General features: G+C 69.2%; 206 protein-coding genes, 1 tRNA gene, 2 pseudogenes and 2 riboswitches (1 of these 211 running past the window's edge). Of the genes and pseudogenes, 85 read left to right on the top strand and 124 right to left on the bottom strand.

The window, feature by feature from the left end; all coding sequences use genetic code 11:
- Positions 1 to 420 carry the 5' portion of a MaoC family dehydratase gene (locus tag ABE438_RS11805; protein ID WP_346502816.1) on the bottom strand. It extends 39 nt beyond the left edge of the window, so only the first 420 of its 459 coding nucleotides appear in the window; its start codon is at positions 418 to 420; the stop codon falls past the left edge of the window.
- Between the two features lie 272 nt (positions 421 to 692).
- On the opposite strand from ABE438_RS11805, the gene ABE438_RS11800 reads away from it, so the two are divergent.
- A complete protein-coding gene (locus ABE438_RS11800) occupies positions 693 to 1076 on the top strand; it encodes a response regulator (RefSeq protein ID WP_346502815.1) in 384 nt (127 codons plus the stop codon).
- Between the two features lie 10 nt (positions 1077 to 1086).
- Here ABE438_RS11800 and ABE438_RS11795 read toward each other — a convergent pair whose 3' ends face one another.
- The 3 genes from ABE438_RS11795 to ABE438_RS11785 form a co-directional block, all read right to left on the bottom strand.
- A complete protein-coding gene (locus ABE438_RS11795; RefSeq protein WP_346502814.1) occupies positions 1087 to 1944 on the bottom strand; it encodes a TIGR01459 family HAD-type hydrolase in 858 nt (285 codons plus the stop codon).
- 87 nt (positions 1945 to 2031) lie between these two features.
- A complete protein-coding gene (locus tag ABE438_RS11790) occupies positions 2032 to 3477 on the bottom strand; it encodes an EAL domain-containing protein (protein ID WP_346502813.1) in 1446 nt (481 codons plus the stop codon).
- 135 nt (positions 3478 to 3612) lie between these two features.
- On the bottom strand, positions 3613 to 5355 hold the full coding sequence (locus ABE438_RS11785) for a tetratricopeptide repeat protein (protein WP_346502812.1): 1743 nt from the start codon (positions 5353 to 5355) through the stop codon (positions 3613 to 3615).
- A 178-nt stretch (positions 5356 to 5533) separates the two neighbouring features.
- Between ABE438_RS11785 and aptA the strand changes: the two genes are divergently transcribed.
- On the top strand, positions 5534 to 6871 hold the full coding sequence (gene aptA / locus ABE438_RS11780; protein WP_346502811.1) for an omega-aminotransferase AptA: 1338 nt from the start codon (positions 5534 to 5536) through the stop codon (positions 6869 to 6871).
- A 189-nt stretch (positions 6872 to 7060) separates the two neighbouring features.
- Positions 7061 to 8263, top strand: coding sequence for an ABC transporter substrate-binding protein (locus tag ABE438_RS11775; protein ID WP_346502810.1), 1203 nt, complete (start codon positions 7061 to 7063; stop codon positions 8261 to 8263).
- Positions 8264 to 8282: 19 nt separating this feature from the next.
- On the opposite strand, the gene ABE438_RS11770 is transcribed toward ABE438_RS11775, so the two are convergent.
- Both ABE438_RS11770 and ABE438_RS11765 read right to left on the bottom strand, forming a co-directional pair.
- Positions 8283 to 8777, bottom strand: coding sequence for a peptide deformylase (locus tag ABE438_RS11770; RefSeq protein ID WP_346502809.1), 495 nt, complete (start codon positions 8775 to 8777; stop codon positions 8283 to 8285).
- 78 nt (positions 8778 to 8855) lie between these two features.
- Positions 8856 to 9629: an SDR family oxidoreductase gene (locus tag ABE438_RS11765; RefSeq protein WP_346502808.1), complete on the bottom strand. Its 774-nt coding sequence runs from the start codon at positions 9627 to 9629 to the stop codon at positions 8856 to 8858.
- Positions 9630 to 9760: 131 nt separating this feature from the next.
- On the opposite strand from ABE438_RS11765, the gene ABE438_RS11760 reads away from it, so the two are divergent.
- Positions 9761 to 10663, top strand: coding sequence for a LysR family transcriptional regulator (locus tag ABE438_RS11760; RefSeq protein ID WP_346502807.1), 903 nt, complete (start codon positions 9761 to 9763; stop codon positions 10661 to 10663).
- 51 nt (positions 10664 to 10714) lie between these two features.
- On the opposite strand, the gene ABE438_RS11755 is transcribed toward ABE438_RS11760, so the two are convergent.
- From ABE438_RS11755 to ABE438_RS11735, 5 genes are all read right to left on the bottom strand, one after another.
- A complete protein-coding gene (locus ABE438_RS11755; protein WP_346502806.1) occupies positions 10715 to 12928 on the bottom strand; it encodes a 3-hydroxyacyl-CoA dehydrogenase NAD-binding domain-containing protein in 2214 nt (737 codons plus the stop codon).
- A gap of 172 nt (positions 12929 to 13100) precedes the next feature.
- Complete coding sequence (locus tag ABE438_RS11750; protein WP_346502805.1) at positions 13101 to 14309, bottom strand: acetyl-CoA C-acetyltransferase; 1209 nt, start codon at positions 14307 to 14309, stop codon at positions 13101 to 13103.
- Between the two features lie 70 nt (positions 14310 to 14379).
- Complete coding sequence (locus tag ABE438_RS11745) at positions 14380 to 14868, bottom strand: hypothetical protein (RefSeq protein WP_346502804.1); 489 nt, start codon at positions 14866 to 14868, stop codon at positions 14380 to 14382.
- 22 nt (positions 14869 to 14890) lie between these two features.
- Positions 14891 to 16678, bottom strand: a complete 1788-nt coding sequence (locus ABE438_RS11740; RefSeq protein ID WP_346502803.1) for an acyl-CoA dehydrogenase C-terminal domain-containing protein — start codon at positions 16676 to 16678, stop codon at positions 14891 to 14893.
- 244 nt (positions 16679 to 16922) lie between these two features.
- The gene (locus ABE438_RS11735) at positions 16923 to 17387 is read right to left on the bottom strand and encodes a MerR family transcriptional regulator (protein WP_346502802.1); all 465 of its coding nucleotides are present in this window, start codon (positions 17385 to 17387) and stop codon (positions 16923 to 16925) included.
- A 357-nt stretch (positions 17388 to 17744) separates the two neighbouring features.
- Between ABE438_RS11735 and ABE438_RS11730 the strand changes: the two genes are divergently transcribed.
- The 5 genes from ABE438_RS11730 to ABE438_RS11710 all read left to right on the top strand — a co-directional run bounded on the left by ABE438_RS11730 (position 17745) and on the right by ABE438_RS11710 (position 24553).
- Positions 17745 to 21227: a hypothetical protein gene (locus ABE438_RS11730; RefSeq protein WP_346502801.1), complete on the top strand. Its 3483-nt coding sequence runs from the start codon at positions 17745 to 17747 to the stop codon at positions 21225 to 21227.
- A gap of 135 nt (positions 21228 to 21362) precedes the next feature.
- Positions 21363 to 22292, top strand: a complete 930-nt coding sequence (locus ABE438_RS11725; protein ID WP_346502800.1) for a sulfite exporter TauE/SafE family protein — start codon at positions 21363 to 21365, stop codon at positions 22290 to 22292.
- The gene (locus tag ABE438_RS11720; protein WP_346502799.1) at positions 22289 to 23062 is read left to right on the top strand and encodes a TIGR02186 family protein; all 774 of its coding nucleotides are present in this window, start codon (positions 22289 to 22291) and stop codon (positions 23060 to 23062) included. The genes ABE438_RS11725 and ABE438_RS11720 overlap by 4 nt, the downstream gene beginning before the upstream one ends.
- 95 nt (positions 23063 to 23157) lie before the next feature.
- Complete coding sequence (locus ABE438_RS11715) at positions 23158 to 23406, top strand: sulfurtransferase TusA family protein (RefSeq protein WP_465248601.1); 249 nt, start codon at positions 23158 to 23160, stop codon at positions 23404 to 23406.
- Between the two features lie 22 nt (positions 23407 to 23428).
- Positions 23429 to 24553 (top strand): Mrp/NBP35 family ATP-binding protein, encoded by a 1125-nt coding sequence (locus tag ABE438_RS11710; protein WP_346502798.1) that lies wholly within the window; start codon positions 23429 to 23431, stop codon positions 24551 to 24553.
- Positions 24554 to 24571: 18 nt separating this feature from the next.
- Here ABE438_RS11710 and ABE438_RS11705 read toward each other — a convergent pair whose 3' ends face one another.
- Positions 24572 to 25198: an OmpA family protein gene (locus tag ABE438_RS11705; protein ID WP_346502797.1), complete on the bottom strand. Its 627-nt coding sequence runs from the start codon at positions 25196 to 25198 to the stop codon at positions 24572 to 24574.
- Positions 25195 to 25710 (bottom strand): DUF2478 domain-containing protein, encoded by a 516-nt coding sequence (locus ABE438_RS11700; RefSeq protein ID WP_346502796.1) that lies wholly within the window; start codon positions 25708 to 25710, stop codon positions 25195 to 25197. The genes ABE438_RS11705 and ABE438_RS11700 overlap by 4 nt, the downstream gene beginning before the upstream one ends.
- Before the next feature lie 178 nt (positions 25711 to 25888).
- Here ABE438_RS11700 and ABE438_RS11695 point away from each other — a divergent pair, with 178 nt between their 5' ends.
- Positions 25889 to 27139: a peptide ABC transporter permease gene (locus tag ABE438_RS11695; protein WP_346502795.1), complete on the top strand. Its 1251-nt coding sequence runs from the start codon at positions 25889 to 25891 to the stop codon at positions 27137 to 27139.
- An 18-nt stretch (positions 27140 to 27157) separates the two neighbouring features.
- Here the strand turns inward: ABE438_RS11695 and ABE438_RS11690 are convergent, their stop codons facing one another.
- Positions 27158 to 27766, bottom strand: coding sequence for a 2-hydroxychromene-2-carboxylate isomerase (locus ABE438_RS11690; protein ID WP_346502794.1), 609 nt, complete (start codon positions 27764 to 27766; stop codon positions 27158 to 27160).
- A 269-nt stretch (positions 27767 to 28035) separates the two neighbouring features.
- On the opposite strand from ABE438_RS11690, the gene ABE438_RS11685 reads away from it, so the two are divergent.
- Positions 28036 to 29268 (top strand): argininosuccinate synthase, encoded by a 1233-nt coding sequence (locus ABE438_RS11685; RefSeq protein WP_346502793.1) that lies wholly within the window; start codon positions 28036 to 28038, stop codon positions 29266 to 29268.
- Positions 29269 to 29451: 183 nt separating this feature from the next.
- The gene (locus tag ABE438_RS11680) at positions 29452 to 29643 is read left to right on the top strand and encodes a CsbD family protein (RefSeq protein ID WP_346502792.1); all 192 of its coding nucleotides are present in this window, start codon (positions 29452 to 29454) and stop codon (positions 29641 to 29643) included.
- An 82-nt stretch (positions 29644 to 29725) separates the two neighbouring features.
- On the opposite strand, the gene dnaJ is transcribed toward ABE438_RS11680, so the two are convergent.
- Both dnaJ and dnaK read right to left on the bottom strand, forming a co-directional pair.
- Complete coding sequence (gene dnaJ / locus ABE438_RS11675) at positions 29726 to 30862, bottom strand: molecular chaperone DnaJ (RefSeq protein WP_346502791.1); 1137 nt, start codon at positions 30860 to 30862, stop codon at positions 29726 to 29728.
- A 146-nt stretch (positions 30863 to 31008) separates the two neighbouring features.
- On the bottom strand, positions 31009 to 32922 hold the full coding sequence (gene dnaK, locus ABE438_RS11670) for a molecular chaperone DnaK (protein ID WP_346502790.1): 1914 nt from the start codon (positions 32920 to 32922) through the stop codon (positions 31009 to 31011).
- Positions 32923 to 33359: 437 nt separating this feature from the next.
- Between dnaK and ABE438_RS11665 the strand changes: the two genes are divergently transcribed.
- Positions 33360 to 34250 carry a hypothetical protein gene (locus tag ABE438_RS11665; RefSeq protein ID WP_346502789.1) on the top strand — a complete coding sequence of 297 codons (891 nt, stop codon included), beginning with the start codon at positions 33360 to 33362 and terminating at the stop codon, positions 34248 to 34250.
- Positions 34251 to 34259: 9 nt separating this feature from the next.
- Here ABE438_RS11665 and ABE438_RS11660 read toward each other — a convergent pair whose 3' ends face one another.
- Entirely contained in the window at positions 34260 to 35252 is a 993-nt protein-coding gene (locus tag ABE438_RS11660) for a methylated-DNA--[protein]-cysteine S-methyltransferase (RefSeq protein ID WP_346502788.1), read from the bottom strand.
- A gap of 118 nt (positions 35253 to 35370) precedes the next feature.
- On the opposite strand from ABE438_RS11660, the gene ABE438_RS11655 reads away from it, so the two are divergent.
- Positions 35371 to 35973, top strand: a complete 603-nt coding sequence (locus ABE438_RS11655) for a class I SAM-dependent DNA methyltransferase (RefSeq protein ID WP_346502787.1) — start codon at positions 35371 to 35373, stop codon at positions 35971 to 35973.
- 33 nt (positions 35974 to 36006) lie between these two features.
- Here the strand turns inward: ABE438_RS11655 and ABE438_RS11650 are convergent, their stop codons facing one another.
- Positions 36007 to 36549, bottom strand: a complete 543-nt coding sequence (locus ABE438_RS11650) for a DUF2244 domain-containing protein (RefSeq protein WP_346502786.1) — start codon at positions 36547 to 36549, stop codon at positions 36007 to 36009.
- 20 nt (positions 36550 to 36569) lie between these two features.
- On the opposite strand from ABE438_RS11650, the gene nth reads away from it, so the two are divergent.
- The gene (gene nth, locus ABE438_RS11645) at positions 36570 to 37259 is read left to right on the top strand and encodes an endonuclease III (protein WP_465248600.1); all 690 of its coding nucleotides are present in this window, start codon (positions 36570 to 36572) and stop codon (positions 37257 to 37259) included.
- Between the two features lie 7 nt (positions 37260 to 37266).
- Here nth and ABE438_RS11640 read toward each other — a convergent pair whose 3' ends face one another.
- Positions 37267 to 38064 (bottom strand): undecaprenyl-diphosphate phosphatase, encoded by a 798-nt coding sequence (locus ABE438_RS11640; RefSeq protein ID WP_346502784.1) that lies wholly within the window; start codon positions 38062 to 38064, stop codon positions 37267 to 37269.
- A 239-nt stretch (positions 38065 to 38303) separates the two neighbouring features.
- Between ABE438_RS11640 and ABE438_RS11635 the strand changes: the two genes are divergently transcribed.
- The 3 genes from ABE438_RS11635 to ABE438_RS11625 are packed head-to-tail and all read left to right on the top strand — an operon-like array spanning position 38304 to position 41022.
- Positions 38304 to 38996 (top strand): glutathione S-transferase family protein, encoded by a 693-nt coding sequence (locus ABE438_RS11635; RefSeq protein ID WP_346502783.1) that lies wholly within the window; start codon positions 38304 to 38306, stop codon positions 38994 to 38996.
- On the top strand, positions 38894 to 40159 hold the full coding sequence (gene queG / locus ABE438_RS11630) for a tRNA epoxyqueuosine(34) reductase QueG (RefSeq protein ID WP_346502782.1): 1266 nt from the start codon (positions 38894 to 38896) through the stop codon (positions 40157 to 40159). The genes ABE438_RS11635 and queG overlap by 103 nt, the downstream gene beginning before the upstream one ends.
- Entirely contained in the window at positions 40156 to 41022 is an 867-nt protein-coding gene (locus tag ABE438_RS11625) for an SDR family oxidoreductase (protein WP_346502781.1), read from the top strand. The genes queG and ABE438_RS11625 overlap by 4 nt, the downstream gene beginning before the upstream one ends.
- 6 nt (positions 41023 to 41028) lie before the next feature.
- Here ABE438_RS11625 and olsB read toward each other — a convergent pair whose 3' ends face one another.
- The 7 genes from olsB to ABE438_RS11590 all read right to left on the bottom strand — a co-directional run bounded on the left by olsB (position 41029) and on the right by ABE438_RS11590 (position 50370).
- Positions 41029 to 41928: a l-ornithine N(alpha)-acyltransferase gene (gene olsB / locus ABE438_RS11620; RefSeq protein WP_465248599.1), complete on the bottom strand. Its 900-nt coding sequence runs from the start codon at positions 41926 to 41928 to the stop codon at positions 41029 to 41031.
- Positions 41929 to 42144: 216 nt separating this feature from the next.
- Positions 42145 to 44241: an ATP-binding protein gene (locus tag ABE438_RS11615; protein WP_346502780.1), complete on the bottom strand. Its 2097-nt coding sequence runs from the start codon at positions 44239 to 44241 to the stop codon at positions 42145 to 42147.
- Between the two features lie 116 nt (positions 44242 to 44357).
- Positions 44358 to 45896, bottom strand: a complete 1539-nt coding sequence (locus ABE438_RS11610; RefSeq protein ID WP_346502779.1) for a YifB family Mg chelatase-like AAA ATPase — start codon at positions 45894 to 45896, stop codon at positions 44358 to 44360.
- Positions 45897 to 45969: 73 nt separating this feature from the next.
- Entirely contained in the window at positions 45970 to 48042 is a 2073-nt protein-coding gene (locus tag ABE438_RS11605; RefSeq protein ID WP_465248603.1) for a TRAP transporter permease, read from the bottom strand.
- Positions 48043 to 48236: 194 nt separating this feature from the next.
- The gene (locus ABE438_RS11600; RefSeq protein WP_346502777.1) at positions 48237 to 49217 is read right to left on the bottom strand and encodes a TAXI family TRAP transporter solute-binding subunit; all 981 of its coding nucleotides are present in this window, start codon (positions 49215 to 49217) and stop codon (positions 48237 to 48239) included.
- A 79-nt stretch (positions 49218 to 49296) separates the two neighbouring features.
- Positions 49297 to 49971, bottom strand: coding sequence for a peptide-methionine (S)-S-oxide reductase MsrA (gene msrA / locus ABE438_RS11595; protein WP_346502776.1), 675 nt, complete (start codon positions 49969 to 49971; stop codon positions 49297 to 49299).
- Positions 49972 to 50049: 78 nt separating this feature from the next.
- Positions 50050 to 50370 carry a hypothetical protein gene (locus ABE438_RS11590; RefSeq protein WP_346502775.1) on the bottom strand — a complete coding sequence of 107 codons (321 nt, stop codon included), beginning with the start codon at positions 50368 to 50370 and terminating at the stop codon, positions 50050 to 50052.
- Between the two features lie 212 nt (positions 50371 to 50582).
- Here ABE438_RS11590 and ABE438_RS11585 point away from each other — a divergent pair.
- Positions 50583 to 50672 (top strand) — tRNA-Ser (locus ABE438_RS11585).
- Here the strand turns inward: ABE438_RS11585 and ABE438_RS11580 are convergent.
- From ABE438_RS11580 to ABE438_RS11495, 18 genes and pseudogenes are all read right to left on the bottom strand, one after another.
- A pseudogene (locus ABE438_RS11580) lies at positions 50643 to 52289 on the bottom strand (recombinase family protein); the annotation flags it as partial. The gene ABE438_RS11585 and the pseudogene ABE438_RS11580 overlap by 30 nt on opposite strands.
- Positions 52286 to 52684, bottom strand: a complete 399-nt coding sequence (locus ABE438_RS11575; protein ID WP_346502774.1) for an HVO_A0114 family putative DNA-binding protein — start codon at positions 52682 to 52684, stop codon at positions 52286 to 52288. The pseudogene ABE438_RS11580 and the gene ABE438_RS11575, both read right to left, overlap by 4 nt.
- Entirely contained in the window at positions 52681 to 53037 is a 357-nt protein-coding gene (locus tag ABE438_RS11570) for a toxin-antitoxin system TumE family protein (protein ID WP_346502773.1), read from the bottom strand. Before ABE438_RS11570 ends, ABE438_RS11575 begins: the two co-directional genes overlap by 4 nt.
- Positions 53038 to 53171: 134 nt before the next feature.
- Complete coding sequence (locus tag ABE438_RS11565) at positions 53172 to 53435, bottom strand: hypothetical protein (RefSeq protein WP_346502772.1); 264 nt, start codon at positions 53433 to 53435, stop codon at positions 53172 to 53174.
- Positions 53436 to 53603: 168 nt separating this feature from the next.
- The gene (locus ABE438_RS11560) at positions 53604 to 53846 is read right to left on the bottom strand and encodes a DUF2274 domain-containing protein (RefSeq protein ID WP_346502771.1); all 243 of its coding nucleotides are present in this window, start codon (positions 53844 to 53846) and stop codon (positions 53604 to 53606) included.
- Positions 53843 to 55090 (bottom strand): TraB/TrbI/VirB10 family type IV secretion system protein, encoded by a 1248-nt coding sequence (locus ABE438_RS11555; RefSeq protein ID WP_346502770.1) that lies wholly within the window; start codon positions 55088 to 55090, stop codon positions 53843 to 53845. The genes ABE438_RS11560 and ABE438_RS11555 overlap by 4 nt, the downstream gene beginning before the upstream one ends.
- Positions 55087 to 56163, bottom strand: a complete 1077-nt coding sequence (gene trbG, locus ABE438_RS11550) for a P-type conjugative transfer protein TrbG (RefSeq protein ID WP_346502769.1) — start codon at positions 56161 to 56163, stop codon at positions 55087 to 55089. The genes ABE438_RS11555 and trbG overlap by 4 nt, the downstream gene beginning before the upstream one ends.
- On the bottom strand, positions 56160 to 56843 hold the full coding sequence (gene trbF / locus ABE438_RS11545) for a conjugal transfer protein TrbF (RefSeq protein ID WP_346502832.1): 684 nt from the start codon (positions 56841 to 56843) through the stop codon (positions 56160 to 56162). The genes trbG and trbF overlap by 4 nt, the downstream gene beginning before the upstream one ends.
- Positions 56843 to 58147 (bottom strand): P-type conjugative transfer protein TrbL, encoded by a 1305-nt coding sequence (gene trbL / locus ABE438_RS11540; protein WP_346502768.1) that lies wholly within the window; start codon positions 58145 to 58147, stop codon positions 56843 to 56845. Before trbL ends, trbF begins: the two co-directional genes overlap by 1 nt.
- A gap of 2 nt (positions 58148 to 58149) precedes the next feature.
- Positions 58150 to 58512, bottom strand: coding sequence for a putative entry exclusion protein TrbK-alt (trbK-alt, locus tag ABE438_RS11535; RefSeq protein ID WP_346502767.1), 363 nt, complete (start codon positions 58510 to 58512; stop codon positions 58150 to 58152).
- 16 nt (positions 58513 to 58528) lie between these two features.
- A complete protein-coding gene (gene trbJ / locus ABE438_RS11530; protein ID WP_346502766.1) occupies positions 58529 to 59305 on the bottom strand; it encodes a P-type conjugative transfer protein TrbJ in 777 nt (258 codons plus the stop codon).
- Positions 59302 to 61740, bottom strand: coding sequence for a conjugal transfer protein TrbE (gene trbE / locus ABE438_RS11525; RefSeq protein WP_346502831.1), 2439 nt, complete (start codon positions 61738 to 61740; stop codon positions 59302 to 59304). Before trbE ends, trbJ begins: the two co-directional genes overlap by 4 nt.
- Before the next feature lie 14 nt (positions 61741 to 61754).
- Positions 61755 to 62036, bottom strand: a complete 282-nt coding sequence (locus ABE438_RS11520; RefSeq protein ID WP_346502765.1) for a VirB3 family type IV secretion system protein — start codon at positions 62034 to 62036, stop codon at positions 61755 to 61757.
- Entirely contained in the window at positions 62036 to 62368 is a 333-nt protein-coding gene (locus ABE438_RS11515; RefSeq protein WP_346502764.1) for a TrbC/VirB2 family type IV secretion system protein, read from the bottom strand. Before ABE438_RS11515 ends, ABE438_RS11520 begins: the two co-directional genes overlap by 1 nt.
- The gene (trbB, locus tag ABE438_RS11510) at positions 62365 to 63375 is read right to left on the bottom strand and encodes a P-type conjugative transfer ATPase TrbB (RefSeq protein WP_346502763.1); all 1011 of its coding nucleotides are present in this window, start codon (positions 63373 to 63375) and stop codon (positions 62365 to 62367) included. Before trbB ends, ABE438_RS11515 begins: the two co-directional genes overlap by 4 nt.
- A 169-nt stretch (positions 63376 to 63544) precedes the next feature.
- Positions 63545 to 63982 carry a ribbon-helix-helix domain-containing protein gene (locus ABE438_RS11505; RefSeq protein WP_346502762.1) on the bottom strand — a complete coding sequence of 146 codons (438 nt, stop codon included), beginning with the start codon at positions 63980 to 63982 and terminating at the stop codon, positions 63545 to 63547.
- Positions 63983 to 63994: 12 nt separating this feature from the next.
- Entirely contained in the window at positions 63995 to 65989 is a 1995-nt protein-coding gene (locus ABE438_RS11500; protein ID WP_346502761.1) for a conjugal transfer protein TraG, read from the bottom strand.
- A 116-nt stretch (positions 65990 to 66105) separates the two neighbouring features.
- Positions 66106 to 66405, bottom strand: a complete 300-nt coding sequence (locus ABE438_RS11495; protein ID WP_346502760.1) for a DNA -binding domain-containing protein — start codon at positions 66403 to 66405, stop codon at positions 66106 to 66108.
- Here ABE438_RS11495 and ABE438_RS11490 point away from each other — a divergent pair.
- On the top strand, positions 66395 to 66757 hold the full coding sequence (locus ABE438_RS11490; protein WP_346502759.1) for a helix-turn-helix domain-containing protein: 363 nt from the start codon (positions 66395 to 66397) through the stop codon (positions 66755 to 66757). The two genes, ABE438_RS11495 and ABE438_RS11490, sit on opposite strands and share 11 nt — an antisense overlap.
- Before the next feature lie 70 nt (positions 66758 to 66827).
- Here the strand turns inward: ABE438_RS11490 and ABE438_RS11485 are convergent, their stop codons facing one another.
- The 3 genes from ABE438_RS11485 to ABE438_RS11475 form a co-directional block, all read right to left on the bottom strand.
- Positions 66828 to 67733: a LysR family transcriptional regulator gene (locus tag ABE438_RS11485; protein WP_346502758.1), complete on the bottom strand. Its 906-nt coding sequence runs from the start codon at positions 67731 to 67733 to the stop codon at positions 66828 to 66830.
- Positions 67734 to 67885: 152 nt separating this feature from the next.
- The gene (locus tag ABE438_RS11480; RefSeq protein ID WP_346502757.1) at positions 67886 to 69067 is read right to left on the bottom strand and encodes an MFS transporter; all 1182 of its coding nucleotides are present in this window, start codon (positions 69065 to 69067) and stop codon (positions 67886 to 67888) included.
- 38 nt (positions 69068 to 69105) lie between these two features.
- Complete coding sequence (locus ABE438_RS11475; RefSeq protein WP_346502756.1) at positions 69106 to 69813, bottom strand: type 1 glutamine amidotransferase domain-containing protein; 708 nt, start codon at positions 69811 to 69813, stop codon at positions 69106 to 69108.
- Between the two features lie 101 nt (positions 69814 to 69914).
- Here ABE438_RS11475 and ABE438_RS11470 point away from each other — a divergent pair, with 101 nt between their 5' ends.
- Positions 69915 to 70796 (top strand): LysR family transcriptional regulator, encoded by an 882-nt coding sequence (locus tag ABE438_RS11470; protein WP_346502755.1) that lies wholly within the window; start codon positions 69915 to 69917, stop codon positions 70794 to 70796.
- A 131-nt stretch (positions 70797 to 70927) separates the two neighbouring features.
- Here the strand turns inward: ABE438_RS11470 and ABE438_RS11465 are convergent, their stop codons facing one another.
- Genes ABE438_RS11465 through ABE438_RS11455 form a run of 3 tightly spaced genes read right to left on the bottom strand, consistent with a single transcriptional unit; the run spans position 70928 to position 72667 of the window.
- Positions 70928 to 71767 carry an MBL fold metallo-hydrolase gene (locus ABE438_RS11465; protein WP_346502754.1) on the bottom strand — a complete coding sequence of 280 codons (840 nt, stop codon included), beginning with the start codon at positions 71765 to 71767 and terminating at the stop codon, positions 70928 to 70930.
- Positions 71768 to 71788: 21 nt separating this feature from the next.
- Positions 71789 to 72115: a hypothetical protein gene (locus ABE438_RS11460; RefSeq protein WP_346502753.1), complete on the bottom strand. Its 327-nt coding sequence runs from the start codon at positions 72113 to 72115 to the stop codon at positions 71789 to 71791.
- Between the two features lie 6 nt (positions 72116 to 72121).
- Entirely contained in the window at positions 72122 to 72667 is a 546-nt protein-coding gene (locus ABE438_RS11455; RefSeq protein WP_346502752.1) for a sugar ABC transporter, read from the bottom strand.
- A gap of 168 nt (positions 72668 to 72835) precedes the next feature.
- On the opposite strand from ABE438_RS11455, the gene ABE438_RS11450 reads away from it, so the two are divergent.
- Complete coding sequence (locus ABE438_RS11450; RefSeq protein WP_346502751.1) at positions 72836 to 73735, top strand: LysR substrate-binding domain-containing protein; 900 nt, start codon at positions 72836 to 72838, stop codon at positions 73733 to 73735.
- An 18-nt stretch (positions 73736 to 73753) separates the two neighbouring features.
- Here ABE438_RS11450 and ABE438_RS11445 read toward each other — a convergent pair whose 3' ends face one another.
- Positions 73754 to 74986 carry a DUF3363 domain-containing protein gene (locus ABE438_RS11445; RefSeq protein WP_465248602.1) on the bottom strand — a complete coding sequence of 411 codons (1233 nt, stop codon included), beginning with the start codon at positions 74984 to 74986 and terminating at the stop codon, positions 73754 to 73756.
- A gap of 514 nt (positions 74987 to 75500) precedes the next feature.
- On the opposite strand from ABE438_RS11445, the gene ABE438_RS11440 reads away from it, so the two are divergent.
- Complete coding sequence (locus ABE438_RS11440) at positions 75501 to 75842, top strand: hypothetical protein (RefSeq protein WP_346502749.1); 342 nt, start codon at positions 75501 to 75503, stop codon at positions 75840 to 75842.
- A 252-nt stretch (positions 75843 to 76094) separates the two neighbouring features.
- Here the strand turns inward: ABE438_RS11440 and ABE438_RS11435 are convergent, their stop codons facing one another.
- From ABE438_RS11435 to ABE438_RS11385, 11 genes are all read right to left on the bottom strand, one after another.
- Positions 76095 to 77021, bottom strand: coding sequence for a lytic transglycosylase domain-containing protein (locus ABE438_RS11435; protein ID WP_346502748.1), 927 nt, complete (start codon positions 77019 to 77021; stop codon positions 76095 to 76097).
- Positions 77022 to 77025: 4 nt separating this feature from the next.
- Positions 77026 to 77361: a DUF736 domain-containing protein gene (locus ABE438_RS11430; RefSeq protein ID WP_346502747.1), complete on the bottom strand. Its 336-nt coding sequence runs from the start codon at positions 77359 to 77361 to the stop codon at positions 77026 to 77028.
- 44 nt (positions 77362 to 77405) lie between these two features.
- On the bottom strand, positions 77406 to 77951 hold the full coding sequence (locus tag ABE438_RS11425; RefSeq protein WP_346502746.1) for a S26 family signal peptidase: 546 nt from the start codon (positions 77949 to 77951) through the stop codon (positions 77406 to 77408).
- Complete coding sequence (locus ABE438_RS11420; protein ID WP_346502745.1) at positions 77948 to 78469, bottom strand: DUF2840 domain-containing protein; 522 nt, start codon at positions 78467 to 78469, stop codon at positions 77948 to 77950. Before ABE438_RS11420 ends, ABE438_RS11425 begins: the two co-directional genes overlap by 4 nt.
- Positions 78466 to 78720, bottom strand: coding sequence for a hypothetical protein (locus tag ABE438_RS11415; protein ID WP_346502744.1), 255 nt, complete (start codon positions 78718 to 78720; stop codon positions 78466 to 78468). Before ABE438_RS11415 ends, ABE438_RS11420 begins: the two co-directional genes overlap by 4 nt.
- Positions 78717 to 79370, bottom strand: a complete 654-nt coding sequence (gene parA / locus ABE438_RS11410; RefSeq protein WP_346502743.1) for a ParA family partition ATPase — start codon at positions 79368 to 79370, stop codon at positions 78717 to 78719. Before parA ends, ABE438_RS11415 begins: the two co-directional genes overlap by 4 nt.
- Positions 79367 to 80461, bottom strand: a complete 1095-nt coding sequence (locus ABE438_RS11405) for a replication initiator protein A (protein WP_346502742.1) — start codon at positions 80459 to 80461, stop codon at positions 79367 to 79369. Before ABE438_RS11405 ends, parA begins: the two co-directional genes overlap by 4 nt.
- Positions 80462 to 80731: a helix-turn-helix transcriptional regulator gene (locus ABE438_RS11400; RefSeq protein ID WP_346502741.1), complete on the bottom strand. Its 270-nt coding sequence runs from the start codon at positions 80729 to 80731 to the stop codon at positions 80462 to 80464. It abuts the gene before it with no gap.
- Positions 80732 to 80887: 156 nt separating this feature from the next.
- Positions 80888 to 81370: a DUF2285 domain-containing protein gene (locus ABE438_RS11395; protein WP_346502740.1), complete on the bottom strand. Its 483-nt coding sequence runs from the start codon at positions 81368 to 81370 to the stop codon at positions 80888 to 80890.
- Positions 81371 to 81425: 55 nt separating this feature from the next.
- Positions 81426 to 81680, bottom strand: coding sequence for a transcriptional regulator domain-containing protein (locus tag ABE438_RS11390; protein ID WP_346502739.1), 255 nt, complete (start codon positions 81678 to 81680; stop codon positions 81426 to 81428).
- Positions 81681 to 81988: 308 nt separating this feature from the next.
- Positions 81989 to 82831, bottom strand: a complete 843-nt coding sequence (locus tag ABE438_RS11385) for a DUF932 domain-containing protein (RefSeq protein ID WP_346502738.1) — start codon at positions 82829 to 82831, stop codon at positions 81989 to 81991.
- A gap of 389 nt (positions 82832 to 83220) precedes the next feature.
- On the opposite strand from ABE438_RS11385, the gene ABE438_RS11380 reads away from it, so the two are divergent.
- On the top strand, positions 83221 to 83598 hold the full coding sequence (locus ABE438_RS11380) for a hypothetical protein (protein ID WP_346502737.1): 378 nt from the start codon (positions 83221 to 83223) through the stop codon (positions 83596 to 83598).
- A gap of 66 nt (positions 83599 to 83664) precedes the next feature.
- Here the strand turns inward: ABE438_RS11380 and ABE438_RS11375 are convergent, their stop codons facing one another.
- From ABE438_RS11375 to ABE438_RS11355, 5 genes are all read right to left on the bottom strand, one after another.
- The gene (locus ABE438_RS11375; protein ID WP_183195494.1) at positions 83665 to 83982 is read right to left on the bottom strand and encodes a DUF736 domain-containing protein; all 318 of its coding nucleotides are present in this window, start codon (positions 83980 to 83982) and stop codon (positions 83665 to 83667) included.
- Positions 83983 to 84746: 764 nt separating this feature from the next.
- On the bottom strand, positions 84747 to 85238 hold the full coding sequence (locus tag ABE438_RS11370) for a hypothetical protein (protein WP_346502736.1): 492 nt from the start codon (positions 85236 to 85238) through the stop codon (positions 84747 to 84749).
- A gap of 58 nt (positions 85239 to 85296) precedes the next feature.
- Positions 85297 to 85719, bottom strand: a complete 423-nt coding sequence (locus tag ABE438_RS11365) for a hypothetical protein (RefSeq protein ID WP_346502735.1) — start codon at positions 85717 to 85719, stop codon at positions 85297 to 85299.
- 142 nt (positions 85720 to 85861) lie between these two features.
- The gene (locus tag ABE438_RS11360; protein WP_346502733.1) at positions 85862 to 87910 is read right to left on the bottom strand and encodes a ParB/RepB/Spo0J family partition protein; all 2049 of its coding nucleotides are present in this window, start codon (positions 87908 to 87910) and stop codon (positions 85862 to 85864) included.
- A gap of 349 nt (positions 87911 to 88259) precedes the next feature.
- A complete protein-coding gene (locus ABE438_RS11355) occupies positions 88260 to 88886 on the bottom strand; it encodes a hypothetical protein (RefSeq protein WP_346502732.1) in 627 nt (208 codons plus the stop codon).
- Positions 88887 to 88986: 100 nt separating this feature from the next.
- Between ABE438_RS11355 and ABE438_RS11350 the strand changes: the two genes are divergently transcribed.
- The 3 genes from ABE438_RS11350 (at position 88987) to ABE438_RS11340 (ending at position 93512) form a co-directional block, all read left to right on the top strand.
- The gene (locus tag ABE438_RS11350; protein ID WP_346502731.1) at positions 88987 to 90168 is read left to right on the top strand and encodes a Fic family protein; all 1182 of its coding nucleotides are present in this window, start codon (positions 88987 to 88989) and stop codon (positions 90166 to 90168) included.
- A gap of 135 nt (positions 90169 to 90303) precedes the next feature.
- Positions 90304 to 92061 carry an SIR2 family protein gene (locus tag ABE438_RS11345; RefSeq protein WP_346502730.1) on the top strand — a complete coding sequence of 586 codons (1758 nt, stop codon included), beginning with the start codon at positions 90304 to 90306 and terminating at the stop codon, positions 92059 to 92061.
- Positions 92061 to 93512: an argonaute/piwi family protein gene (locus ABE438_RS11340; RefSeq protein ID WP_346502729.1), complete on the top strand. Its 1452-nt coding sequence runs from the start codon at positions 92061 to 92063 to the stop codon at positions 93510 to 93512. Before ABE438_RS11345 ends, ABE438_RS11340 begins: the two co-directional genes overlap by 1 nt.
- A 99-nt stretch (positions 93513 to 93611) precedes the next feature.
- Here the strand turns inward: ABE438_RS11340 and ABE438_RS11335 are convergent, their stop codons facing one another.
- The 3 genes from ABE438_RS11335 to tmk all read right to left on the bottom strand — a co-directional run bounded on the left by ABE438_RS11335 (position 93612) and on the right by tmk (position 98377).
- Positions 93612 to 95435, bottom strand: coding sequence for a UvrD-helicase domain-containing protein (locus ABE438_RS11335; protein ID WP_346502728.1), 1824 nt, complete (start codon positions 95433 to 95435; stop codon positions 93612 to 93614).
- A gap of 8 nt (positions 95436 to 95443) precedes the next feature.
- Positions 95444 to 97267 (bottom strand): ATP-dependent nuclease, encoded by a 1824-nt coding sequence (locus ABE438_RS11330; RefSeq protein ID WP_346502727.1) that lies wholly within the window; start codon positions 97265 to 97267, stop codon positions 95444 to 95446.
- 465 nt (positions 97268 to 97732) lie between these two features.
- Positions 97733 to 98377: a dTMP kinase gene (tmk, locus tag ABE438_RS11325; RefSeq protein ID WP_346502726.1), complete on the bottom strand. Its 645-nt coding sequence runs from the start codon at positions 98375 to 98377 to the stop codon at positions 97733 to 97735.
- 46 nt (positions 98378 to 98423) lie between these two features.
- On the opposite strand from tmk, the gene ABE438_RS11320 reads away from it, so the two are divergent.
- Both ABE438_RS11320 and ABE438_RS11315 read left to right on the top strand, forming a co-directional pair.
- On the top strand, positions 98424 to 99851 hold the full coding sequence (locus ABE438_RS11320; protein WP_346502725.1) for a B12-binding domain-containing radical SAM protein: 1428 nt from the start codon (positions 98424 to 98426) through the stop codon (positions 99849 to 99851).
- 39 nt (positions 99852 to 99890) lie between these two features.
- On the top strand, positions 99891 to 101327 hold the full coding sequence (locus tag ABE438_RS11315; RefSeq protein WP_346502724.1) for an HD domain-containing protein: 1437 nt from the start codon (positions 99891 to 99893) through the stop codon (positions 101325 to 101327).
- A 324-nt stretch (positions 101328 to 101651) separates the two neighbouring features.
- Here the strand turns inward: ABE438_RS11315 and ABE438_RS11310 are convergent, their stop codons facing one another.
- Positions 101652 to 102791, bottom strand: a complete 1140-nt coding sequence (locus tag ABE438_RS11310) for an FAD-dependent oxidoreductase (RefSeq protein WP_346502723.1) — start codon at positions 102789 to 102791, stop codon at positions 101652 to 101654.
- A 469-nt stretch (positions 102792 to 103260) separates the two neighbouring features.
- Positions 103261 to 104034 (bottom strand): AraC family transcriptional regulator, encoded by a 774-nt coding sequence (locus ABE438_RS11305; protein ID WP_346502722.1) that lies wholly within the window; start codon positions 104032 to 104034, stop codon positions 103261 to 103263.
- A gap of 81 nt (positions 104035 to 104115) precedes the next feature.
- On the opposite strand from ABE438_RS11305, the gene ABE438_RS11300 reads away from it, so the two are divergent.
- Positions 104116 to 104742, top strand: a complete 627-nt coding sequence (locus ABE438_RS11300) for an MSMEG_1061 family FMN-dependent PPOX-type flavoprotein (RefSeq protein WP_346502721.1) — start codon at positions 104116 to 104118, stop codon at positions 104740 to 104742.
- A 133-nt stretch (positions 104743 to 104875) separates the two neighbouring features.
- On the opposite strand, the gene ABE438_RS11295 is transcribed toward ABE438_RS11300, so the two are convergent.
- Positions 104876 to 105307 (bottom strand): EVE domain-containing protein, encoded by a 432-nt coding sequence (locus tag ABE438_RS11295; RefSeq protein WP_346502720.1) that lies wholly within the window; start codon positions 105305 to 105307, stop codon positions 104876 to 104878.
- Positions 105308 to 105310: 3 nt separating this feature from the next.
- Positions 105311 to 105685, bottom strand: coding sequence for a VOC family protein (locus ABE438_RS11290; protein ID WP_346502719.1), 375 nt, complete (start codon positions 105683 to 105685; stop codon positions 105311 to 105313).
- A 65-nt stretch (positions 105686 to 105750) separates the two neighbouring features.
- On the opposite strand from ABE438_RS11290, the gene ABE438_RS11285 reads away from it, so the two are divergent.
- The 4 genes from ABE438_RS11285 (at position 105751) to ABE438_RS11270 (ending at position 108983) form a co-directional block, all read left to right on the top strand.
- The gene (locus ABE438_RS11285; protein ID WP_346502718.1) at positions 105751 to 106200 is read left to right on the top strand and encodes a MarR family winged helix-turn-helix transcriptional regulator; all 450 of its coding nucleotides are present in this window, start codon (positions 105751 to 105753) and stop codon (positions 106198 to 106200) included.
- 426 nt (positions 106201 to 106626) lie between these two features.
- Positions 106627 to 107934, top strand: coding sequence for an NAD(P)/FAD-dependent oxidoreductase (locus ABE438_RS11280; protein ID WP_346502717.1), 1308 nt, complete (start codon positions 106627 to 106629; stop codon positions 107932 to 107934).
- 174 nt (positions 107935 to 108108) lie between these two features.
- Entirely contained in the window at positions 108109 to 108408 is a 300-nt protein-coding gene (locus ABE438_RS11275) for a PepSY domain-containing protein (RefSeq protein ID WP_346502716.1), read from the top strand.
- 35 nt (positions 108409 to 108443) lie between these two features.
- Positions 108444 to 108983, top strand: coding sequence for a general stress protein (locus ABE438_RS11270; protein WP_346502715.1), 540 nt, complete (start codon positions 108444 to 108446; stop codon positions 108981 to 108983).
- Positions 108984 to 109125: 142 nt separating this feature from the next.
- Here ABE438_RS11270 and ligD read toward each other — a convergent pair whose 3' ends face one another.
- The 4 genes from ligD to ABE438_RS11250 form a co-directional block, all read right to left on the bottom strand.
- A complete protein-coding gene (gene ligD, locus ABE438_RS11265; RefSeq protein ID WP_346502714.1) occupies positions 109126 to 111660 on the bottom strand; it encodes a DNA ligase D in 2535 nt (844 codons plus the stop codon).
- A 24-nt stretch (positions 111661 to 111684) separates the two neighbouring features.
- Positions 111685 to 112545: a non-homologous end joining protein Ku gene (gene ku, locus ABE438_RS11260; protein WP_346502713.1), complete on the bottom strand. Its 861-nt coding sequence runs from the start codon at positions 112543 to 112545 to the stop codon at positions 111685 to 111687.
- Positions 112545 to 112787 carry a hypothetical protein gene (locus ABE438_RS11255; RefSeq protein WP_346502712.1) on the bottom strand — a complete coding sequence of 81 codons (243 nt, stop codon included), beginning with the start codon at positions 112785 to 112787 and terminating at the stop codon, positions 112545 to 112547. The genes ku and ABE438_RS11255 overlap by 1 nt, the downstream gene beginning before the upstream one ends.
- Positions 112788 to 113073: 286 nt before the next feature.
- Positions 113074 to 113868 carry a DUF4394 domain-containing protein gene (locus ABE438_RS11250; RefSeq protein ID WP_346502711.1) on the bottom strand — a complete coding sequence of 265 codons (795 nt, stop codon included), beginning with the start codon at positions 113866 to 113868 and terminating at the stop codon, positions 113074 to 113076.
- 188 nt (positions 113869 to 114056) lie between these two features.
- Between ABE438_RS11250 and ABE438_RS11245 the strand changes: the two genes are divergently transcribed.
- Complete coding sequence (locus ABE438_RS11245) at positions 114057 to 114617, top strand: sigma-70 family RNA polymerase sigma factor (RefSeq protein ID WP_346502710.1); 561 nt, start codon at positions 114057 to 114059, stop codon at positions 114615 to 114617.
- Entirely contained in the window at positions 114614 to 115342 is a 729-nt protein-coding gene (locus ABE438_RS11240; protein WP_346502709.1) for an anti-sigma factor, read from the top strand. Before ABE438_RS11245 ends, ABE438_RS11240 begins: the two co-directional genes overlap by 4 nt.
- A gap of 130 nt (positions 115343 to 115472) precedes the next feature.
- Here the strand turns inward: ABE438_RS11240 and ABE438_RS11235 are convergent, their stop codons facing one another.
- Positions 115473 to 118556 carry a S8 family serine peptidase gene (locus ABE438_RS11235; protein WP_346502708.1) on the bottom strand — a complete coding sequence of 1028 codons (3084 nt, stop codon included), beginning with the start codon at positions 118554 to 118556 and terminating at the stop codon, positions 115473 to 115475.
- A gap of 224 nt (positions 118557 to 118780) precedes the next feature.
- Between ABE438_RS11235 and ABE438_RS11230 the strand changes: the two genes are divergently transcribed.
- On the top strand, positions 118781 to 119770 hold the full coding sequence (locus ABE438_RS11230; RefSeq protein WP_346502707.1) for an AraC-like ligand-binding domain-containing protein: 990 nt from the start codon (positions 118781 to 118783) through the stop codon (positions 119768 to 119770).
- Between the two features lie 36 nt (positions 119771 to 119806).
- Here ABE438_RS11230 and cydX read toward each other — a convergent pair whose 3' ends face one another.
- From cydX to ABE438_RS11215, 3 genes are read right to left on the bottom strand one after another with little or no spacing between them, the layout of a single operon-like run.
- Positions 119807 to 119938: a cytochrome bd-I oxidase subunit CydX gene (gene cydX / locus ABE438_RS11225; RefSeq protein ID WP_346502706.1), complete on the bottom strand. Its 132-nt coding sequence runs from the start codon at positions 119936 to 119938 to the stop codon at positions 119807 to 119809.
- A 22-nt stretch (positions 119939 to 119960) separates the two neighbouring features.
- Entirely contained in the window at positions 119961 to 121115 is a 1155-nt protein-coding gene (gene cydB / locus ABE438_RS11220) for a cytochrome d ubiquinol oxidase subunit II (RefSeq protein WP_346502704.1), read from the bottom strand.
- A gap of 25 nt (positions 121116 to 121140) precedes the next feature.
- Positions 121141 to 122715 carry a cytochrome ubiquinol oxidase subunit I gene (locus ABE438_RS11215; RefSeq protein ID WP_346502703.1) on the bottom strand — a complete coding sequence of 525 codons (1575 nt, stop codon included), beginning with the start codon at positions 122713 to 122715 and terminating at the stop codon, positions 121141 to 121143.
- Positions 122716 to 122853: 138 nt separating this feature from the next.
- Here ABE438_RS11215 and ABE438_RS11210 point away from each other — a divergent pair, with 138 nt between their 5' ends.
- The gene (locus ABE438_RS11210; protein ID WP_346502702.1) at positions 122854 to 124419 is read left to right on the top strand and encodes an ATP-binding cassette domain-containing protein; all 1566 of its coding nucleotides are present in this window, start codon (positions 122854 to 122856) and stop codon (positions 124417 to 124419) included.
- On the top strand, positions 124416 to 126026 hold the full coding sequence (locus ABE438_RS11205) for an ATP-binding cassette domain-containing protein (protein ID WP_346502701.1): 1611 nt from the start codon (positions 124416 to 124418) through the stop codon (positions 126024 to 126026). Before ABE438_RS11210 ends, ABE438_RS11205 begins: the two co-directional genes overlap by 4 nt.
- Before the next feature lie 7 nt (positions 126027 to 126033).
- Here ABE438_RS11205 and ABE438_RS11200 read toward each other — a convergent pair whose 3' ends face one another.
- The 7 genes from ABE438_RS11200 to asnB form a co-directional block, all read right to left on the bottom strand.
- Complete coding sequence (locus tag ABE438_RS11200; protein ID WP_346502700.1) at positions 126034 to 126810, bottom strand: ABC transporter ATP-binding protein; 777 nt, start codon at positions 126808 to 126810, stop codon at positions 126034 to 126036.
- Entirely contained in the window at positions 126807 to 127826 is a 1020-nt protein-coding gene (locus ABE438_RS11195) for a FecCD family ABC transporter permease (protein WP_346502699.1), read from the bottom strand. The genes ABE438_RS11200 and ABE438_RS11195 overlap by 4 nt, the downstream gene beginning before the upstream one ends.
- Positions 127823 to 128701: an ABC transporter substrate-binding protein gene (locus ABE438_RS11190; protein ID WP_346502698.1), complete on the bottom strand. Its 879-nt coding sequence runs from the start codon at positions 128699 to 128701 to the stop codon at positions 127823 to 127825. The genes ABE438_RS11195 and ABE438_RS11190 overlap by 4 nt, the downstream gene beginning before the upstream one ends.
- Before the next feature lie 4 nt (positions 128702 to 128705).
- Positions 128706 to 130889 (bottom strand): TonB-dependent receptor, encoded by a 2184-nt coding sequence (locus ABE438_RS11185; protein WP_346502697.1) that lies wholly within the window; start codon positions 130887 to 130889, stop codon positions 128706 to 128708.
- Positions 130886 to 131620, bottom strand: coding sequence for a class I SAM-dependent methyltransferase (locus ABE438_RS11180; RefSeq protein ID WP_346502696.1), 735 nt, complete (start codon positions 131618 to 131620; stop codon positions 130886 to 130888). The genes ABE438_RS11185 and ABE438_RS11180 overlap by 4 nt, the downstream gene beginning before the upstream one ends.
- Positions 131621 to 131900: 280 nt before the next feature.
- A riboswitch (cobalamin riboswitch) is annotated at positions 131901 to 132107 on the bottom strand.
- 41 nt (positions 132108 to 132148) lie between these two features.
- Positions 132149 to 132892, bottom strand: a complete 744-nt coding sequence (locus tag ABE438_RS11175; RefSeq protein ID WP_346502695.1) for a (2Fe-2S) ferredoxin domain-containing protein — start codon at positions 132890 to 132892, stop codon at positions 132149 to 132151.
- A gap of 63 nt (positions 132893 to 132955) precedes the next feature.
- Positions 132956 to 134485, bottom strand: coding sequence for an asparagine synthase (glutamine-hydrolyzing) (gene asnB / locus ABE438_RS11170; protein WP_346502694.1), 1530 nt, complete (start codon positions 134483 to 134485; stop codon positions 132956 to 132958).
- A gap of 280 nt (positions 134486 to 134765) precedes the next feature.
- Here asnB and ABE438_RS11165 point away from each other — a divergent pair, with 280 nt between their 5' ends.
- From ABE438_RS11165 to ABE438_RS11150, 4 genes are read left to right on the top strand one after another with little or no spacing between them, the layout of a single operon-like run.
- Positions 134766 to 135419, top strand: a complete 654-nt coding sequence (locus ABE438_RS11165; RefSeq protein WP_346502693.1) for an ABC transporter permease — start codon at positions 134766 to 134768, stop codon at positions 135417 to 135419.
- A complete protein-coding gene (locus tag ABE438_RS11160; protein ID WP_346502692.1) occupies positions 135416 to 136528 on the top strand; it encodes an ABC transporter ATP-binding protein in 1113 nt (370 codons plus the stop codon). Before ABE438_RS11165 ends, ABE438_RS11160 begins: the two co-directional genes overlap by 4 nt.
- On the top strand, positions 136518 to 137261 hold the full coding sequence (locus ABE438_RS11155; protein ID WP_346502691.1) for an ABC transporter permease: 744 nt from the start codon (positions 136518 to 136520) through the stop codon (positions 137259 to 137261). The genes ABE438_RS11160 and ABE438_RS11155 overlap by 11 nt, the downstream gene beginning before the upstream one ends.
- 44 nt (positions 137262 to 137305) lie before the next feature.
- Entirely contained in the window at positions 137306 to 138190 is an 885-nt protein-coding gene (locus ABE438_RS11150) for a glycine betaine ABC transporter substrate-binding protein (protein ID WP_346502690.1), read from the top strand.
- 6 nt (positions 138191 to 138196) lie between these two features.
- Here ABE438_RS11150 and ABE438_RS11145 read toward each other — a convergent pair whose 3' ends face one another.
- The 4 genes from ABE438_RS11145 to nikR form a co-directional block, all read right to left on the bottom strand.
- A complete protein-coding gene (locus tag ABE438_RS11145) occupies positions 138197 to 139006 on the bottom strand; it encodes an ABC transporter permease (protein WP_346502689.1) in 810 nt (269 codons plus the stop codon).
- Positions 139003 to 139959, bottom strand: coding sequence for an ABC transporter permease (locus ABE438_RS11140; RefSeq protein ID WP_346502688.1), 957 nt, complete (start codon positions 139957 to 139959; stop codon positions 139003 to 139005). Before ABE438_RS11140 ends, ABE438_RS11145 begins: the two co-directional genes overlap by 4 nt.
- The gene (locus tag ABE438_RS11135) at positions 139956 to 141503 is read right to left on the bottom strand and encodes an ABC transporter substrate-binding protein (RefSeq protein WP_346502687.1); all 1548 of its coding nucleotides are present in this window, start codon (positions 141501 to 141503) and stop codon (positions 139956 to 139958) included. The genes ABE438_RS11140 and ABE438_RS11135 overlap by 4 nt, the downstream gene beginning before the upstream one ends.
- Before the next feature lie 99 nt (positions 141504 to 141602).
- Positions 141603 to 142040 (bottom strand): nickel-responsive transcriptional regulator NikR, encoded by a 438-nt coding sequence (gene nikR / locus ABE438_RS11130; protein ID WP_346502686.1) that lies wholly within the window; start codon positions 142038 to 142040, stop codon positions 141603 to 141605.
- A 137-nt stretch (positions 142041 to 142177) separates the two neighbouring features.
- On the opposite strand from nikR, the gene ABE438_RS11125 reads away from it, so the two are divergent.
- The gene (locus ABE438_RS11125) at positions 142178 to 143527 is read left to right on the top strand and encodes an FAD/NAD(P)-binding protein (RefSeq protein ID WP_346502685.1); all 1350 of its coding nucleotides are present in this window, start codon (positions 142178 to 142180) and stop codon (positions 143525 to 143527) included.
- A 10-nt stretch (positions 143528 to 143537) separates the two neighbouring features.
- Here ABE438_RS11125 and ABE438_RS11120 read toward each other — a convergent pair whose 3' ends face one another.
- The 4 genes from ABE438_RS11120 to ABE438_RS11105 all read right to left on the bottom strand — a co-directional run bounded on the left by ABE438_RS11120 (position 143538) and on the right by ABE438_RS11105 (position 146383).
- Positions 143538 to 143906 carry a winged helix-turn-helix domain-containing protein gene (locus ABE438_RS11120; protein ID WP_346502684.1) on the bottom strand — a complete coding sequence of 123 codons (369 nt, stop codon included), beginning with the start codon at positions 143904 to 143906 and terminating at the stop codon, positions 143538 to 143540.
- Between the two features lie 69 nt (positions 143907 to 143975).
- Positions 143976 to 144596, bottom strand: coding sequence for an SCO family protein (locus ABE438_RS11115; RefSeq protein ID WP_346502683.1), 621 nt, complete (start codon positions 144594 to 144596; stop codon positions 143976 to 143978).
- Positions 144593 to 145651 (bottom strand): murein L,D-transpeptidase family protein, encoded by a 1059-nt coding sequence (locus ABE438_RS11110; protein ID WP_346502682.1) that lies wholly within the window; start codon positions 145649 to 145651, stop codon positions 144593 to 144595. Before ABE438_RS11110 ends, ABE438_RS11115 begins: the two co-directional genes overlap by 4 nt.
- A gap of 114 nt (positions 145652 to 145765) precedes the next feature.
- Positions 145766 to 146383, bottom strand: a complete 618-nt coding sequence (locus tag ABE438_RS11105) for a methyltransferase family protein (protein WP_346502681.1) — start codon at positions 146381 to 146383, stop codon at positions 145766 to 145768.
- A 130-nt stretch (positions 146384 to 146513) separates the two neighbouring features.
- Between ABE438_RS11105 and ABE438_RS11100 the strand changes: the two genes are divergently transcribed.
- Together ABE438_RS11100 and ABE438_RS11095 are read left to right on the top strand one after the other, a co-directional pair.
- On the top strand, positions 146514 to 146954 hold the full coding sequence (locus tag ABE438_RS11100; RefSeq protein WP_346502830.1) for a MerR family transcriptional regulator: 441 nt from the start codon (positions 146514 to 146516) through the stop codon (positions 146952 to 146954).
- A 103-nt stretch (positions 146955 to 147057) separates the two neighbouring features.
- Positions 147058 to 148932 (top strand): glycosyltransferase family 2 protein, encoded by a 1875-nt coding sequence (locus ABE438_RS11095; protein WP_346502680.1) that lies wholly within the window; start codon positions 147058 to 147060, stop codon positions 148930 to 148932.
- Positions 148933 to 148945: 13 nt separating this feature from the next.
- On the opposite strand, the gene ABE438_RS11090 is transcribed toward ABE438_RS11095, so the two are convergent.
- The 4 genes from ABE438_RS11090 to ABE438_RS11075 all read right to left on the bottom strand — a co-directional run bounded on the left by ABE438_RS11090 (position 148946) and on the right by ABE438_RS11075 (position 153735).
- Positions 148946 to 149932: a TRAP transporter substrate-binding protein gene (locus ABE438_RS11090; RefSeq protein WP_346502679.1), complete on the bottom strand. Its 987-nt coding sequence runs from the start codon at positions 149930 to 149932 to the stop codon at positions 148946 to 148948.
- A complete protein-coding gene (locus ABE438_RS11085) occupies positions 149929 to 151794 on the bottom strand; it encodes a TRAP transporter large permease (protein ID WP_346502678.1) in 1866 nt (621 codons plus the stop codon). Before ABE438_RS11085 ends, ABE438_RS11090 begins: the two co-directional genes overlap by 4 nt.
- Before the next feature lie 118 nt (positions 151795 to 151912).
- Positions 151913 to 153031, bottom strand: a complete 1119-nt coding sequence (locus ABE438_RS11080) for an isocitrate/isopropylmalate dehydrogenase family protein (protein ID WP_346502677.1) — start codon at positions 153029 to 153031, stop codon at positions 151913 to 151915.
- Positions 153028 to 153735, bottom strand: a complete 708-nt coding sequence (locus tag ABE438_RS11075) for a GntR family transcriptional regulator (RefSeq protein WP_346502676.1) — start codon at positions 153733 to 153735, stop codon at positions 153028 to 153030. The genes ABE438_RS11080 and ABE438_RS11075 overlap by 4 nt, the downstream gene beginning before the upstream one ends.
- A gap of 336 nt (positions 153736 to 154071) precedes the next feature.
- Between ABE438_RS11075 and exbB the strand changes: the two genes are divergently transcribed.
- From exbB to ABE438_RS11060, 3 genes are read left to right on the top strand one after another with little or no spacing between them, the layout of a single operon-like run.
- Positions 154072 to 155148, top strand: a complete 1077-nt coding sequence (gene exbB, locus ABE438_RS11070) for a tonB-system energizer ExbB (protein WP_465248598.1) — start codon at positions 154072 to 154074, stop codon at positions 155146 to 155148.
- Positions 155149 to 155151: 3 nt separating this feature from the next.
- Entirely contained in the window at positions 155152 to 155607 is a 456-nt protein-coding gene (gene exbD / locus ABE438_RS11065) for a TonB system transport protein ExbD (RefSeq protein ID WP_346502674.1), read from the top strand.
- Positions 155604 to 156464 carry an energy transducer TonB family protein gene (locus ABE438_RS11060; RefSeq protein ID WP_346502673.1) on the top strand — a complete coding sequence of 287 codons (861 nt, stop codon included), beginning with the start codon at positions 155604 to 155606 and terminating at the stop codon, positions 156462 to 156464. The genes exbD and ABE438_RS11060 overlap by 4 nt, the downstream gene beginning before the upstream one ends.
- A gap of 39 nt (positions 156465 to 156503) precedes the next feature.
- Here the strand turns inward: ABE438_RS11060 and ABE438_RS11055 are convergent, their stop codons facing one another.
- From ABE438_RS11055 to ABE438_RS11015, 9 genes are all read right to left on the bottom strand, one after another.
- Entirely contained in the window at positions 156504 to 157814 is a 1311-nt protein-coding gene (locus ABE438_RS11055) for an alpha/beta hydrolase (RefSeq protein WP_346502672.1), read from the bottom strand.
- A gap of 179 nt (positions 157815 to 157993) precedes the next feature.
- Positions 157994 to 158758 (bottom strand): SDR family NAD(P)-dependent oxidoreductase, encoded by a 765-nt coding sequence (locus tag ABE438_RS11050; protein WP_346502671.1) that lies wholly within the window; start codon positions 158756 to 158758, stop codon positions 157994 to 157996.
- Between the two features lie 124 nt (positions 158759 to 158882).
- A complete protein-coding gene (locus ABE438_RS11045; RefSeq protein ID WP_346502670.1) occupies positions 158883 to 159404 on the bottom strand; it encodes a hypothetical protein in 522 nt (173 codons plus the stop codon).
- Between the two features lie 12 nt (positions 159405 to 159416).
- Positions 159417 to 160367, bottom strand: a complete 951-nt coding sequence (locus tag ABE438_RS11040; RefSeq protein ID WP_346502669.1) for a nucleoside hydrolase — start codon at positions 160365 to 160367, stop codon at positions 159417 to 159419.
- Positions 160351 to 161112: an ATP-binding cassette domain-containing protein gene (locus tag ABE438_RS11035; RefSeq protein ID WP_346502668.1), complete on the bottom strand. Its 762-nt coding sequence runs from the start codon at positions 161110 to 161112 to the stop codon at positions 160351 to 160353. Before ABE438_RS11035 ends, ABE438_RS11040 begins: the two co-directional genes overlap by 17 nt.
- Positions 161113 to 161251: 139 nt before the next feature.
- Positions 161252 to 162193, bottom strand: coding sequence for a sugar ABC transporter substrate-binding protein (locus ABE438_RS11030; protein WP_346502667.1), 942 nt, complete (start codon positions 162191 to 162193; stop codon positions 161252 to 161254).
- Between the two features lie 41 nt (positions 162194 to 162234).
- Positions 162235 to 163176, bottom strand: a complete 942-nt coding sequence (locus ABE438_RS11025) for an ABC transporter permease (protein ID WP_346502666.1) — start codon at positions 163174 to 163176, stop codon at positions 162235 to 162237.
- A gap of 2 nt (positions 163177 to 163178) precedes the next feature.
- Positions 163179 to 163958: an SDR family NAD(P)-dependent oxidoreductase gene (locus ABE438_RS11020; protein ID WP_346502665.1), complete on the bottom strand. Its 780-nt coding sequence runs from the start codon at positions 163956 to 163958 to the stop codon at positions 163179 to 163181.
- Between the two features lie 154 nt (positions 163959 to 164112).
- Complete coding sequence (locus ABE438_RS11015; RefSeq protein WP_346502664.1) at positions 164113 to 165636, bottom strand: xylulokinase; 1524 nt, start codon at positions 165634 to 165636, stop codon at positions 164113 to 164115.
- Between the two features lie 123 nt (positions 165637 to 165759).
- On the opposite strand from ABE438_RS11015, the gene ABE438_RS11010 reads away from it, so the two are divergent.
- From ABE438_RS11010 to cueR, 13 genes are all read left to right on the top strand, one after another.
- Complete coding sequence (locus ABE438_RS11010; protein WP_346502663.1) at positions 165760 to 166674, top strand: LysR family transcriptional regulator; 915 nt, start codon at positions 165760 to 165762, stop codon at positions 166672 to 166674.
- Positions 166675 to 166900: 226 nt separating this feature from the next.
- Entirely contained in the window at positions 166901 to 167371 is a 471-nt protein-coding gene (locus ABE438_RS11005; protein WP_346502662.1) for an NAD(P)H-dependent oxidoreductase subunit E, read from the top strand.
- On the top strand, positions 167368 to 168948 hold the full coding sequence (locus ABE438_RS11000; RefSeq protein WP_346502661.1) for a formate dehydrogenase beta subunit: 1581 nt from the start codon (positions 167368 to 167370) through the stop codon (positions 168946 to 168948). Before ABE438_RS11005 ends, ABE438_RS11000 begins: the two co-directional genes overlap by 4 nt.
- Before the next feature lie 10 nt (positions 168949 to 168958).
- Positions 168959 to 171841 carry a formate dehydrogenase subunit alpha gene (gene fdhF / locus ABE438_RS10995; protein ID WP_346502660.1) on the top strand — a complete coding sequence of 961 codons (2883 nt, stop codon included), beginning with the start codon at positions 168959 to 168961 and terminating at the stop codon, positions 171839 to 171841.
- Positions 171842 to 171872: 31 nt separating this feature from the next.
- Positions 171873 to 172676, top strand: coding sequence for a formate dehydrogenase accessory sulfurtransferase FdhD (gene fdhD / locus ABE438_RS10990; RefSeq protein ID WP_346502659.1), 804 nt, complete (start codon positions 171873 to 171875; stop codon positions 172674 to 172676).
- Positions 172673 to 172945: a formate dehydrogenase subunit delta gene (locus ABE438_RS10985; protein WP_346502658.1), complete on the top strand. Its 273-nt coding sequence runs from the start codon at positions 172673 to 172675 to the stop codon at positions 172943 to 172945. The genes fdhD and ABE438_RS10985 overlap by 4 nt, the downstream gene beginning before the upstream one ends.
- A gap of 101 nt (positions 172946 to 173046) precedes the next feature.
- Complete coding sequence (locus tag ABE438_RS10980; protein WP_346502657.1) at positions 173047 to 174705, top strand: OFA family MFS transporter; 1659 nt, start codon at positions 173047 to 173049, stop codon at positions 174703 to 174705.
- Between the two features lie 224 nt (positions 174706 to 174929).
- On the top strand, positions 174930 to 175442 hold the full coding sequence (locus ABE438_RS10975; protein WP_346502656.1) for a cupin domain-containing protein: 513 nt from the start codon (positions 174930 to 174932) through the stop codon (positions 175440 to 175442).
- Between the two features lie 79 nt (positions 175443 to 175521).
- Entirely contained in the window at positions 175522 to 176346 is an 825-nt protein-coding gene (locus tag ABE438_RS10970; RefSeq protein ID WP_346502655.1) for an alpha/beta fold hydrolase, read from the top strand.
- Between the two features lie 191 nt (positions 176347 to 176537).
- Positions 176538 to 176927, top strand: a complete 390-nt coding sequence (locus ABE438_RS10965; RefSeq protein WP_346502654.1) for a c-type cytochrome — start codon at positions 176538 to 176540, stop codon at positions 176925 to 176927.
- Positions 176928 to 177059: 132 nt separating this feature from the next.
- On the top strand, positions 177060 to 177521 hold the full coding sequence (locus ABE438_RS10960; RefSeq protein WP_346502653.1) for an NUDIX hydrolase: 462 nt from the start codon (positions 177060 to 177062) through the stop codon (positions 177519 to 177521).
- 120 nt (positions 177522 to 177641) lie between these two features.
- Positions 177642 to 180125 (top strand): heavy metal translocating P-type ATPase, encoded by a 2484-nt coding sequence (locus ABE438_RS10955; RefSeq protein ID WP_346502652.1) that lies wholly within the window; start codon positions 177642 to 177644, stop codon positions 180123 to 180125.
- Positions 180126 to 180130: 5 nt separating this feature from the next.
- A complete protein-coding gene (gene cueR / locus ABE438_RS10950; RefSeq protein WP_346502651.1) occupies positions 180131 to 180517 on the top strand; it encodes a Cu(I)-responsive transcriptional regulator in 387 nt (128 codons plus the stop codon).
- Between the two features lie 4 nt (positions 180518 to 180521).
- Here cueR and ABE438_RS10945 read toward each other — a convergent pair whose 3' ends face one another.
- Entirely contained in the window at positions 180522 to 180803 is a 282-nt protein-coding gene (locus ABE438_RS10945; protein ID WP_346502650.1) for a hypothetical protein, read from the bottom strand.
- Between the two features lie 185 nt (positions 180804 to 180988).
- Between ABE438_RS10945 and ABE438_RS10940 the strand changes: the two genes are divergently transcribed.
- The 3 genes from ABE438_RS10940 to ABE438_RS10930 all read left to right on the top strand — a co-directional run bounded on the left by ABE438_RS10940 (position 180989) and on the right by ABE438_RS10930 (position 185191).
- Positions 180989 to 182407 (top strand): cytochrome P450, encoded by a 1419-nt coding sequence (locus tag ABE438_RS10940; RefSeq protein WP_346502649.1) that lies wholly within the window; start codon positions 180989 to 180991, stop codon positions 182405 to 182407.
- 431 nt (positions 182408 to 182838) lie between these two features.
- Positions 182839 to 183279 carry a glycine zipper domain-containing protein gene (locus tag ABE438_RS10935; RefSeq protein WP_346502648.1) on the top strand — a complete coding sequence of 147 codons (441 nt, stop codon included), beginning with the start codon at positions 182839 to 182841 and terminating at the stop codon, positions 183277 to 183279.
- A gap of 79 nt (positions 183280 to 183358) precedes the next feature.
- On the top strand, positions 183359 to 185191 hold the full coding sequence (locus tag ABE438_RS10930; RefSeq protein WP_346502647.1) for a hypothetical protein: 1833 nt from the start codon (positions 183359 to 183361) through the stop codon (positions 185189 to 185191).
- An 8-nt stretch (positions 185192 to 185199) separates the two neighbouring features.
- On the opposite strand, the gene ABE438_RS10925 is transcribed toward ABE438_RS10930, so the two are convergent.
- On the bottom strand, positions 185200 to 185793 hold the full coding sequence (locus ABE438_RS10925) for a hypothetical protein (RefSeq protein WP_346502646.1): 594 nt from the start codon (positions 185791 to 185793) through the stop codon (positions 185200 to 185202).
- 230 nt (positions 185794 to 186023) lie between these two features.
- On the opposite strand from ABE438_RS10925, the gene ABE438_RS10920 reads away from it, so the two are divergent.
- The 5 genes from ABE438_RS10920 to ABE438_RS10900 all read left to right on the top strand — a co-directional run bounded on the left by ABE438_RS10920 (position 186024) and on the right by ABE438_RS10900 (position 199250).
- Positions 186024 to 188414: a hypothetical protein gene (locus ABE438_RS10920; protein WP_346502645.1), complete on the top strand. Its 2391-nt coding sequence runs from the start codon at positions 186024 to 186026 to the stop codon at positions 188412 to 188414.
- The gene (locus tag ABE438_RS10915; protein ID WP_346502644.1) at positions 188411 to 191950 is read left to right on the top strand and encodes a hypothetical protein; all 3540 of its coding nucleotides are present in this window, start codon (positions 188411 to 188413) and stop codon (positions 191948 to 191950) included. The genes ABE438_RS10920 and ABE438_RS10915 overlap by 4 nt, the downstream gene beginning before the upstream one ends.
- Before the next feature lie 123 nt (positions 191951 to 192073).
- The gene (locus tag ABE438_RS10910; protein ID WP_346502643.1) at positions 192074 to 193561 is read left to right on the top strand and encodes a hypothetical protein; all 1488 of its coding nucleotides are present in this window, start codon (positions 192074 to 192076) and stop codon (positions 193559 to 193561) included.
- A complete protein-coding gene (locus tag ABE438_RS10905; protein ID WP_346502642.1) occupies positions 193558 to 196215 on the top strand; it encodes a penicillin-binding transpeptidase domain-containing protein in 2658 nt (885 codons plus the stop codon). The genes ABE438_RS10910 and ABE438_RS10905 overlap by 4 nt, the downstream gene beginning before the upstream one ends.
- Positions 196212 to 199250 (top strand): hypothetical protein, encoded by a 3039-nt coding sequence (locus tag ABE438_RS10900; RefSeq protein ID WP_346502641.1) that lies wholly within the window; start codon positions 196212 to 196214, stop codon positions 199248 to 199250. The genes ABE438_RS10905 and ABE438_RS10900 overlap by 4 nt, the downstream gene beginning before the upstream one ends.
- 84 nt (positions 199251 to 199334) lie before the next feature.
- Here ABE438_RS10900 and ABE438_RS10895 read toward each other — a convergent pair whose 3' ends face one another.
- The 5 genes from ABE438_RS10895 to ABE438_RS10875 form a co-directional block, all read right to left on the bottom strand.
- A complete protein-coding gene (locus tag ABE438_RS10895) occupies positions 199335 to 200771 on the bottom strand; it encodes a hypothetical protein (RefSeq protein ID WP_346502640.1) in 1437 nt (478 codons plus the stop codon).
- 71 nt (positions 200772 to 200842) lie between these two features.
- Positions 200843 to 201400: a hypothetical protein gene (locus ABE438_RS10890; RefSeq protein ID WP_346502639.1), complete on the bottom strand. Its 558-nt coding sequence runs from the start codon at positions 201398 to 201400 to the stop codon at positions 200843 to 200845.
- The gene (locus ABE438_RS10885; RefSeq protein ID WP_346502638.1) at positions 201397 to 202947 is read right to left on the bottom strand and encodes a hypothetical protein; all 1551 of its coding nucleotides are present in this window, start codon (positions 202945 to 202947) and stop codon (positions 201397 to 201399) included. The genes ABE438_RS10890 and ABE438_RS10885 overlap by 4 nt, the downstream gene beginning before the upstream one ends.
- Before the next feature lie 193 nt (positions 202948 to 203140).
- Positions 203141 to 204061 (bottom strand): hypothetical protein, encoded by a 921-nt coding sequence (locus ABE438_RS10880; RefSeq protein ID WP_346502637.1) that lies wholly within the window; start codon positions 204059 to 204061, stop codon positions 203141 to 203143.
- 47 nt (positions 204062 to 204108) lie between these two features.
- The gene (locus ABE438_RS10875; protein ID WP_346502636.1) at positions 204109 to 204726 is read right to left on the bottom strand and encodes an OmpA family protein; all 618 of its coding nucleotides are present in this window, start codon (positions 204724 to 204726) and stop codon (positions 204109 to 204111) included.
- A 254-nt stretch (positions 204727 to 204980) separates the two neighbouring features.
- On the opposite strand from ABE438_RS10875, the gene ABE438_RS10870 reads away from it, so the two are divergent.
- A complete protein-coding gene (locus tag ABE438_RS10870; RefSeq protein WP_346502635.1) occupies positions 204981 to 206042 on the top strand; it encodes a hypothetical protein in 1062 nt (353 codons plus the stop codon).
- An 81-nt stretch (positions 206043 to 206123) separates the two neighbouring features.
- Here the strand turns inward: ABE438_RS10870 and ABE438_RS10865 are convergent, their stop codons facing one another.
- The gene (locus tag ABE438_RS10865) at positions 206124 to 207092 is read right to left on the bottom strand and encodes a D-2-hydroxyacid dehydrogenase (RefSeq protein WP_346502634.1); all 969 of its coding nucleotides are present in this window, start codon (positions 207090 to 207092) and stop codon (positions 206124 to 206126) included.
- A gap of 99 nt (positions 207093 to 207191) precedes the next feature.
- A complete protein-coding gene (gene cobD, locus ABE438_RS10860) occupies positions 207192 to 208202 on the bottom strand; it encodes a threonine-phosphate decarboxylase CobD (protein WP_346502633.1) in 1011 nt (336 codons plus the stop codon).
- Between cobD and cbiB the strand changes: the two genes are divergently transcribed.
- On the top strand, positions 208201 to 209181 hold the full coding sequence (gene cbiB, locus ABE438_RS10855; protein WP_346502632.1) for an adenosylcobinamide-phosphate synthase CbiB: 981 nt from the start codon (positions 208201 to 208203) through the stop codon (positions 209179 to 209181). The two genes, cobD and cbiB, sit on opposite strands and share 2 nt — an antisense overlap.
- A 12-nt stretch (positions 209182 to 209193) precedes the next feature.
- On the opposite strand, the gene cobO is transcribed toward cbiB, so the two are convergent.
- Together cobO and cobU are read right to left on the bottom strand one after the other, a co-directional pair.
- Positions 209194 to 209805 (bottom strand): cob(I)yrinic acid a,c-diamide adenosyltransferase, encoded by a 612-nt coding sequence (gene cobO / locus ABE438_RS10850; protein ID WP_346502631.1) that lies wholly within the window; start codon positions 209803 to 209805, stop codon positions 209194 to 209196.
- Positions 209806 to 209818: 13 nt separating this feature from the next.
- Positions 209819 to 210331 (bottom strand): bifunctional adenosylcobinamide kinase/adenosylcobinamide-phosphate guanylyltransferase, encoded by a 513-nt coding sequence (cobU, locus tag ABE438_RS10845; RefSeq protein ID WP_346502630.1) that lies wholly within the window; start codon positions 210329 to 210331, stop codon positions 209819 to 209821.
- A gap of 71 nt (positions 210332 to 210402) precedes the next feature.
- Positions 210403 to 210584, top strand: a riboswitch (cobalamin riboswitch).
- A 150-nt stretch (positions 210585 to 210734) separates the two neighbouring features.
- Between cobU and ABE438_RS10840 the strand changes: the two genes are divergently transcribed.
- The 7 genes from ABE438_RS10840 to cobJ all read left to right on the top strand — a co-directional run bounded on the left by ABE438_RS10840 (position 210735) and on the right by cobJ (position 219201).
- A complete protein-coding gene (locus ABE438_RS10840; protein ID WP_346502629.1) occupies positions 210735 to 211178 on the top strand; it encodes a DUF1636 domain-containing protein in 444 nt (147 codons plus the stop codon).
- Between the two features lie 56 nt (positions 211179 to 211234).
- On the top strand, positions 211235 to 212284 hold the full coding sequence (gene cobW, locus ABE438_RS10835) for a cobalamin biosynthesis protein CobW (RefSeq protein ID WP_346502628.1): 1050 nt from the start codon (positions 211235 to 211237) through the stop codon (positions 212282 to 212284).
- Positions 212285 to 212380: 96 nt separating this feature from the next.
- Entirely contained in the window at positions 212381 to 215755 is a 3375-nt protein-coding gene (cobN, locus tag ABE438_RS10830; RefSeq protein WP_346502627.1) for a cobaltochelatase subunit CobN, read from the top strand.
- The gene (gene cobG / locus ABE438_RS10825) at positions 215752 to 217035 is read left to right on the top strand and encodes a precorrin-3B synthase (protein WP_346502626.1); all 1284 of its coding nucleotides are present in this window, start codon (positions 215752 to 215754) and stop codon (positions 217033 to 217035) included. Before cobN ends, cobG begins: the two co-directional genes overlap by 4 nt.
- The gene (locus ABE438_RS10820) at positions 217032 to 217664 is read left to right on the top strand and encodes a precorrin-8X methylmutase (protein ID WP_346502625.1); all 633 of its coding nucleotides are present in this window, start codon (positions 217032 to 217034) and stop codon (positions 217662 to 217664) included. Before cobG ends, ABE438_RS10820 begins: the two co-directional genes overlap by 4 nt.
- Before the next feature lie 5 nt (positions 217665 to 217669).
- Entirely contained in the window at positions 217670 to 218413 is a 744-nt protein-coding gene (locus tag ABE438_RS10815; RefSeq protein WP_346502624.1) for a precorrin-2 C(20)-methyltransferase, read from the top strand.
- Positions 218410 to 219201, top strand: a complete 792-nt coding sequence (gene cobJ / locus ABE438_RS10810; protein WP_346502623.1) for a precorrin-3B C(17)-methyltransferase — start codon at positions 218410 to 218412, stop codon at positions 219199 to 219201. The genes ABE438_RS10815 and cobJ overlap by 4 nt, the downstream gene beginning before the upstream one ends.
- Here cobJ and ABE438_RS10805 read toward each other — a convergent pair.
- The gene (locus ABE438_RS10805) at positions 219144 to 219908 is read right to left on the bottom strand and encodes a cobalt-precorrin-6A reductase (RefSeq protein WP_346502622.1); all 765 of its coding nucleotides are present in this window, start codon (positions 219906 to 219908) and stop codon (positions 219144 to 219146) included. The two genes, cobJ and ABE438_RS10805, sit on opposite strands and share 58 nt — an antisense overlap.
- Between ABE438_RS10805 and cbiE the strand changes: the two genes are divergently transcribed.
- Genes cbiE through bluB form a run of 5 tightly spaced genes read left to right on the top strand, consistent with a single transcriptional unit; the run spans position 219907 to position 224237 of the window.
- A complete protein-coding gene (gene cbiE / locus ABE438_RS10800) occupies positions 219907 to 221157 on the top strand; it encodes a precorrin-6y C5,15-methyltransferase (decarboxylating) subunit CbiE (protein WP_346502621.1) in 1251 nt (416 codons plus the stop codon). The two genes, ABE438_RS10805 and cbiE, sit on opposite strands and share 2 nt — an antisense overlap.
- Positions 221154 to 221543 carry a cobalamin biosynthesis protein gene (locus ABE438_RS10795; protein ID WP_346502620.1) on the top strand — a complete coding sequence of 130 codons (390 nt, stop codon included), beginning with the start codon at positions 221154 to 221156 and terminating at the stop codon, positions 221541 to 221543. Before cbiE ends, ABE438_RS10795 begins: the two co-directional genes overlap by 4 nt.
- Complete coding sequence (cobM, locus tag ABE438_RS10790; RefSeq protein ID WP_346502619.1) at positions 221540 to 222307, top strand: precorrin-4 C(11)-methyltransferase; 768 nt, start codon at positions 221540 to 221542, stop codon at positions 222305 to 222307. The genes ABE438_RS10795 and cobM overlap by 4 nt, the downstream gene beginning before the upstream one ends.
- A complete protein-coding gene (locus ABE438_RS10785; RefSeq protein WP_346502618.1) occupies positions 222304 to 223629 on the top strand; it encodes a cobyrinate a,c-diamide synthase in 1326 nt (441 codons plus the stop codon). Before cobM ends, ABE438_RS10785 begins: the two co-directional genes overlap by 4 nt.
- On the top strand, positions 223626 to 224237 hold the full coding sequence (bluB, locus tag ABE438_RS10780; RefSeq protein ID WP_346502617.1) for a 5,6-dimethylbenzimidazole synthase: 612 nt from the start codon (positions 223626 to 223628) through the stop codon (positions 224235 to 224237). Before ABE438_RS10785 ends, bluB begins: the two co-directional genes overlap by 4 nt.
- A gap of 114 nt (positions 224238 to 224351) precedes the next feature.
- On the opposite strand, the gene ABE438_RS10775 is transcribed toward bluB, so the two are convergent.
- Positions 224352 to 225005 (bottom strand): 3-oxoacid CoA-transferase subunit B, encoded by a 654-nt coding sequence (locus ABE438_RS10775; RefSeq protein WP_346502616.1) that lies wholly within the window; start codon positions 225003 to 225005, stop codon positions 224352 to 224354.
- A gap of 12 nt (positions 225006 to 225017) precedes the next feature.
- Positions 225018 to 225728, bottom strand: coding sequence for a CoA transferase subunit A (locus ABE438_RS10770; protein ID WP_346502829.1), 711 nt, complete (start codon positions 225726 to 225728; stop codon positions 225018 to 225020).
- Positions 225729 to 226043: 315 nt separating this feature from the next.
- Between ABE438_RS10770 and ABE438_RS10765 the strand changes: the two are divergent.
- Positions 226044 to 226175: pseudogene (locus ABE438_RS10765) on the top strand (ABC transporter ATP-binding protein); the annotation flags it as partial.

Genomic DNA, 226175 nt, shown 5'->3' with positions numbered 1-226175 from the left:
CATGGCGACCCAGGCCTCGCCCTCCAGCACCGCCTTGCCGTCGAGCAGGCAGTCGCAGAACAGGCGCACCCGGCGCCGCTCCGGCACCAGCTCGACCACCTCGACGCGGGCCGTGACCACGTCGCCGACCCGCACCGGCGCCAGGAAGTTGAGCGTCTGCGAGAGATAGACCGCACCCGGCCCCGGCAGCCGGGTGCCGAGCAGGGCCGAAACCAGGCTCGCAGTCAGCATGCCATGGGCGATGCGCTGGCCGAAGCGGGTGGTCGCGGCATAGCGATCGCAGAGATGGATCGGGTTGGCATCGCCGGACAGTTCGGCGAAGAGCGAGATGTCCCGCTCCATGACCGTGCGCATCAGGCTCTCGCGCTGACCGATCGCGAGGTCCTCGAACGCGTGAACCCGGTAGAGTGCACTCGACATCGCGTGGCGTCTCGGCAGGAGGGGATCGGAGCCCGGACAGCACGGCCACGCCCGGACGCAAGCAGCGTCCCACAGCCTCCCGCGCCGCACCATTGGACTTTGGTGCTCAGACGAAAGTCGGGCGCCCGAACCACTGACGCAGCGGCACGCGCCGACCCGATTAACCGGATCGAAACGCGGGCAGCCTATTTGGCCGAGAGGGTTTCCGCGCCCCGGCGACGAGAGCCCGCCGGCCTGTCCCGGCCCCTGGACGACCTCTTCTGGAGCGCCCCATGGCCCTTGATCCGTCGATGCCGATCCTCGTCGTGGACGATTATCAGACCATGGTTCGGATCATCCGGAACCTGCTGAAGCAGCTGGGCTTCGAGAATGTCGACGACGCCGCCGACGGCAGCGCCGCCATCGCCAAGATGCGCGAGAAGAGCTACGGGCTGGTGATCTCGGACTGGAACATGGAGCCGATGACCGGCTTCGAGTTGCTGCGCAGGGTCCGCGAGGACGAGACGATCGCCTCGACCCCCTTCATCATCGTCACAGCGGAATCGCGCACCGAGAACGTCGTCGCCGCCAAGCGCGCCGGCGTCGACAACTACATCGTCAAGCCGTTCAACGCCCAGACGCTGAAATCCAAGATCGAAGCGGTCTGCGCCGGCTGAAGCCCGCGCCTCACCAGGCGAGTTGCGCGATCGCGTAGTCCGGCTGGTGGCTCTGCGTCGCCAGCCAGGCCTGCAGCGCCGGCTCGTCGAGCGCCAGCGTCGCCTCGGCATGGATGCCGGCCAGGCACATCAGCGCCGGCAGACCGAAGCGCGCGGCGCCCGCGACATCGGTGCGGATGGCGTCGCCCACCGCCAGCATGCGCGCGCGCTCAACCACCTCGCCGCGGATCTCCTGCCCGATGCGGATCGCCAGCTCGTAGATCGGCGCATGCGGCTTGCCGGCATAGATCGCCCGCCCGCCTAGAGCCTCGTAGGCCGCCGCCAGCGAGCCGGCGCAGGGCACCATGCGGCCGCCGCGATCGACCATCAGGTCGGGATTGGCGCAGATCATGGTAAGGTCGCGACGGGCGAAGCCGGCGAGCCGGTCGGCATAGTCGGCCGCCGTCTCGGTCTCGTCGTCAAACAGGCCCGAGCAGACGACATAGCGCGCCTCCTCCGGCCCGACGCGCGGCGCGTCGAGACCGGCGAAGAGCGGCAGGTCGCGCTCCGGCCCGAGATGGTAGAGCGGCTCGCCGGCACGCTGGGCGATCAGGTCGCGCGCCACGTCGCCGGAGGTGACGATCGCGTCGAAGGCGTCGCCGGGCACGCCGAGCTTGCCGAGATGCACCGCGACCTCGGAGCGCGGGCGCGGCGCGTTGGAGACCAGCACGACGGTGGTGCCGCCGGCGCGCATCATGGCCAAGGCCTCGCAGGAACTGCGATAAGGCTCGACGCCGTTATGGACGACGCCCCAGATGTCGCAGAGGCACAGTTCGGTCTGCCCCACGATCGGGGCGACACCGGACAGGAGGCGGGTCGAGGCGGTCACGGCTGGTCTCCGGCTGCTTGCGGCCAGGCTGAATCGCATGGCCGCATGGCGGCTTCATTACCGCCTCGCCGGAGGGGCCGCCAGCGGTTAGGCGCTGGCGCGGCGCAGTACGTCGCGGAAGGCGACGCGCCGAGGCGGCTGCGGCGCGGCCTGGGCCGGCGCGGGATAATCGACGACCTCGGCGGAGGGCAGCGCTTCGGCCGGTGCCGGGGACGGCTGCGGCGCGGGCTTTTCCGCCGGCTCGGCGAAGACTTCGGGCCGGACCGGACGCGGCGGCGAGAACACGCCGCCCTGCGCGTAGCCGACACCGAGCTCGAGCATGCCGGCGACCGTCGGGTCGTCCTCCACACCCTCGGCGACCAGCATGACCGCGCCGCGCTCCAGCAGCGCCGCGAGATCGCCGACCGCGATGTCGGCAGCGCCGCGCGGGGCGGTGTCGGAGAGCAGCGCCGCCGGCACCTTGACCAGGCGCACGCCGCGATCGAGCAGCGAGGGCACGTCGAACCGCAGGTCGCCGACCTGGTCGAGCGCGAAGCGCACGCCGCCGGCCGACATCGCCCCGAGCAGGCCGAGGCTGGACGGATCGAGTAGGCGGAAGACGCGCTGCGGCACCTCGATCACCAGATGGCCGGCATGCTCGCGGTACTTTTCGAGGATGCGGGCGAGAGCGGCGAGCGCCCGCGAGCTGCCCCAGGTCGCCGCGCTGAAATTGCAGGAGACGAAGAGATCGCCGCCCTTGCCGCCGAGATGGCGGGCGATCGCCAGTGCCCGCGTCAGCACCAGCGCGTCGAGCGTCGGGCCGAAGCCGCGCTCCTCGACGATCGCCAGGAACTCCTCCGGCATCAGCAGGGTCTTCTCGTCGAGCCGCAGGCGCACCAGCGCCTCATAGCCGCGCGTCCGGCGCTGCGGCAGCTGCACGACGGGCTGGAGATGCACCTCGACCTGGCCGCGGGCCAGCGCCTCGCCGATCAGCGCGGCGCGCTCCTCCTCGGCGGCGCGGCGGGCCTCAGCAGCGGGATCCTCGCGCACCGCGAGCGGCGAGAGAACCTCGGGAACGGCAGGCTCGACCACGGCCAGCGCCGGGGCGGCCCGTTCGCTGCGGGCCGCGGCGCGCTTCTCCTGCATCAGCCTGATCTGGTCGTCATGGTCGCCGAGCGTGGTCGCGACCTGCTGCAGCAGGTCGCCGAGCAGGCCGACCTCGGCGGTGAGCTCGTTGAGCATGGCGCGCGACGGCGCGGCGTCCGCCTCGCTCATCGGCGACTGCTCGAGCCGCTGCGCCAGCGCGTCGACGCGCATGGCGTTGGTCGCCATGCGGACCTTGACCTCGCCGAGCAGCGCCAGCACCCGGTCGCGCTCGTCGACGAGGCGCCGGCGTGCCAGCACCGCGGAGCCGGCCAGACCGAGCCCGGCCGAGAGCAGCCCGACGGCATTGGCAAGCCCGCCCGGCAGCAGGAGCATCGCCGCCGCGCCCACGGAGAAGCCGGCGACGCCGCTGGCGGCCGGGGGGAGAGCGCTGAGGCGGATGCGAGCCAAGGGCCTAGCTCACGCTGGACGGGTTTAAGGGAACGCTGGCGAGCGGCGAATCACCGCCGCGCCGACAGGATACCCCTCCAGGCCCGCGCTCGCGAGTGGCAGGGGCCGGCAGAGCCGCCGCGATCGTCCCGCGGCCTATTTCCCCGTGATGTTTTGCAGGCCGACCATCGCGATGATGCGCTCGTACACGCTAGGCGCGAAGCCGCGGCGGCGGAAATACAGCCCCGGATCGGTGCCGAACAGCGGTATCCGCTGCCGCAGCAGCGCCAGCGGCGTGTCGAGCTCGGCCTGGTCGCGGGCTTCGGCAGCGACCATGGCGCGGCCGATCAGGCTGAGCGGTCCGTCCTCGGAGCGGAACATCGCGGCATGCGCCTCGGCCTTCCTGCCGTCGCCGACCATGATCGCGCCGAGATAGGCGTAGAAATCGTACCAGGCCGGCCGGCCCTCGCTCAGCGAGATCGCCTTCTCCAGCAGCGGCAAGCCCTCGCCCGGCCGCCCGAGCTGGACGTAGCGGGCGCCGAGATCGGCCATGACGTCCGGGTCGAACGGATTGCGGGCCATCGCCTCGCGGCCGGCCTTCAACCCTTCCTCGACGGTGCCGCGCAGATATTGCGCCTCCATCATCGCCTGATGGGCACGGGCGCTCGACGGCGCCAGGCGCACCGCCGTCACCGCCGCCGCCAGCGCACGGTCGAGCGCCAGGCCCGGCCGTGGCTGGAAGCCGCCGAGATGCTCGTTGACCGTCAGCATGGCGAGTTGCGACCAGGCCGGATGGAAATCGGGATCGCGCGCGATGATGCCCTCCAGGCAATCGAGGGCCGCGACATGCTCGGCCGCCTTCAGCGTGCGGCGCACGTTCAGCGCCAAGGCGAGGCACTCCATGTCGAGCGAGAGCCCGGCATGGCGCAGATCGGCGTGGATGATGCCGAAGGGCTGCGCCAGGCGGATGGCGAGACGTTGCGCGATCTCGCGCATTTCGGTGCCGTCGCCGGGCTGGTCGTCGCGGCGTTCGGTGGAACTGGCCCAGACCACGCGACCGTCGCGGCTGGCGCTGAGCCGGGCGACGCCCTCGATCGCCGGCCCGACGCGCGAGGCGGCGACGGTCAGCACATAGTCGGCCGATACGGCCGCGCGCGCCGCGGCATCCGGCGTCTTGACCACCACGATGTCGTCGAAGCGCGCCATGGTGTCGATGACGTGGCGCGCGAAGGCACGGGTGACGTCCTCCAGCGGCGGATCGGTCTCGGCGACGACCACTGAGACGACCGGCAGCCGGGCGGGCTCCGGCGCGGCGGCGCCGGCCTGGCCCTTCGCGGCCGGCCGCGCCGTGGCGGGGGCCTGCCAAACGGAGTCTGTCCGGGAGGACCACAGCGTGCGGCCCACGAGCATGACGGCCAGCGCGAGCGCCAGCGCGACGAGCAGCCACCACCAGCGGTCGAGGACCCTGCGGCGCGGCGGCGGCGCGATCTCCGGCCAGGCCGCCGGCATGTCGGGCAGCGGGGCGAGAGCCGACGGGGTCGTGCGGCAGAGGAAGACGGGAACATAGGCGCCGACAGGAATGTCGATGCGCACGGGATCGTCGACGCCGTCCGTGGCGTAATACAGGCCGAGCGCCTTGCGCAGGCGGCCGGCCTCGACGCGCACGATCGGATCGCTCTGCGGATCGAACTCGGCCGGGCGGCCGAACGCCTCCACGGCGATCGTATAGCCCTTCACCTCCCCGGCCCGGCCGGCGAGCGTTTGCTCGACGACATAGGTCAGGAAGGCGGCGAGCTGGTTGGCGCCGCGGAAAATATCCGAGCCGAGCACGCGCGCGAGCTGCGCACGCACCGCATCCGGTGACGGCGTCTCCGCTGCCTCCGCACCGGTCTCACTCATGACCATAGGGGTCTGATCCAGTTTCGCCCCCTTCCCCTGAACCTAAGTCAGATTAGCCCCTGCGTCACCTGTATCAGATCGCGGCTCGCCTGGCGCAGGCTAGCCCCGCCCGGCGCAGGATTTACAGCGTGTGTCGCGCTGCTAGGTTGACGAAGTCTCAATCGTCAGGATCCGCCTCATGAACCCGACCGTGCCCGCCGTCAGTTCGCCGAACGATCTCGAAGCCTACTGGATGCCGTTCACGGCGAACCGCTCGTTCAAGCGCAACCCGCGGCTGGTCGCCCGGGCAGAGGGCATGTTCTACTACACGCCGGAAGGCCGCCCGATCATGGACGGCACTTCGGGCCTGTGGTGCTGCAATGCCGGCCATGCCCGCGAGCCGATCATCCAGGCGATCCAGGCGCAGGCGCGCGACCTCGACTACGCCCCGTCCTTCCAGTACGGCCACCCCAAGGTCTTCGCAGCCGCCGCCCGCATCGCGGCGCTGGCGCCGGGCGATCTCGACCACGTCTTCTTCGCCGGCTCGGGCTCGGAAGCGGGCGACACCGCGCTCAAGATAGCCCTCGCCTACTGGAACGTCTCGGGCAAGGCGGCCAAGACCCGGCTGATCGGCCGCGAGCGCGGCTATCACGGCGTCGGCTTCGGCGGCATCTCGGTCGGCGGCATGCCGAACAACCGCAAGTTCTTCGGCTCGCTGCTCACCGGCGTCGACCACATCGCCCATACCTACGACCGCGAGAAGCAGGCCTTCAGCAAGGGCGAGCCGGAGTGGGGCGCGCATCTGGCCGACGATCTGGAGCGCGTGGTCGCGCTGCACGACGCCTCGACCATCGCCGCCGTCATCGTCGAGCCGATGGCCGGCTCGACGGGCGCGCTGCCGCCGCCGAAGGGCTATCTCAAGCGCCTGCGCGAGCTCTGCGACAAGCACGGCATCCTGCTGATCTTCGACGAGGTCATCACCGGCTTCGGCCGTCTCGGCTTCGCCTTCGCCGCCGAGCGCTACGGCGTCGTGCCCGACATGATCACCTTCGCCAAGGGCGTGACCTCGGGCACCGTGCCGATGGGCGGCGTGCTGGTGCGCAAGCACATCTACGACGCCTTCATGAACGGGCCCGACAATGCGATCGAGCTGTTCCACGGCTACACCTATTCCGGGCATCCGCTGGCGGCGGCGGCCTGCCTCGCCACCCTCGACATCTATCGCGACGAGGGGCTGTTCGAGCGCGCCCGCGACCTCGAGGACCTCTGGGCGGATGCGGTGATGAGCCTGAAGGGCGAGCCGAACGTCGTCGACATCCGCACGCTCGGACTAGTCGGCGCCGTCGACCTGGCGCCGAGCGCCGAGGGCGTCGGCAAGCGCGGCTTCGCCACGATCGACAAGGCCTTCGAGGAAGGCCTGATGATCCGCACCGCCGCGGACACCATCGCCTTCTCGCCGCCCCTGATCATCACCGAAAGTCAGATCGACGAGATGATCGGCAAGCTGCGCGAGGTCATCCGCGCGGTCGCCAACTGAGATCGAGGCGCGCAAGCCGGCCGGAACGGTGTTTCCTTCCGGCCGCCCCACACGACAGGAACGACCTCCCGCCGGACACGGTTGCGGGAGGTCGTTTTTATTTGTGCATCGCGATATTGACCGCCGGCCGCGCGGCTTCCTAGACGTTGCGGCTCTCGGCAACCCCTTGCAACCGCTCTCGGAACTCTCATGTCGCTTCGCAGCATCGCCATCGGGCTGGCCGGCCTGCTCTCGCCCTTCCTGATCGCCGGCGCCGTCGCCGACACCACCAAGCCGCTGCGCATCGGCGTCCTCAACGACATGGCCGGGATCTATGCCGACATGGCCGGCCCCGGCTCGGTGATCGCAGCGCAGATGGCGGCCGAGGATTTCGGCGGCAGCGTGCTCGGCCGCAAGATCGAGATCCTGGCCGGCGACCACCAGAACAAGCCGGATGTCGGCTCGGCGCTGGTCAACCGCTGGATCGACGAGGACGGCGTCGAGGTGATCGCCGACATCCCGACCTCCTCCGTGCTGCTCGGCATCCAGGAGATCGGCCGGCGCAAGAACAAGCTGGTGCTGGCCTCGACCGGCGGCTCCTCCGACTTCACCGGCAAGTTCTGCGCGCCGACCGGGATCCACTGGACCTACGACACCTATGCGCTCGCCGTCGGCACCGGGCTGCCGCTGGCCAAGCAGGGCCCATGGTACTTCATCACGGCCGACTACGCCTTCGGCCACGCGCTGGAGCGCGACACCTCAGAGGCGGTGAAGAAGGCCGGCGGCACGATCCTGGGCAGCGTCAAGCATCCGCAGGGCACGACCGACTTCTCCTCCTATCTGCTCCAGGCCCAGAATTCCGGTGCCAGGATGATCGGCATCGCCAGCTCCGGCGCCGACCAGATCGCGACGATCAAGCAGGCGACCGAGTTCGGCCTGCCGCAGACCGGCGTGAAGCTCGCCGGGCTCTATCTCCACATCACCGACATCCACGCCATCGGGCTGCAGGACGCGCAGGGGCTGATCCTGACCCAAGCGTTCTACTGGGACCTGAACGACGAGACGCGCGCCTGGTCGAAGCGCTTCTTCGAGCGCCACAAGGCGATGCCGACCATGGGCCAGGCCGGTACCTATTCGGCGATCATGCACTACCTCGCCGCGGTGAAGGCCGTGGGCTCCACGGACACTGCGACCGTCGCCGCGCAGATGAAGAAGACGCCGGTCAACGACTTCTTCGCCAGGAACGGCGTCATCCGCGAGGACGGCCGCATGGTCCACGACCTCTACGTGCTCGAGGTCAAGAAGCCGAGCGAGTCGCAGTATCCCTGGGACTATCTCAAGCTCGTGCGCACCATTCCGGGCGACCAGGCCTTCCGGCCGCTGTCCGAAGGCGGCTGCCCGCTGGTGAAGTGAGCGGCGACGGCGCGACCGGTCAGGCCCGCCGCAGCTTCTCGTAGCGGGCGATGGCCCGCTCGCGCTTCAGCCGCGACAGGCGGTCGAGCCAGAAGACGCCGTCGAGCTGGTCGATCTCGTGCTGGTGGCAGACGGCGTGGAAGCCCGTCGCCTCCTCGATCAGCTCGGCGCCGTCGAGATCGCGGTAGCGCACCGTGACCTGTGCGAAGCGCTCGATCTCGGCGGTGACGCCCGGCATCGAGACGCTGCCCTCGACATGGCAGATGGTCTCCCGCGAGATCCGGTCGAGCACCGGGTTGACATAGGTGCGCACCGCGCCGGGCTCCAGTTCCAGCACGACGAGACGCAAGGGGATACCGACATGCGGCGCGGTGATGCCGACGCCCGGCGCCGCTCGCATCGTCTCGAGCAGATCGGCCGCGAGCCCGCGCAGCGCCGCATCGAAAACGGTGACCAGCGCCGCCGGCTCCTTAAGCCGGGGGTCGGGAAAGCGGATGACGGGCCTGAGGGGCATCGTATCTCTTCGGTTTCCGGCGGGCACGGCGCCGCTTGCGCCCCCGCCATAGCCGGCGGGAGGCGCCGCGGACAATCGTCACTTGGTGGTGTAGCCGCCGTTCACCAGGATCGTCTGGCCGGTCATCCACCAGCCCTCGGAGACGAGGAAGCGGATAAAGGGCACGATGTCCTCGATATGGGTCAGGCCGGTCGGCGTGAACTTCGAGAGCGCGGCCGCGGTCTTGTGGTAGGCGACCGCGTCGGCGCCTTCCGCCGGGTAGAAGAACGGCGTGTCCATCGGGCCGGGCCCGATCGCCGTCACCGAGATGCCGCGCTCGCCGAACTCCTTGGAGGCCGCGCGGGTGAAGTGCTCGACCGGCGCCTTCATGCCGGCATAGGCGGCATAGAAGGGGGTGAAGGCGCCGAGCAGCGAGGTCACCAGCGTGCAGACCTTGCCATTGTCGTTGAGATGGCGGCCGGCCTCCTTGAGGAAGAAGAAGGCCGACTTGGCGTTGACCGCGGCCATCTCGTCATATTCGGCCTCGCTGATCTCGACGATCGGCTTCTTGAGCACCTTGCCGACGGTGTTGATGGCGATGTCGGGCCGCCCGAAGGCCTGGACCGCCTCGGCGAAGAGCTTTTCGACTGCGCCCGCAGTGGTGAGGTCGGCCTGGAAGGCCGCCGCCTTCGCGCCCGCCGCCTCGACCGCCTTCACCGTGGCCTCCGCCTCGGCGCGCGCCCCGGCGCTGTTGTAGTGGATCGCGATGGCCTTCGCGCCATTGGCGGCGAGGTCGCGCGCGATCAGCGCGCCGAGATTCTTGCCGCCGCCGGCGATGATGACGGTCTTACCCTTGATGCTGTGGTCGGCCATGAGACGCCTCCTTGGCTGGGGGAGCGCGAAGGCGCTCCGTCGTCGGGAAAGGTAGCGGCGGGATTGTCGGGATAAAGCCGGATAAGCTGACATGACTTGTCAGAACGAGCGAACAATGCCGAACTCGGGCGATGGACAGGATCGACCTCTTCGCCACCTTCGTCTGCGTCGTGGACCGCGCGAGCTTCACCAAAGCGGCGGCGACGCTCGGCCAGCCGCGCTCCTCGGTCTCGGCCGCGATCCGCCAGCTCGAGGACCGGCTCGGCACCCGGCTGCTGCACCGCACGACCCGCCATGTCTCGCCGACCCAGGACGGGCTCGCCCTCTATGAGCGCTGCGTCCGGTTGGTCGCGGAGGTCGAGGATGTCGAGGCGCTGTTCCGCGGCGAGGCGGAGGGGCCTGCCGGGCGGCTGCGGATCGACGTGCCGGGCCGCATCGGCCGGCTGATCCTGGCGCCCGCCCTGCCCGATTTCCTCGATCGCTATCCCGGGATCGATGTCGAGCTCGGCGTCACCGACCGGGCGGTCAACCTGATCGAGGACCGGGTGGACTGCGTGCTGCGCGTCGGCCCGCTCGCCGATTCCAGCCTGATCGCCCGCTCGCTCGGAGAACTGGCGCTGATCAACGTGGCGAGCCCGGCCTATCTGGCGCGGCGCGGCACGCCGGCCGGCCCGCAGGATCTGCCAGCGCACCAGGCGGTGAACTACGCCTCGCCGTCGAGCGGGCGGCTCGACGACTGGCAATGGCGGGAGGACGGTCAGTCGCGGGGGCTGATCATGGGCGGGCGCGTCACCGTCAACAGCGCCGAGGCCTCGATCGCCTGCTGTCTCGCCGGCCTCGGCCTGTTGCAGATCCCGGCCTATGACGTGGCCGAGCATCTGGCCGCCGGCGAACTGGTCGAGGTCATGCCCGAGCACCGGGCCGACCCGATGCCGGTCGCCCTGCTCTATCCCCACCGCCAGCACGCCTCGCGCCGGCTGCGAGTCTTCGTCGACTGGCTGGGGCCGCTGCTGCACGAGCGGCTGTTCCGCTGAACTAAGGGGGACCGGCCGGTGGAGCCGGCTGGTCCCCGCATCGTCGGATGGTCAGGCCGCCTCGCCGGCCGCCTTGCGGGCGGCGGCGCCGTAATAGCTCTCGCCCGTCTTGGCCATGCGCTTGAGCTGGCGGTTCGGCTTGAAACGCGGACCGTGCTTCTTCGCCAGCGTCTCGCAGAGCTTCACGAAGGCCGCGGCCCCCATATTGTCGATGAAGGACAGCGTGCCGCCCGACCAGGGCGCGAAGCCGAAGCCGATGATCGAGCCGACATCGGCCTCGCGCGGATCGGTGACGACGCCTTCCTCATTGGTGCGCGCCGCCTCCAGCGCCTGCGTGACCAGAAGGCGCTGCTTCAGCTCCGCCATGTCGACGCTCTCGGGATCGAGGCGCTTGCCGGCGATCTCGGCGAGGCCGGGCCAGAGCCGCTTCGGGCCGCCTTCCGGATAGTCGTAGAAGCCCTTGCGGTTCTTGCGGCCGAGGCGGCCATGGGTCTCGACCAGCGCGGTCAACAGCTTGTCCTGCTGCGGATCGACCGCTTCCGGACCGAGCTGCGCCTTGGTCGCCTTGAGGATCTTCAGGGCGAGGTCGACCGCGACCTCGTCGTTGAGCGAAAGCGGGCCGACCGGCATGCCGGCCTGCCTGCCGGCCGCCTCGATCATCGCCGGCGGCACGCCCTCCATCAGCATCAGATGGCCTTCCAGCAGATAGTTGCCGACGCAGCGGTTGGCGTAGAAGCCGCGCGTGTCGTTGACCACGATCGGCGTCTTGCGGATGGCGCGGACATAGTCGAGCGCCAGGGCGAGCGCCTTGTCGCCGGTCTTCTTCGCGACGATCAGCTCGACCAGCAGCATCTTCTCGACCGGCGAGAAGAAATGGATGCCGATGAAGTTCTTCGGGCGCTGGCTGTGCTGGGCGAGGCCGGTGATCGGCAGCGTCGAGGTGTTGGAGCCGAAGATCGTCTTGGGGCCGATCACGGCCTCGACCTTGGCGATGACCTCGGCCTTGACCTTGGGATCCTCGAACACGGCCTCGATCACCAGGTCGCAGCCCTTGAGGTCAGCATAGTCCGCGCTCGCGGTGATGCGGCCGAGCAGCGCGTCGCGGTCGGCGGTCTTGGCGCGGCCCTTGGCGATCTGGTCGGAGACGAGCTTGTGCGAATGCGCCTTGCCCTTCTCCGCCGCCTCGATGTCGCGATCGACCAGCACGACCTCGAGGCCGGCATTGGCGGTGACATAGGCGATGCCGGCGCCCATGAAGCCGGCGCCGACGACGCCGATCTTCCTGAGCTTCGAGGGCGGCACCTCGGCCGGGCGGCGGGCACCCTTGTTCAGCTCCTGCATCGAGACGAAGAGCGAGCGGATCATCGAGGCCGCCTCCTTCGTCCGCAGGATCTTGGCGAAGTAGCGGCTCTCGACCTTAAGCGCGAGGTCGATCGGCAGCTGCAGCCCCTCATAGACGGCCGAGAGGATGGCGCGGGCCGCTGGGTAGTTGTCGTTGGTCTCGCGGCGATAGATCGCGCTGGCCGGCGGCCAGATCTGCATGCCGGCGGCCGAATGCACCTTGTTGGAGGGCAGCTTGAACTTGGGATCGTCCCAGGGCTGCTTCGCCTGCGGATTGGCGAGCAGCCACTCCTTCGCGGCGGCGACCATCTGCTCGCGCGGCAGCACGGCATGGACGAGGCCCATATTGCGTGCCGGCAGCGCCTTGAGCTGCTCGCCCTTGAACATCATCTGCAGCGCGTCGCCGGTCTGCATCAGCCGGGCGACGCGCTGGGTGCCGCCGGCGCCGGGGAACAGACCGACCTTGATCTCGGGCAGGCCGACGCGCGTCGCCGGATCGTCTGAGAGCACGCGCAGCTGGCAGGAGAGCGCCAGCTCGAAGGCGCCGCCCAGGCAGACGCCGTGCACCGCCGCGGCGAAGGGTTTTCCGCAGGTCTCGAGCTTGCGGTAGAGCTGGCTGAGCTTGCGGCTTTCGTCGAAGAAGCGCTGCATCGCGACCTGCTCGCCCTGCTCCTTCGCCAGCCCGACATAGAGGTCGCGCAGGCCCTGCAGCATTGTGAGGTCGGCGCCGCCGGAGAAGCTCTCCTTGCCGGAGACGATGACGCAGCCCTTGATGGCCGCGTCGGCCGCGACCGCGTCCACGACGGACTCGAGTTCGGCCATGACCTCCGGCGTGATGACGTTCATCGAGCGGCCGGGCACGTCCCAGGTCAGCGTCGCGATGCCGTCGGAATCGGTCTCGAAGCGGAAATTGGTGAGGTTCATCTGAAGTCCTCCCTCGTCATTCCGGGACCGAGCGGAGCGAGGAGCCCGGAGCCCATGAAAACGACGTGCGCTGATGTCTGTAAGGCGGCGGCCGCTGTGCATCCCTCACATCGGCCGGTGATCACGGGTTCCGGGCTCGGCCCTGCGGGCCGCCCCGGAAAAACGGCGAGGCTCATACCCGCTCGATGATGGTCGCGACACCCATGCCGACCGCGACGCACAAGGTCACAAGCGCAGTCTGCTTGCCGGTGCGCTCCAGCTCGTCGAGCGCGGTGCCGAGGATCATCGCGCCGGTGGCGCCGAGCGGATGGCCCATGGCGATGGCCCCGCCGTTGACGTTGAGGATCTCGTCGTCGATGTCGAAGGCCTGCTGGTAGCGCAGCACCACCGAGGAGAAGGCCTCGTTCAGCTCGAACAGGTCGATGTCCTTCGGCGTCATGCCGGCCTTCTTCAGCACCAGCTCGGTGACGTCGACCGGCCCGGTCAGCATCAAGGCGAGGTCTGAGCCGGTGGTGGCGAAGGCGCGGATGCGGGCGCGCGGCTTGATGCCGGCGGCCCTGCCCGCCTTCTTCGAGCCGACGAGCACGGCCGCGGCACCATCGACGATGCCCGACGAGTTGCCGGCGTGGTGGACGTGGTTGACGAACTCGACATCCGGATGCGCAGCGGTCGCGACCGCGTCGAAGCCGCCCATCTCGCCCATCTGGACGAAGGAGGCCTTCAGCGCCGCCAGCGCCTGCATGTCGGTGTTCGGCCGGATGGTCTCGTCACGGTCGAGAATGATCAGGCCGTTGACGTCGGTGACGGGGATCACCGACTTCGCGAAACGCCCCTCGGCCCAGGCCCTGGCGGCGCGCTTGTGCGAGCGCACGGCATAGGCGTCTACATCGTCGCGCGAGAAGCCGTATTTCGTGGCGATCAGATCGGCCGCGACGCCCTGCGGCATGAAATAGGTGTCGATCGCCACCGAGGGATCGACCGCGATGCCGAAGCCCGAGGCCCCCATGCCGACACGGCTCATGCTCTCGACGCCGCCGCCGATCGCCATCTCCTTCTGGCCGGACATAACCTGCGCGGCGGCGAGGTTCACCGCATCGAGCCCCGAGGCGCAGAAGCGGTTGATCTGCACGCCGGGCACCTGCTGGCCGTAGCCGGCCTTGAGCGCGACGGTGCGGGCGATGTCGGCCCCGGCCTCGCCGACCGGATCGACGCAGCCCATGACGACGTCCTCGACGAGGCTCGGCTCGAGCCCATTGCGCTCGCGGATGGCGCGCAGGGTCTGCGTCCCCAACTCGATCGCGGTCACCTCGTGGAGGGAGCCGTCGGCCTTGCCCTTGCCGCGCGGCGTCCTGACATGGTCGTAGATGAAGGCGTCTGCCATGGCGTTCTCCGACTTGTTTGCGCCGATCTCTGGTGGCCTTCGGCCCGGATGGGACGACGACACGATAGAATTATTGTCGACCTATCTCTCCGATCCGGTCGACATCCGCGCGGTTCGATCTCCAGGTGAACTGCTTTGGCAGGTCACGACTTTCCACAAACTGGTTGAACACGTCGATCGCATCCTCGAGCAGCAGGACTTCGTCGGTTCTCACATTGACCTGAAATCCGTTGGTCGTGATGTAGGTCCGTCCGAGCGGCCGGGCCTCGTCGCGGATGCATGCAGCGAAGTGGTCATAACGGTCCGGGCTGACGATAACCCCGCGATCATCGCGCTCGTATCGGCGCCTTTCGATGCAGTAGCGCGGCTGGCCTGTTTCCGGATCCGGACCTCCGGCCGCCTGGACATAATCACCATAATCCTGGTCCTCGGCCAGAATTGCGAAGGCGGGCCCGTCGCCGGGCTTCAGCGCTGCCATGACGTCGACGATATCGTCTTCGCTCGGGTCGATGATAACGGCACCGAACTCGGTGGACAGACGCAAATGCGGCCGAGCCATGGACGAAGACCTCGCGCTGCGCTCAGAACAGCTCCGGCTCCAGCGCCATGGTGGTATCAGCCCCCGCAGTGATCCGCGCCAGATGCGCCGCGGTCTCTGGCAGCGAGCGCTCCATGAAGAAGCGGGCGGTGACCAGCTTGGCCGCGAGGCGCTCGTCGCCGCCGGCGGTGAGCTTCTCCTGCGCGGCCTTGGCCATGAGCGCCCACATATAGCCGAGGCTGACCAGGCCGAGCAGGTGCATGTAATCGTCGGCGCCGGCGCCGGCATTGTCCGGCCTGGCGAGCGCATTGTTCATGAACCACATCGTCGCCTGCTGGAGATGGCCGAGCGAGGCGGCGAGCGGGCCGAGCAGCGGCTTCAGCGCCGCGTCGCCCTCGTTCGCCTTCACGAAGCCGCCGACCTCGTTGAAGAAGGCCATGATGGCGCGCCCGCCGTCGCGGCCGAGCTTGCGGCCGACGAGGTCCATCGCCTGGACGCCGTTCGCGCCCTCATAGATCATGGCGATGCGGGCATCGCGCACGAACTGCTCCATGCCGTGCTCGGCGATGTAGCCGTGCCCCCCGAAGATCTGCTGAGCCTTCACCGCATTGTCGAAGCCGACATCGGTCAGCACGCCCTTCAGCACCGGCGTCATCAGGCCGAGCTGGTCGTCGGCGGCCTGCCGCTCGGCCGCGTCGGCGGAGCGATGCGCCACGTCCGACTTCAGCGCGTTCCAGATCACGAAGGCCCGCGCCGCCTCGTTGAAGGCCTTGATCGACATCAGCGTGCGGCGCACGTCGGGATGGACGAAGAGCGGATCGGCCGGCTTGCCGGGCTCCTTCGGCCCGGTCAGCGCCCGGCCCTGCAACCGGTCCTTCGCATAGGCCACCGCGTTCTGGTAGGCGACCTCGGACTGCGCCAGCCCCTGGATGGCGACGCCGAGCCTGGCCTCGTTCATCATCACGAACATGGCGGCGAGACCGCGATTCTCCTCGCCGACCAGCCAACCGCGGGCGCCGTCATAGTTCATGACGCAGGTGGCGTTGCCGTGGATGCCCATCTTGTGCTCGATCGAGCCGCAAGTGACCTTGTTGTTGGCGCCGACCGAGCCGTCCGCCGCGATCTCGTTGCGCGGCACCACGAAGAGCGAGATGCCCTTGGTGCCGGCCGGGGCCCCCTCGATGCGGGCCAGCACGAGATGGACGATGTTCTCGGTGATGTCCTGCTCGCCCGCGGAGATGAAGATCTTGGTGCCGGTGATGGCGTAGGAGCCGTCGCCCTGCGGCACGGCCTTGGTCTTGATCAGGCCGAGATCGGTGCCGCAATGCGGCTCGGTCAGGTTCATCGTGCCCGACCAGGCGCCTTCTGCCATCTTCGGCAGATAGGTGCGCTTCTGCGCGTCGGAACCATGGACGTTGAGCGCCGCCATCGCGCCCATGGTCAGCCCCGGATACATGGCGAAGGCCATGTTCGCCGACGAGGCGTATTCGTTCATGATCGCGCCGAGCGTGTAGGGCAGGCCCTGACCGCCATACTCCGGATCGAGCGCCAGCCCGATCCAGCCGCCGCCGGCAAAGGCCTCATAGGCCGCCTTGAAGCCCTTGGGCGTCGTCACCGTCCCGTCGGGTTTGCGGGTGCAGCCTTCCAGGTCGCCGCTGCGGTTCAGCGGCTGCAGCACCTCCTCGCAGAGCCTGGCGCCCTCGCCGAGCACGGCCTCGACGAGATCGGGCGTCGCCTCGGCGAAGCCCGGCAGGTTGTTGTAGCGCTGGAACTGGAAGACGTCGTTCAGGAGGAACAGCGTGTCCTCGACGGGCGCCTTGTAAGCCGGCATCGCAACCTCCCGATCTGTCCGTGACCTCGCGCGCGCCTCACGATGCGGCCCGCAGCTTTATTGTTTACATATAAACAGTCTTTCGGGCGAATGCCAAGGGGCGCGAAGCGGCGGCAGCGCGCGACATGCTGGCGCGGGCGGCGCGACGGCCGGAGGATCCCGGCGCGCCGCAACGAAAAAGCCCCGGACAGCGGACTGTCCGGGGCTCGTCATCCTGTCCGCGGCGAGGCCGCCTGCGGCGGGCTCAGCGCGACATGCGCGCCAGGGTCTCTTCCAGCTCGCCGATCGCGGTCTCGATCTCGCCGCGCTGGGTGCGCAGCAGCTCGAGCTGCTCGGCGATCTGCTCGCGGCTGAGGTGCAGGCCGCCGACGGAGGCCGCGCCGTCATGACCGCCTTCGGCCGCCTTGTCCTCTTCGGCCAGCATGGCGCGGATCTCGACCAGGGTGAAGCCGAGCTGCTTGCCCTTGAGGATCAGCGCGAGCCGGACGCGGTCGCGGGCAGAGTAGATGCGGGTCATGCCGTTGCGCGCCGGCGAGAGCAGGCCGCGCGCCTCGTAGAAGCGCAGCGTGCGCAGGGTCACGCCGAAATCGCGCGCGAGGTCGCTGATGGTGAAACCGCTCTCGGCGCCGGCATCGGCGGTGAACGGACTGGGCGCGGCGCGGCCTGCATGCGAGGACGCGGCCGCCAGAGCGAGGCTGTGGCGCGGCATGGGAGCATCTTTCAAAAACACTGTTCGGGCCGAACCGCTCGGGGGGATCGGTTCGTGCTGCACCGCACATAGGCCGCAACGGCACCTTACGTCAGGTAATCCACGCTGCCGCAAGGGTAAGTTACCGTTACGTGGCGTGCCGGAGGGCTGCAGTGCGGGCGAAGATTTCCAAATAATTAACGCCCGGCGGCCGTTTATTAACCGTCCGTTTACCGTGCCCACGAAAAATCCGGTCTGCGAACGAAAGCGGTGCCGGCGTCAACCGGATGGTCATTTCCGCCACGATCGCGACAGGCTCTGCGGCTCAGGGGACCGCGGCGGCCTTTCGGAAACCGGCCCCCGTAGGCGAGCGTGACAATGGCCACTAGCCTGCCCTGGAGCGTGAAGGGCGTCGACCCGCGGACCCGCGACGCCGCGAAGGCGGCCGCGCGCCGTGCCGGCATGACGCTCGGCGAATGGCTGGACAGCAAGATCCGCATCGAGGCCGTCGAGCTGGAGGCACCTGCCGCCGCAGCCCCGGCCGCGCAGCCGCCCGAGCAGCTCGACATCGCCGCGCTTTCGGAGCGCCTGGCCCGCCTGTCGCAGGGCGAGATGCAGACCACGCCGGCCCCGGAGCCGCGCCCGCGGGCCCAGAGCCGCGCCGACCTCTCCCGCGCCGAGCTCGACGCCTTCATCACCCAGGCCGCCATGGCCGAGCGGCTGAGCCGCGACACCGGCGCCCGCACCGCCGGCGCGCTCGATTCGATCGCGCAGTGGATCGAGAAGACCGAGCAACGCCTCGCCGCCAGCGAGCGCGTCACCGCCGAGCGCCAGGAGCGCGCCACCACCGTCATCGCCGACGCCATCAAGACGATGGGCGAGCGGCTGAACGAGATCGAGCGCCGCGCGGTCGAGCCCGCCCGTGCGCCCGCCGCCGCCGCCTCCGCCGCCTCCGCCGCCTCCGAGCGCGGCACCCGCCCCTATCTCAGCCGCGAGGGCCTCGCCGCCGCGGTCTCCGACATCCGCGCCCGCCAGCGCGCGCTCGACGACGAGCCGGCCGGCGCGAGCGAGCGCGAGGCCCCGGCCCGGACGCTCGCCGGACTGCGCGAGGAACTGCGCGCGCTCAGCGTCCGCCTGCCGCAGGCCCAGCCTGCGCCGTCGCCCGAGGACCAGCGCGCCGCCTTCCGCCCGCTCGAGCGCGCCATCGGCGACCTCGGCACCCGGATCGAGCGCCTCGACGGGCGCGACCGGCTCGACAGCGTTCTGAAGCCGCTGGCGCGCATGGAAGCCGAGATCGCGCGGCTCGGCGACGGCCGCTCTGCCGACAATCTCGACCGCTTCGAGCTCGAAATCGCGCATCTGGCCGCCAAGGTCGACGCGCTGGTGGCGCGCGGCGGCGACCAGGCACTGGTCGCGCCGCTGCTGCGTGAGATCCGCGAGCTGCGGGCCGAGGCCTCCGCCCAGACCGGCGGCGCGCGCTTCGACGACATCTCGCGCCAGCTCGGCGCGCTCTCCGGCGAGATCGGCCAGCTGCGTGAGACGCAGCCGGCAGCGCGCGAGCTGCGCACCCTGTCCGATGCGATCCAGGACGTGCGCGAGACGCTGCTCTCCGACCGCACGCAGGGCGCCGACGCCAAGCCGCTCGCCGCCCTGTCGCGGCAGGTCGAGTCGCTGGCGCAGAAGCTCGACACCCTGCCGGCGATGAAGCCCGCGGTGATCGAGGGGCAGATCGCCCAGCTGATCGCCCGCCTCGACGAGATGCAGGCGCTCGGCCGCCCGGCCTCGGATGCGCTGAGCGAGCGCATCGAGGCGCTGGTCATCCGCCTGGAGGACCTGACCGAGCGCTCATCGGACGTGCTCGGCAGCCGCCTGGACGCCCTGCAGCAGCAGATGGAAGCGGTGAGCGGCCGGGATACCGGCGCGATCGAGCGGCAGATCGAGGCGCTGGCCGGGCGCATCGAATCGCTCGCCGCCTCCCACAGCCTCGCGCAGATGGTCGAGGACGGCAGCGGCCCGGTCGCGCGCGTCGACATGCGCCCGGTCGAGGAGATGCTGCGCAATCTCGCGAGCAAGATCGACGAGGCGGGCCGCCCCGGCGCCGGTGCCGATTCCTTCGACGCGCTGGAGCGCCAGATCAGCCGCATCGCCAGCCGCCTCGACGAGGCGGCCGCGACCCGCACCGCCGAGACCGGCATCGAGCGCACGCTGCAGGACCTCGTCACGCATCTGAAGACGATGCGCGAGGACACCGCGGCCGCCGCCGAGCGCGCGGCGCGCGCCGCCGTGGCCGACATCTCGCCGGCCCGGGGCGGCAGCCTCGCCCAGCTCAGCGACCTGATGAGCGGCCTGCACGACACCCATGTCTCATCGGGCCGCCAGACCCAGGACGCGATCGGCGCGGTGCAGCGCACGCTGGAAACCGTGATCGCCCGCATCGGCAATCTCGAGGCCGAGCTCGCCGGCGAGCGCGACCCGTCGCAGCGCGGCCAGGCGGCGAGCCAGCGCCCGGTCATGCCCGGCCTCGACAGGCTGGCCGTGCCGGCCGCCGCCGCGCCCGAGCGCCCCGCGAGCCAGCGCCCCTCGCTGGAGAGCGTCGACCTGCCGCTGGAGCCCGGCTCCGGCCGACCCCGGCTCGACGGGCAGTCTCCCGCCTCGCCGAGCGATCCGGTCGCGGTGCGCCAGAGCCTGATCGCCGCGGCGCGTCGCTCGGCCAAGGCGGCCAGCGAGGCCGCCGCCAGCGCGCCGAGCGTGACGCCGGAGCCGGCGCGCGCCGGCAAGCCCGCCCAGAGCGGCGGGCGTCTCAAGGAGATCATGGAGAAGCGGCGCCGTCCGCTGCTGCTCGGCCTTGCCGCCGTGGTGCTCGCCATGGGCGCGGCGCAGGTCATGACCGGCTCGCTCAAGGACGTCACCCCGGCGCAGGACAAGGCCGGCGCGCTGCAGGCCACCGCGCCGCAGCCGGCCGCCAAGCCGACCGAGACCGTCGGCGAGGCGCCCGCGGCCCCGGCCAAGGACCAGCTCGCCGCCCCTTCGACCGCGCTGCCGCTCGGCACCGGCCCGGCCCAGGCCTCCGGCCCGCTCTCGCTGAGCGGCGACGTCACCGCCGACACGCCGACCACCGTCGCCTCGCTGCCACCGGCCGCCGGCCCGGAGCCGATCGCCGCCGTGACCGGGCTCGGCGACCTGCCGCCGACGCTCGGCACGGCCGGGCTGCGCAAGGCCGCGCTCGCCGGCGACGCCCGCGCCGTCTACGAGCTGGCGACCCGCGCCGCCGACACGCCCGGCACCGTCCGCGATCCGCAGCTGGCGTTGAAGCTGTTCGAGCGCGCCGCCGTCGCCGGGCTCGCCCCGGCGCAGTTCCGCCTCGGCAACATGTTCGAGAAGGGCATCGGCACCACCCGCGACCCGGCGCTCGCCCGCGTCTGGTACGGGCGCGCGGCCGAGAGCGGCAACGCCAAGGCGATGCACAATCTCGCCGTGCTCCATGCCGAGGGCGTCGACGGCAAGCCCGACTACGCCACTGCCGCACAGTGGTTCCGCCGCGCGGCCGAGCTCGGCGTGCGCGACAGCCAGTACAACCTCGCCATCCTGCTCGGGCGCGGGCTCGGGGCGCCGGCCGACATGGCGCAGTCCTATCGCTGGTTCGCCATCGCCGCGTCCCAGGGCGACGAGGACGCCGCCCGCAAGCGCGACGAGGTCGCAGCCCGCCTGCCGGCGGCCGAGCTCGCCGGCGCCAAAGCCGCCGCCGAAAGCTGGAAGCCGAAGGCGCTGGAGGCGGTCGCCAACGAAGTCGCCGCGCCGGCCGAGGGCTGGGACAGCGCGCCGACCCCGCCGAAGAAGCCGGCGCGCCCAAGTCGCGGCTAACGCCGCGGCCCGGCCGCCACGCCAGAGAAAAACCAGCTCCGAACCGGGTAAATCCGGAAAGGTTTTGGTTCTATCGTCACCGTTTGGACGCCTTCGCATGGCTAAGGCGTCGGACGGACGACGGGATTTAGTCGGGTGCAGATCTATCTACCGATTGCAGAACTGCCGATCAGCATCCTGCTGGTGCTCGGCCTGAGCGGAGCCGTCGGCTTCATCTCGGGGCTGTTCGGCGTCGGCGGCGGCTTTCTGCTGACCCCGCTGCTGATCTTCCTCGACATCCCGCCGGCCGTCGCGGTCGCCACCGTGGCGGCGCAGGTCGCGGGCTCCTCGACCACCGGAGTCCTCACCTATTGGCGCCGCAACGCGCTCGATTTGCGTCTCGGCGGCGTGCTGGTCGGCGGTGGCATCGTCGGCACGGTGCTCGGCGTCCTCTTCTTCAACTCGATGCGCCGCCTCGGCCAGCTCGAGCTGGTGATCAACCTGTCCTATGTGACGCTGTTCAGCTTCATCGGCGGGCTGATGCTGTTCGACGCGATCCGCGCGGCGCTGAAGGAGCGCGGCGGCCGCCCGGCCCGCCTGCGCCGCAAGGCCGGCAGCCATCCGGCCTGGATGGGGCTGCCGCTGCGCATGCGCTTCTACCGCTCGCAGCTCTATGCCAGCGTGCTGCCGATCGCGGGGCTGGCGGTGGTGATCGGCTTCATCGGCGCGGTGCTCGGCGTCGGCGGCGGCTTCATCCTGGTGCCGGCGCTGCTCTACTTCTTCCGCATCCCGCCGGCGGTGGTGGTCGGCACCTCGCTGTTCCAGATCCTCGTGACCATGACCGGCGCGACGATCCTGCACGCGGTCACCAACCAGTCGGTAGACATCATCCTGGCGATTCTGCTGCTGATCGGCGGCGTGATCGGCGCGCAGTTCGGCGGGCGCGCCGCGCGCAACCTCAATGCCGGCTCGTTCCGCCTGCTGCTGGCGCTGCTGATCCTCTCGGTCGGGCTGCGCTTCGGCGTCGAGCTGTTCCTGCCGCCGAACGACCCCTATTCGGTCGTGCTGCCGGAGAGCGCGCGATGACCCGCCGGCTGCTCTGCGCCCTCGTCGCCGGTCTCGCCTGCGCCCTCCAGGCCGCGCCGGCCGCGGCCGAGACCCTGATCGCGGCGCTGTCCTCGCACCGCATCACCATCTCCTCGAACTATACCGGCGCGCAGCTCACCGTGTTCGGGCTGGTCGAGCGCGAGGGGCGCACCGCGGCCCGCGGCGACCCCTACGACATCGTCGTCACGGTGCGCGGCCCGCCGCGCATGCTGATCGTGCGCGAGAAGGAGCGCGTCGGCCCGGTCTGGATCAACCGCCAGCAGCGGCGCTTCCCCGAGCGGCCGATCTATATCTCGGTCGCCAGCAACCGGCCGATCAAGGAGATGTTCTCCGAGGACGTGGCCCGGCGCGAGCGCGTCGGCCTCGCCAATGCCCAGCGCGTTCCCTCCGGACAGGCCTTCGAGTTCGGGATCGGCCCCTATCGCGACGCGCTCATCCGGCTGATGCAGGACAAGGAGCTCTACGCACAGGACGAGCGCGGCGTGACCTTCCTGTCGCCCTCGCTGTTCAGCGCGCCGATCCGGGTGCCGGCGACGGCGCCGACGGGCTCCTACGAGGTCGAGGTCGTGCTCTATGCCGGCGGCGTGCCGCTGGCGCGGCAGACCACGAATTTCGAGGTGGTGAAGACCGGCATGGAGCAGAGCCTGGCCTCGGCCGCGCATGAGCGCTCGCTACTCTACGGCATCATGACGGCCGCGCTCGCCCTGCTGTTCGGCTGGCTCGCCACCGTGATCTTCCGCCGCGACTGAGCCCGCGCCGCGTCGAAACGCGCGGTTGCCGGGCGGCGACGGCCCGTCCTATGAAGACGGGGTCCGACCGGCCGAGCCGCCGAAAGCCCGTCTTCATGACCATGCCCACCCTTGCTTCGCCGACGCCGCTCGACCTGCGCGGTCTGAAATGCCCGCTGCCGGCACTGCGCGTGCGCAAGGCGCTGGGCACGGCGCGGCCGGGCGACCTGCTGGTCGTCACCTGCACCGACCCGATGGCGGCCATCGACATTCCCAGCCTGATGCGCGAGGCCGGGGCCAGCATCGAGCACAGCGCGGCCGAGGGCGAGCTGCTCGTCTTCCACATCCGCAAGGCCGCCGCCTGATCCCCGACCGAGGAGGCCGACCATGGCCCTGAGCCGAAACGACGTGATGCGCGCCCTCGAGCTGGTGAAGCTGCCGGCCGGCGGCCAATCGCTGGCCGCCTCCGGGCGCATCGGCGACGTGCTGATCGACGGCGGCAAGGTGATCTTCGCCATCGGCATCGACGCCACGGAGGCGCAGGCGATGGAGCCGGTGCGCAAGGCGGCCGAGAGCGCGGTCGGCGGCCTGCCGGGCGTGAGCCAGGTGCTTGTCGGCCTCACCGCCGACAAGCCGGCCGGAGCTGCGCCCTCGGCGGCGGCGCAGGCGCGTCGCCAGGCCCAGGCCGGCCCCGGCGGGGCGGTGCCGAAGGCGGCCGGCGTGCCGGGCGTGAAGCAGATCATCGCGGTGGCGAGCGGCAAAGGCGGCGTCGGCAAGTCGACGACCACGGCCAATCTCGCGGTCGGCCTGTCGAGGCTCGGCCTGCGCGTCGGCGTGCTCGACGCCGACATTTACGGCCCTTCGGTGCCGAAGATCTTCGGCATCAGCGGCAAGCCGCGCGTGGTCTCCGGCCGCACTTTGGCGCCGATGGAGGCGCATGGGCTCAAGATCATGTCGATCGGCTTCCTCGTCGACGAGGAGACGCCGATGATCTGGCGCGGGCCGATGGTGATCTCGGCCATCACCCAGATGCTGCGCGAGGTCGCCTGGGGCGAGCTCGACGTGCTGGTGGTCGACATGCCGCCCGGCACCGGCGACGCGCAGCTGACCATGGCGCAGCAGACGCCGCTGGCCGGCGCCGTCATTGTCTCGACGCCGCAGGACCTCGCTCTGCTCGACGCGCGCCGCGGCGTGGCGATGTTCCGCAAGGTCGAGGTGCCGATCCTCGGGGTCGTCGAGAACATGAGCTATTTCGTTTGCCCGGCCTGCGGCCACCGCTCGGACATCTTCGCCCATGGCGGCGCCCGCCACGAGGCGGAGCGGCTCGGCGTGCCCTTCCTCGGCGAGATCCCGCTCGCCATGCCGATCCGCGAGACCTCGGATGGCGGCCGGCCGATCGTCGCGAGCGATCCCGAGAGCCCGCACGCCAAGGCCTATCTGATGCTGGCGCGGCAGGTTCAGGCGCAGCTCGCCGGCACGCCCCGCCAGGCGCCGCGCATCGTCATCGAGTGAGGCGGCGGCGCGGCCGGCTCACTCCGTCCGGCGCAGCAGGATCTCGACGCGCCGGTTGCGGGCCCGCCCCTCGGGGCCGGCATTGACCGCGATCGGCTCGGCGGCGCCGTAGCCCTGCACCGACAGCCGCGAGGCGTCGGCGAGATGGGTGCCGAGCAGGCCCGCCACCGCTTCCGCCCGCGCCCGCGACAGGCTGTCCGCATCGGGAAAGGCCGACCCCTTGGGCAGCGGCCGGTCGTCACCATGGCCGCCGACGCGCACCGGCCCGCCCTCCCGCTCGGCGAGCGCGGCGATGCGCCGGCCGAGATCGGCGAAGCCGTCGAGCAGGGCCGCTTGTCCCGGCGCGAAGCTGGCGGCCTCGGCCACCCGGATCGCGACCCAGCCGCCATAGCGGTCGACCGTGACGGCACCGGCCCGGATGTCCTGCACGAGCCCCGAGCGGAGGCGGCCTAGCTGGCCCGTATCCGCAGCGGCCGGATCGGCGGCGGCGGGCGATGCCTGCGCCGTCGCCGTGGCGGTCTCGCCGTCGCCGGCCGGCCAGATCAGAAGGATGACGAGCCCCAGAAGGATGAGGGCGGCGGCTCCGCCCGCCAGCAGCAGGTGGCGCGGGGCGGCAGGCGCCGCGCGCGGCAGGGCCGACCTCACGCGCGGCCCGTCGCCGTCAGCGCCCAGCGGGCCACCGGCTCGACATCCGGCGGCAGGCGCTGCCAGTCCTCGCCGGCGAAGGCCTCCCAGTCGACGAGATGATCGCGGCGGACGGCGGTGAGCAGCGGCCGGCCGGAGAGGCAGCCGGCGGCGATCTCGGCCCGCAGGCCGTGGCCGAGCGCTTCCTGCTTGCCGAAGCGATTGACCAGGACGAGGTCCACGCCCTCGCTGAGCGCGCGCGCGACCGCCCCGCCCGCCTCGGCCAGGCCGGCCGCGTCGAGGCGGCAGCCCGTGCCGCCGGCGCCGCGGGCCTGGCTGATCGGATAGAGGGTTCCGGAAGCGACGTCGACGAGCGCCATCTCGTCGCAGACGCCGTCGCAATCGCCGGAATTCCGCTGGACGACGCCGCCGAGGCGCAGCGAGCCCGCCTTCAGGCGCTCGACCACCTGCGCCATCAGGCTGTCGATGGCGAAACCCTGCTCGTAGACGATGGCGGCGAAGGACGGTGTCATGACACCCTCTTCTTCTCACGGAAGCCGCGCGAGCGTCCAGAGTCAGGCGGGCGAGAAGCCGCGGCACTGTTGCGCATCCCCTACAGCCCTGGCGCGGAACAGGCGCTAGGGTCCGCATCGGGACGGTTGCCGGTGGAGTTTCCGGAGAGGAGATCCCGTGCCTGGACAGCCATCGCCGATGAACCGCCCGTCTCAAACCATGCTCGATCCCGCCGCCGACGCCGCGCTGCTGCTGCGCCGCATCGGCTTCGCCATCCTGGCGCTGGTCCTGCCGCTCGCCTCGCTGATCTCGCGCCGCGCCGCGGTGATCCTGGTGCCGATCGGCGTGGTGCTGCTGGTGATCGCCGCGCTGATCGAGGCGCCGCGCTGGTTCGGCGCCAATCTCAAGGGCTCGCTCACCAGCCGCCCGGGCCTGATCCTGCTCGGCCTCGTCGGCTGGGCGGTGCTCTCGCTGGTCTGGAGCCCGTTCACCGGCTCGGCCAGCGACAAGGCCGCCAATCTCTTCCTGGCGATCGGCCTCGGCTTCTCCGGTGCCGCTGCGCTGCCCGAGCGCATGCGCGCCTCGAACCTCAACCTGGCGGCGCTCGGCACCGGCCTGGCCTCGATCCTGGCGATCGGCCTGCTGCTGACCGAGACGCTCGGCCCCTCGGGCGCCCGCGCCACGGACGCCGCCGGCAGCGTCGAGCGCGGCGTCAGCGTCATCCTGATCATGTCCTGGCCGGCCCTGGCCTGGCTGCTCTCGCGCGAGCGCGGCCTGACCGCGCTCGGCCTCGCGCTGGTCGTCGGCGTGCTCGCCGTCACCCGCTACGAGGACGGCGAGGCCGCCGCCATGCTGTTCGGCGCGATCGCCTTCGGCGTCGTCGCCGCCAATCGCCGCTTCGGCGCGCGGCTGGTCGCGGCCGTCACCGCCTCGCTGATAATGCTGGCGCCGCTGCTGCCCTTCCTGCTGCTGCCCTTCCTGCGGCTGGTGCCGAACGCCTTCAGCACGGTGGCGCTCGGCCTCGACATCTGGGCCGACATCATCTCGACGCGGCCGATCCAGCTCATCACCGGCCATGGGCTCGACACGGTGCTGCGCGGCCGCATCACCGGCGTGCTGCCGCTGGAGGCGCCGACCACCATCCTGTTCGAGACCTGGTACGAGCTCGGCCTTGTCGGGGCGAGCACAGCGGCACTGGCGCTGTATTTCGCCATCCGCGCCGCGGGCCACATGCCGGGCGCGCTCGCGGCCGGCGGCGTCGCCGCCTATGTCACGGCTTTCTCGCTGGCGGCGCTCGGCTTCGCCTCGTTCCAGACCTGGTGGCTGATGACGCTGACCGCCGTCGCGCTGCTGTTCACCGCGATCGCACGCGGCCAGTACCGCACCGAGCGCCCGGTGGCGCCGCTGACGCGGCGCCCCAAGGCGCCGGTCGTCCCCAGCGTGCAGTAGCGGATCGGCGCGGGCGCCTCAGCGCCCGTCGCGGGCCCAGGCCAGGGCTTCCTCGAGCCGGTCATTGCCCCAAAACAGCTCGCCATCCTCGGTGACGAAGGTCGGCGCGCCGAACATGCCGAGCGAATTGGCGAGCTCGGTCTCGGCCTTGAGCCGCGCCTTGACGTCGCCATTGCGCGCCGCGGCCAGCGCCACGGACGGGTCGGTTCCGGCCTCGCGCAGCGCCGCGGTCAGCACCGCCTCTTCGGCGATGTTGCGCCCCTCGCAGAACTGGGCGCGGAACAGCGCCTTGGAGAAGGCCGGCAGCCAGCCGGCCTCGCGCCCGGCCATGGCGACGCGCGCCGCCGAGAGCGCGTTCTGCGGAAAGCCCTCCGGCATGACGATGGCGTAGCCGTCGCGCGCGGCGCTGCGGGTCACGTCGCGCCACAGATAGCGGGCCTTGTTGGCGGACAGGCTGAAGGGCGCCTTGCCATTACCCTGGGCGGCGAAGATCGCGCCCAGCAGGAAGGGCCGCCAGCGGATCGCGACGCCGGCCTTGTCAGCCAGCTCCTCGATGCGCAGCGCGCTCAGGCAGGAATAGGTCGAGGCGAACTCGTACCAGAAATCCAGAACGGGACGATTCGCCATCAGGCCTCCATCTTCGGCCCTCGCCCGCGCGAGTCCGCACTTCTCGACCAGGGCGACCGGCCCCCAACGGAGGGCGTGTTTCGCCCGCGCGGGAGCGGCCTCGTGCTCAGCCCATTTCCAAACGACGCACGACCGATCAAAAGGTTCCGATTGCGTCGCCGGTAGGGCTGGGATAGTGCGCCCTTGAGTCCGAATTGCGGCCGTCTGGCGCCGCGATCTCACATGAAGACGCGGGATCCCCCGCATCGCGACAGCAGGAAGACCAGTCGATGGCCGACAAGCGCGTGAACAAGGTCGTGCTCGCCTATTCGGGCGGACTCGACACCTCGATCATCCTCAAGTGGCTGCAGACCACCTACAACTGCGAGGTCGTCACTTTCACGGCCGATCTCGGCCAGGGCGAGGAGCTGGAGCCGGCGCGCCAGAAGGCCCTGCTGCTCGGCATCAAGCCGGAGAACATCTTCATCGAGGACCTGCGCGAGGAATTCGTCCGCGACTACGTCTTCCCGATGTTCCGCGCCAATGCCGCCTATGAGGGCGTCTATCTGCTCGGCACCTCGATCGCCCGGCCGCTCATCGGCAAGAAGCTGATTGAGATCGCCGAAAAGGTCGGCGCCGACGCCGTCTCCCACGGCGCCACCGGCAAGGGCAACGACCAGGTCCGCTTCGAGCTGACGGCCTATGCGCTGAAGCCCGACGTGCACGTCATCGCGCCCTGGCGCGAATGGAACCTGCGCTCGCGCGAGCAGCTGATCGCCTTCGCCGAGCAGCACCAGATCCCGATCGCCAAGGACAAGCGCGGCGAGGCGCCGTTCTCGACCGACGCGAACCTGCTGCACGTCTCCTCCGAGGGCAAGGTGCTGGAGGATCCGGCGCAGGAGGTGCCGGACTACGTGTTCTCGCGCACCGTCTCGCCCGAGGAGGCGCCCGACAGCCCGACCGTGGTCACCATCGATTTCGAGCGCGGCGACGCGGTGGCCATCGACGGCGTCAAGCTCTCGCCGGCGAGCCTCCTGACCAGGCTCAACGAACTCGGCCGCGACAACGGCATCGGCCGGCTCGACCTGGTCGAGAACCGCTTCGTCGGCATGAAGAGCCGCGGCATGTACGAGACGCCCGGCGGCACGATCCTGATCGCCGCGCACCGCGCCATCGAGTCGATCACGCTCGACCGCGGCGCCGCCCATCTCAAGGACCAGCTGATGCCGCAATATGCGGAGCTGATCTATAACGGCTTCTGGTTCTCGCCGGAGCGCGAGATGCTGCAGGCGCTGATCGACAAGAGCCAGGAGTTCGTCACCGGCCAGGTGCGGCTCAAGCTTTACAAGGGCGGCGTCCACGTCATCGGCCGCTCCAGCCCCTATTCGCTCTACGACCAGGACCTCGTCACCTTCGAGGAAGGCGCGGTCGCCTACGACCATCGCGACGCTGCCGGCTTCATCAAGCTGAACGCGCTGCGCCTGCGCACGCTCGGCCAGCGCAAGAAGAAGCTCGGCCTCTGAACCGCGCCGGCAGCTTCTGACCATCGCAGCGCCGGCATCCCTCGGGGTGCCGGCGTTTTTCATGGCGACGGTTCCTGCGCACGAAATCGCGCAGGGCGACGGGAACCGGGGCGCGCCCACCACGTTCTTGCTGCGGAACGGCCAGCCAAGGCCGCTTCGGACCAGTCAGCAAGGAGAAGCGTCATGGGCAGCACCAGCGACAAGATCAAGGGCATGGCCAACGAGGCCGTCGGCAACGTCAAGCAGGCCGCCGGCAAGGCGATGAACAAGCCCGGCCTCCAGGCCGAGGGCATCGCGCAGGAGCGCAAGGGCGAGGCCCAGCAGGCCGTCGGCAAGGCCAAGGACACGGTGAAGAACGCGGTCGACAAGCTCTGAGGCTCGTCCCGCACGAGAAAGGCGGCCCGTCTCACGACGGGCCGCGTTTTTTATATGGAGCATGGAGTGCTGAACGCGGGGCTCAGGAGGCGGTGCCGCCGAGCCCGCCGAGGAAGTCCTTCACCCGCCCGAAGAAGCCGGCGCTCTCGGGATGGGTCGCGCCCGAGCTCTCGCGCTCGAACTCCAGCAGCAGCTCGCGCTGGCGCGCCGTCAGCTTCTGCGGGGTCTCGACCAGCACCTGGATGTAGAGGTCGCCGAGCTCGCGCGAGCGCAGAACGCTCATGCCCTTGCCCTTGAGGCGGAACTGCTTGCCCGTCTGGGTGCCCTCGGGGATCTTCACCCGCGCCTTCTCGCCGCTGAGCGTCGGCACCTCGATCTCGCCGCCGAGCGCCGCCGAGGTCAGCCCGATCGGCACGCGGCAGAACAGGTCGGCGCCGTCGCGCTGGAAGATGGCGTGCGGCTTGATCGAGAGGAAGATGTAGAGGTCGCCCGCCGGCCCGCCGCGCAAGCCCGCCTCGCCCTCGCCTGCGAGCCGGATGCGGGTGCCGTCCTCGACGCCGGCCGGGATGTTGACCGAGAGCGTGCGCTCGCGGGTGACGCGGCCCGCGCCCTGGCAGGAGCCGCACGGGTCGTCGATGATCTCGCCGCGGCCGGCGCAGGTCGGGCAGGTGCGCTCGACCGAGAAGAAGCCCTGATTGGCGCGCACGCGGCCATGGCCGCCACAGGTCGGGCAGGGCCTGGACTTGGAGCCGGCCTTGGCGCCGGTGCCGGAGCAGGTCTCGCAGACGATCGAGGTCGGGACGCGGATCGTCTCGTTCTTGCCGGCATAGGCCTCCTCGAGGCCGATCTCGAGATTGTAGCGCAGGTCGGCGCCGCGCTCGCGGGTGTTGGCGCCGCGCGGGCCGCGCCGGCCCTCGCCGAAGAAGGATTCGAAGATGTCCGACATGAAGTCGGACATGTCGGCGTGGCCGCCGCCACCACCGCCGCCGCCGTTCTCGAAGGCCTGATGGCCGAAACGGTCATAGGCGGCGCGCTTCTGCCCGTCGGAGAGGACCTGATAGGCCTCGTTGATTTCCTTGAACTTGATTTCGGCCTGCTTGTCGCCCGGGTTCTTGTCCGGGTGATGCTGCATGGCGAGCTTGCGGAAGGAGCTTTTCAGCTCGACCTCCGTCACGGTCCGGGAGACCCCGAGGATCTCGTAGTAATCGCGCTTGGACATTCAACCAGTCGCCCCTGCGACGGCCTCGCGCGCATCGTATCGCGCCGCGGCACCGTCCAGCCTCGTCCTGTCTGTCGAACCGCCGCCGGGACGGCAATGGCCGGGGCTGCCCCCGGCCATGCCTCACCTGTCGGCGGAGAACGCCGTCAGGCGCTCTTCTTGTCGTCGGAGACATCCTTGAAGTCGGCGTCGATGACGTCGTCCTTCTTGGCTTCCTCCTCGGCGGGCGCACCCTCGCCGGCCGCGGTCTCGGCCTGGCTGGCGGCGTACATCGCCTCGCCGAGCTTCATCGAGGCCTGCATCAGCTCGTTGCTGCGGGCCCCGATCGCCTCGGCGTCGTCGGCGGTCAGCGCGCTCTTTAGCGCATCGAGCGCGGTCTCGATCGCGGTCTTGTCGGCGGCCGAAACCTTGTCGCCATAGTCCTTCAGCGACTTCTCGGTCGAGTGCACGAGGCTCTCGCCCTGGTTCCTGGCCTCGACCAGCTCGCGGCGCTTCTTGTCGTCGGCCGCGTTGCTCTCGGCGTCCTTGACCATCTTCTGGATCTCGGCCTCGGACAGGCCACCGGACGCCTGGATGCGGATCTGCTGCTCCTTGGCGGTGGCCTTGTCCTTCGCCGTCACCGAGACGATGCCGTTGGCGTCGATGTCGAAGGTCACCTCGATCTGCGGCATGCCGCGCGGCGCCGGCGGGATGCCCATCAGGTCGAACTGACCGAGCATCTTGTTGTCGGCGGCCATTTCGCGCTCGCCCTGGAAGACCCGGATCGTCACCGCCTGCTGGTTGTCCTCGGCGGTGGAGAAGACCTGGCTCTTCTTGGTCGGGATCGTGGTGTTGCGGTCGATCAGGCGGGTGAACACGCCGCCCAGCGTCTCGATGCCGAGCGAGAGCGGGGTCACGTCGAGAAGCAGCACGTCCTTGACGTCGCCCTGCAGCACGCCGGCCTGGACCGCGGCGCCGATGGCGACGACCTCGTCCGGGTTGACGCCCTTGTGGGGCTCCTTGCCGAAGAACTGCTTCACCACTTCCTGGACCTTCGGCATGCGGGTCATGCCGCCGACCAGAACCACCTCGTCGATGTCGCCGGCGGTGAGGCCGGCATCCTTGAGCGCCTTCTTGCAGGGCTCGACGGTGCGCTGGATCAGGTCGTCGACCAGGCTCTCGAACTTGGCGCGCGAGAGCTTGATGGCCAGGTGCTTCGGCCCGGAGGCGTCGGCGGTGATGTAAGGCAGGTTGATCTCGGTCTGCGAAGCGCTCGACAGCTCGATCTTGGCCTTCTCAGCGGCTTCCTTCAGGCGCTGCAGGGCGAGCTTGTCCTTCTTCAGGTCGATGCCCTGCTCGCGCTTGAACTCGTCCGCCAGGTACTCGACCAGGCGCATGTCGAAGTCCTCGCCGCCGAGGAAGGTGTCGCCATTGGTCGACTTCACCTCGAAGACGCCGTCGCCGATCTCGAGGATCGAGACGTCGAAGGTGCCGCCGCCGAGGTCGTAGACCGCGATCGTGCCGGTCGACTTCTTGTCGAGGCCGTAGGCCAGCGCCGCCGCGGTCGGCTCGTTGATGATGCGCAGCACCTCGAGGCCGGCGATGCGGCCGGCATCCTTGGTGGCCTGGCGCTGGGCGTCGTTGAAATAGGCCGGGACGGTGATGACCGCCTGGGTGACCGGCTGGCCGAGATAGGCCTCCGCGGTCTCCTTCATCTTCGTCAGCGTGAAGGCGGAGATCTGCGAGGGCGAATAGTCCTTGCCGTCGGCCTCGACCCAGGCGTCGCCAGAGGAGGCCTTCTTGATCTTGTAGGGGACGAGCGACAGGTCCTTCTGCGTCATCGGATCGTCGAAAGTGCGGCCGATGAGGCGCTTGATCGCGAAGAAGGTACGCTCGGGATTGGTGACCGCCTGGCGCTTGGCCGGCTGGCCGACGAGGCGCTCGCCGTCATCCGTGATGGCGACGATGGAGGGCGTGGTGCGCGCGCCCTCGGAATTCTCGATGACCTTCGGCGTGGTGCCTTCCATCACTGCAACGCAGGAATTGGTCGTGCCGAGGTCGATGCCGATGACTTTACCCATGGATGGGATCCCTTTCGATTTAGCAGATCGCCGGGCGATCCGTGCCTGTCGGCACGCCCTCCGGCCCATGGCCCCGCTCCGCCCCCACCTTCCGCGGCGAACGAATGCGGGATCTCCACGTCTGGCAGCTGTCCCCGGTCGCGGGCTCGTCGCCCCCGCCGGCTTCCTCCGCCGGTTTCAGTCCCGACCGGCGCCAAGAGCCTGTGAGCCCTGGCATTCCGGCTACGGCGGTCGTCAAACCCCCGTCTGGCCGCGTATATAGGGAGGGTGCCGGGCCGCTTGCAAGGAGCGAAGCCGGATTATGACCGGCCGCGCATGGCCGTCTGCGCGCCGCGCGGGCGCTCATGATTAACGGCCGGTGTTGCAGGGATGTCCTTGCGCGCCGCCCGCCCCGATTCCATGCCTGATCGACGCCCCATTCCGGCACAGGAGCCGCCGTGAGCCCGATCCGCAGCCATGCCGCACGACGCCTCGCGGCCCTCGCCGTGCTGGCCGGCCTCGGCGCGCCGGATCTCGCGCTCGCCCAGCCGATGCAGCTGCCCGGCGCCCAGCCGTTCAACACGCCCGGCACGCAGCAGAGCGCGCCGGCGACCGCAGCCCCCGGCCCGGCCCGGCCGCGCGGCATGCCGGCGATCAAGCTGCCGACCGAGGCCTCGATCCTCGGCCGCACCCTGCGCCGCAACGGCGTGGCCGGCGAGGCGACGCTGGAGAAGCTCGGCGAGGGCTACGGGCTCAAGCTGCGGGCGGAGGGCTACCAGGTCTCCAACCTGGTCGAGCCCTGCGCGATCTCCTTCGGCGACGCCGCCATTCCGCTGACCGCGCTCGGCCGGCCGGCCGGGCTGCCGCGCTACAAGCTCGAGGCGCCCGCCTGCCCGATCGTCTTCGACGTGCTGGAAGGCGCGATGCTGGTGGTCGAGCCGGGCGAGCCCTGCGTGATCGAGGCCGCCTCCTGCCGCATCGACCCGCGCGGCGTCTGGGGGCCGGATGCGCGCACCCTGCCCGCCCGCGCCAAGGAGTTCGAGGGCGAGCGCAGCCGCGCCGAGACCGCGGTGCGCGAGGGCTTCCGGGCGCTGTCGGCCAAGGTCTCGCTGCCCGAGCAGCGCACCATCGCGCGCGAGCAGGCCGGGTTCTCCTCCGAGCGCACCCAGCTCTGCCGCGAGTTCTCGCGCGAGGCGACGCATGGCTTCTGCGGCGCCCGCGTCACCGAGGCGCGCGCCGCCTCGCTGCGCGCCCGGCTCGGCCTGCCCGACCCGAAGCCGGAGACCGCCCGCCCGGCCCAGCCGCGCCGCGCCCCGGCAGCGGCGCCGCCGCCTGCGCCCCTCCAGTAAGCGGCGTCGTCAGCCGGCCTGCCCCGCCGCACCGGCGATCTGTCCGGCCTCCCAGCCAAGGATGGCGCGCTTGCGCGTCAGCCCCCAATGGTAGCCGGTGAGCGCGCCCGACTTGCCGATGACCCGGTGGCAGGGCACGACGAAGGAGATCGGGTTGCGCCCGACAGCGGCGCCGACGGCCCGCGCCGCCTTCGGCTTGCCGATCTGGCCTGCGACCTCGCCATAGGTTGTGGCGCAGCCGACCGGCACCCGCAGCAGCGTCTCCCAGACCCTGACCTCGAAATCGGTGCCGATCAGCACGACGCGCAGCGGCGTCTCCGACGACCAGCTCGCCGGCGAGAAGATGCGCTCGGCATAGCTTTGCGTCGCGGCGGGATCGAACCGGTACTGCGCATGCGGCCAGCGCCGCATCATGTCGGCCAGCGCCTCGGCCCGGCCGCCGACGACCTTGGCGCCGTCGAGTTCGTTCGAGACCCAGCCGAGCCCGGCAAGGCCGCGCTCGGTGGCGACGATCAGCGCCTCGCCGAAGGGCGAGGCGTGGAAGCCATAGGCCAGGGTCAGCCCCTCGCCGCCGGCCTTCCATTCGCCCGGCGACATCGCCTCATGCGTCACGAAGAGATCGTGCAGGCGGCCCGGCCCCGACAGGCCGAGTTCGTAGCTGGCGTCGAGGATGCTGGCTGAGGAGGCGAGCAGCGTCTTGGCGTTGTCGAGCGTGATCGCCTGCAGGAAGGCCTTGGGCGTCAGCCCGCACCAGCGCCGGAAGAGATGGTGGACATCGGTCGGCGTCGCGCCGGCGGCATCAGCGATCGCCTCGATCGTCGGCTGCTGGCGCCAGTTTGTGGTGATGTAGGCCAGGATGCGGCGCACTGTGTCGTAATCCGAGCCGGGCGCGGCCGCCGGAAAATCGGCCTCCGACGGGATGGCCTCGGCAGCCCGGGCGAGCACGGCATTGGAGACGACGAGCGGCTTCATCGCCGTCCTGAGGCTGGAAGGGACGTTCATCGGTCTATCCTTGCGATCTGATCTCTCATGCTCGCGAAGCTAGTGATGTCAGCATGCGTCTCCCACACGAAAGCTGACAAGCTGGCCACGGCCTCCGGGCGTGCATTACAGTTGGGCGATGACCAGCGCCGCCGACGCCATCGTCTCGCTCTACGCCCGCCACGCCGCGGCCTATGACCGCCAACGCGGCCGCAAGCTGATGGAAATGCGCTGGCTCGATCGCTTTCTGTCGCTGCTGCCAGCCGCCCCATCGGTCCTCGATATCGGCTGCGGCATGGGCGAGCCGATCGCAAGGCATCTCATCGCGCGCGGCTGCGCCGTGACCGGAATCGATTCCTCTGCGCCTCTGATCGCGCTCTGCCGCGAGCGCTTTCCGCAGCAGGACTGGGCGGTCGCCGACATGCGGACCCTGTCGCTCGGCCGGCGCTTCGACGGGCTGATCGCCTGGGACAGCTTCTTCCATCTGAAGCCCGAGGATCAACGGCGGATGTTTCCGCTCTTTCGCCAGCATGCGACCGAAGGCGCCGCGCTGCTCTTCACCAGCGGGCCGGCTCATGGCGAGGCGATCGGCAGCTTCGAGGGCGAACCGCTCTACCATGCCAGCCTCGATCCGGCCGAGTATCGCGCATTGCTGGCTGCGAACGACTTTGCCGTCGCAGAGCATGTCGTCGAAGACCCGGCGTGCGGCGGCCATACGGTCTGGCTGGCGCAGCGGCGGTAACGCTGCGATCGGGACACGCCGCAGCGCCCCTTCTCAGATGGGGTCGAAGTCCGGGCCGCGCCTGGCCTTGGCGAGCGCGCCGCCGAGCGCCTGCGCGAAGCCCTCCCGCTCCTGCGGCGACAGCGCCGAGGCGATCGCGGTGCGGCGCCCGCGCGAGACCAGGGCCAGCCCCATCAGGCCGAAATCCTCGTCCTCATCGCGCTCCATGCGGGTCCAGGCCGGGTTGGAACGCCAGACCCGCTCGCGGCCGTGATGCGATACCTTGCGCAGCACCACGTCGAGCGGCGTGACCACGATGCGCTCGAAGGCCCGCGCCGCGCCGAAATTCACCTTGAAGGCGATGAACAGCGCCAGAATGTCGAGGCCGAAGAAGCCGGCCACCGGCCAGGCGCCGAGGATGACGAAGGGCAGCGAGGAGATCACCGCTGCGAGGCAGACCAGGGTCATCACCAGCCGGAAGCCGTTCGGGCCGAGCGAGCGATGCGGCGTGATCGTCGCGTCGAACAGCGGCCGCTCGGCGGCGGCCTCGATCGCGGCGGCATCAAGCGCCGCGGAATGACTCTTGCCCGGGGTCATGCCGGCATTATAACGCCGCGATGCCCATATCGAACAGCCCGAAGCGCGGGGTGAGCCGCGCCGCCGTCAAGGCGCGCAAGCCCGCCGAAATCCGCGAGATCTTCAGCCGCTTCCGCGCCGTCCGGCCGGAGCCGCAGGGCGAGCTCGAATATCTCAACGCCTTCACGCTGCTGGTCGCGGTGGTGCTCTCGGCGCAGGCCACTGATGCCGGCGTCAACAAAGCGACGCGGCGCCTGTTCGCGCTGGCCGACACGCCGGAGAAGATGCTGGCGCTCGGCGAGGAGACGGTGCGCGAGCTGATCAGGACGATCGGCCTCTACCGCACCAAGGCGAAGAACGTGATCCTGCTGAGCCAGCGCCTGATCGAGGCGTTCGGCAGCACGGTTCCGGCCAGCCGCGAGGCGCTGGAGACGCTGCCCGGCGTCGGCCGCAAGACCGCCAATGTCGTGCTCAACATCGCCTTCGGCGAGATCACCCACGCGGTCGACACCCATGTCTTCCGCGTCGCCAACCGGCTGCGGATCGCGCCGGGCAAGACCGTGCTCCAGGTCGAGCTCGGGTTGGAGAAGGCGGTGCCGGCGGAATTCGGCCGGCACGCGCATCACTGGCTGATCCTGCACGGGCGCTACACCTGCAAGGCGCTGCGCCCGGCCTGCGAGAGCTGCGTGGTCGCCGATCTCTGCGATTCCGCCGACAAGCGGATCGCCTGAGCCCGCCTCAGCCGAACAGCACCAGCGCGACGAGGCCGACCGAGCCAACGACGATCCGCCACCAGGCGAAGGGCGCGAAGCCGCGGCGCGAAACGAAATCGAGGAAGCCGCGCACCACGAACAGCGCCGAGATGAAGGCGGTGAAGAAGCCGATCACGATCAAAGTCGCGTCGTCGGCGGTCAGGATCTTGTAGTTCTTCATCAGGTCGTAGGCGAAGGCGCCGGCCATGGTCGGCATCGCCAGGAAGAAGGAGAACTCGGCCGCGGCGCGCTTGTCGGCGCCCAGCAGCATGGCGCCGACGATGGTAGCGCCCGAGCGCGAGACGCCGGGGATCATCGCCAGGCACTGCATGAAGCCGATCTTGAGATACATCGGCAGCGGAAAGGCGGTGGCGTCGGAATGCTTCACCTCCAGCTCCATCTCGTCGACGACCAGCAGGATGAGGCCGCCGGCGATCAGCGTGGTGCAGACCAGGAAGGGGTTGAACAGCACGCCCTTGATGAAGGCGTGCGCCAGCGCGCCGATCACCGCAGCCGGCAGGAAGGCGATCAGCACGCCGATGACGAAACGCCGCGCGGCGGGGTCGCTCGGCAGGCGCTTGGCGATGTCGAGCAGGCGGTGGAAATAGACCAGCAGGATCGCCAGGATCGCACCGAGCTGCACCAGCACCTCGAAGGCCTTGCCCTTGGATTCGAAGCCGAGGAAGTGCCCCAGCAGCAGCAGATGCCCGGTGGAGGACACCGGCAGGAACTCGGTCAGCCCCTCGACGACGCCGAGGATGGCAGCCACCAGATAATCATACATGGGAGGGTCCTTCCGAGGCCGTCAGATGCGGCGCAACAAAAGCCGGCGGCGCGCGTTAATGCTATCGCGCAGGCTCTTTGCGAATTGGTTACCAGACCGGCAAGGAATCGCGCGCAATCGCAGCCATCCCCTGGCCCCGGCTTGTGACACCCTGAAGGCGCGCCTATACGAAAACGCCTCATTGCGCTGCATCAGGCGCTGCCTGCCCCGAAAATTCCCGCCATTTTTCCAGCAGTTCGATGGCCACGCTTCAGCATTATCCGCTCTGCCCGCATTCGCGCTTCATCCGGCTCGCCCTCGGCGAGTTCGGGCTCGACGCAGCCCTCGCCGAAGAGCGCGTCTGGGAGCGGCGCAGGGAATTCCTGCAGCTCAACCCGGCCGGGACCACCCCGGTCTTCGTCGAGGACACCGGCATCGTCGTGCCGGGCGCCGGGCCGATCGCCGAATATCTCGACGAAACGCGCGGACTGGCGCTGGGCGAGCGCAGGCTGCTGCCGGAGGGCCCGCTGGAGCGCATCGAGGTGCGCCGGCTGCTCGACTGGTTCAACGGCAAGTTCAACGAGGAGATCACCGCCCCGCTGGTGCTGGAGAAGGTGATGAAGCGCTTCATGAGCCGCGAGCAGGGCGGCGGCCCGCCGGAGATGAGCGCCATCCGGGCGGCGCGCGGCAATGTGCGCTATCATCTGCGCTATATCGGCTGGCTGACGGCGAAACGGAACTGGCTCGCCGGCGACGTCCTGAGCTATGCCGATCTCGCCGCCGCGGCGCAGCTCTCCTGCGTCGACTATCTCGGCGACGTTCCCTGGGACGAGGACGAGGCCGCCCGCGCATGGTACGCCAGGATCAAGTCCAGACCGAGCTTCCGGCCGCTGCTCGGCGACCGGATTCCCGGCATGGCGCCGGCGGCCCATTACGACGATCTGGACTTCTGAGCGGCGAGAAGCTGAAGGCGGCGACGCTGGCGCGCGCCCGCGACGAGGGCTTCTCCGTCGTCAGGGTCGCCTCGGTCGATTCCATTCCCGAAGCGCCCGCACGCCTCGCCGGCTGGCTCGAGGCCGGCCATCACGGCGACATGGAATGGCTGACCGAGCGCACGGCCGAGCGCGCCGACCCGGCGACCCTGTGGCCCGAAGCCCGCTCGGTGGTGATGCTCGGCATGAGCTATGCGCCCGAGGACGATCCGCTCGCCGTGCTGGCCGAGCGCGAGCGCGGCGCGATCTCGCTCTATGCCCGGCGGCGCGACTATCACGACGTGGTCAAGGGCAAGCTCAAGAGCGTGGCCGGCGTGCTGGCGGCGCGCGGCGATGTCGCGGTCAAGGTCTTCGTCGACACCGCGCCGGTGATGGAAAAGCCGCTGGCGCAGGCGGCCGGCCTGGGCTGGCAGGGCAAGCACAGCGTGCTGGTCTCGCGCCAGCATGGCGGCTGGCTGTTCCTCGGCGCGATCTACACCAGCGCCGAATTGCCGGCCGATGCCGCGGAGCGCGATCATTGCGGCTCCTGCCGGCGCTGCCTCGACATCTGCCCGACAGACGCCTTCCCCGCGCCCTACCAGCTCGATGCCCGCCGCTGCATCGCCTATCTGACGGTCGAGCATCACGGCCATATCGACGCGGAACTGCGGCCCGGCATCGGCAACCGCGTCTTCGGCTGCGACGACTGCCTGGCGGTCTGCCCCTGGAACAAGTTCGCCGCCGCCAGCCGCGAGACGCGCCTCGCGCTCAGGGACGAGATCGAGGCGCTGCCGCTGGCCGAACTCGCCGCCCTCGACGATCCGAGCTTCCGCACGCTCTTTGCCGGCACGCCGGTGAAGCGTACCGGCCGCGACCGCTTCGTTCGCAACGTGCTGATCGCCATCGGCAATAGCGGAGCGTCGCATCTGGCCGCTAGCGCGCGCGCGCTGGTCGACGATCACTCGCCGCTGGTGCGCGCCATGGCGGCCTGGGCGCTCTCGCGACTGGCGCCGGCGGAGGCCGCGGCGCTGGCGCAAACCCGCCTTTCCACCGAAGACGACGCCGCGGTCCGCGCCGAATGGCAGGCCTGCCTGCCGGCGGCCGAAGGGCCCCGCTCCTCCCCCAAGCAGACGGATAGGGCATGAACCTCCTGATCATCGGTCTCGGCTATTCGGCCGGTTTCTTCGCGCGCGCCATGCAGGCCGAGGGCTGGCAGGTCACCGGCACGGTGCGCACCGCCGAGAAGGCGGCACGGCTGAGCGCGGACGGCCTCCCGGCCATGGTCTTCGACGGGGTGAGCGCCTCGCCCGCGCTCCTCGCCGCCGTGGCGCAGGCGGACGCCGTGCTGGTCTCGGTACAGCCCGACGAGCAGGGCGACGCGGCGCTGCGCCTGCTCGGCCCCGCGCTGGAAGCGGCGCCCGCGCTGGGCTGGCTCGGCTATCTCTCGACCATCGGCGTCTATGGCGATCATGGCGGCGGCTGGGTCGACGAGACCACGCCCTGCCTGTCGCGCAGCCGCGGCTCGCTGCGCCGCATCGCCATCGAGCAGGATTGGCTGGCGCTGGGCGCGCGCAGCGGCAAGCCGGTGCATATCTTCCGCCTCTCGGGCATTTACGGCCCTGGGCGCAACGCCATCGTCAAGCTGCGCGAAGGCAAGGCGAACCGCCTGATCAAGCCGGGACAGGTGTTCAACCGCATTCATGCCGAGGATATCGCCGGTGTGCTCGCCATCTCGCTGGCGCAGCCGCGCGCCGGGGCGATCTATAACGTCACCGACGACGAGCCGGCACCGCCGCAGGACGTGGTCAGCTTCGCCGCCGAGCTCTGCGCACTGACGCCGCCGCCGGAAACGCCCTTCGATCCCGAGAAGCTCTCGCCGGCGGCCGCGAGCTTCTACAGCGAGAACCGCCGCGTCTCGAATGCGCTGGTCAAGCGCGAGCTCGGCTACGTCTTCCGCTATCCCGAGTATCGCGGCGCGCTGCGCGCGCTGGCCGCGGCGGGCGCCTGACGCCCGTCAGGCGTTGTAGCGCTGGCCCTCGCCGCCGAGATAGTCGAGATAGCGCTGCTCGATCGCCGAGACCGGCAGGATGACCAGCACGTCGGTCGTGCCGAACTGCCGGTCGATCACCGCGCCCGCGCCGAAGCGGGCGCCGACGCGCAGATAGCCCTTGAGCAGCGGCGGCAGCGTCTTGAGCGCCGCCTTGGCGTCGATCATCCCGGCCGGCAGGCGATCCATCGCCACGCGCTGGTCCTGCAGCGCCTCGACGCGCCAGGGCCCCTCGGCCGTGGCGTTGTGGTGCAGGAAGGAGAGCGGCAGCGCGAGCATGTCGGGATCGACGCCGTCGAAGCTGGCGCAGCCGAACATCGCGTCGATGCGGTGATGGCGGACATAGGCCCAGATGCCGTGCCAGAGCAGCTCCACCGTCTTCTTGGTGCGGTAAGGCTTGAGCACGCAGGAGCGGCCGAGTTCGAGGAAGCGCAGGCCGGGATGGCGGGCGAGCAGCGGGCCGATATCGAATTCGGACTGGCTGTAGAAGCCGCCGAGCCGCTCGGCCGCCGCGCCGCGCATCAGGCGATAGGTGCCGACGACGCGCGGCTTGATGCCGCCGAAGCGGCCGCGCGCGGCATGGTCGATGACGAGAAGATGGTCGCAGGCCGCGTCGAACCGGTCGGCGTCGCGGCGGAACATCCGCGAGACCACGTCGGGCTTGGCCGACATTTCCTGGTAGAACACGCGATAGCGCAGGCGCTGCGCCCGCCAGATCTCGCGCGGGCCGCGCGCCAGGCGCACCTCAAGCGAACCGGAGCGCCCGAGCGAGCCCGACAGCGCATCGATGCCGAAGGGGCCGAGCCCCGCCAGATGACGCCCCGCCGCCATCAGGCCTGCCGGGGAGAACCGCGCGAAGGACGGCATTGCCGCGATCCTGCGCTTTGCCGGCTTACGGTCGCCGGGAAACACGTCGAGCGCCATGTCAGGTCCTGTCGCTGAGCGGCCTTGGCTAGGTGCATGACGTCAATGAGCGGAACATTTTACGGGACGGCGACGGAACTGCGTCAATGATGTGACGCAGAACTAGCCGATGGGGCCGGCCATGGCGAGCGCAAAGCGGCGGGCGTCCCCACCGCGTCCTTAGCCGGGTGCGCCCTCGCGCCGCGCCGCACGCAGCTTCTCGATCCAGGCGGCGAGGCCGTCGCGGTCGAGCGGCTTGGTCAGGCAGGCGTCCATTCCGGCCGCCAGCGCCGCCTCGCGATCCTCCTCCGCCGTGTTGGCGGTCAGCGCCAGCACCGTCAGCCGGCCTGCCGGCGAAACGCCCCTGCCCTGCTCCGTCGCGCGGATATGCCGCGCCACGGCGAAACCGTCCTGCACCGGCATGCGGATGTCGAGCAGCACGAGGTCGAAGCCCGGACGCAGGCCCGCTGCGGCCTCGTCGACCAGCCTGATCGCCTCGCCGCCGTCGCGGGCCCAGCTCGGCAGGCAGCCGAGCCGCTCCAGCGTGCGGTTGGCGAGGAGCGCGTTGATCTCGTTGTCCTCGGCGACAAGCACGCGCAGCCCGCCCTCCCGCTCCGCCGGCGCGACGAGATGCCCCGCATCCGACGTACCGTCCACCGCGTCGTCATGCGCGTCCGGGCCCAGGCGCTGCTGCAGCGAGCGCGCCCGCACGGGCTTGACCAGGAAGCCGGTGAAGCCGCCGTCGAAGGGCGAGCCGTATTGGCGCCGCTCGGCCGGCGACAGCATGATCACGATCGGCCCGACGCCGCGTTGCGCCGCCGCCGCGGCGATCGTCTCCGTCTCGCCGCCGGGCAGCGCCCGGTCGACCAGCACGGCGGAGAAGCTCTCGGTTCCCAGCCGCGACAGGGCCTGCGGACGATCGGCCGCCAGCACGACCTCGGCGCCCATGCGCCTGGCCTGCTCGGCGAGATGGGCGGCGCTGAACGGCGCCGCGGACGCGATGAGCAGGCGCATGCCCGACCAGTCCGGCAGCGCGGGCGGCGGCGGCGCGCCCTCGCTCTCGCGCAGCGGCAGCGTCAGCCGGAAGGTCGCGCCGCGCCCGGCGACGCTCTGCGCCGAGAGGCTACCTTCCATGGCGAGCGCCAGGCGCCGCGCGATGGCGAGGCCGAGGCCGGTGCCGCTCGAGATCGGCGAGGCCTTGACCTCGAGCTGCTCGAACTCTTCGAAGATCACCTCCAGCCGGTCGGCCGGAATGCCCGGGCCTGTATCCGACACCAGGATCTCGATCTCGCCGCCGGCGCGGCGGGCCACGATGCCGACGCCGCCCTCCTCGGTGAACTTCACCGCATTGCCGACGAGGTTGAGCAGGATCTGGCGCAGGCGCTCGACATCGCCGCGCACCCGGCCCGGCAGGCCGGGATCGAGCAGCGCCGAGACCTCGATGCCCTTGGCCTGGGCGCGCGGCGCCATCAGCTCGGTGACGTCCTCGATCAGCAGCGCCAGATCGAAAGGTGCGTCGGCGATCTCCAGCTTTCCGGCCTCGACCTTGGCGAAGTCGAGGATGCCGTCGACGAGGCCGAGCAGCGCCACGCCTGAATTGCGCAGCGCCCGGACATAGGTGACCTGCTCGGGATCGAGCCTCGTGTCGCCGAGCAGATCGGCCATGCCCAGGATGCCGTTGAGGGGGGTACGGAATTCGTGGCTCACCGTCGCGAGGAAACGCGACTTGGCGATGCTCGCCTCCTCGGCGCGGCTGCGCGCCTCCTCCAGCGCATGCGCGCCGGCGACGCGGGCGGTGATGTCGCGCCCGACGCGCTGGAGCACGGTGCGCCCGGCCGCGACCGGGACCACCGTCTCGACCCAGGCGATCCAGCGCTCGCCGCCGGGCGTGGCGACGCATTCGTCGACGACGCGGGCGCCATCCGGCTGCAACTGGGCCGGCTGCGTCGACAGCACCTGCGGCTCGGCCGGGCTGCCGGCGACATCCTCGCCCTCGGCGCCGAGCAGCGCGGCATAGGCGGCATTGGCGTAGACGATCCGCCCCTCGCTGCGCCGGACGATCAGGTCGCCCTGCGCCTCGATCAGGCTGCGATAGCGCTCCTCGCTGTCGGCAAGCTCCCACAGCCGGTCATTGAGGCGCTCGATGTCGGCGGCGATGCCGGCCGCCTGCTCGGCGACGCGGCTGCGCTCGCGCATCAGCCAGAGCGCCGCTGCCGAGGCCAGCGCCGCCAGCAGGCAGGCCAGCACGGCGATCACCACCGGCAGGGACGAGGACATCTCCATGCTCGTGACTTATCGTCATCCGCGCCAAAAGTGGATTCCGCTTTTCGGCCCGCCCCCGCCCTGCCGACCGCAGCACATGGCCTTCCAACGACGCGACTGGCGCGGCGCCGTCAGGCCGCCTGCGCCGCCTGGTCGATGCGCGAGCGATAGGACAGAGCCTCGGCGAGGTGGATGCGGGCGACATGCGCCTCGCCGTCGAGATCGGCCAGCGTCCGCGCCACCTTGAGCACGCGATGATAGCCCCGCGCGGTCAGCCGCATGCTGTCGGCGGCGCTGCGCAGCAAGGTGAGCCCGGCCTGGTCGGGCCGCGCCACCTCGTCGAGCAGCGAGGCGGGACAGGCGGCATTGGTCTCGACGCCGTCGAGGCCGAGCGCGGCGTAGCGGGCCGACTGCACGCGCCGCGCCTGCGCCACCCGTGCCGCCACCGCAGCCGATGGCTCGGATGGCGCGGGCTGGATCAGGTCGCTCGCCGTCACGGCCGGCACGTCGATGGCGATGTCGATCCGGTCGAGCAGCGGGCCGGAAATGCGGGCCTGGTACTGCGCCATGCAGCGCTCGCTCGCCTGGCGCCGGCAGGCATAGCCCGGCTCGGTGGCGCGGCCGCAACGGCACGGATTCATCGCCGCGACCAGCTGGAACCGGGCCGGATAGACGGCGCGATGATTGGCGCGCGAGATCAGGATCTCGCCGGTCTCCAGCGGCTGGCGTAGCGCGTCGAGCGCCTGCGCCTGGAATTCCGGCAACTCGTCGAGAAAGAGCACGCCGTGATGGGCGAGCGAGGCCTCGCCCGGCTTCGCCTGGAGCCCGCCACCGACCAACGCCGCCATCGAGGCGGAATGATGCGGCGCGCGGAAGGGCCGCCGGTCGGTCAGCTCGCCATCGGCCAGCCGGCCGGCGACCGACAGGACCATCGAGACCTCGAGCAGTTCGCGCGGGCCCAGCGGCGGCAGGATCGACGGCAGCCGGCTGGCCAGCATCGACTTGCCGGCGCCGGGCGGCCCGTTCATCAGCAGGTTGTGGCCGCCGGCCGCCGCGATCTCGAGCACGCGCCGGGCGCTCTCCTGCCCCTTGATGTCGGCGAGATCCGGCAGCGGCCCGGCCTGGCGGGCGATGGCCGGGCTCGGCCGCGCCATCACTTGCGTACCGCGGACATGGTTGGCGAGCTGGATCAGCGAGCGCGGCGCGACGATGTCGAGATCCTCGGCGGCCCAGGCGGCCTCTGAACCGCAGGCGGCGGGGCAGATCAGGCCGTGACCGCGACCATGGGCGGCGATCGCCGCCGGCAGCACCCCGGCCACCGCGGTCAGCGAACCGTCGAGCGCGAGTTCGCCCAGCACGGTGAAACCGTCGAGCGCGTCGGCGGGGATCGCCCCGATCGCCGCCATGATGCCGAGCGCGATCGGCAGGTCGTAATGGCTGCCTTCCTTGGGCAGGTCGGCCGGGGCGAGATTGACGGTGATGCGCTTGGCCGGCAGCGCCAGCCCGGAGGCGACGAGCGCGGCGCGCACCCGCTCGCGGCTCTCGGCGACAGCCTTGTCGGGCAGGCCGACCAGGATGAAGGCGACGCCGCCTGCGGCGACCTGGACCTGCACGTCGACGGCGCGCGCCTCGATCCCCTCGAACGCCACCGTCGCGACCCGCGTCACCATCCCGCGCCACCCCGCCTGCTGCCGCAACGGTAGCGGAAGCGGGCGAGGCGCGCAAGAACAGACAGGGAACCCGTCAGGTGGGCGCCATGCGGGCCCGACGCGCGATGACCTGCCGCACCAGCACCGGCGCGGCGATCAGGAAGCCGATCGCCGCCGAGAGCGGAGTGGCGAGGATCAGCGGTATGGCGGCCAGCGCCAGGACCCAGCGTTCCCATCCCGCGAGCGGCGCCAGCAGCCAGCCGGAGAAGGACGCCGAGAGCAAGGATATGCTGATGATGCAGGCTGCGGTCGAGCCCAGGAACTCCGTCCAGGTGAAGCTCGGCACCATGATCAGCATCGAGGGCGAGAACACGAAGACGAAGGGCACCAGCACCTTGCCGAGCGCCAGCCGGAAGGCGGTGTTGCCGGTCCGGAACGGATCGGCCCCCGCCATGCTCGCCCCGGCATAGGCCGAGATCGCGACCGGCGGGGTAATGTCGGCGAGGATGCCGTAATAGAACACGAAGAAATGCGCGACGAGCGGCGTGACGCCGAGCATGCCCAGCGCCGGCGCCGCCACCGTGACCATGATGATGTAGTTCGCCGTGGTCGGCACGCCGCAGCCGAGCAGGATGCAGACGATGCCGGTAAGCACCAGGGTGAAGAACAGCGTGGCGCTGCTCGGCCCGAAGGGCAGGAACGGCAGGAAGCCGAGCACCGCCTTGGCCCACTGGTCGGCGAGCGAGGTGACGATCCAGGAGATCTTGAAGCCGACGCCGGTCAGCGTGACCACGCCGACGATGACGCCGACGGTCGCCGCCGCCGCGCCCACGCCGATCGCGTATTTCGCGCCGAGGATGAAGGCGTCGATCATGTCGGCGACGCGCTTGCGCCCCTCGGTCGAGCGCATCAGCACGCCATGCGCCATGATGGCGAAGGCGGCGAGCGTCAGCCCGAGATTCACGCCCGGCATGCGCAGGATCTCGGTCGGCGCGGCGATGCCGATCGCGAGGATCAGCGCCAGGCCGGCGACCGGCCGGTTGCTGGTGAGGCCGATCAGCATGCAGCCGGTAATGCCCCAGAACGCCGCGAGATAGGGCGTGTAGCCGGTGAACAGCACGACGATCAGCGCGAAGAGCGGCGCCACGGCCGGCCAGTCACGCGCGAAGACATCGCGCAGCTTGGGGATCTCGGCGTCGGTGAGCCCGCGCATCCCTGAGCGCTTGGCCTCGAAATGCACCTGCATCAGCACGCCGAAGAAGTGCATGAAGGCCGGCACGATGGCCGCGATCACGATGGTCGCGTAGGGCAGGTTGAGGAACTCGACCATCAGGAAGGCGGCCGCGCCCATGATCGGCGGAGTGATCTGGCCGCCGGTGGCCGCGGTGGATTCGATCGCCGCGGCGAAATGGCGCTGGTAGCCGAGGCGGATCATCATCGGGATGGTCAGCGAACCGACGGTCACGGTGTTCGCCACCGAGGAGCCCGAGATCATGCCGAACAGGGCCGAGCCGAAGATCGAGATCTTGGCCGGGCCGCCGGCGAAGCGTCCCGCCACCGAGGCGGCGACGCCGAGGAAGAGTCGGCCGAGGCCCACCCGCGTCGCCAGCACGCCGAACAGCACGAAATGGAAGACATAGGTCGCGACGACGCCAAGCGCGACGCCGTAGATGCCCTGGCTGGTCAGGTAGAGATGGTTGACCAGCACCGACCAGCTCGCACCCGGATGCAGGAAGATGCCGGGGAACCAGTTGCCGTAGAGCGCATAGAGGATCGCGACGATGGCGATCAGCGGCAGGCCCCAGCCGATCGAGCGGCGCGTGGCCTCGATCATCAGCACGATGGTGATCGTGCCCATCGCCACGTCCATCGCGGAGGGATTGCCGACGCGGAAGACCAGGTCCTCGAAAATCCACGGCACGTAAAGGCTCGAGATCGCCACCGCGATCGCGAAGATCCAGTCGTAGATCGGCACGCCGCCGGGGCGGAACAGCGTCGAGGGATGGACGCGGTCGCCGTCATGCTTGCGCGCCGCGAAGACCAGGAAGATCAGGCCGAGCACGAAGGCGAGGTGGATGCCGCGATGCGTCACCTCGCGCAGCAGGCCGAAGCCGGCGGTGTAGTAGTGGAAGGCCGAGAGCGAGAGCAGCAAGCCGCCGACCAGCATCATGGTGCGATGGGGCAGCTGCCGGAAGCGCATCTCCGGATCGAGTTCCGATTCGAGCTGGGCCAGCTTGGCGGTATCGGTCTCGGTCGACATGGTCTGCGTGTTGGCCTGCATGGCGCCGCTCACTGCTCTGGCGGGAAATGCAAGAGGCGCGGCTGGCGCCGCGCCTCCCGGGATCTAGGCTGCGTGGCCGCTCACTTAAGCAGGCCGGCCTCCTTGTAGAAGCGCTCGGCGCCCGGATGCAGCGGCACGCCCTGCAGGCCGTTCAGCGCGGTCTCCTTGCGGATCGCCTTGCCCTTGGCGTGGCCGGCGTCGAGCGCGGCGCGCGCCTTGTCGCTCCACAGGCCCTTGGTCACGGCATAGACCGTGTCGGCCGAAATCTTGGCCGAGGTCACCCAATGGGCGCCGACCGCGATGGTCTTGGTGGTGGCGACGTCCTTGTAGGTGCCGGCGGGAATCTCGTCGGCGGCGAAGAAGGGGAACTCCTTCGAGAGCTTGTCGACCTCGGGGCCCGAGATCGGCAGCAGGTCGATGCCGGAGCCGGTCGAGGCCAGTTCGGAGATCGCCGCCGCCGGGAAGCCGCCGGTGAAGAAGAAGGCGTCGAGCGAACCGTCCTTCATCAGCTCGGCCGCTTGGTTCGGCTTGACGAACTCGGCCTTGATGTCCTTTTCGGTGACGCCGAAGGCGCCGAGGATGGCGCGGGCGTTGAGCAGCGTGCCCGAGCCCGGCTCGTCCAGCGAGACCTTCTTGCCCTTCAGGTCGCCGATCGTCTTCACGTTCGCCGCCTTGCGTACCACGAGGTGGACGCTCTCCGGATAGAGATTGGCGATCGAGCGCAGCTCCTCGATCTTCGGCTTGCCCTGGAAGACGCCGGTGCCGGAATAGGCCCAATAGGCGACGTCGGCCTGGACGAAGCCGGATTCGGCGGCGCCGCCGACGATGGCGTTGACGTTGGCGACCGAGCCGTTGCTGGCGACGGCGGTGGCGACCAGCTGCGGCGGGTTGGAGATCGCGTTCGCGATCAGGCCGCCGACCGGATAATACGTGCCGGCCGTGCCGCCCGTCCCGATGCGGAAGAACGCCGGGGCCTGCGCCAGGGCCACGCCGGCGGCCAGCGCGATGGCGCCCAGACCGAGACCGATTCCGGCGATGCGCCGCGTCAACTTCACAGTCATGCTCTCACTCCCGATTGAACGGGACAGTGTTCAGAGCTTTGGCGCCGGGATCAAGGGGTATGCGACGAAAGTCTGTCGATCATGTGGCAGAATTCGGACCGGCGGCTAGGTCGAGCCCCGTCTGGCAGGCGACGCCCGTGCCGCCGAGCCCGCAATAGCCGCCCGGATTCCGCGCCAGATATTGCTGGTGATACTCCTCCGCATAGTAGAAGGGCGGCGCGTCGACGATCTCGGTGGTCACCGGCCCGTAGCCACGCTCGGCCAGCGCCCGGCCATAGGCCTCGCGCGAGCGTTCAGCCGCGGCTCGCTGCGCGGCATCGGCGACGTAGATGCCGGAGCGGTACTGCGTACCGACATCGTTGCCCTGGCGCATGCCCTGCGTCGGGTCGTGGCTCTCCCAGAAGATCCTGAGCAGATCCTCATAGGCGATGCGCGCCGGATCGTAGGCGACCAGCACGACCTCGTTGTGCCCGGTCAGGCCGGAGCAGACCTCCTCATAGGTCGGGTTCGGCGTCTGCCCGCCGGCATAGCCGACCGCGGTCACGACGATCCCCGGCCCCGCCTGCCAGAACTTGCGCTCGGCGCCCCAGAAGCAGCCGAACCCGAACAGCGCAGTGCGCGTGCCCTCGGGCCAGGGACCCGCGAGACGCTCGCCGTTGACGACGTGGCGCTCGGCGGTCGGCAGGGCCTGCGCCCGGCCCGGCAGCGCCTGTCCGGCGGCCGGCATCTGGGTCTTCGCGCGCTGGAAGAACATCACGGTCTCCTGTTCGGTGAACGACCTAATATAGGGCGCCGCTGGCGGTTGCGCAGGAGCGTCCGGCGGGACGGGCCTTCACCGTCGCGTGACGATGCCGATGACCGGGTCCGGCCGGCGCCCCAGCCGCAGCAGCAGGAAGCCGAGCAGCAGCCCGGCGAGCGCGGTCGGCAGGCGCAGCACGGTGACCAGCACCGGATCCCACAGCAACGGATGCACATCGCGGATCACAGCCGCCCGGAAGCCCGCCATGCGCTCGCCGAACACCGCCGCCAGCGTCTCCGCGAGCGGCGTGGCGTGCAAAGTGGAGTTGGCGATCGCGGCGGCACCATCGGTCAGCAGCACGACGAAACCGGCCGCCACCGCGAGAAAGCCGAGCATCCTGAGCAGAAAACGCACGTTACGGTCTCTCCCGCCGCATTCGCCCGCGGCATTCACTCACCACATCGACCCGCGCGACCGGTCGCACACCGCCGCGCCGCCGCCGGCAACCGGATGTGCCCCCGCCCCGCACGGAATGCAACGCCGGGCGAAGTTTCTCCTGCCGCCCTGTACATAGCCGCCGCAGCCCCCTTGAAAGACGCGAGCGCGGAGGTCATAAGCAGCCCGCCGGACAGGTGGCCGAGTGGTTGAAGGCGCACGCCTGGAAAGTGTGTATACGGGAAACCGTATCGCGGGTTCGAATCCCGCCCTGTCCGCCATTTCAGTCCCAAACTGGGCACGCCGATTGCCGCCGATTTCCCTCCGGAAACGGCCGCAAGTGTGCGAAGCAGCTCTCCCTTCGATCCCATTATGCGCACTTCGGTCTCCGCGACCTCGACCCGCTGGGCGAAGGCGCGCAGGTGATCCCGCCGATAACCGCCCCCGTCGAGGCGGATGCGCTCCCGCGCCACGTCGGCAAACCGGCGCACCGTTGCGGGCGTCACGGCCTGATTCCCGGAGTTTTCGAGCATGGCCTGCGCCCGCTCGGCATCGGCCTGCGCCTGGTCGCGCAGTGCCTTCAAACCGGTGATGCGGTCTTTCAGCGCCGGATCGGACAGATCGGCCACACCTGATTCGATCGCGTCATAGAGGCGCTTGAGGCGAAGGTCGGTCTCGGCCGCCCGGCGGTTCAACTCGGCGATATGCTCCTGTCGCCGCTCGGCCCGCTCGTACCGACGGTCGAGGACGGACGACAGCACCTCCTCCAGCCGGTCAGGCTGGAGCAGCCGATCCTCGATATGGCCGGCGACGATGCCGTCGAGCTTCTCCATCGGGATCGAACGGCCCGAGCAACCGGTCTCGCCCTGCCGCGCCTTGATCGAGCAGGTGTAGTAGCGATAGCGCCCGCCCTTACCGGTGCGGATCGTCATGGCCCCGCCGCACTTGGCGCAGAAGCAGATGCCCGTGAGCAAGGTCGGGCCGCTGACGACGCGCGGCGGCGTGACCTTGGGGTTGCGGGCCTTGAGGTGCGCCTGAACGGCTTCGAAGGTCTCAAGGTCGATCAGCGGCGGCACGGGAACCGTGACGATCTCGCTGACGGGCTTCAACTCCTTGGACTTGGAGCGCTTGTTGAACTCGTGCTCGCCGATATAGGTGCGCCGCGTCAGGATGCGGTGAAGCTGGCCGATGCCCCAGCGACCGCCGTCGCGGGTGAAGATACGGCGCGCGTTGAGATGCGACACGATCGCTTTGACGCCCATCGGGCCGGAAGTGCCGTTGCCCTCCAGCGCTAGCCGGTAGATCAGCCGCACGGTGTCGGCGTGCAACGGATCAATCTCCAGCTTCTTCTTGGTCTTCGCCCCGCGTTGCTCGGCCGCGACAATGCGGTAGCCGATTGGCGGCAACGCGCCGTTCCAGAAGCCCTGCCGGGCGTTCTCCTTGAGGGCACGCATGACGTGCTTACCGTTCTCCTTGGACTGATACTCGTCGAACAGCGCCATGATCTGGCGCATCATGACGTGCATCGGATCGTCGCCCATCTCCTGGGTGATGGAGACGAGCTTGACGCCATTCTTGGCGAGCTTGCGGACGTAGAATTCCAGCTCGAAGTGGTCGCGGAAGAAGCGGCTGAACGAATGGACGACGACGATATCGAAGGGCGCCGGCTTGGTCGTGCCCGCCTCGATCATGCGCTGGAATTCGGGGCGGCGATCATTGGTGGCGGTCGCGCCCGGCTCGACGAAGGTGTCGATGAGCTGGTAGCCGCGCGACAGGCAGTAGGCCTCGCCCTGGCGCTTCTGGTCGGGGATGGACACGTCATGCTCGGCCTGCCGCGCGGTCGAGACGCGGAGATACATGGCGGCGCGCGTTGCGATGTTGGGTGTTTCAGCGTTCATGACCGGCCTCCCGCTGCCATGGCGAGCGGCGCTTGTCGCTCAGTGAGCGGCAGGTCCAGCGCCACGCGATCATGGATGACTTTCGGCGCGAGCTTGCGCCCACTGCGCTCCATACGGATCAGGCCGTAGCCGACCATGGTTTTCAGGGTCCGCGACAGGTTGGACTTGGCCCGGCCGGTGATGTCGGACAGTTCCTCCACCGATCCCGGCGCCTGCTCGGCGATGATGCGCAGCAGCTCGCGGTTCCCGGCAGACAGCACCTTGGCGAAGGACTCGGTCGAGGTGAACCACACCTTCGGCTCGTCGGGCTTGGGCTTCTCCTCCCCGCGCGCGATCCGCATCGTGCGGGCTTTCATTTCCTCGTAATCGGCAATCCCGACCCTCAGCGTCGTCATGGGAGAACTCCTCGTTCCTTCAGCACCGCGTCCACCAACTGCCAGAAGTCGGCCATCAATGTGCCGGCGTCCCGATAGTCGTATGGCTTCACGGTCTGGAGCCGATGCCGATGATCCTGCGGCCCGCCCCGCTTCTGGCGGCCGACCGGATGGGCATTGTCGAAGCCGACCAGACGTTCGCCCGAAGGCCCGTGAAGCGTGAGCGAGTAGTCGAGGCCGTGCGGCTTTTCCGGCGAGACCGGAATCCGCGTCGCCACGAACTTGACCCAGTGACTGCCTGCGGGATCGACGACGAGCATCTGGCCGTCGAGATCCAGCAAGGCGTCAAGGCTCGGATCGCGACCCTCGCTCATGACCAATACATATCAGTTTGAGATAACAATGCAAGCCTTCTGATGCTCAGGACGGCTTCGGACGATGGTCGGAATGAATGTCCTGGGGGGATAATGGTCGGGCCGATCGCGACCTGTCGTCGCTTAAATGGCTGTCAACGGGACGGCCCGAACAACTCGTCGAAGATATCGCCGAACCACGCCTCGAACAGGTCTATCTCGGCCTCCGTCACCGGCACACGATCAGGCCAGTCGTCAGTGACGGTCCAGGTCTCGACATCGTGTTTCGGGGGACGGCCGGTGCGCGGGGCCGGCGTCTCGATCTCGTCCTGCGGGACATAGTCGTAGAGATCGTCGGGCAGGACGCCGGACACGACATAGACCCGGCTTTGCGAGTGATCAGCGCCGCGCCGGGACATGGGAATCGCTTCTTGTGAGAATATCAATCGTAAAGACACTCGCCCCTTCACGCTGACGCCACGCAATTCTCCCAGCATCGGCGGATTGCGCTTCGTGTGAAGACAGCACTTTGCGATACGTCGATTGGATACCGCGATCAGTCCCGCGCCGATGGACGGGCGTCGGCATCATGCCTGCCCGCCCGTGGCCGACGGCGTAGTCCGCCTCGCCTTCGCGAAGGCCCGATCCGTCTGGATGAACCGCTCCAGCATCGGCACGATCAGGCGGACGGGATCGGTCGGCGCGTGGTTGTTCTCGCGGCCAAGCGCTTCGGCATAGGCCGTGAGGTCGCGGTACAGGACGGCGGGCAGTTCGACCGTCACCTTCACGGGCTTGTCGTCGGCGATCGGGCCGAGTTTCAGCTTGGTCATGGCGTGGCTCCATAGGCTTCGAGCACGAGATCTCTCGTAACAACAACACGGACGGGGAAACCCGGCCGGATGGTGAGTGTCGGGGCTATGTCGAGCTGGCGCTGGACGATCTGCCGACCGGTCTGACCGATGCTGTCGGATGCGCCGTCGCGGATGGCGCTGAGCAAATCGCTCTCGTCACTGGACGATCCCGTGTTGGCGCCAATGCTGAGCAGCGTCGAAAGGGCGGCAGCTTTGAACAGTTCACCCCAATGATAATCGACGCCATCCTCAAGCCCCGCATAGCCTTCGGCGTCGGCGCCCGGCTGGCGCTCCAGCACGATCGAACGGCCGTTGGGCATGATGAGGCGGTTCCAAACCAGCAACACGCGGCGCTGTCCGAAGCCGACGCCGTTGTCGTACTGGCCGATCAGCCGTGTGCCCTGCGGCACCAGCAGGATGCGGCCGGTCGGGCTGTCGTAGATGTTCTCCGTGACCTGGGCGGTAATCTGGCCGGGCAGATCGGAGCGGATGCCGGTGATGAGCGCGGCGGGAATCAGTGCGCCGGCCTGAAGCACGTTGGGCGACGCGGGGGCGGTGACGCGATCGGGCGCGACGGTGCGCCGGTCTGCCGCCTGATTGAGGAAGGCGAGTTGCCGCTCCTGCGCGGTCGGTGTCGCTGACTGCGGCGCGAGACCGAGGCTGGTCAGGTCCGGCATTGGCGGCGTGGCGTTTACGGTCGTGGTGGCGGACGGCGCGGTAGTCCGCGTCTCGGTCGAAGCAAACAGCCGTCCGGTCCGCGCCGCTTCGATCTCCTGAAGCCGGCGCTGCTCTTCGGCGCTGAGGCCGGGTGTCACCGCGCCGGGCGTGACCATGCCCGGCGCGGGCACGGGCTGGCCGCGGTTCTGCGCATCAAGGATAGGCCGACCGAGATCTCCGGGCAGCGGCGGACCTAGAACCGGGCCGGTATAGTCACGCGGCAGGCCGTTGAGACCATCGGCGGTCGAGCGGTTCTCGGTCGAATAGAGTTCGCTGTTTCCGCCTCCGCCATCGCGAGTCTGGAGCGCATAGATCAGTGCGCCGCCGATACTGAGGCTGCCGACCAAGCCGAGACCGGCCAGAACCTTCCGCGACAACCGGGTGACGCGCGGCGGTTCCGCGCGAAGGCGCATGGGTGCGACGGGTTCGCCCGTGAGTGGCCGGGCGTCATCGTCGTCCGGCGTCGGCCCTGGCTTCGCGCTCTTGTCGGGATCGATCTCGCTCACGATGCCGGCCTCCCGTCGGTGCGGGTGATGCGGACGCGCTTCTGATGGTCGCCGGTGCCGAGGCGCAGTTCGGCGGCGGCGAACAGCCGGTCGATGATCATGTGACGGCCGCGCACCCGGTAGTTCACCAGTTCGGAGGTGTCGCCCTCGGGACCGACGACGAACAGCGGCGGCATCTCGCCCTGGGCTATGCCGCGCGGGAATTCGATGAACACCTGCCGGCCGTCATCGAACGCGCGTAGCGGCCGCCACGGCGCACGGTCGCCCTCAATCGCATAGCGGAAATTGACGTTGGCGAGATCGACGCCGGAGGCGACCGGCTGCGCGGCCTCGGCCTGGGCATTCTGCCGGCGCAGGGCGATGAGCTGGTCCTGCGGATACTGCCAGGACACCGAGGCCATGTAGGTCCGATCGGTCGAGCGCAGTTCCATGTGATAGGTGCGCAGATTGGTGTTGATGACGAGGTTGGTCATCAGCTCGGGCCGCGTCGGCTTCACCAGGATATGCACCTGCTGGGTCGCGCCGGAGCCGCTGAGCGTATCGCCGATGATCCAGCGCACGGTGTCGCCAGCGGCGACCGGGCCGGACCCGACGAGGGTTTCGCCGGGCTGGAGCGCGATGTCGGTGATCTGCCCGACGGCGGTGTAAACCTGATAGAGCGCGCCGCCAGTATAGGGATAGACCTGCATGGCGTTGATGAAGCCGTCCCGCACCGGCTGGATGCGTGCGGCGGCGTTGGCCTGGTTGACGCGGGCGGCGGGGTCGGCCGGCTCGGGTGTCTGACGCGAACGCTCCACCGGCTTCATCTGCCCCGGTAGAGGCAGAGGACGCGGCAGTTCGACGACGGTGACGGGCGACGGCGGATCGACGGTCTGCACGGCGGGCGCGGCGTCGTCATAGGCGATCTCTGGCGGTTTTTGCGTCGTGGCGCAGCCGGCGAGCGCCGTTGCGGACAGCAGTAGAAGCGCAAATCCGGCTTTACGGAGAGACGTAGTCTCGCACACGTTTTTTGGCTGTAGACGTGCGAGGCAGTTCGCCGGAGATCCGGCGGTCAGTTGAGACGGCCGGATCATTGTCCAAGCTCCTTCGACCAGTTGATGGCGTTGACGTAGATTCCGAGCGGATTGGCCCGGAGCTTTTCGGCGTCGCGGGGTGGCGCGACGGCGATGGTGAGGATGGCGGTCCAGCGCGAGGTCTCCGCGAGGCTGCCGTCCTGATAGCGGCGCTCGACCCAAGCGACGCGGAAGCTGTCGGGGGACGCCCGGATGACGGACGAGACATCGACGGCGATCTGCTGCTTGCCGACTTTCGTGAAGGGGTCGTTGACGCGGGCATAGTCGTTGAGCGCCATCGCACCGCGATCGGTCGTGAACTCATAGGCCCGCAACCAGTTCTGGCGCACGAGGATGGCATCGGCCGGGATCGAGCGGACCTGTTCGATGAAGCGCGCGAGGTGCCAGGCGATCTGCGGATCGGTCGGACGATAGTCCGCGACGGCCGGTGCGATGGCCTGGGCCTGACCGAGCCTGTCGACCTGCACCACCCACGGGACGATCGAGCCATTGGCGGATTGCCAGACCAGAGCGCTGGACAGCCCCGCGGAGAGGATCAGCGAGCCGAACGCCATCAGCCGCCAGTTCCTCGCCTGAACGCGGGCCGAACCGATGCGGTCGTCCCAGACCTGGGCGGCGCGTTGGTATGGAGTCTCGGGTTGCGGCGTCTTGCCGTAATGGGTGGCGGGTCGTTTGAACATCATCGGTCGCTTTCGGAGAGGTTGACGGAAGAACCGCCGCCGTGGCTGTCGCCGGACTTGACGGCATGGGCGGCGGCCTGGATGCCGTGGGCGGCCTGCTGGCCGCGCTTCATGCGCTTGGCCCATGCGGGCGGGCCGTCAGCGCTGGCGGACGAAGAAGATGCGGATGGAGCATCCGTGCTCTCGCTCGGCGCGGCGTCGCCGATGGCGGCCCGTTCGCCGGCCTGAAAACTATCCTTCATCGACGCGGCGGCGCGCTTGAACGGGCTGGCGATGGCGGAGCCGGCCTGGGACGCGCCGGTACTGGCGACGCCCGATGCGCCACCAGCCCGATAGGCGGCGGTCGCACCACCCGCGAGGGTCGCCCCGCCACGGGCGGCGGCGGCAGCGCCTCCGGCGAGGGCGGCACCGCCGGACGCGACGGCGCCGATCGCAGCGCCTCCGGCGGCGACCATACCGCCCGCAGCGAGACCAGTTCCAATGGCCGAACCCGCACCGAGCTGCGGGCCGCCGGAGACGAGACCGTTGGCGATGCCGGGACCGAAGATGCCCAGGCCGAGCAGCGACAGCGCGGCCAGCACGATCGCCATCGCGTCGTCGATCGTCGGCGCGGTGCCGCCGAAGCCGGCAGTGAACTGGCTAAACAGCGTCGAGCCGATACCGATGATGACGGCGAGCACCAGCACCTTGATCCCGGACGAGATGACGTTGCCCAGCACCCGTTCGGCCATGAAGGCGGATTTGCCGAACAGGCCGAAGGGAATGAGCACGAAGCCGGCGAGCGTCGTCAGCTTGAACTCGATCAGGGTGACGAAGAGCTGGATGGCGAGGATGAAGAAGGCCAGCAGCACCAGCGCCCAGGCGAACAGCAGGCAGACGATCTGGATGAAGTTCTCGAAGAACGAGATCCAGCCCATCAGGCCGGAAATGGATTCGAGCAGCGGTCGCCCGGCGTCGAGGCCGACCTGCGCCACTTTGCCGGGGCGCAGCAGATCGGCGGTCGTAAAGCCCGTGCCGGACGCCTTGAGACCGAGACCCGCGAAACTATCGAAGACGATGCGGGCAAGATTATTCCAGTTGCCGATGATGTAGGCGAAAACCCCGACGAACAGCGTCTTCTTGATAAGGCGGCTGATGATGTCGTCATCGCCGCCCATCGACCAGAACAAAGCCGCCAGCGTCACGTCGATGACGATAAGCGTCGTGGCGACGAAGGTGACCTCGCCCGACAGCAGGCCGAAGCCGCTATCGATGTAGCGGGTGAAGACCGCCAGGAACTGGTCGATGACGCCGGTGCCGCCCATCGTCAGCGCTCCCCGGCCATGCTCGGCTCTACCGGCGCGATCTGTTTGGTGATGGGATCGTCATTCGGGGTTGCGGGCGACGCGGCCTGCGGGGCCGTCGGCGGCTGTTTCCGATCGAGACCGAGGAAGCGGTCGCGGCTCTCGGCCCAGACGCGCAGGCACTCGGCGTCACGCGCGCCGGCCTCGCCGAGGCGCTGGCACCGGCGCTGTCCCTCGCGCAACGGATCGGGAGCGGACGGTGCGATCATCGACGCGACCGGGTTCGCCGGTGTCTCATCCTGTCGGGTCATCTCGATCGCCGTGGCGGTCACGGCGATGGCGACGAAGATGACGGCGCCGAGGAGCGCGAGGGTCTTGCCGTCCATGGCGCGTCTCCCCCGGTCAGTTGTTGCCGTTGTTGAACATCCGGGCGTTGCCGGGCTGGTAGCCCGTGCCCGGCGTCAGAAAGCGGCGACGCTGCTCGCGCCCTTGTTCGGCCGCCGCCGCGCGTTCGGCCTCGGTCAGCGCCTGCGCACGGCCGTTGGCGGCGACGACGGCAGTGAGATCGGCGAGCTGCTGGGCCTGGAGTGCGAGAAGCTGGTTGCCGGCCTGCGTTGCCTGGAGCGCGCCGGTCGCGGACTGGCTCGATCCGACCAGCGCCGACATCTGGGCGCGGTTGGTGTCGATATTGCCGACGACACCGGCCTGCACCTTCATCGCGTCCTGCAAGCCGCCGACGGTGTTCTGCCAGCGCGAGCGGGCGTCCGCGACCAGTTGGCTGTCGGAGACCGACATCGAGACGTTGCCATATTGCTGCTGGAAAGCCCGGTCGATCTGCTGGACGTCAAAAGCGATGTTCTGCGCCTGGCTGAGAAGCTGTTGGGTGCGCTGGACCGACTGCTGCAATTGCTGGAGCGACGAATATGGCAGGCTCGCCAGATTGCGGGCCTGATTGATCAGCATCGTCGCTTCGTTCTGAAGCTGGATGATTTGCTGATTGACCGATTGGAGCGTGCGCGCTGCCGTCAGGATGTTCTGCGCATAGTTCGACGGATCGAACACGGTCCACTGCGCGGCGGCGGGCGTGGTGACGATCGGCGACAGCGCCAGCGGCACGGAAAGGATGGATGCGGCGACAAACGCCGCGCGCGAACGGCTGCGGAAATGACGAAGCGTCATGATGAAATCTCCTGGTTGTTGAGGTCGGGGATGAGGTCGGCCGCCCAGGCGAGGCCCCGATGGCGCAGCCAGGCGGCGAGGAAGCCGTCCCGGCCATGCTCAGCGACGATACGGGCGATCTCGGTCTGGTCGGTCTTCGACGAGACGGCGCTGAGCGCCAGCGCCACGTCTGACAGGCCCAGCTCGAACAGCCGGTTGCCGCGCCGCGACTGGCAGTAATAATCGCGCTTGGGTGTCGCCCGCGCGAGTATCTCGATCTGGCGATCATTGAGGCCGAAGCGGCGATAGATGGCGGTGATCTGTGGCTCGATCGCCCGCTCGTTCGGGAGCAGAAGCCGGGTCTGGCAGCTTTCGATGATGGCGGGGGCGATGGCGCTGCCATCGATGTCGCTCAACGACTGGGTGGCGAAGATGACGCTGGCGTTCTTCTTGCGCAGCGTCTTCAGCCATTCGCGGAGTTGGCTGGCGAATCCCTCGTCATCGAGCGCCAGCCAGCCTTCGTCGATGATGATGAGCGTGGGCGAACCGTCGAGCCGGTCGCCGATGCGGTGGAACAGATAGGTTAATACGGCAGGCGCGGCCTCGGTGCCGATCAATCCTTCGGTCTCGAACGCCTGAACCGTAGCGGAGCCGAGATATTCGGCCTCGGCATCGAGCAGCCGGCCATAGGGACCGCCGACGCAATAGGGTCGCAGCGCCTGCTTGAGGTCGTTCGATTGCAGCAGGACCGCGAGACCCGTGATGGTGCGTTCCTCGACTGGCGCGCTGGCCAGCGAGGTCAGCGCCGTCCAGATATATTCCTTGACCTCAGGGGTGATGGCGACGCCCTCGCGCATCAGGATAGCGACGATCCAGTCAGCCGCCCACGCGCGTTCGGGTACGTCATCGACGCGGGCCAGCGGCTGGAGCGACACGCTGTCGTCGGCTCCTTCCGACAGGTTGCCGCCGAGATCGTGCCAGTCGCCGCGCATGGCGAGCGCCGCCGCGCGGATCGATCCGCCGAAGTCGAAGGCGAAGACCTGCGCGCCGACGTAGCGCCGGAACTGGAGCGCCATCAGCGCCAGCAGCACGGACTTGCCGGCGCCGGTCGGGCCGACGACGAGCGTATGCCCGACGTCGCCGACGTGAAGGGATAACCGGAACGGGGTCGAGCCTTCGGTCTTGCCGAAGAGCAGTGGGGGCGCTGCAAAATGCTCGTCCCGCACCTCGCCCGCCCACACCGCCGAAAGCGGGATCATGTGGGCGAGGTTCAAAGTCGAAATCGGCGGCTGCCGGACATTGGCGTAGACGTGGCCCGGCAAGCTGCCGAGCCACGCGTCCGCCGCGTTGATCGTCTCGGCCATCGCGGTGAAGTCGCGGCCCTGAATGACCTTCTCGACCAGCCGCAGCTTCTCGTCGGCAATACGGAGATCGTCGTCCCACACCGTCACCGTCGCGGTGACGTAGGCGAGACCGGCATAGTCCGCGCCGAGTTCCTGCAGGGCCATGTCCGCATCGGCCGCCTTGTTCGATGCGTCCGTGTCCACGAGGGCGGACGCCTCGTTGGTCATCACCTCCTTGAGGATGGCGGCGATGCTCTTCCGCTTGGCGAACCATTGCCGCCGGATCTTGGTCAGCAGCTTTGTCGCATCGGTCTTGTCGAGCAGGATGGCGCGGGTGGACCAGCGATAGGGAAAGGCCAGCCGGTTCAGCTCGTCGAGCAGGCCGGGCGTGGTCGCGGTCGGAAAACCGACGATAGTCAGCACCCGAAGATGCGCAGATCCCAGGCGCGGCTCAAGCCCGCCGGTCAGCGGCTGATCGGCGACGAGGGCATCGAGATAGATCGGCGTCTCGGGCACGCGGACTCGGTGACGATGCGTCGAGACGGTCGAATGCAGGTAGGTCAGCGTCTCGGCGTCATCGAGCCAGACGCGTTCTGGCATGAAGCCTTCGACCAGTTGCAGCACGCGGTCGGTGCGATCGACGAAGCCGGTCAGCATCTCGCGGCCATCGACGCCGGAGCGTTCGCGGCCCTCGTACAGCCAGGTCTCGGCGCGTGCCGCGTCCTCGGCCGGCGGGAGATAGGTGAAGGTTAGGAAATAGCTGGACTCGTAGTGCGAGGCGGCCTCCTCGAAGTCGGCCTTGCGCTCGGCATCGACCAGCGCAGACGCCGCATCGGGAAAGGTGCTGTCTGGATAGGACGCGGCCTCGTGGCGCTGGGCCTCGACGAAGATCGCCCAGCCCGATCCGAGGCGGCGAAAGGCGTTGTTCAATCGCCCGGCGACGGCGACCAGTTCGGCTGGCACGGCACTGTCGAGGTCGGGGCCACGGAAACGCGCGGTGCGCTGGAAGCTACCGTCCTTGTTGAGGACGACGCCGGAGCCGATCAGCGCAGCCCAGGGCAGGAAGTCGGCGAGACGGGTCGCGGTGCGGCGATATTCTGCGAGGTTCATCATGGTGAGCGCTCCCCTCAGACCGACAGGTGGCCGGGGATGCGCAGATGACGGCGCACCACATCGACGAACATCGGATCGCGCTTGGCCGCCCAAACGGCCGCGAGGTGGCCGATGGCCCAGATGACGAGGCCGACCAGCCAAAGACGCAGGCCCAGGCCGAGCGCCGCCGCCAGCGTGCCGTTGAGGATGGCCAGGCCACGCGGCGCGCCGCCGAGCAGGATATGCTCGGTTAGCGCCCGGTGGACCGACACCGCATAGCCCGGCACGTCTCCGGCATGATCGACCATATACGCCATCAGACGAGCGCCCCGCCGCCGAACGAGAAGAACGACAGGAAGAAGCTCGACGCGGCGAACGCGATCGACAGGCCGAAGACGATCTGGATCAGACGGCGGAAGCCGCCCGAGGTGTCGCCGAAGGCGAGCGCCAGGCCGGTCGAGATGATAACGATCACCGCGATGATCTTGGCGACAGGTCCTTCGATCGACTGTAGGATGGATTGCAGCGGCGCTTCCCACGGCATGGACGAGCCGGAGGCGTAAGCGGCCGGTGCCAGCATGAGGCTGAGGGAAACGGTGGCCGCGGCCATCGCCATGTGGCGGCAGCCGCGCGAATGCGTGCGGATCATCGGATATCTCCTGTGAGGTTGAGGACGGGCTGGATGTCGCCGCCGTCGTTGACGGCCGGCACGACGCGGTATTCGCCGCGCGCGTCGAGACCTTCGACACGGGCGAGTTCGACAAGGCGGCGCTGCGATCCGCGCCCGGCGAGCACCGCGACGAGATCGATGGTCTCGGCGATCAGCGCGCGCGGCACGGTGACGACGGCTTCCTGGATCAGTTGTTCGAGGCGGCGTATTGCGCCGATGGCGCTGCCCGCATGGATGGTGCCGACGCCTCCAGGATGGCCGGTGCCCCACGCCTTCAAGAGATCGAGTGCCTCGGGGCCGCGCACCTCACCGATCGGGATGCGGTCGGGCCGCAGGCGCAGCGATGAGCGGACAAGATCGGAGAGCGAGGCGACGCCATCCTTGGTCCGCATCGCGATGAGGTTCGGGGCTGCGCATTGCAGCTCGCGCGTATCCTCGATGATGACGACGCGATCGGTGGTGTTCGCCACCTCGGCCAGGAGCGCATTGGTCAGCGTGGTTTTGCCGGTGGACGTGCCGCCCGCGACGAGGATGTTGGCGCGCGAGGCGACGGCTGATCGAAGCGCTTCGGCCTGGCCGGCCGACATGATGCCGGCGGCGACATAATCGTCGAGCGTGAACACAGCGACGGCGGGTTTGCGGATGGCGAAGGCCGGTGCCGATACGACCGGCGGCAACATCCCCTCGAACCGTTCGCCGGTCTCGGGCAGTTCGGCGGAGACTCGCGGCGAACCGGCATGGACCTCCGCGCCGACATGATGGGCGACCAGACGCACGATGCGTTCGCCATCGGCCGGGGCGAGCCGCTCGCCCGTGTCGGACAGCCCTTCGGACAGCCGGTCGATCCACAGCCGTCCGTCGGGGTTGAGCATCACTTCGACAACGGCGGGGTCTTCCAGAAATCGCGCGATGGCGGGGCCGAGCGCTGTGCGCAACATCCGCGCGCCCCGCGTCAAACTCTCCGAATTTTGGTGCGATATCGCCATTCCATCCCCGATCTCGCCGGGGACGACACAGACGCTTCCCCGACGGGGATGATTAAAAGAGCCGGAAGTTTGGCCGATTCAACAAGTATCTAACGGCCGGCGGTCATAGCGAAGAAAAGGCGGCAATCGGCGGGATTGAATATAGGGCGCCGACCATCCAGGGTGTCCGCTATTCTAAATCAACCGCTCCATTGCGCCGTGATTCAACGTCTCGTGACAGGTCTTTCAGGAACCGATCCCCGTTCGACAACCGACGCCCGAGCGATTGCAGGAAGCCGTCGAACCTCTCCGCGCCCTTCGCTCGCGCCGACGCCTGAGCGCTGTCGGGCAGCGGCGGGGTCACGGTCAGCCAGAAGCGGATGAACAGCGAGAGCGTCTCGCCGAGAATGGCGAGATCCTCGTCTAGTCCATCGACCTGTCGGCCAAGTTTGTCCATGCGGCGGGCGAATACCGCCTCCAGCCGCTCGGAGGCGTCGGCCGACAGGAACGACGCGACGGCCGCTTCGATGACGGCCGACTTGGAGACGTTGCGACGCAGCGCCAGCGCCTCGACCTTCTTCAACAGGTCCGGCTCGAAATAGACGTTCATGCGGGATTTGGTCTGCATGGCGTCGGCTCCTTACAGTTCGATGCCGTCGGCCGGGTCCATGGTCGCTTGGGCGGCGACGGACGTGACCTGCTGGCGCATGGTTCGGGATTTGGCGGCGTCCACGTCCGGTTCGTCGTCGAGCACGTCGAACTCGCCGGCCACCGGACGTTCGTCCGGGACGATCTCCTCGTGTTCGGGCAGTTCCGGCTCGCGGCGGACGCCGGCATTGGCGGGATCGGTGGTAGTGGCGTCAGGTGTCGGCGGTGCTGATGGTGCAATGGGCGTCGGGATCGTCAGCGCCGACCAGTCGTCGCCCGGTTGGGCTTTCGGCGATTTGACCCCGGCGGACAGCTCCGGCGGCGGCAGCAACCGCTCCTTGAAGCGGACGTCCTCGTAATAGCGCGCTTTCCTCGCCCGGATCGGCGGCACGCCCGCCACCAGCAAAAGCTCGTCGGTGGGCGGAAGCTGCATCACCTCGCCGGGGGTGAGCAGCGGCCTGGCTGTCTCCTGCCGCGACACCATGAGATGACCGAGCCAGGGCGAGAGCCGATGGCCGGCATAGTTGGTGGAATCGCGCATCTCGGTCGCGGTGCCGAGCGAGTCCGACACGCGCTTGGCGGTGCGCTCGTCATTGGTGGCGAAGGCGACACGGACATGGCAGTTGTCGAGGACCGAATTGTTCGCGCCATAGGCCTTCTCGATCTGGTTGAGGCTCTGTGCGATCAGGAAACTCTTGATGCCGTAGCCCGCCATGAAGGCCAGCGCGGATTCGAAGAAGTCGAGCCGCCCCAGCGCCGGGAACTCGTCGAGCATCAGCAGCAGTCGGTGGCGGTTGCCAGATGCCTTCAGCTCCTCGGTCAGCCGCCGCCCGACCTGGTTGAGGATCAGGCGGATCAGCGGCTTGGTGCGGGCGATGTCGGACGGCGGCACGACCAGATAGAGGCTGACCGGCCGCTTTCCAGAGACGAGATCGGCGATGCGCCAGTCGCAACGCGCCGTCACCTTCGCCACGACAGGATCGCGGTAGAGGCCGAGGAACGACATGGCGGTGGACAATACGCCGGAGCGTTCGTTGTCGGATTTGTTGAGCAGCTCACGCGCCGACGAGGCGATGACGGGATGGACGCCGGCATCCCCCAGATGCGGCGTGGACATCATCGCGCGCAGCGTCGCCTCCACCGGCCGTTTCGGATCGGAGAGGAAGTTAGCGACGCCGGCCAGCGTTTTGTCGGCTTCGGCATAGAGGACGTGCAGGATGACGCCGACCAGCAGCGAATGGCTGGTCTTTTCCCAATGGTTTCGCTTGTCGAGCGCGCCTTCGGGATCGACCAGGATGTCGGCAATGTTCTGGACGTCGCGTACCTCCCAATCGCCGCGACGCACCTCCAGTAGCGGATTGTAGGCGGAGGACGTCGCGTCGGTCGGGTCGAACAACAGCACGCGGCCGTGCCTGGCGCGGAACCCCGCCGTCAGCCCCCAGTTCTCGCCCTTGATGTCATGGACGATGACGCTGCCGGGCCAGGTCAGCAGCGTCGGCACCACGAGGCCGACGCCCTTGCCGGAACGGGTCGGCGCGAAGCACAGCACATGCTCCGGGCCGTCATGGCGCAGATAGTCGCGCTCCAGCCTGCCGAGCACGACGCCATCCGGGCCGAGCAGCCCGGCCGCCTTCACCTCCTCGGGCGAGGCCCAGCGTGCCGACCCGTAGGTGGCGACGTTCTTGGCTTCACGCGCCCGGATGATCGACAGGGTGATGGCGACGGCGATGGAGAGGAACCCACCGGACGCTGCGATGATCGCGCCTTCGATGAAGATCGCGGGCGCATAGGCGTCGTAAGAATACCACCACCAGAAGAAGGTCGGCGGATAATAGACCGGCCAGCCGCCCAGCTCAAACCAAGGCGTGCCGAGTTGCCCCTGAAACCCGAGCCGCCACGCCGTCCACTCGGTTGCGCCCCAGATCGTCGCCAGCAAGATGGCGACGACTATGGTGATCTGGCCCCAGAGGACACGGCTTCCCGACATACAGACTCCAATCGGCAAAAGAGACGGAGCCGATCAGAGAATAGGCGGTTTCGCGAGAGGCAACAGAAAAGAACAGCGAGCGTGTTGCCGGATACCATGGCGTAGAAATCGGACGGTCAGTGCCGCGTGTTGCGGGCCTCTTCGACGGCCTGTTCGAGTATCTTCCGGTAGCCGATCTTCGTCATCCACAGCGCGCGGGCGAAATGGCTCTCCCAGCATGTCCGCGTTCGACTGGTCTCCGCTACCGGATCGCGATGCAGCACGATCCGGGCCGCCTCGGTCCAGTCGGCGCCGTCGGTCTCGGCGTCCAGCAGGCGCAGATAGGTGACGAAATGCGCCTCGTCATAGAGTGTCACGTCCGGCTCCATCGGCGCCAGGTCATCAACGTCAGGATCGAGATCGGGTTTGGCGCGCATCTGGTCCTCCCTCGGACCCATGGAAACGATAATCCTGAAATGGGATAATCCTAAATCAGGATTAGCAAAACTGCTCCCCTTTTTCAATGGAGAGCCGTTCCGCATGCAGAAAACCTTGCGCTCGCCCCGCCAACAACTTCTTCAGACACTTCTCTCGGCAGCACGCAAGGGCAGAAATCTGACGCAGGCAGAACTTGCCGAGCGACTGAACAAGCCGCAGTCCTTCGTCGCCAAGTATGAGAACGGAGAGCGACGGATTGATGTTGTCGAGTTCGTGGATATTGCAGCTGCGCTTGAAGTGTCCACCGCTGAAATCCTGTCGAGGATCGAATCGGTCGGTCGCGTGTCATGACAAGCAACTGACGGAGGAAGAACCGTGTCAGCCAGCCTCATCGTCTCGGGTCGGGTAGCAGAAGCGTTTGTTATCGAGCCAGGGGTTTACTGAAAGATTCAGATGGGCGGGGCTGAGCACTGGCCTTTTTGGCGAGGTCGAGGAAATTGCGGAGTGCTGGTGCGCGGTTGTTTGGCGACCATACGGCGGAGAAAACGACAGGTCCCGGCTCGTCAAGAAGGGGCAGGAACACCACGCCCGGAAATCGGATTTGCGACGTAGACTCTGTGGCGAGCGTCATACCGTAACCTTGCTCCACCATCGATATCAGCGTCAGCCGATCGACGTCGAAGCGCTGTATGGATGGTCGCGGCCAACGCTCGGCGAGGCGTAGCAAGATAAGGTCATAGAGTTGCGGGCCTGTTCCACCATGCCGAACCAGAAAGGTCTCGGCCGAAATGTCTTTCCACAAGACACCTGCGCCGTCGGCAAGTGGATGGGCCGCTGGTAAGGCGATCATCAGTTGCTCGGTCCATATTGGCTTGGAATGACAATCGGGAATGTCCGGTGCGCCCAGCACCAACGCGACATCCAGATGCCCGTCACGCACCTGCTTCACAGCGTCCCCGGCGCTGCGCTCAGCGATCTTGATATCGACGCCGGGGTGCATTTCGCGGTAGCGGTTCAGGAGACCGGCGAGGAAGCCGTTGGAGATCAGGGCATATGCGCTGATGCGGAGATGCCCCTGTTCGCCGCGCGCCAGCAAGCCAGCGGTCTTTACCGCGTGGTCGAGGTGATCGATGCCGACCGCTAACTGATCGACGAAATGCCGGCCGGCCTCGGTCAGCCGTACGCCGCGCGGCAGGCGCTCGAACAGCAGGATGCCAAGATCCTGCTCCAGCAGTTTGATGCGGGTGCTGACGCTGGACTGGCTTACGCCGAGAGCATTAGCGGCGTGACGAAAGTTCAGGTGCTCCGCCACGGCCAGCGTCTGCATCAATGACGCCAACGGAATCCTCGAACCCAGAGGCGAGCGTACGCCGCCTCGTCCTAACGTCCTCTCATCGTTGAGCTGAAGGGAGGAAAGCCGCCGCATCGCCTACACCTGTGGCTCGGCGTTGCGATGTGGCGACACTCCCGTGCGCGCGCTCAATCGCGTTTTCCATTGCGCTGAAGCAGCAGCACGATGATACCAACGATTGCGGCTACCGCGCCGACGGGCGCTGTGGCCGCCAGCCCCAGACTTCCGATCACGCCACCGCCCAGGATCGAGCCAAGTGCGATGCCGGAATTGAACCCGGCGATATTGAGACCGGCGGCGGCGGCGAGTGCATGGGGGGCGTGCCGTTCCCCGATGCCGATTACCCGCGCCTGCATGGCGGGAACCGCCGCATAGGTCAGCGCCCCAAGTGCCGCGATCAGCACCGTCATGGCAGGAATGGAACCGGCTGCGGGCCACATTGCGCCAAGCACAAAAGCAAGCCCGATCAGGACGATCATCACCGCCTTGTCGGGTCCGAGCCGGTCGGTCATGCGCCCGCCCACGACATTGCCGATGGCTGCGGCAATGCCATAGACCAGCATCATCGCGGCGACGAGAGGCGCATCCATGCCCGTCACCTCGATCAGCAACGGCGAGATGTAGGAAAACAGGGCGAATGATCCCGTATAAGCCAACACGGTGATCAAGGCTGCGCCAAGAAGCCTGCGATCGAATAGCGCGACCAGATTATGGAAGGCGTCCTTTGCCACACCGCCATCCCTGCCGTTTGGCATCAAAAAGGCCAGCCCGAGGAAGCCGACAGCGCCACAGGCGGCGACGCCCATAAAGATTGCCTGCCAGGTCCAGATGCCACCGAGGAATGTCCCGATCGGCACGCCGAAGGCGAGCGCCAGCGTGAGGCCGCCAAAGACGACGGCAACGGCGCTTCCGGCGCGCTCCGGCGCCACCAGCCGGGTCGCGGCGCTGGAGGCGACAGCAAGGAAGACGCCATGCCCGAGGCCTGATCCGAACCGGGCTGCGAGCAGCGAGTTCAGATCGCCAGACAAACCCACGACGAAATTGCCGACGGTGAACACCGCCATGGCCGCCAGCAGCAGATGCTTGCGGCTCCAGGCGGCGGCCAATGCGGTAAGGATGGGTGCCCCGATGGTAGCGCCGAGCGCGTAGGCGGCGACGGCGCCGCCGACCTGATCGACGCCGACATGGAGATCGTTCGCGATGGCCGAGACGAGGCCGATGGTGACAAACTCGGTGAAGCCTAGCGCAAATGCCGAGAGCGCGAAGACATAGATGACGAGCGGAATGCTCCGGGCATGCGGCGTGGTCATGGAAAGTAACTTTCTTTGATTGGTTGCGAAGACCCGGCTCAATCGGCTGAGGCGAGCGCCAGTGCTTCGAGGGTCAGTTTGGCAGTCAGGGCCGAGGATGCCGGGTTCTGGCCCGTCACGAGCCGACCATCGGCAATGGCGAACGGCTGGAAATCAGCGGTGCTCTCGTAGCGGCCGCCTAACGCGCGCAGGCGGGTTTCCAGCAGGAACGGGACGGCCTCGGCCAGCCCTATGGCTCGCTCCTCGCTGTCGGTGAAGCCGGTGACGCGCCGACCTCTCACCAGCGGCGCACCCGTTTCATCTTTGACGTTCACAAGGCCAGCCGGACCGTGGCAGACGGCGGCGATCACCTTGCCCTGCGCCCATATCGCATCGAGAAGTGCAGCGAGCGCCGTGCTTTGCGGCAAGTCCCACATCGTTCCATGCCCTCCGGGCAGAAACACAGCGTCATAGGTGGATACGTCGATGTCCTCGACGGCCGTGGTCGCTGTGAGCGCGTCGGACGCCTTCCGGTCATTGAGGAAGCGATCCACACTATCCTCGTTCTCGCCTCTGGCTTTTACCGATCGGGGATCGATCGGCGCCGGGCCACCTTGAATGGAGGCCAGCGTCACCGACGCGCCGGCATCGACGAAGGCGTAGTAAGGTGTCGCCAGTTCCTCGAACCACAGGCCGGTGGGTTTGTCGGGCTCGCCCATCGTGGCGCTGGAGGTAAGGATCATCAGAATCTTGAGCTTAGTAAGCATCGGGGCACTCCGGTTGTTGTCCGGAACATGGCTCACGCCAGCACGCGACAAAAATCATTCCTTGTGCTATCAGTCATAGAAATAACTATGGCTCGACGCTCATGAACTACCTCATCTATCTGCGCACCTTCCTTGACACTTACCGCGCCGGCTCGCTGACCCGCGCGGCCGGGCGTCTCGGCATTACCCAGCCGGCAGCGTCCGCACACATCGCCTCGCTGGAGCAGATGCTGGGCAAGCCGCTCTTCATCCGGCAGGCACGCGGGGTTGCCCCGACGGCCGCTGCCGACGATCTCGCCCGTTCGATCGCTTCCCAGCTCGACGGGATTGAGGCGACCATGGGTGCGGCGCAGGCGCGCTCCAGCCATTTGAGCGGCACCGTCCATCTGGTCGGCCCGGCGGAATATCTTTCCGCACGCATCAGCCCCGCCCTGGCGCCGCTCGTCGGGGAAGGTCTGCGGCTACGCATCCAGACTGGCAATCGCGAGCGTATCTATGCGGCGCTCGACGAGGGCCATGCCGATCTTGCCGTCTCCGCTTCATCGCCAAACGGCAGCGTCCATGGCTTTGCCGAACTGGGTCGGGAACGCCTGATGCTGGTCGCCGCACCGGCTATTACAGAACGGACCAAAGCGCGCACCGTCACCGCCGAGTTCCTGTGCGGTTTGCCCTGTATCGCCTATGATGAGACCCTGCCGTTGTTGCATCCGTTCTTCGAGCACGTCTTCGGCAAGGCCCCCGACATGCAGGCCGTGGTGACGGCGCCCGATCTGCGTATCCTGATCGGCATGGCCCAGGCCGGAACGGGATGGACGGTGTTGCCGGACTATCTATGCGCCGAAGCGCTGGCGAGCGGGCAACTCGTGGAACTGCCGACGACGCGGCCCGGGCCGGATAACACGCTCTATCTCGTCTGGAACAAGACTGCACTCCGCCACCCTCGTGTCGTGCATGTCAGAGATTTTCTGCTGCGTGCGGTTTGAGCGCGTAAACGTGGATGAATGGCTGCCGCTTCCATCATAGCCCTCGACAGCAGCGAAGGGCCGAAGGGCCATCACGCCGCTGCGGATGCTCTGTAGTTTCGAACGCAGATCGCGCCGACAGCGGCACTCACTCATTCCTCATACGCGACACCGTAGGCCAACTTATTTCGCTTGATCCGCGCGAAGCCGGGTTCGCCGAGGTGCATACCAGCGATCAGCAGTTGCTCGGCGGCCACGCAGTCCAGCAGCCTCGCTCGTGTTTCGGCGGCAAGATGCGCATCTTGGTCGAATGCGATCGATACATCGGGCCGGGGAATCTGGATTTGCGGGAAATGAACGATGTCGCCCCAGACCAGCAGGCCCTTGCCGTCTGAATCGAGCCTATAGCCGGTATGCCCGGCTGTATGTCCCGGCATAGACATCGCCGTGATGCCGGTCAGCACCTCGCCGCCGTCGAAGGTACGCAGCCTGTCGCGATAACCCTCGAAAGCCTGACGCGCCACGAGGAAGTTGCCGCGGGCGCGCTCGGGCGCGCGGCTCAGATTACCGTCATCCTGCCAGAACGCGACTTCCCGATGGTGGGCGACAAGTTCGGCGTTCGGGAAGACGGCTGTTCCTGACGCGTCCATCAGCCCCCCGACATGATCGGGATGGGCGTGCGTCAACAGGATCGCATCGATTTCGGAAGGATGGATGCCCGCAAGCAGAAGATTGGTTTTTAGTCGGCCACCCCACTGTTTGAATCCTCCTGCTCCTGCGTCGATCAGGACCGTGCGACCGCCGCTGCGCACCAGGTAGCAGTTGATATGGATCGAGGTATGATCCGTTATCCCCGCATTTTCCTGCATACGGCAGGCATCGGCCGGATCGATATTCGCGAGGAAATCGAAACCGGCGTGAAGATAGCCATCGCTGACGGCGGTGATTGTTAAATCACCGACCTGTTGTGTGGGAAATGTAAGACTAGACATGGTTCTTCTCCAAGCGTCGGTTCAATTTCGCGCGTGAATGCTCGATGCTTCATAGCCAAAGCAACGGATGCGCGCGGTGAGGCCGATATTGCCCTTGATGACCTCGTCCAGCCCTTCCATGAACCGATCCATGACTGGCGGCGTCCGAAATTGCTCAAGGCGATATTGGATTTCTGCGAAAGCGGGGTGCCCCCGGCCATGCCGGACAACGACATAGACAATATGCACGTTCGCCAGTGCAGCCCGGAGAATGCCGGTGCAGAGTTCGGTGCATTGCTCCGTGAGGTCAGCCAGAGCTTCGTCCGGCGGCATCCTGTCCGCCGGAATGTAGATCGTGACATTCGGCATCGGGATCTACTGTGCCTTCCCGGCAGCAGCGTCATCGTCGCTCGTCAACTGCGCCGTCATCGGCACATAGACATGGACGCCTTCAGATAGACGCTCGATGTCAGGCACGTTGCCGCGCTCCACCTTGGCGAGCCAGCGGTGTTCCGGGAACTTCTCCATAGCGACCGCCTGCATCGCATAGGGGGTGAGGCCCAGCCGGATCAGAGGTTCGGGGCCTGTTGCACTCAACGCTAGATATTCGCCCTCACCAATGCCCGGCGCGCGGTCGATGCCGCCATAGAGGTTCCGGTGCCAGTCGGTGATGTGCTGTTGCCAGCGTGCGAAATTGCCGCCGCCCTTCTGGCGGTATTCCTCACCCGTCAGGATGTCGAGGCCGTCTATAGAATGAAGGGCGAGATAGACCGGGCAGCCACCGTTCAGCGCCTTAAAACGCTGCGAGGTGTGGAAGCCGCTCACCGAAATCAGGGCTGGCAGCTTGTCCAGGCTGTAAAAGTCGTTCCATTCCGCCTCGCTGCCGGGATCGGCAAAGCTGCATTCCACCGTATAGATCATTATTCCACCTTCGACCGGAAGGTTGTCATTCCAGTCTTGCCTTTCGTTGATATTTTCTCATGATAGACTGCCGATTCATGCCCACATATCGACAATGGATCATGCTTCAGTGACCTAATATCAAGGTGGCGGCGGATCGAAGGCCGAACCATCCCGTCAGGAACCGTCATGCGCCGCAAGATTCCCAGCAATTCCGCACTCATGGCGTTCGAAGCATCCGCTCGTCATGGGAGCTTCGCTCGTGCGGCGGACGAACTGGCCCTGACCGAAGGAGCGATCAGCCGCCAGATCGGCCGGCTGGAAGCCTTCCTCGGCGTCACGCTGTTCGAGAGAGTCGGCAATCGCGTCCGGCTTTTGCCGAATGGAGAGCGTTATGCGGCTCAGGTTCACGAAACACTCGACCGGCTGGAACGAGACAGCCAATATCTGATGGGGCAGCCGAGCGACGGCGCGAGCCTCGACATCGCAATCCTACCGACGTTCGCCACGCGTTGGCTCATCCCGCGTCTGAAGCCATTCCAGGAGCGGCATCCGAATATCACCCTGCATCTTGCGGAACGGATGGAGCCATTCGTTCTCGCCGGCAGCGGGTTCGACGCCGCCATCCATTTTGAGCATCCTGCCTGGACGGGAATGCGGACGCACCGCTTGCTGCATGAGGTGCTAGTTCCGGTCTGCCATCCGGCGCTGATCAGGGGCCGAAACCCTGCCACAGCCCTCGATGCGCTGCCGCGGCTCCATCGCCGCCAGAACCCGGACGCCTGGCATCGCTATGCCGAAGAGGCCGGGGTCGTGCTGACCAATCCTGCGATCGGTCCCCGCTATGATCTTCACTCCATGCAAATCGAAGCCGCGTTGGCTGGTCTCGGCGTTGCGCTCGTGCCGCGCCTCTATATCGAAAGCGAACTGGCGGAAGGTCGCTTGGTCGCGCCTTGGCCGGATGGGGAGTCGATCTCCAAGACCTTCTGCCTCATCCTGCCAGAGCCGATCCGACTGAGCGACGCTCCAATACAGGTTTTCGCAAATTGGCTTCTCAAGGAGGTGCAACCGTTAAACTCAACGCTTTGAAGGCGACCTCCGCATCCGTCACAATCCAAGCCCCCTCTGTCGCCCCAATTGCCACGACACCGAACCCCCTTGAACAATCCCTGTCACCTCCTTGCCAAGCTGCCGGTCGATCACCGGCCGCCATGGGACCAATGTGAACTCGTGGCTCTTCTCGACGATGGCGAACTTGCCGCTGGTGAGGTGGACGGTCCCGGTGAAGGTGCCGCTGACCGTCTCGCCGTCGCCGGCCGCGCGGAACGGCATCGGCTTGGTGGCCGCCAGCTCCGCCCCCGCACGGGCGACCTCGCGCGTCTCCAGCGTCGATAGCAGATCGCGGCGATAGAGGATGCGACCGTTCTGCTGGCGCGTGGCGTCGCCTTGCTCGATCAGACGCTCCCGACGACGATCCATCGCCTGACTGACCTCCTGTCCGAACCCGGCGGGCGCGATGTCTGACGGGCCGCGCCCGACCAGCTTCCGGTCGAGCCAGGTCGCGCCATCCGCCGTGATCTGCTTTTCGAAATTGAAGGTGGAGAGGACGCGGATGTTGAGCTGGCGGCCTTTGCCCGCATCGTGTGCGGTGGCGCGTGTCTCGAAGTCCTGCGGGATGCGCCACTGGTCGGCGTCGATCCGCTCGACGATGCCGGCGCGTCGCAGCGCCTCCAATCGCCGCACATGGGCATCGACGAACCCCTCATAGTCGCCGCCGGGCACACGGCCGTCGAAACGGGCCTGCTCCAGATGGCGGCTCGGCCGATAGATGCCGTCCTCGGCCATGCCGGCGATGGCGCGGTCGGCCGGGCGCGGCCCGCCGTCTGTCGCGCCGATCTCGATGACGCTGCCGATGCGGGCGTCCGCGACCTTCGCCTGATCGACGCCGGAGATGTGATGCGTGCGGCCGTCGATGCCGTCGATCACCAGCGTCAGGTTCTCGCCCAGCTCGTCGGAAAGATGCTTGTCCACGACGCGGCCGACGATCGGGGTCGCGGGCGCGGTGTCGTGAATCTGGAAACTCATCGGATCGCGGTCATGACCCTCGGCGCGCATGGCCTTCTGCATGGTGCGCACGATATCGCTGCGCTCGCCCATCTCGCGCAGCATTGGCTCAAGCCGGTCGCTCAGTTCCCAAACGCCGGGTGACGGTTCGGTGGCGAGGCCCATCTTCTTCAGCTTCCCGAGACGGCGGATGCGAAGGGTCCGGTCCTCCTGGCCGCGCAGATCGTCGGGGGCGTGGCGCAGGTCGAGCGCGCCACCCTCCGCCTTGTTGAGCATCGCGCGGTCGATGCGGGTGAAGTGGTCCTGATCGATCTCGGCGGTCAGCTTGCGGCGCCGCTCGATCTCGGTGACGGGACCAAGTTCCAGCGTCGCCAACTCGCTCGCCCGTTCGCGGATGCCGTTGGCGAGATAGTCGCCGTTGATGACCAGATCCTCACCGAGATCGTCGCGGCCGTTTACGATGACATGGACATGCGGATGGCCGGTGTTGAAGTGGTTGACCGCCACCCAATCGAGCTTGGTGCCGAGGTCGGCTTCGAACTGGCGCATCAGGTCGCGGGTGTGGCCGGTGAGGTCCTCGATCTCGGCGGCGTCCTCCGGCGAGACGATGAAGCGGAACTGGTGCCGATCGTCCTTGCCGCGGTCGAGGAAGGCGTCGCCATCGGCGCGGTCTTCGGTCGCCGAGTAGAGCCGGCCGCGCTCACCGTCGCGCGAGGTGCCGTCGCGCTGGATGTAGCGCAGATGGGCGGCGGCCTTGCCGCTTCTGCCGGCGGCGCGGACGGAACGCGACTTGACGATGACGCGGCGGCTGCCGGGCTGGCGATGGCTCCAGCCGTTCGACAAGTTGCGCGAGCGGACGAAGGCCGCGCCGCGCCCACGCTTGACGCCCCGGCCGGACGCAACCGCGCCGTTGCGGCCCGGTTTGCCGGAGGCTCCGGTGCTCCCGCGCGCGACCCGCCCGGAGGCCGCGCCCTGCTGGTGGGCGATCTTCCGGACCTTTGTGAGGAAGCTCTTGGTTTGGCCGGCCTTCGCCGCATCGGAGCGGATGCGGCCGGGCTTCGGCCGGAAGCGGTTGTCGTCGTCGGCGCTCATCGACGGCAACCCGCCCAAAACCGTCGGCTTCGGGGAATAGTGCCGCGAATAACACGGCAGATACTGGCTTTACCGCGCCTCGCGGCACTATGCAGGCCCGGCGACGGTGCCGCCCCAAACAGTGTGCAGACAAGGGCTTGCCCCCCGGATCGGACCCATGGGGTGCCGTCCGCTTTAATCTTGCCCTCCCGCCTCTCTGTCCCTTCTGCCCCTCCCGATCCTGATTCAGCCCAACCCCACTCGTATCCTCTGCACACTGAAAAGGACCGCCAGCCGTACCCATGCGCCATACTCATCGCGGCCCTCCCGTCGCTACCCGAGCGACGCACAGGCCGCCCGACTGCGGCACGATCGCGGAAAGATCGTGCACCGGGATCGCCGCCGGAGTGTCGCCCGACCGCTCACCAGGCTGTACGGAATCGGCAGACGATGTGCGCTCGGCCGACGCGACGAACAGTGGGGCGCGCGTCCACGATAGCGGGTCGGCCACTGCGACTGCGACCGAGCCGGTGATCTCGCCGCCGCCGATCTGCGGTGCGAGTGTGGCGACATAGGCGCGGGTTTCGGCGGGCAACGGACGACCGGCGAGATGCTCTTCGTAGCGACTGGGACCGGCATTGTAGGCCGCCAGAAAACCGGGCGATCCGTAGCGGTCATACAGTTCGCGTAAGTATGCCGCGCCCGCCAGAATGTTGTCGCGTGGGTCGTAAGGATCGCTGCCGAGCCGATGTCGGGCGCGCAAATCTGCCCAGGTCGCAGGCACGATCTGCATCAGGCCCATCGCACCCTTGGGCGAGATCGCCCGCACGTCGTTGGCGCTTTCGACGCGCATGACGGCCCTGATCCACGCCGCCGGTATGCCGAACCGCTGCGCCGCCTCGGCGATGGCGGCGGCATTGGGATCGACGGCAGTCTGATGCTGCACCGGCTCCGACTGCGCCTTAGAGGGAAGCGGCATCGCGATGGTGAGCGTAGCGGAAAGCAGAAGGACCGCCGATCGGACGGGCATCCTGTCTCCGCAACGACGCCAGCCTTCCAGCGTGCTCGCTGCGGTCAAGGGTTCGCGCAAAGCGCCGATCTTCGATTGCCCTGGACCTTCGCTGCGCGCGCCGGCCGACCTGCGTTCGAGCGGAACGAAGGGATGAGACGGCCTGTTCGCGAACAAAGGGACGAGGCTTGTTCGCACGATCCCGCACGCGATCCTGATGATTGATCGCATGACTTTAGTCCCTTTCAGCGCGCTTTACTGGTCGCGTCCAGTGCAGCGACCAGGCGGCACCGCCGTCGTCGTCGCGGAACAGATTGGCGCGGATCGGCTGCGGCAACGCGGGATCGTCGATCAGCAGCGAGATGTATTCGCCCGCGCGCTCGCCGGTGCGTTTCCAACCTGCGCCGATCTCCGGGCCGTCGTCGGCGCCGTGATGGATGCGATAGTCCGGCGCATTCTCGGCATCGGACGGCTCGGCCGGCACGATAGTGAGTTCGCGGAAAAGCGTGAGGGTATGGATACGCCCGACGAAGCCTGTCGTCTCGCGCGTGAACTGACCGATCTGCGGCATGGAGGTCTCCTCTGCTGGGGTTGGGAAAGAGGTTCGGTGCGCCGTCAGCGTGTCGCGGCGCGCCAGACGAAGCGGCCATTGCCGTCCTCGTCGGTGTAAATCGACGTGGCGCGGCCCATGACGGCGCTGACCAGGATCGGACCGAAGTAGCGGCCGTCCAGGCTGTGGCGGACATTCGCGTTCATCAGGAAGATTTCGTCACTGGCAATGCGGCGGCAGCCCTGCCAGACCGGCAGTTCGCGGCCCGTCCGGTCGCGGTCGAGCGCGTCGCCAAGCGCGATTCCATCGACCGTGATGGTGCGGCGGAGGCGGCAGACTTCCTGCCCCGGTAGTCCCATCACGCGCTTCAACAGCGGCACACCGCGGCCGATATAGCCGCGCTCCACCATGAAGTCGGCGAGCGCTGCGGGCGGATTGACCGCGACCAGATCGGTGACGCCGATGCCGTCCGGCGGATCGATGTCATAGAGGCCGATGGGCGCGCTGGCGGAGACGTTCCACACCAGCCGGGTCGGCGTCGGGATGAAGGACGCGATGGAGACGCCCATGATCGAAAAATATGTGACCATCACATAGCCGAAGCGCGTCATGGCTCGGCCCTCCGGCGCTTGAGGAACGCCTGATGCTGGTCGGCGGTGTAGGCGCGCGGCTCGTGTCCGGCAGTCAGCCGGTTGTGGACATGCCGCCAATGGTCGGGCGAGACATCCTCGGGATCGATGCCGATCGCCTGGATTGCGTCGATGTGCCGGAGCACCTGTTCGACCTTGGGCCAGCCGTCGATCTTCAGCAGGATGTCGCCACCGGGCCGCACGAAGGGCAGCGTCTGATAGGGTTCGTGCGGCTCCACGGCGCGCACGATGTCGATGCGCGAGAAGATCGTGCCGAAGTCGTTCGACGCCCAGCGGACGAAAGCGAAGATGGCGTCCGGCCGAAACGAATAGATGCGCCGACGACGGTCGAGGATCTGTTCACGGACTTCACGGCCGAACCTGATCCAGTGCTCGATCTTCTTCTCGACATGGGTGAGTTCGACCTGGGTCAGGCTGTCGGATGGAAGCGCTGACGGCACGGGGCCGCCGCGTACGCGGGGAGCCGCGTTGCCGCTCATGATGGGTCTCCTTCGGTGGGTGGAAATTCGCGCGTGAGCAGCTCGCGCAGCATGTCGGCGACGGTGATCCCGCGCCCGAACGCCACAATCTTGATGCGGCCGCGCAGCTCCGGCGCGATATCGATCGTCAATCGCGCGGTGAACGCAGCACCGTCGCCTGTCCGAGCCGATGGCAGCTTGGTGGCCTTGACCCAGCGTTCGGGATCGGCGGGTCGTGCCGCGAAGCCGCGTTTCGGGAACCGTTCGCTCATGGTGCGAACCTTGCGATGTTGAGGCGGCCGATCTCGGCGGCCAGCGCGGCGATCTCGCGCGCGGCCGGACTGTCGGCGTCGATCTCCGATGCGAGCCGACCGGACTGCGCGGCGTCGGCGAAGACGACACGCTGGCCGATGGTGGAGGCGAGCAAGGGCGGATCATGGTCGGCCAGCGTCTCGGCCGTCTCGCGGGCGATGATGGTGCGCGCGCCACAGCGATTGAGCACGAAGCGCGCGGCCAGCTCGCGCCGGTAGATGCGCGCCTCCGTGAGGAGCGCCAGCATCTCGGCCGAGGCCCAGCCGTCGAACGGCGACGGCTGCACCGGGATCAGCACCAGGTCGGTCGCGAGCAGCGCCGAGCGCATCAGGCCCGCGACGCGCGGCGGTCCGTCGATGACGACGTGATCGACATCGCGCGCCAGCTCGGGCGCTTCCCGATGCAAGGTGTCGCGGGCCAGGCCGACGGTGCCGAACAGGCGTGGGCAACCCTCACGCGCCCGCTGCTGCGACCAGTCGAGGGCAGAGCCTTGCGGGTCCGCATCGATCAGGGTGACGCGGCTGCCGGTCCTCGCCCATTCGCCTGCGAGATGCAGGGCCAGCGTCGTCTTGCCGACGCCGCCCTTTTGGTTGAGCAGCGCGACGATCATGGCACGCGCCTCGATCGCCCGGCGGCACTGGCACCATGGCTCGCGCCCGCCCGCGTCAAAGACAAAGAGTTAGATTCTTGGTTAGACTCTAAGTTAGCGGTCGGATTCCGCTTTTCGGGCCAGAGGGTTAACTGCGGTCCGTGCGCCCGAAATCCCGATAGTCCCGCGCCCGAAGTCCCGATACCGTTTGCGCCCGAAATCACGAGCGTTTCCACAGCCCCGTCCACAGGCACTGTGGACAAGCGGGAGGGCCGGATTTGCAGCAGTTCACGCCGTCCCTCCCGCCAGATGTCGAGGCGGTATCCGGGCAGCGGCTGGCGGGCGACAATACGGCGGATGTCGAGGGCGAAGTCGGACGACCGCGCCAGACTGCCGGACTTCTCATGGAGGTGGGCGACCTCGAAGATCCACCCATGGACCTGACGGCCGGCGTGCTTGCGGGCGACGCGGTAGAGCCAGCGCTCGATCCCGCCGGTCAGCCGGAAATAATCGGGGTCGATGGCCAGCACCAGCGAGCGGTCTATGACGCCGCGATAGAACCAGTCGGGCAGCACGAACTCCATGCCCTCGACGCGGCCGTCATGGGTGGTCATCTCCTCCCATTCGTTGATCCAGGAGAACTGATGCCGCCGCCAGCGCTCACCGTTGCGGATGGTCGTGGCGATGACGGTCGATTGCAGGCGGGCGAACGCGCCCTTGAGCAGCCGGTATTCGCGCGCGCCGGTGCCCCGGCCGATCGCCATCAGGAGCTGGTACGGCGTGAACCGCAGGAAGCGCGATGTCTTCAGGCTGTGGTTCTCGGCCTCGACGATCTGCGACGCCGCCCAGATCAGCACATCGGCGTCCCAGATGGTCGCCATGCCATGCTCGGGCATAGCGAAGACCTCAACGCGGACGCCGCCGGATTCATAGAGGATCGGCGCTACCCGCTTGGCCTTGGCGAGCGAGAAGAACGGCCGCTCCATCAGGTCGCGCTGGTCGCGGGGGCTGGCATCGCCCGTCGCGACGACGAAGGGATCGAGCCGCGCCCGCTCGCTACCGGCGAGGCGCTGCGCGCGCCGTCTGGCGTCAGGGGATGGACCGCCGGACATTCAGCGTGCGCCCCGCTCTGCGGGCGTCAGGGGCCGCGCTGGGTACACCCGGTCGGCATCCTTGTCGGTGGTGGATTTGCGGGCGGCGACGGCCGTCCAGGCTTGCAAATCGTCCAGCGCATAGACGACGCGCCCGCCGATCTTGCGATAGGTCGGGCCGGTGCCGTAGGTTCGGTGCTTCTCCAGCGTCCGCAGCGATATGCCGAGAAAGCGGGCCGCATCGGGCGTGCGCAGGAATCGGGGCGGCAGCCCCGTCTTCGGGTCGATCATGATTGGACCTCCGGGTCGAGTTCGGCGGCTGTCGGCGGATGACAGCGGCTATGGCGAACCGTGGCGGAGGATCGGCGGCTTGCAGCGTGCCGGAATCAGGAGGGTGTGATTCCGGCACCCCGAAGATGCTGGCTGAAACCGAGGCCACGCCGCTCTTCAGCGGTGGCGTGGCACGCGAACCGGATAATGGAGCAGCTGGCGATAGCCGCCGCGCATGTAGAACAGGCCGTCTGCAACGAGGCGGCGGACCTTGTTCTTCAAGGGGCTGACCTCCCAATCGTTCTTCGACCGGCCTTGGAAGCCGAGCAGCGCTTCGGCGATGACGCGATAGCTGGCGCCGGCCAGCTTCGCGTCGAGTGCACGCAGGATCAGGATGTGCCGATCACGGGTCTGGGGCGGAAGGTCGTGCCGCCGGTCGCCGGGCGGGCGTCCGGCCAGCGCCAGCCAGAACCGCAGCGCGGCCTCGGCGCGCAGCTCGAACAGGGCGTCGAGCGGCAGGACGACGACGAAGTTCGCCCGGCCATCCGGCGGCGGGTCCGCGAGCCAGAATCGATGCTCCCCGCCCGATCCGCGCCAAAGACCGTGCCAGGCGCTGTCGATCGCCGATCGTGCCGCGAGACCGGGAAGCTCCGGCAGCACGATGGGTATGGCGAAGTCGCCGGGGGGATCGCCTGATGGACGAAGCTCGAAGGCGTCAGGCTGGAGCGCGGGCGTCCAGAAGAGCGCGGCGCGATCGGCAGGCTGATCCGGGTCCGCCGCGAAATCGTAACCCCCAGCGGTTGGAGAACGCGGTCTGCGCCTCGATGTCGTGACCGGATTTCCGTTTCATGCGATGGAAGTCGCGGCGATACTCGTCATCGCGACGGAGATATTCCCAAGCGAAGCCGGCGGCAGGAATGCTCTGAGCATGTCCGTAAGCTGCCGGCGCGCGCCAGTCAGAACTCGGCATGGCGTCACCTCTTTCTTCCCATGCGCCGTCGGCGCCGGAAAGACGAAGTGTTCACAACTTGAGGTATATTTTGAACTTGCTGTTATCGGATATGTATATCGTACAATCCGATCAATATTGGTGAATCATTACTTAACATCGCAGATGTGATTTGGCGAGCCGGGCGCAGCCCGGCGAGCAGCGGCCGTGTCATCGACATGGCCGCGCCCGCCGATCCGGCTCCATGGATCGGCGGAAAATCTCAGGATGTGCGGAACCGGAAAGACGTAAAGCCGTGCAACCGGAAATCCGGCTGCACGGCTTTACGATCATCCGCGCTTCAGGCGCTGCATCCCTTCCGCCAGCGTCCACAGCGCCCGGTTCAGTCCGACATTCTGGTCGATGCCGTTGATCGCACGGGTCTGGCTGCGACGAATGCGGCCATCGGCATTGGTGCGGCGACCCTCCAGCCCGCCGCGTATCATGTTCTCCTGAATGACGTTGAACGTGCTCCACAGGCTTTGCCCGACATCCTCGCGGCGGCGCGGGGCGATGATCTGATCGGGGCGGACGGGACTTTCGTCCTCGCCATAGCGGGCGACAAGACTCGCCTCGGCCAATACGCGCCGCTCGTCCTGCGACAGGCGGGTCTCCTTCATCGTCTCGGTCGCGTCGATCAGGCGCGGGAAGTCCTCCGCGACCGTATAGACGCCTTCGATGATCCGATCCTGTATGCCGCCCTTATGGGGCACGCGCACTTCCTCGAACCGCTCGCCCGCGATCATGCTGTTGGTGCAGACGAAGCGCAGCATCCCGGCGAACATCTGATAGGCCGATGTCCCGTCATGGCTGTTGACGATGATGACTTCCGCCGCCTCCGGCTTGCCGATGCCGTCATCCCGGCGAAGGCGCAGCATGTGCTTGGCGTGGCCGTGGCGGCTGCCGTCGCGCGGCACCGACTGCACGGCGAAGAACGGAAACCATCCTTCCTTACGCAGCCCCTCCACGATCTCGATGGTGGGGACGTACACATAGCGGTTCGACCGGCTGTCATGGGCCTCGCGGGCGAAGACGGACGGGACGTGTCGGTACAGGGCTTCGTTGTCGAGGGCTTCGCGCCCGCTGATCTGGTGGCTGTTCCGGCCGAACCGGGTGGCGAGTTGATGATACATGATCTGTCTCCGTGGGTCTGGGTTGGAGCGCAGCGCTGCGCTGCAACCCTGGCCGTCGCCGAGACCGGGGTAGCAAGGTGCAAGGGCGGCCGGGCCGGAGGGGAATCACCCGGCCTGCACGGAACGGAGGAACGACGTGGAGGAAGGCCGGGGACACCGGCCTGGACGAGCGTCAGCGATCCCTTGCGCCGCGCGGGGGCAGCGCCCCTAGCCAGACCCGTCCGGCATGAGCGCTAGCGGGCGCCGGGCATCAGGAACTGATCGGGATGTGCAAAGCCGCAAACCCTGAAATCCGCACACCCCGATCGCCGTATTGCCTGACACGCGGTGGGTTGGCTTTGGGCACGCCCATACCCACATGCAAGGCAACGATATGGGAGGGAAATACTTTGGCGGACTATCTCGTAACCTATGATTTCAAGGTCGGCGCGTCTTCGCAGTACAAAGAGTTTGTGGAATGCGCTGAGGCAGAGGGTCTCCTTTATTTCTTTCACGGAACGGAGCAGCTTCACCGCCTGACGAACACGACGTTGTGGGGCGTGTTCGTCAGCACAGAAGAAGCAAAAAAAGCCTTTGATCGAGCCAAGGCTGCGGCCGAGGGTAAGGTTGGGCGGAAAATCGTTCTGGAGAAGCGCGTAATTACGCTGCTTTCCGGGTGGTCGATCCTCTCCGATACGAAAAAGGCTCCGGAGACCAAGTGGACGAAGTCCACGAAATTCGAAACCTGTCGCGCCCATCAGAAGAACGATCCTTTCTTCGCCTACTGAGGCGGTGGCGGCCATGACCATGACGCAGCCCCGCTCGGGTGAGTGGGGCTGCGGGAAATGCCCGGCTCAGTCGCCGTTGCGGCGGGACCAGATGAGGTTGTGGGCTTCGCCGTCCTCGCCCTCGACCAGGCTGGCGTAGATCGGTGCGGGGAAGCTCGGGTCGTCCAGCTTGACGGAGAGGTATTCGCGCTGCGTCTCGCGGGCGGTCTTCTTCCAGGCCGCTCCGAATTCCGTGGCCCCTGCGAAGATGCGGAAGTCGGGACCGCGCTCGCTGTCGCCATCGGTGGGGACGAACTTGGCCTTGACGTTGAGGGTCAGGGTCTTGACCGCGCCGGTGAAGCCCGCGCCGTTTTCGTTCTTGGTGAAGGTGCCGATAGTCGCCATTGTCGTGTTCCTTTTCGCATCCGGCCGCGCCCATCGCGACCTCGATGGTGGTCGTGCGACCGGGGACGATCGGCCCCGCACCCGTAGGGCTGAAACGCAGTGGAAGGCGGCCGACGACGGCTTTTTGCCTCGCGATGCAAAGCCGCAGGCGGCGGAAAAAGCTGGCGACGGACGTTGCGGGAAGACGAGCGAGGCGCAGCCGGTCTTCGGTCAGACCCAATCCATTCGAGGACGCCGTGGGCGTGGCTGTCAGAGAAATCCAAGGAACACGGCATCGGCGGCGGTCGGCCTCCGCGCCAGACACGCAAACCTTCGCAAACCTTCGGTCGTGTCAACCTTACGCCTGACCTTCAACGGCAAGGCCTATCATCCTCCACGGGCAGACGTGGGCGCTTCCTGATCTTCACCGTCGTCGCAGCGTCGGCGTTGGCAGGCCGGAGCCGATCACCCGCCGGAGCAACGTGACCGTTCTCGTCAACAGGCAATCCAGGATTCAACGCGCACTACCCGGCCGAGGGCGTCGATGTCGAGAACGGGAGAAACCGCTGTCATGATCTTGCCGCCGCCACTGTGAGCAGACATAGCCACGCCCTCGCTAACCCGAGTGGGGCTTTATCCACGGAAGAGCCTGCACCCGCCGCTCTTCGCGTTAGCGATTGAAGCCGAATGGCGGAAACGCGCCCTTGGCGTGGTTCCGGCGCAGCCGAAAGCGCGGCCCGCAGGGCAACGTTAAATCGTGCATACCAAGAGAATGGCAACTACACCTATGGGCTGGGGTAGAGTTCCCGGATGATGTTGGTGACGATTTCAAAAGTGGTCAGAAACATAGGAGGGTTCAGCACGGCATCGCTTCCGTGCGCGAACATATTGCGCATCTTGCTCAGATATTCGATTTCTGAAGAAATCAGATTCTGTTCCTTAGCGGATTTCAGTAACTCGTCGAGCATGGCCAGGCGTGGCCTTCCCTTTTTGTCCACGCGACCAGCGAACTGGTGACCGATCCGCTCGCGCAAAGCGAGTTCAAGGCAAGGGAATGTCTGGCTCGCTGCCGTAGTCAGCAGATCATATGAAAAATACGCGTAGATATAAGCGTGTCGAATAGCATCGTGAGATCGTCGGACCGATTCTGGAAGCGCGACAGAAAGCTCGAATGCGCACATATCCGCGTGCAATTCTTCGAGTGTGGAGCCGACAAATCCGGCAGTTCCTGAAAAATATGGATCAGGCAGATTGAGTTCTGGCAGTTTCTTTAACACGAGAAACATCTTTCATTCGGTGATCGTCTAAGCAATCCTAACATCAATAAACGGACGTTCAGTCTCGGTCATGAACTGGCGATGCCGTTGCTACCAACCGTAATAGGGCCGAAGCCCCGACGAACCCGCCGCCGACGATGCAGAAGATTTGCCGCCAGATCTCGGACGGAACGGCCTCGCACGTGACGCCGTGGGCAAGGGCGTAGCCCGCGACGGCGGCGGGTGCGGCGAAGACCAGCGCGACGATCAGGCGCAGGACCGGCGAGCGCAGCGAGGCAAAGGCGAACGCCAGCAGGCCATAGGCGGTCGCCCCGGCGACGAGGCCGACAAGACCCGCGCCGATCAGGCCGGAGCCGGTGGCGTAGGCCAGACGCGCGGCTTCCACGGCGAGCATGAAGGGCAGCGCATAGACGGCGAGCGTATAGGCCAGGACGCACAGTCCCGCGATCAGCGCCACGCTCATCAACATCACGGCGATCATGACGGTTCTCCATAGTGCCGATGACGGTCGAAGTCATCGAACAGTCGAGGTCAGCCGGTCGCGCGGTGTTCACCGCGCGACCGGAATTTTGGGATGTCGACGGGTGGGAGGCCGGGACCGCTTATGCAGTCCCGGCCCGTCCTCACTCGGCAGCAATCTGGAAGGCGTCACTGTCCTGCGGCTCTTCCAGCCAAGCGGGCCGCGCGGTCCGCATGACGGCGGGAAGCCAGCCGGTTCCGGCCAGAAGCTGCTCGGCAGCCACCGCCATCTCCGTCTTCTTCAAGCCCGCAATCCGCTCCGCTGCCGCGTCACTGACGGCTTCCCGCACGGCGGCGAGGATATGCGCCTTGGTGACGCGACCGAGATAGGTCCGCACCGTTGGCGTCCAGTGCGCCGTCATGTCGAGCGCCAGCGCCGTCGCGAGTTTCTCCGCCGTCGCATGGGCGTGGGGCTTCTTCTCCCAAGGCTGCTTGACCGCATTGACGGTCAACGAGGCGCAATGGGCGAACAGCGCCATGACGCTGGCATGGTTCAGTCCGGCAACAAAACCCCACAGGTCGGCCACGTCGCGCGGCATATCCGCCGCCCATCCGGCATGACGATCCGCCAGCGCCTTGCCTGCCGCCGTGTCCTCAATGCCGTCCGCGTGCGACGCGAGATAGCTGCTGGTCGGCCGGATTTCGAGGCAGGCAGCATCCACCCCGCGATAGAAGGTCTGCGCCGCCAGCGCATGGGTGACGGCGATCAACGCTATGTCCGGCTGCTCGCCCAGCGCAAGGCGAAGGCCCAGCGTCCGGTGCGAGGTCAGATCGCGGATGAGAAGGTCCGACTGCGGCTTGCCCGCATCCCCGGCATCCTCGTCCTCCGTCTCGAGCGCGGAAACGGCATTGCCGTCCTCGTCCCGGTCGCCGTCTTCGATGATCTCGCCATCGCCGTTGACGCGAACGCTGTCGATCACGTCGCCGCCTTCGCCGTCCGCATCCTCTTCGGGTTCCGGCTTCTCATCCTCGGCCCTGATGAAGCCGCGCTCGATGCGGGCTTCCCCGTCGTGGGAAAGAATGACGAACACGCCGCCACGCGCGATTTCGTCGGTATCATAGGCATGGCGCAAGGCGTCGATGCGCTCGATCTCGGCTTCAAGCTCCCCGAAACGCTGGTCCACATCCTCGGGCAGTTCTTCGGCGCTGTCATACTGCTCGGTCAGCGCATCGTATTCGCCCTGCACGGCGGCATAGGCTGCTTCGTCTTCCGCCGACAGCGCCACCGGATGCGGATAGGTGCGGCGAAGGCCGTTGCCATGCGGATAGTCGATATGGACAGCAGCCCATTTCCAGCCTTCCTCAGCCTTCACGCTCTCCGCGATCCCCTCCAGCTTCTCGATGACGAGCCGGTCCAGCAAGGCGGCATCCTCGTAGAAGCCGCCGCGATCCTCGGTGAACAGGTCGCGCAGGATCACGCCGCCCGCTTCGGTATAGGCTTCCGCGCCGACGAACACCGCCCGCCGATCCGTCGCCGCGATGTGCATCCGGGTCAGGTCGCGGCGAATGGTCGAAGGGTCCTTATTCCACGACAGGTTTTCATAGACCTGCTCCTGCCGGGCCGGATCGTCCACGATGGCGAAGGCCATCAACTGCCCCAAGGTCAGTCCACCGCCACGATAGACCTGCATCAGCTTCGGGCTGACAGCGCCCAGACGCATCCGCTGGCGCACGACATGGGCCGTGACGCCGAACCGGGCGGCGATTTCCTCCGCACCCCAACCGCGCGTTTCGGCCAACTCGCGGAAGCGCTCGAACTGGTCGGCGGGCGAAAGGTCTTCACGGGTGACGTTCTCGTCCAGACTGATTTCGCCAGCATCGTTCACGGTGTCGATGACGCAGCGGATCGGTTCGGTCTTCTTGATCTGCTTGCGCTTGACGCGCAGCAACTGCGCCAGCCTGCGGCCTTCACCGATGCTGACCAGATAGAAGCCAGTCGCGGCTCCGTCCGCATCTAGCTCCGGCTCCACCACGAGGTTCTGCAGGATGCCCTTGGCGTGGATGCTCGCCGCCTTCGCCACAATGGACGCCTCACTGTGCGGCGTCTTGCGGGCGTTGTTCGGATGCTTCTTGAGCTTGTTGAGCGGGATGAACACTTCCGCGCCGGTCACGGCAACGGGTATGGCGGTCGTATCAGTGGCAATGGTCGTCATGGTCTTTCCCCTATGGGCTTGGGTTTCGCGCAGCGAAGCGCCGCGCTGAAACCCTGCCCGTCGGCGAGACCGGGGGGTGCAAGGGCCAGGGCGGCCGGGGTGGAGGGGGATCACCCGGCCTGCACAAGCGGATGTCCGTCATGACGGCTGTGCGGAACATCGCATCCGCGCGGAAGGTCGGGGAGACCACCCCGGCCGGCGCGGCTTGCCGCGCTTCACCCTTGACCGCGCCAGGGGGCAGCGCCCCCGAGCAACCCGCCGGCGTGAGCGTCAGCGGGAGCCGGGCAAGGGGACCGGATCAGGATGTGCAAAGCCGGGAAACCGGAGATCCGTGCATCCTGATCGCCGCTTATCCCTGTGGCGGCGAGTGGCCCAGTTCCACGGCCTTGCGCCGCTGCGCCGTCGTCAATGCGCTCCAGAAGCGATGGACGCGCGCGGTCTGCATCTGTCGGAGATCCTCGACGTGCTGAGCGCGACGAAGCTCGACCTGAAAGAACGACGGGTGATGATCGACGTTGAAAGCCTGGAGCTTCCAGAAAACGACGGCGGCATATTTGGGAGTGAGCTTCTTGTTCTTGCGATAGTAGTCAAGCGCGCCGGACAGGATGGGGTTGCTCTCCTTCGCCGCAAGCTGCTCAAGGGTGCGGATGCAGGATTCCAACTGCATCTGCTGGGTCAGCTTGGTAAGATGCCGTTTCGCCTCTGTCGGCGACAGACGCCGACCCTTCTCAAGGACGGCCACGTCGAATTGGAGTATGCAGTGGGAGCCGACCCATAGCGTCGCGTCGGTGTATTGATTGGCGATTTCGAAATGGTAGCGAAGATCCTGTTGGCCGCAGAGTTCGCAGGTTTCGATGGGCTGTTCGTGATCGACCGTATTCTCGGTAAAGGACCATTCGCCAAAAGCAGCCGGCAGGGTTCCGGCCACTGAAAGCGGAAGAATACTGTCTCGGACCCGCTGCGTGTAACCGCCCATGGTGACATCGCCCCTTATTTAAGAGCGCTTACCTTAGCTCATTTTCTATTTAAGCCAAGCACCTATTGCTTAAATAAGACTGCGGCATCATATTCAGCTCATGTCCGAACCCGCGCCCAATCTCCGGCTAGGCCGCTTCGTCGAAACGCCCGTTGCAGGCGAGATGGTGCGCGCCTTCGTGCCGCCATCGTTGCCGCCAGAGCCATCAATAGACGTGCTTGCTCTGCTGGAACGGTTGAGTCTGGCCGAACGCGCTCTGGGGCGTCTGGACGGCATCACCATGCTACTGCCGCGCCAAGAACTGTTCCTCTACATGTATGTGCGGAAGGAAGCGGTTCTTTCGTCCCAGATCGAGGGTACGCAATCGACCCTTTCGGACCTCCTCCGCTTTGAGACCGAGGCGCAGGCCGGTCAGCCGATCGACGATATCCGCGAAGTCTCGAACTACGTCGATGCCATGATGTACGGGCTGGAGCGGCTGGAAGACCTGCCGCTGTCGCTGCGCCTGATCCGTGAGATGCACGCGCGCCTGCTGCAAAGCGGACGCGGCGGCACGAAAAGCCCCGGCGAGTTCCGGCGTTCGCAGAACTGGATCGGTGGGACACGCCCCGGCAATGCGCTCTTCGTGCCGCCGCCGCCGACTGAAATGGATGCCTGCCTCGATGCGCTGGAGCGGTTCATGCACGAGGAAGGCTCGCGACTGCCCGCTCTGATCAAGGCGGGCCTGCTGCACGTCCAGTTCGAGACCATCCACCCGTTCCTCGACGGCAACGGCAGGATCGGCCGATTGCTGGTCACGCTGTATCTCTGCGTCAACGGGGTGCTGCGCAAGCCGCTGCTCTATCTGAGCCTCTATCTCAAAACCCATCGCGCCGACTACTACCGCCTGCTTCAGGAGGTGCGCGAACATGGCGCGTGGGAAGCCTGGCTCGACTTCTTTCTCACGGGCGTCGCGGATACCGCCAATCAGGCGTTCGATGCGGCCACCCGGATCGTCGAACTGTTCAAGCAAGACCGCGAGCGCATCACGGTGGAGAGCGACCGGGCCGGCTCGGCGTTGCGCATCCACGATCTGTTTCAGCAGAATCCCTATCTGACGGCCAACCAGCTTGTTCAGCAAACGGGCCTCTCGGCCCCGACAGTCAATGCGGCGCTCGCCGATCTGGAGCGGTTCGGTATCGTCGAGGAGGTCACTGGCCGCAAGCGGGGCCGTGTTTTCAGTTACCGAGGGTATCTCGCAATCCTGAGCGAGGGCACCGACCCGCTCCCCACGACTGCCTGAAAGGGGGAGCCTGTGCCGATAAAAACTATATCCGCCGCGCAATTCGCGACCGCCTTCGATCTTAGGCCAAATCTTGTGGCGTGGTTCCTTGGCGCAGGCGCATCGGCCGCCTCTGGCATCCCGACCGGCTATGCCATGATCCGCGATTTCAAGGCGCAAATCTTTTGCCGCGAGACAAATCTGTCGAAGCGAGAGATTGATACGGCTGATCCAGTGTGGATCGACAGGATCGATGCCTTTTTCCGGCAGAACTCGCTGTTGCCGCCTGACGGTGATCCTACGGAATATGCCAAGGCCTTCGAAGCGGTGTATCCAGAGGCCCGGCATCGCCGACAATATATCGACGATGCGATCTCCAAGGGTACTCCCTGCTTTGGACATAAGGTGCTTGGCAGTCTTATGGCCGCTGGCAAGGTCCACAGCGTTTTCACAACGAATTTCGATCCGCTCATCGAGGAGTCGGCACATTCGGCAAATGCAATCCTGCCGGTAGATGACCGGAACCGCCCAACTGTGGCTGCGATCGATTCCGCCGACCGTGCCATGCGGTGCCTCCGTGAATCGGACTGGCCTTTGGTCGCTAAGCTCCATGGCGATTATCAGTCGATCGCGATTAAGAACACGGGATCGGAGCTGGAGGAACAGGACGTCCGGATGCGGCATGTGCTGGTGGAATCCGGCAAACGCTTCGGAATGATTTTCGTCGGCTATAGCGGACGCGACGCTTCCATTATGGAGGCGCTGAACACGATTCTCGATGCGCCGTCGCCATTTCCCAACGGACTGTACTGGCTCACCTCGTCAGCTTCGCGCTTACTGCCCGCAGTAGGCGAATTCCTAGGTCGGGCCGAAGCGGCCGGCGTGGATGTGGCCGTCGTCGAGTGCGCGACTTTCGACGAACTGGCTGCCGATGTCATCAAGATAACCGATCTACCTAAGCCGCTTTTTTATCGTGTAATGGAAGGGCGTCCGACACCACGCTTGGTTCCGGTGCAACTGCCGACGACTGAAGCCCGCAGCTTTCCAGTCCTGCGCTATTCCTCGTTGCTAATCGAAAGTATGCCGCGCACCGCCCGTCGCGTGAAACTCACGCAGAATGCGACCTCTCCCATAGTTCGAGATATGCTGAAGGAGAAAGGGGTCAGAGCGACAGTCGCTGCGAACGGGCGGGAATTAGCTGTTTTTGGCAGAGATCGAGAGATTCTCGATGCGCTTGCACCACTTGGAGCGACGCTCGATGGCGAAATCAAACTCGATCCAGCCGCTGACAGTTGGGCCATGGGCCTCATCTATGATGCACTGGTTAGAAGCTTGGCGCGCCGCCTACCGCTTATTCCGCGCTACAAGCGCACCGGCCATTCCGTGGTTATAGCCCCACCCCGCGACGGAGAGGATCGTGAACAGGCACGTCGGAACGCGCAGGTGCTGTCCAAGCTTCGTAACGCCTACAAAAGCGATCTGACAGGCACTGTTCCTGGCCTCGGATTCCCGTTTCAGGAGGGGTTGTTCCTGAAGCTGGACTTTATCAACGGGCGCTGGTGGCTCGGCTTTGAGCCCTACACGTTCGTGCACATTCCGCGTGCCGACGCGACCGAGGTTGGGAGTTCCGAGCACACGGAAAACTCCGGCTCCGACCCCATGGGCGCGCGTCCTGAGCGCGGTGGTGATCCGGCGGGCGATTGGCGCAGGGAGCGCTGGGCGCAGCGTTATAACAGAAACTGGGCAAGCATCATCGCCGCGTGGGCTCAACTTCTCACCGACACTGGTGGTAAGACTATGCGAGCTTTCGGACTACAGGACGGGGCGGGAACGGATGCCGTGTTCGAAGTTTTGCCAGTCACGGGATGGAGCCGCCCAGGTCATCACCATGCTTATTTCGACAGGACAACGTAATGAGCAGTTCGGTCCCTTCGACAAAGCTTCCACCGTTCACGTTACTCACCGAGCCGGGCCTGTCTTTCTCCCCCTCGGATACAACGCATGTCGACGTCCATCCGCTTCGGGGTCTCGCGAACTTTGGACCTTATTCGAAGGGGTCGTTCGGCGGTTACACCTCACGAATAAGGATCGCGACAGTAGGGCCGGAGAGCGCCTTCAAACGACGCGGCGAACTGATGCTGTTATTGCGGAACGCGCATCGACCGTCCGACAGGTCAGAATATGTTCCACAATATCCCGGCTTCGAGCGTCTTTTCCGCGTAGCTCTCGAAGCAGCACCGCGCGAGGCCCATATCAAATGGCCCGAGCACGTTCGCGAGTTGCCCGGTGAGGGCGACCCGCAAGCTCGCCTTTATCACGCGATGGAAGCAGCCCTCCAACGGCTCGACATGGTGCGCAACGAGTTCGATGTTGTGCTTGTTCACTTCCCAGATAGCTGGAGTCCAGCCACACGCAGTAAGTTCTTCGACGCCCACGACGTGCTCAAGGCGCTTGGTGCTCGATACAATATCCCGACCCAAGTGCTGAACGACCGTGTTTTCACTTTCACGCACAAGGCGTCGCTCGCTTGGAGACTGGCAACCGCTCTTTACGTGAAAGCCGCCGGTACGCCGTGGAAGCTGGCACCGCTGAAGGGCGTACCGACGGACACAGCATATATAGGGCTCGCTTATGCGCTGCGGGGCGATCAGCGGGACGCACATTATGTGACGTGCTGCTCGCAGGTGTTCGACATGGATGGTGGCGGTATGCAGTTCGTGGCCTTCGAGGCCCAGGACCCCGTTGCCGACCTTGCCGAGGCGCGTAGGAATCCGTTTCTGAGCCGTGACGACATGCGCGCGGTTCTTGCCCGTAGTCTGTCACTCTACCAAGGCCGTAATGGTGGCAACCTCCCCAAGCGAATGGTCATTCACAAGACTACGGCGTTCAAAGAGAGCGAGATTGAAGGAGCGTTCGATGCGCTAGCCGGGGTCGCGGAGATCGAATGTGTCGAGGTCAGTTCGGCGTCCTGCTGGCGCGGCGTCTGGCTGATCGAGTCCGGCCAAAAAAAGCCGCCTACAAAGCCATCAGGCTATCCCGTGCCTCGGGGAACTATGGTAGTACGCTCCGGTAACTCCGCGCTGGTATGGGTTGCGGGCAATGCGCCCGAAGTATCGACCAAAGGCGATTATTATCAGGGCAAAAAGAGTATACCGCGCCCTCTGCAACTAATCCGTCATGCCGGCAGCGGTCCGCTCGAATTGATCGCTCACGAAGCGCTCGCATTGACCAAGATGGATTGGAACAACGACGCGCTTTATGATCCTGTTCCGGTTAGCATTCGTTACTCGCAGAAATTGGCCCGCACGATAGCGAACGTGCCCGACTTACCTAAAAATGCTTATCCTTATCGGTTATTCATGTGAGCATCCTGCGCTCACATCTTTAAGGGCTTGCACGGTCGGATCGCCGTCCGCTTCCTCAACTTTTTCATCGCGTATCCATCGCGCCAGCCCCCCTTCGCTTTATTGGATGGGGATCAGCAGGACGCAAACATCGTCGTTGGGCGACATGATCGTCGTGCGGCTCTTCGCGCGGGTCACACTGACGCGCAAATTCTGGCGGGCCTGTGTCATCGCACCTGAGATCACGTTGCCGCCGACTATACGATCAGGGTTGCCCACGATCTCTCCCTTCACACGCTTGGGCCAGCCTTCGAAGATGATCACTTCATCGAACTGCTTCCCCTTGGCCTTGTGCATATTCATCACGACGACGCCGGACTCAGGCTTGTGCGCCATCGCGAAATGCTCCTGGACGAATGCCTGCCGCGTAATGGCGAGGGCGTTCTTATAACCGCCGGTGTCGCGCCAATCCTGTGAAAGGCTCTGACGGAGCTGCGTACCGCGTTCTAGCAGGCGGACATTGCGGGCTTCTTGTGCCACCTCAGCGAGCCGCGTGCAGGCGCCGGCCTCAAGGACTTCTCGAACCGCAGTCCAGTCGGCATCAGGCTGTCCGGTTAAAGCGATAATCATCGCGGCTTGGTGGACTGCAAACGTGGCCTGAAGGATACTGTTACCCGGCGGTGCCTTGCCCTTGGCGAGGCATCCATTCCACTTTTCCAGCGCCGACCTGAAGCGCGCGGCGTCGGCCAGATGCCCCTTCGTAGGTGCCGCCCCGCCGCGTCCGTCGAAGAAGCTGCAGAGCACGTCAATAAATTCATCGAAGCAGCCGCCGTGACTACGCTTTTGCAGAAGGAACGCGATCACCTCGGCAGCAAGGATCGGGCCTTCCATGTCCACCGCCGCCGTATGCGTGATCGGCGGCACGTTGCCGAACGGCGCGCGCAGATTGTCCGACACCAGTCGCGTCATGCGCTTCGTCGGAACCAGGATGGCGAGCGACCAGTCACGGCGACCGAGCGCGATTATCCGTTGCCGCGCTTTCAGAACCTGCGTGACGAGCGACGCATAGGCTTGGTTGGGGTTCGACGCGAACCCTTGATATTCAACGCCCTGATAGGGCTCGTCGCGAAACTTGCCGGAGAGAAGGTGATTGCCAAAGATTGCGATATCGGTGCCCTTGCTCCGGTGATTGTCCCCGGCTAGGTCGTGCTCGGACGGCTTGAACGCCTCCTTGAAGTGGTCCAGCCGCCCTGGATCGGCACCGATAAAATCGAAGATTCGTTGTTCAGGATCGGCCAGCGCGATCAGCGTGCTGCTCTTCCCGATCGCCTCGACCGCGCGCCATTGCTCGGCGCTCGTGTCCTGGAACTCGTCCAGGACGATAAACGGGTACATGGTCGATACGAGTTCGCGAACCTTGGCAGAGCCATGCAGCAGGATGGCCACCCGCTCCGCGAACAGGTCGAAACAGACCTTGCCCTCGTTAGTCGCCAACCGCATGCGCTCGGCCACTTCCAGAGCGGCCTTCTGCGCTTTCTCCTCGTCCGACAACTTGGACGATGGCTTGAAGCCGCTGCGGACCGCCGACAGCGCAATCGCCTCGTTCGGCGGCGTCAGAATCGTCATGCGCCGCGGAAACCCGACCAGATAGCCGTGCGCCTTGAGGATGCGCCAGAAGAAGGAGTGATAGGTATCCACCTCGATTCGCTTCTTTTCCTCCTTCGTGACCGACTGCTCTTCATCAATCGCCTCGAACACGCGCGAGACGGTCGCGCGCGCGAAGCTGAGAAAAAGGATGCGTTGCCCCGGCCTCAGTTTTTCGCGCGCGATCTTCGCTGCCTTCAAGATCGACACAGTGGTCTTGCCCGAGCCAGGACCACCCACGACGAGTTGATGTCCGTCGGCGGTCAGAACATTCTTTTGCGTCGGCGTCAGATCGACCATCGCACCCTCTAGGCGCCCGGCGCGAGAGTTGGCGGCGCAGGCGGGACCGGCGGCGAAGGCGGCGCGGCTGGCGGATCACAGATCGCCTTCAGCGCTATGCAGGCATCGCGGATCCAGGACGGGATTTCGGCCTCGGAGCACTGGCCGAGAAAATCGGCGATGCCCCAATTGCCCTTTGCCCATCCGAAATACTCTTTCAGCGCCGCGATCACACTGGCCTTCGGATCGGGATATTTCACGAGGATATGCGGCGGCCAGTCGAGTGCGTCGGAAAACCGCTCAAGTGCATCCTCGGTCGTATTCTTGAGAATGAGATCTTCAATCCCCTTCTCCTCGTGCATGAACAGCCGCTCGACCTGCGCTTCGATCGTTGCCTTCGCCGGATCGGTTTGCTTGTCACAAAGCCCGAACGTTCGCTTGCCAAGACCCTTATACAGACCGGCGAGATCGGCGATCTGGGACTCCGTGCCCGCATCGATGATGCAAATGCCGAGTGCCTCAAGCGAGGCATAGGTGGCGGGGTTTAGCTCCGACAACCGGCGCGCGGCCACCGGAAAGGCGCTGGCCTCGGTCGCGCCCTCTGCGATGAGCACGCGGCGGGACAGGAGGCCCTCGCAAAAGCGCGTGCGAAACTCCTGCCGATAGCGCTTGTGCTTTACGCTGTCGGGCAACGCAATCTGCGCTTGGCTGAGCACACCGCCATTGGCCCGCGACAGGATCACGGTCTCGTTGAGCTTGAATTCCTCGAGGACGTAGGGCGAATGCGATGTGACGATCGACTGCGCGGCCAGCTTGCGCAACTCATGCACGATCCGCTTCTGCGCATAGGGCGGGATCGCGGTTTCGACCTCTTCCATGGCGAAGATGACGTTCTGCTTATCCTCGGCGATCTGCGATAGCATTGCTAGGACCAACATATTGATCGTGCCGGTGCCCTGGCGATAGAAGGGCGCGGCGTGATCGCCATCGCCCGTGGCGATGAAGGCGGTCACGACCTTGCGCAGATGCTCACGCGTGAGGTTCGACACCTTTAGGTGCGGCTTCACCCCCCATTCTCGCGGAACGTATTTTTTCAGCGACTTGTCGATGCTGTCGAGTACGCCGGAAATCCCAATCGCGGGGTCGCTTGCCACGTCGAAGGCGGCGAGCGTGCCGATCGTGCCTTCCCACATCTGCGGCCGAATTTCTTTCAGCCGCAGGATGATGTCGAGAAGGCTGCCGTGCTCAAGGCTCAGCGCGCGAGAGCCGGTGCGCAGGGAGCGCAGGAACAGGAAGCCGCAATGCTGTTTGTCCTTCTTGGAGAACGGCTCGGGCTTGTCCGCTTCCGTCAGGCTGCGCGAATAGAAGGTGTTGCCGACGAAATCGTCCTCATCGGAATCGTAGGCGCCGATGAAGGTCACGCGCAGCGCCGCCTTGATGTTTGCGGCATCGACACCCGCCGGGTTGGCCTCGGTGAAGAAAACGCCGGTTTCGACATTGAGCCACTCGATATTGCCGCCGAACCTAGCCTCCTGCTCTTCCGACAGGCCGATGATTATGACTTCGACGGTGATTTTGGGGGCTTCGGCGAGGTTTGCCTCTTCAGCCTCATCGGGTACGGCTCCCTCCTGGGCGGCAGCGGCCACGGGAAGATACTTGCCCTCGAAAAAATCATGCTCATCGACCGGAGGGCGGCGGCTCAGTCTATCCGGCCCGAGTGCAAGATCTATCGCTTCCAGAACAGAGGATTTGCCCGTGTTGTTGTCACCGATGAGGACAGCATGGTCGGGTAGCACGAGCTTCGCAGATCGGATGCCCCGGAAATTCTCGATCGATACGGCGTAAATCTTCAAAGCAGCCCCCCTGACGCCAAGCGTTTTTATTGTTTTCCCTGCTTCACGATTACCGCGAAATCAACGGCACGTCACTCGCCGTGTCGAGGCGCGCGGCGTAACTCTCCCAACGGCCGCCATTTTGTTCGTAATCGACGGAATGCGGCTTTAGAGGGCTATAGCGTAGACGTAGTGCTCATTATCGTCGGGCGCGGCCCGCCGAACGCCGCCGATTGCACGCCGTGGCGCGATACTCTTCGCCATGACCGCACGAATTGCGCCGATGCCAAGCTGGGTGTCTTAGACGTAAGCTTCTCGTTGAGGGGGCAATACGTCGATCAGTTCTCGGGTTCGGCGATCATCTCACCTTTTTCTCGAAAAACGCTCACTCAAACCGTCTGAAATAACCGAAAGCACGTCACGTCGTCGAGCATTTCCCGAGAGGGCCTAAACCCGGAGGCGCAGATCACGCAGCACCCCAAAACTTTAGCTGATGAAATTCGGCACGAGCGAACCAGCTCGCGATTCATCAATCGTTGCCATGATCATCTCTGCCACCTCGTGGGGCGAAGCGGTAGCATCGACCACGTGGCATCTTCCCGGCTCTCTGCTCGCGATTTCCAAAAATCCGTTTTGGATACGCTTGAAGTTTCTGGTGGCCTCGGCGGGATCGTCGGTGTCCTTCCCGTTACGGATGCTGCGGCGATTGAGGGCGGTTTCCGGGTCGATATTGAGGATGAACGTGAAGTCAGGTATCGTTTCGCCCAGTATTTCAGAGCGGATCGCGTTGAAGGCGGCTTCGGAGACGCCATTATTGAAGACCTGAAACGCAAAGGTGGAGTCGACAAACCTGTCGGTAACGACCCAATCGCCTGCTTCTAACATAGGCCGAATGACTTGGTGGACGTGGTTGTACCTCGCAGCAAAAACCAGAAGCATTTCCTCTTGTGGGGACAGCGGCGCGCCGCGGTCTCTGATAAGTATCGAGCGGATTTCCGCCCCCATCCATCCGCCATCAGGCTCTTTGGTCCGCAATACGTTGAAGCCGCGTGCCCTCAGCGACGTGGCGAGAAGGTCGGTCTGTGTGGTTTTCCCGCTCCCATCAATGCCTTCGATACTTACAAACGGCACTTGGGCCTCCTATGTCTAATGACCAACGCCTTTACGTAACGAGCCAATGGTCCGATCAGATGTCGTAATATTCGTCTCCGCAGGCATGATTTCTCCGAAAAAGAGAGATCATCCGCTTGCCCGTCGTCAGCTTTATCTCAACTATGGTGCCCTGTCTCTGGCCACGGTGCTTCAGATAGGCGGCCACGAAACTGTGCTTGTTCATGGAGAGCATCAAGCGCCCGCTGTGGTACTGGAAGATTTGCGTGCTGCCGGCCGATTTCCGTCATGCTATCCGCTGATGCTATCAATCCCCAGCTTCTACGCGCTGCCTTGGGCGCAGCGCTTCTGTCGGCTGGCGAAAACGGCTGATCCAGAGTGCAAGATCGTCGTCGGGGGGCGCTGGGTTGTAGGACCCGACATGGCGTGGTTTCGGACAATGCTCCCGGAAGCCGACCAACTCGCACCGGGCCTGAGTGAACCGTACATCCAGGATCTCCTGACGGGCAGCCCGATCCTTGAACGTACGGCCGTCCCGACGCCTAGCTTTACCCTGAATCATACGCTGGTGTCGGGCTATCTCAACTACCAACCGAGCATCGAAGCATCACGCGGTTGCGGGATGGGATGTCTATTTTGCGAAGAGCGCGACATCCCGGTTGAGAAACTCGGTGATCCCAGCACTGTCGCCCGTTCGATGGCGTTGGTGCGGGAGCAGTACGGCGGCGGCGAGATCCATCCCTATTTTCAGTCATCAATGTTCCTGCCGACGACCCGATGGGCCGCGAGGCTGGCCGATGAAGTTCGGAAATCGAATATGCGCGTAACTTGGCGGACCGAAACCCGAGTTGATGTAATGGTGCCCGATACCTTAGCGGCCCTTGCCGAGGCAGGGCTGCGGGTTATCGACCTTGGCTTGGAAACGGCTTCACCTACCCAGATCATGGCAATGAATAAGACCCCCATGCCCGATCGCTATCTGCGGAAGGCCGAGGATCTTTTGGAGGCGTGCCGCAAGTACGGCGTGATGGCCAAGGTAAACGTGCTGCTCTACGCAGGCGAAACCGAAACTACTATTCGCGAGACGGAGGCTTGGCTGGACAGCAATGCCAGCAGCATCGCGGGTGTCTCAGTCGGGCCGGTCATCGCTTACGGTCCACCCAAAACTGCGGATATCCTGATTGAGGACTGGGCTCGTCGAGGTGCTCGGCCAGTCGAACACGACAGCGCCGTCCGTACCGGCATCACCAAGATGCATCTCAGCGACGAATTCGATGCTGCGACAGCAGAAGTGGCCAGCCTGGAACTGTCCCGCCGCTACATGGACAGTGACTCGTATTTCGCCCTCAAGAGCTTCTCATACTATCCACGGGACTATCATCGCGTCGATTTCGACGCGGACGTCTTGGCTTCGGACCCAGCGGCACTTCCATTTCGATTGGCCGCGTGCGGGGAGGCTCCGGCACCAGGCCCGACGAAAATCCAGCAGGCCTGAAGAACAAGCTTGTAACTTCAAGATAGGGAGCCGCCGACCATGACCTCAAAAATGATCAAGGATCCGATTCATGGGTTTATTGAGTTCGAGGGCGACGCCGAACTCGAACTGAAGAACATGTTGTCGGACCCCTTCTTTCAAAGGTTGCGGCGCGTGAAGCAACTTGGCTTCGCTGACTACGTCTTTCCGTCGGCCACGCATTCCCGGTTCGCCCACTCGCTCGGAGTCTATTCGGTGGCCAAGCGGATGCTATCAATCGTCGAGCCCGATGTCCGACAGGGTAACTGGTCAAGAGAGGGGCAAGCATGCCTTGCGGCGGCGCTGCTTCACGACGTGGGTCACGGCATGTTCAGCCATGCCTTCGAAAAGGCAATGGAGTTCTATTTTAAGCGGAACCCGGACCAGCAGGCCCAGCGGCCGGGCCTGAAGGACGCTGTCGACCACGAGAAAATCGGTCCAAAGATTATCACCCAATCGTCCATAGCCGAGACCTTGACCCGTCTGGGCGGAGAAGATTTCCCACAACTCGTTGCCGATATGATCCTCAAAAAGAGAAAAGGCTGCATTTACACTTCGATCGTTTCCGGCCAGCTCGACGCCGATCGTCTCGACTACGCAAAGCGCGACCCCTACTTCGCCGGAGTATCTTCTGGCGGCATCGACCTGGACTGGCTGATCAGAAATCTAAACAGGGGCAAAGGCGAGCACGGTGAGTTCCTGTACGTCGACAGCAAGGGTTACATTTCTCTTGAACAATTCACGGTCACGCTATTCCAGCTTTACCCCACTCTGTATCTACACAAGCGGACCCGAGGCCTTGAGTACATGTTTGCTTTGATGATGAGTCGAATCTTCGAACTTGCCGCTGAGGGTAGGGAAAAGGAAACCGGGCTCCCGTCTACGCATCCATTCGTGCGGTTCTTCCACGATCCTGAAAATCTTGAAAACGCCTTGCTGCTGGACGATACGATGTTCTGGGGCGCGCTCTACCTCCTGAGGGAGGCTCGCGATGACTCGATCAGCAAGATCGCACGTCGTATCGCGGAGCGCAGAATCTACCCAATGGTCGACATATGGAAAATCGCCGACGAGGTCGCGGCTGTCGACGCCGGCGTCCAGGAGCTTGCGGCCGTCGACCGGGTGGCCTTTCTGCATTGCATCTGCAAGTCGGTCTCGGCAGAAATTGCAGTCGATGAGAAAATCTGGATCGAAGGGTGCTACTACGACAAGTATGATCGGCCAATTTACAAGCCGCTGAATAAGGCTGGTGGGCATCCACAGCAGATCAACGTTCAGGTCGGCGGCGAGATCGTCGACATAGCTTCGATCTCTCCTGTCGTCTCCAGCGCAGCCAGCTTCAACATCCACCGCATCTATTACGATGATTCAATTGAGGGCCACGACGAGATACTGGAGACTGCGGTTCGCAACGCTGTCAGCCATCATTTGTTGAAAGGCAGCAAGAAAGCCAACTAGCAGGCTGGTCTTTCAGTCCGCTAGTATGGGCATGAATGCCACCTCCGCCACTTTATCGGATGAATACGGCATTAGAGGGCTATAGCGTAGACATAGTGCTCATCATCGTCGGGCGCGGCCCGCCATTCCCGCCGATTTTACGCTATCTCGCGCTATGGATACGCAAACGCCGTCGATTGCCGCATGGGCTTCCAGCGCGGCTATCGAATACGACGTCCTGCCTCCGCCCTCTCCAAGACGGCGAGGTGCCCAGCGCCTGCCGTCCCGACGCATGTTCGTTTTCGGGTATCGGAATGGACGTGGTTGGGTGGGGTAAGGCTGCTGTCATGCGTCAGTTGCCGCAAAGCTGCTGAACAGATCGACCACGCTGCCCGGGGCAGTGTTACCGAAGAACAGCCTCAGATTCCGCGCCGACAGGGCCGCGACTTCACGGCTTCGCGGGAACAAGGCCTCCTCATACCTGGATAAGGCCGCTTCAATGTCATCGGGGGTGTCGATGATCGCCTGAGCGAGTTGCGCGCCGTCGTACATGGCGAGGTTGGCGCCCTCACCCGCGAACGGGGACATAAGGTGTGCCGCGTCGCCGACAAGGGTCAGGCCGGTCTTCCGCTGCCACTCATGCCCGACCGGCAGCGCATAGATCGGACGGATCGTGGGATCGGTAACGCTGCCGGTGATGAAGCTGATAAGGTGCGGCGCCCAGCCTGCGAACTGCTGGGCGATGAAGTCCAATCCGGCGCGAGCGTTGCTGAAATCAATAGACCTGATCCACTCCTCCCGCTCGTTCAACGCGACATATCCCGCGACGCTGCCATCGGCATTACGGTGTGCGATTATACCTTTGCCCGGCGCCGCTGCCATGAGGGTGCCGACTCCGATCGCCGCCACGCTTTCCGCATAGCGCGCGTCGCGGGCGGCAAACGCTATCTCGATGAAGCAGGTGCCGGAATAGACCGGCCTGGAATCGGAAAGCAGTGGGCGGACCTTGGACCAGGCGCCGTCAGCGCCGACGAGCAGATCAGCTGTCGCCCGGGTTCCGTTGGCGAAGCCGACCTCGTGCCGGCCGTCTCCGGTCTGCGCCAGGTCCGTGACCTTGTGATCCCAGCAGATAGCGGTGTCCGGAAGCGAGCCGATCAGCATGGCGCGAAGTTCGCCCCGATCGACCTCCGGCCGCCGGGGCGAACGATCCCCTGCCTGATCCAGCAGGACGATCCCATCCTTGTTCACGACGCGTTTTGCATCTTCGCCTGGCCGAACAAGCCGCAGGAATGCATCATACAGACCGGCCGCCTTGAGCGCGCGTTGACCGTTATGCTCGTGTATGTCGAGCAGGCCTCCCTGCTTCCTGGCGGTCGGTGACGGCTCGGCTTCGTAGATCGTCGCTTCGATCCCGTGTCGGTGCAGGGTGCGGGCAAGCGTCAGGCCGCCAAGGCCGGCGCCGATGATGGCAATGGTATTTCGCATGTGCGCGCTCCAATGTCGCGGCATCCTTCGATGCTGGCGGTTGTTCGGAGACGCTGGGCGGTCACGGGTACGTGATCGACGTGTATGCGACAGCTTGCGGAGCATGGACGCTGGGCGCAGGCCGACGTTTTTCGCGACGCTCGACAGATACAGGAAACTGTCGGGTTCAACAAGGATGAGATCGCACCTCCTCCCCGCACCTTTCCCAAAATACCGTCCCAATCGGAAAAAGCGGTTCACCCAGAAAACGGCGGCTATCGCCTCCTCATTCCCAAAACCTAGCGGTCGGTAATCCATCAGTTGTGTCGTTCGACGTCCCTGAATGAGCGACGGCTTTCGGGATCGTTCGCGAGCCGACAAGATGACCGAAATGAAAGCGCAATGCAGAATGGCAATTTAATTCCGTCCGATTGCCTCGCGCGGCGGCGAGAACCAAGTTAGGCTTGGCGTAGCTTGAATAAATCGCCTCTCAGGTGCGTCTAAAGTAGGCCGATGGTGTAACGCCCAACGAGCGTTTGAAGAATGCGATGAAGGCACTGACGCTATCATAGCCCATGTCCAGCGCCACGGTGGTGACGGCGCGCCCCTCGGCAAGCATCTCAAGCGCCCGCATCAGGCAGGCGCGCTGGCGCCAAGCCGTGTAAGTGAAGCCCGTCTCGATGACAAAACGACGGCTCAGCGTCCGTTCTGGGATACCTGCCCACAGCGCCCATTCCTGGATGTTGCGTCCGTCACTCGGATCGTCGAGCAAGGCGCGCGCGATGAGGACGAGGCGTGGATCGCGGGGCATTGGCGATCCAAAGGGTTCGACCGGAGCGGCCCGCAGCTCGTCCAGAATGACCTGTGCAAGGCGCCACTGCTCCGGAGTGAGGTCATCCCCCTGCCAGCTAGACGCCCGCATGACGGCTTCGCGCAGCAAGCCCGACGTCCTGATCGTGCAAGGGCGGTCAGGCAGCGTGGCGCATGCCGCTTCCGAAATATAGCAACTCCAGCCCTCGACGGCACCATGGGTCCATCCATAGTGCCGCTGATGCGGCGGAAGCCAAACCGCATGATCGGCAGGAACGATCCAGGCTCCCGCATCGGTTCCAATGGTCAGCAGCCCGTGGCGCAGTCCGGATAGCTGTCCGCGCGCATGACTATGAGTGCCTAGTTCGCGATGCTCTGCCTGTGCTTCGTAGAAGGCGATTATCAGTGGGTCGCGAGCGTCACTAGCAGCAAGGGCGAACTTTTCCTCAATCATGGCGGCAACTCGATACTGATTGGCTCCGATAGCTTAGCTCAGCCTTTCCTGAACAGCTATACGAAGATCAGGAGAACGCCGATGACCCCGCCCGATCTGTACCTCGCCGAGCATGATCTCGAACGGCTTTACGCGCCGCCCTCCGAGCACATTCAGAAGGCGGTGACGCCAGAGCTGAACTCGTTTCATGTCGAATATCTGGCGAAAGCAACGTTCTTCTGCTTGGCGACAGGGGCGAGCGCTGGACTTGATGCGTCGCCTCGCGGCGGCCCGCCCGGCTTCGTGCGTGCGCTTGATAACAAGACGGTGACGTTCGCCGACTGGCCCGGGAACAACCGGATCGAGTCGATGCGCAACCTTACGTTCGATGACCGCCTGGGCATGCTGTTCCTGTTCCCGGGCCTGGATCTGTTCATGCGCATCAACGGGCGCGGTCACATCGTGGACGATCCGACACATTGTGCAGCGCTGGCGGAAGGGGCGAAGATCCCAAAGACGGCCATTGTCGTGACGGTGGACGAGGTCTTGTTCCACTGCGGAAAGGCGGTGAACCGAGGGCGCCTGTGGGACCCGGCATCCCGGTTGGATCGCAAGAGCCTTCCCACGCCTGGTCAAATGGTAGCCGCTATGACCAAGCAGGATTCGGCCGTCGCGGATGCGATCGACGCGCAATACGATCATAGAATGCGGAATGAGCTTTATGGCTGAGGCCGGTTCATAAGCCGACCATTAGGGCCACGCGGTTTGCGACGCATAAGCGTGTCGGCCATGCGGGGACAAAGCCCACGTTAGATATCGCCAGCATCCGCCCCATACTGGCATGATATCAGTTTCGCGAATTCTAGAATTCCGCCAGAACACCCATCGCTTCCGCGATCAGTCGCATGTCTTCTTCGTTCAGCCTGCGCTTTGGCCCGCGCATCACCATCCCCCAGTGGACGCCCTGATCGCGGGTCAGTCGGAGCCTGTCCAGAAGCGGCTTGATCGGAGCGGCCTTGGCGTCCGTCAGGTAATCCACATCGACACGGTACGGATTGAAGTCCATCGCCTGCTCGGCCCGGTAGGGCGCATCTGACGTCACTTGCCCGATGGTCGTGAACGCCTGCACCGTTTCACCTTCCCCCATGCCTTCGCGCGGGGAGTAGTAAACGATCCAGTCGCCCTTCCTGAGAGACTTCACCGCAATATGCTTGCCGTGCCCGAGCTGTGCAAAGCCGCCGTCGCGTCCGCCGCGGGCGTGTTCTGCCGATGCGACACCCATCCAGAATGCCACGGCTCAGGCCGTCTCTTGCATGGTATGTGCCGTGATCGTGTAGCCAAACGGATCCTGGAAGGCGAAATAACGCCCGAACGGCCCGTCTTTCGGCGCGAAGGCGATCGGCACGGCACGTGAAGCGAGGTGATCGTGCAAGGCGTCGGCATCATCGCAGCCGAACCAGATAGCAATACCATGGCCGAGTATGTCGACGGTATCGAGATCGACCACCGGTGTGCGCACAGCAAAGGGGATCGGCTTCGTGTCGAAAACCACGGCTCCGGGCGGTCCTTTCGGAGCCGCCGTCAATCCGACGACCTCCGTATAGAACGTGCGAGCTGCATCGAGGTCGGCAACCTGGATACCGATGAAGTCAGGTCCGATGAGGCGCGGCATTCTGGTTGTCCTTTCAGAGGGAAGAGGCTAATATCAGGCGACTGATATAATGTAAGCCTCCTGATATGACAAGTCCCAAGACGACATCGATCCCCGTAGACCAACCCTTCTTGCCGCATGAAACGCTCGGCTATGCGCTGAAGCGCGCGCAGCAGGCGATGCGCCTGCATATGGACCGGCAGTTGAAGGAGATCGGACTGAACGCGCCACAATATAACGTGTTGGTGAGCCTCGAAGCCGAACCAGGCGCCTCGAACGCAAGGCTGGCGCGTCGGGCGTTTGTGACCCCGCAGACCATGCAGGCCATGCTGGTGAAGCTCGAACAGTTAGGTTTGATCGAGCGCAGCCCGGATGCGGAGCATGGACGCATTCAACGAACCGAGTTGACGGAGGAAGGGCGGGCGTCACTGGCGCAAGCTCACCTGGCCGCTCAGAATTCGGAACGGCTGGCACGTGAGGCTTCGACTCCAGATGCCATCGAGATGCTCACGAGGGTTGCGGAGGCGCTTGCATAGCCGCGCCAACTTCCCCCATGCGGCGTTAGAGGGCTATAGCGTAGAAATAGTGCTCATCTTCGTCGGGCGTGGCCCGCCAGCTCCCCGCGGGGTTCGATCTATAAGCACCTTTTCCACATAGAGAACCGGGCCTCCCCGGCTTGTCGGTTCGCTGCGGTTCGCCCGCTTTCGCTTCCAACTCCGTGCGCCAGCCCGGTAGCGCTCCGCAGGACAAGTATCCAGCGGGATTGCGTTCGCCGGGGTTGCGGAGCCTGCGGGCTCTACGCCTCTCCTCACCCTTCCGCCGTCCGTGATCTGCCTGGCCCTGCACTGCGTTGCCGGCCGGGCTTGGCTTGTGGCGGCGATGGTCGTTGAATGGGGAGCGGCGCGCTCGATCCCGAAACGGCGTGCCGGCCGGAGTCGTGACCGCCGCAGGACGAGGAGGCCATGGACGAGCGATCTTCCAAGCAGCGCATCGTGGTGGTCGGCGGCGGCTTCGCCGGTCTCACCTTCGTCGGCACGCTGAAGGCCGGCGCGGCCGAGATCACGCTGATCGACCAGCGCAACCACCATCTCTTCCAGCCGCTGCTCTATCAGGTCGCGACCGCCTCGCTCACGCCGTCCGACATCGCCTGGCCGATCCGGCACGTGCTGCGCAAGCGCCGGGACGTGCGCACGCTGCTCGGCAGCGTGACCGGCGTAGAGACGGCGCGCCGCGTCGTGCGCCTCGCCGACGGCGGGGAGATCCCCTACGACACGCTCGTGCTCGCGACCGGGGCGCGCCACTCCTATTTCGGCCATGACGACTGGGAACCCTTCGCCACGGGGCTGAAGACGGTCGAGGACGCCACCGCCGTGCGCCAGCGCATCCTCTCGGCCTTCGAGCGCGCCGAATGCGAGTCCGACCCGGCCGAGCGTGCCGCCTGGATGACCTTCGTGGTCGTCGGCGGCGGCCCCACGGGCGTCGAGATGGCCGGCGCCATCGCCGAACTGGCCCATGCCACCCTGCAGGGCGAGTTCCGCCTCATCGACCCGGCGCAGGCACGCATCGTACTGGTCGAGGCCGGAGAACGCCTGCTGCCGAGCTTCGAGACCGGCCTCTCCGCCTATGCCCGCGCGGCGCTGGAGCGCCGCGGCGTGGCGGTACGGCTCGGCGAGGCGGTGACGCTCTGCGATGCGGAAGGGGTGCGGCTCGGCGAGGAGCGCATCAGGGCGCATACCCTGGTCTGGGCGGCGGGGGTCGAGGCCTCGCCGGCAGGCGAATGGCTCGGCGTGCCGACCGACCGCGCCGGTCGCGTCGTGGTCGAGCCCGACCTCACCGTGCCCGGCCATCCCGAGATCTTCGTGCTCGGCGACACAGCCGCGGTGCGCGACGCACGCGGCAAGGCGGTGCCCGGCATCGCACCCGCCGCCAAGCAGCAGGGCGCCTTCGCCGCCAGGGTCGTGGCGGCACGGCTGGCGGGGCACACCGCGCCGGCCCGCTTCAGCTATGGCGATCGCGGCAGCCTCGCCACCATCGGCAAGCGCGCGGCGGTGATCGATTTCGGCAAGATCAGGCTGCGCGGCTGGCTGGCCTGGTGGCTCTGGGGCCTCGCTCATGTCTACTTCCTGATCGGCGTGCGTAACCGCCTGAGCGTGGCGCTGAGCTGGCTCTGGATCCATGCCCGCGACCAGCGCCCGGCCCGGCTGATCACCGGCCAGCCGCGCCCCGCCGCACCGGCCGCGGACGGGACCGAGGAGACCGGGCGAGGCTGAGCCCGGACTGCCGCCATAGCCGCGCGGGCCTGCCGAAGACGAGCGGCCCGCCGATGCGCGGAGCCGCCGCTGCCATGCACATGCCCTGAGCAAATCCGCGGCGAATCAGGAACCAACTGGCAGGTGCTGCTGTTTGGATAGCCAGATACGGCTTTTCAATCAGGAGACGCTTCGATGAAGACAGTCATGCTCGCCGCCGCTTTCGTCTGCGCCACCGCGCTCAGCGCCGGCGCCCAGACCGCGACGACCTCGCCGATGCCGGCGCCGAAGGCGGACGCCGACAAGAACGCCCCGCTGCCGGGCGCCAACAGTTTCACCGAGGGCCAGGCCAAGAGCCGTCTCGAGGCCAATGGCTACGCCAATGTCGGCGCGCTGAAGAAGGACGACAATGGCGTCTGGCGCGGCACCGCCACCCATAGCGGCGCCCAGGTCAACGTCTCGATCGATTATCGCGGCAACATCACCCGCAACTGATCGTCAGCGCCCTTCCCCATTCGCAGGAGTTTCCCATGACCCGCACCGTCACGCGTTCATACGACAACTATTCCCAGGCCGCCGCCGTCGTCGAGCGGCTCGAGCAGGCGGGCATCCCCTCCGCCGACATCAGCGTCGTCGGCCGCGACGAGCGCGCCGAGGAGAGCAATGCCGGTGAAGGCGCCGGCATCGGCGCCGGTATCGGCGGCGCGGCTGGCCTGCTGGCCGGCCTAGGCATCATGGCCATTCCCGGCATCGGTCCGGTGGTGGCGGCGGGCTGGCTTGCTTCGACTGCGGCCGGCGCGGTGGCCGGCGCCGCCGCAGGCGGCCTGATCGGCTCCTTCACCGGCGCCGGCGTCAAGGAGGACGAGGCCCATTACTATGCCGAGACCGTCCGGCGCGGCGGCAGCGTGGTTTCGGTCAGGACCTCGGAGACCAATGCGGCGACGGTCGAGGCCATCCTCGACGGCGCCGCCCCGATCGATCGCGAAGCCCGCATCGCCGAATATCGCCGCGACGGCTGGGAACGTTTCGACGAGACCGCGCCTTCGGTCCGCCCCGGCGGCTTCGTCTGACGGCATGAACAGGCCGGGCGAGGCGCGACAGCCTGGCCCCAGTAAAATTTCGGGAACCCGGCCCAGCGGCCGGGTTCTTCACGTTTCGACGAAGCTTCGAAACGGAACGGTCGCGCTTTCGCCGCGGGCAGAGGCGCCGCCTTCAATCCTCCTCGGCCGCGTCGCGCGACGGCAGCCGCTGCGAGGTTTTGAAGAAGTCGCGCCAGTCGTCAGGCATCGCGGGGAGAGACGCGGCGTCCGCGGCATGAACCGCGTTCGGGGCCGTTCTTTCGAGCGCGGACCAGTCGATCGGGCAGGCGATCGGCGCGCCCGGGCGCGCGCGGGTCGAATAGGGCGCGATCGCGGTCGCGCCGCGGCCATTGCGCAGATAGTCGACGAAGATGCGCCCCCGCCTCGCCCGCTTGGAGAGGGTAGCGGTGTAGCGCTTCGGATCGCTCTGCTCGAGCGCCTTGGCGAAGTCTCGCGCGAAACGCTTGGCGACCGTCCAGTCGGCCGCCGGAACCAGCGGCACGATTACATGGTAGCCCTTGCCGCCAGAGGTCTTCAGCATGCTGGCGAAGCCGAGCTCGTCCAGGCGCCGCTGGACCTCACCGGCCGCATCACGCACCGCCTCCAGCCCGAGGCCGGCATCGGGATCGAGATCGAAGATCAACTGGTCAGGCTGCTCGATCGCGTCGATCCGCGAGCCCCAGATGTGGATTTCGACCGTGCCGAGCTGCACCAGCGCTGCGAGCCCGTCGAAGTCGCGCAGGAACAGCAAGTCCTCGCCATCGACATCCCTGCTGCGCGCGATCGCCTCAGGCAGACCCGGGCCGGCATGCTTCTGAAAGAAGCTGTGGCCCTCGATACCGTTCGGCGCGCGCAACAGGCTGAGCGGCCGCCCAACGACATGCGGCGCCATCAGCGGCCAGACCGAAGCATAGTAGTCAAGCAGCCCCTGCTTGCTGAGGCCGACATCCGGCCAGAGCAGCTTGTCGGGATTCGTCAGGCGGATGCCGGTGGTCGCGGAGGCTTTTGCCCGAGCCTCCGGCGGGGGCGGCTCCGCCCGTTTCCGCGCCTTCCGCGCGGATGCCTTCAGCGGCCGCTCCGCGACAATCTCCGCCGCCGGCTTGTCGTCGCGCAGGCCGACGAAGCTGGCATGGCGCAGCGTCTTCGCCGCCGTCCAGGACCGGAACGCCACCTCGGCCACCCGCGTCGGCTCGACCCAGACGATCCCGCGCTCCCGCCCCGCCGCGCCTTGGAACGGCGAGCGGTCGGTCCTGATCCGGTCGAGCTCGGCCTTCAGTGCTGCGGCGGATTTGCGCGAGAACCCGGTGCCCACGCGCCCCGCCGGGCGCAGTTCCCCGTCCTCGACATAGGCCGCCACGATCGAGCCGAGCTCGTGCCGGCTGCCACTGGACGGCACATAGCCGGCAATGATGAACTCCTGGCGCTGGGTGCATTTCGACTTGACCCAGTCGCGCCCCCGCCCGCTGCGATAGGGCGCATCCGCCCGCTTGGAGATCACGCCTTCCAACCCCATGCGGCAGGCATGGCGCAGCATGGTCTGTCCCGATTCGGCGAAATGCTCGCTGAAGCGCAGCGCACCGTCCTCCGGCGCCGCGGCGAGCAGCTCCTGGAGCCGCTCCTTGCGGGCGATCAGCGGTTCGGCCCGCAGATCGGTGGCGTCGAGATGGAGCAGGTCGAAGGCGAAATAGACCAGCCCCGCAGTCTCGCCGTTGGACAGAGCTTCCTGCAATGCAGAGAAGGAGGAGATGCCATCCGGTCCGAGCGCCACCACCTCGCCATCGATCAGCGCCGCATCACAGGGCAGCGCCGTGATCGCCGCTGCTATGGTCGGTCCGAAGCGGTCGGTCCAGTCGATGCCGCTGCGCGTAAGCAGCCGGACCTTGCCAGCGGCGATGCGTGCCTGCAGCCGGTAGCCGTCGAACTTGACCTCGTGCAACCAGTCCTCGCCGGCGGGAGGCCGCGTCTGCAACCTCGCCAGGCAGGGCTCGACGAAGCGCGGGAGTGCGGCAGCCGCCGCGCGCGCACCTCCGCCTGTCTTCGGGACCGCGCCCGCCTTCCCGGCCTTGCCAGCTTTGCCGCGCCCTGCCGTGGCCTTCGCGGCGCGGAGATCCTCGACGCTGCGGCCCGTCCGGACCGAGGCAGGCGCCTCGTCCAGAATGTCGCTGCCCGGCCGCGCGGCCGCGTCGTCGACCTTGATCAGCAGCCAGTTGTCGCGGCTCTCGCCCCTGCGTGGCTTCAGCCGCACGAGATGCCACTGGCCGGCAAGCTTGTGTCCCTCCAGGATGAAGGAGAGGTGGCCCTTGGCGAGTCCGGCCGCCGGGTCGCCTTCCGGAGTCCAGCGTCCCTCGTCCCACAGGATCACCTCGCCGGCGCCATAGGAGCCCTGCGGGATCTCGCCCTCGAAACCGGCATAGGCGAGCGGGTGATCCTCGACATGGACGGCGAGGCGCTTCTCCTGCGGATCGAGGCTCGGGCCACGCGTTACCGCCCAGGACCAGAGTACGCCGTCATGCTCCAGTCTGAGATCGTAGTGCAGCCGGCGCGCGGCATGCTTGTGGACAACGAAGATGCCCCCGGCACGGCCGGAGGCAGGGTTGCCGAGCTCGCCCTCGGGCTCGGCTGTGCGGCTGAAATCCCGCTTGGCGCGGTAGCGGGCGAGGTCGGCCATGGCTACCTCCTGATCGTCGTCGCGTCAGGCGCTCTTGCGGGATTTCGTCGCCGGCTTCGTCTTCGCCGCCTTGCGCGGGTGCCTGGGCGCGCCCGCGCTGGTGCCGCCCTCCTCCGCCAGGCTCTTCTTCAGGGCGTCGAACAGGTTGACGACATTGGCGGGCCGCTCGGCCGGCTGAACGATCGGCGGCTTGCGGCCCTTCTGCTTGGCGCGGATCAGCGCCAGCAGCGCATCCTCGTAGCGATCGTCGAAATCCGACGGATCGAAAGCGGCCTGCTTCTTGTCGATGATGTGCGTGGCGAGATCGACGAGTTCCTGATCGAGCTTGCGCGGCTTCATCCCCTCGAAGACCTCCTCGGGCTTTCGCACTGTCTTGTCGTAGCGCAGGGTGGTCAGCAGCAGCCCCTGCCCGAAAGGCTCGATCATCACCGGACGCTCGCGGCGATAGAGCACGATGCGCGCCAGGCCGGCCTTCTTCTGCCGGGCCATGGCCTCCCGCACGACAGCAAAGGCCTCCTCCGAGACGTCATCGGACGGGGTGACGTAATAGGGCGTGTCGAAATAGATCTGCGGGATTGCGGCGCGATCGACGAAATGCTCGATCGACAGCGTGTGCGAACTCTCGATCTGCACCGCCTCGATCTCGTCGTCCTCGATCAGCAGGAACTCGTCGTCGCCGACCTCGTAGCCCTTGACCTCGTCATCGTCCCCGACCGGCTTGCCGGTGACGCCGTCGACATATTGCCGGCGCACGGTGTTGCCGGTCTTGCGGTTGATGATGCGGAAGGAGACCTTCTCGCTGTGCGAGGTCGCGCTGGTCAGCTCCACGGCGCAGGAGACCAGCGACAGCTTGAGATAGCCTTTCCAGGCAGGGCGCGGCGCCATCACGCCGCCCGCCGGCTGGGACGCGGCGCGGCGCGACGCTCACCCTCGCGCGCCACGAACCGCTCGGCCACCGCTAGATCCTCGGCGGTCACCACCGGTACGGGATCGGCGAGGATCGCGGCGAGCGTGGCCGGATCGAGCTGGCCGTTGGCGACGACGAAGGCCAGAGTCTCCCGTGTCTCGCGCTCGGCGCGCAATTGTGCGGCCAGCGCCGCGATCAGACGGTCCTTGGGATCACGCATCACGCCACCTCCCTGAAGACCGGACAACTGAGCAGCCTCGGGGATGTTCCGCGACCGGGCCTGCGGGCGCGCCCGCAGGTCGGGTGCTCGTCAGAAGCAGACGGCCAGATCGACGCGGACCGACTGGCCGCAGAGGCGACGCCGGAAGAACACCAGCCCGATCTTTCTCCCGACGAACGAACGGCTGCTGCGCCGGATGATCGCGACGGGGCGGACCAAGGACGGGCCGATGTCGATGTCAGACCGGCGCCCGCGCAGGCGTCAGGCGCCGGTTTCGCCGGCTGCCTCACATGGCGGGCATCACGGCGATGTCGCGCGCCGCGCCGGACAGCCCCTCGACCTTGCCGACCGCGGTCGCCTTGCCGGTGGCGAGATCGAGCTTCATCAGCGCGCCATCGGCGAGCAGCCAGCCGGTGTTGGCACCGCCGGCGGCGCTCTCGATGTCGAAGGCGATCGCCTTGGGCATGATGCCGAGCTTGCCGACCGCGCCGAGCACGCCGTCATTGGGCGGAGCCTGCTTGAACAGCGCGCCGATTTTGCCGTCGATGTCGTAGAGCGTCGTCTCCTTGGTGCCCTTCACCGAATTGGTATAGGCGCCCGCGACGATCATCGGCGTCTCGCCCTTGTGCATGTCTGTCTCGGCGAATTTCAGCTTGCCGTCGACCGTGGTCTTGCCGTCCTCGACATTGACGCGCAGGTTCGTGCCGTCCGAGCCGATCACCCGCAGCCGGTCGGCCGCCGGGTTGAAGTCGACGGTGGCCATGGCGCTCGCCGACAGGACAGTGTCCATCTTCGACTTCATCGTCGCCTTGCCGGCCATGTCGACCGTGTAGATCGTGCCGTCGACACCGAGCGCGTAGAGCATGCCGTCGGCCGGGCGCACGTCGATGCCGGCGATCTTGCCGGCGACGCCGGTGACCTTCACGGACTTGCCGGCCTTCAGGCTCGTGGTGTCGATCATCGTCAGGGTATCGTCGCCGGTGAGGGCGGCCAGCGTGGCGGCGCGTGCGGCGAGGCTGCCGGCGAGGCCGGTGGCCAGCGTGGTCGCGACGACGAGGGCGAAGCGGATCGTCTTGGTCATCATGTCCTCCGGTTGTTGCGGCGCGCGGCCGGTTCCTCCGCCGCGTCGCTCCCACCGGATAGAGAGCGGCCCCGCGATTGGATGCGCCCGAAAAAATAAACTCCGCAGGCTGCATCCAAACCGCCCGCCGCTGCGTAACCTGAGGTCGCCGGCACGACCGTGCGGCTGCCGATCGAGAAGGAGGACGCATGGCCGTCCATGCCGCGCAGGGGCACGGAATCGACGTCGAGCGCGCGCTGGAGGCCTGTGCCTCCGGCGATAAAAATGCGCTGCGGCGCATCTACGACCAGGAGTGCCCGCGTATGATTGGTGTGGCGCAGCGGATGCTGAAGCGCCGGGCCCTGGCGGAAGAAGCGGTGCAGGACACGTTCATCCTGATCTGGCGCAATGCGACGCGCTACGACCGGCAGCGCGGCGCCGGGCTGACCTGGATCTATGCGATCCTGCGCAACCGCTCGCTCTCGATCCTGCGCGACGAGCGGCGGCTCGAAACCGACGAGAGCCCGGTCGCGGCCGAGGTGCCGAGCGAGGAGGAGGATCCGGAGGCGGTGATGAGCCGGCTCTCGGACGGCGAGGCGCTGCGCGGCTGCCTCGAGACCCTGCCGGCGCCGCGCCGCAGCATGGTGCTGCTCGCCTTCGCCACGGGCCTGAGCCATGGCGAGATCGCCGGCCGCGTCGGCATGCCGCTCGGCACGGTGAAATCCTGGATCAGGCGATCGCTTCTGGCGCTCAGGGAGTGTCTGCGATGACGATGGAGCCGGATCGCGACGGCGAGGCGCTCGCCGGTGAATACGTGCTCGGCCTGCTCGACGGGGCCGACAGGCAGGCTTTCGAGCGCCGCATGGACGAAGACGACGCCTGCCGCGCCGCTGTCGAGCACTGGCGCCAGCGCCTCGCGCCGATCGACGCGACCGCGCCAGCCATAGCTCCCTCCGCAGGGCTGTGGCCCCGGATCGAGGCCGGGCTGGGCGCCGCGCCGGCCCCGCGCCAGGCCGCGGTGCAGGCGCTCTCGCCCATCGGCCGGCTGCAACGCTGGTGGGGCGATCTCGTGCTCTGGCGCAGTGCGGCCTTCGCCGGGCTGGCGGCTTCGACCCTGCTCGGCCTCGGCCTGCTCGCGGCGCTCGACCGCGCCGGGCGCCAGCCGGTGATGGTCGCCGTGCTGATGACCGAGGGCAATGTCGCCGCGGCAGTGGTCAATACCTTCGCCGACGGGCGCGTCGAGCTGCTGCCCCTGCAGGACATCGCCGTGCCGGACGGGCGCGCGCTCGAAATCTGGACCTTGTGGGACCGGGCGGTCGGGCCGCGTTCGGTCGGGCTGATCGACCGGGCGCGCAGCGTGCCGCTGCGGCTGGACAGCATGCCGCTCGGCGCCGACCAGCTCTTCGAGATCACGCTCGAACCGCGCAGCGGCTCGCCGACCGGGCGGCCGACCGGCCCGATTATCGCCAAGGGGCTGACCGCGCGCAGCCTCTGAGCGAGAGCCGCCACGCTGGCCGCCGGCGCCGAAAGAAAGAGCCCCCGGAGGCGATCGCGCGGCGACCGTCTCCGGGGGCTCCTCTGCGTCTGTCCGCCGGGCTGCCACGGCAGATCTCATCAGCTTTGTCTTACCAGCGGGTCTTGGCCTCGAGCGCGAAGCGGTGGGCCATGGCGCCGCGGCGCAGGTCGCCGTCATAGGAGCCGGTCAGTTCGACGCGCTGCAGGACGGTGCCCGACAGGCTCGCCCCGATCACGGCGCCGTCGCGGGAGACGCCGGCGCTGCGGGTCACGAAGGCGGCGCCGAGCAGGCTGGCGCGCTGCACCGCCACCGTATCGGCGAACTCGTGCGACCAGTAGGCCTTGAGGTCGACGCGCAGCGGCATCTCGCTGCCGAGCGCGGTCGAGAGCCTGGCGCCGGCGAGCGAGCGCAGCGAATTCTGGCTCTCGCCGCGCAGCGTCAGGCCGAAGGCGCCGGCCTGGCTCTCCACCGTGCCGCCCTGGCGCAGATGGGCGGCGCTGAGGCCGAGTTCCGGCGTCACGCTCAGGCCGCCGAGCGCGGCGAGGTCGTAGCCGGCGAAGGCGCTGCCGAAGATGCCGTAGCCGTCGGAGGACCCGCGCGCGATGCGCTGGACCGGGCCGAGCGAGACCGTGCGGCGCAGCTCGGTGCGGCCATAGTTGCCGCCGAGCGAGCCGCGCAGGCTGATCGCGCCGATCCGCGTGCCGCCATAGGCCGAGAGGCTGTAGGAATCGACGGTGGCGCGGCCGCGCACATCGCCCTTCGGGTCCATGACCGAGCGGGCATAGCCGAGCGCAGCGCCGACGACCGCGTCTCCGGACAGCGCGCGCTCGACGCCGAGCAGCGCGCCGCCGAGGCCGAAGGAGCTGCCCGGCCCGGCCGTGCCGCCGCCGGCATGGCCGACGCCATAGAGCGCCTGGCCCCAGAGCGCGCCCTCGGCGACAGCCCTGGGCGCGTCCGTCGCCGCCGGCGAAGCGCCGAGGCTGGCATAGCCGGCGGTGCCGATGCGCGAGGCCTGGCCGAAGCTGGTGGCGCCGCCGGCGGTGAGGCGGCGGTCCAGCGCCGAGCCGATCATGCGCTGGCCGGCCATCATGCTCATGCGGGCATCGGCATAGGCCTGGCCGGTCAGGGTGCCGAGACCGGCGGCGAGCGCGTCGGGCCCGGTCTGGTACAGCGCGTCGAAGACCTCCTGCCGCGCCGCGTCCGGGCGCACGCCGGCGGCCGGGCGCGCCGCGTCGAGCGCACCGGCGACGGCGAGCGCATTGCCGCCGAGACCGGTGAGCCCTCCATAGGAGGCCGGGGTGACGATCAGCGACAGGCCGTTGCCGCGATAGAGCGCGTCGAAGCGGGCATTGGCCGGCAGGCCGTCGGCCGGCTGGTCGAGCCCGCTGAAGCTGCCGGCGAGGCCGCCTTCGGCGACGAGCACGCCGAAGGCGGTGCCGATGGTCGGGACATAGCTGTTTCCGGCGTCGCCGACGATGCCGCGCAGGGTCGGCACCAGCCGCCCGCCCACGGCGACCGCACCGGTCGAGCCCATGGCGACGAGGCGGGAATAACTGCCGGCGCCGTTGCCGGTGCCCGTGCCGTCGATGTCGAGCACGAAGCGGTTGCTGTCGGCGAAGGTGACCGGGCCGCGCACGAAGAGCGTGCCGGGGGAATTGCCGGGCATGACGGTGCCGGCGCTGAACAGCCCGGCCTCGATCAGGCCGGTGCCGCGCAGCGTGCCGGCACTGCCGACCGAGACGGCGGAGGCGACGGAGCCGTTGATCGCCAGCGTGCCGCCGAGCACGCCGGTGCCGCCGGCATAGCTGTTGCGCCCGCTGAGCTCGAGCCGGCCCGCGCCGCGCTTGATCAGCCCGCCATCGCCGGAGATGTCATTGGCAAAGGTGGCCGACCAGCCCCTGGTGTCGACGTCGAAGGTCTCGACGAACTGTCCGGGACCGCGCACCGCCTTGGAGACGTTGAGCAGGCCCCAGCCATAGATCTCTGGCGAGCCGAGATCGGTCGCCGTGGTCAGGATCGACTGGACCACCTGCGGGGCGGTCATGAAGGGGAAGGCCTCGCGCACCAGCGCGGCCGCGCCGGCGACATGGGGCGCCGCCATCGAGGTGCCGCTGGAGAGATTATAGGGCTGGCTCGGCGAAATCCCCTTGTCGGCGGTGACCGTGGAGAGGATGTCGACGCCCGGCGCCGCCAGGCACCAGGCCGCGGCGATGCCGCAGTAATTGCTGAAATCGGCGATCTTGCCGGTGCGGTCGACCGCGACGACGGTCATCAGATAGGGGCGCAGGTCGGAATAATCCTTGCGGGACGCGTCGACCTCGTCGCCATTGCCGTCGAAGAAGACGTAGAGGCCCTTGCCGGCATTGGCCGGGTTGATCGCCGGATAGAAGCCGACGCCGCTGGGGTTGCGGGCGATGACCGGCTGGTCCTGCCGCTCGTTGCCGGCGGCGAAGACGAGCACCATGTCGGAGGCCGCCGCCTGCCGCAGCGCCGCGACCTCGGCCTCCGTCCCGGCATTCTGGTAGGGCTGGATCGGGAAGACCTGGTAGTCCGGATTGGGGATGCCGCCGGGCAGGAAGGGCGAGGGATAGGCCGGCCCGTAGCTGCCGTTCAGCACCTTTGCGCCCACGGCCGCGGCATGGCTGATCGCGGCCGCCGTGTCGCCGCCCGGCGGGCCGACGATGGCGCGCAGCACGAGGATCTCGGCATTGTAGGCGACGCCGTGCATGCCGACGCCGTCACGGGCGGCGGCGATGGTGCCGGCGACATGCGTGCCGTGCGAGCCCTCATGGCGGTCGAGCAGATCGGTGGCGCCCGGCACGTCCAGACCGAAATTGCGCGAGAACGGCGAGATGCGGCCGGCGAATTCGGGATGGTCGGGGGCGATGCCGCTGTCGACGACGGCGACGAGCACGCCCTTGCCGCTCAGGCCGAGCGCATAGGCATCGGCCGCACCGATCTGGGCGAGGCCGTGATTGGCGTAATATTCAGGGGTCTGGAAGCTCGCGGCGGAGCCCGGCGTGACCACCGCAACCGGCATCGCCCGGCTCGAGAGGCCCGCGAAGGGATCGGGCAGGACATAGCTCCTGTCCTGCGCGGCCGCGGGCAGCGCGAAGAGCAGCAGGCCGGTCGCCGTGGTGGCGAGCAGCGCGGAGCGAAGCAGGGCGGAGCGCGTGCTGGGCTTGGTCGTCATCGGCGGGTCTCGGAGCACTCTCTGGCGGCAGTCGGTCGTTACGGCACTAACACGCCGCCGGCATTCCCGAGAGGCACGCGATCCCGCATTGCGTCCCAATCAACCGGGCTGCCGTGCCGGACGCAAGCGGAAAGCCGGCCGGCCGCGGCGCGCCCTTGACGAGCGCGCGCGCGGCCTGCACCGATCGACGGCGCAGCGTGGCGCGAGACAGCGGACCCTTAGCCGTGACCGAGGAGCGAACCGCCGGACGACTGTCCGCCGAGCGCTGGCGCGCAGAGATCGCGCCGGTCTTCGCCGTGCGGCCACCGGCAGATGGCGGCGAAAGCGAGATCGGCGGCGCGATCATCCGCCATCATCTCGGCGCCGCGGTCGTCGGCGAGGTCGAGGCCAGCGCGCAGGGCTATCTGCGCTCGGAGCAGCTGATCGGGGCCGTCGGCGTCGACCATCTGCTGGTGCAGGTCTATCGTGCCGGCCGCACCGTGCTGGAGATCGACGGACGCGAGATCGAGGCCGGCCCCGGCGACGTGCTGTTCTTCGACCTGTCGCGGCCGGTGCACTCGCAGGCCACCGCGATGCGCGCCATCAACATGGTGCTGCCGCGCGCCCTGCTCGACCTCGACGCCGATACGCTGGACGGCGCGCACGGCACGGTGCTCAAGGGCGCCAGCGGGGCCGGCTCGCTGGCGGGGCAGCATCTGCAATCGCTGCTCGCGACAGCCCCCGCGCTGACGGGTCCGGCGGCCGGCGGCATCGTCAAGGCGAGCGCCGGATTGCTGGCGGCGTGCCTGGCGCCCGCCCTGCGGCGCGAGCGCGACGCGCCCGCGACCCTGACCGCGACGCTGGCGACGATCTGCCGGTTCATCGATCGCGAGATCGGCAATCCCGATCTCGACGCCGCCCTGCTCTGCTCCGCCTTCGGCCTGTCGCGCTCGGCGCTCTACCGGCTGTTCGCGCCGGTCGGCGGCGTGGCGGAGTATATCAGGCGCCGCCGGCTGGCGCGGGCGCGGCTCGCCCTCAACACCGTGCCGCCGGGGCGCGGCGGCATCGGGCGCATCGCCCGGCAGTTCGGCTTTTCCAGCGACGACGCCTTCGCGCGGGCCTTCAAGGTGCGCTTCGGCGTGGCGCCGCGCGAGGCCCTGCAATTGCGGGCGCTGCCGCCCGCGCAGGCGGAGGAGGACAGCCTGACGGACTGGCTGCGCAGGCTGTCCTGGTAGCCCCGACTGGCCGGAGCCCGGCGGGGCGACGCCGTTTCAGGGCGTCGGCAGCGGCACCGTCTCGTCCGCCGGCTCCTCGCGCACCGTACGCAGCTCGTACCAGAGCGCGTTTAGGATGCCTACGGTGGCCGCGAGGCCGAGACCGAGAACCCAGGCGAAATACCACATCGCGCGTCTCCTTATCGTCCGGTCAGTAGGCCGAATGGCCGGCTTCGGTGACGCTCTCCTCGGTCACCTTGCCCCAGAGCGCCCGGTAGACCCAGGCGGTGTAGGCGAGGATGAGCGGCATGAAGAAGGCCGTCACCAGCAGCATGGTGCGCAGCGTGCCGCGGCTCGACGAGGCGTCGAACACCATCAGCGAATGGCCAGGATTGGTGCTGGAGGGCAGCAGCACCGGGAACATCGCCAGGCCGACCGTCGCGATGATGCAGACCACGCCGAGCTTGGAGGCGAGGAAGGTCAGCCCCTCCTTGCGGGCGCCGAAGCCGAGCGCCGCCAGCAGCGGGGCGACGACGCCGAGCGCCGGAACCAGCCAGAGCGCCGGCGTCGCCCGGAAATTGGCGAGCCAGGCACCGGCATCGACCACCACGGTCTTGCCGAGCGGGTTCGAGGGGCCGGTCCAGTCGATCGGGCTGGTGACGCGATAGCCGCCGAGCAGCCCGGCCCAGACCAGCACGCCGCCGCCGGCGAAGAGCAGCGCGGTGACGAGCGCAGCCCGGGTGCCGTAGCTGCGGGCCCGCTCGGCGACCGTGCCCGCGGCCTTGAAGGTCAGCCAGGCGGCGCCGTGCATCACGATCATCGCCAGCGAGACCAGGCCGCAGTACAGCGCCACCGGGTTGAGCAGGCCGAACAGGTTGCCCTCGTAGATCGGGCGCAGGTCGGGGGTGAAGTGGAAGGGCACGCCGCGCAGCGTGTTGCCGACCGCGACACCGAAGATCAGCGCCGGCACGGCCCCGCCGACGAACAGCGCCCAGTCCCAGCGCGCCCGCCAGGCCGGATCGTCGCGCTTCGAGCGGTACTTGAAGCCGACCGGGCGCAGGATCAGCGCCATGAGGATCAGGAACATGGCGAGATAGAAGCCCGAGAAGCTCAGCGCATAGAGCGCCGGCCAGGCGGCGAAGATCGCGCCGCCGCCCAGGATGAACCAGACCTGGTTGCCTTCCCAGACCGGGCCGATCGTGTTGATCGCGACGCGGCGCTCGATGTCGGTGCGGGCGACGAAGGGCAGCAGCGCGCCGACGCCCATGTCGAAGCCGTCCGTGGCGGCGAAGCCGATCAGCAGCACGCCGAGCAGGCCCCACCAGAGGATCCGCAGCGTGCCGTAGTCGAAGAGAAAGTCGATCATCGTCCTGTTCCTTTCCGACCCTCGCTCACGCCGCCGGCTGCGGGCTGGGGGCACTGCGTCCGGGCGCGTAGTCGTCGAGGACATGCGCGACCTCGGGCCCCTTGCGGATCGCCGCCAGCATCAGCTTGACCTCGATCACGGCGAGCACGCCGTAGAGCAGGGTGAAGCCGGCGATCGTGATCAGCAGGTCGCCGACGCCCAGCGCGGAGGTGGCGAGGAAGGTCGGCAGCACGCCCTCGATGATCCAGGGCTGGCGGCCGAACTCGGCGACGAACCAGCCGACCTCCGCCGCGAGCCAGGGCAGCGGCAGCGACAGCACCGCCAGCCGGAACAGCCAGCGCGGCGCCTCCTCCTCGCGCATGGTGTGCCAGAGCGAGACCAGGAAGATGCCGAGCATGACGAAGCCGCAGGCCACCATGATGCGGAAGGAGAAGAACAGCGACGGCACATGCGGCACGGTCGACCAGGCGGCGGCCTTGATCTGCTGCTCGCTCGCCTGGCGCGGATCCTCGATGTACTGCCGCAGCAGCAGGGCGTAGCCGAGATCGTGCTGGGTGCGGGCGAAGGTCTCGCGCGCGGCGGCATCCTTGCGGTCCGCCTTGATCTTTTCGAGCGCGTCATAGGCGACGATGCCGTCGCGGATGCGCTGCTCCGCCCGGCCGACGAGTTCGTCGATGCCGGGAATCGTCTTGTCGATCGAGCGCGTGCCGATCAGGCCCATGACCCACGGGATATGGATGGCGAAGCGGGTCTCGCGCGCGCTCTGGCTCGGGATGCCGATCGCTGTGAAGGGCGCGGGCGCGGGCTCGGTCTTCCACATCGCCTCGATGGCGGCGAGCTTCATGCGCTGGTTGTCGGTGAGCGCGTAGCCGCTCTCGTCGCCGAGCACGATGACCGAGAGCGAGGCCGCCACGCCGAAGGCCGAGGCGATAACGAAGGAGCGCTTGGCGAGCGCGACATGGCGCCCCTTGAGCAAGTACCAGCCCGAGACGCCGAGCACGAAGGTCGCGCCGATCAGATAGCCGGCCGAGACGGTGTGGACGAACTTGGCCTGCGCGACGGGATTGAACAGCACCGCGACGAAGTCCGTGACCTCCATGCGCATGGTGTCGACGTTGAAGGCGGCGCCGACCGGGTTCTGCATCCAGCCATTGGCGATCAGGATCCACAGCGCCGAGAAATTGGTCGCGAGCGCCATCAGCCAGGTCACGGCCAGATGCGCGCGGGCCGACAGCCTGTCCCAGCCGAAGAAGAACAGGCCGACGAAGGTCGCTTCCAGGAAGAAGGCCATCAGGCCCTCGATGGCGAGCGGCGCCCCGAAGACGTCGCCGACATAATGCGAGTAGTAGGCCCAGTTCATGCCGAACTGGAATTCCATCGTGATGCCGGTGGCGACGCCGAGCGCGAAGTTGATCCCGAACAGGACGCCCCAGAACTTGGTCATGTCGCGCCAGATGGTGCGACGCGTCATCACATAGACCGTCTCCATCATCGCGATGAGGATGGAGAGACCCAGCGTCAGCGGGACGAACAGGAAGTGGTACAAGGCCGTGAGCGCGAACTGGAGACGCGACAGGTCGACCAACAACGGATCGATCATGACAGTTTCCTTTCAAGTCAGCCCGTTTATTCGCGTATGCGCCCGGCCTGTAATTGATTGCTATCAATTCGCATCTTCAATGCGTATGGGACAAAGCGCCCTGTGACAATCGACGACGATCAGATCCAGGGTGACCCGATGGGCCGCGAATTCGGGGCTCTGGCCCAGGCGCGTGCGCTCGCCCGCCGGCCCTTGCGCATCCTCACCGGCCTGCAGATCGCCCGCACCGGGCTGAGGCTCGGCTTCGCGGCGGCGACCGCGCTCGTCTTCGGCACGCTGATCATGTCCGGCGAGGTCTCGCCCATGGTCGCCGCCGCGGCGCCGGCCCTGCTGCTGCTCGCGGCGCTGGCCGGCCTCGCGCTCGACATCGTCCAGGCCCGCGCCGAGACGGCGCTCTCAGGGCGGCTGCGGGCCGCGGTGGGCGCGCGCCTCGACGCCATGCCGGCGCGGCAGGTGCAGGCGCTGGCCGCCGGCCGGCTGATCGTCGCCCTGCAGCGTCATCCGGAAGCGGTCGCGGCCCTGGCGGTCGGCCACCGCTCGGCGGCGACGATGATGGCGATCGGCCCGCTGATCGCAGCCGGAGCTCTGGCCCTGGTTTCCTGGCAGGCGGCGCTGCTGGTGCTTGCCCTGACGCCGGTGATGATCGTCTTCTTCATCCTGCTCGGCGGCACGATCCGCCGGCGCGCGCAGGCGCAGGAGGAGGCGTTCGGCCACCTCGCCGGCCAGTTCGCCGACCGGGTGCGCACCCTGCCGACCATCCTGGCCAATCATGCGCTGCCGGCCGAGGAGGCGAAGCTGGGCGGCCGCCTCTCGGCCTATGCCGACCGCACCATGGCGGTGCTGCGCGTCGCCTTCCTCAACGCGGCGGCGATCGACTTCTTCTCCTCGCTCTCGATCGCGATGCTCGCGGTCTTCCTCGGGCTCGGTCATCTCAAGCTGGCGATGATCCCCGGCTTCAGCGGCCTGGAGCTCTGGCAGAGCCTGTTCATCCTGATGGTGGCGCCGGAGTATTTCGCGGCCTTCAGGCGCTATGCCGAGCAGTACCACGCCAAGGCGGAGGGCGAGGCCGCCGCCTTGGCGCTGGACGCGCTGATGCAGGCTGCGCCGGTCGCCGCGCCCGTGACGACGCTTCCGGCGGCGCTGGCGCCCGGCGCGCTGCCGCGCAGCGGGCTCGTGGTGATCACCGGCCCGAGCGGCGCCGGCAAGACCAGCACCTTGCGCCTGCTCGCCGGTGTGGATGCCCCGGCGGGCGCGGCGCCTCCCGACGCGCTGCCCGGCCCGGTCTCCTGGATCGCCACGGATGCCTTCGTGCCGGGCGGCACGCTCGGCGCCGCGATCGGCTGGCAGGTCGCGGGCGTCACCTCCCCGCGCCTGATGCGGGCGGCGAGCGAGGTCGGGCTGCTCAACGACGCGCTGCTGCCGGGCGGGCTCGATGCCGGCATCGCCGAGGGCGGCACCAATCTCTCGGGCGGGCAGCGCCTGCGCGTCGCCATCGCCCGCGCGCTGCTGGCCGGCGGCCCGGTCCTCGCCGACGAGCCGACCGCCAAGCTCGATCCCGAGACCGCCGCCGGCATCCGCCGCCTGCTCGCCGAGATCGCCCGCGACCGGCTGGTGATCGCCGCCAGCCACGACCCGGCGCTCGCCCGCCAGGCCGACCGGGTGATCGACCTCGTCCGCCCCGCCCTGCCGGAGGCCGCCCGATGACCGCTCCCACCCCGTCGCCCGCCGCACAAGATGCCGGCGCCGCCGCGAGCCGGGTCTACTGGCGCCGCGCCGCGCTGCTGGCGCTCGCCGGCATGCTCTGCGCCGTGCTGCTCGGCGGGCTTTCCGCCTGGTTCCTCGGCGCCGTGGCGATCGCCGGACTGAGCACGGCGGCGCTGACCTTCAACTTCCACGTGCCCGGCGCGCTGGTGCGGCTGTTCGCGGTCGGGCGGACGGTCGCGCGCTATGGCGAGCGCCTCGCCGGGCACAAGGCGGCGCTGACCGACCAGGTCGCCCGCCGCGTCGGGCTGTTCCGCGCTATGGCCGACGCGCCCGCCACGCGCGCCGCCGGCTGGCAGATGGCCGACCAGGCGCGGCTCAGCGACTATCTCGACGATGTCGAGGACCTCGACTATGCGCGGCTGCGCGTCGGGCTGCCCGGAACCGTGCTGGCGATCAGCCTTGCCGGCGGCCTCGTCGCGACCGCGATCGTCGCGCCGCTCGCCCTCGTCCCGCCCCTCGCCCTGCTCGGCATGTTCGCGCTCGCCGGCCGCGGCCTGCACCGCCGCGCCTTCGTCTGCTGGGACGCCGCGAAGGCGGAGCGCCGCGACGGCGCCGCCCGGCTCGGTGCCACGCTCGCCGCCGCGGTGCCGTTGCGCGCCGAGTGGCACTGGTCGCGCCAATCCGAGGCCGCGCTGGCCCGTTTCGACGCCGCCGATGGCCGACTGCTGGCGATCCGGCGCATGCAGGCCGGGCTCGACGCCGCCGGCGGGCTGGTCGGGCCGGTCGCGGCGCTCTCGGTCATCGGCGCCGCCTGGCTGGCGGGCGGCCGCGGCGAGACGCTGCTGGTGCCGACCTTCCTCGCCTTCGCCTGGCTGGCGCTGGGCGAGCCCTTGCAGGGCGTCTCGCGCATGCTCGTCGCCCAGATCAGGCGCGACGCCGCCCGCCGCGACAATGCCGGCTGGCTCCGCCCCGCCCAGGCCGGCGCGACGGCGATCGCAGCGCCGGCGCCGCGCCGCCTGCTCATCGAGCGGCTTCAGCGCCGTGCCCCGGACGGGCGCCCGCTGGGCCTGCCGCTGGCGCTCGATCTGCAAGCTGGCCGCGCCTGCGTGCTCGCCGGGCCGAGCGGCACCGGCAAGACCAGCCTGCTGAAGCAGATCGCCGGCTGGACGGGCAACGATACGATGCGCGCGGACAGCGCCTCGATCGATGCCGCGGCGCGCCGCGCCATGGCGATGTACTGCCCGCACGACGCCGCCATCCTCGCCGACACGGTGCGGGCCAACCTGTTCGCGCCCGGGCGCGACGACGCCGAACTCGACGCGGCGCTGGCGGCGGTCGAGATGAGCGGACGCGTCGCCGAGGCCGGCGGGCTCGACGGCTGGATCCGGCAGGAAGCGCTCTCGCTCGGCGAGGCGCAGCGGCTGAACCTCGCCCGCGCCTGGCTCAGCGACAGGCCGCTGATCCTGCTCGACGAGCCGACAGAGCATCTCGACGCCGCCCAGGGCGAACGCATCCTCGCGCGCCTGCTCGACAGGCTCGGCGACCGCATCGTCGTCCTGTCGAGCCATCGCCTCGACGGCGGCCTGGCGGAGACGATCCGGCTCTGAGGCGGCGTCAGCCGATGCCGACGACCCAGTCATGGCCGGCGCGGCGGGTCTCCGGCTGCAGGCTGAGGCCGAAGCTGCGCTCCAGCACCCCCGCGCCGAGGATCGCGTCCGGCGTTCCGTCGGCGGCGACGCGGCCGCCGTCGAGCAGCACGATGCGGTCGCAGAAGCGCAGCGCCAGGTCGAGATCGTGCATCACCACGACGACGAGCGCGCCGCGCGCATAGGCGGCGAGGCGCGTCAGCAGCGCCAAGCGATGGCGCATGTCGAGGCTGGCGCCCGGTTCGTCCGCGAGGACGAGGCCCGGCTGCGTCGCCAGCGTGGCGGCCAGCATGGTGCGGGCGCGCTCCCCGCCCGAGAGTGCGTTCCAGCGCCGCTGCGCCAGCGCGGCGAGCCCGCTTTCGCGCAGCACCGCCTCGCGCGGCAGGGCTCCGGCCGGACGTCGCTCGCGGCCGAGCTCGACGATCTCGGCGACCGAGTAATTCCAGGCCGGCTCGAACTGCTGCGGGCAGTAGCCGCAAGCGGCGCCGCGCTCGGCCGCGCTCCAGCCGGCGAGCGGTCTGCCGTTCCAGGCGATCACGCCGCGCTCGGGCGTGCGGTAGCCGGCGAGCAGGCGCAGCAGGGTCGACTTGCCCGCCCCGTTCGGACCGAGGATGCCGACCAGGGACGGCGCGGTAAAGGAGAGGCTGACGGCGTCCAGCAGCACGGTGCCGCCGGCGCTCGCGCCGAGATCGCGGCAGTCGATCCGCATGGCGGCGCCTGTGGTGGTGGCGGAGGGCGCGCTCATGCCTTCAGCCTCCGGGCCAGCAGCACCAAGAAGAAGGGGCCGCCGACCAGCGCGGTGACCAGGCCGAGCGGAATCTCGGCCGGCGGTAGTACGGCGCGCGCGATGCCGTCGCAGATCGCGACGAGAGCGCCGCCGATCAGGGCGCTGGCCGGGATCAGGGCGCGATGGCGCGGCCCGACCAGCCAGCGGGCGAGATGCGGCGCGATCAGCCCGACGAAGGCGACGAGCCCGCCGAAGGCGACCGCCGCCGCCACCACCCCGGCGCCGACCAGCACGGCACGGCGGGCGAAGCGCACGGGATCGAGCCCGAAGGCATAGGCCTGCTCGTCGCCGAGGCCGAGCAGGTCGAGCCCCCCGGCCAGCGTGCGCGCGAGCAGCAGCGCGCCGACGACCAGCATCGCGAGCAGCAGCAGCCCGGCGAGATCCGGTGTCTGGATGCCGCCGAGCGTCCAGCTCAGCACGACCTGGAGGTTCACCGTGTCGTCGGACAAGGCCAGCATCAGGAAGGAGCGCAGCGCGCCGAGCATCGCGGCGACCGCGACGCCGGCGAGCAACAGTCCTGCGGTGTCGGGCCGCCCGTGCAGCCCGGCGACCGCGAGCACGATCCAGGTCGCGCCCCACGCGCCGAGGAAAGAGAGCAGCGCGAGCGCCGGCCCGCCGGGCAGGCCGAGCGGCACCAGCAGCGCCACCGTCGCGCCGATGGCCGCCCCGCCCGAGGCGCCAAGCAGATAGGGCTCGGCCAGCGGATTGCGGAACACGCCCTGGAAGACCGCGCCGCCAAGACCGAGCAGGGCGCCGACCAGCGCGGCCGCGAGCACACGCGGCAGGCGCCAGACCAGGAGCAGGCGGCTCTCGATCTCCTGCCCCCCGGCCAGCGCCCGCATCAGCCGCGACGGCGACGCCCAGTCGTGGCCGGCCATCGCCGCGAAGACGAGGGCGACGAGCAGGGCGGCCGCGAGCAACAGGAAGCGCCCGCGCAAGGACCCGTCAGGCAGGGCTGTCGTCTCGGTGGTCATGGGCTCTCCCGCCGCAGAAGCGCGGCCAGCGTCTCGATGCCATCGACGGTGCGCGGCCCGGGGATCAGGAACTGCGCGCGCGAGACGGTATGGGCCCTGCCCTCGCGGATCGCCCGCAGCAGGCGCCAGCCCGGCTGCGCGACCAGCGCCCGCAGCTCGCTCTCGGCGCCGGCGAAGAGCAGCACGTCGGGATCGGCGGCGATGATCGCCTCGGGCGAAACATGGGCGACGACGCTGCGCGGCAAGGCGTGCTCGCCGCCGGCCCGCACGATCGCGTCGCCGGTATAGGTGTCGGTGCGGGCGATCAGCAGCAACCCGTTGCCGAGCCGGCCGGTGATCATCACCACGCGCGACCGCCGTGTCGGCGCCCGGCCCGCCACGGCCGCGAGCCTGGCCTCGAGCCCGGCGGCGACCGCCTCGCCGCGCTCCGGCACGCCGGCCGCCCGCCCGACCTGGCGCAAATTCTCCATGACCTCGGCGACGCTGCGGGCGAGCAGCACCACGACCGGTACGCCGAGCCGCGTCATCGGGTCGATCAGCTGGTGCATGGCCTGCCGCGCCGGCGTGACGATCAGCAGGTCGGGCCGCTGCGCCACCACGGCGTCGACCGAGAAGCCGAGGCGCCCGCCGACTTTCGGCTTGTTCTCCATGCCTGGCGGAAAGCGGGTGAAGGCCTCGACGCCGACGATGCGGTCGGCCAGGCCGAGTGCCGCGACCAGCTCGGTGTTGGAGGCGAAGATCGGCACGATCCGCTGCGGCGGTCGCGCGATCTCGACCGTCCGGCCGACCGCGTCGATCAGCCGGACCGGCTCGGCCGCCGCACCGCCGAGCGCGAGACTCGCGAACCCTGCCGCAATGAGGATCGTGCGCCGCACCGTCTCAGAACTTGGCCTGCAAGCCGGCCTGCAGCTCCAGCCCCGGCATGGAGGTGCCGGTGCCGCCATTGGCGAAGCGGGCGTCGAGCTTGTAGGGGCGCTTGTCGGTACCGATGAAGATCGGGTGCTCGTTCTTGTCGAAGATGTTGTTGACCAGCGCGAACAGCTTGACGCCCTTGGCCACCTCGACCTCGCCGCGCACGTTCCAGACCCAGAACGGGTTCTTGCGGTGGATCCAGTCGCGGTTCGGCTCGGCGAAGGGGATCAGCAGGTTCTCCTCGGTATTGTACCACATCGGCCCACGCAGCACGCCGGTGACCTGGAATGACCAGTCGTAGCGGCCGCCGCTCTGGCCGAAGCGCGTGCCGATCGCCGCCTGGTACTGGTAAATGCGCTCGGGCTTGCGGCTGTTCGCGGTCAGCGGCGCCCCCTTGTCCTCCATGTCGAAGTTCCAGGCGCCGTTGCCGAAGACCGACCAGCGCCAGTTGGTGTCGGCCTGGCCGGCGAGCTTCAGCACGTCGCCGTCGAGCTGGAGCTCGACGCCGCGCACCACCACGTCGGCGGCGTTGTTGGCATAGTCGGAGGTGTTGATGCCGCCCGGCCGCTGGCGGGTGACGATACGGTCGGAGATGATGTTCTGGAAGATGGCGAGGTCGGCGCGCCAGCCCTCGCCGGCATAGGACGCACCGGCCTCGATCTGGCGGCTGCGCTCCGGCGAGAGAGCCGGATTACCGAAGATGCGCCCGCCGCCCAGCGTGTTGTAGTCGGCGGCCAGTTCGGTCGCGGTCGGCGCGCGGAAGCCGGTGGCGTAGCCGACGCGGAAGGTCAGCCGGTCGGTCGCCTTGAAGGTCGCGCCGGTGGACCAGGTCGTCGCCTGGTAGTCGACCTCGCGCGGGCGCTGGCCGGCGAGGTTCGGCGTCCATTCGAAGCTGGTGGTGCCGAAGGTGCGGCGCACGCCGGCACGCAACGTCACCCGGTCGTCGAACAGCTTCTGCGAATCCTCGACATAGAGCGCGTTGACCGTCTCGGACTGATTGTTGTCCTGCGGCGAGACCTGGGCCAGCGGATTGCCCGGCACACCGACGCGCAGGCGGGTCGAGCGCAGGCGGCTGGTCTCCCAGTCCCAGCCCAGCAGCAGGTCGTTGCCCTGCCACAGCGTCATGCCCGGCTGGAAGCGGGTGCCGAGGATCTCGAGCCGGCGGCGGTTGTGGTCGGCCAGCGTGCCCGGCGCCGGCAGGCCGTTGCCGCCGCGGATCACCGGCGAGGCCCAGCGGAAATCGTCGACGTCCTGCACGGCATAGCCCTGCAACATCCAGCGGTACTGCCCGCCCGGCAATTGCCCGCGATAGGTCACGTCGAAGGAGTTGTTGAAGCGGTCCTCCTGGCTGAACAGGTTGGCGCCGGAGCCGCGGAAGCCGACATCGTAGATGCCGTCGGTGCGCAGCGTCGCCTCGACCCGGTGCTCCGGATTGATCTGCAGCCCGAGCGCGCCGGTGAGCCCGAAGCGCTGCCAGCCGGTGTTGCGCATGGTCGAGCCGCCGCGACCGGACTGGTAGTCGTCGCGGCTGCCGCCGGAGATGCCGGCATACCAGTCGATGACGTCGTAGAGCCCGCCGGTCTGGGCCTTGCCGCGCAGGAGCCCCCAGGAGCCGCCGGCGCCCTCGATCATCGTGCCCGACGCGGTGCGCCCGCTCTTGAGGATGATGTTGATCACGCCGCCGATGTTCTGGCTGCCATAGACCACCGAGGACGGGCCGCGGATCACCTCGATGCGCTCGACATCCGCAGCCGAGAGCTTGGAGAGGTTGGCGGTGCCGGCGCGGCGGCCGTTCATCAGCACCAGCACCTGGCTGCGGAAGTCCTTGCCCTGCCCGTCCGAGGCGCCGCCGCGGATGTTGATCGAGGTCTGGCCCGGCGTCCATTCGCTGAAGAAGCCGACCGCGTTCTCGGCCAGCAGGTCGGTCAGCGACTTCGCGCCGGAACGCTCGATCGTCTGGGCGTCGATGACCTGGACCGTGCCGGGAATGCTGCTGCGCGGCTCGGGCCGGCCGGTGGCGGTGACGACGAGTTCGTCGAGCTTGATCTCCTGCGCCAGAGCCGGCGCGGCGACGAGGCCGCCGGCGAGCGCGGTCGAGGCCAGTGCGGCGCGGGCAGAGGGGCGAAGCAGGCGAATGCGCAGACGGATCATGACAGGGTCCAGACGAGAATGGCCGAGCGGCGATGGCAGGAAAGGCGCAGGCCGCCGGGAACCGGGTCGGCCTGGGCGCAGAGATGGGCGAGAAGCGCGGGCCGGCGGGCATCGTCGGCAGACCAGCCCAGCCGGTCGGCCTGGAAGGCGGCGAAGCGCGGCAGGTCTGGCAGGACCAGCGAGAAGGTCCAGTCGACCGCGACATGGTGGTCGGGCCGGTCCTCGCCTAGCGCGGGCAGGACGCGATCGATGCCGGGCGTCTCGTCCTCGCGATGCCAGTCGCGCGGCAGGCAGGCGGCGAGGATCAGCCCGCGCGGCGCGGCCTGCGCCGGCACCAGCCAGACGATGTGGCGCCGGGACCATTGCCGGCAGCGCGCCAGGAAGCGCGCCGGATCGGTCAGGTAACCCGGCATGGTCGCGGCCAGCACGGTGTCGCCCGGCGGGCAGGAGACCGCCGGGTCGTCCCAGCCATGAGGGATCATAGTAGGCGGGCGCGACAAGGCCCCGAGCCGCGCCCGCATGGTCGGCGAAGGCTCGATTGCGGTCCAGCGCGCGCCCGCCGGCGCCAGGGCATCGCCGAGTTGGCCGCCGCCGGCGCCGATGTCGACGAGGTCGCCGATCGCCGGCACCAGAGCGCGGATCGGCGGCACGACGCGCGCGATATAGTCGGAGGTGTCGATCGCGCTGGCATAGAGCGCCAGCGGATCGAGCGGGCCGTCTGGGTCGGTCATGGTGCGCGCGGGCACCAGGGAAGAGGCATGGGCGGTCATGATCGAGCCCATGAATGAAATGTTATATCATTGCAATTCATTTATAGACGCACACTTGCTGCGATCCCCAACGGGATGCAGGCCTGCGCCTCGTCCGGCCTGAACGGCGCGGAAACCGCTTGCTCATCGCGTCAGCCCCTCGCTGCTGCAGACGGAGCTTTCGCGGGCGCTCGGAGACAGAAACGGGCCAGCTTCGCAGCCCGTACGCCCTCACGACCCGCCGGACACCCCGCCAGCGCGACATCATCATGGCGTCGGGGCAGGTCTCCTGGCTCGCGGGTCGCTGCTGTCCGTCCGTCTTCCCGGCACGAGCGCCAGTGACGTCAGGGGCGGACAGCTCACCGCTTACAGTTGCGGGGGCAGCTCCGGCTTCGGCACCGCGCGGCGCCTCACCGGATTCCCTCTTAGCTCCGGATCCTCTCCGGAGACCTCGACAGCGGTAACCTATATGGCGAAATCAGGGCGTCAAGCGCCCGAAGGCTCGCGGCGTCAGCGCGGCCGCAGGCTCTGCTTGCGCCCGCCCGGCGCATAGGCGAGCTCTTCGACCGGCGTGCCGCCAAGCACATGCTCCGCCACGATACGGTCGAGCCCGGCCTCGTCGACGCCGCCGTAATAGGTGCCCTCCGGCCAGAGCTGGAGCACCGGAGCGAGATTGCAGGGGCCGAGGCAACTGGTCTTGGCGCTCATGCAGCCCTCGCCAGCCGTGCGCAGCGACAGACGCTCCTGCTCGTTGCGCAGATGGCCCCAGACCACTTCAGCCCCCGCGGCGAGGCAGGGCCCGCCCATGCAGACCAGCACGCGGCTGCGATGCGCCGGCACGAGCGAGCCTTCCGGCGCGGTCTTCGCCGCCTCGGGCAGCGGCTGGCCGGGCGCGGCGAGCGCATCCGCCAGCAGGGCGCCCGCCGTGGCGTCGTCGGGCAGCAGCCGCGAGAGCAGGATGCGCGGCCAGGGCCGGGAGTCCTTGGCTCGCCAGCGCGCCAGCGTGCGGGTCAGCCAGGCCTGGAAGGCGGCCTCCTGCGGCGGCATCAACGGCAGGATGGTCAGCTCTGCGACGCCCGCAGTCACGAGCGCATCGAGCGCGTGCCGCAGTGCCGGCGTGCCCTGTTCCGAAAAGGCGATCTCGGCCCGGGCGACGCCGGGCAGCGCCGCGACGAGCGCCCGCAGCCGCTCCATCTCGCGCAGCGGCGGCGCCGCGATGGCGGAGCGGGCCAGCAGAAGGACGGTCCTGGACATGGCGGCGGCTCCTGGTCGGCGGCGCGCGCTTTTAGCCGATCGCGCGCCGGCGCAGAAGCCCGCTCAGGCGGCGACGCGGTCGGACGCCCAGGCTCCGGCATTGCGCAGGATCATCGCCGGCTCCGCGAAGCTGCGCTCCAGCATGGCGCGATAGAGCGCCGCCTCGGCCTCGCGCCCGACCTCGTCATCCGTCCCGGCGAGCAAGCGCAGCGCGCCCTCCAACGCGGCCACCGTGCCCGAACCCTCGTCGAACTGCGCCTTGCGGCGCCAGACCAGATCGGCCGGCAGCAGATCGGCGCAGGCCTTGCGGAGCAGCCATTTCTCGGTGGTCGCGCCCGTGGCCTCCGCCGCCTCGGGATCGGTCCGGCGCAGCTTCAGCGCCGCGGGGATCGACTGGGCGAAGGCGATGAAGTCGGCGTCGAGGAAGGGCGTGCGCGCCTCCAGCGATTCCGCCATGGTCATGCGGTCGACCCGCTGCAGGTTGATGTTGTGCATGGTGCCGAGGCTGCGCGTCAGCTCGTCGGCGAGCGCGCGCGGATCGTCGGCATAGGCGTGGTGATAGGCGTAGCCGGCGAAGAGCTCGTCGGCCCCCTCCCCGGTCAGCACCGCCTTGACGTCGCGGCGGGCAAGGCGCGCGGCGAAGAGCGTCGGCACCGCACTGCGCACCAGATCGACGTCGGCGCTCTCGAGATGACGGATGACCTGCGGCAGGCTGTCCGCGACGTCCTGCGCCGAGAAGGTCATCTCGCTGTGGCGCGCGCCGATATGGGCCGCGACACGGCGGGCAGCGACGAGATCGGGCGAGCCGGGCGTGCCGACCGCGAAGGTCCGCAGCGGCGACAGGCCGGCACCCGACCGGACCTTCTGGGCGATCGCGGCGATCACCGAGCTGTCGAGCCCGCCGGACAGGAAGGAGCCGACCTCGACATCGGCGACCATCCACTTGGCCACCGCCTCCTCGAGCGCCAGCCGCAGTTCGCGCGCCAGCCCCTCGACATCGAGCCCGGGCTCGGCCGCGGCGCGGCCCGAGGGCAGCCTGTACCAGTGGCGCAGGCCGTCGCGGCTGTCGAACAGCGTCCCGGGCGGAATCGCCCGCACCTCGGTGAAGCCGAGCCCGTCGAAGGCCTTCAGCTCCGAGGCGAAGGCCAGCCCGCGGCCGCGCCTAGCCATGTAGAGCGGCTTGATCCCAAGCGGGTCGCGAGCCGCCACGATCCGCTCCGGCGTCGCCAGCACGAAAGCGAACATGCCGTCGAGCCGGCTGACCCAGCGGGGCGCGCCGCGGCTGTAGAGATGAAGAATAGTTTCGCTGTCGCTCGCCGTGCCGAAGTCACCATCGCCGAGGATGGCACGCAGGTCGGCATGGTTGTAGATTTCTCCATTGGCCACAAGCAATTGGCGGCCGATCCGGATCGGCTGGTCGCCGTCCTCCGGACCGATGATCGAGAGCCGGCAATGCCCCATGGCGACGGGTGCGCCGTCGAGCCGCGCGACCCGCCGCGCATCGGGCCCGCGGTGCCCGAGCCGCGCCAGCATCGTGCCGATCAGCGCCTCGTTCTCGTCCTCGATATCCCACAGGCACACGAACCCGCACATCGCCTCTTCCTCGCCTCATGACAGCACCGCGCGATTGCCGAACCAGCCCCCGCGCGACATCCAAAGCTCCAAGGTCAGATCGGAGAACAAATCCGACCTAACCTCTCCGAAAACAAAAGCATATAACGGCATATATTTTCCATATACATAATAAATATGCAGATAATCTTATCAGGTAGATCGCCTTAAGAAGACCTGTAGATTATCATTTATTATCAAAAAAATCCCGACACAGGGTTGCCACAGTCGGACATGCTGCTTTAAAAGCCACCCCGACACAATGGACATTCTGAATTACATATTAAGCAACTGGGGCCTGGTCGCGTCCCGGACAGGTGAGCACATTGCCATCGTCGGCGTCGCCGTGGCGCTGGCGATCGTGACCGGCGTGCCCATCGGCGTGGCGATCAGCCAGAACCGGCGGGTGGCGGACACGGTGCTCTATGCCGCGTCGATCATGCTGACGATCCCGTCGATCGCGCTGTTCGGCATGATGATCCCGCTGCTCTCGCTGGTCGGTCACGGCATCGGCTACGTGCCGGCGGTGATCGCGATATTACTGTACTCACAGCTGCCGATCATCCGGAATACATACGCCGCGATCAGCAATCTTGATCCGGCCCTGCGCGAAGCTGCGCGCGGCATGGGGCTGACCCGCGGCCAGCGGCTGCGCGAGGTCGAGCTGCCGATCGCGCTGCCGGTGATCATGGCGGGCGTCCGCGTCGCCGTGGTCATGAACATCGGGGTCACGGCCATCGCCACCTATATCGGCGCCGGCGGGCTCGGCGCCTTCATCGCCCGCGGCATCAGCCAGACCGATCCGCGCCAGCTCGTCACCGGCGCGCTCGCGGTCAGCATCCTTGCCGTCGTCGCCGACCTCGCCCTGCTGGGGCTGCAGAAGCGGCTCACCTCTCCGGGCCTGAGGACACGATGATCAGACTGGACCACGTCAGCAAGACCTTCGCCAACACCACCACGCCCGCCGTCGACCGCGTGTCGCTGCAGGTGCCGGAGGGCGAGATCTGCGTGCTGCTCGGCCCCTCCGGCTGCGGCAAGACCACGACCATGAAGATGGTCAACCGGCTGATCGAGCCGAGCTCGGGCGAGATCTTCATCGACGGGCGCAACACCGCCGAGACCGACGTGGTGCAGCTGCGCCGCAGCATCGGCTACGTCATCCAGCAGATCGGCCTGTTCCCGAACAAGACGGTCGAGGACAATATCTGCATCGTGCCCGACCTGCTCGGCTGGGACCGGCGCAAATCGCGGGCCCGCGCGGCCGAGCTGCTCGACATGGTGGCGCTTGATCCCGGCGCCTTCCTGCACCGCTATCCGAAGGAACTCTCGGGCGGCCAGCAGCAGCGCATCGGCGTACTGCGCGCCATCGCGGCCGACCCGCCGGTGCTGCTGATGGACGAACCCTTCGGCGCCATCGACCCGATCAACCGCGTCATCATCCAGGACGAGTTCCTGAAGATGCAGGCGAAGATCCGCAAGACCATCCTCTTCGTCAGCCACGACATCGACGAGGCGGTGAAGATGGCTGACCGGATCGCGATCTTCCGCGACGGCAAGCTGGTCCAGTACGACACGCCCGACACCATCCTTGCCCACCCGGCCAACAACTTCGTCTCCGATTTCGTCGGCGGCGACCGCACGCTGAAGCGCCTGCAATTGCTGACGGTGCGCGACGCCATGATGGAGGAGCCGCCGCGGGTGCGCGCCGCCGACAGCCTGCAGGACGCCGCCAAGACGATGGAGGCCCATGGCCACCAGGCGATCGTGCTGGTCGGCCCGCGCGGCCGGGCCCGCGGCTACGTCACCCTGCAGGCGGCGCGCGGCGCCAGCGGCTCGGTCGCCGAGAACCATGAGAGCCTGCCGACCACGATCCAGCCGCACGAGGATCTGCGCACGGCGGTCTCGACCATGTTCCGCCACGACGTGTCCTGGCTCGCCTGCGTCGACGGCGACGGCATGTTCGTCGGCTATGTGACGCTGCGCGGGATCACGCGCATGCTGTCCGAGACCTATCGTGAAGGCTGAGGCCGCGCTGCCGGAGATGCTGGCCGGGCTGCGCCGCAACCTGGCCTATCTGGCGGTGTTCGCGCTGGGCGCCTGGGCCTGGGCCGGCGGGCTGCTGCCGGCGCTGGTCGAACGCTGGGACGACATCGCCTTTCTCGGCACGCAGCATATCGAGCTGGTGGCGATCTCGGGCGGCGCCGCGATCGCGGCCGGCGTGCCGATCGGCGTGCTGCTGACGCGGCCGCGCTTCCGGCGCATCGGCGACATCGCCCTCCAGGTCCTGAACATCGGCGCGACGATCCCGACGCTGGCGGTGCTCGCTCTGGCGATGAGCCTGCTCGGCATCGGCGACAGCCCGGCGATCTTCGCGCTCTTCCTCGCCTCGCTGCTGCCGATCGTCACCAACACCATGGCCGGCCTGCGCGACGTGCCGCCGGCCCTGCGCGAGGCGGCACGCGGCATGGGCATGTCGCCGCTGCAGACCCTGTTCCGGGTCGAGCTGCCGAATGCGCTCTTCGTGATCTACACCGGCATCCGCACCGCGCTGGCGATCAATGTCGGAACCGTGCCGCTGGCCTTCCTGATCGGCGGCGGCGGCCTCGGCGAGCTGATTTTCACCGGCATCGCGCTCAACGAGTTCGATACGATGCTGGCGGGCGCCATCCCGACGGCGCTGCTCGCGGTCTTCATCGACTTCATCGTGGCCCAGCTGCAGTTCTGGACCATTCCGCGCGGCGTCAACCCGCAGCGTTGACGCTCGCCCGCACCCGCTTTCCCCACCATCGAAGGAGACCAGCCATGAAGCTTCCCACCAGGCTTCTCGCCGTCGCCGCGCTCGCGGCCGCATGGACCGTGCCCGCCATGGCCAAGCCCCTCGTCGTCGGCGGCAAGAACTTCACCGAGCAGTTGCTGCTGGCGGAGATCACCAGCCAGCTCCTCAAGAAGAAGGGCTTCCAGGTCGACAAGCGCGACGGGCTCGGCTCGCAGGTCGTGCGCGACGCGCAGGTCAACGGCCAGGTCGACGTCTACTGGGAGTACACCGGCACCTCGCTGGTGACCTACAACAAGATCAAGGACCGCATGGGCTCGAAGGAGACCTATGACCGGGTCAAGGAGCTCGACGCCAAGATCGGCCTGACCTGGCTGACGCCGTCGGCGGTCAACAACACCTATGCGCTCGCCGTGCGCAAGAAGCACGACGCGACCGACGGACTCGACTCGCTCTCCGACCTCGCCGCCGCCTTCCGCAACGGCAAGAAGCTGACCATCGCGATCGACGCCGAGTTCTCCGGCCGTCCCGACGGGCTGCCGGGCCTGCAGACCACCTACGACTTCAAGACCAGCCGCGCCAATATCCGCTCGATGGATGCCGGCCTGACCTATCAGGCGCTGCGCGACGGGCGTGTCGATATCGGCCTGGTCTTCGCCACGGACGGCCGCATCAAGGCCTTCGACTTCAAGGTGCTGAAGGACGACAAGGAGTTCTTCCCGAACTACGCCGCCGCCCCGGTGGTGCGCACCGAGACGCTGAAGGCCAATCCGACGCTCGAGGCGCCGCTCAACGCGCTTTCGGCCAAGCTCTCGGACGAGGTGCTGCGCCAACTCAACGCCCGCGTCGATGTCGACAAGGTGCCGGTCGCGACGGTGGCGAGCGAGTTCCTGGCCGAAGCCGGAATCGACTGAACGGCCTCACCACGCCGTCAGGCCCATGGCCTGGCGGCGGCGCCCGAGCGCGCGCGCCAGCGAGAGCGCGAGCGCGGTCAGGGCGAACAGGAAGACCCCGGGCGCGATGGCGAGCCATGGCGCCCGGGCGAGATAGGGCCGGGCCTCGGCGATCATCGCGCCCCATTCCGGCGCCGGCGGCTGGATACCGACGCCGAGAAAGCCGAGCGCCGCGATGTTCAGCACGGTATGGCCGAGCTGGAGCGCCAGCAGCCCGCCGAACAGCGGCAGCAGATGCGGCAGGACATGGCGCCGCAGCAGGGCGAGGCGCCCGCTGCCGGCGACCCGCGCCGCCATGACGAATTCCCGCTCGCGCAGCGAGAACGTCGCCGCCCGGGCGATGCGGGCATATTTCACCCAGCCCGTGGCGGCGAGCGCGATCACCAGCGTGCCGGCACCCCCACCGAAATGCACGGCGAGGATCAGGGCAACGACGATCTGCGGCAGCGCGCTGGTCACGTCCATGAGCAGCGAGAGTGCGCGGTCGAGCCCGCCGGCCACCTCCGCCGCGACCATGCCGAGCGCCGTTCCGACGCCGAAGGACAGCGCCACTACCAAGAGCGACAGCCCGATATCGAGCAGGAAGCCATGGGCGATCCGGGCGAGCACATCGCGGCCGAGATGGTCCGTGCCGAGCGGGAAGGCGAAGCCCGGCGGACGCAGGCTGTCGCGCAGCGCGCCCTCGACCGGATCGAACGTCAGCCCCCAAGCGATCGGCAGCAGCAGGACGAGCGCCAGCGCCACCGTGCCGGCGATGCCCGCGCGCCGGCTGCTCACGCCTCGCTCCGGGCCAGCCTGATGCGCGGATCGAGCGCCGCGACGAGCAGGTCCGCGGCGAGGTTTGCCAGTGCGACGGCGAGCGCCACCACGGCGACGGCGCCGAGGAAGGCCGGACCGTCGCGCGCGTCCAGCGCCTCGGCGAGATAGCTGCCGAGGCCCGGCAGCGCGAAAAGCCGCTCGACCACCACGACGCCGCCGACGAGGAAGGCGAATTGCAGGGCGAGATAGGGCACCAGCGGCACCAGCGCGTTCGGGAGGGCATGGACCAGCAGCAGGCAGCGCTCGCTCAGGCCACGCGCCCTTGCGCTGACGATATGCGCGGCGGCCAGCGCCTCCTCCAGCGCGTCGTCGAGCAGCACCGCGGTGAAGCCGAGCTGGCCGAGCGCCAGCACGATGACCGGCAGCACCCAATGCGACCAGCCGCCGGTGCCGCTGACCGGGAGCCAGTCGAGCGAGAGCGAGAAGACCAGGATCATCACGAGACCGAGCACGAAACCCGGTAGCGAGACGCAGGCCGTGACGATCAGCGCGAAGCCGCGATCGGCCAGTGGCCGGCGCAGCATCCGGCGCGCCGTCACCAGCGCCAGCGTCAGCACGAGCGCCAGCGCCATGGCGAGCAGCGCCAGCAGCAGCGTCACCGGCAGGCGCCAGCCGAGCTCGGTCAGGACCGGGCGGCCGGAGCGGATCGAGACGCCGAGATCGCCGCCCAGCGCCGCGGCGAGCCAGCGCCCGTACTGCACGAGCAGCGGCGCCGATAGGCCGTAGCGTTCCGCCAGCGCGGCGGCGTCGCCGGCCGAGACGGTGGCGGTGAGATCGCGCAGGAAGATACGCGCGAGAATGGTCTGCGCCGGCTCGCCGGGAGCGAGGCGCAGCAGCAGGAAGGTCAGGAAGGTCGCGGCGACGACGGTCGCCCCCGCCAGCAGGCAGCGGCGCAGCAGATAGGGCGTCATCGCCCGGCCGGCGCTGGCGAAAGCCGCATCTGCGGGTCGAGCATGTAGTCGTGCGCGATCGGGTTGAAGCGATAGTTCTCGATCCCGGGACGCATGGCGACGTTGACGCCGTAATGGGCGATGACGAGGCAGGGCTCGTCGTCGGCGACGATGCGCTGGACGAGGCGATAGGCCTGAAGCCGCGCCGCCTCGTCCGGCGCCGTCAGGGCGTCGGCCAGCGCGGCGTCGACCCGCGCATCGGCATAGCCCCAGCTGTTGGTGGTGCCCTGCGAATGATAGGTCTGGCGCAGGAAGACGTCCGGGTCGGGATAGGCGGCGGTGGCGAGCGCAGCGAGGCGGGCGTCGCCCGGCTTCATCTCGCGGGCGATCGCCTCATAGGCGGCGACCCTGATCGTGACCGCGACGCCGATCCGGCGCAGCTGCGCCTGGATGGCGCCCGCCATCGGCACGAGACCGGGGCGCTGGGCATAGGTGTAGAGCGTGAAGGCGAGCGGCCGGCCCTCGCGCGCCATCACGCCGTCGGCGCCCGGCGCGTAGCCGGCCCCGGCGAGCAGCACGCGCGCCGCCGCCGGATCGGCCTGGGGCACGGCGATGGCGGGATCGGCGAAAGCCATCGTATCCGGGAAGGGTGCGATGCCGGCCCGGCCCATGCCGAACAGCACATAACGGGCGATCTCGTCGCGATCGATCGCCAGCGACAACGCCTTGCGCACACGCGGATCGGCGAAGGGCGTCTCCTTCAGGCTGCCGAAGCTCAGCATGTAGTTGCGCGCGGTGACGTTGCGCGAGACCGTGAAGCCCTTGGCGGCGAGGGCGTCGAGATCGCCATAGGGCACGTCGGCGGCGAAATCGACGCCGCCCTTGCGCAGCTCCAGCGCGCGCGTCGCCGGGTCGGGAATGCTGCGGAAGCTGATCGCGGCGATGGCCGGCGCCTCGCCCCAATAGTCTTCGAACCGCGTCACCGTCAGGCGCTGCCCGGCCGGGTCCCAGTCCGCGACGCGATAGGGCCCGGTGCCGATCGGCCGGTCGATCGTGCCGTCCGGCGCGCGCGGCGAGGACATGGCGACGATGCCGGCGGCGGCATGGACGAGTGCCGCCGGCAGCGCCGGAAACGGCTCGACGGTGGTGATCGCGACCTCGCCCTCGCCCGCCACGGCGACGGAGGCGATGCGCGTATGGTGACGGATGCTCGGGCTGTTGCTCAGCCCGTGCTCGAGACTGGCCACCACGGCCTGCGCCGTCAGCGGCGAGCCGTCATGGAAGCGCACGCCCGGCCGCAGGGCGAAGCGCCAGAGCGTCTCGCCCTCGCGCCGCCAGGACAGCGCCAGCCCCGGCGCGATGGTGAAATCCGGCAGGCCGGTCACCAGCGTCTCGGTGACCATCGCCTTTTCCTTGATCAGCGTCGCGTCCCGCAGCGGGTCGAGCGTCGGCGTCTCCCACATCTCGGCGACGCGCAGGGTCGGCGTCTCGGCCGAAGCGGGCACGCCCCCGAACAGGGGCAGGAGGCAGGCCGCGAGCACGGCGAAACGGCGGCGAGCGGACATGGCCGAGTCCCGGAGTATGAAGTTTTACTACAAAACTCATACTCCGGTCGGACTCGGCTGTATCGCCGAAATGATGGGCAGCCACTGCCCGCCGCGTGCTCAATCGTGGCGATGGCTGTTGTTGTGCGGAGCGGCCGGCTCTGTATCCGGCAGGAGGTGGAGATGGCCGTGGCGCACGCCGCGCTGGCTGACAACGCCGTCGGCGAAACGCCGGACCGCGCCGCTCGGCCCGCGCAGCACCGATACCTCGAGACATTCGTGCCGGTCGAGATGGACATGCAGGGTCGCGACCGAGAGGTCGTGATGGTCGTGCTGGCGGTCGGCCAGCCGCCGCGCCAGATCGCGGGTCTCGTGGTCGTAGACATAGCTCAGCGTCGCGACGCAGGGCGCCTGCTCCGCCGCGGCGGTCTCGGCGTTCGCCGCCTCGCGCAGCATGTCGCGGATCGCTTCCGAACGGCTGCCGTAGCCCCGCGCCGCGCAGGCCTCGTCGACGAAGGCGAGCAGGTCCGCATCGATCGAAATGGTGATCCGTTCCACTGGCGAAACCCTCCTGCCCGTCGAGATCTAGCCGACCGGCGCGCTCCGCGCCATCGCGACCGGTTCGACGCAGATGCAACGAAATTCGGCGTCCGGCACCTTTCCAGCGGCGGCCGCGCTCCCTATTGTCCGGCCGCGTGACGAACAGCATCCACGATATCGCCGTGATCGGCGGCGGCGCCAGCGGCACCTTGCTGAGCATCCAGCTCCTGCGGCGCGCCACACCCGGCCTGCGCATCGCCCTGATCGAGCGCGGCCCCTCCCCCGGACGCGGCATCGCCTATGCCCAGAGCAATGGCGACAACCTGCTCAACACCCGCCCCGGCGACGTGACCCTGCATAGCGACCAGCCGGATCACTTCGCGCGCTGGCTGGCCGGCCGCGCCGACGATGACGGCAAGCCCTATGCGGCCCATGCCTTCGTGCCGCGCCGGCTCTATGGCGACTATCTCGCCGAGCAGCTCGCGGCGGATGCGCAGGCCCGGCCCGGCATGCTCACGCTGCTGCAAGGCGAGGTGATCGACATCGCCCGGTCGACAGGCGGGCTGACGCTCGCTCTCGCCGATGGCGGCACGCTGCGCTGCCGCCTGGCGGTGCTCGCCACAGGCCATGCCCCGCCTTCGGGCCGCGACGGCGCCTTCCACGGCGATCCCTGGTCGCCGGACGCGCTGGCCGGGCTGGCGCCGGACGAGCGGCTGCTGATCATCGGGACCGGGCTGACCATGGCCGATCTGGCGACGACGCTCGACGCGCGCGGACATCGCGGCCGCATCGTCGCGATGTCGCGACGCGGGCTATTGCCGCGCAGCCATCCTGCCCTGCCGCCGGCCGGCGCCCATCACGACATGCCCGAGGCCTTCACGCGCGGCGAACTCTCCGCGCGCCTCAAAGCCTTCCGGCGCATGGTCAGGGGCGGCGAGAGCTGGTCCGGCCTGATGCATGCGACGCGCGCCCACAACGCCGAGCTCTGGCACGAGCTGAGCGAGGCGCAGCGCCGGCGATTCCTGCGGCATCTGCGCCCGTGGTGGGACGTGCACCGCCACCGCCTGCCGCCGCAGGTCGCCGAGCGCATTGCCGGACTGCGCGAGGCGGGCCGGCTGGAGATCAGGCGCGGGCGCATCGCCGAGATCACCCCAGCTCCCGATCATGTCGACGTGGCCTGGTCGGCGCCCGGAACGGCCGAGATCACCTGCGAGCGTTTCGACCGGGTGATCGACTGCCGCGGCCCGCGCACCGATCCGGATTCGGGCGCGCGCCTGGCCCGGGCGCTGCGCGATAGCGGGCTCGCCGGCGTCGACCCGCTCGGGCTCTCCTTCGCGACGGACGACGCAGACCGCGTAAGCGGCCCGGCAGCGGACCGGCTCTTCGCACTCGGCCCGCCGACGCGCGGCCGGCACTGGGAGATCACCGCGATGCCGGACATCCGCAGGCGCGGCACCGCGCTGGCCGAGCGCCTGCTCGGGCTTCTCGCCGCAGACGAGCGCTGACAGCGAAAGACTAGGACGACGCCTCGCCGTCAGGCCCGGCCGGACGGTCGATCTCGACCTGCAACGCGGCGAGATGCTCGCGCGCCGCCTCGGCGGCCGCCTGCTCGATCGCGCGGTAATGCGCGATCAGCGCCTGGCCCATCGCGGTCAGGGTGGCGCCGCCGCCGCCGCTGCCGCCGACCTGGCGCTCCACCACCGGCTTGCCGAAGATGCCGTTCAGCTCCTCGACCAGCTCCCAGGCGCGGCGATAGGACATGCCCATCGCCCGCCCTGCGGCCGAGATCGAGCCGAGGGCGGCGATCTTTTCGATGAGTTCGATCTTGCCCGGCCCGATACGGGCTTCGGGATCGAGATCGATGCGCAGGCTGAGCGACGGCATGACGCGCAGTGTAGCCCGCTTCGCGCCGCGCCGGAACGCCTGCGACGCGCCGCGCGGCACCGTGTCCCGCTATTTCAGGACGAGGCGGATCTTGGCGAGCGCGGTCGCGGCGTCCTCGTGATAGTCGATCAGCGTGCGGAAGCGTCCGGCCGCGTCCATGACGTAGACCGAGGCGGTGTGGTCCATGGTGTAGTCGTCGCCGTTAGGAATGCGCTTGGCATAGGCCTTGTAGGCCTTCACCGTCGCATCGACCTGCTCCTGCGTACCCGACAGGCCCCGGATGCGCGGATCGAAGGATTGCAGGTAGAGCGCCATCTGCGCCGGGGTGTCGCGCGCGGGATCGACCGTGACGAAGAGCGGCTGCAGCCGGTCGGCCTCCGGCCCGAGCGCCTTCAGCCAGCCGGTCATTTCCAGCAGCGTCGTCGGGCAGACCTCGGGGCAATGGGTGAAGCCGAAGAAGACCAGCATCGGCCGGCCGCGGAAGTCCGCGTCGATCACCGGCTTGCCGGCGGTGTCGACAAGCGCGAAGGGGCCGCCGACATCGATCGGCGCGCCGGTCGTGGCGCTTTGCGGGCGCGGCGCACCGGGGCCGTCGACCCGCCACCAGCCGAGCAGCACCGCCGCCGTGACGAAGACGAGCACCGCGACCGCCAGCCAGGCGGCGCGGCGGATCCAGCGCAGGATGCTCATTGCGCGGCGCCGAGCGAGCCGGTGTATTGCGCGGCGTCGGAGGCGCCGGCCGCATAGGGATCGGCCAGCGCGGCCTCCGGATTGCTGATGGCGACCTTGGCGCTCACCAGCTGCTGCATCCGCTCCGGGCCGACCTGCCGGAGCAGGCGCCGGAAGCTCTCATGCATGCCGCCGTCGCGATAGGTGTAACTCAGCGCAGGCGTGCCGGCGGCGACGAGCTCGCCGATGCGGGCCTCCTCGCGACTGCGCAGCGCGGCGACGAGATCGCGGCTGGCGGCCTCGACCTCATAGGCCGGACAGGGCGCGCCGGCGACGAAGGGGCCGGAGCCGTCTGCAGGATCGAAGACGTAGCGGCGGCCGCAATAGGCGATGCGCGGCGGGCGGCGCGTCGCCTCGAAATGGTCGTAGCCTTCCTTGAGGTTGCGCCAGAAGCCGATATGCGGGCTGGCGCGATAGGCCGCCATGTTCCGCGCCGTCATGCGGAAGGGGAAGGCCTGGACCTGGAAGTCGCGCTGGCCGCCGCTGAAGGCCTCGCGGGCCAGCGCGTAGAGTTCGCCGACGCCATCATCGGTCATGGCGTAGCAGCCGGCCGAGGTGCAGGCCCCGTGCACCATCAACGCCGAGCCGGTGAAGCCCTGCGAGCGCTCGAGCGGGTTCGGATAGCCGAGATTATAGGAGAGATGGAACTGCGAGCGCGGATTCATCAGGTCCGCGGTGACGGTGTAGAAGCCCTCCGGCGCCTGGCGATCGCCCTCGCGGGTCTTGGGACCGAGCTGCCCCGACCAGCGACACATCGGATAGGTCTTGAGCAGCGCATAGCGCCCGCTGCGATCGCGCTTCCAGACCTCGAGCTCGCTCTCCTTCTTGAAGATGCGCACCAGGATCGGGTCGGCCTGGGTCATGCCCTTGCCCGACATCAGCGACTGCAGCGCCGCCGGGATCGGCTGGAGATGGCGGTCGTCGCCCTCCCCGACCACGCAGGAGGACAAAGCGAGCGCCGCCAGCCCTGCCAGGGCAAGGCGCCGGACACGTCGGAAGGCGAAGGATACTGACATGAAGAAACTATCGTGCGGTGACGCTAACAGGGTGTGAACGGGAGGCACCGTGCAACCGGGAGGCGGTTCAGGTTCAAGTGACGTTTGCGTGAGCGGCCGATCGCAGGCACTCCGTCAGGCGCCACGGCGCGGGCGGCCGATCCAGCGCGGCACGCGGTCCATATAGGCGCGATAGGGCGCGCCGAGGCTTATCGCCAAAACGCGCTCCTCGATGCCGACCTGCAGGCGGATCGCCACGAGCAGGATCAGCGTCAGCAGGCCCTGCACCAGCCCGGGCAGCACCAGGAAGAGCCCGATGAAGACCAGGGCCTGCCCGACGAAGACCGGGTTGCGCGAGATCGCGAACGGGCCGCCATCGACCAGCGCGCCCTGCTCGCCCTCGGCCGCGCCGATGCGCCAGGAGGTGCCCATGAAGCGCTGGGCCAGGATGGCGAGGCAGGCGCCGACCACCACCAGGAGATGGCCGAGCACGTCGAGCCAAGGACCGTCGAGCCGGCGCGTCAGCGGATCGCCCGGCATAGGATTGCCGGCGACCGCGAGCCAGAGCGGCCAGAGCACCGCCCCGGCGAAGGCGACGCGGAACAGCAGCGCCGGCACGGCCTGCGCCCCGCCGCCCCGATCGAACAGCCAGACCGGCCGCCCCGCCTCGCGCGCCAGGATCGCCGACATGGCGAGGAAACTGATCACATAGACCACCACCATCAGGTAGCTGGCCATCTCCATTCCGGTCATCGGACCGCACCTCGCTTCGTGGTCGTGCCGGCGCAGAGGGACTTGACCGGCGCGCCGCGAAGCCCATCTAAATCCTCTAGCGACTACAGCTTCAAGAGGCGACATGACTCCCCGTCCCAGGCTCGACACCGTGATGCCGATCGGCCAGCTGGCGAAGCACACTGCGGTGAAGGTCGAGACCATCCGCTATTACGAGCAGGTCGGCCTGCTGCCGCCGCCCGAGCGCACCGAGGGCAACCAGCGGCGCTATGGCCGCCGCCATGTCGAGCGGCTGGCCTTCATCCGGCATGCCCGCGATCTCGGCTTCGCGGTCGAGAGCATCCGGGCGCTGCTGACGCTCTCCGACAATCCCGCGACGCCCTGCGACGATGCGCATGTGATCGCCACCGCACATCTCGCGGAGGTGCGGCACAAGATCGCCCGGCTGCGCTCGCTGGAGCAGGAGCTGGAGCGGATCGCCGCGACCTGCTCCGGCGGCGTCGAGGTCTGCGACTGCGCGATCATCGAGGCGCTGGCCGACCATTCGCAATGCCGCCATCACGAGGACGGCCGGGTCGACCTACGGAGCTGATACCTTTTTCCGAGGCCGGTCGGGTCGACTCGCCCGGTTTCGCGCGCCAGCATGCCCCGGGGATGGGGGCGCGATGGGGGACGCGGTCACAGGCGACCCGGTCATGGGGGCTCGCTCGGCCGGCGACGGCAGGGGCGGTTTCGGCCTGCCGGTCGATATCGCCTTCCTCGCCGCATACGGGATCGCACCCGCCCTGCTGAGCGAGGCCGCAACCGTCGCGAGCCGGCTCGGCGTCTGGCCCGCGCAGCAGGTGCTCGCCACCGGGCTGGTCGACGAGCCGACATTCTACCGTGCCCTGGCCGACAGCCTGCATCTGCGCTTCTCGGGCGTGCCGCCGCCCCTGTCTCCTGGCGCGGACGTCGATGCTTCGCTGCGCCAGGGCGTCGTGCCGACCGCGGCGACGGAGCCGGGCATCCGCTTCGCCTGCGCACCGCCGCCCGGCCCGGTGCTGCGACGCTTCATCGCCTCGATCGCACGCGGCCGCGCGGATGTGGTCGTCGTCCCACCGGCGGCGCTCGCGGCCGCGCTGCGGCGGACCAACGCCCGGACGATTGCCGAGCGCGCCGCCTGGCTCGACGCCGACGGCCTCGCCCGGGTCAGCGCCCGCGACGGCTCGACGCCCTGGCAGAAGCTGGTCGCCATCGGGCTCACCGGCCCGGCCGCCTTCCTCGCCACCCTGTTTCCGCTCGGCGCGCTCTTCGGCCTGGCACTGACGCTCGGTCCTCTCTTCCTCGGCGCGGTGGTGCTGCGCCTCGCGGCGCTGATGGAGAAGCCCGCTCCCGATCTCTGGCGCAGCCATCGCTGGCGCGTCGACGATGCCCGGCTGCCGGTCTACACGGTCGCGGTGCCGCTGCTCGGCGAGGAGGCGGTGCTCGACCAGAACCTTAAGGCCATGGCGGCGCTCGACTATCCGCCGGCCAAGCTCGATATCCGGCTGCTGATCGAGGAGACCGATCCCGGCATGTGCGCGGCGGTCGCGGCGCGCACACTCCCGCCCTTCGTCACGGCGATGATCGTGCCGGCCGGCATTCCGCGCACCAAGCCGCGTGCCCTCAACCTTGCGCTGGCCGAGGCGCACGGCAGCCTGTTCACGATATTCGACGCGGAGGACAGGCCGGATCCGCAGCAATTGCGGATGGCGGCCGCCCGCTTCCTGCACGCCCCGCCCGACCTCGTCTGCCTGCAGGCGCGTCTCGTGATCGACAATGCCGCGGACGGGGCGCTGACGCGGCTGTTCGCGCTGGAATATGCCGGGCTGTTCGACGTGCTCAACCCGGCGCTGCTGCGCTGCGGCCTGCCGATCATGCTCGGCGGCACCTCAAACCATTTCCGCACCGAGGCGCTGCGGCGCATCGGCGGCTGGGACCCGTGGAACGTCACCGAGGATGCCGATATCGGCTTCAGGCTGGTCCGGCAGGGCGGGCGCATCGCCGACCTGCCCTCCCCGACGCTGGAGGAGGCGCCGCCGCATCTGCGCGCCTGGCTGAAGCAGCGGGTGCGCTGGCTCAAGGGCTATCTGCAGACCGCGATCAGCCATCTCGTCGCGCCGCACCGTTTCCTCGGCGAGGCCGGCCCTTCGGCGAGCGCCGCCTTCTTCGTGCTGGTGCTGGGTACGCTGGTCAGCACGCTCGGCTATCCGGTCTTCCTCGTCGCGACGGCGATCGCGCTGGTCGACGGCTCGTTCCTGTCGCCGCAGGACGGGATCGAGGCGCTGCTGGCGGCGGTGGCGCTCAGCCTGATGGTGCTGGGGACGCTCGTGGTCTTTCTGGTGCCGGCGCTGGGCGCCAGGCGGCGCGGCGCGCCCGAGCTGGCGCGCTGGCTCTGCCTGATCCCGTTCTACCTGCTGCTCGCCTCGCTCGCCGGCTGGCTGGCGCTGCTCGAATATCTGCGCCGGCCCTTCGGCTGGAACAAGACGCAGCACGGGCTGGCACGCTCCTCGCGCTACGGATACCACCCGCCGGGCGAGCCCGGGCCGTGATCCGGCGTCTGTCTCAGCGACCGGCTGCGATCGCCTCGATCGCCGCGATACCGCCGAGCTTCGGCGCGAAGGCGGTCCAGACCCTGCGGGCGCCCTCCTCCCAGGCCGGCCGGTCCTGCGCCGGCACGACGCGGGCACCCTCGGCGACGGCCTTCGCCATGGAGGCCTCCTCGTCGGCGACGATCAACTCGTCGAAATAGCGCGCCCCCTCGGCGGCGGCAGCCGCCAGCGCGGCCCGGTCCGCCTCGGACAGGCCCTTCCAGAAGGCGGCCGAGACGTGGACGACGCCCGAAGCCCAGATATGGCCGGTCTCGATCAGCACCGGCACCACCTCGTGCAGGCGGAAGCCGACATAGGCCGACTTGGTCAGGTCCATGGTGTCGACCACCCCGGTCTTCAGGGCGTTATAGGCCTCGGGGATCGGGATCGGCGTCGGATGCGCGCCGAAGCCGGCCCAGAGTTCCGTATGCAACGGGCTCTGGATCACGCGGATGCGCTTGCCGCGGATGCCGGCCGGCGTGGTGATCTCCTCCTTGGCGAGCAGATGGCGCGCGCCGTAATTGATGAAGCCGAGCACGACGAAGCCCTGCGCCGCATAGGCCGCCTTGAGCTCCTCGCCGAGCGGCCCGTCGAGCACAACGCGCAGATGCGCCCGGTCGCGGAACAGGAAGGGCAGATCGAGGATCTGGCCCTTCGGCACCCAGCCGGACAGGGCCGAGGTCGTCGAGAGCGAGGCCTGGATCGAGCCAAGCCGCATGCCCTCCGCCACCTCCTTCTCGCCGCCGAGCGCCGCATTGCCGACGATGCGCAGGTCGAAGCGGCCCGGCGCAGACTGCGCCAGCCGCTCGGCGATGCGCCGCCAGATCATCGTCTCCGGCTTGTCCTCACCGAAGAGCGAAGCGACCGTCACCGGGCGCGGCGCAGCGCGCAGGCTGCCAGCGGCGAGCAAAGCGGGGGCGGCGACGGCGCCTGCGAGAAGATGGCGGCGGGTCGGCATCATCGGAAGACCTCCTTGACGGCGGGTGCGAGCGCGGGCCAGGCCGCGACCATGAGACACATCAGCGCCAGCGCCGCGAGCAGGCTCGCCAGCAGCGGCAGCACGGCCCGGAACACCGCCGCAGCCGGCACGCGCATGATGCCGGAGACGACATAGACCAGGATGCCGAGCGGCGGCGTCAGCCCGTGGATCATCAGGTTCACCACCAGCACCACGCCGAACTGGACGGGATCGAGCCCCGCCGCGATGGCGACCGGCAGCAGCAGCGGCGCGAGCAGCAGGATCGCCGCGCCGATGTCGAGGAAGAGGCCGGCGACCAGCAGCACGAGATTGGCGAGCAGCATCACCGCATAGGGGCCGCCGCCGAAGGCGGTGACCAGCCCGGCCATGGCGTCGGAGACCCGGTCGACCGCGAGCAGGAAGGCGAAGGGCGCCGAGGCGCCGATCAGGAGCCCGACAGCCGCCGCCTCGCCGGACGCCTTGCGCAGGGCGGCGGCGACGCCGCGCCAGTCGAGGGCGCGCAAAGCGAGGCAGGTGACGAGGGCATAGGCCACCGCCAGCGCCGAGGCCTCGGTGACGGTGACGACGCCGAAGCGGATGCCGACCACGACGACGACGCCGAGGCCGATCGCCGGCAGCGCGCCGGTGAAGCCGGCGAGCCGCTCGGCGCGGCTGGCGCGTGGCGCCGGCGCGGCGGTCTCCCGGACCGTCAGGTGAATGCCGATGGCGAGCGCGACCGTCAGCACCGCGCCCGCGACCATACCCCCGACCAGCAATGCGCCCACCGACAGGCTGGTCGCGCTGGCGAGGATCAGGAAGGCGATCGAGGGCGGGATGATGTTGTCGAGCATCGAGACGCCGGCGACGATCGCCCCGGCCTTGGCCGGCGGATAGCCGCGCGCCACCAGCGCCGGGCCCATCACCTTGGCGCCGAAGGCGGCGTTGGCGACCGAGGAGCCCGAGGCGCCGGAGAACAGCACGCTGGCGAACAGCGTCGTCTGGGCCAACCCGGCCCGCCAGTGCCCGACCAGCGCCGCCGCGAAGCGCACCAGCCGCTCGGCGAGCCCGCCCGCGGTGAGGAGCTCGCCGGCGAGCAGGAAGAAGGGAATCGCCAGCAACAGGAATTTCGACAGGCCAGAGACCGTGGTCTGGACCATGGCCGGCTCCGGCAAGAGGCCGCCGAAGGCGCCGGAAAGCGAGACACCGCTGAGCAGGGCGAAGGGCAGCGGCGCGCCAGCCAGCAGGCCCGTTGCCGCGACGAGCGCCGCAACAAGGCTCGGCGTCGCGACCGCGAACCCCGCGCCGCTGTTCGCCGCCAGATAGAGCCCGGTTCCGGCGAGACCAGCGGCCAGCATGGCGAGGAGCGAGCGCTCCGACGCCGCGCGCCAGAGCAGGACGACGAGCGTCAGCGCGCCGCCGGCGGCGAAGGCGCCGAAGCGCAGCCCTTCCGGCAAGCCGAGCACGGTCGAGACGCCGCCGACATGCGCGGCGACGGCCGCGCCGCCGAGCGCGATCACCAGAGTCGCATGCACCGCGACGGCGTCGGCGAGGGTGTCGGCCAGCCGGCGGGCGGCAGGGGGCAGGATGCGCACCAGCACGTCGAAGCGCATGGCCAAGGCGCTTGTGACGGCGACTGGCATGCCGATCGCCACCAGCAGCACATTGAGCCAGACAGCCAACTCATCGGACCAGACCAGCCCGGCGCCGAAGAGATAGCGACGCGTCACCGCCAGCATGACGAGGACGAAGAGCAGCGCCAGCACGACGGCGCCGGCCCATTCCAGCGCGGCCGCGAGCGCAGGCAAACCGCGACCGCGACGCGGCTGGGCCTCGCCCTCGGCGGTGCGGGCGGCTGGCATCGTCATTGCGGGTCGCAGGCCTCGGCGCGGCTGGGAGCTGGCGGCGCCGCCTCGTGCGGCGCACCTCGACCTGCATATAGGCGTGCGCGCCGCCGCGGGGAACCTGCGGCGGCGCCGGTTTCGCTCAGGCCGGGTCGGCCGCGCCGCTACGCACCAGTTCGGCGACGGTGCGGCCGATCTCGACGGTGCCGTGCCCGCCGCCGATGTCCTGGCTGCGCAGGCCGCGCTCGCCGAAGGCCTTGTCGACGCCCTTCTCGATCGCCAGGGCCGCGTCGGTCGCGGCCTGGCTGGAGCGGGTCTCGCCCAGCCAGTCGAGCATCATCGCGGCCGAGAGGATCATCGCGGTCGGGTTGGCGATGCCCTGGCCGGCAATGTCGGGCGCCGTGCCGTGGCTGGGCTGGAACATGGCGTTGCGGTCGCCGACATCGGCCGAGGGCGCGAAGCCCATGCCGCCGATCAGCCCGGCGCCGAGATCCGAGAGAATGTCGCCGAACAGGTTCTCCATCGGCAGCACGTCGAAATCCCAGGGCCGGCGCACCAGGTCGAGCGCCATGGCGTCGACATAGTGATGGCGCGCCTCGATGTCGGGATGCTTGGCCGCGGTCTCGTGGAAGACCTGCCGCATGAAGGCGAAGGAGCGGAAGACGTTGGCCTTGTCGACCAGCGTGACGCGGCCCGGCGTGCCGCGGGTCGCCTTGCGGCGGCGGGCCAGCCCGCAGGAGAAGGCCGTCAGCTTCTCGGTGACGTCGCGGGTGATGACCTGGGTGTCGCGCGCCTCGCGATCGTCGATGATCTCGCCCTTGCCGCGCGAGGCGAACATGCCCTCGGTGGATTCGCGCACGATGACGAGGTCGATCCCGGCCGCGCGCGGATCGGCGAGCGCGGTCGGCACGCCGGGAATGGCGCGGATCGGTCGCACGCCGGCATAGAGCCCGTAATGCATGCGGATATCGAGCTGCGGGGCGATCTCGGTGCCGTCCGGAAAGCGGATGTCCGGCCAGCCCATGGCGCCAAACAGGATCGCGTCGGCCTGCCCGGCCCGCGCCAGCCCGTCCTTGGGCAGGGTGGCGCCGGTCTCGCGGTAGTGATGGGCGCCGCCGGGAATCGTCTCCGAGCGGAACGCGATGCCGAAGCGGGCTTCGACCGCCTCCAGAACCGCCTGCGCGGCCTCCATGACCTCGAGCCCGATGCCCTCGCCCGGCATGGCGGCGATGTGGAATGCGTTGGAAGTCTTCGAGCTCATAGACGCTGGATCCCGTGACGTTCGATGATGGCGGTGAGTTCGGCGCCCCCGCGCCGGCGATGGGCGACGTAGAGGTCGCGCGCGGTCTCGCCGTCGCCGCCGAGAATGGCGTCGAGCACGGCGCGGTGCTCGGCGGTGGAGCGCAGCGGCAGCGGGCGCAGGCTCAGGGTGAACATGCGGGCGCGATGCGCCTGGTCCCAGACTGTCATGATCATCGCCGCCAGCCGCCGGTTGCCGCACAGCCGCGCCAGGTTGATGTGGAAGCGCTCGTCGGCCGCGGCCCAGGCCGCGAGATCCGGCGCCGGACCGGCCAGGGCCGCCTCCATGGCGTCGCAGGCCTCGACCAGGCAGGCGAGGTCGGCGGCCGAAGGGCGCCTGGCCGCCAGCAACTCGACGGCGGTCGGCTCCAGCGACATCAGGACCTCGTAGATCTCCTTCATGTCGTCGGGCGACAGCGCCGCGATGCGGACGCCGTGGCGCGGCACGATCTCGAGCAGCCCCTCCTGCTGCAACCGGACGAAGGCCTCGCGGACCGGCGTGCGCGAGGCGCCGAGCGCCGCGGCGATCTCGCTTTCGAGGGCCTGCGCGCCGGGCGCGTAGCGGTTGTCGAGGATCTGCTGCTTCAGCCGCAGATAGACGGCATCGACCGACCGCGCCGGCCTGGCCTCGCCTTCCCCCTCCCCGCGCGCAGCACGATCATCCACCGGCTTCGATGCCTTCATTAATGTATACGTTATTTGAAGCGTTAGCGCGCTTCGTCGCGAACCGCAAGCCGTCTGACGTGCGAGGCTGTTCCGCGGGGCACGGTAGATCACCGAAGCGGCCGCCGAAGCCGGGCCACGGAGGCAGCAGTTTAGAAATGATGCAAACTATTGTATTTGCTTAGCTATCTCCGCTCCTGTAACTGCATGTCAGATCGTCCCGGCCGCCCGTCGCCAGGATGGGGCCGATGATCGTGATCGCGGCCGCCGTCCTCCACGTGCCGCACCGGAGACCGGAGCGCCCCGCCAGAGGGACGCCAAAACGCTCGAGACCACGGAATGCGTTCGATGCTGCGTCTGATCGGCCCTGCCATGCTCGCCATGAGCCTCGCCCTCCTGCCGGGCAGCGACACGCTCGCGCAAACGCCGGCGCCGGCCGAGCAGAGCGCGCCTGCCGCGACGCCTGCTCCGTCCGTACAGCCCGCACCGCAGGCCCCGGCCCCGGCCCCGGCCCCGGCCCCGGCCCCGCAACAGGCGGGTCCGCAGGCGCCGGCCGCGGCGCAAGTCGAGACGCCCTCCGGCGCGCATGGCCCGATGCCGATGCCGGCGCATCCGCCGATCGCGGCCACGGCCCCCGCCCCGCAGCCTGCGCCCGGCCCGCTGCCGCACGATCTGTCGCCCTGGGGCATGTTCATGGCGGCCGACATCGTCGTGAAGGCGGTGATGATCGGCCTCGCCTTCGCCTCGGTCGTCACCTGGACGATCTGGCTCGCCAAGTCGCTGGAGCTGGCGGCCGCCAAGACCCGCTCGCGCCGCGGCGTGCGCCACCTCGAGGAAGCCAGGGATCTCGACGAAGCCGCCCGCGCCATCGCCGGCAAGCACGGCCGCGCGCGCGGCCCGGTCGCGATGATCGTCGGCGCGGCCCAGGCCGAGCGCGAGCGCTCCGCCGAGCTCAGCGAGGACGGCATCAAGGAGCGCGCAGCGATCGCCCTGTCGCGGATCGAAGCCCGCGCCGGCCGCGACATGGCGCGCGGCACCGGCCTGCTCGCCACCATCGGCTCGACCGCGCCCTTCGTCGGCCTGTTCGGCACGGTCTGGGGCATCATGAATTCCTTCATCGGCATCAGCCAGTCGAAGACCACCAATCTTGCCGTGGTCGCGCCCGGCATCGCCGAAGCGCTGCTCGCCACCGCGATCGGCCTCGTCGCCGCCATTCCGGCCGTGATCATCTACAACGTGTTCTCGCGCGCCATCGCCGGCTATCGCGCCACGCTGTCGGACGCGTCCGGCGAGGTGCTGCGCCATCTCTCGCGCGATCTCGAGCGCGCCCGCCGCGCCGCCGTGCCGCCCGCCCGCGCCGCGCTGCACGCGGTGCCGCCCCAGCCGGCGGCGATGCCGCGCGTTCCTGCGGAGTGAGCCATGGCCGTTTCGCTCAAGGACCCGCAGGACGGCGACCTCGGCGAGGTCTCGGACATCAACGTCACGCCGTTCATCGACGTGGTGCTGGTGTTGCTGATCATCTTCATGGTGGCGGCCCCGCTCTCGACCGTCGATGTCGCGGTCGATCTGCCGGTCTCCAACGCCCAGCCGCAGCAGCGCCCCGACAAGCCCGTCTTCCTGACGGTCAAGCAGGACCTGACGCTGGCGCTCGGCAATGACGATCTGCCGCGCGAGCAGCTCCAGGCAGTGCTCGACCGCCAGACCGGCAACGACCGCGAGCAGCGCGTCTTCCTGCGCGCCGACGGCGCCGTGGCCTATCGCGACCTGATGGGCGTGATGAACGAGTTGCGCAATGCCGGCTATCTCAAGATCGCGCTGGTCGGCATCGAGGACACCGGCCAGGGCTCCGCCCCCGCCGCAGGCGCCAGGCCATGAGCGCACACTCTCCGCATCATCGCTGGGGCGCGGCGCTGCGCTGGGGCGTGGCCGGGCTGGCCGTCGCCGCGGCGCATGGCGGTCTGGCCTGGGGCGCCCTGAACTGGCGCCCCCAGGAGGCGGCCGCCGGCGCGCCGGAGCCGGCGATCATGATCGAGCTCGCCGCGGTCTCGGTCGCTGAGGAGGCGCCGGCTGAGGACCTCCCGGTCGCGCCCGAGCGCGTCGAGCCGGAACCGGTGCCGGAGCCGGTCAAGGAGCCCGAGCCGCTGCCGGAACCTGAGCCCGAGCCGGAACCGACCCCGGTTGCCGAGCCCGAGATCAAGCTGCCCGACCTGCCCGCGATCCCGAAGCTCGACGCCGTGCTGCTCCCGCCGCCGCCCGAACCCAAGGTCGAGCGCAAGCCCGAGCCGCCGAAGAAGATCGTCCAGCGCAAGCCGCCGCCGAAGCCGAAGGTGGTGCAGCGCAAGCCCGTGGAGCGCGAGGTGCCGAAGGCGCGCGAGGCCGCGGCGCCGCCCGCTTCGACGCCACGCGCCTCGGCGCCGTCGAACGCCTCGCTCGGCACGGCGGCGAGCAGCGCGGCGGCGACCGCCTCCTGGCGCAGCTCGCTGATCGCGCATCTCAACCGCCACAAGCGCTTCCCGGCCGGGGCGAGCCCCGGCACGGTCCAGGTCGCCTTCGCCATCGACCGCGGCGGGCGCGTGCTCTCGGCCCGCGTGGTGCGCTCTTCCGGCGATTCCGCGCTGGATCAGGAAGCCGCGGCGATGATCCAGCGGGCGAGCCCGGTCCCTGCCCCGCCGGCGGGCGTCGGGGGCGCGGGCTCGGTCTCGCTCTCGGTGCCGATCCGCTTCAACCGCTGAGCGCCGGCCACGCGCCGCAGCCGGGCCGGGCCAGCGCTATCAGCGCTGGGCGCCGACGCCGGCACCGAACGGGGCGGTGATCGTGTCGCCGACCGCGCCCCCGGCATCCTGCAGGCGATAGCCGAACTGCTCGACCTGGCCGCCGAGGTTCTCGCGCGTCTTGGAGTCGATCACGGCGACCGGGGCGCTGACGATGATGCCCGCGGCGGTACCGACCGCCGCGGCGGCGCTGCCGGTCGCCTCGATCAGCTTGTCGCCGAGGCCGACGCGGGAATCGGTGATCGGCTGGCCTTCGACGAGGCGGGTGCCGATCAGCTTCACCACCTCGGGGCTGGCGGCGAACTTGCCGTGATTCAGCCGGTCGCCGGCGCGCAGCTTGGTCAGGTTGAGCACGGTGATACGCTCCGCCTCCAGCGCAGTCCGGAAGGGCTCGGCCTCGGGGTCGATGGCGCCGAGCCGGGCGGTGGAGCCCCAGAGCCGGCGCGAGAAGGCGAGCGCCCGGTCGTCCTGCGAAACGAAGAGGGTGAAGTTCGGCCGCCGTCCCTCCATCTCGCCGATCTGGGTGCGGAAGACGTCGACGTCGACATCAGGCGAGGCCAGCATGACGTTGGCGATCTTGGGCAGGATGCCGCGATTGCGGATTGACATCTGGCGCAGCGATTCCAGCGCCACCCAATTGCCCATGGAATGCGCAAGGATCGAGACTTCGCCGACCGAGGGGTCGCGGGCGAGGCCCTGGAGCAGCGATTCCAGCGCATGGCGGGAATAGGTCGCGCTCTCTCGATCATAGCCATAGGCGAAGATCGAGCCGCGCGACGGCCAGGTGAACAGCACCGGCACCACGTCGGCGCGCGAATCGTGGACGATCTGCGCGAAGCGGTAAACCGCGTCCTCGAAGCGGTTGTTGAAGCCGTGCACGAACAGCATGATCCGGCGCTTGGGCACCTTGGCGAGCTTGCCGTGCAGCCGCGACAGACCGGTCTTCAGATCGAGCGGCGTGACGTTGAGGGTGACGAAATCGGTCTCGGGATCGCCCGGCAGCTTCTTCGGCCACTGCACCTCGCCGACGACGCGGCGGGAATCGGGCGGGACGGAAACGGTGATCTCGACATAGGCCGGCTTGCCGCGCTCGCCGGAGAAGAGCAGGCCCTGATCGGGATCCGGCGCGCGGGTGGTGGCGACCAGCATGGTGACCTTGCTGGTGCCGGGGGCCGAGGCCTCGACCGGCCGCAGCACGCCCCGGACGTCGCCGGCGCAGCCCGCCAGCACCAGGGCGCCGAGCAGCAGGGCCGGGAAGGACCGGAGGCGCGCAAGGCGCTTGCGGCCCGGTTCACGGTTTTGCGTCGACACGAGCCACCTCTGCTGCGTCCTGATCGACCGGACCTTGCGGGGAGGGTCTAGCCCCCGTCAAGGACGGCAAAGACACAGTGGCGCCCCAGAACGACTTGCGGGGATATCGCGCGCCCGGGGCGACTTAGCGTCACCCCGGGCGGTGTTTCAGACCATCACTTGGTCAGACTACCACCTGGTCAGACCATCACCTGGCCGCCGTTCACCTCGATCGACTGGCCGGTGATGTAGCCGCTCATCGCCGGGCTGGCGAGGAACAGGAAGGCGCCGACATTCTCGTCCGCGGTGCCCAGGCGCCCCATCGGGATGGTCTTGCGCATGGTCTCCAGCATCTCGGGCGTCGAGAAGCGCTCGTGGAACGGCGTGGCGATCACGCCCGGCGAGACCGCGTTGACCCGCACGCCCTGCTCGTTGAACTCCTTGGCCATGCCGCGGGTCAGGTTGAGCACGAAGGCCTTGGCGCTGGCGTAGATCGTGGCGCCCGGCCCCCCGCCATTGCGCGCGGCCACCGAGGCGAGGTTGATCACGCAGCCCTTGCCGGATTTCGCCAGGTGCGGCAGCGCGGTCTTGGAGGCCATCACCACCGAGCGGATGTTGAGGTTGACGATCTCGTCGAAGACGTCGTCCTCCATGTCGGCGATGCGCACGCGCTTCACCAGCGCGCCGGCATTGTTTACCAGCACGTCGAGCCCGCCGAGCAGCTCGGCCGCCTTCTCGACCAGCTCGACCGTCGCGGCCGTCGAGGACACGTCGGCCTTGAGCGCATGGGCCTCGCCGCCGGCCGCCTTGATGGCGTCGACCACGGCGCGGGCCTTGTCCTCGCTGGAATTGTAATGGACCACGACGCGCATGCCATGAGCGGCATAGGCCTTGGCCACGGCGGCACCGATGCCGGTGCTCGAGCCGGTGACGAGGGCGCGCAGCCCCTTGAGATCCTCGATCATGTTTCCTCCTCGGCGATCGTTCTAATCGTTTCAGCGGCAGTATGGCGCGATCGCCCCGCACACGGCCACCGTCAGCGGGACAACCCGGGCATGCCCCGGATGCCGCCGCCCGCCTGCCGATCCATCAGCGGCAGAAATCGGCGCAGCCGGTCTCCCAGAACGGGCGGTCGGGCTGCAGTTCCGGCACGCTGGGACGCGGCTTGGCGCCCGGCAGGTCGGCGGGGACCGGCACGACGAGCTCCCACCAGCGATGGGCACATTGCGAGCGCAACGCCATCTGCTCGGCGATCGAGGTGCCCTCGCGGGCGAACGCCTCGTCCAGCGCGGCGCAGGCGATGCGCAGCGCCGCGTCATGCGCGTCGTCGGGCGCGTTGGCATAGTCATGGAAGGCGGCGGTGAAGCCCTCCATCTCGCGGGCGATGTGCGGCCAGTCGGCGCGCCCGAGATTCCAGGCGTCCATCCATTCGCGCACCACGATCTCGACCGCCTCGGCCTTGGGGCGGCAGGCGACCTTGCGGGCGGTGGTCAGCATATGGCGCATCAGCTCGGCCCGGGCATGGGCGGCACGGGCCGAGAGCGCGGTCTCGCGCATCGCGGCGACGGCGCGCGCGGCCTCGTCCTGAAGCGCATCGACGAAATGGGCCATGGCGGTCTCCGGTCAGGGCAGGGTCGCGAGCCGGGCGAACAGGCGGGTAAACAGCGCCTCCGCCTCGACCTCGGCGACGACATGGGCGTTGGCCGGCCGCTTGAGCCGGCCGTTCCAGTCGATGGTGGTGCGGCCGCGCAAGGGCCCCTCCCCCGTCTCGACCGCCAAGAAGCAGTCGCGCCCGGCGAACAGCTCGGGCCAGAGCAGATAGGCCACCACGCAGGCGTCGTGCATCGGGTGGCCGTCGCTGCCGAGCCCGCCCGGCCGCGGTCGCGTGACCATGCCGTGGACGCAGCGGCTCGCGGCGTTGCCGGTCGCGAGCAGGCCGGCGACCTGGGCGTGCGAGGCGATCGCCTTCAGCGTGACGCCGAGCCCCAGCATCACGATCGGCCGGCCGCAGCCGAAGACGATCGCCGCTGCGTGCGGGTCGACATGGATGTTGAATTCGGCGGCCGGCGTGATGTTGCCCAGCCCGATCGCCCCGCCCATCAGCACGATGCGCCGCACCTTGGGCAGCACCTCGGGCGCGAGGCGGAAGGCGAACGCCAGATTGGTCAGCGGTCCGAGCGGGCAGAGCGTGACGCTGTCGTCAGGGGCGGCGCGCAGCAATGCGATCAGCGCGTCGACCGCGTGGCCCGGCGCCACCGCACTGCGCGGCGCCGGCAGGCCGGAGCCCGCCAGTCCGTCCGGCCCGCAGACGAATTCGGCGGTCTCCAGCGCGCAGACCAGCGGCCGTTCGGCTCCGCGATGGACCGGCACCGCGTCGCAGCCTGCGAGGTCGCGCACGCGCAGCGCGTTCGCGGTGGTCTGCGCCACCGGCACATTGCCGGCGACCGTGGTGATCGCCCGCAGGTCGAGCTCCGCCTGGCTGGCGAAGGCGAGGAGCAGGGCGACGGCGTCGTCCTGCCCCGGATCGGTGTCGATGACGATGGTCTCGCGCGCCATCTCAGGCAGCTCGCGCATTGCCGGCCATGATCAGGTGGCTGAGGTCGTCGGCGGTGAGGTCGCCGAGCGGGCGATCCTCGTATTTGCGGCCGGCGCCCATGATGACGACGCGGTCGGCCAGCGCCACGACGTCGCGCATGTTGTGGCTGATCAGCAGCACGGTGCGGCCGTCAGCCTTGAGCTTGCGGATCAGGTCGAGCACCAGCGCCGTCTCCTTGACGCCGAGCGCCGCCGTCGGCTCGTCCATGATGATGATCTGCGCCTTCCAGCGCAGGGCACGCGAGATCGCCACCGCCTGGCGCTGCCCGCCCGAAAGCCGCTCGACCGGCCGGTCCATGTCGGCGACCGTGACCGAGAGCTGCTGCAGGTAGCCGCGCGCCTCCTGCGCCATGCGCTTCTTGTCGAGCACCTGCAGGAAGGGCAGTCCCAGCGGCCGCGTCAGCTCGGAGCCCATGAAGACGTTCTGCGCGATCGACAGGCGCGGGGCGAGCGCGAGGTCCTGGTAGATCGTCGCGACGCCATGGCTCAGCGCGTCATGGGGCGAGGCGAAGGCGACGGGGCGGCCGTTCATGGCGAGCGTGCCGCTGCTCGGCTCCTCGGCGCCGGAGATCACCTTGATCAGGCTCGACTTGCCGGCGCCGTTGTCGCCGCAGATCGCCACGACCTCGCCGGCGAAGATGTCGAGGTCGACGTCGCGCACCGCCACGACCGGGCCGTAGGCCTTGCCGATGCCGCGCAGCGACAGGAGGGGTGTGGCGGTCATCGCAGATCGCTCCGGAGGCACTGCCCGTCATGCTCGCCCTTGTGGCGCGCATCCACGTCTTGAACACGGACCTCGACCGACGGAGCCGCGGAAGGTCGGGATAGGGCCGACCATGACGCCACGCTGGCCGCTTCGCCCTTCACTTCAGGAACTTGTCGACATTGTTCTTGTCGACCAGCACCGCCTCGGTGAACAGATACGGGCCCGCGGTGATGCTCTCCTTCGGCTTCTTCTCGACGACGATCGCCTGGATCGCATCGACCGCCTGCTTGCCCATCTCGTCGAAGGGGATGGCGACGGTGGCCATGAAGGTCGAGTTCGGGTCGGCGATGCGGGCATAGGTCTCCTTGCCGCCGTCGACCGAGACCAGCGGGATCTGGCCCTTCTTGACGCCCTGCGCCTGCAGCAGGTCGTCGATGATGTAGGCCTGCCCGTCGAACGACGCCCAAATGCCGTTGATCTTGCCCTGGTTCTGCAGCAGCAGCGCCTGCATGCCGGCGCGCACGTCGTCGCGCCAGCTCTGGGTGCGGGCCATGGAGAACTTGCCGAGCTCCTTCACCGCCTGGTTCTCGGAGAGCACGGCGTCGAGCACCTTGCCGCGCACGCGGGAGGCGACGTTGAGATCGAAGCGGGCGGAAACGATATTACCCTTGTAGCCGAGCTCGCCGAGCAGATAGAGCGCCGCGTCGGCGCCGATCTTGTACTCGTTCGACTGGATGTCGAAGAGCGCATGCTGGCTGGCGCCGGACTGCACCGTGATCACCGGGATACCGGCATCCTTGGCGGCCTTGAACTGGGCGTCGGCCTCGACCGGCTTGCCCATGGCGATGACGATGGCGTCGACCTTGCGGGCGATCAGCGCGTCGAACTGCTCGGCATGCTTAGGCAGCGCGCCCTCGGAGTTGAGCAGGGTGACGTTCCAGCCCCTTGCCTTGGCCGCCGCGGCCGCGGCATTGGCGACGCGTGCATGCGTCTCCGACGAGAACTGGAAGCCGATCACGCCGAGCTCGAAGGCCTGGGCGCCCTGCCCCAGCCCGACGACGGCGGCGGCCGCCAGCAGCATTCCCCTGAACCCGACCATCTGCGCACTCCCCTCGTTGACCGTTGTCGTCGCCCGAACCGTCAGACCTTGAACGCCGCCGTCTTCATCGCGCTGGCCGAGAAGGCGACCGAGCCGATGATGATGAGGCCGAGCACGATATCCTGGATGTAATAGGGTGCACCGAGCAGCACGAGGCCATTGCCGAGCACCTTGAGCACCAGCGCCGCGAAGACCGTGCCGGGCACGTTCGGCTTGCCGGGCTCGAACATGGTCATGCCGAGCAGCACGGCGGCGATGGCGTAGAGCAGATAGTCGCCGGCCATGTTGGGCGCGGCGGAGGAGAGGTTGGCGGCGAGCAGCATCGCCGTGACGCCGGCGAGCACGCCCGAGAGCAGCAGGCCGATCCGCTTCATCCGCGCGGTGGCGATGCCGGCGAGCCTGGCCGCCTCGTCGGCCTCGCCGGTCGCGACCATATGAGCGCCGGTGCGCGTCCACTTCACCAGCCCCCAGGCGAGCAGCGTCACGCCGGCGAGCCAGAGCACCAGGTTGGGAATGCCGAAGGTGTAGCCGCGCGCCAGCCCGGTGAAGCCAACCGGCCAGCGGCCGACGAAGGCGACGCCCTGGGTGATCATGAAGGCGAAGCCCTTGGCGATCGCCGCCGTGCCGAGCGTCATGATCAGCGAGGGGATGCGCAGCACGGTGACGCCGTAGCCGTTGGCCGTGCCGAGCAGCGCGCCGACCGTGATCGCCGCCCCCATCGCCGCCAGAGGCGGATACTGCGCCTGCACCATCCAGCCGCAGACCACGGCCGCCAGGCTCGCCATCTCGGCGATGGAGAGATCGAGCTCGGCGACGGTAAAGGCCAGCGTGAAGCCCAGCGCCAGGATGGCGAGGAAGCTCGTATCCTTCAGCACGTTGACGATGTTCATCGTCGTGGCGAAGTTCGGCGCGAAGACGACGAAGAACAGGATCATGGCCAGGCCGGCCAACGCGGTGCCGTAGCGACCGATGATCTCGCGCATGCTCAGTTCGTCCCGGAGGCGATCGCGGAGAGCGGCGAGAGGATCTCGATGCCGCCGGTGACCGGGATCAGCGCCCCGGTGACGAAGGCGGCCGCCGGCGAGAGCAGGAAGGCGATGACGCCCGCCACATCCTCCGGCCGGCCGAGGCGGCCCATCGGCGTGCGCTGCGCCGCGCCCGCCACCAGCCCGTCGAATTGGCTGGCGAAGCCGCGCCGCACCATCGGCGTGTCGATGATGCCGGGCGCGACGGCGTTGACGCGGATGCCGTGGCGGCCGAGCTGCTGGGCCATGCCGTAGGTCAGCGTGGCGACGCCGCCCTTGGCCGCGCCATAGGCGACATTGGCACCGCCGTTGGAATGGGCGATCGAGGAGATGTGGACCACCGCACCTCCCTCGCCCTGCGCGATCATCTGGCGGGCGACGGCCTTGGAGAGGCGGAAGACGGCCGAGAGGTTGAGGTCGACCAGACCGTCCCACTCCTCGTCCTCCATCTCGACCAGCGGCACGGCGCGCGAGGCGCCGGCACCGGTGACGAGACGGTCGATGCGGCCGAAGCGCGCCAGAGCGAGATCGACCAGCGCCTGCGGGAAGGCGCGGTCACGCATGTCGCCAGGAAGCGCAACGGCCTCGCCCCCTTCGGCCTCGACGGCGGCGACCAACTCGTCCAGCAGCTCGGCCTCGAGCCCGGTGAGCACCAGCCTGTCGGTCGCGGCGAGTTTGCGGGCGAGCGCGCTGCAGATCCCACCGGAAGCTCCGGTGATCAGCGTGACGGGACGGCTCATCGACGGGCCTCGCACGGCGGGGCCGGGCGGCGGGACGGGAAGGCCGGGCACGGTCGGGACATCGGGAACTCTTTGGATCGACGCGTCACCGTGCGTAAGCGGCCGGAGGCGAGGCTGCAACCGTCTTTGGCGGCTTTCCGGGGACAAGCGCGGATCATGGCGAAGCCGCCATGCCGCGCAGGCCGGCCAGAGCCGCGCCCTGACGCCCCTCCGCAGCCAGAGCGTGGGAGAGCGGCGCCAGCGCGGCCTCGGCCCGGCCATAGAGCGCGTGCAGCGAGTCGTAGGCCGCCTTGCGCGCCGGATCCGGTGTGAAGCGGCGGGCGGTCGCGGCCAGCGCTTCCTGCGCCTGCGACAGGTCGGCGAAGCGCCCGAGGCCGGTGAAGGCGAGGATGGCCGCGCCGAGCAGACCCGGCTCCGCCGCGGCGCCGACCACGACCGGGCGGCCGCAGAGATCGGCCTTGATCTGGCTCCAGACCGGGTTGGCCGCGCCGCCGCCCCCGAAGCGGATTTCCGTCACGGTAAGCCCCAGCGCCGCCTCGGCCCGCGCGAGCACAATGCGGTTGAGGCAGGCCACGCCCTCCAGCACCGCATAGGCGAGATCGGTCGGGCCATGGCCGCGCGCCAGCCCGACCAGCGCGCCGCGCAGCGACGGATCCCAGTACGGCACGCGCTCGCCCTGGAGATAGGGCAGGAAGATCAGGGGCTGCGGATGGCGCGGCCCGGCGAGCAGAGCCGCCATCTCGCTCCCGACGGGGCGCTCGGCGCGGCCGAGTAGCCCCATAAGCCAGGAAACGGTGTCGGCGCCGGTCTGGCTCGGCCCGCCGAGCTGGAAGAGCCCGCGCCAGTCGACGCTCATCAGCCCCTCGGCCAGGGCCGGCTCGCGCCCGACCACGCCGAGCACCTCGGTGGTGCCCGAAAGGTTGTAGGCATAGCCATGGCGCATGGCGCCGAGCCCGAGCACCGCGGCATAGGTATCGTTGGACGAGCAGAACACCGGCACCCCGGCCAGACGGTCGAGCGGCGCCGGCAATCCGGGCAGCACCGGGCCGACCGCCTGCCAGGGCTCGCGCAGCAGCGGCAGGATCGCGCCCGGCACCCCGGCGGCTGCGAAAAGATCGCCGCCGGCGACCGGCCGGGCCGCCGCGACGAGCCGCGCCAGCGAGACTGGGTCGGAAACTGCGACGCCGGTCAGGCGCAGGTTGAGAAAATCCTTCGGCTCGACGACGCAGGCCAGCGCCGCCGCGACCTGCGGCTCGGCCTCGCGCAGCCAGGCGAGCCGGGCGAGCGGGTGGAAGGCGTTGAGCTGGGCGGTCTCGGGATGGGCGGGGTCGCAGCGCATGCGCAAGGCGGTCGCGACGGCTTCGGCGCGGACATCCTTCCAGCTCATCGCCGGCCGCAGCGGGCGCCCGGCTGTGTCGAGCACGACCTGGGTGCGCGTCACCCCGCAGATCGCGATGCCGGCGACAGCCGAGAACAGCGCCGGTTCGGCCCGCGCCAGCGCGGCGCAGGCCTCGCGCAGATGCGCCCACCAGGCCTCGGGCTCGATCTCGGAGACGCCGCCGGCGTCGCGCGTCGCCGGGCCGGCGATCTGATGCTGGGCCAGGACGGTGCCGGCCTCGTCGACCAGGGCCGCGCGAAAGGATGTGCCGCCGAGATCGCAGGCGAGGACGACGCTCATGCCCGGCCCGCCCTCAGGCGACGCTTTCCTTGGACAGGGCGGGACAAACGGGACAGTGTCTGGCGCAACATCAGGCTCCCGGGCCGGCAGCGTGCTGCCGGCCCGCAACGGTTTTCGACGACGGTGATCATCCGCCAGCTCATCTATCTCGACGCCCTGGCCCGAGAGAAGCATTTCCGCCGCGCCGCCGAGGCTTGCCATGTCTCGCAGCCGACGTTGTCGGCGGCGATCGGCCAGCTCGAGGACGAGCTCGGCGTGCTGATCGTCGAGCGCGGACGCCGCTTCCAGGGCTTCACCCCGGAGGGCGAGGTGGTGCTTGCCCATGCCCGGCGCATGCTGGCGGAAGCCGACCTGATGAAGGAGGCGATCGCCGAGCTGCGCGAGGGCGTCTCCGGCCGCATCCGGCTCGGCGCGATCCCCACCGCCCTGCCGATGATCGCACACATCACCGCGCCGTTCTCGGCGCGCTATCCGGCAGTCTCGCTGACCGTGCTCTCGCTGACCTCGCAGCAGATCCAGCAGGGCATGGACAATTTCGAACTCGATGTCGGGCTGAGCTATCTCGACAACGAGCCGCTGGAGCGGGTGATCTCGAAGCCGATCTACCTCGAATCCTACGTGCTGCTGACGCGCGAGGACGGGCCGCTCGGCGGCCGCGACACCATCACCTGGCTGGAGGCGGCCGAGCACAAACTCTGCCTTCTGACCTCCGACATGCAGAACCGGCGCATCATCGACGGGATTTTCCGCTCGGTCGGCGCCGCACCGCGCGCGGCGATCGAGACCAATTCGATCTTCAACCTCTGCTCCCATGCCGGGATCGAGGGTGTCGCCAGCATCGTCTCGCTGCAGCTTCTGGAGTTCTTCGGCATCCCGATCGGCACGCGCGCCCTGCAGCTGGTCGCGCCCGAGGCGCAACGCACGATCGGCCTCATCGTACCCGACCGGCAGCCGATCGCGCCGCTGGCGCGCAACCTGCTGATGATGACCAGGCCGGTCATCGACGCCGCGCTGCCGCGACGCGCCATCATCCGATAGCCTTCGCCTATCGCTGCACTGCAATCCGGGTTTTCGCAGCGCCACAGCGAAACGTGTTTCGACGAATGGCCGGCTCGATCCGGGCTGCGCGCGACGATCAGCCTCCCGCAGGACTCCCGATTGATAGGTCTTGCCTATCAATTAGTCGAAACAAACGATTTGAAATCGTTCCAGAAAGGGTCACCTTCGCCGCAAGAGCCGTCCGACGAGGCTCGGGGGAGGAATGATGGCGGCGTATCCGGCGTGGAACGAGGCGCAGGCCCAGGCGATCATCGACGAACTGGCGTCGCTGGAAGGCGCGATGCTGCCGATCCTGCACGCTTTGCAGGAGGCGTTCGGCTGCGTCGAGCCGCAGGCCGTGCCGCTGATCGCCGAGGCGCTTAACGTCTCGCGGGCCGACGTGCACGGCACCATCTCCTTCTATCATGACTTCCGCAGCGCGCCGCCGCCGCAACGCGTGGTCAAGCTGTGCCGGGCGGAAGCCTGCCAGGCGCTGGGCTGCGAGACGCTGGTCGGCGACCTCGCCCGTGACCACGGCATCGTCGTCGACGCGCACGGGCCGCATGACCGCGCCGCGGTCGAGACGGTCTACTGCCTCGGCAACTGCGCGCTCGGCCCCTCGGCCCTGGTCGATGGCGAGCTGCTCGGCCGGGTCGACGCCGACCGCATCGCCTCCCTGTGCGGAGCGCAAGCATGAGCGCAGGCATGAATCCCGTCCGCATCTATGTTCCAATCGACGCCGCCGCCCTCTCGGTCGGCGCCGAGGCCGTGGCCAAGGCGATCTCGCGCGAGGCGGACGCTCGCGGCGAGCCGGTCGAGATCGTCCGCAACGGCAGCCGCGGCATGCTCTGGCTCGAGCCGATGGTCGAAGTCGAGACGCAGGCAGGCCGCATCGCTTACGGCCCGGTGACGGCCAAGGACGTCGCCGCGCTATTCGAGGCCGGCCTCACCGCCGGCGGCGCCCACGCGCTGCGGCTCGGCCCGGTCGAAGAGCTCGACTGGATGAAGCGCCAGCAGCGCCTCACCTTCGCGCGCGTCGGGGTGATCGCGCCGCTCTCGCTGGCGGAGTATCGCGCCCATGGCGGCCTGAAGGGCCTGGAGAAGGCCGCCGCCATGGCCGGCGCCGAGATCGTCGAGGCGGTGCGCGCCTCCGGCCTGCGCGGCCGCGGCGGCGCCGGCTTCCCGACCGGCATCAAGTGGAAGACCGTCCACGACGCCGAGGCCGACCGCAAATACGTGGTCTGCAACGGCGACGAGGGCGACAGCGGCACCTTCGCCGACCGCATGCTGTTCGAGGGTGATCCCTTCCTGCTGGTCGAGGGCATGGCGATCACCGGCCTCGCGGTCGGAGCGACCAAGGGCTATCTCTATATCCGCTCGGAATATCCGCACGCGATCGCCACCATGCGGCGCGCGATCGAGATCGCGCGCACGGCCGGCATCCTCGGCGCCTCGGTGCTCGGCTCGGGCCGGGCCTTCGATATGGAGATCCGCGTCGGCGCCGGCGCCTATATCTGCGGCGAGGAGACCTCGCTGCTGGAAAGCCTGGAAGGCAAGCGCGCCATCGTGCGCGCCAAGCCGCCGCTGCCGGCGCTGCAGGGCCTGTTCGGCAAGCCGACCGTGGTCAACAACGTGCTGTCGCTCGCGGCCGTGCCCTGGATCATCGATCACGGCGCGCAGGCCTATGCGGATTTCGGCATGGGCCGCTCGCGCGGAACGCTGCCGGTGCAGCTCGGCGGCAATATCCGCCGCGGCGGGCTGGTCGAGCTCGCCTTCGGCATCTCGCTGCGCGAGATCATCGAGGACATGGGCGGCGGCACGCTGAGCGGCCGGCCGATCCGGGCCGTGCAGGTCGGCGGGCCGCTCGGCGCCTATCTCACAGCCGGGCAGCTCGACACGCCGATGGATTACGAGGCGCTGGCCGCGATCCGCGCCATGCTCGGCCATGGCGGCATCGTGGTCTTCGACGACACGGTCGACATGGCCCGGCAGGCCCGCTTCGCCTTCGCCTTCTGCGCCAAGGAGAGCTGCGGCAAGTGCACGCCGTGCCGCATCGGCGCGACGCGCGGCGTCGAGGTGATGGACAGGATCATCGCCGGGGTCGAGCGGCCGAAGAACATCGCCGTGCTGCGCGATCTCGCCACGCTGATGACCGACGCCTCGCTCTGCGCCATGGGCGGGCTGACGCCGATGCCGGTGATGAGCGCGCTGAACCATTTCGCCGAGGATTTCGACCGGCCGCCGGCTGACGCCGTGGCGCAGGCAGCCGAGTGAGGAGACCGCGATGAGCCTGATCAAGGAGCTCGACTACGGGACGCCGATCCGCCTCGCCGAGGAGACGGTGACGCTGACCATCGACGGCCAGGAGGTTTCGGTGCCCGCCGGCACTTCGGTGATGGCGGCCGCGATGAGCCTCGGCACCAAGATCCCGAAGCTCTGCGCCACCGACATGCTGGAGCCCTTCGGCTCCTGCCGGCTCTGCCTCGTCGAGATCGAGGGGCGGCGCAGCACGCCGGCCTCCTGCACCACGCCGGCCGAACAGGGCATGGTGGTGCGCACCCAGTCGGAGAAGCTGTCGGGCCTGCGCAAGGGCGTGATGGAGCTCTACATCTCCGACCACCCGCTCGACTGCCTGACCTGCTCGGCCAATGGCGATTGCGAATTGCAGGACATGGCCGGCGCGGTCGGCCTGCGCGAGGTCCGCTACGGCTACGAGGGCGAAAACCACGTCAAGCCGGTCTCGACCGACGGCCACGCCAACGAGAACTGGCTGCCCAAGGACGAATCGAACCCGTATTTCACCTATGACCCGTCGAAATGCATCGTCTGCAATCGCTGCGTGCGGGCCTGCGCCGAGGTGCAGGGCACGTTTGCGCTGACGATCACCGGCCGCGGCTTCGACTCGCGGGTCGCGCCAGGCTCGAGCGATTTCCTCGGCTCGGAATGCGTCTCCTGCGGCGCCTGCGTCCAGGCCTGCCCGACCGCCACGCTGATCGAGAACAAGGTGATCGAGCTCGGCCAGCCCGAGCATTCCAAGGTGACGACCTGCGCCTATTGCGGCGTCGGCTGTTCGTTCAAGGCCGAGATGCAGGGCGACCGCGTCGTGCGCATGGTGCCCTACAAGGGCGGCCAGGCGAACGAAGGGCATTCCTGCATCAAGGGCCGCTTCGCCTGGGGCTACGCCACCCACAAGGACCGCATCACCAAGCCGATGATCCGCGAGCGGATCACCGATCCCTGGCGCGAGGTCTCCTGGGAGGAGGCGATCGGCCACGCGGCGTCCGAGTTCAAGCGCATCCAGGCCAAGTACGGCCGTGAATCGGTCGGCGCCATCACCTCGTCGCGCTGCACCAACGAGGAGGTCTTCCTCGTCCAGAAGCTGGTGCGTGCCGCCTTCGGCAACAACAATGTCGATACCTGCGCCCGCGTCTGCCATTCGCCGACCGGCTACGGCCTGCGCACCACGCTCGGCACCTCCGCTGGCACGCAGGACTTCAAGTCGGTCGCCAAGGCCGACGTGATCCTGGTGATCGGCGCCAACCCGACCGACGGCCACCCCGTCTTCGGCTCGCGCATGAAGAAGCGCATCCGCCAGGGCGCCCGGCTGATCGTCGCCGATCCGCGCCGGATCGACCTGGTGAAGACGCCGCATGTGAAGGCCGACCATCATCTCGCGCTGAAGCCCGGCACGAACGTCGCGCTGATCAACGCGCTCGCCCATGTCGTGGTGACCGAGGGGCTGGTCGACGAGGTCTATGTGCGCGAGCGCTGCGACCTCGCCGATTTCGAGGCCTGGGCCCGCTTCGTCGCCCGCGAGGAGACCTCGCCGGAGGCGACCGAGCAGTACACCGGCGTGCAGGCGCAAGAGGTGCGCGCCGCGGCCCGGCTCTACGCCACCGGCGGCAATGCCGCGATCTATTACGGGCTGGGCGTGACCGAGCACAGCCAGGGCTCGACCACGGTGATGGCGATGGCCAACCTCGCCATGGCGACCGGCAATATCGGCCGCGACGGCGTCGGCATCAATCCGCTGCGCGGGCAGAACAACGTGCAGGGCTCATGCGACATGGGCTCCTTCCCGCACGAGTTCTCGGGCTATCGCCATGTCGCCGACGACGCGACGCGGCAGGTCTTCGAGATGATGTGGGGCGTGCCGCTCGACGCCGAGCAGGGCCTGCGCATCACCAACATGCTCGACGAGGCGGTCGAGGGCGGCTTCAAGGGCCTCTATGTCCAGGGCGAGGACATCGCCCAGTCGGATCCGAACACCAAGCACGTCACCGCCGGGCTGGCGGCGATGGAATGCGTCGTCATCCAGGACATCTTCCTGAACGAGACGGCGAAATACGCCCATGTCTTCCTGCCGGGCGCCAGCTTCCTGGAGAAGGACGGCACCTTCACCAATGCCGAGCGCCGCATCAACCGCGTGCGCAAGGTGATGGAGCCGCTCTCCGGCAAGGCCGAATGGCAGGTGACCAGCGAGCTCGCCCGCGCGCTCGGCTACGAGATGGACTACGCCCATCCCGGCGAGATCATGGACGAGATCGCCCGCCTGACCCCGAGCTTCGCCGGCGTCTCCTACGAGAAGCTCGAGGCGCTGGGCTCGGTGCAGTGGCCCTGCAACGAGAAGGCGCCGTCCGGCACGCCGCTGATGCATGTCGACCGCTTCGTGCGCGGCAAGGGCAAGTTCATGATCACGGAGTTCGTCCCGACCGACGAGCGCACCGGCCCGCGCTACCCGCTGCTGCTCACCACCGGGCGCATCCTGTCGCAGTACAATGTCGGCGCGCAGACCCGGCGCACCGACAACCAGGCCTGGCACGACGAAGACGTGCTGGAGATCCACCCGTTCGACGCCGAAAGCCGCGGCATCGTCGACGGCGACCTGGTCTCGCTGGCCAGCCGCTCCGGCGACATCGCCCTGCGCGCCCTGGTCTCGGAACGCATGCAGCCGGGCGTGGTCTACACCACCTTCCACCATGCCAAGACCGGCGCCAACGTGATCACTACCGACTATTCCGACTGGGCCACCAACTGCCCGGAATACAAGGTCACGGCGGTCGAGGTACGGCGGACCAACCATTATTCGCAATGGCAGGAGAAGAACTTCGAGGAGGACGTCACCCTGCGGCGGATTTCCGGACGCCTTCCCGATGCCGCGGAATAGCGCGCCCGCCCAGCCGCCCGCGAGCATCGCCATGGCCGCCCGCACCATCCGCTTCGACGCCGCCGGGTCCGCGACCAAGGGCAGCGCCGAGGTCGTGTCGGAAGCCGCCGTCAACATCGTCTACGGCACCCTGCCCTATGCGGTGATGATGGCGACGCCCTCCGACCTCGAGGATTTCGTCACCGGCTTCAGCCTGACCGAGGGCATCATCCGCACGGTGGACGAGATCCGCGGCATCACCATCACGCCGCGGGCCGAGGGCATCGTCGCCAGCGTCGACCTCGCGCCCGGTCGTTTCCGCGAGCATCTCGCCCGCCGGCGCAACCTGTCGGGACGGACGTCGTGCGGGTTGTGCGGGGTCGAATCGCTGGCCGACATCCCGTCCGCCGCGCCCGGGGGCCTGCGCGACGCCAGTACGATCACGCCGCAGGCCGTCGCCGCGGCGCTGGAAGCGCTCGAAACCTGCCAGCCGCTGCACCGCCTGACCCGCTCCGTCCACGCCGCCGCCTGGTGCGGGCGCGACGGCAGCATCCTGGCGGCACGCGAGGATGTCGGCCGCCACAACGCGCTCGACAAGCTGATCGGCGCCCGGCTGCGCGCCGGCGCCACGGCCGGCGACGGCTTCGTGCTCGTCACCAGCCGCGCCTCCTTCGAGATGGTCGAGAAAACCGCGATCTTCGGAGCCTCGACCCTCGTCGCGGTCTCGGCGCCCACCTCGCTCGCCGTCGAGCGCGCCCGCGCGCTGGGCATGACCCTGGTCGCCGTCGCCCGCCGTGACGGCTGCATCGTCTTCACCGGCGACCTGACACCAGAGCGTGAGACCGCCTTTCCATGACGCAGACGACTGAGCAGCCCCCCGCCGGGACGGACGCCCATGCCGACGACAAGCTCGCCAAGCTGACGCGGATGGCCGGGCAGATCGCCGACTTCTTCAAATCCTATCCCGAGGCCGAGGCCGCCGCCTCGGTCGCCGACCATATCAACCAGTTCTGGACCAGGCGGATGCGCGCGGACTTTCTCGCCGCCTACACCGCCCGGCCGGACGGCCTCTCCCCCCTGCTGAGACGCGCGCTGCCGCTGATCAGGCCGGGCGGCGGAGGCTGACGACAAAGAGCGCTCACCGCGCCGCGATCGACGAGTACAACGAGCCGGGAACCTACCCGGCGCGAACGGCGAAGCTTTGCTTTGGGGGAAGGAAACGCGTCATGACCATAGCCCAGGACATCGGTCAGGTCTCAGGCCCGGCGGGCCTGCTCGACCGCGACCGCATCATCGCGAAACCGGGATTCAACCGCTGGCTCGTGCCGCCAGCGGCCCTGTGCATCCATCTGTGCATCGGCATGGCCTACGGCTTCTCGGTGTTCTGGCTGCCGCTCAGCCAGGCGATCGGCGTCGCCAAGCCGGTGGCCTGCGCCGCCGACACCGGCCTGCTCTCGGCCCTGTTCACCACCAGCTGCGACTGGCGCGTCGCCGATCTCGGCTGGATGTACACGCTGTTCTTCGTGCTGCTCGGCTCTTCCGCCGCCATCTGGGGCGGCTGGCTCGAGCGCGTCGGCCCGCGCAAGGCCGCCTTCGCCTCGACGCTGTGCTGGTGCGGCGGCCTGCTGATCTCGGCCGTCGGCGTCTATACCCACCAGCTCTGGATGCTCTGGGTCGGCTCCGGCGTGATCGGCGGCATCGGGCTGGGCCTCGGCTACATCTCGCCGGTCTCCACCCTGGTGAAGTGGTTCCCCGACCGGCGCGGCATGGCCACCGGCATGGCGATCATGGGCTTCGGCGGTGGCGCGATGATCGGCTCGCCGCTGGCCGACATCCTGATGAACCACTTCAAGACCCCGACCTCGGTCGGCGTCTGGGAGACCTTCGTCGTGATGGCGGGGATCTACTTCGTCTTCATGATGGTCGGCACCTTCGGCTACCGCATCCCGCCCGCGGGCTGGCGCCCGGAGGGCTGGACGCCGCCGGCGACGCAGAACGCCATGATCACCTCCGGCCATGTCCACCTGAAGAACGCGCACAAGACCCCGCAGTTCTGGCTGATCTGGGCGGTGCTGTGCCTCAACGTCTCGGCCGGCATCGGCGTGATCGGCATGGCCTCGCCGATGCTCCAGGAGATCTTCGCGGGCTCGCTGATCGGCCGGCCGGAGCTCGCTTTCGGCGCGCTCGACGCCGAGCAGAAGAAGCAGATCGCCACGATCGCGGCGGCCTTCGTCGGCCTGCTGTCGCTGTTCAACATCGCCGGGCGCTTCTTCTGGGCCTCGCTGTCGGACAAGCTCGGGCGCAAGATGACCTATGCCACCTTCTTCGGGCTTGGCATCCTGCTCTACGCGCTGTCGCCCTGGGCGGCGCATGCCGGCTCGCTGGCGCTGTTCGTCGCCTTCTTCTGCATCATCCTGTCGATGTATGGCGGCGGCTTCGCCACGGTGCCGGCCTATCTCGCCGACATGTTCGGCACCCAGTTCGTCGGCGCGATCCACGGCCGGCTGCTGACAGCCTGGTCGACCGCCGGCATCATCGGCCCGGTCGTGGTGAACTATATCCGCGAGGCGCAGATCGCGGCCGGCGTGCCGCGCGCGCAGGTCTACGACCGAACCATGTACATCCTGGCCGGGATGCTGGTGCTCGGCTTCCTGTGCAACCTGCTCGTCCGCCCGGTCGCGGCCCGCTGGTTCATGAAGGACGCCGAGGTCGCGGCGCTACAGGCCCGCAGCGCCAATGCCGCCGCCAGCCTGCAATACGGCTCTTTCGGCATCGGCAAGGGCGGCTTCAACGGCGCGGCCCTCGTCGCCTGGGCCTTCGTCGGCATCCCGCTGGCCTGGGGCGTGTGGGTGACGCTGACCAAGTCGGCGGCGCTGTTCCGCTGATCCGCCGGCCGGGCTCGCTTGCGCCCGGCCGCGCCCTGCACGAGACCGCCGCCGCCCGTCCCGACGGGCGGCGGCCTTGCGTTTTCACCGCCCGCCGGCCCGCTGCGCGGCTCTCCCGGTCTGCGCGGGGGCTGACCCAGCCATGACCAAAGGCGGGTAGAATTATGGCGCGTCCCCCGTCACGATCCACGCCAGTGGGGTCACAGCTGGCGGGAGGGGACGGGATGACGGCGCAACCTGCCGGCGAAGCCTTGGTGCTCGGCCCGGAGGACGGGGCGAGCTTCTGGCAGCCCGTGCCGGCCAACGGCCATGTCCGCAACCTTCTGAACGACACGCTCGTGCGCAGCGAGAGCCGCTTCGCGCTCGGCACGCAGACGGTCGCGCCGCGCGCCTTCATCCGCGAGCACACCCACGACCGGATCGAGGAGGTCATCTTCGTGCTGTCGGGCCGCGGCATCGCCCGCCTCGACGGGGTCGACCATGCGCTGGAGCCGGGCTCCTGCGTCTATGTCGGCCGCAACCGCAAGCACCATTTCCTGAACCCGCATGACGAGCCCCTGACCTTTCTCTGGCTCGTCATGCCGGGCGGTCTCGACGCCTTCTTCGCCGAGATCGGCCGGCCCCGCAGCCCCGGCGAACCGCCGCCCGCGCCGTTTCCGCGGCCGGACGACATCGCCGAGATCGAGGCCCGCACCGTGTTCGGCTGGACCGACACGCGCTTCAACCCGCAGCCCTGACCGGCCGCGGCAAAATTATTAGGAGAACACACATGACCGAGTTCAGGCCGCACAACCCCGGGCTGACCGGCGAGGCCCGATGAGCGGCACCGCCAGCAATCCGCCCAATGGCGAGTTCCAGGCCGTCACCAATGACGGCGCCGTCCTGCGCACCGTGGTCCAGGGCGAGGGTCCGGATCTGCTGCTGGTCAGCGGCCTCGGCGGCACCGCCGCCTTCTGGGACGACATCGCGGCCACCTTCGCCCGTTCCTTCCGCGTCATCCGCTTCGACCAGCGCGGCATCGGCCCGAGCACCCGCGGCAGCGCCGCCTGCACGATCGAGCGGCTGGCGCAGGACTGCCAGACGGTGCTCGACACAGCCGGCTCCGAACGCGCCGTGCTGCTCGGCCATTCGACCGGCGGCTGCATCGGCCAGACGCTCGCCCGCCTGGTGCCCGAGCGGCTCGACGGGCTGATCCTCAGCGGCAGCTGGCTGAAGCAGAACCGCTACATGGCGGCACTGTTCGATACGCGCCTCGCCATCCTCGACCAGCATCCGCGCGCCTATGCCGCGACCGCGACGCTGATGGCCTATCCGCCGGCCTGGCTGGAAGCCCATTGGCAGGTCTACGAGGCCGCCCTCGCCAAGGCGCCCGAGACGGCGGAGGAGAAGCAGACGGTGCGCGAGCGCATCGCCGCCCTGCATGCCTTCGACGGCTCGGAATGGGCCGCCTCGCTGCCGATGCCGATCCTGATCCTCGGCGCCCGCGACGACATGATCGTCCCGGCCTTCCTGCAGGACCAGCTCAGCAGCGCCATGCCCGGCGCGCGCAAGACCATGCTCGAGAGCGGCGGGCATTTCTTCCCGATCTCGCGGCCCGACGCCTTCACCGCCAATGTGGCGGAGTGGATCGGCGAGCTCTGAGCCTACCCGGCCGGCTGCGGCAATATGATCGCGGACAGGGCGCGAAACGGGTTTGGCGCCCGCTTCGAACTGGTCCAGTTTGTATCCGCAGCCGGCCGGCCTCGGCCCCGCCGGCTCCGGGATCCCGTCGCAGCCCGCCGCCTCGATCCCGCCTGGCCCGACCGGCCGGCCGAGAGGATCGAAGGACCGAGATGACGACCACCGCCCGCACCGCTTTGCTCGCCGTCGCCCTGCTGGCGAGCGCCCCCGCCTTCGCCCAGGACATCGCCGCCGGCGAGCGCTCCTGGAACAAGTGCCGCGCCTGCCACCAGATCGGCGAGGGTGCGCGCAATCTGGTCGGCCCGCATCTGAACGGGCTGTTCGGCCGCCATACCGGCGCCGTCGAGGGCTATGCCTATTCCAGCGCCAACAAGGGCGCCGACATCACCTGGGACGAGGCCAAGTTCGCGGAGTACATCAAGAACCCGCGCGCCATGATCCCCGGCACCAAGATGATCTTCGCCGGCATCAAGAACGAGAAGGAAATCGCCGACCTGACGGCCTTCCTCAAGCAGTTCGACAAGGACGGCAAGAAGCTCTGAGCGCCCCCGCAGCGGCGGCGCGCCCGCGCCCGCCGCTCCCGGACAATTCGCCGGCTATCGAATTCACTGGCATCACGTGGTCCGAATCACCATATGCTGTCCCTCGGGCAGGCTATGGGGAGACGATCAGGGGTGGCTAAGTCGTCCGGTCGCAGGAAGGATACGGAACCCAGGGCGCAGATCGGCGCCCTGCCCTATCGGCGTGCCGCGGACGGAAGCGTCGAGGTGATGCTGGTCACCACCCGCGAGACCCAGCGCTGGATCGTGCCGAAGGGCTGGCCGATGCGCGGGTTGAAGCGCCATGAGGCCGCCGCGCGCGAGGCGATGGAAGAGGCCGGCGTGGTCGGCGAGATCGGCCGCAAGCCGGTCGGCCACTACACCTATCGCAAGCGCCTGCCGGACAGCGCGGTGCTCTGCAAGGTCAGCCTCTATCCGCTCGCGGTCTCGCGCCAGCTCGACAGCTGGCCCGAGCAGGAGCAGCGGCGCTGCCAGTGGTTCACCCAGATGGACGCGGCCGACCTCGTCGACGAGCCGAGCCTCGGCGAGGTGATCCGCAGCTTCCAGTCCACGCCGGAGACCGTCCGCGCCGAGTGAGGCCCGGCTCCGGGCAGATTGCGCTGCCCGACTCGCAGCCGCCATGCGCCGCTTGACCTTCCCATGATGGGAAGGCTTACCCATCTGCGCATCGACAGCGCAAGGATGGGTCGAAGCACCATGCCGCATCGCCAGACATCGCCCACTGGGGCCGCACCCGCCCGCCTCGACATTGCCGTCGCCGGGATGAGCTGTGCCTCCTGCGTCGGCCGCGTCGAGACGGCGCTGAAGGCGGTGCCCGGCGTCACGGACGCGACCGTCAACCTCGCGACCGGCAAGGCGCAGGTCTCGGGTGCCACGGTCGCGCCGGCCGCGCTCGACGCCGCGATCCGCGCAGCCGGCTACGAGCCACGGCCGGCGACCGTGACCCTCGCCATCTCGGGCATGACCTGCGCCTCCTGCGTCGGGCGGGTCGAAAAGGCGCTGCGCGCCGTGCCCGGCGTGCTCGAGGCGCAGGTCAACCTCGCCACCGAGCGCGCCAGCGTCACCTTGCTCGATCCCGCCGGCGTTACGGGCCTGGTGGCGGCGGTGGCCGGGGCGGGCTATGCGGCCCAGCCGCTCGGCGACGGCGCCCCGGCAGACGGCGAGACGGCCCGCGCGGCCGAGCGCCGCGAGCTCGGCCGCGCCACGCTGGTCGCAACGGCGGCGACGCTGCCGCTGATGATCCTCGAAATGGGACCGCATCTCAGCGACGCCTTCCATCACTGGCTGCTCGGCAGGATCGACGGCTTCACGCTGAAGCTCGCGGCCTTCCTGCTGGCGAGCCTCGTGCTGTTCGGCCCCGGCCGGCGCTTCTTCGCCAAGGGCTGGCCCGCCTTGATGCGCGGCGCGCCCGACATGAACGCGCTGGTCATGCTCGGCACCGGCGCGGCCTATCTCTACTCCGCCGTCGCAACCTTCCGGCCCGGCTGGCTGCCGGCCGGCAGCGCCCACACCTATTTCGAGACGAGCGCGGTCATCGTCACGCTGATCCTGCTCGGCCGCTGGTTCGAGGCCCGGGCGCGCGGTCGCACCAGCGCCGCCATCGGCCGGCTGGTCGGATTGCAGGCGCGCTCGGCCCGCATCCTGCGCGACGGGGCGGAGCGGGACGTCCCCGTCGAGGAGGTGCGGCCGGGCGATCTCGTGCTGGTGCGCCCCGGCGAGAAGATCGCCGTCGACGGCACGGTGGTCGAGGGCAGCTCCTATGTCGACGAATCCATGGTGACCGGCGAGCCGTCGCCGGCGGCCAAGGGCCCCGGCGACGGCGTGATCGGCGGCACCATCAACCGCAACGGCGCGCTGCGCTTCCGGGCCGAGAAGGTCGGCGCCGATACGCTGCTGGCCCAGATCGTGCGGATGGTCGAGAGCGCGCAGGGCGCCAAGCTGCCGATCCAGGCGCTGGTCGACCGGGTCACCGGCTGGTTCGTGCCCGCCGTGATGGCGGTCGCGCTGGCGACCTTCGTCGCCTGGCTCGCCTTCGGCCCCTCCCCGGCCCTGACGCAGGCGCTGGTCAACGCGGTCGCGGTGCTGATCGTCGCCTGCCCCTGCGCCATGGGGCTGGCGACGCCGACCTCGATCATGGTCGGCACCGGCAAGGCGGCCGAGCTCGGCATCCTGTTCCGGCAGGGCACTGCCCTGCAGGCGCTCAGCGATGTCGGGACCATCGCCTTCGACAAGACCGGGACGCTGACGAAGGGCACCCCCGAGCTGACGAAGCTCGCCGCCGCGCCGGGCTTCGACGAGGCCGAGACGCTGGCGCTAGCAGCCGCCGTCGAGGCGGCCTCGGAGCATCCCTCGGCGGAGGCGATCGTCGCGGAAGCGCGGCGGCGCGGCCTGACGCTCGCGCCCGCCCACGACTTCGTCGCGGAGGCCGGGCTCGGCGTCGCGGCGCGGATCGGCGAGCGGCGCGTCATGGTCGGCTCCGGCCGGCTGATGGCCCGTGAATCGATCCCGGTCGCGGCGCTTGCGGCGGAGGCAGCCGCGCTGGCGGGGGAGGGCATGAGCCCGCTCTTCGTCGCGGTGGACGGGCGTCTTGCCGGGCTGATCGGCGTCGCGGACGCGCTCAAGCCGGGCTCGCGCGCCGCGATCGCGGCGCTGCACCGGCTGGGGCTGCGCATCGTCATGGTGACGGGCGACAACCGGGCGACCGCGCAGGCCATCGCGCGGCGCCTCGGCATCGACGAGGTCGAGGCCGAGGTGCTGCCGACCGACAAGGCGGCGATCGTCGCGCGGCTGCAGGAGGGCGGGCGCAAGGTCGCCTTCGTCGGCGACGGCATCAACGACGCCCCGGCACTGGCCGGGGCCGATGTCGGCATCGCCATGGGGGCCGGCACCGACATCGCCATCGAGAGCGCCGACATCGTGCTGATCTCCGGCGATCTGCGCCAGGTGCCGGAGGCGATCGCGCTCTCCAAGGCGACGATGGCCAATATCCGGCAGAATCTCGGCTGGGCCTTCGGCTACAACACGCTGCTGATCCCGGTCGCGGCCGGGCTGCTCCAGCCGCTCTGGGGCATCGCGATGTCGCCGGTCTTCGCCAGCTTCGCCATGGCGTTCTCGAGCGTCAGCGTGCTGGCCAACGCGCTGCGGCTGCGGCGCTTCAGGCCCGCGACCAGAACGGAGTGAGCGCGATGAACATCGGAGAGGTGGCGGCCGCCACCGGCGTCAGCGCCAAGATGATCCGCTATTACGAGAGCATCGGGCTGATCGCCCCGCCCCTGCGCTCGGAAGCGGGCTACCGCGTCTATCGCGACGAGGAGATCCACAGCCTGCGCTTCGTCAGGCGCGCCCGCGATCTGGGCTTCTCGCTGGAGGAGACCGGTTCGCTGCTGGCGCTCTGGCGCGACCGTTCGCGCGCCAGCGCCGATGTGAAGGCGCTCGCGCTGAAGCATATCGCGGAACTGGAGGAGAAGGCTGCCGCCTTGCAGGCGATGGCCGCCACGCTGCGGCACCTGGCCAGCCATTGCCATGGCGACGACCGGCCGGACTGCCCGATCCTCGACGGGATCGGGCGCTGAAGGCTCAGCGGCGCATCGCCTCGGCGAGGCGCGGCGAGAAGGTGCGCGCCGGGCGGCGCACCACGACCACCGAGCGGTTCGGCGTGGTCACCGTGGTGCGATGGGCGGCCTTGCGCACCAGCGGCAGCACCTCGGCGACCGGAACGCCCATGAGCTGGGCGGCGATCTCGGCCTGCTGCTCGGGCGAATCGCTCAGGCCCTGCGCGGCCGTAACGGCCTCGTCGAGCGTCGGCGGCTCGACGCGGGGGCGCAGGATGCGCGGCGGGGGGTTCTTGTAGGCGGACATCTGCATGGCTCCTTGCCGGAGAAAATAGCATCTATTGTGCGCCGCACAAGACGACAGACCGGCACGCACTGCATTGCAACAACGAGATTTGGGCATGGGTGCGGCAGCCCTGCCCCGCGACGGCCTTCTGGCCGCCCGAAAGCGGGAGAATGCTTGGGACAGGCAGGGGCAGCCGGAGGATCACCATGGCCGCAGCATCCCTCGCATACGACCAGCCGGGCCTGCGCCCGCCCGCCCCTGTGCCGGGCGAGCGCGAATTCGGCAGGCTGGAAATGCTGCTGCGCCTGCGCCGCAACCCGCTGACGATCTGGCGCGCCCGGCACTTCCGCGAGCGCATCATCGCCGAGCAGGGCCTGTTCGGCTTCAACGTCGTGCTGAGCGACCCTGTGGCGGTGCGCCATGTGCTGGTCGACAACGCCGCGAACTACCGCAAGGACGCTCTCCAGCGCGCCATCCTCGCGCCGGGCCTCGGCGAAGGCCTGCTGACCGCCGAAGGCGACAGCTGGAAGCGGGCCCGCCGCACGCTTGCGCCGCTGTTCACCCCGCGCGCCGTCGCCGGCCTCGCCGGGCGGATGGCTGGGCCGGCCGAGCACTGCGCCGAGCGCTTCGTCCGCCAGCGGCCCGGGCGGACGCTGGACATCGCGCCCGAGATGACGCGGGTGACCTACGACATCCTGGCCGAGACCATGTTCTCCAACGCCATCGCCGGCGGAGCGGAGGCGTTCGGGCGGGCGCTGACCCGCTATTTCGAGACGCAAGGGCGGATCGACCCGCTCGACGTGGTCGGGGCGCCAAGCTGGATTCCGCGCATCGGCCGCTGGCGGGCGCGGCCGGCGATCAGCTTCTTCGAGAACGAGGTGGCGGCGATCATCGCGGCGCGGCGGGCACTGCGCCAGCGCGAGCCGGCCGGCACCCGGCCGGACCTGCTCGACGCGCTGCTGGCCGCCCGCGACCCGGAGACCGGCGAGGGGCTGAGCGAGGCCGAGATCGGCGCCAATATCATCACCTTCATCGGCGCCGGGCACGAGACCACGGCGAACACGCTGACCTGGACGCTCTACCTGGTCTCGCAGGCCCCGGCGATCAGTGACGCGCTCGAGCGCGAAGCGGACGCAGCCGCCGACGATCTCGCAGGTGCCGCTCTCTCCGGCCAGGGGCTGGCGCTGACCCGCGCGGTGATCGAGGAGGCGATGCGGCTCTATCCGCCGGCGCCGATCCTGTCGCGCGCGGCGAGCGCCGACGACCGGCTCCCGGACGGCAGCGAAGTCCCGGCCGGCGCTCTGGTGGTGATCGCGCCCTATCTGCTCCATCGCCACGAGACGCTCTGGAGCGAGCCCAACCATTTCCGGCCCGAGCGCTTCCTGCCCGGCCGGCGCGAGACGATCGACCGCTATGCCTACCTGCCCTTCGGCGCCGGACCGCGCATCTGCATCGGCCTGCAATTCGCCATGGTCGAGGCAGTGATCGTGCTGGCGACGCTGCTGCGGCGGCTGCGCTTCGCGCATGCCGGCGAGACGCAGCCCGTGCCGGTGCAGCGGGTGACGCTGAGGCCGGCCGACGGCATGCCGATGCGTGTCTCGAAACGGGACAGACCTGCCGGATGACATCCCGCCTGACCGGGATGCGCCCATCCCGCGGCGGCGGAGGCACAAGCAGCGCCGCCAAGACTTCCCTAGCGTCAACCTGACGACCCGAGTCGAACGGCAAGATTAACCAATGCGTCCAAGACGTGACCGAGTCACAGCAAGCACAGGGCGGGGAAGCTTATTCGAGAATGCCGCCCCACCCCGGTTTTCAGCTCGCTCCAAGGCGTTTTCAGCTACAGAACCCGCCCTGAACCGCCATTTCAGGTGCCGTGATCACGGCTCTTGCCCCAAAATGGCCGATATGGGACAGATGCGCCGTGTGGCACCGCATCGGTTCCGTCGGCTCGGCGAAAACGGCTCAGCCGACTCCAAGGCCCGTTCGACTGCAGGTGCCATGTATTTTCCAAGAGCCAACCTTGCAGTGGGGTGACGTGATGCAGGCCAGAACCATGAAAGTCGGAACCATCCTCGTCGCCGGCGCGATCGCGCTGGGCGGCTGCACCGCTTCGCAGGAGCGAGTCGCGACCGGCGGCGCTCTCGGAGCCGGCGCCGGCGCCCTGATCGGCGGCGCGGTGGGCGGCTGGCGCGGCGCCGCGATCGGCGCGGCGATCGGCGGCCTGACCGGCCTGGTCATCGCCGACGCGATCGAGCGCGAGCGGGCCCGCGAGGCGGCCTATATCGCCGCGCGCTCGGGCGGTTCCAACGTTCAGCGCTTCCGCAACTCGAGCGGCCAGGACGTCACCGTCCGCGCCCGCACCGTGCGGACCTACAACAACAACTCCGGCCAGCGCGTGCGCGTGGTCGAGCGTACCGTGACCCGTAACGGCCAGGCGGCCGGCACGGATCGCGTCGAAGTGAACCTGGCGACGAACGAGGCCTCCGGCATCTGATCGCCGCCGCGTACAATCCGCCCTCCCTCGTTCGCGAGGGAGGGCATACCGAGCAACGAAAGACATGATCGCGCGTGGGTTGAAGACACGACTGGCCAGCCTGACGATCGCCTGCCTGACGGCGGCGGCGCCAGTGGGAGTCGCGGCTCAGACCCAGGTCGCCACGGGCTTCAACCCGCATAACCCCTTCGGCTCCGCCGCGTCGCTGCTCTGGCAGCGCATCCAGCAGCAATGCGGGCCGCTCAAGTTCCCGGTCATCGTCGGCATCGCCTCGCGCCCCTCAACGCGCGACGCCTTCACCACCGACCAGGGCAACAACATCATGCAGCAGATCCGGGCTGCGTTCTCCAACATTCCCGGCGTCGCCATGGCGCCCTGGCTCGACCTCGACCCGATCAAGGGCATCGTCGACACCGGCGTGCTCGACAGCCCGCTGGCCGGCGACAACAAGGAGGTCCTGAGCAAGCTGCAGATCGAGATCCGCGCCTCGGGGCAGAAGGTCGGCGCCGCGGCGCGCTTCAACCTCTCCGCCCATGGCTGGAACGGCTACGAGACCTGCACGCCGAGCCTCGACCCCTTCACCGTCTCGCAGGAGTTCATCGGCGAGGAATACAGTTCGACCGACGCGATCTTCGAGAAGGTCGCCTCGCAGGTCTGGGAATCCTCGGTCGATACCTCCAACCCGCTGACGCTCTCGGTGCGGATGCTGAGCGGCCTGCCGGTGACGGCGGGGTGGCAGGAGTTCTTCGCCGACAAGATGCGCCGGGCGCTCAGCAAGCAGAACGCCGAGGAGCGCGAGACCCGGATCCGCGCCGCGCGCCACGTCACGCTGGTGATGGCCCACGACCCGGCGGTCGACGAGACCGCGCGCTGGGACGGCATGGTGACGGTCGATCCGCGGCCGACCGGCTACCGGCTCTCGATCAGCATGAACCGCAAGAACACCACGCCGATCTCCGAGGACGGCATGGTGACGCTCGACGAATTGCCGACGATGCAGCAATGGGCTGCGCTCGGCCCGTCCTCCGGGCGGCGCAGCATCGCCGTGCCGCGCCTCGGCGAGACCCCGCTGCGCATCAACGCCAGCCTGGCGGGCGGCCGGGCGCTCCAGGAATTCCCGTTCTCGGTGCCGGCGGAATCCTATGTCGAGATCGATATTCCGACGGCGAGCGTGCGCGGCCCGGTGCCGGCGCTGCCGCTCGACGTGCTCGGCCCGAACAAGGCGCCGCTGCGCACGATCCACATCGCCAATCCGAGCCGGCCGAACCTGCGCCGCTACCGGGTGCCAGCCGGCGACTACACCATCCGCGTCGCCAGCCCTGGCCCGGCGCGGCATGATTTCCAGTTGCGCGCGCGCGCCGTCGACACAAATGGCATGCTCGCCCCCGAGGCGCCCGGCCGGCTGCTGCGGCGCTACCAGGACTGGTTCGCCAGCGTGGTCGAGGATCCGCGCACCGGGCGGCGGACCTGCTTCGCCTACACCTCGGCGATCGAGGCCGGCCCGCGCAACTGGCGCGAGCAGGCGCCCTTCATCCTGCTGCAGGCGCAAAGTCACGGCACCGGCGAGATCCAGCACCTGATCGAGGACAAGCGCTTCTACAAGCCGGGTGCGCCCTTCGAGGCCGTGATCAACGAGGGCGGCACCATGCGCCCGCTCAACGCGGTGCCGCCGGCCGAGAAGAACCGCAACCATATCCGCCCGGAGAAGGAAGGCTCGGAAGGCCGCCCGATCATCGATATGGACGCCGTCGCCGGCTACAACCGCGGCACCACGCTGGAGATCAACGGCACCACGCCGGACGGCCGCCCCGCCCATGTGATCTATTCGCTGCAGGGCTACCGCGCCGCGGTCAACGCCATGTCGATCGAATGCGGCCGCCGCGATCTCGCCAACGCGCTCGTGTGGAAGTAGCGCGCGGCTCAGCCCAGCACGAGGGCGGCTCGCAGGCTTGCGTCCGCCTCCGCGTGCTCGAACCGCACCAGGCCGCGCCTGATCGCGGTCTCGCCGCCGATCTCCGCCAGCACCGCCGCGAGCGAGCGCGCCTGTCGCTCCAGCAGGTCGAGCATCGCGCCGGCGAGGCGCGGATCGCTCCACAGCGCCGCCGCCCGATCGCCGAAGGGCGCGAGGAAGGGCTCGATGCCGCTCCAGGCCAGCACGATGGCGCGCGGGCGGTTAGCCGCCTCGCTCACTCCGCGCAGGATGCGCGCGAGGATCGGCGCCCAGACACCGTCGTCATAGCGGCCGATCGGCAGCAGGATCACCAGGGTATCGGCCGTCTCGACCGCACGCTGCGCGGCGGACCCGGCCGGCTCGGCCTCGCGGAACAGCCGCGTCAGCACCCGCGGTGCCAGCACGCGCGCCTCGGTCTCGACCTCGCCGCCCGCATCGTCGAGCCCGGCGAGGCGCAGCGCCCGCAGCTGGACGTCCTCGCCCGCACCGGCTTCGGCGGGACGCGCCCAGGGCGCCGGGAGCGAGGCGGGCAGGGCCGCGAAGCAAACGGTCTCGGCCTGCATCGATCATCTCTCCGGACAACGCCGGCGCGGCCGGGCCGGAACCCGCCGCGCCCGATGCGCGAGATTACGGCGCAGGCTCGGCCGATCGCAAGCCTGCGCGCGCTCCCGGCGCCCGAAACCCCGTGTCACGGGCCGTTTGCGGCGCCCTCTGGGGCGTCTTGCAAGACGCCCGGCCATCGCGCAAGGTCCATGCCGCAAGGTCCTTCCCCCGCATCCCGGAGCCGTCGCCCGTGAATCCATCGGTGGCCCCCGTCACCATCCTCTGGGACGGCGCGCGTCATGTCGCGGCGGTCTGGACGGAGAGCGTCGCGACGCGTTTCCTCGCCGCCGAGGAGACCGGCGGCCGCGTCACGCTGATCGCGGCCGGCGACGGCGAAGCCTCGCCGCTGGTCGGCCTGTTGCCGCAGGGCAGCCGGGTCGTGCACGCGGTGTCGCTCTCGGCCGCGGGCGAGCGTCTCTCCGTCTCGGTCCAGCTCGACGAGCGCCTGGTGCCGGGCGAGGCCGAGGCGGGCGCCGGCGGCCTCTCGCTGGTGCTGGCCCATGCCGGCGCGACGCCGGATGCGCTGACAGTCGCGCATGTCGCGGCCGGCAGCCGCCCGGATGTCGGCGAGACGCTGGTGGCGAGCGGCCTCAACCAGGCGGGTGGCGACGCCGCCGCCGGGCTTCGCCTGCTCGCCGGCCCCTTCCTGCATCCGGCCGACGCCGAGGCGACGCAGACCCGCGCCAGCGCGGCGCGGGACGCTGCCGGCGGGCTGGTCCTGAGCTTCGCGGGCAGCGGCAGCGCGAGCGGCATCCTCGTCGCGCACATGCCGGCGGCGATGCGCGAGGCCCGCCGGGCGCTGGCGCAGATCGAGCCGGAGCTGCGGGTCGCGATCGAAAGCGAGCTCGACGCCCTCGACGGCGCCTCCGCAGATACGCAGGAGCGCGATGCGAGCGGGCTCGACCCGGTCGCCGCCCTGCGCCGCGGCTTCACCCTGCACCATCCCCTCCCGACCGGTGCCAGCGCGGCGCGCCTGACGCTCGCCGACTGGCGCGAGGCGGACGAGATCGTGCTCTTCGCCGAACCCCGCCGCCAGCTGAGCTGGACCGGCGAGGGCGAGACCGTCACCGGCGCGCCGCTGGCGCTGCGCTGGCAGGACGGGCGCCTCGCCGCCTTCTCGCATCGCGAACGCTATCAGGCCGCGGTCGGCACCGGGCTGACGCTCGCCGGACAGGGCGCGGGCGCGCTGGTGGTGGCCGGCGAGGCTGCCGGCGGCGCACCGCTCAACGACGATCTCGCACAGGCCGCCGGACGGCTCGCCGCCCGGCTCTGGCAGCAGGGCGCGGCGACGCGGCCGCAGCGGCTCGCCGCCGTGCTCGACGGCATCGCGGCCGCCCGCGCGCTCGCCGCATCCGGCCCCTTCGCACGCCTCGACGCCCGCGCCCGCGCGCCCGGCCGGCGCAGCAGCCTGCTCGACGCGCTGGCGGAGAGCTGCGGGCTCGACCCGTCGCGCACCGACGAACTGGGCGAGCGCCCGCTCGACGAGCAGATCGCGCTGATGCTCTGGGCCATGGCCGAGCCGCGGCTGGCGGCGCGCGCCTGCGCGGCCCGGCTGCTGCCCTCCGCCCCTGGCGGCGGGCGCAGCGCCGGGCAGTTCGAGCGTCTGCTCGCCTGGTACGAGGATCCCGCTTTGCCGAGCCTGCTCGGCCGCGAGGCCATGGCGCTGGCCGGCCAGGACCGGCAGGCGATGCGCCTGCTGCACGACGTCGCGGCCAGCGCCCATCAGAACTGGCTGACCGAGGCGCTGGTCGCCGAGGTCGAGCAGACCGTCGCCGCCGCGCGCAAGAGCCGGGGCCAGCGCCAGCTCGGCAGCCTCGACAGCCTGCTGCTGGACCTGCGCCGCAAGGCGGCGCGACGCCCGGCCGCGATGCCGCCGCTCGAAACCGTCGCCCGCATGCGCAGCGAACTGGCTTCGGCCGCCGCCGAGGCGGGCGTCGCACCCGCCCTGAGCGAGGATCTGTCGCGCCGGCTGGGCGAGCTGACGCCCGGCGAGATCGTGCTGGTGCACGGCCATTTCGCCGGGCTGCGCCGGGGGGTCGCCGAAGGCGCGATCGCCGCGCGGCTGATCGCCGACTGGGAGGCGACGGCTGGTCTCGGCGGTCTCGCCGCCCGCAGCGACAGGGCCGGCGACAGCCTGCGCGGCGCGACGCGGCTCGCCGCAGGCAGCCAGGGGTTCGTCACCACCGTCGATGCGATCGAGACCCTGCGCCCCGGACTCGCGGCGCTGGATGCCGGCATCGCCGCGACGCTCGGGCCGGGCGATGGCGGCGAGGAGGCTTCGGCGCTGCGCCGGACGCTCGCCGGCTACGGCCGGCTGCTGCTCGCCAATGCCGCCCTGCGCGAGGCGGACGCCGTCTTCGCCACGGTGCCCTTCGCCGAAAAGGCGCTGGGCGATGCCCACGATCCCGGCTTCGGCGCCGCCTATCGGCGGCTGCGCGCCGGCGCGGGCGACACGCTGGCCCGCTATCTGGAGGCGGCGGCCGCCGTCTCCGGGCTGGAGCGCGATTGGGGCACGTCGCTGTCCGGCGCGCTGCCCCCGCAGGCCGAAGCCGAGGCCGAGGCCGGAAGAGAGAACGGATGAGCGCCGCAGCCTGCTATAATCTCGAGACCAGGCTGGCGAGCTTCGGCGCCACCATCGCGCTCGACCGCAGCGACGCGCTGATCGGCGTGCTCGCCTTCGAGGCGCCGGAAGACATGGTGAAGGCCGTCACGGTCTCGCTGGTCTCGCATGCGCCCAGCCTGTCCAGCGGCGTCGACATCGGCTGGCTGCAGGGCGAGCAGCTGCTCGACAAGGCGGCGATCCGCGCCGGCGAGCGGCTGACGCTCGGCCTGCGGCGCGACGCCTTGATGCGTGCCGTCGCCAACCATCGCCAGCACGACGATCTCGACAGCGATCCGAGCCTGGAGATCGCCTTCTCGACCGTCGTCGAGACGGCCGCCGGCACGCGCGTCTCGCCGCGCAGGATCCTCAAGGTCGCGGTGCTGGCCGGCGCCTCGCAGCCCGGTTGGCGGATCGAGCCGGCAGAGATCGACCTCGACGCGCTCGCCGCCGGCAAGACCGTCGCGGTCAGCCAGATCGCCATCGACGTGCCCCGCGACATCGTGCTGGAGGCGCGGCGCGGCCTGATGATCGAGGCCAGCTGCTTCGGCCTCAAGGCCCAGCACCTCTCGCTCGCCATCGCCGTGCCGATGGACCATTCGGTCTCGCTGCGGCGCTATCCCGAGACCGGCGCGAGCACCTGCCGCCATCTGCTCTGGCTCGCCGACGCCCCGGCGCTCGCCGGGCAGGAGATCCGGCTCGACGTGGCGCTGGCGCGCGACGCCGTGCTCGATTTCGTCGACGAGACGGTCCAGGCCAATGCCCGCGCCGCCCTCCAGATCAGGCTGACCGCCAAGCTCGCCGGCTGGTATGCGCAGGACGGCACGGGCAACGATCCCGACGGGCCGGGCGCGCCCTGGAGCACGGCGCTCGAGGCGCGCTCGGTGCCGATCCGCAGCCAGAACCGCGGCGAGGTCGTGCTGAGCGTCGCCGGCTCGCATGTCCCCTGCCCGCTGGGAGAGACCACGCGCGTGACGCTCGACGGCGGCCTCCAGGCCGAGGTCGACCCCGACGACGAGAGCAGCATCGTGCGCTGCGAGGGGCTGGTCGTCGACCTGCGCCGCTGGCCCCTGACCCGCACCGCGCCGCTGACGGTCGCGGTGACGAGCCGGATCGGCGAGGACGAGATCGCCGAGCCGGATACGCCGCTCCAGCTCGAGATCGTCCGAGACGGCGATTCCGGGCGGCGCGGCCGCACCATCGTGCCGATGCAGCAACTGACCACGACGCTGTCGCGCCTGGTGCGCACCAGCGGCCCCAACGTGCTGCGCGGGCCGATCACCGTCTCGGCGACCGTCACCGCCGGCGACGACGACGGCAGACCGCTGCTCGCGGCGAGCCTGCCGCTGCGCTACAGCCGCCGCGTCCACCGCCTGCCGATCTGCATCGATCTCGGCGCCTCCGCCACCTCGATCTGGTCGGGTGCGCCGCGGGCCGCCGGCCGGGCGACGCAGATCAAGCCGTTGCCGCTCGGCTCCTGGCTGGCGCGCCATGTCGATCCGGGCCATGGCGAGGCCGGCCTGCAGGACGGCGGCAGCTCGCCGCTGATTCCCAGCCAGGTCGGGCTCGATTCCGGCAACCATCTGCGCGCCGACCACGCGCCGCACTCCCTGACCGACCTGACGCTGATCGGCGCGGACCGGGGCACGGTGACCCGTCGGCTCAAGGCCTATGCGCGGCGCTACGACGTCTCGGCGCCGGCCCCGCCGCCCCTGCCCGGCCTGCCGGCCGGCGGCAAGCGCATCGATTCGCTCAAGCACGCGCTGACCTCCGGCGCCGTCTCGCTGACGCTGCCCGAGCAGGTGCACCGCTACGATGCCGGCAGCGACCGCGTGGTCGCGACCAACACGGTCGAGATCGCGCCGCTGGTCGCCGACGTGCTCGACGAGCTGGTCGACCTCTATGTGCTGCGCCTCGGCGAGGACCGGCTGCGGGTCGAGGACCAGGCGCCGCCGCCGATCGTCCCGCGCATCCTGATCTCCTGCCCGAGCGGCATCGCCGACGAGGTGACTTCGCGCTATCGCGCCGCGCTGGAGCTGTTCACCCAGCGGCTCGAGCGGCTCTATCCCGGCGCCACCAGCTTCCCCGACACCGCCGTGACCGTGCCGGAGGCGGTCGCGGCCGCGCGCTATGTCGCCAGCCTGCCAGAGGTGCGCGCTGCCGTGCCGGACCAGGGCGAGGCGCTGCTGGTCACGCTCGACATCGGCGGCGGCACCAGCGACGTCGCCCTCGCCCGGCTCGCCCGCGACGGCGACCGGCTCACCAACCAGACGCTGGCGACCTTCGGCCTGCCGCTCGGCGGCGACCTGATCGACGAGGCGCTGGCCGAGATCGTCGCCGGGCTGATCGACCGCGCCATGGCCGGGCAGGACGCCCATTGGCAGCCGGCCTTCGCCGAGGCCTCGCTCGCCCGCGCCGCGCAGCGGCAGGACGCCGCGGCACTGGCCGCCCGCGCCTGGCTGCGCAAGGCGCTGAAGCAGGCCAAGGCAGGGCTGACCGCCGGGCTCTGCGCCCGGGCGGATGCCGGCGACGGCGCCTATCGCTGGGACGCCGACGCAGAAGACGAGACGCTCGATGTCGTGCTGGCCGAGATCCGGCGCGACGGCGACGATGCCGGCCTGTTCGTCGCCCAGGGCGAGCCCGCGCTGGCCGCGACCGCTTTGCCGGACGGCCTGTCGCTGGTCCTCGATCCGGCCGGCCGCGACGAGGTGCGCCGGCTGGTGCTGCGGATCGGCCGGCGGGCGATCGAGGCCGGCGGCGGCGCGGCCTCGCAGCGCCTCACCGAGATCGCGGCCGTGCTGGGCGGCATGCTGCCGCGCATGGCGCGCGCCGCGGGGCCGAACCCGCTGCAGCGGCCGAGCATGGTGATGGTGCCGACCGGGCGCGCCGCGCTCTGGCCGCCGATCTTCGAGGCGATCGCCCGGGAGGCGCGCGCCAGCCATGCCGCCTTCCCCTTCGCGCGGCCCTTCGCGCCGGCGGAGATGAAGAAGGCGGTGATCGCCGGCGCCGCCATTCTCGGCATCGAGGGCGATCTCGCCGCCTCGACCGTGCTGCATCCCAACCCGCTCGGCATCGCTGCGATGGCGGTGCAGATGCGCGACCTCGGCGCCACCGGACTGCGCACCGAGTTCGCCGCCGAGCGCATCCATTACCTCGGCTACGACATGGGCTCGGGCGCGCGCCTGCACGCCGAGCACGACGCGGCGGCCCCCAGCCTCGGCGGGCGGGCCAATCTCGGCCGGCGCTTCCAGTTCGTGCGCACGATCCCGGGCCTCGACCCGCAGGGCAAGGCGCTGTCGCGACTGCGGCCGTTGCTCGGCGGGCAGGATCCGATGGTGGTGCTGGAGGGCGATTCGATCGTCGAGGCGCATCGCGAGGGGCTCGATGCCTTCGGTCCCTGCGAGATCGTCAGCGAGGTGCTGTCGCCGACGAGCCGCAAGGTGACGGTGCTGGCCGCCAACGAGGGCTGGGAGGCCTGCTGGCGCATCGAGCACGACCGCGTCTCGCGGATCTACTGAGAGGGAGGCCGGTGATGGCAACCCTGCCGAAACCGTCCCTGACCGCTGCAATCGCAGGCTTGCCGCCTGTCCGTTTCGCGCCCGCCTCGCGGGCCGTCCCTTCCTGCCGAGTGAGCTGACCTCATGGCCCTCCCCGACCTGATGGACCTCGTGATGCACGATCCGCGGCAGCTCAGCTGCCTGCGGGCGGTGGCGGGCGAAGCCGGCGAGCCGATGCCGGACATCGAGAATCTCTGGCGCAAGCCGCTGCTGCAGCTGACGCGCGGCGGCCAGCCGACCAAGGACGGCAAGGTCTCGCTGGAGGATTTGATCGACCGCCAGCGCGGCATCACCCTGGTCGATGGCGGCAGCGGCCCGCAGCCGATCGACACGCCCTTCACCTCGCTGGTGGTGCTCACGGCCGAAGCGCTGCCCGGCGCGCAGGAGCTCGGGCGCTTCCTCGCCGATCGCATCGAGCAGCGCTTTCGCGACGTGATCGACCCCGATATCGGCGTCAGCGTCCATGTCGAGCAGAGCCTGCATGCCGGCGCGCCGGTCGCGGTCTATCTCGGCCATGGCGTCCACGCCCCGCCCGCCGGGCGCCTTCCGCGCGGCGAGGTGGTGATCCGCCAGGATGCCGACATCGCGATCGGCCAGCCGGTGATCGGCGCCGCGACGCCGGGTGGGCTCTATCCCGGCCAGGCGCGCTTCGCCTTCTCGCGCAGCGAGATGCTGACGGCCGCCGTCCATCCCGACCTGCCGGCCGGGACGATCTTCTTCCTCGGCCGCTACCCGGTCGACGCCTCGGCGCGCGAGGCCGGCGGGCTTCCGCTCCTGACCGCCCTGCCCCAGACGCCCGAAGCCCGCGGCCAGGCGATCCAGGTCGAGACGCTGGCGATCCCGCCCGACAGCGGCATCGACGCGCGCTACGAGATCCTCGGCATCCGGCCGCAGACCGGGCGGGTCTCACTCGGCATGGTCGACGTCATCCTCGACAAGCGGCCCGGCCGCCTGCAGGGCCAGCCGCCGCGCGGACCGCATCTGGCGGTGATCGGCCTTGCGATCCCCGAACAGCTCGGCGGACGCAAGATCGCGCGCTACTGGGTCGAGCGCAGCCATGGCGGCCGCCTGCTCTCCTCGGCCATGCTGGCCCAGCGCGACAGCATCGTGGTCCAGGGGCGCGACGCCAGGCGCTATGACCGGCGCGAGCTGCGCTACACCCGCAGCGGCGGCGAATTCCGCGCCGACACGCTCGGCTTCGACAACCGCAAGCGCTCGGTGCTGATGCTCGAGGAGGGCGAGTTCGGCTATATCGGCCTGCCGCGCGAGCAGACGCCGATCTCCTTCGGGCCCGACCAGTCGGCCCGCGGCTACGGCACCTTCGACTGGCTCGGCGAGGCGGTGCGCGTGCAGTTCGGCTCGGGCGCGGTCGAGCGGCTCGACGCGCTCTACGACCACAACCCCGTCGGCTTCATCGCCGCCGCGCCGGGCGGCGTCGCCGTGCAGTCGGCCGGCGACGTCTGGCTGCTCGGCGACCGCAAGGCGCAGCCGGCCGGTACCTGCGTCGTGCCGCCGAACGGGCCCTTCGTGCTCGGCCCGCTGGTCGTCGAGTACCGGGAGGCGGCGCGATGAACCATCCGCTGCTCAAGGGCCTGCGGCGCAGCCTGACGGCGCTGGCGGTCGCGCTCGTCACCATCGCCGGCTTCCTCTGGCTCTCCGGCGGGCTGATCGGCGAACTCGCCGCCAGCCGCGCCTGGATCAAGCAGCCGGACTTCACCGAGACCAGCCGCTCCAACGAGGACCTGTTCGCCCAGGCGGTCTCGACCGGGCTGATCTGGCTCGACCCGACCGGGCCGGTGATCCGCTCGCAACCCTGCGAGGCGCTGTTCGACCCGTCGCTGGCGGTGCCGACGCCGCAGGGCACCAAGGGCTTCTCGCGCACCCTGCTCGACCGGCTCTGCACCCTGCCGGCCGGCGCCCAGGTCCGCTCCGAGATGCTGGCCTGGAACAACTCCTTCCTCGTCGCCGGCGCCCGCGACGACCGTGCCGCCGACCAGCGCTGCGCCGACGGCACGCCGCTGAGCCTGCCGGTCGTCCCCGCCGGCTGCCGCCCGCCGAGCTGGACCGCACGCGTCGCCCAGTCGACCGACCTCGCGGCGCCGCTGAACCTCCTGCCCGGCGCCGTACCACCGCCGCGCGACTTCTCCGACTTCGCCACGCGCCGCGCCCGCCAGCTCTCCGACTGGGCGCTGTTCGGCCCGCTGCGCAGCCCGGAGGACCGGCTGGTGCTCGGCACCCGCCTGCCGGCCGGCAACCGCCGCGTCACCATCGACATGATCCTCGAGCCCGGCCTGATCCGCATCGGCAACGAGCGCGCCAATCTCGATCCCAAGCGCGATTCGCAGACGGTGCGGCTGGCGGGCATGAGCATCGCCGCCGAACGGGTCTGCTCCGACAGCGACGCCTTCGCCACCTGCGCCGAAGAGGCCCAGAGCGGCCTGCCGCATGGCTGGCGCTTCACCATCACCGGCCAGCGCCGGCGCGAGGTCGAGATCGGCTTCGAGGGCACGCCGGTGCGCGCCGTGCCGCCGCGTGCCCGCGAGATCCTCGGCTCAGGCGGCGCCAAGCCGGAGGACGGCAAGGTCAAGCTCTGGCGCTCCTCGCATATCGAGGCCGATTGCGAGCGCGACAAGACGCAGCTCGTCTGCGAGCTCGACTGGCGCGGCTCGGTCACGCAGCGCCGCAGCGGCGCCAGCCGCGGCCTCGCCTTCGCCGACGGCTCGCCGGCGCTCGACGCCAACGGCATTCCGCTGCCGGTGGTCGACGAGCTCGGCCTGACGGCGATGATCGGCTACGGCTCGGGCGATGTCGGCTCGCTCTCGGCGGCGCTCGGCCGGGCGCGCACGCGCCAGGACCTGGTGCTCACCGTCGAGCCGCGGCTGCAGAAGCTGGCCCAGGAAGCGGTCTACGGCCATATGGGTGAACGTCTCGGCCGCGGCAAGCGCCCGCGCCGGCCCGGCCCGCTGCCGGTCAACCTGGCGCCCGAGCAGGAGCCGCCGGACCAGGGCGACGGCCGCGCCGTCGTGGTTCTGATGGACGCAGGCGACGAGCCGGGCTCGATCCTGGCGCTGGCGAGCTGGCCGGATTTCGTGCCCGGCATGCACAGCTGGGACATCCAGGCGCTTTCGACCGGGCGCGACAGCGACAGCCCGCTGGCCGGCCATGGCTGGCGCGCCGGCGACGTGCACACCATGCCCGGCTCGACCTTCAAGCTGGTGACGGGCCTCGCCGGCATACTCGCCTCCGAGGAGATGCCGCGGCTCAACGACATCATCCTCGGCCGCACCCCGCCGGCCCAGCAGGCCCAGATGTTCGGCATTCCCGGCGGCGGCGGGCTCAATGTCGACGGCGTGCAGATCACGAACTATGGCGGTGCCGGCTTCAATGTCGGCATCCTCTCGCCGGCGCAGACCGGCTGCCCCGATGGCGGCCGCGGCGCGCAGATCGGCTTCTGCGAGGCGCTGATCAAGTCGTCCAACCTCTGGTTCGCCGGCGTGGCGCTGGTGATGGACGGGCGCAAGGTCGGCGGCCGGCCGACCACGGTGGCCGAGCGCACCGGCACCACCCTCGCGCGCCTGACCGAGCACCTCTACCCGATCACCCAGCCCGGCAAGGCCGTGCAGCCGGGGATCGACCTGACCCGCGGCATCGTGCCCGGCGCCCAGCGCCTAACCGGCGAGGCGCTCGACCTAGCGGTCGAGGACAAGCGCAATGCCCGCCGCATCGACCTCGTCACCAACTCCTACGGCCAGGGCGTCCGGGCGACGCCGGTGGCGATGGCCTCGATCTACGGCTCGCTCGGCGCGCGCAAGGTCATCCGCCCGCGCGTGCTGAAGCCGGTCGACGACGTCGCCGAGGCGCCGCAGACCGGCGAGGGCGAGCCGGTGATCCCGGGCATGGATCCGCGCCAGGCCGAGGTCTATCTCGATGCGGCCCAGCGAGGCCTGTTCGGCGTGGTCAATTCGCCCGGCGGCACGGCGGCCGGCGTGATGGCCTCGCTGCCGCCCGAGGTCCGGCGCCGCATCTTCGGCAAGACCGGCACCGCCGACACCACCGACGGCATGAACTCGGCCTGGTTCGCCGGCTGGATGAACGACGTCGCCGGCCGCAAGCGCGTCGCCTTCACCTGCCTGGTCTCGCATACACGTGAGACCGGCGGGCGCGCCTGCGGCCGCCTGATGGCCGGGCTGCTCGGCAAGGTCGCCGCGCTGGGAGACCGGAAGTGAGCGAGACCACCGCCCTGCGCCAGCTCGTCGGCCGCTGGCTCGACTTCCGGCCCTTCCGCCTGCCACGCCTGCGCGTGGGCTCCGCTGGCAACGCGCTGACCGGCCTGCTGCTGCTCGCAGCCTGCCTCGGCATCCTCGCCTTCTGGTGGCACAATGCGAGCTATCTGATCGCAACGGCGCGCCCGGTGGTCAGCCTCGACCATCTCGACCTGACGCTGGCCCGCGGCGACAGCCTGACGATCGGCCGACGCGAGCTGCTGCAGCCGCAGCGCTTCGATGCGGCCGAGGCCCGCCATGTGAGCTTGAGCCGGCAGGCGGACGGCCGCGTCACCATCCGCAACGTCGCCAACAATCGCCGCCTCTGGCTCGACTACCAGAACGGTGCCGGCAGCTTCTCGGCGCGCTGGCGCTTCCAGCCCGGCGACCGCATCGCGGCGGGCGCCCTGAGCATCGCCGTGGACGAGGCGAGCCCGGGCCGGCTGGCGCTGACCCTGACCGAGGCTGGCAAGCCGGCCGCGCGCAAGCTCACCATCGATTCCGCCGGCCCGATCTCGACGCTGCGGCTCGACGGCGAGGCGCTGCCCGTCTGCCAGCCGCGCAAGACCAACGACCGGGTGCGCGCGGTGGTCACCGGCATGATCGCCGCCGACGAGCGCGGCGAGGACCGCATCGTCTCGCTGGGCGGGCGCCTGACCTGCTCGGTCCGGGAGGAGGCGCATGTCGCGGCCACCGCCCTGCCCTTCAAGTCGCTCAGCATCATGACGCGCGGCGGCAGCTATTTCCTGGCGCCGGGCGACGCGGTCGACGCACCGCGGCCGCCCGTGGTGTTCGCGCGCGGTAACCAGCGTGTCACCGACTTCACCGACATCGCCTGGGAGCTCGATCCCGACGGCCCGTCGCGCCTCAGCCACATGATCATCGGGCGCACGCGCTATGCGGTCGAGATCGGCAGCGAGGCGAACGGCCGCCTGCCGCTGCGCCTGACGCCGCTGAGCAAGACGCATCGCTTTGCGCCGGAGGATGCCGAGGCGCTGCGCGCCAGCGCCGCTACCGACGGCATCCGCCCGGTGGTGACACCGCCGCGCCAGCCGATGTCCGCGGCCGAGATCGGCAACCCGCTCTCCTCGCTCAACGGCGCCGAACGCGCGGTGCGGTTGGCGCTGGTCCTGTCGGTCGCGCTGTTCGGCGTGCTCTCGGCGCTGCATTCCGCCACCGCCTTCCGGCGCAGCGCCATCCTGGTCAGGCTGGTCGGCGCGCTCGGCGCCACCGCGCTGATCGGCGCGACGACGATGCTGGCGCTCTCGCCCGAGCTGTCGCGGCTGGGCGGGGTCTCGATCTCCTATGAATCGGCGCTGCATGCGACGATCATCGCCTACGCCATCGCCTGCGTGGCGATCATGGTCGGCTCGCGCTTCGCGACGGCGCTGCGGGTCACCTGGCTCGGCCTCCTGATGCTGTGCTGTCTCGGCAGCCTGACGCTGCTGGCGCTCGGCATCGACGCGGAGAAGACCGACTTCACCATCCATGCCGAGAAGAACAAGCTGCTGTTCTTCGACCTCGTGCCGGTGGTGGCGATCGTCATCGCCTGCCAGCCGCAGCGCGCCATCGCCGCGCTGCCGCGCTCCTTCTTCATGGGGGCCGGCTTCAAGGACCAGCTGCTGCGGGCCGTGCCGGCGATCGTCATCCTGAGCGGCTTCGTCGTCTGGGCGGTGGTCGGCACCGAGACCGGCGTCGCCGGCTTCCAGCCGGTCGAGGTCGGCAAGATCGCGCTGGTGCTGGTGCTGGCGCACATCTTCCTGGGCTTCTCGCGGATCGACTTCTTCTACAACCAGCGCAACTACATCTCCTGGCTGAGCGTCAGCCTGGGCACGCTGCTGATCTTCATCCTGTTCCAGACCGCGGTACCGTTCCTCAAGAGCGACTACTCGCCGGTGCTGATCATGATGACCACGGCGGTGGTGCTGGCCTTCGCCTTCCTGCTGCCGAGCACGCTGAAGCGCCTCTTCGCGATCATGCGCGTCTTCCTGCGGCGGGCCGATGCGCCGCAGCGCAAGGTGCGCCGCCTCGGCTGGCCGCGCGGCGGCGTGCTCGCCCTGGTGCTGGTGACGCTGCTCGGCATCAACGCCGCGCTGATCTACATCTTCCCCAATCTGGTGAGCTACGGCATCTCCGGGCTGTGGACGCTGCCGAAGGAGCGCATGGCGGCGATCGAGGTGCTGGAGCGGGCCCGCGCCGGCTCGCTCAACAAGCCGGCCGAGCGCCTGATCACCTGGTACGATCTCGATCACGCCGTGAAGCGCGAGGCGGTCGCCGACGGCGAGCAGCGCCTGCCCGACGTGATCCATCGCGATCTCGGCTTCCAGCTGCTGCAATCCAAGGTCGCGCTGGCCGAAATGCCCTGCACGCTGGCGAGGCTCGATCTCGGCCTCGACCGCACGCCGGTGGAGATCCGCCGCGCCCTCGACGAGCTGCCGCCCTCGCCGGTCTCGCTCTGCGCCATGCTGCCCGGCACGCCGCACACGCCGATCGCCGAGCGCAGGAGCGAGATCGCCGAGGATGCGACGAGCCGCTTCACGGTGAGCGACCTCGTGCGGCTGCCGGTGGTGCAGAACGACTTCATCGCCACATTCCTGGCCGTGCGCTTCGGTTTGCCCGCGGCGCTCGCCTTGCTCGCCGCGCAGGTGATCACCATCGCCGGCCTGCTCGGCCTCGCGGTGACCCTGATGCGCGAGCGCGCCATGGGCTCGGCCCAGGAGGGCGCCAACAAGGGCACCGCGATCGTGCTGGTCGGCGTCGCCACCATCTTCGCGCTGCACTGGAGCATTTCCTGGGGCAATGCGATCGGCCTGCTGCCGGTGATGGGACAGCCGATGACCTTCATCGCGGCAGCCACCTCGCATCACATGCTGATGGCGCTGCCCTCGATCGCGCTCGCCCTGATCGCCGGGCGCCTCGCCGCCATCCGGCAGATCTCGCCGACCAGCGACCCGCCGCCCTGGGGGCTCTGGCGCGGGCTGACGCGCGCCGGGCTGTGACGCCGCGAGCGATTGAAAAAGCCCCGCGATCATCTCGCGGGGCTTTTTTCGTGACAGCGATGTTGCGGATGCCGGTCCCGCCGCTCAGCGGCGCTTGATCTCGATCTTCAGCGCCTTCGGCTCGGTCACCTCGATCACCGGGAAGGAGGAGATACCGGCGCGCGTCGCGGTCGGGTTGAAGACGAGGCGGTTGGCCGTCGATTTCGAGGCCACGACGGAGGGGCCGGTACCGCTCTGGAAACGTACCTTGGCCGGGCCGACCGGCTCGATCGCCAAGCCGCAGATCTCCTGCGCCTCGACCTCGACGGTCGCCGCCTCGGGCACCTCGACCGGCGCCTCGGCATAGCGTGGGCGCAGCTCGTAGACCTGCGCCTCGCAGCTGCTGCCGGCGGGCGGGGTCAGCGCCAGGAGGCGCGCCAGCGCCGGCGCTGCGGCAGGCGCCGGATCGGCGGCGGGCTGGGTCGAGACGGTCTGCGCCGCCGGCGGGCGTGGCTGGCTGCCGGCCTGCGACTGGCCCTGCGAGGCGACGGCCCCTTGCGGCGCCCCGGCCGGGTCGGCCGCCGGCTTCATCACGACATAGGCCGCGCCCGCGGCGACGACGAGCAGGACGCAGGCGGCGGCGACGAGCGGCAGCTTCGACGCCCCGCCGGGCGAGGTCGGCGCGTCGCCGAGAACGGAACGGCGCGGCGGCGGCGCGGCCGCGGCAGGCCCGGCATCCGGCACGGCCTGCGCAGCCGGGGCCGGCTCGGCGGCCTTGGCGGCTGGGGCAGGCTCGGCTTTCGGCTCGGCCGGCGCCGGCTCGAACGGCCTCAGCGCCATCGAGGCTGATACCGGGGCGGTCGGCTGCGGCGGCGCCTCGGGCGGCAGGAAGGCGCCGGAGCGCAGATAGAGCTCGATCGGCGCGACGATGTCGGCGAGCGAGCCGACAATGGCGATGTGATGCGGCTGCCCGGCCAGGATCTTGCCGAGGATGGCGGCGGCGCGCTCGGCCTCCTCGCCGCGCGGGACCAGCGCCAGAACCGGCGTGCCGGCATGCTCAGCCTCGGCGAAGAGATGGCGCGAGCGGTCGATCTTTGTGGTGAGATGGTATTCCTGCTGGGTGACGCCGGCCTCGCGCGCCGTATCGGCGACGGAGATGTCGATCGCGCCCGTGCCCCAGATCAGCAGGCGCGCCTCGGCGGCCTTGTGCGTCACGGCCTCGCCATGGGCGAGCCCGCAATGGGCGGCCATGACCGGCACCATCCAGCTCTTGCCCTGGTCGATCGCGCCGGAGGCTGCGAGCCGATAGCTGCCGCCGTCCGGCAGGCCGAGGATGTGGCGCAGCGGCTCGCCCGGGCGCAGCACGTTGTTGTACTGCGTGCTCCAGGGCTCGCAGACCTCGGAGCTTTCGGTGGCGAGCACGACGCGCGACACCGGCACGCGCGCCGACCAGGCGAGCTTCTTCAGGATGATCGGCTGGTCGGTGGTCGGGACGACCACGAAGACACCGGAGCGCCTGACGTTCTGATCCCCTGAAGCCATCGTCCTCTCTCGCGGAAGCCGCCCTGCGCAACGCCGGTGGCGAGGGCCACGCGCGGCGGCCCGCCCTGACGTTAAAGCAGATAAACGCCCGCGAGCGGGTTGGCGAGCATCAATCGCAGCAGGTCGCGCTCGGCGTCCTGCCGCGGCAGGTCGATGACGATATGGCCGTCGACCGGGGCCGGCAGCGCCAGGCGCACCACGCCCTCGATCGAGACGACCTCGATCATGGTCGGCGCAGGCACGCTGTCGGACAGGCACTGGATGACGAGGGCCGGCGGGGCGTCGTCTTCCTCGATCACGTCGAGTTCGAAGGAGCCGATCCGGCGATGCGTCGCGCTGCTGTCATAGGCAGCCGCCGCGAGCTCGCTGCGTGCGACGGCCTGGAAGGAGAGCAGCTTGCGGTACAGGCGCGCGACCTCCGGGTCGGTGCGGATCGCCCGCTCGGCCGCGAAGTTGACCGGGTCGCCCTTGATCCGGCGCGCATGGGCCCAGAGCTCGGCGCGGCCGATGGCCGGCGCGGCCTGCTCCTCGGGCTCGCTGGCGGCCAGGGCCGAGATGACCAGACGCGCAGCGGCACGGCCGATGCGCGGATCTTCCTCGATGGGGCCGTGGGTCGCGAAATCTGTCATGGCCGTTTCAACCGCCCTTGATAGCGCTGCGAAAAGACATCGGTGAACTTCGCTTCGTCGAGCGCCGCCTGGCCGCGCAGGTCCGTCGTCTCGCCGAAACGCTTCTGTTGCCTGTTGATCCGGTGCAGGGCTCCTGCGACCGTTCTCAGTGCTCCCACATGCCTTGCAAAGATCAGGGTGAGTTTCGCATCGTCGATCCGGAAACTCGCGCGGTCGTGCCGCCAGCGCCGCAGCAGCTTCTGCCCCTCGGCGGCGACAGGCTCGGCCGGCTCGTCGTCCATGGCGCCGAGCGCAGTGGCGATCAGCAGCAGTTCGTCGAAGCGCCGGCCGAGCGAGGCCAGCGAACGCCCGATCGCGGCATAGTCGAACGGGTCCGGGTTCTGGTCGACCTGGCCGCGATTGGAGCCGGCGACGCGGCGGCTGGCCTCGACCAGCCGGTTCTCCCAGGGCGCGACCGCGCGCGAGCGGCACAGCGTCAGCGGCTGCTCATGGGCGATCGGCAGCAGCGCCAGCGCCCGGCCCACCGCCTCGCGCTCCTCCTTGTTGAGGAATTTCGGGTCCGAGGGCAGGCGCATCAGCGCGGCGTGGACGCGCTCGCGCAGCACGCCGTCCTCGTCCTCCTCCGGCTCGTCCTCCTCGTCCTCCGGCGGATCCTCCGGCTCGAGCTGGCCGATCACCGCCTGGTAGTCGAGCCAGGCGATCAGCGCCTCCTCGGGATTCTCGGCCGGCTGGCGCGCGCTGAGATCGTCCATCGAGGACGGCGCCATGAAGTCGCGCCGCGAGACGCCCGCGCGCTCCTCGCGCATCAGGGCGCTGAAGCGCTCGGCGAAGCGGGCGAAGCTCCAGGTCTCGCCATGCAGCAGGGCGAAGCTCCACAGCGAGACGAGATCATCCGGATCGAACTCGCGCTGGCGCTCGCGCCGGCCGCTGGCGTTGAGGAAAGCCTCGCGCTGGCGGATCAGGTCGGCGAAGGCGAGCAGCGGCAGATGGCGCCGGCGCCAGGCACGCATGAAGCGCGCCGGCTCCTGCACCGCGCGCTTGAGCCCGTCATCGTCGAGCTGGCCGAGCGCGAAGATTTCGTCGAGCCCCTTGCGCAGCGCCGCCAGCCCGCCCTCGGAGCGCTCGTCCAGCTCGGCGGCGAAGAGGAAATCGGCGAGGCCGAGCGCGCGCCGCACCCGGTTCCACGAGAAGGAGCGGCTCTTGCCCTCGCCATAGGTCAAGGCGAGCTCGGCACCTGAGGCCGAGACCGCGGCCCCGGCCAGCGAGGCGCGCACCGGCGCGTCCTGGCGCAAGGGGCGCAGCAGCATGGCGGTCTCGTCGAGCATGCAGGCGATCGCCGCATCCCGCGGCGGCATCCTGGCGTCGCCGGTCAGCGCCCCCAGCGCGAACAGCACCTGCAGCATGTCCCAGAGCGGCAGGTCGGCGTTCTCGCTGCCGCCGCCCGTGATCGCCAGGACGAATTTCTCGGTGTCGCGCGCGGAAAAGCGGCGAGACGACGCGATCGTGCCAATCTCCGCGACCCGCGCCGGATCGATACCCCAGTCCATATGTCGTTGCCGCCCGCGTGGAGCACCGGGCGCGATCGCGCGGCAGGCCTGCCAGCCCGTCCACCTGCGCCTGCGACAGTGCAATCTTCAGCCGTCGCAAAGTAACAAGCCGCCCGGTCGCTGTCGACCGGGCGGCTTGCGGCTCGTCGCAGGGCTGGAACCGGGGCGTTCGCCCCGGCCGGACCTCATCCGCTCAGCGGGTCGAGACCTTGGTGACCGTGACCCGGTTGCCGGCGAAGGTGACCTGGCCGTTGAGGCCGACCAGTTCCATCATCAGGCGGAAATTGCGGGTCAGGCGGGCGGAGTCGGCCGAGGTGCTGTAGAAATAATCGGCCGAGGTCGTGGTGACGGTGGTAGCGCGGTGCGAGCGGTAGCAACCCCAGCGGACGAACTCGCCCTCGATGCGGTCGACCTCGGAAGCCGTGAACTCGCGCAGCTGGATGACGTAGTCGGTCGGCAGGTTGTTGCAGCCGTCGCCGACCGGGCCGGCGACGACGCCGCCATCCTTGGAGATCTCGGCCGTGCCGGGCTGGCGGGCGAAGCCCTCGAGCTTCTGGGCGATCGCCGCGCCGAGATCGGTGGCGAGGACGCGGGAATGCGTGCCGACGGTCTCGAGCAGGCACTCGGCGCCGCAGGGGCTCGGCAGCGCCGGCAGCTGGAAGCCACCGACCTCGAAGGCGGCGATGAACTGGCCCGAGCGGACGTTCAGCACGCGGCCGGCGATGCGGATCTCCGGATAGCGCACGCCCGACTGGGTGACGCCGCGGCGGGCCGAGGCGTAGATCTGGTAGACCACCATGGCGTCGACCGGCGTCGAGACCGAGCGGGCGATCTCGATCAGCTCGGCGTCGCGGCGGCGCACCCGGCTGGTCGGAGCGATGCCCAGCGCCAGGCTGGTCTCGTCATAGACCTGGAAGCCGCGGGTGTTGAGATACTCCGACAGCTGCAGCTGGACGCGGTTGAAGATGCGGTTGTTGCGCGGAACCGTATCCGGATCGGCGTCGTCCGACATCACCAGCAGGTTGATGCGGGAATTGCTGGACTGGGCGTTGGCCGCGACCGCGAAAGGCAGCAGCAGCACGAGCCCGAGCATGATACGCTTGAGGAAAGCCATGATGGTCATCCTGCGACAGACTGTTGAAGGAAGAGGTCGAGCCCGGCTCAGCCGGTGATCGCGATCACCTCGACGCGGCGGTTGACGGGCGAGAACGGGTTGCGCGGGTTGCGCAGCATGTCCGGCCCGAAGCCGTGCCATTGCAGGCGGTCGCCGGCGATGTCGCCATAGGCGATCAGCCAGTTGCGCACCGAGGCGGCACGATCCTGCGAGAGCGCGACATTGTAGTCGTAGTCGCCGTCCTGGCTGGTGTGGCCGGCGATCAGGAAGTCCTGGTCGGCCAGGATCGGATGGCGCAGCGCGACCGCCAGGCGCATCAGCGCCGACTGTGCGCCCGGCCGCAGCGCCGAAGAGTCGTTGTCGAAGAAGACGGTGATCTCGACCCGGCGGCTGAGATCGATCTCGATCTCGTGGACCATGCCGCCGCTGCGGGTGCGGATGCGGCGGGTGACCGGGGCCGAGCGCCGGCGGGCACCGCCACCGCCGGAGGGCGCCCGGTCGTGCGGCGCCAGCGAGCGCAGGATGCTGGTGGCAGCCTCGTCGGTCTGGGCCAGCGCCGAACCCGCGCCGATCAGGGGCAGCGAGAGGACGAGGCCACCCAGCGCACGGCGCGAGAGGTTCGGCTGCAGTTCGACGCTTTCGCTGTGACGTTCGGAGATCTTCACGATCGGTCCCCCGTGGTTCCTGTGCGGTATACGCGTGTCGCCTCGCCGATGCACCATTGAGGCGATGCCGCGGCGGTGTTGGCCGAGCCTTGGACGCATCAGCCGAGTTTTCGCCGCGAGCGCAACTTTTCTTGGCAGGAACATGGTAAATTCGCGGCAGGCACCGCGTCGCGCCGCGCGCTGCGAAACTGCCCCAGAGCCGGCCAAGGGACGGGCGACGTGCCTCGCGCACACCTCCCGAGAGGAGACCCGAGATGGGCTTCCACACCGACATCGTCCCGGCCTTCCGCGCCTCCGGCAAGCGCCCGCTGCTCGCCGTGGCGGCGCTCGCCATGCTCGTCTCGGCCGGCGCGGCGCTCGCCCGCGCCGAAGGCGACACCCTCGTGGCGCCGTTCACCCTGGCACAGGCCGATGCACCGGCGGCGGCCCCGGCCAGCGCCGAGCGGCCGCGCGCGCTGCGCTTCGAATCCTCGGCGCGCACCATGACGGTCGGCGTGCTGCAATCGGCCCGCGAGCTGATGACCACAGGCTCCATCCCCTTCGCGCCCGGCAGCTGGGAGGTCGGCGCCGAGGCCAAGCGCGCCATCGCCCGCCTGCGCGGCGAGTTCCGCGCCAACGCGCCCAAGGACGCCGCCTTCGCGCTGCTGGTCTCCGGCGGCGACGAGGTCGTGGCCTATCGCCGGGCGCGCGGGCTGCGCACCGCCCTGATCGAGCTGCAGCTGGAGGAGGCCCCGCGCATCCTGATCGCCGCGCGCGGCGCCGGCGAGGGCCAGAGCGGCGATGACGGGCAGGCGCGGGTCGACCTGGTGCCGCTCGACAGCGCGCGCTGTGACGGCTGCGGCGACAAGCCGTTCCGCACGGTGGCGCTCGATACCGGCGTCGCCAAGCTGGTGCGCGCCACCAGCGACGACGTGACCGTCGCCGAACGTGCCCCGGTCGCCGAGAGCGAAGAGCCCGCCAGCGAAACCGCCAGCGCACCGAAGCAGGCCCCGGCCACCATGCCGACCCCGGTCGCCCGGCCGGCTGCGCCGGCGCCGAAGCAGGCCCGCGAGGAGCGCAAGGCCGTATCCGCTCCCTCGCCGATGCCCGCCCCGGCCCGCGCCGAGGCCGCGCCGGCCGAGAAGACGCAGGAGCGCGCGCCCCAGCGGCGCGAGATGCAGGCCAGGACCGATCGGCGCGAGCGCCGCACCGCGATGGTCGAGCGCAGCCAGCCCTCCCGGCGCTGCGCCCGCCCCGCCATCGTCATCGACGACTATTATCGCGGCGGGCCGCTGATCGGCTGCGACGGCCGCTTCCGTCCCCGCTCCGACTGGTGATCGGCCCGACCGGGCGCCGCCACCGACAAAAAGGCCGGATGCGCCAGCGCGCATCCGGCCTTTCGCATCTTCGTCGGCCGTTCAGAGGATCTGGTTCAGCAGCTGGGTCTCGCCGCGTTCGAGGCGGCCGAGATTGTCGAGCAGCATGTCGACCACATTGTCCTCATAGGCGCGGGTCTCGCCGGCGCTGTGGGGCGTGACGAGCGCGTTCGGCAGGCGCCAGAGCGGCGAGTCAGCCGGCAGCGGCTCCTCATAGACGCAGTCGATACCGGCGGAGATCCGGCCCTCGCCCAGGGCGGCGATCAGCGCCGCCTCGTCGACGACCCGGCCGCGTGCCACGTTTATCAGGAAGGCGCCCGGCTTCAGCGCGGCGATCGCGGCGGCATCAACCAGGCCCTCGGTCTCCGGCGTCAGCGGGCAGGTCAGCGCCAGGATGTCGGCCTCCGGCAGGACGGCGTGCAGCTCGGAGGGCGTGACGATGCGGTCGACGCCCGGCTCGGAGCCGCCGCGCCGGCGCACGCCGACGACACGCATGCCGAAGGCCGCGGCGAAGCCGGCCAGCCTGAGGCCGATGCGGCCGAGGCCGACGATGACGATGGTCTTGCCGCCGAGCTCGTCCTCGCGGCGGGCGCGGTCGCCGATCATCGGACGCCAGAGCCGCTGCGCCTGGTTGTCGCGCGCCAGATGGAGCTGGCGGGCCAGCGCCAGGATGAGCGCGATGGCATGCTCTGCCACGGCGCGCTCATTGCTGCCCTGGGCGCTGGCGAGCCGGACCCCGGCCGCGCCGAGCACCTGCCGGTCGAACTGGTCGGTGCCGGCGCTGATCGACTGGATGAAGCGCAGCTTCGGCGTCGTCGCGGCGATCTCGTTGCGCCAGAGGCCCGAGACCACCAGCACATCGGCTTCCGGCGCCCGCGCCTTGAGGTCCTCGACGGTGCGGACCTCGAAGGAGGCCGCTTCGCCGCCGCGCGCGAGATAGGCGTCACGCAGCTGGTAGGCGGCATGGGCGAAACCGATGGTCAGGGCGTTCTGCTTGGGCCAGGGCTGCATGCGGGGACCTCTTCTCTTCGCCGCGCGATGGGCTGCCGGGCGGGTGTTCCATGGGCTGCCGACGCTGTCCAGCCGCGCGACGCGATGACAGATGCGAGATCAGCAGAGCGCCTGCGCCAGCCGCGCCCACTCAGCCTCGCCGCTCGGCAGGCCGAAGCGCAGCAGCCGCTCGTCATGATGGAAGCGCCGGACATAGATGCCGGCCCGGCCGAGCGCGCGGTATAGTTCCGGCGCCTCCGGCGTCGCCACCAGGCGATAGAGGATCGTGCCGCCGACCACCGTGCCATGCGGCCGCAGCAGCGCATCGAGCCGCGCGGCATCCCGGGAGCGTTCGCGCGCCGCCTGCGCCAGCCAGTCGCCATCGGCGAGCGCGACAGCGCCGACATGCAGCGCCGGCCCCGCCACCGCCCAGGGCCCGAGCATGTCGCGCAGAGCCACGACATGCCGCGCCCCGCCGATCAGGAAGCCGAGGCGCAGGCCGGCCAGCCCGTAGGCCTTGCCGAAGGAGCGCAGCACCAGCGTCGCCTCCGGCAGCGTCGGCACCAGGCTGGCCTCGGGCGCGAAATCAGCGAAGGCCTCGTCGACGACCAGCAGGCCGCTACGGCGGGCGAGCCCGCCGGCGAGATCGCGCAGCGCGGCCGGCGGGACGATGCGTCCGTCGGGATTGTTCGGATTGACCACCACGACCACGTCGGCCTCGCCGGCCTGCGACAGCGCGGCGATCTCGCGCAGCCGCGCCCCGGCCTTGCGCCAGCTCAGCGCGTGCTCGCCATAGGTCGGGCCGAGCACCGCGACATCCGGCGAGGGCCTGTTGGCCAGCAGCCGCGGCAGCAGCTCGATCAGGATCTGGGTGCCGGGCGCCGCCAGCACCGCGTCGCCGGCGCGGATGCGATAGGCGGCACGGGCCGCCTCCAGCAGGCGCGCCTCGTCCTGCGCGCCCGGCAGGCGCTGCCACAGGCTTAACGGCACCGCCGGAAGCGGATAGGGAACGGGATTGATCCCGGTCGAGAGATCGATCCAGGGCTCGGGCGCCTGTCCGAACAGCGTCCGGGCCGTGGCGAGATCCCCGCCATGCCAGATCCCGTCAGCCGCGTCCTTGCCATCCGTCATGATCGTCCCCGACAGCCTGCCACTTCTGATCGCCGCGCTGCTGCTCGAAGCGGCGCTCGGCTATCCGGCGCGCTTGTACGCGTGGATCGGCCATCCCGTCACCTGGATCGGTCGTCTCATCCGGGCGCTCGACCGCGGGCTGAACCGCGAGCGCGACGGCTTCGCCAGACGCCGTCTCGCCGGCGTCGCGGCGCTGGCGATCCTGCTGGCGGCGACGCTGTCGGCTGCGTTCGCCCTGATCTGGCTCTGCCGGCTCGCGGGTCCGGCTACGCTGCTGCCGCTGGCCCTGCTCGCCTCGACGCTGCTGGCCCAGCGCAGCCTGCACGAGCACGTCGCCGCCGTGGCGGAGGGGCTGGAACGCAACGGCCTCACCGGCGGGCGCGCGGCGGTGGCGATGATCGTCGGGCGCGATCCGCAGAGCCTGGACGAGGCGGGCGTCGCCCGCGCGGCGATCGAGAGCCTGGCCGAGAACTTCTCCGACGGCATCGTCGCGCCGGCCTTCTGGCTCGGTGCGCTCGGCCTGCCGGGCATCGCCGCCTACAAGGCGATCAACACCGCCGATTCGATGATCGGGCACCGGACGCCGCGGCATCTCGCCTTCGGCTGGGCCGCCGCCCGCCTCGACGATCTCGTCAACCTGCCGGCCTCGCGGCTGACGGCGCTGCTCCTCGTCGCGGCCGCGGCCTTTGACAGCCCGCGCCAGGCCTCGGCGGCGTGGCGGGCGGTGCGCCGCGATGCGCGCAGCCATCGCTCGCCCAATGCCGGCTGGCCGGAGGCGGCGATGGCAGGCGCGCTCGGCCTGCGTCTCGCCGGGCCGCGCGTCTATGGCACGGTCAGGGTCGAGGATGGCTGGATGGGCGACGGGCGGGCGGAGGCCGGCGCGGCCGACATCCGCCGGGCGCTCGCCCTCTATCGCCGCGCCTGCCTGCTGCTCTGGGGCCTCGCGGCGAGCGGCGCCGGCCTCGTGCTGCTCGCCTAAGGCGGCGCGCCGTCAGAACTCGATGCCGGCCTGAGCCTTCACGCCGGCGGCGAAATGGTGCTTCACCAGCGTCATCTCGGTGACGAGATCGGCCGCCTCGATCAGCTCGGGCTTGGCGTTGCGCCCGGTGACCACGACGTGCAGGTCCGGCCGGCGCGCACGCAGGGTGGCGACGACCTCGGCCAGCGGCAGGTAGTCGTAGCGCAGCGCGATATTGAGCTCGTCGAGCACCAGCAGGCGAATGCTCTCATCGGCCATAAGCGCCTTCGCCATCTCGAAGGCGCGGGTCGCGGCCGCGATGTCGCGCGCCTTGTCCTGCGTCTCCCAGGTGAAGCCCTCGCCCATGCTGTGCCAGGCGATCCGGTCGCCGAAGGCGTCGAGCGCCTTGCGCTCCCCGGTCTCCCAGGCGCCCTTGATGAACTGCACCACGCCGACGCGCCAGCCATGGCCGAGCGCCCGCAGCATCAGCCCGAAGGCCGCGGTGGACTTGCCCTTGCCGGGACCGGTGTTGACGATGAGCAGGCCCTTCTCGATCGTCTTGCCGGCGATCTCGGCGTCCTGCACTGCCTTGCGCTTTTCCATCTTCGCCTTGTGGCGCGCGGCCTCCTCGGCTGCGATCGTCATCGCCCGTCTCCCGTCACTTCACCGTCATCGGCAATCCGGCGACCATGAAGACCACGCTGTCGGCCTGCGCGGCAAGGCGCTGGTGCAGCCGGCCGGCCTCGTCGCGGAAACGGCGGGCGAGCGCGTTCTCCGGCACGATGCCGAGCCCGACCTCGTTGGACACCAGGACAAGCGGCGCCTCGACCTGGCGGCAGGCGGCGAGCAGTTCGCCGGTCGCGACCGCCACGTCACGCTCGCCGAGGATGAGATTGGTCAGCCAGAGCGTCAGGCAGTCGACCAGCACGGGCTGGCCGGGGTTCACGTTCCGCAACGCCTCCGGCAGGGCCAGCGGTGCCTCGACCGTCCGCCAGCCGGCCGGGCGGCGGGCGCGGTGCTCGGCGATGCGGCGGCGCATCTCGTCGTCATAGGCCTGCGCCGTGGCGACATAGGTCCAGGGCGCCGGGAAGGCCTCGACCAGCGCTTCGGCATGGCGGCTCTTGCCGGAACGGGCTCCGCCGAGGACGAGGGTGAGGCTTCTCGGGATCATCGGGTGCGCTCTCCGCGTCTGGCGACCCTTGGCCGCGGCGGTCGCTGCATTGCACAGCCTGCCGGCTGTGGCTAATGTTCATCCGCGACGGTGCCTCGGAGACGAGGTGAAAAGGGAACGCGGTGAAACGCCGCGGCTGCCCCCGCAACTGTAAGCGGCGAGGTTTGCGCCAGCGGCCACCGGGGGGACCGGGAAGGCGGCGCAGACCGGCGACCCGCGAGCCAGGAGACCTGCCGTCGCTCGATGTCGCCAACAGGCTGCCGGTGGGGTGGCCGGGAGAAACGATCATGACCATGACGGCCGTCGCCACCCGAACGCATGCCGCCTTGCGGCCGACGGCGCGCGTCATCGCGCCGCATCCGGCCCGGTGAGCGGCCAGCGCGCCCGCAGCGACCTCACGCCCATGACCGACCTCACCGCCCCAGCGGCCGTCACGCCCGCCGGCTGCACCCTGCATGTCTGCACGACCTGCCGGCGCCCGCGGCCCGACCTCGCCGAGGGCTACGACCAGCCCGGCATCGCGCTGGCGCAAAGCCTCGACGAGCGCCTCGCCGGCAGCGGGATTCCCGTCGTGCCGGTCGAATGCCTCTCCGTCTGCAAGCGGCCCTGCACGGTCGCGCTCGTGGCGGAAGGCAAGTGGACCTATGTGATCGGCGATCTCGACCGCGCCGAGCATGTCGAGGACATCGCCGACGCCGCCTTGCGCTATGCGGCGAGCCAGGACGGCATCGTGCCCTGGCGCGAGCGGCCGGTCTGCATCCGCAAGGGCGTGGTGGCGCGCGTGCCGCCGCTCAGGAGCCGGCGCGCGCACCGGACCGCCCGCCAATTCCTCCCGCTTTTCATCTGACCGACGCCTTTTGCAAGGCGCCCCTGCCCATCGGGCCAGATCAAGGATTTCGCAGCATGACCACCGCCTCCCAGACCTCCCTCGGCAAGGTGCCCTGCACCATCGTCACCGGCTTCCTCGGGGCCGGAAAGACCACGCTGGTGCGCCATCTTCTGGAGAATGCCGGCGGCAAGCGCCTCGCCGTGCTGGTCAACGAGTTCGGCGATCTCGGCTTCGACGGCTCGTTCATCGCCGGCTGCGGCATCGAAGGCTGCACCGCCGAGGACATCGTCGAGCTGCCGAACGGCTGCATCTGCTGCACGGTCGCCGACGATTTCGTGCCGGCGCTGGAAAAGCTGCTCGACCGCCCGAACCCGCCGCAGCACATCCTGATCGAGACTTCGGGCCTCGCCCTGCCGAAGCCGCTGGTCAGCGCCTTCAACTGGCCCGCGATCCGCGCTCGCGTCACCGTCGACGGGGTGATCGCCGTGGTCGACGGCCCCGCGGTCGCCGAGGGCCAGTTCGCCGACGATCCGGAGGCGCTGAAGGCCCAGGCCGCCAAGGACCAGGCGGTCGATCACGACAACCCGCTGGAGGAGGTGTTCGAGGACCAGATCCTCTGCGCCGACCTGATCCTGCTCAACAAGAGCGACCTGATCGACGCCGCCGGGCGCGAGAAGGTCAAGGCCGAAATCGCCGCGCATCTGCCCAAGGCGATCAAGATCGTCGAGACCGCCCATGGCAAGGTCGAGCCGGCGCTGATCATCGGGCTGGGCGCGGCGGCGGAAGCCGATCTCGCCGGCCGCCCCTCGCATCACGGCGAAGGCGAGGATCACGACCATGACGATTTCGATAGCGTCGCCCTGCCCCTGCCGCCGGCCGCGACGCCGGAGGAACTGACCGCCCGCATCGCCCGGGCGGCGGAGGCCGAGGGCGTGCTGCGGGTGAAGGGCTTCGCCGCCATCCCCGGCAAGCCGATGCGCCTCGTCGTGCAGGGCGTCGGCCGCCGCGTCGGCCATCATTACGACCGGCCCTGGGGCGCCGACGAGGCGCGCGACGGCCGCCTGGTGGTGATCGGGCTCAAGGGTTTCGACCGCGCCGCGGTGGAAGCGGCCCTGCGGGGATGATGCTATAGACGCCCTCTTTCGGGGGCGACGCGTGTCGGGGACCGCCGGCATGGCGGTCCCTCCCGATCTGTGAAAACCGGCCGCGAGGCCCTGACCATGCACCTTCTCCCGACCAGCGAGGTCAGGCTCGACGACGGCGAGGATGCCGTCGACCTCGCCCTGCCCCCGGCGGACGTCGTGGTGCTCTCCTTCAGCGACAGCGACCTCTCGGCGCTGGCGGCCGCTGCTGCGGCCCGGCCGGGCGCGGCCTCGCTGCGCCTCGTGCCGCTGCGGCGGCTGAAGCATCCGCTCTCCATCGACCTGCTGATCGAGGCGACGCTGACCCGCTCGCGCTTCGTGCTGCTGCGCTGCCTCGGCGGGCTCGACTATCTGCGCTACGGAATCGAGCAGATCTCGGCCGCCTGCAAGGCGGCCGGCGTGCCGCTGGCCGTGCTGCCGGGCGACGATCGCGACGACGACCGCCTCGCCGGCTACGGCACGGTGCCGAAGGTCCTCGCCGACGCCCTGCTCGGCCATTTCCACGCCGGCGGCGGCACGCAGAACATGGACCGCCTGCTGGCGCGGCTGGAGGCCTATCTCGCAGGACGCAGCGCCCGTTCCTCCGCCGCGGCTTCGCCGGCCCATCACCTGGAGCAGGGGGATGAGGCATCGCCGGAGGCTTGCGATCTCGATCCCGTTCCGCTTCCCGGCCTCTTCGCCATCGGCCCGGCCGGCGCGCCCCTGCCATGGCCCGAGGCGCTCGCCGCCTTGCCGGCCGACAGGCCCCTCGTTCCGATCCTCGCCTATCGCTCCGGCGTCGCCGCCGGCGACACGGCGATGGTCGAGGCCATGGCGCAGGCGCTGGCCGCACGCGGGCTCGCAGCCCTGCCGCTGGCGCTGACCAGCCTGAAGGACCCGGCCGTCATCGCCGCGCTTTCCGCGCTGATCGCCGCGCGCAAGCCGGCGCTGATCGTCGCCACCACCGCCTTTTCCGCTCGCGGCGGCGCCGATTTCGTGCTCGACCGCGCCGATTGCCCGATCCTGCAGGCCGTGCCGGTCGGCAGCCCTCGCGAGGCCTGGGCCGCCTCGTCCCGGGGGCTCTCGGCCACCGACCTCGCCATGCAGGCCGCCCTGCCGGAGTTCGACGGGCGGCTCGGCGCGATTCCCGTCGCCTTCAAGCAGGAGCTGACCGATGCCGCGACCGGCCTGCCGCTGCGCCGCTTCGCACCGGACGAGGCCGGCATCGCCGCGCTGGCCGATCTCGCCAATGGCTGGGTCGCGCTCGCCCGCAAGCCCGCCCGCGACCGGCGCCTCGCGCTGGTGATGTCGGATTATCCCGCCCGCGGCGGCCGGGCCGGCTTCGCGGTCGGGCTCGATACGCCGGCAAGCGCACTGGCGATCCGGGAGCTGCTGGCCGAGGCCGGCTACGACATACCGGCTCCGGACGCGGACGGCGCAGCGCTGATGCGGGCGCTGACCGAGGGACCGGCCGATCTCGCCCTGCCGCTCGACGCCTATCGCGACTGGCTCGCCGGCATCCCGTCCGAGGCACGCGCCGCGCTGCTCGCCAGCCATGGCGCGCCGGAGAGCGACCCTTCCTGCGAAGGCGGCGCCTTCCGCTTCCGGGCCGCGCATTTCGGCAGGGTCTGCATCGCCCTGCAGCCGCCGCGCGACGCCTCGCCCGATCGCAAGGCGCGCTATCACGATCCCGACGCGCCGCCCTGCCATGGCTATCTCGCTTTCTATCTGGCGCTGCGCCGGCAATGGCGGGCCGATGCGCTGATCCATCTCGGCACGCACGGCACCACCGAATGGCTTCCGGGCAAGGCGGTGGCGCTGTCGCCGGGTTGCTGGCCCCGGCTCGCGGTTGCGACGCTGCCGGTGATCTATCCTTACGTGGTCGACGACCCCGGCGAGGCTGCGCCGGCCAAGCGCCGGCTTTCGGCACTGACGCTCGGCCATCTGCCGCCGCCGCTCGCCGGCCCCGACGATCAAGGCGAGGTCGCGCTGCTGCGCGATCTCGTCGAGGAATACGCGCAGGCGCAGGTGCTCGATCCGCGCCGTGCCGAGATCGTCGCCCGCGAGATTCTCGACCGGGCCCATGTCTCCGGGCTGGCCGCGTCCTGCGGGCTGACGCCCGATCTCGCCATGCAGGGCGCGCTTGCCGCGCTCGACGCGCATCTCTGCGACATCGCCGAGACGCAGTTCCGCGACGGCTTGCACGTCTTCGGGCAATCGCAAGCCGATCCCGTATCCGCCGCCAGCGAGCGCGCCAACCTGCTGCGGGCGCTCGACGGGCGCTTCGTGCCGCCGGGGCCGGCGGGTGCACCGCATCGCGGCCGGCCGGACGTGCTGCCGACGGGGCGCAATCTCTCGACGCTCGATCCGCGCGCCCTGCCGACCCGGGCCGCCGCCCGCCTCGGCGCCCGCGCCGCCGAGACCGTCATCCGCCGTCATCTCCAGGAGGAAGGCGACTATCCCCGCCGCATCGTGATGGATCTCTGGGCTTCGCCGACGCTGCGCTCGGGCGGCGAGGACATCGCGCACGCGCTGCATCTCATGGGCGTCGCGCCGCTCTGGGACCATGGCTCGACCCGCGTCACCGGCTTCATGATCGTGCCGCAGGCGAAGCTGGCGGCGCCGCGCGCCGACGTCACCATCCGCATCTCTGGCGCCTTCCGCGACACCTTCCCGGCGCAGATCGCGCTGCTCGACGCCGCCGCCCGCGCCGTCGCCGCGCTCGACGAGCCGGATGCGTGGAACGAGCCGGCCGCCGCGCGCCGGCGCGGCGAGAGCGGGGCGCGCGTCTTCGGCGCGGCGCCCGGCCGCTACGGCGCGGCGATGGCCGACCGGGCCCTCGACGGCGACTGGCGGGCGCGCGCCGAGCTCGGCCAGGCCTATCTCGCCGCCAGCGACCATGCCTATGGCGGCCCCGAGGGCGGCGGCGCGCCCGATGCCGGTTTTGCCGACCGGATCGCCGCGGCGCAGGCCTTCATCCATGTCAGCGACACCGCCGGCCGCGACATTCTCGAGGCGACCAGCGCCGCAGACGTAATCGGCGGCTTCGCCGCGGCGCTGCAGGCGGTGGGCGGCGACGCCGCGCTCTACAGCGTCGACAGCTCGGCCCCCGAGCACCCGCGCGCCCGCACGCTTGCCGAGGACATCGCCCGCATCGTGCACGGTCGGCTCTGCCATCCGCGCTGGATCGCGAGCCATCTCGCCCATGGCTGGCGCGGCGCGGCCGAGCTCGCCGAGGCGGTCGACGCACTCTTCGTCTACGCCGCGACCACCGATGCGGTACCGGACGCGCTGTTCGACGCGGTGTTCCAGGCCTATTGCGGCGATGCGGCGACCTGGGAGGCGCTGCAGCGCGCCAACGCCCCCGCCGCCGCGTCGATCCGGGCGCGGCTGACCCAGGCGCGCGAGCGCGGGCTCTGGCGCAGCCGGCTGAACTCGGTGGCGCGGCTCGACGAGCCGGAGGCGGCACGATGAACGAGGCCGAGCGCGTGGCGATGCGGCGCGGCTGGTGCCCCGGCACGCTGCGCCCGATGGAGACCGGCGACGGCTGGCTGGTGCGCCTGCATCCGCCGCGCGACGCCTTGACGCCGCAACGGCTCGCCGCAGTCGCAGAGCTGGCCGCCCGCCATGGCAACGGGCAGATCGAGGTGTCGAGCCGCGGCAATCTGCAATTGCGCGGCGTCAGCGCCGGGACGCATCCGGCCCTGGTCGCGGCACTGCTCGCCGGCGACCTCGTCGACGAGGCGGAGGGCGACGGGCCGAACCGCCTCGTCCTCGCCTCCCCGCTGGCCGGCCGCGCGGCCGACGACCGCATCGACGCCGCAGCCCTGGCCGAGGCGGTCGAGCGCGCCGGACGCACCGTCGCCGGCGTGCCCCCCAAGACCTCGATCGTGGTCGATGGCGGCGGCGCGCTGACCCTCGACGGCTTCGCCGCCGATCTGCGCCTGCGCGCGCTGGATACGGGGACGGTCGGCCTCCAGATCGCCGATGGCCCGTGGTTCGGGCCGCTGCCGGTCACAGAGGCGCCGGCGATCGCGGCCAAGCTGCTCACGGGCTTCGTCGCCCTGCGCGGCGCCCTGCCGAAGCCGCCTTCCCGCATGCGCGCGCTCGACAAGGATCAGATGGCGGGGCTGGCCGCGGGGCTGCCTGTGCTGCCGCCGCCACCCGCGCGGCCTTCGCCGGCCGCGACCGGCCTGTTTCCCGAGCGCAGCGGTCTCGCCCTGCTCGCCGTCCTGCCCTTCGGCCGCTGCGAGGCGCAGACACTGGCGCGCATCGCCGATGCGGCGCAGGCGGCCGGCGTCGCCCTCATCCGGCCGACGCCCTGGCGCGGCCTCGCCTTCTGCGGGCTGGATGCGGACCGGGCCGAGCGGCTGGGCGAGGCGCTCACCGGGCTAGGTCAGATCGTCGCCGCCGACGATCCGCGGCTCGGTGTCGCGGTCTGCACCGGTGCGCCCGGCTGCACGCGCGGCCAAGCGGCGACGCTCGCCGACGCGCCGCTGATCGTGGCGGCGCTGCCGCCCCGGCTCGCCGCGGGCCTGCACGTCTCCGGCTGCGCCAAGGCCTGCGCCCATCCGGGGCCGGCGACGCTGACCCTGACCGGCCATGGCGGCGCCTATGAGGTGGTGTTCGGCGGGCGCGCCGGCGATCCGCCGGAAGCGGTGCTCGGCCTGGCGGAGCTTGTGCGCCGGCTCGAACCGGGTCAGGACATCCGCGCGCGCCTCGAGGCCGCGCAGCAACGGGACCGGACAGCGTGACGACGCAGCATGCCTATATCCGCGACGGCGCGGCGATCTATGAGCGCTCCTTCGCGATCATCCGCGCCGAGGCCGACCTCGCCCGCTTCTCGGGCACGGCGGAGCGGGTGGTGGTGCGCATGATCCATGCCTGCGGCATGACCGACCTGCCGAAGGACGTGGCGATGTCGCCGGACTTCGCGGCGAAAGCCGAAGCCGCGCTCGCCGGCGGCGCGCCGATCCTCTGCGATGCGCGCATGGTGGCGGACGGCGTGACGCGTGCCCGACTGCCGGCCGATAATGCGGTGATCTGCACGCTGACCGACCCTGCTGTGCCGGCGCTGGCCGCCCAGGCCGGCACCACCCGCTCGGCGGCGGCGATGGAGCTCTGGCGGCCGCATCTCGCCGGTGCCGTCGTGGTGATCGGCAATGCACCGACCTCGCTGTTCCGGCTGCTGGAAATGCTCGACGCAGGCGCGCCGCAGCCCGCCGCGGTGATCGGCATCCCCGTCGGCTTCGTCGGCGCGGCCGAATCGAAGGAAGCGCTGGCGCAGGACGGGCGCGTGCCCTTCCTCGTCGTGCACGGCCGGCGCGGCGGCTCGGCCATGGCGGCAGCGGCCGTCAACGCGCTGGCGCAGGCGAAGGAGTGACGGCGATGACGGAGCCCGCCTCGCGCCCGCTGCTCTTCGGCGTCGGCCTCGGGCCGGGCGACCCGGCCTACATGACCGTGCGCGCCCGCGAGATCCTGCTCTCGGCCGACCGGCTGGCGCACTTCTGCAAGCGCGGCCGGCGCGGGAATGCGCGCAGCACCGCCGACGCGGTGATCGGCCCCGATCCCGCCCGCGAGATCGCCATGGCCTATCCGGTCACCACCGAAGTGCCGGTCGACGAGGACGGCTATAGCGGGCCGATCGCCGCCTTCTACGACGAGACCGCCGAGGCGCTGGCCGCCGAGATGGCGCAGGGCCGCAGCGTCGCGGTGATCTGCGACGGCGACCCCTTCCTCTACGGCTCGTTCATGCATCTGTGGCGGCGGCTCGCCCATCGCTTCCCGACCGAGGTCGTACCGGGCGTCACCGCCATGGCGGGCGCCTGGGCCCAGGCCGGCGCGCCGATCAGCTGGGGCGACGACGTGATGACGGTGCTGCCGGGCACGCTGCCCGAGGCCGAGCTGGCGCGCCGCCTCGCCGATACCGACGCGGCGGTGGTGATGAAGCTCGGGCGCAACCTGCCCAAGGTCCGCCGGGCGCTGGCGCTCGCCGGGCTGGCGGAGCGGGCGATCTATGTCGAGCGCGCCACCATGGCGGGACAGGTCGTCTGCCGCCTCGCCGAGCGCGGCGATGCCGAGGCGCCCTATTTCTCGCTGATCCTGGTGCCGGGCGAAGGACGACGGCTGTGAGCGGTTCCCTGACGGTGGTCGGGCTCGGCCCGGGCGAGGCGCGCTATCTGACGCCGGCCGCGCAGGTAGCGCTCGACGCGGCGACCGACCTGATCGGCTACGGCCCCTATGTCGAGCGCGTACCGCCTCGCGAAGGGCAATTGCGCCACGCGACCGACAACCGCGTCGAGGTCGAGCGCGCGCGGCATGCGCTGGAGCTGGCGGCGGCGGGCCGGCGGGTCGCGGTGGTCTCGGGCGGCGATCCGGGTGTCTTTGCCATGGCGGCTGCGGTGTTCGAGGCGCTGGAGGCCGGCGATCCGTCCTGGCGCGCGCTTCCGATCACTGTCGAGCCCGGCATCACCGCGATGCTGGCAGCCGCCGCCCGCGCCGGCGCCCCGCTCGGCGGCGATTTCTGCGCGATCTCGCTCTCGGACAATCTCAAGCCCTGGGAGGTCGTGACGAAGCGCCTGCGCGCCGTCCTCGAGGCGGATTTCGTGATCTCGCTCTACAATCCGATCTCGAAGGCGCGGCCCTGGCAGCTCGGCGAGGCGCTGGCTCTGGCGGCCGAGATCCGCGCGGCGCAAACGCCGGTGATCTTCGCCCGCGCGATCGGGCGGCCGGACGAGCGCCTGCGGATCATGACGCTCGGCGAGGCGGTGGTGGCCGCGTCGAGCGCCGACATGGCGACCCTGGTGATGATCGGCGCCAGCGGCACAAGGCTGATCGACCGCGACGGCGAGGCGCCTTTCGTCTACACGCCGCGCTCGGTCGCCAGCAGCCCCTGCGCGACCAGCCAGGGCAGGACCTGATCGACATGCGAGACGGTCTCCACCGCGGGCTTGGGCGGGCGCTCGACCATGACCACCGGCAGGCGCAAGCGGCGCGCCGCGGTGAGCTTGCCCAGCGTCATCGGCCCGCCGGCATTCTTGCTGACCAGGATCTCGATGCCCTCGTCCCGCATCAGCGCCTCCTCGGCTTCGGGCGCGAAGGGGCCGCGCTGGCACAGGATTCGCGCCTGCGGCAGCGGCAGAGGCTCGGCCGGGGGCTCGATCACCCGGATCAGGTAATGGTGCTGCGGCGCCGCGAAGAAGCGGGGCAGTTCGAGCCGGCCGATGGTCAGGAAGACGCGGCGCGGCTCCTGTCCCAGCGCGGCGACGGCCGCGTCGAGATCGGGCACGCGCAGCCAGTCATCGCCCGGCTGCGGGGTCCAGGGCTCGCGGCGGATCGCCAGCAGCGGCACGCCTTCGGCCTTGCAGGCCGCCTCGGCATGGAAGGGCATCACTGCCGCGAAGGGATGGGTGGCGTCGACCACCGCGACCACCCGCTGATCGACCAGATAGCGGCGCAGGCCCTCGATGCCGCCGAAACCGCCGATGCGCGTCGGCAAGGCGAGCGGCCGCGGATCGGCCGTGCGCCCCGCCAGAGAAATCACCGCGCGGATCTCCGGCGCCTGGTCGGCGAGAAGCCGGTCCAGCGCCGCAGCCTCGCTGGTACCGCCGAGAATGAGGACCGTCATGCCTGAAACTTCGCCCGAAAACACGCCCCTGTCGAGCAAGGAACGGCAGCCCTGGCTGGCGCTGGTCGGCCTTGGCGAGGATGGCCCGAGCGGTCTCGGCGCCGAGGCGCGCGAGGCGCTGGAGAGCGCTGAGATCGTCTTCGGCGGCGAGCGGCATCTCAAGCTGATCGGCACGTTGCCCGGCGAGGTCCGGGCCTGGCCGCAGCCCTTCCGCAACGCGCTGCCGGCGATCCTCGCCGAGCGCGGCCGGCGCGTCTGCGTGCTCGCGACCAGCGATCCCTTCCATTACGGCATCGGCCAGGGGCTGGCGAAGGCGATCCCCGCCGAGGAGATGCGCGTCATCCCGCAGATCTCCTCCTTCGCCATGGCCTGCAGCCGGATGCGCTGGGCGCAGGAGGAATGCGCCCTGGTCTCGCTGCACGGCCGCTCGCTGCAGCGCATCGTGCCGCTGCTGCAGCCCGGCGCGCATATCCTCGCGCTGTCCTGGGACGAGACGACGCCGCAGGCGGTGGCGACCCTGCTCGCCGCGAACGGTTTCGGCGAGAGCGTGCTGACCGTGATGGAATCGCTCGGCGGCCCGCAGGAGCGCATCCGGCAGGCCACCGCCGCCGGTTTCGCGCTCGACGGCATCGTGCCGCTCAACCTGATCGCGGTCGCGGTGAAGGCCGCTCCCGATGCCCGCGTGATGCCGCTGAGCACCGGCCTGCCGGACGACTGGCTCGATCATGACGGCCAGCTGACCAAGGCCGATATCCGTGCCATCACCCTGTCGGGGCTGGCGCCGCGCGCCGGCGAATTGCTTTGGGACGTCGGGGCGGGCTCCGGCTCGATCGCGATCGAATGGAGCGGGCGCCATCGCCACAACCGCGCCATCGCCTTCGAGACCGTGCCGGAGCGCGCCGCGCGCATCGCCCGCAACCGGCTGGAGCTCGGCGCGGTCGCGGTGACGGTCGTCGAGGGCGCGGCGCCGGACAGCTTCGCCGGGCAGCCAGCGCCGGACGTGGTCTTCATCGGCGGCGGCATCACCGATCGCGGCCTGTTCGAGGCCGCCTTCGCGGCGCTGAAGCCGGGCGGGCGCCTCGTCGCCAATGTGGTGACACTGGAGGGCGAGGCGCGGCTGGCCGCGCTCTATGCCGCCCATGGCGGCAGTCTGCGCCGTCTCTCCGTCGCGCATCTCGACGCGGTGGGCAGCCTGCATGGCTGGCGCGCCGCGATGACGGTGACGCAATGGCGGGTGAGCAAGCCGTGAGCCATCTCGTCGCCGGCATCGGCCTGCGTCCCGGCACCGGCGAGGCTGAGATAAGGGACTGCCTCGCGCAGGCGCTGACGCAGGCCGGCGTCGCCGCGACCGAGCTCGGCCGGCTGGCGACAGTGGCCGCGCGCGCCGCGGAGCCGGGCCTGCTGGCTCTGGCACGGGAAGCCGGGCTGGCGCTCGCAGTGATCCCGGACGAGGCGCTTGCCGGCTTCGAGGCCTCCTGCGCCACGCGCTCGACCCGGATCGCCGGGCTCTACGGCGTCGGCTCGGTCGCCGAGGCGGCGGCCCTCGCCGCCGCGGGCCCCGGCGCCACGCTCGTGCTGCCGCGCATCGCGACGGCCCGCGTCACCTGCGCACTGGCGAGGGGAGCAAGCGCTTGACCGTCCACTTCATCGGCGCCGGCCCCGGCGCCGCCGACCTGATCACCCTGCGCGGGCGCGACCTGATCGCCGCCTGCCCGGTCTGCCTCTATGCAGGCTCGCTGATCCCGCAGGCGCTGCTCGGCTGGTGCCCGGCGGGCGCGCGGATCGTCGATACCGCGCCGCTGGATCTCGACGCGATCGTCGCCGAGATCCGCGCGGCGCACGAGGCCGGGCTCGACGTGGCGCGGCTGCATTCCGGCGACCTCTCGATCTGGAGCGCCACCGGCGAGCAGATGCGCCGGCTCGACGCACTCGGCATCCCCTATGACGTCACCCCGGGCGTGCCGGCCTTCGCCGCCGCCGCCGCCGCGCTGAAGCGCGAGCTGACCCTGCCGGGACTGGCGCAGTCGCTGGTGCTGACGCGCACCTCCGGCCGCGCCTCGGCCATGCCGGACAAGGAAAAGCTGACGACCTTCGCCGCCTCGGGCGCGACGCTCGCCATCCATCTCTCCATCCATGTCGTAGAGCAGGTGGTGGCCGAGCTCACCCCGTTCTACGGCGCCGACTGCCCGGTCGCGATCGTCTTCCGCGCCTCCTGGCCGGAGGAGCGCATCCTGCACGGCAGGCTCGGCGACATCGCCGCGCAGGTGCACGCGGCGGCGCTGGAGCGCACCGCGCTGATCCTGGTCGGTCCGGCGCTCGGCAGCGCCGACTTCGCCGAGAGCGCGCTCTATTCGACCGGCTACGATCGCCGCTTCCGCCCGGGCGGAGGGCGGCCGTGAGCGCCCGCGGCCTGCTGATCGCCGCGCCGCGCTCGGGCTCCGGCAAGACCACGATCACGCTCGGCCTGCAGCGCGCGCTGCGCCGGCGCGGGCTGTCCGTGCGCGGGCTGAAATGCGGGCCGGACTATATCGACCCCGCCTTCCACGCCGCCGCCACCGGCGCGCCGAGCGCCAATCTCGACAGCCAGTCGATGAGCGACGCCCTGCTCGGCGGCATCGCCACTTCGGCAGCGGCCGAGGCCGACATCATCGTCGCCGAGGGCTCGATGGGGCTGTTCGACGGCGTGCCGGGGCCGGAGGGCCATACCGGCGCCAGCGCCGACATCGCTGCCCTGCTCGGCTGGCCGGTGGTGCTGGTGATCGACGTTTCCGGCCAGGCGCAGTCGGCGGGTGCGGTGGCGCTCGGCTGCCGGCACTACGATCCGCGCATCACCATCGCCGGCGTCATCCTCAACAAGGTCGCGAGCGAGCGCCATCGCCGCCTCGCCGCCGCCGGGATGGAGCGCATCGGCCTGCCGGTGCTCGGCGCCCTGCCGCGCGAGGCCAGCCTGATCCTGCCCGAGCGCCATCTCGGCCTGGTGCAGGCCGGCGAGACCGCGGATCTGCACAATCGCCTCGACGCCCTTGCCGACGCCGTCGCCGCCGCCGTCGATCTCGATGCGGTCATCGCGACGGCCACGGCGACGCACCTGCCTGCACCCGCCGCCATGACGATCGCACTGCCGGCGCCCGGCCGGCGCGTCGCCATCGCCCGCGACGCCGCCTTCAGCTTCGTCTACCCGCATGTGGAGGCCGGCTGGCGGGCGCTCGGCACGGCGCTGGTGCCGTTCTCGCCGCTGGCCGACGAGCCACCCCCGTCCGATTGCGACGCCTGCTGGCTGCCGGGCGGCTATCCCGAGCTGCATGCCGGGCGCCTCGCCGCCGCGCAGCGCTTCCTGACGAGCCTGCGCGCCTTCGCGACGACGCGGCCGGTCCATGGCGAGTGCGGCGGCTACATGGTGCTGGGCCGGACGCTGGTCGACGCCGACGGCACCGCCCATGCCATGGCGGGGCTGCTCTCGGTCGAGACCAGCTTCGCCAGGCGCCGGATGAACCTCGGCTATCGCCGTGCCGTGCTGGAGGCCGACGGGCCGCTGGGACCGGCCGGCGGCACGCTGAACGGCCATGAATTCCACTATGCCAGCGTGATCTCGCCGGGCGAGGACCCGCCCTTCGCCATGGTCAGCGATCCGCATGGTTCGGCGCCTGCGCCGGCCGGCAGCCGCCGCGGCCTGATCTCCGGCTCGTTCTTCCACGCCATCGCGCGCCGGGACGGCGCGTGAACACGCCACCAGTCTTCGGCGACGCCTTCCGCGAGGAACTCGCCACGCTGATGGCCTGGCGGCGCGATGTCAGGCGCTTCCGCAGCGAGCCGGTGCCGCCGGCGCTTCTCGACGAGCTGCTCGGGCTGATGGCGCTGTCGCCCTCGGTCGGCCATGCGCAGCCCTGGCGCGTCTCGCGCATCGACGAGGCCGAACGGCGCGCCGCCGTGCAGGCGAGCTTCGCGCGCTGCAACGCCGCGGCGCTGGCGGAATACGAGGGCGAGCGCGCCGCGCTCTATGCACGGCTCAAGCTCGAGGGCCTGCGCGAGGCGCCGGTGCAGCTCGCGGTGTTCTGCGACGAGGGCACGGCGCGCGGCCATGGGCTCGGACGGCGCACCATGCCGGAGACGCTGGCCTATTCGGTGGTGGCGGCGATCACCCAGTTCTGGCTCGCCGCCCGCGCCCATGGCGTCGGCGTCGGCTGGGTCTCGATCCTCGAACCGGAGGAGATCGCGCGCATCGCCGGCGCTCCGCCGGACTGGCGCCTGATCGCCTATCTCTGCGTCGGCTATCCGCAGGAAGCCAGCGCCGTGCCGGAACTGGTCAGGGAAGGCTGGGAGGGCGGCTGACGGCGCTTTTCCCTCGCAGACGCGAGCGACGCCGGGGCCCGAACGCATCATGCCCGCCACGAAGGCGGGCATGAGGATGTTAGCGGGCCCGCGCGAAAGGCGGAGGGATCGCGGTCAGATCGCGACCTTGAACGCCGCCTCGGTCTTGGCCTTGATCTCGTCGAGGCCGACCCCCTCGGCCAGCTCGATCAGGGTCAGGCCGCCGCCGTTCTCGTCGATGGTGAAGACGCCGAGATCGGTGATCACCATGTCGACGACGCCGGCGCCGGTCAGCGGCAGGTCGCAGGCCTTGAGCAGCTTGGGCGATTCGCTGCCGTCCTTGTTCTTGGCGACATGCTCCATCACCACCACGACCTTCTTGACGCCGGCGACGAGGTCCATGGCGCCGCCCATGCCCTTCACCATCTTGCCCGGGATCATCCAGTTGGCGAGGTCGCCGTTCTGCGCCACCTGCATCGCGCCGAGGATGGACAGGTCGATATGGCCGCCGCGGATCATCCCGAAGGAATCGGCCGAGGAGAAGTAGCTGGTGGTCGGCAGCTCGGTGATGGTCTGCTTGCCGGCGTTGATCAGGTCGGGATCCTCGTCGCCCTCATAGGGAAACGGGCCCATGCCGAGCATGCCGTTCTCGGACTGGAGCTGCACGCTCACGCCCTCGGGAATGTAGTTCGACACCAGCGTCGGGATGCCGATGCCGAGGTTCACGTAGAAGCCGTCCTGCAGCTCCTTGGCCGCGCGCGCGGCGATCTGTTCACGGGTCCAGGCCATGGTCGGCTCTCCTCAGGCGGCGGTCGGGCGCGGGCGGGTCGTCCGGTTCTCGATCCGCTTCACGGCGTTCGGAACGTGGACGATGCGCTTCACGAAGATGCCCGGGGTGTGGATCTGGTCGGGGTCGATCTCCCCGGCCGGGACGAGATGCTCGACCTGCGCCACGGTGAAGCGCGAGGCCGTCGCCATCATCGGATTGAAGTTGCGCGCGGTCTTCCGGTAGACGAGGTTGCCCTCGGTATCGCCCTTCCAGGCATGCACGATCGAGATGTCGGCGAAGATGCCGCGCTCCATGATGTAGCGCTCGCCGTCGAATTCGCGCTCCTCCTTGCCCTCGGCGATCAGCGTGCCGACGCCGGTTTTGGTGAAGAAGGCCGGGATGCCGGCGCCGCCGGCGCGGATGCGCTCGGCCAGCGTGCCCTGCGGGGTGAATTCGAGCTCGAGCTCGCCGGCGAGGTATTGCTGGGCGAACAGCTTGTTCTCGCCGACATAGGACGAGATCATCTTGCGGATCTGGCGGGTCTCCAGCAGCAGGCCGAGACCGGCGCCGTCGACGCCTGCATTGTTCGAGACGAAGGTGAGGTCCCGCGCGCCGGACTGGCGGATCGCCTCGATCAGCGTATCGGGGATGCCGCACAGGCCGAAGCCGCCGGCCATGATCGTCATGCCGTCCTTGACGACCCCGGCCAGCGCGGCCGCAGCATCGGGATAAACCTTCTTCATCATCCTGCCTTTGTCGCTGGAAGAAACCGGAGCGGAGAGCCCGGGGCCAAGAACTAAGCAAGGCGGCGCAGCAGTTGCAACATGAAGCGGCGCCGCGGCCGCAGTGCAGCAGGCGATTGCCTGCTCGGAAGGCGCCAAGAGCGGTGGGCGAGCGCGTTTTCCTACGCCCTTGGTCTAAGCGCGGCGTTCAGCCGCCCCGTTTTCGGCCCATCGCCCCCTTGCGCCGTTGACATGGGTGATATGCGCAGTGCAGCATGACCGTCTGAAATACCGTTCAATGAAGAATGATCAAGATATCGTCTGGGTGGAAGCGAGATGCCTGAGGACATAATTCTATCGACCTCGGGTCTGACGAAAGAATTCGCGGGTTTCACGGCGGTCAGCGGCGTCGATCTTCAGGTTCGTCGCGGGAGCATTCATGCGCTGATCGGTCCGAACGGCGCGGGG

The organism is Allobosea sp. TWI1241 (genome assembly GCF_039673065.1).
In the GTDB taxonomy this organism is placed as follows: Bacteria; Pseudomonadota; Alphaproteobacteria; order Rhizobiales; family Beijerinckiaceae; genus Allobosea.
Note: the sequence above shows the minus strand (reverse complement) of the source record. Positions and strands in the feature narration are given on the sequence as shown.

Coding starts and splice junctions, on each gene's coding strand:
- ABE438_RS11800 (WP_346502815.1), top strand. CDS start 693: ATGGCCCTTGATCCGTCGATGCCGATCCTCGTCGTGGACGATTATCAG.
- ABE438_RS11785 (WP_346502812.1), bottom strand. CDS start 5,355: ATGAGTGAGACCGGTGCGGAGGCAGCGGAGACGCCGTCACCGGATGCG.
- aptA (WP_346502811.1), top strand. CDS start 5,534: ATGAACCCGACCGTGCCCGCCGTCAGTTCGCCGAACGATCTCGAAGCC.
- ABE438_RS11775 (WP_346502810.1), top strand. CDS start 7,061: ATGTCGCTTCGCAGCATCGCCATCGGGCTGGCCGGCCTGCTCTCGCCC.
- ABE438_RS11770 (WP_346502809.1), bottom strand. CDS start 8,777: ATGCCCCTCAGGCCCGTCATCCGCTTTCCCGACCCCCGGCTTAAGGAG.
- ABE438_RS11765 (WP_346502808.1), bottom strand. CDS start 9,629: ATGGCCGACCACAGCATCAAGGGTAAGACCGTCATCATCGCCGGCGGC.
- ABE438_RS11760 (WP_346502807.1), top strand. CDS start 9,761: ATGGACAGGATCGACCTCTTCGCCACCTTCGTCTGCGTCGTGGACCGC.
- ABE438_RS11755 (WP_346502806.1), bottom strand. CDS start 12,928: ATGAACCTCACCAATTTCCGCTTCGAGACCGATTCCGACGGCATCGCG.
- ABE438_RS11750 (WP_346502805.1), bottom strand. CDS start 14,309: ATGGCAGACGCCTTCATCTACGACCATGTCAGGACGCCGCGCGGCAAG.
- ABE438_RS11745 (WP_346502804.1), bottom strand. CDS start 14,868: ATGGCTCGGCCGCATTTGCGTCTGTCCACCGAGTTCGGTGCCGTTATC.
- ABE438_RS11740 (WP_346502803.1), bottom strand. CDS start 16,678: ATGCCGGCTTACAAGGCGCCCGTCGAGGACACGCTGTTCCTCCTGAAC.
- ABE438_RS11735 (WP_346502802.1), bottom strand. CDS start 17,387: ATGCCGCGCCACAGCCTCGCTCTGGCGGCCGCGTCCTCGCATGCAGGC.
- ABE438_RS11730 (WP_346502801.1), top strand. CDS start 17,745: ATGGCCACTAGCCTGCCCTGGAGCGTGAAGGGCGTCGACCCGCGGACC.
- ABE438_RS11720 (WP_346502799.1), top strand. CDS start 22,289: ATGACCCGCCGGCTGCTCTGCGCCCTCGTCGCCGGTCTCGCCTGCGCC.
- ABE438_RS11715 (WP_465248601.1), top strand. CDS start 23,158: ATGACCATGCCCACCCTTGCTTCGCCGACGCCGCTCGACCTGCGCGGT.
- ABE438_RS11710 (WP_346502798.1), top strand. CDS start 23,429: ATGGCCCTGAGCCGAAACGACGTGATGCGCGCCCTCGAGCTGGTGAAG.
- ABE438_RS11700 (WP_346502796.1), bottom strand. CDS start 25,710: ATGACACCGTCCTTCGCCGCCATCGTCTACGAGCAGGGTTTCGCCATC.
- ABE438_RS11695 (WP_346502795.1), top strand. CDS start 25,889: ATGAACCGCCCGTCTCAAACCATGCTCGATCCCGCCGCCGACGCCGCG.
- ABE438_RS11690 (WP_346502794.1), bottom strand. CDS start 27,766: ATGGCGAATCGTCCCGTTCTGGATTTCTGGTACGAGTTCGCCTCGACC.
- ABE438_RS11685 (WP_346502793.1), top strand. CDS start 28,036: ATGGCCGACAAGCGCGTGAACAAGGTCGTGCTCGCCTATTCGGGCGGA.
- ABE438_RS11680 (WP_346502792.1), top strand. CDS start 29,452: ATGGGCAGCACCAGCGACAAGATCAAGGGCATGGCCAACGAGGCCGTC.
- dnaJ (WP_346502791.1), bottom strand. CDS start 30,862: ATGTCCAAGCGCGATTACTACGAGATCCTCGGGGTCTCCCGGACCGTG.
- dnaK (WP_346502790.1), bottom strand. CDS start 32,922: ATGGGTAAAGTCATCGGCATCGACCTCGGCACGACCAATTCCTGCGTT.
- ABE438_RS11660 (WP_346502788.1), bottom strand. CDS start 35,252: ATGAACGTCCCTTCCAGCCTCAGGACGGCGATGAAGCCGCTCGTCGTC.
- ABE438_RS11655 (WP_346502787.1), top strand. CDS start 35,371: ATGACCAGCGCCGCCGACGCCATCGTCTCGCTCTACGCCCGCCACGCC.
- ABE438_RS11650 (WP_346502786.1), bottom strand. CDS start 36,549: ATGACCCCGGGCAAGAGTCATTCCGCGGCGCTTGATGCCGCCGCGATC.
- nth (WP_465248600.1), top strand. CDS start 36,570: ATGCCCATATCGAACAGCCCGAAGCGCGGGGTGAGCCGCGCCGCCGTC.
- ABE438_RS11640 (WP_346502784.1), bottom strand. CDS start 38,064: ATGTATGATTATCTGGTGGCTGCCATCCTCGGCGTCGTCGAGGGGCTG.
- ABE438_RS11635 (WP_346502783.1), top strand. CDS start 38,304: ATGGCCACGCTTCAGCATTATCCGCTCTGCCCGCATTCGCGCTTCATC.
- queG (WP_346502782.1), top strand. CDS start 38,894: ATGGTACGCCAGGATCAAGTCCAGACCGAGCTTCCGGCCGCTGCTCGG.
- ABE438_RS11625 (WP_346502781.1), top strand. CDS start 40,156: ATGAACCTCCTGATCATCGGTCTCGGCTATTCGGCCGGTTTCTTCGCG.
- olsB (WP_465248599.1), bottom strand. CDS start 41,928: ATGCCGTCCTTCGCGCGGTTCTCCCCGGCAGGCCTGATGGCGGCGGGG.
- ABE438_RS11615 (WP_346502780.1), bottom strand. CDS start 44,241: ATGTCCTCGTCCCTGCCGGTGGTGATCGCCGTGCTGGCCTGCCTGCTG.
- ABE438_RS11610 (WP_346502779.1), bottom strand. CDS start 45,896: ATGGTGACGCGGGTCGCGACGGTGGCGTTCGAGGGGATCGAGGCGCGC.
- ABE438_RS11605 (WP_465248603.1), bottom strand. CDS start 48,042: ATGCTGGTCGGCGGCTTGCTGCTCTCGCTCTCGGCCTTCCACTACTAC.
- ABE438_RS11600 (WP_346502777.1), bottom strand. CDS start 49,217: ATGACTGTGAAGTTGACGCGGCGCATCGCCGGAATCGGTCTCGGTCTG.
- msrA (WP_346502776.1), bottom strand. CDS start 49,971: ATGTTCTTCCAGCGCGCGAAGACCCAGATGCCGGCCGCCGGACAGGCG.
- ABE438_RS11575 (WP_346502774.1), bottom strand. CDS start 52,684: ATGACGACGCTGAGGGTCGGGATTGCCGATTACGAGGAAATGAAAGCC.
- ABE438_RS11570 (WP_346502773.1), bottom strand. CDS start 53,037: ATGAGCGAGGGTCGCGATCCGAGCCTTGACGCCTTGCTGGATCTCGAC.
- ABE438_RS11565 (WP_346502772.1), bottom strand. CDS start 53,435: ATGTCCCGGCGCGGCGCTGATCACTCGCAAAGCCGGGTCTATGTCGTG.
- ABE438_RS11560 (WP_346502771.1), bottom strand. CDS start 53,846: ATGACCAAGCTGAAACTCGGCCCGATCGCCGACGACAAGCCCGTGAAG.
- trbG (WP_346502769.1), bottom strand. CDS start 56,163: ATGATCCGGCCGTCTCAACTGACCGCCGGATCTCCGGCGAACTGCCTC.
- trbF (WP_346502832.1), bottom strand. CDS start 56,843: ATGTTCAAACGACCCGCCACCCATTACGGCAAGACGCCGCAACCCGAG.
- trbL (WP_346502768.1), bottom strand. CDS start 58,147: ATGGGCGGCACCGGCGTCATCGACCAGTTCCTGGCGGTCTTCACCCGC.
- trbK-alt (WP_346502767.1), bottom strand. CDS start 58,512: ATGGACGGCAAGACCCTCGCGCTCCTCGGCGCCGTCATCTTCGTCGCC.
- trbJ (WP_346502766.1), bottom strand. CDS start 59,305: ATGACGCTTCGTCATTTCCGCAGCCGTTCGCGCGCGGCGTTTGTCGCC.
- trbE (WP_346502831.1), bottom strand. CDS start 61,740: ATGATGAACCTCGCAGAATATCGCCGCACCGCGACCCGTCTCGCCGAC.
- ABE438_RS11520 (WP_346502765.1), bottom strand. CDS start 62,036: ATGGCGTATATGGTCGATCATGCCGGAGACGTGCCGGGCTATGCGGTG.
- ABE438_RS11515 (WP_346502764.1), bottom strand. CDS start 62,368: ATGATCCGCACGCATTCGCGCGGCTGCCGCCACATGGCGATGGCCGCG.
- trbB (WP_346502763.1), bottom strand. CDS start 63,375: ATGGCGATATCGCACCAAAATTCGGAGAGTTTGACGCGGGGCGCGCGG.
- ABE438_RS11505 (WP_346502762.1), bottom strand. CDS start 63,982: ATGCAGACCAAATCCCGCATGAACGTCTATTTCGAGCCGGACCTGTTG.
- ABE438_RS11500 (WP_346502761.1), bottom strand. CDS start 65,989: ATGTCGGGAAGCCGTGTCCTCTGGGGCCAGATCACCATAGTCGTCGCC.
- ABE438_RS11495 (WP_346502760.1), bottom strand. CDS start 66,405: ATGCGCGCCAAACCCGATCTCGATCCTGACGTTGATGACCTGGCGCCG.
- ABE438_RS11485 (WP_346502758.1), bottom strand. CDS start 67,733: ATGCAGACGCTGGCCGTGGCGGAGCACCTGAACTTTCGTCACGCCGCT.
- ABE438_RS11480 (WP_346502757.1), bottom strand. CDS start 69,067: ATGACCACGCCGCATGCCCGGAGCATTCCGCTCGTCATCTATGTCTTC.
- ABE438_RS11475 (WP_346502756.1), bottom strand. CDS start 69,813: ATGCTTACTAAGCTCAAGATTCTGATGATCCTTACCTCCAGCGCCACG.
- ABE438_RS11470 (WP_346502755.1), top strand. CDS start 69,915: ATGAACTACCTCATCTATCTGCGCACCTTCCTTGACACTTACCGCGCC.
- ABE438_RS11465 (WP_346502754.1), bottom strand. CDS start 71,767: ATGTCTAGTCTTACATTTCCCACACAACAGGTCGGTGATTTAACAATC.
- ABE438_RS11460 (WP_346502753.1), bottom strand. CDS start 72,115: ATGCCGAATGTCACGATCTACATTCCGGCGGACAGGATGCCGCCGGAC.
- ABE438_RS11455 (WP_346502752.1), bottom strand. CDS start 72,667: ATGATCTATACGGTGGAATGCAGCTTTGCCGATCCCGGCAGCGAGGCG.
- ABE438_RS11450 (WP_346502751.1), top strand. CDS start 72,836: ATGCGCCGCAAGATTCCCAGCAATTCCGCACTCATGGCGTTCGAAGCA.
- ABE438_RS11445 (WP_465248602.1), bottom strand. CDS start 74,986: ATGCTCAACAAGGCGGAGGGTGGCGCGCTCGACCTGCGCCACGCCCCC.
- ABE438_RS11435 (WP_346502748.1), bottom strand. CDS start 77,021: ATGCGATCAATCATCAGGATCGCGTGCGGGATCGTGCGAACAAGCCTC.
- ABE438_RS11430 (WP_346502747.1), bottom strand. CDS start 77,361: ATGCCGCAGATCGGTCAGTTCACGCGCGAGACGACAGGCTTCGTCGGG.
- ABE438_RS11425 (WP_346502746.1), bottom strand. CDS start 77,951: ATGACGCGCTTCGGCTATGTGATGGTCACATATTTTTCGATCATGGGC.
- ABE438_RS11420 (WP_346502745.1), bottom strand. CDS start 78,469: ATGAGCGGCAACGCGGCTCCCCGCGTACGCGGCGGCCCCGTGCCGTCA.
- ABE438_RS11415 (WP_346502744.1), bottom strand. CDS start 78,720: ATGAGCGAACGGTTCCCGAAACGCGGCTTCGCGGCACGACCCGCCGAT.
- parA (WP_346502743.1), bottom strand. CDS start 79,370: ATGATCGTCGCGCTGCTCAACCAAAAGGGCGGCGTCGGCAAGACGACG.
- ABE438_RS11405 (WP_346502742.1), bottom strand. CDS start 80,461: ATGTCCGGCGGTCCATCCCCTGACGCCAGACGGCGCGCGCAGCGCCTC.
- ABE438_RS11400 (WP_346502741.1), bottom strand. CDS start 80,731: ATGATCGACCCGAAGACGGGGCTGCCGCCCCGATTCCTGCGCACGCCC.
- ABE438_RS11390 (WP_346502739.1), bottom strand. CDS start 81,680: ATGCCGAGTTCTGACTGGCGCGCGCCGGCAGCTTACGGACATGCTCAG.
- ABE438_RS11385 (WP_346502738.1), bottom strand. CDS start 82,831: ATGTATCATCAACTCGCCACCCGGTTCGGCCGGAACAGCCACCAGATC.
- ABE438_RS11375 (WP_183195494.1), bottom strand. CDS start 83,982: ATGGCGACTATCGGCACCTTCACCAAGAACGAAAACGGCGCGGGCTTC.
- ABE438_RS11365 (WP_346502735.1), bottom strand. CDS start 85,719: ATGATCGCCGTGATGTTGATGAGCGTGGCGCTGATCGCGGGACTGTGC.
- ABE438_RS11360 (WP_346502733.1), bottom strand. CDS start 87,910: ATGACGACCATTGCCACTGATACGACCGCCATACCCGTTGCCGTGACC.
- ABE438_RS11355 (WP_346502732.1), bottom strand. CDS start 88,886: ATGGGCGGTTACACGCAGCGGGTCCGAGACAGTATTCTTCCGCTTTCA.
- ABE438_RS11350 (WP_346502731.1), top strand. CDS start 88,987: ATGTCCGAACCCGCGCCCAATCTCCGGCTAGGCCGCTTCGTCGAAACG.
- ABE438_RS11345 (WP_346502730.1), top strand. CDS start 90,304: ATGATCCGCGATTTCAAGGCGCAAATCTTTTGCCGCGAGACAAATCTG.
- ABE438_RS11340 (WP_346502729.1), top strand. CDS start 92,061: ATGAGCAGTTCGGTCCCTTCGACAAAGCTTCCACCGTTCACGTTACTC.
- ABE438_RS11335 (WP_346502728.1), bottom strand. CDS start 95,435: ATGGTCGATCTGACGCCGACGCAAAAGAATGTTCTGACCGCCGACGGA.
- ABE438_RS11320 (WP_346502725.1), top strand. CDS start 98,424: ATGGTCCGATCAGATGTCGTAATATTCGTCTCCGCAGGCATGATTTCT.
- ABE438_RS11315 (WP_346502724.1), top strand. CDS start 99,891: ATGACCTCAAAAATGATCAAGGATCCGATTCATGGGTTTATTGAGTTC.
- ABE438_RS11310 (WP_346502723.1), bottom strand. CDS start 102,791: ATGCGAAATACCATTGCCATCATCGGCGCCGGCCTTGGCGGCCTGACG.
- ABE438_RS11305 (WP_346502722.1), bottom strand. CDS start 104,034: ATGATTGAGGAAAAGTTCGCCCTTGCTGCTAGTGACGCTCGCGACCCA.
- ABE438_RS11300 (WP_346502721.1), top strand. CDS start 104,116: ATGACCCCGCCCGATCTGTACCTCGCCGAGCATGATCTCGAACGGCTT.
- ABE438_RS11290 (WP_346502719.1), bottom strand. CDS start 105,685: ATGCCGCGCCTCATCGGACCTGACTTCATCGGTATCCAGGTTGCCGAC.
- ABE438_RS11285 (WP_346502718.1), top strand. CDS start 105,751: ATGACAAGTCCCAAGACGACATCGATCCCCGTAGACCAACCCTTCTTG.
- ABE438_RS11280 (WP_346502717.1), top strand. CDS start 106,627: ATGGACGAGCGATCTTCCAAGCAGCGCATCGTGGTGGTCGGCGGCGGC.
- ABE438_RS11275 (WP_346502716.1), top strand. CDS start 108,109: ATGAAGACAGTCATGCTCGCCGCCGCTTTCGTCTGCGCCACCGCGCTC.
- ABE438_RS11270 (WP_346502715.1), top strand. CDS start 108,444: ATGACCCGCACCGTCACGCGTTCATACGACAACTATTCCCAGGCCGCC.
- ligD (WP_346502714.1), bottom strand. CDS start 111,660: ATGGCCGACCTCGCCCGCTACCGCGCCAAGCGGGATTTCAGCCGCACA.
- ku (WP_346502713.1), bottom strand. CDS start 112,545: ATGGCGCCGCGCCCTGCCTGGAAAGGCTATCTCAAGCTGTCGCTGGTC.
- ABE438_RS11255 (WP_346502712.1), bottom strand. CDS start 112,787: ATGCGTGATCCCAAGGACCGTCTGATCGCGGCGCTGGCCGCACAATTG.
- ABE438_RS11250 (WP_346502711.1), bottom strand. CDS start 113,868: ATGACCAAGACGATCCGCTTCGCCCTCGTCGTCGCGACCACGCTGGCC.
- ABE438_RS11245 (WP_346502710.1), top strand. CDS start 114,057: ATGGCCGTCCATGCCGCGCAGGGGCACGGAATCGACGTCGAGCGCGCG.
- ABE438_RS11240 (WP_346502709.1), top strand. CDS start 114,614: ATGACGATGGAGCCGGATCGCGACGGCGAGGCGCTCGCCGGTGAATAC.
- ABE438_RS11235 (WP_346502708.1), bottom strand. CDS start 118,556: ATGACGACCAAGCCCAGCACGCGCTCCGCCCTGCTTCGCTCCGCGCTG.
- cydX (WP_346502706.1), bottom strand. CDS start 119,938: ATGTGGTATTTCGCCTGGGTTCTCGGTCTCGGCCTCGCGGCCACCGTA.
- cydB (WP_346502704.1), bottom strand. CDS start 121,115: ATGATCGACTTTCTCTTCGACTACGGCACGCTGCGGATCCTCTGGTGG.
- ABE438_RS11215 (WP_346502703.1), bottom strand. CDS start 122,715: ATGATCGATCCGTTGTTGGTCGACCTGTCGCGTCTCCAGTTCGCGCTC.
- ABE438_RS11210 (WP_346502702.1), top strand. CDS start 122,854: ATGGGCCGCGAATTCGGGGCTCTGGCCCAGGCGCGTGCGCTCGCCCGC.
- ABE438_RS11205 (WP_346502701.1), top strand. CDS start 124,416: ATGACCGCTCCCACCCCGTCGCCCGCCGCACAAGATGCCGGCGCCGCC.
- ABE438_RS11200 (WP_346502700.1), bottom strand. CDS start 126,810: ATGAGCGCGCCCTCCGCCACCACCACAGGCGCCGCCATGCGGATCGAC.
- ABE438_RS11195 (WP_346502699.1), bottom strand. CDS start 127,826: ATGACCACCGAGACGACAGCCCTGCCTGACGGGTCCTTGCGCGGGCGC.
- ABE438_RS11185 (WP_346502697.1), bottom strand. CDS start 130,889: ATGATCCGTCTGCGCATTCGCCTGCTTCGCCCCTCTGCCCGCGCCGCA.
- ABE438_RS11180 (WP_346502696.1), bottom strand. CDS start 131,620: ATGACCGACCCAGACGGCCCGCTCGATCCGCTGGCGCTCTATGCCAGC.
- ABE438_RS11175 (WP_346502695.1), bottom strand. CDS start 132,892: ATGTCCAGGACCGTCCTTCTGCTGGCCCGCTCCGCCATCGCGGCGCCG.
- asnB (WP_346502694.1), bottom strand. CDS start 134,485: ATGTGCGGGTTCGTGTGCCTGTGGGATATCGAGGACGAGAACGAGGCG.
- ABE438_RS11165 (WP_346502693.1), top strand. CDS start 134,766: ATGGACATTCTGAATTACATATTAAGCAACTGGGGCCTGGTCGCGTCC.
- ABE438_RS11160 (WP_346502692.1), top strand. CDS start 135,416: ATGATCAGACTGGACCACGTCAGCAAGACCTTCGCCAACACCACCACG.
- ABE438_RS11150 (WP_346502690.1), top strand. CDS start 137,306: ATGAAGCTTCCCACCAGGCTTCTCGCCGTCGCCGCGCTCGCGGCCGCA.
- ABE438_RS11140 (WP_346502688.1), bottom strand. CDS start 139,959: ATGACGCCCTATCTGCTGCGCCGCTGCCTGCTGGCGGGGGCGACCGTC.
- ABE438_RS11135 (WP_346502687.1), bottom strand. CDS start 141,503: ATGTCCGCTCGCCGCCGTTTCGCCGTGCTCGCGGCCTGCCTCCTGCCC.
- ABE438_RS11120 (WP_346502684.1), bottom strand. CDS start 143,906: ATGCCGTCGCTCAGCCTGCGCATCGATCTCGATCCCGAAGCCCGTATC.
- ABE438_RS11115 (WP_346502683.1), bottom strand. CDS start 144,596: ATGAGCATCCTGCGCTGGATCCGCCGCGCCGCCTGGCTGGCGGTCGCG.
- ABE438_RS11110 (WP_346502682.1), bottom strand. CDS start 145,651: ATGTCAGTATCCTTCGCCTTCCGACGTGTCCGGCGCCTTGCCCTGGCA.
- ABE438_RS11105 (WP_346502681.1), bottom strand. CDS start 146,383: ATGACCGGAATGGAGATGGCCAGCTACCTGATGGTGGTGGTCTATGTG.
- ABE438_RS11095 (WP_346502680.1), top strand. CDS start 147,058: ATGGGGGCTCGCTCGGCCGGCGACGGCAGGGGCGGTTTCGGCCTGCCG.
- ABE438_RS11090 (WP_346502679.1), bottom strand. CDS start 149,932: ATGATGCCGACCCGCCGCCATCTTCTCGCAGGCGCCGTCGCCGCCCCC.
- ABE438_RS11085 (WP_346502678.1), bottom strand. CDS start 151,794: ATGACGATGCCAGCCGCCCGCACCGCCGAGGGCGAGGCCCAGCCGCGT.
- ABE438_RS11080 (WP_346502677.1), bottom strand. CDS start 153,031: ATGAGCTCGAAGACTTCCAACGCATTCCACATCGCCGCCATGCCGGGC.
- exbB (WP_465248598.1), top strand. CDS start 154,072: ATGCGTTCGATGCTGCGTCTGATCGGCCCTGCCATGCTCGCCATGAGC.
- exbD (WP_346502674.1), top strand. CDS start 155,152: ATGGCCGTTTCGCTCAAGGACCCGCAGGACGGCGACCTCGGCGAGGTC.
- ABE438_RS11060 (WP_346502673.1), top strand. CDS start 155,604: ATGAGCGCACACTCTCCGCATCATCGCTGGGGCGCGGCGCTGCGCTGG.
- ABE438_RS11050 (WP_346502671.1), bottom strand. CDS start 158,758: ATGATCGAGGATCTCAAGGGGCTGCGCGCCCTCGTCACCGGCTCGAGC.
- ABE438_RS11045 (WP_346502670.1), bottom strand. CDS start 159,404: ATGGCCCATTTCGTCGATGCGCTTCAGGACGAGGCCGCGCGCGCCGTC.
- ABE438_RS11040 (WP_346502669.1), bottom strand. CDS start 160,367: ATGCGCGAGCTGCCTGAGATGGCGCGCGAGACCATCGTCATCGACACC.
- ABE438_RS11035 (WP_346502668.1), bottom strand. CDS start 161,112: ATGACCGCCACACCCCTCCTGTCGCTGCGCGGCATCGGCAAGGCCTAC.
- ABE438_RS11030 (WP_346502667.1), bottom strand. CDS start 162,193: ATGGTCGGGTTCAGGGGAATGCTGCTGGCGGCCGCCGCCGTCGTCGGG.
- ABE438_RS11025 (WP_346502666.1), bottom strand. CDS start 163,176: ATGCGCGAGATCATCGGTCGCTACGGCACCGCGTTGGCCGGCCTGGCC.
- ABE438_RS11020 (WP_346502665.1), bottom strand. CDS start 163,958: ATGAGCCGTCCCGTCACGCTGATCACCGGAGCTTCCGGTGGGATCTGC.
- ABE438_RS11015 (WP_346502664.1), bottom strand. CDS start 165,636: ATGAGCGTCGTCCTCGCCTGCGATCTCGGCGGCACATCCTTTCGCGCG.
- ABE438_RS11005 (WP_346502662.1), top strand. CDS start 166,901: ATGGCGGCGTATCCGGCGTGGAACGAGGCGCAGGCCCAGGCGATCATC.
- ABE438_RS11000 (WP_346502661.1), top strand. CDS start 167,368: ATGAGCGCAGGCATGAATCCCGTCCGCATCTATGTTCCAATCGACGCC.
- fdhF (WP_346502660.1), top strand. CDS start 168,959: ATGAGCCTGATCAAGGAGCTCGACTACGGGACGCCGATCCGCCTCGCC.
- fdhD (WP_346502659.1), top strand. CDS start 171,873: ATGGCCGCCCGCACCATCCGCTTCGACGCCGCCGGGTCCGCGACCAAG.
- ABE438_RS10985 (WP_346502658.1), top strand. CDS start 172,673: ATGACGCAGACGACTGAGCAGCCCCCCGCCGGGACGGACGCCCATGCC.
- ABE438_RS10980 (WP_346502657.1), top strand. CDS start 173,047: ATGACCATAGCCCAGGACATCGGTCAGGTCTCAGGCCCGGCGGGCCTG.
- ABE438_RS10975 (WP_346502656.1), top strand. CDS start 174,930: ATGACGGCGCAACCTGCCGGCGAAGCCTTGGTGCTCGGCCCGGAGGAC.
- ABE438_RS10970 (WP_346502655.1), top strand. CDS start 175,522: ATGAGCGGCACCGCCAGCAATCCGCCCAATGGCGAGTTCCAGGCCGTC.
- ABE438_RS10965 (WP_346502654.1), top strand. CDS start 176,538: ATGACGACCACCGCCCGCACCGCTTTGCTCGCCGTCGCCCTGCTGGCG.
- ABE438_RS10955 (WP_346502652.1), top strand. CDS start 177,642: ATGCCGCATCGCCAGACATCGCCCACTGGGGCCGCACCCGCCCGCCTC.
- cueR (WP_346502651.1), top strand. CDS start 180,131: ATGAACATCGGAGAGGTGGCGGCCGCCACCGGCGTCAGCGCCAAGATG.
- ABE438_RS10945 (WP_346502650.1), bottom strand. CDS start 180,803: ATGTCCGCCTACAAGAACCCCCCGCCGCGCATCCTGCGCCCCCGCGTC.
- ABE438_RS10940 (WP_346502649.1), top strand. CDS start 180,989: ATGGCCGCAGCATCCCTCGCATACGACCAGCCGGGCCTGCGCCCGCCC.
- ABE438_RS10935 (WP_346502648.1), top strand. CDS start 182,839: ATGAAAGTCGGAACCATCCTCGTCGCCGGCGCGATCGCGCTGGGCGGC.
- ABE438_RS10925 (WP_346502646.1), bottom strand. CDS start 185,793: ATGCAGGCCGAGACCGTTTGCTTCGCGGCCCTGCCCGCCTCGCTCCCG.
- ABE438_RS10915 (WP_346502644.1), top strand. CDS start 188,411: ATGAGCGCCGCAGCCTGCTATAATCTCGAGACCAGGCTGGCGAGCTTC.
- ABE438_RS10910 (WP_346502643.1), top strand. CDS start 192,074: ATGGCCCTCCCCGACCTGATGGACCTCGTGATGCACGATCCGCGGCAG.
- ABE438_RS10905 (WP_346502642.1), top strand. CDS start 193,558: ATGAACCATCCGCTGCTCAAGGGCCTGCGGCGCAGCCTGACGGCGCTG.
- ABE438_RS10895 (WP_346502640.1), bottom strand. CDS start 200,771: ATGGCTTCAGGGGATCAGAACGTCAGGCGCTCCGGTGTCTTCGTGGTC.
- ABE438_RS10890 (WP_346502639.1), bottom strand. CDS start 201,400: ATGACAGATTTCGCGACCCACGGCCCCATCGAGGAAGATCCGCGCATC.
- ABE438_RS10885 (WP_346502638.1), bottom strand. CDS start 202,947: ATGGACTGGGGTATCGATCCGGCGCGGGTCGCGGAGATTGGCACGATC.
- ABE438_RS10880 (WP_346502637.1), bottom strand. CDS start 204,061: ATGGCTTTCCTCAAGCGTATCATGCTCGGGCTCGTGCTGCTGCTGCCT.
- ABE438_RS10870 (WP_346502635.1), top strand. CDS start 204,981: ATGGGCTTCCACACCGACATCGTCCCGGCCTTCCGCGCCTCCGGCAAG.
- ABE438_RS10865 (WP_346502634.1), bottom strand. CDS start 207,092: ATGCAGCCCTGGCCCAAGCAGAACGCCCTGACCATCGGTTTCGCCCAT.
- cbiB (WP_346502632.1), top strand. CDS start 208,201: ATGATCGTCCCCGACAGCCTGCCACTTCTGATCGCCGCGCTGCTGCTC.
- cobD (WP_346502633.1), bottom strand. CDS start 208,202: ATGACGGATGGCAAGGACGCGGCTGACGGGATCTGGCATGGCGGGGAT.
- cobO (WP_346502631.1), bottom strand. CDS start 209,805: ATGACGATCGCAGCCGAGGAGGCCGCGCGCCACAAGGCGAAGATGGAA.
- cobU (WP_346502630.1), bottom strand. CDS start 210,331: ATGATCCCGAGAAGCCTCACCCTCGTCCTCGGCGGAGCCCGTTCCGGC.
- ABE438_RS10840 (WP_346502629.1), top strand. CDS start 210,735: ATGACCGACCTCACCGCCCCAGCGGCCGTCACGCCCGCCGGCTGCACC.
- cobW (WP_346502628.1), top strand. CDS start 211,235: ATGACCACCGCCTCCCAGACCTCCCTCGGCAAGGTGCCCTGCACCATC.
- cobN (WP_346502627.1), top strand. CDS start 212,381: ATGCACCTTCTCCCGACCAGCGAGGTCAGGCTCGACGACGGCGAGGAT.
- cobG (WP_346502626.1), top strand. CDS start 215,752: ATGAACGAGGCCGAGCGCGTGGCGATGCGGCGCGGCTGGTGCCCCGGC.
- ABE438_RS10815 (WP_346502624.1), top strand. CDS start 217,670: ATGACGGAGCCCGCCTCGCGCCCGCTGCTCTTCGGCGTCGGCCTCGGG.
- cbiE (WP_346502621.1), top strand. CDS start 219,907: ATGCCTGAAACTTCGCCCGAAAACACGCCCCTGTCGAGCAAGGAACGG.
- ABE438_RS10805 (WP_346502622.1), bottom strand. CDS start 219,908: ATGACGGTCCTCATTCTCGGCGGTACCAGCGAGGCTGCGGCGCTGGAC.
- ABE438_RS10775 (WP_346502616.1), bottom strand. CDS start 225,005: ATGGCCTGGACCCGTGAACAGATCGCCGCGCGCGCGGCCAAGGAGCTG.
- ABE438_RS10770 (WP_346502829.1), bottom strand. CDS start 225,728: ATGAAGAAGGTTTATCCCGATGCTGCGGCCGCGCTGGCCGGGGTCGTC.